This is a genomic window from Viridibacillus sp. FSL E2-0187 (assembly GCF_038006425.1).
Classification (GTDB): Bacteria; Bacillota; Bacilli; order Bacillales_A; family Planococcaceae; genus Viridibacillus; species Viridibacillus arvi.
This window is the reverse complement of the sequence record NZ_JBBOVG010000001.1, coordinates 2,133,846-2,364,531: the sequence shown is the minus strand read 5'-3', so window position 1 is coordinate 2,364,531 and position 230,686 is coordinate 2,133,846. Positions and strand designations below refer to the sequence as shown.

At 33.9% G+C, this 230,686-nt stretch carries 247 protein-coding genes and 6 pseudogenes (1 of these 253 running past the window's edge); 199 read left to right on the top strand and 54 right to left on the bottom strand.

Annotated features, from left to right (window positions below):
* The 3 genes from MHH85_RS11595 to MHH85_RS11585 all read left to right on the top strand — a co-directional run.
* Window positions 1-173, top strand: the 3' portion of a protein-coding gene (locus MHH85_RS11595) for a DUF1033 family protein (RefSeq protein WP_340707188.1). It extends 115 nt beyond the left edge of the window; only the last 173 of its 288 coding nucleotides appear in the window; its start codon lies off the left edge, out of view; its stop codon occupies window positions 171-173.
* Between the two features lie 218 nt (window positions 174-391).
* Window positions 392-592 carry a cold-shock protein gene (locus tag MHH85_RS11590; RefSeq protein WP_038189357.1) on the top strand — a complete coding sequence of 67 codons (201 nt, stop codon included), beginning with the start codon at window positions 392-394 and terminating at the stop codon, window positions 590-592.
* Window positions 593-853: 261 nt separating this feature from the next.
* Window positions 854-1,225 carry a VOC family protein gene (locus tag MHH85_RS11585; protein WP_193739296.1) on the top strand — a complete coding sequence of 124 codons (372 nt, stop codon included), beginning with the start codon at window positions 854-856 and terminating at the stop codon, window positions 1,223-1,225.
* Window positions 1,226-1,563: 338 nt separating this feature from the next.
* Here MHH85_RS11585 and kynB read toward each other — a convergent pair whose 3' ends face one another.
* The 3 genes from kynB to kynU all read right to left on the bottom strand — a co-directional run bounded on the left by kynB (window position 1,564) and on the right by kynU (window position 4,603).
* A complete protein-coding gene (gene kynB, locus MHH85_RS11580) occupies window positions 1,564-2,190 on the bottom strand; it encodes an arylformamidase (RefSeq protein WP_193739297.1) in 627 nt (208 codons plus the stop codon).
* A 75-nt stretch (window positions 2,191-2,265) separates the two neighbouring features.
* Window positions 2,266-3,120 carry a tryptophan 2,3-dioxygenase gene (gene kynA / locus MHH85_RS11575; RefSeq protein WP_340707187.1) on the bottom strand — a complete coding sequence of 285 codons (855 nt, stop codon included), beginning with the start codon at window positions 3,118-3,120 and terminating at the stop codon, window positions 2,266-2,268.
* A gap of 205 nt (window positions 3,121-3,325) precedes the next feature.
* On the bottom strand, window positions 3,326-4,603 hold the full coding sequence (gene kynU, locus MHH85_RS11570; protein WP_340707186.1) for a kynureninase: 1,278 nt from the start codon (window positions 4,601-4,603) through the stop codon (window positions 3,326-3,328).
* A gap of 178 nt (window positions 4,604-4,781) precedes the next feature.
* Between kynU and MHH85_RS11565 the strand changes: the two genes are divergently transcribed.
* Window positions 4,782-5,396 (top strand): TetR/AcrR family transcriptional regulator, encoded by a 615-nt coding sequence (locus MHH85_RS11565; protein ID WP_340707185.1) that lies wholly within the window; start codon window positions 4,782-4,784, stop codon window positions 5,394-5,396.
* A 117-nt stretch (window positions 5,397-5,513) separates the two neighbouring features.
* Window positions 5,514-5,756, top strand: coding sequence for a hypothetical protein (locus MHH85_RS11560; protein ID WP_340707184.1), 243 nt, complete (start codon window positions 5,514-5,516; stop codon window positions 5,754-5,756).
* A 134-nt stretch (window positions 5,757-5,890) separates the two neighbouring features.
* Here MHH85_RS11560 and MHH85_RS11555 read toward each other — a convergent pair whose 3' ends face one another.
* The gene (locus tag MHH85_RS11555) at window positions 5,891-6,223 is read right to left on the bottom strand and encodes a DUF3139 domain-containing protein (RefSeq protein ID WP_340707183.1); all 333 of its coding nucleotides are present in this window, start codon (window positions 6,221-6,223) and stop codon (window positions 5,891-5,893) included.
* Between the two features lie 268 nt (window positions 6,224-6,491).
* On the opposite strand from MHH85_RS11555, the gene MHH85_RS11550 reads away from it, so the two are divergent.
* The 3 genes from MHH85_RS11550 (at window position 6,492) to MHH85_RS11540 (ending at window position 9,304) form a co-directional block, all read left to right on the top strand.
* Complete coding sequence (locus tag MHH85_RS11550) at window positions 6,492-6,953, top strand: GNAT family N-acetyltransferase (protein WP_340708162.1); 462 nt, start codon at window positions 6,492-6,494, stop codon at window positions 6,951-6,953.
* A gap of 35 nt (window positions 6,954-6,988) precedes the next feature.
* On the top strand, window positions 6,989-7,390 hold the full coding sequence (locus MHH85_RS11545) for a DUF5391 family protein (RefSeq protein WP_340707182.1): 402 nt from the start codon (window positions 6,989-6,991) through the stop codon (window positions 7,388-7,390).
* Between the two features lie 204 nt (window positions 7,391-7,594).
* Complete coding sequence (locus MHH85_RS11540) at window positions 7,595-9,304, top strand: M3 family oligoendopeptidase (RefSeq protein ID WP_340707181.1); 1,710 nt, start codon at window positions 7,595-7,597, stop codon at window positions 9,302-9,304.
* Window positions 9,305-9,428: 124 nt separating this feature from the next.
* Here the strand turns inward: MHH85_RS11540 and MHH85_RS11535 are convergent, their stop codons facing one another.
* Window positions 9,429-9,797: a VOC family protein gene (locus MHH85_RS11535; RefSeq protein WP_340707180.1), complete on the bottom strand. Its 369-nt coding sequence runs from the start codon at window positions 9,795-9,797 to the stop codon at window positions 9,429-9,431.
* Window positions 9,798-10,040: 243 nt separating this feature from the next.
* Between MHH85_RS11535 and MHH85_RS11530 the strand changes: the two genes are divergently transcribed.
* The 3 genes from MHH85_RS11530 (at window position 10,041) to MHH85_RS11520 (ending at window position 11,744) form a co-directional block, all read left to right on the top strand.
* Window positions 10,041-10,802 (top strand): glycosyltransferase, encoded by a 762-nt coding sequence (locus tag MHH85_RS11530; RefSeq protein WP_340707179.1) that lies wholly within the window; start codon window positions 10,041-10,043, stop codon window positions 10,800-10,802.
* 176 nt (window positions 10,803-10,978) lie between these two features.
* Complete coding sequence (locus MHH85_RS11525) at window positions 10,979-11,158, top strand: hypothetical protein (RefSeq protein WP_038189333.1); 180 nt, start codon at window positions 10,979-10,981, stop codon at window positions 11,156-11,158.
* A 172-nt stretch (window positions 11,159-11,330) separates the two neighbouring features.
* On the top strand, window positions 11,331-11,744 hold the full coding sequence (locus MHH85_RS11520) for a MarR family winged helix-turn-helix transcriptional regulator (protein ID WP_340707178.1): 414 nt from the start codon (window positions 11,331-11,333) through the stop codon (window positions 11,742-11,744).
* 389 nt (window positions 11,745-12,133) lie between these two features.
* Here the strand turns inward: MHH85_RS11520 and MHH85_RS11515 are convergent, their stop codons facing one another.
* The gene (locus tag MHH85_RS11515; RefSeq protein ID WP_340707177.1) at window positions 12,134-12,658 is read right to left on the bottom strand and encodes a cupin domain-containing protein; all 525 of its coding nucleotides are present in this window, start codon (window positions 12,656-12,658) and stop codon (window positions 12,134-12,136) included.
* Window positions 12,659-12,852: 194 nt separating this feature from the next.
* Here MHH85_RS11515 and MHH85_RS11510 point away from each other — a divergent pair, with 194 nt between their 5' ends.
* A complete protein-coding gene (locus MHH85_RS11510; RefSeq protein ID WP_340707176.1) occupies window positions 12,853-13,677 on the top strand; it encodes a DUF4097 family beta strand repeat-containing protein in 825 nt (274 codons plus the stop codon).
* Between the two features lie 251 nt (window positions 13,678-13,928).
* Entirely contained in the window at window positions 13,929-14,609 is a 681-nt protein-coding gene (locus MHH85_RS11505; protein WP_193739309.1) for a YjjG family noncanonical pyrimidine nucleotidase, read from the top strand.
* Between the two features lie 190 nt (window positions 14,610-14,799).
* Here the strand turns inward: MHH85_RS11505 and MHH85_RS11500 are convergent, their stop codons facing one another.
* A complete protein-coding gene (locus MHH85_RS11500) occupies window positions 14,800-15,213 on the bottom strand; it encodes a hypothetical protein (RefSeq protein ID WP_340707175.1) in 414 nt (137 codons plus the stop codon).
* A 217-nt stretch (window positions 15,214-15,430) separates the two neighbouring features.
* Between MHH85_RS11500 and MHH85_RS11495 the strand changes: the two are divergent.
* Window positions 15,431-15,644 (top strand): annotated as a pseudogene (locus MHH85_RS11495) (IS3 family transposase); the annotation flags it as partial.
* 19 nt (window positions 15,645-15,663) lie between these two features.
* On the opposite strand, the gene MHH85_RS11490 reads toward MHH85_RS11495, so the two are convergent.
* Window positions 15,664-17,268 (bottom strand): ABC-F family ATP-binding cassette domain-containing protein, encoded by a 1,605-nt coding sequence (locus MHH85_RS11490; protein ID WP_193739311.1) that lies wholly within the window; start codon window positions 17,266-17,268, stop codon window positions 15,664-15,666.
* Window positions 17,269-17,556: 288 nt separating this feature from the next.
* On the opposite strand from MHH85_RS11490, the gene MHH85_RS11485 reads away from it, so the two are divergent.
* From MHH85_RS11485 to MHH85_RS11445, 9 genes are all read left to right on the top strand, one after another.
* A complete protein-coding gene (locus MHH85_RS11485; protein WP_340707174.1) occupies window positions 17,557-18,651 on the top strand; it encodes a zinc-binding dehydrogenase in 1,095 nt (364 codons plus the stop codon).
* 2 nt (window positions 18,652-18,653) lie between these two features.
* Window positions 18,654-19,439 (top strand): enoyl-CoA hydratase/isomerase family protein, encoded by a 786-nt coding sequence (locus MHH85_RS11480; RefSeq protein ID WP_340707173.1) that lies wholly within the window; start codon window positions 18,654-18,656, stop codon window positions 19,437-19,439.
* 12 nt (window positions 19,440-19,451) lie between these two features.
* Window positions 19,452-20,621 carry an acyl-CoA dehydrogenase family protein gene (locus MHH85_RS11475; protein WP_340707172.1) on the top strand — a complete coding sequence of 390 codons (1,170 nt, stop codon included), beginning with the start codon at window positions 19,452-19,454 and terminating at the stop codon, window positions 20,619-20,621.
* Window positions 20,622-20,668: 47 nt separating this feature from the next.
* A complete protein-coding gene (locus MHH85_RS11470) occupies window positions 20,669-21,595 on the top strand; it encodes a CaiB/BaiF CoA transferase family protein (protein WP_340707171.1) in 927 nt (308 codons plus the stop codon).
* A 16-nt stretch (window positions 21,596-21,611) separates the two neighbouring features.
* A complete protein-coding gene (locus MHH85_RS11465) occupies window positions 21,612-21,851 on the top strand; it encodes a CoA transferase (protein ID WP_445684112.1) in 240 nt (79 codons plus the stop codon).
* Window positions 21,852-21,909: 58 nt separating this feature from the next.
* Window positions 21,910-22,743: an AhlS family quorum-quenching N-acyl homoserine lactonase gene (gene ahlS, locus MHH85_RS11460; RefSeq protein ID WP_053415111.1), complete on the top strand. Its 834-nt coding sequence runs from the start codon at window positions 21,910-21,912 to the stop codon at window positions 22,741-22,743.
* A gap of 68 nt (window positions 22,744-22,811) precedes the next feature.
* The gene (locus MHH85_RS11455; RefSeq protein ID WP_340707169.1) at window positions 22,812-24,248 is read left to right on the top strand and encodes an aldehyde dehydrogenase family protein; all 1,437 of its coding nucleotides are present in this window, start codon (window positions 22,812-22,814) and stop codon (window positions 24,246-24,248) included.
* A 14-nt stretch (window positions 24,249-24,262) separates the two neighbouring features.
* Window positions 24,263-25,390 (top strand): zinc-dependent alcohol dehydrogenase family protein, encoded by a 1,128-nt coding sequence (locus tag MHH85_RS11450; RefSeq protein ID WP_340707168.1) that lies wholly within the window; start codon window positions 24,263-24,265, stop codon window positions 25,388-25,390.
* A gap of 11 nt (window positions 25,391-25,401) precedes the next feature.
* On the top strand, window positions 25,402-26,763 hold the full coding sequence (locus tag MHH85_RS11445) for an MmgE/PrpD family protein (protein ID WP_340707167.1): 1,362 nt from the start codon (window positions 25,402-25,404) through the stop codon (window positions 26,761-26,763).
* Between the two features lie 48 nt (window positions 26,764-26,811).
* Here the strand turns inward: MHH85_RS11445 and MHH85_RS11440 are convergent, their stop codons facing one another.
* Window positions 26,812-28,539: a glycine betaine ABC transporter substrate-binding protein gene (locus MHH85_RS11440; RefSeq protein ID WP_340707166.1), complete on the bottom strand. Its 1,728-nt coding sequence runs from the start codon at window positions 28,537-28,539 to the stop codon at window positions 26,812-26,814.
* 3 nt (window positions 28,540-28,542) lie between these two features.
* Window positions 28,543-29,748, bottom strand: a complete 1,206-nt coding sequence (locus MHH85_RS11435) for a quaternary amine ABC transporter ATP-binding protein (protein WP_053415116.1) — start codon at window positions 29,746-29,748, stop codon at window positions 28,543-28,545.
* A 955-nt stretch (window positions 29,749-30,703) separates the two neighbouring features.
* On the opposite strand from MHH85_RS11435, the gene MHH85_RS11430 reads away from it, so the two are divergent.
* The 5 genes from MHH85_RS11430 (at window position 30,704) to MHH85_RS11410 (ending at window position 33,345) form a co-directional block, all read left to right on the top strand.
* Window positions 30,704-31,450 (top strand): SDR family NAD(P)-dependent oxidoreductase, encoded by a 747-nt coding sequence (locus MHH85_RS11430; protein WP_193739321.1) that lies wholly within the window; start codon window positions 30,704-30,706, stop codon window positions 31,448-31,450.
* A gap of 145 nt (window positions 31,451-31,595) precedes the next feature.
* The gene (locus MHH85_RS11425; RefSeq protein WP_340707165.1) at window positions 31,596-32,186 is read left to right on the top strand and encodes a TetR-like C-terminal domain-containing protein; all 591 of its coding nucleotides are present in this window, start codon (window positions 31,596-31,598) and stop codon (window positions 32,184-32,186) included.
* A gap of 39 nt (window positions 32,187-32,225) precedes the next feature.
* Window positions 32,226-32,432, top strand: a complete 207-nt coding sequence (locus MHH85_RS11420; RefSeq protein WP_340707164.1) for a hypothetical protein — start codon at window positions 32,226-32,228, stop codon at window positions 32,430-32,432.
* 198 nt (window positions 32,433-32,630) lie between these two features.
* Window positions 32,631-33,113, top strand: a complete 483-nt coding sequence (locus MHH85_RS11415) for a DUF2975 domain-containing protein (protein ID WP_340707163.1) — start codon at window positions 32,631-32,633, stop codon at window positions 33,111-33,113.
* A 10-nt stretch (window positions 33,114-33,123) separates the two neighbouring features.
* Window positions 33,124-33,345, top strand: coding sequence for a helix-turn-helix domain-containing protein (locus MHH85_RS11410; protein WP_038181085.1), 222 nt, complete (start codon window positions 33,124-33,126; stop codon window positions 33,343-33,345).
* 565 nt (window positions 33,346-33,910) lie between these two features.
* Here MHH85_RS11410 and MHH85_RS11405 read toward each other — a convergent pair.
* Complete coding sequence (locus tag MHH85_RS11405; protein WP_340707162.1) at window positions 33,911-34,564, bottom strand: hypothetical protein; 654 nt, start codon at window positions 34,562-34,564, stop codon at window positions 33,911-33,913.
* Between the two features lie 394 nt (window positions 34,565-34,958).
* Here MHH85_RS11405 and MHH85_RS11400 point away from each other — a divergent pair, with 394 nt between their 5' ends.
* Window positions 34,959-36,584, top strand: a complete 1,626-nt coding sequence (locus MHH85_RS11400; RefSeq protein WP_340707161.1) for a carboxylesterase/lipase family protein — start codon at window positions 34,959-34,961, stop codon at window positions 36,582-36,584.
* Window positions 36,585-37,055: 471 nt separating this feature from the next.
* Here the strand turns inward: MHH85_RS11400 and MHH85_RS11395 are convergent, their stop codons facing one another.
* A complete protein-coding gene (locus tag MHH85_RS11395) occupies window positions 37,056-37,409 on the bottom strand; it encodes a YxeA family protein (RefSeq protein ID WP_340707160.1) in 354 nt (117 codons plus the stop codon).
* Between the two features lie 214 nt (window positions 37,410-37,623).
* On the opposite strand from MHH85_RS11395, the gene MHH85_RS11390 reads away from it, so the two are divergent.
* From MHH85_RS11390 to MHH85_RS11290, 21 genes are all read left to right on the top strand, one after another.
* Window positions 37,624-37,869, top strand: coding sequence for a hypothetical protein (locus MHH85_RS11390; RefSeq protein WP_340707159.1), 246 nt, complete (start codon window positions 37,624-37,626; stop codon window positions 37,867-37,869).
* A 39-nt stretch (window positions 37,870-37,908) separates the two neighbouring features.
* The gene (locus tag MHH85_RS11385) at window positions 37,909-38,325 is read left to right on the top strand and encodes a 4'-phosphopantetheinyl transferase family protein (RefSeq protein ID WP_340707158.1); all 417 of its coding nucleotides are present in this window, start codon (window positions 37,909-37,911) and stop codon (window positions 38,323-38,325) included.
* A 33-nt stretch (window positions 38,326-38,358) separates the two neighbouring features.
* Window positions 38,359-38,595: an ATP-binding protein gene (locus MHH85_RS11380; protein ID WP_340707157.1), complete on the top strand. Its 237-nt coding sequence runs from the start codon at window positions 38,359-38,361 to the stop codon at window positions 38,593-38,595.
* A 151-nt stretch (window positions 38,596-38,746) separates the two neighbouring features.
* A complete protein-coding gene (locus tag MHH85_RS11375; protein WP_227752145.1) occupies window positions 38,747-39,460 on the top strand; it encodes a polysaccharide deacetylase family protein in 714 nt (237 codons plus the stop codon).
* A 643-nt stretch (window positions 39,461-40,103) separates the two neighbouring features.
* On the top strand, window positions 40,104-40,454 hold the full coding sequence (locus tag MHH85_RS11370) for a hypothetical protein (protein WP_340707156.1): 351 nt from the start codon (window positions 40,104-40,106) through the stop codon (window positions 40,452-40,454).
* 1,064 nt (window positions 40,455-41,518) lie between these two features.
* Entirely contained in the window at window positions 41,519-42,799 is a 1,281-nt protein-coding gene (locus MHH85_RS11365) for an ammonium transporter (protein WP_193739337.1), read from the top strand.
* 59 nt (window positions 42,800-42,858) lie between these two features.
* A complete protein-coding gene (locus tag MHH85_RS11360) occupies window positions 42,859-43,845 on the top strand; it encodes a DUF294 nucleotidyltransferase-like domain-containing protein (RefSeq protein WP_340707155.1) in 987 nt (328 codons plus the stop codon).
* Window positions 43,835-44,557, top strand: a complete 723-nt coding sequence (locus tag MHH85_RS11355; RefSeq protein WP_340707154.1) for an exonuclease domain-containing protein — start codon at window positions 43,835-43,837, stop codon at window positions 44,555-44,557. The genes MHH85_RS11360 and MHH85_RS11355 overlap by 11 nt, the downstream gene beginning before the upstream one ends.
* 573 nt (window positions 44,558-45,130) lie before the next feature.
* Complete coding sequence (gene deoD, locus MHH85_RS11350; RefSeq protein ID WP_340707153.1) at window positions 45,131-45,847, top strand: purine-nucleoside phosphorylase; 717 nt, start codon at window positions 45,131-45,133, stop codon at window positions 45,845-45,847.
* A 152-nt stretch (window positions 45,848-45,999) separates the two neighbouring features.
* Entirely contained in the window at window positions 46,000-47,337 is a 1,338-nt protein-coding gene (locus MHH85_RS11345; protein WP_340707152.1) for an MFS transporter, read from the top strand.
* A gap of 146 nt (window positions 47,338-47,483) precedes the next feature.
* Window positions 47,484-48,224, top strand: coding sequence for a GntR family transcriptional regulator (locus MHH85_RS11340; protein ID WP_340707151.1), 741 nt, complete (start codon window positions 47,484-47,486; stop codon window positions 48,222-48,224).
* A 379-nt stretch (window positions 48,225-48,603) separates the two neighbouring features.
* Window positions 48,604-49,113, top strand: coding sequence for a hypothetical protein (locus MHH85_RS11335; RefSeq protein ID WP_340707150.1), 510 nt, complete (start codon window positions 48,604-48,606; stop codon window positions 49,111-49,113).
* Window positions 49,114-49,447: 334 nt separating this feature from the next.
* A complete protein-coding gene (locus MHH85_RS11330) occupies window positions 49,448-49,927 on the top strand; it encodes a metal-dependent hydrolase (RefSeq protein ID WP_340707149.1) in 480 nt (159 codons plus the stop codon).
* Window positions 49,928-50,208: 281 nt separating this feature from the next.
* A complete protein-coding gene (locus MHH85_RS11325) occupies window positions 50,209-50,733 on the top strand; it encodes a sigma-70 family RNA polymerase sigma factor (protein WP_340707148.1) in 525 nt (174 codons plus the stop codon).
* A complete protein-coding gene (locus MHH85_RS11320; RefSeq protein WP_340707147.1) occupies window positions 50,723-52,180 on the top strand; it encodes a hypothetical protein in 1,458 nt (485 codons plus the stop codon). The genes MHH85_RS11325 and MHH85_RS11320 overlap by 11 nt, the downstream gene beginning before the upstream one ends.
* A 221-nt stretch (window positions 52,181-52,401) precedes the next feature.
* Window positions 52,402-53,865 (top strand): protein adenylyltransferase SelO, encoded by a 1,464-nt coding sequence (locus MHH85_RS11315; protein WP_340707146.1) that lies wholly within the window; start codon window positions 52,402-52,404, stop codon window positions 53,863-53,865.
* A gap of 228 nt (window positions 53,866-54,093) precedes the next feature.
* Window positions 54,094-54,603, top strand: coding sequence for an RNA polymerase sigma factor (locus MHH85_RS11310; RefSeq protein ID WP_340707145.1), 510 nt, complete (start codon window positions 54,094-54,096; stop codon window positions 54,601-54,603).
* Window positions 54,593-55,240 carry an anti-sigma factor family protein gene (locus MHH85_RS11305; protein WP_340707144.1) on the top strand — a complete coding sequence of 216 codons (648 nt, stop codon included), beginning with the start codon at window positions 54,593-54,595 and terminating at the stop codon, window positions 55,238-55,240. The genes MHH85_RS11310 and MHH85_RS11305 overlap by 11 nt, the downstream gene beginning before the upstream one ends.
* Before the next feature lie 155 nt (window positions 55,241-55,395).
* Window positions 55,396-56,070, top strand: coding sequence for a response regulator transcription factor (locus tag MHH85_RS11300; RefSeq protein ID WP_340707143.1), 675 nt, complete (start codon window positions 55,396-55,398; stop codon window positions 56,068-56,070).
* Complete coding sequence (locus tag MHH85_RS11295; RefSeq protein ID WP_340707142.1) at window positions 56,067-57,434, top strand: sensor histidine kinase; 1,368 nt, start codon at window positions 56,067-56,069, stop codon at window positions 57,432-57,434. The genes MHH85_RS11300 and MHH85_RS11295 overlap by 4 nt, the downstream gene beginning before the upstream one ends.
* A gap of 248 nt (window positions 57,435-57,682) precedes the next feature.
* A complete protein-coding gene (locus MHH85_RS11290) occupies window positions 57,683-58,639 on the top strand; it encodes an alpha/beta fold hydrolase (RefSeq protein WP_340708161.1) in 957 nt (318 codons plus the stop codon).
* 178 nt (window positions 58,640-58,817) lie between these two features.
* Here the strand turns inward: MHH85_RS11290 and MHH85_RS11285 are convergent.
* Together MHH85_RS11285 and MHH85_RS11280 are read right to left on the bottom strand one after the other, a co-directional pair.
* Window positions 58,818-59,174: pseudogene (locus MHH85_RS11285) on the bottom strand (transposase).
* A 163-nt stretch (window positions 59,175-59,337) separates the two neighbouring features.
* Window positions 59,338-60,195: a PhzF family phenazine biosynthesis protein gene (locus MHH85_RS11280; RefSeq protein WP_340707141.1), complete on the bottom strand. Its 858-nt coding sequence runs from the start codon at window positions 60,193-60,195 to the stop codon at window positions 59,338-59,340.
* Window positions 60,196-60,982: 787 nt separating this feature from the next.
* Here MHH85_RS11280 and MHH85_RS11275 point away from each other — a divergent pair.
* From MHH85_RS11275 to MHH85_RS11265, 3 genes are all read left to right on the top strand, one after another.
* Complete coding sequence (locus MHH85_RS11275) at window positions 60,983-63,589, top strand: cation-translocating P-type ATPase (protein WP_340707140.1); 2,607 nt, start codon at window positions 60,983-60,985, stop codon at window positions 63,587-63,589.
* Window positions 63,590-64,450: 861 nt separating this feature from the next.
* Window positions 64,451-65,752, top strand: coding sequence for an NCS2 family permease (locus MHH85_RS11270; RefSeq protein WP_193739352.1), 1,302 nt, complete (start codon window positions 64,451-64,453; stop codon window positions 65,750-65,752).
* Between the two features lie 255 nt (window positions 65,753-66,007).
* Entirely contained in the window at window positions 66,008-66,913 is a 906-nt protein-coding gene (locus MHH85_RS11265) for an HNH endonuclease (RefSeq protein WP_340707139.1), read from the top strand.
* 63 nt (window positions 66,914-66,976) lie between these two features.
* Here the strand turns inward: MHH85_RS11265 and MHH85_RS11260 are convergent, their stop codons facing one another.
* Window positions 66,977-69,856 (bottom strand): DUF3427 domain-containing protein, encoded by a 2,880-nt coding sequence (locus MHH85_RS11260; protein ID WP_340707138.1) that lies wholly within the window; start codon window positions 69,854-69,856, stop codon window positions 66,977-66,979.
* Between the two features lie 21 nt (window positions 69,857-69,877).
* Complete coding sequence (gene mutT, locus MHH85_RS11255) at window positions 69,878-70,273, bottom strand: 8-oxo-dGTP diphosphatase MutT (protein ID WP_340707137.1); 396 nt, start codon at window positions 70,271-70,273, stop codon at window positions 69,878-69,880.
* A 175-nt stretch (window positions 70,274-70,448) separates the two neighbouring features.
* On the opposite strand from mutT, the gene MHH85_RS11250 reads away from it, so the two are divergent.
* The 11 genes from MHH85_RS11250 (at window position 70,449) to MHH85_RS11200 (ending at window position 79,987) form a co-directional block, all read left to right on the top strand.
* Window positions 70,449-71,036 carry a Maf family protein gene (locus MHH85_RS11250; RefSeq protein WP_340707136.1) on the top strand — a complete coding sequence of 196 codons (588 nt, stop codon included), beginning with the start codon at window positions 70,449-70,451 and terminating at the stop codon, window positions 71,034-71,036.
* 183 nt (window positions 71,037-71,219) lie between these two features.
* A complete protein-coding gene (locus MHH85_RS11245) occupies window positions 71,220-71,432 on the top strand; it encodes a helix-turn-helix transcriptional regulator (protein ID WP_340707135.1) in 213 nt (70 codons plus the stop codon).
* A gap of 1 nt (window position 71,433) precedes the next feature.
* A complete protein-coding gene (locus MHH85_RS11240; RefSeq protein ID WP_340707134.1) occupies window positions 71,434-71,844 on the top strand; it encodes a hypothetical protein in 411 nt (136 codons plus the stop codon).
* Window positions 71,845-72,134: 290 nt separating this feature from the next.
* Window positions 72,135-72,584 carry an AraC family transcriptional regulator gene (locus MHH85_RS11235; protein WP_340707133.1) on the top strand — a complete coding sequence of 150 codons (450 nt, stop codon included), beginning with the start codon at window positions 72,135-72,137 and terminating at the stop codon, window positions 72,582-72,584.
* Window positions 72,585-72,884: 300 nt separating this feature from the next.
* On the top strand, window positions 72,885-74,069 hold the full coding sequence (locus tag MHH85_RS11230; RefSeq protein ID WP_340707132.1) for a sensor histidine kinase: 1,185 nt from the start codon (window positions 72,885-72,887) through the stop codon (window positions 74,067-74,069).
* Entirely contained in the window at window positions 74,066-74,740 is a 675-nt protein-coding gene (locus MHH85_RS11225) for a response regulator transcription factor (protein WP_340707131.1), read from the top strand. The genes MHH85_RS11230 and MHH85_RS11225 overlap by 4 nt, the downstream gene beginning before the upstream one ends.
* Before the next feature lie 471 nt (window positions 74,741-75,211).
* Window positions 75,212-76,243 carry an alpha/beta hydrolase gene (locus tag MHH85_RS11220; RefSeq protein ID WP_340707130.1) on the top strand — a complete coding sequence of 344 codons (1,032 nt, stop codon included), beginning with the start codon at window positions 75,212-75,214 and terminating at the stop codon, window positions 76,241-76,243.
* 177 nt (window positions 76,244-76,420) lie between these two features.
* Window positions 76,421-76,699, top strand: coding sequence for a colicin immunity domain-containing protein (locus MHH85_RS11215; protein ID WP_340708160.1), 279 nt, complete (start codon window positions 76,421-76,423; stop codon window positions 76,697-76,699).
* Window positions 76,700-76,801: 102 nt separating this feature from the next.
* On the top strand, window positions 76,802-77,932 hold the full coding sequence (gene dnaN, locus MHH85_RS11210) for a DNA polymerase III subunit beta (RefSeq protein WP_340707129.1): 1,131 nt from the start codon (window positions 76,802-76,804) through the stop codon (window positions 77,930-77,932).
* 708 nt (window positions 77,933-78,640) lie between these two features.
* A complete protein-coding gene (locus MHH85_RS11205; RefSeq protein ID WP_340707128.1) occupies window positions 78,641-78,958 on the top strand; it encodes a hypothetical protein in 318 nt (105 codons plus the stop codon).
* Between the two features lie 138 nt (window positions 78,959-79,096).
* On the top strand, window positions 79,097-79,987 hold the full coding sequence (locus MHH85_RS11200) for a patatin-like phospholipase family protein (RefSeq protein ID WP_340707127.1): 891 nt from the start codon (window positions 79,097-79,099) through the stop codon (window positions 79,985-79,987).
* A 123-nt stretch (window positions 79,988-80,110) separates the two neighbouring features.
* Here the strand turns inward: MHH85_RS11200 and MHH85_RS11195 are convergent, their stop codons facing one another.
* Window positions 80,111-81,904, bottom strand: coding sequence for a S9 family peptidase (locus MHH85_RS11195; RefSeq protein ID WP_340707126.1), 1,794 nt, complete (start codon window positions 81,902-81,904; stop codon window positions 80,111-80,113).
* Between the two features lie 355 nt (window positions 81,905-82,259).
* Between MHH85_RS11195 and MHH85_RS11190 the strand changes: the two genes are divergently transcribed.
* Window positions 82,260-82,850, top strand: a complete 591-nt coding sequence (locus MHH85_RS11190; RefSeq protein ID WP_409351184.1) for a M15 family metallopeptidase — start codon at window positions 82,260-82,262, stop codon at window positions 82,848-82,850.
* 204 nt (window positions 82,851-83,054) lie between these two features.
* Window positions 83,055-84,323: a MutS-related protein gene (locus MHH85_RS11185; protein ID WP_340707124.1), complete on the top strand. Its 1,269-nt coding sequence runs from the start codon at window positions 83,055-83,057 to the stop codon at window positions 84,321-84,323.
* A 97-nt stretch (window positions 84,324-84,420) separates the two neighbouring features.
* Here the strand turns inward: MHH85_RS11185 and MHH85_RS11180 are convergent, their stop codons facing one another.
* From MHH85_RS11180 to MHH85_RS11155, 6 genes are all read right to left on the bottom strand, one after another.
* The gene (locus MHH85_RS11180) at window positions 84,421-85,575 is read right to left on the bottom strand and encodes a tyrosine-type recombinase/integrase (RefSeq protein WP_340707123.1); all 1,155 of its coding nucleotides are present in this window, start codon (window positions 85,573-85,575) and stop codon (window positions 84,421-84,423) included.
* A 104-nt stretch (window positions 85,576-85,679) separates the two neighbouring features.
* Window positions 85,680-86,159: an ImmA/IrrE family metallo-endopeptidase gene (locus MHH85_RS11175; protein ID WP_340707122.1), complete on the bottom strand. Its 480-nt coding sequence runs from the start codon at window positions 86,157-86,159 to the stop codon at window positions 85,680-85,682.
* A gap of 114 nt (window positions 86,160-86,273) precedes the next feature.
* A complete protein-coding gene (locus MHH85_RS11170) occupies window positions 86,274-86,894 on the bottom strand; it encodes a hypothetical protein (RefSeq protein ID WP_340707121.1) in 621 nt (206 codons plus the stop codon).
* Between the two features lie 33 nt (window positions 86,895-86,927).
* On the bottom strand, window positions 86,928-87,956 hold the full coding sequence (locus MHH85_RS11165; protein ID WP_340707120.1) for a hypothetical protein: 1,029 nt from the start codon (window positions 87,954-87,956) through the stop codon (window positions 86,928-86,930).
* 327 nt (window positions 87,957-88,283) lie between these two features.
* Window positions 88,284-89,225, bottom strand: coding sequence for a DUF6681 family protein (locus MHH85_RS11160; protein WP_340707119.1), 942 nt, complete (start codon window positions 89,223-89,225; stop codon window positions 88,284-88,286).
* 157 nt (window positions 89,226-89,382) lie between these two features.
* Window positions 89,383-89,733 carry a helix-turn-helix domain-containing protein gene (locus MHH85_RS11155; protein WP_340707118.1) on the bottom strand — a complete coding sequence of 117 codons (351 nt, stop codon included), beginning with the start codon at window positions 89,731-89,733 and terminating at the stop codon, window positions 89,383-89,385.
* Between the two features lie 163 nt (window positions 89,734-89,896).
* Here MHH85_RS11155 and MHH85_RS11150 point away from each other — a divergent pair, with 163 nt between their 5' ends.
* Window positions 89,897-90,124: a helix-turn-helix transcriptional regulator gene (locus tag MHH85_RS11150; protein ID WP_340707117.1), complete on the top strand. Its 228-nt coding sequence runs from the start codon at window positions 89,897-89,899 to the stop codon at window positions 90,122-90,124.
* 348 nt (window positions 90,125-90,472) lie between these two features.
* On the opposite strand, the gene MHH85_RS11145 is transcribed toward MHH85_RS11150, so the two are convergent.
* Window positions 90,473-90,700: a hypothetical protein gene (locus MHH85_RS11145; RefSeq protein WP_340707116.1), complete on the bottom strand. Its 228-nt coding sequence runs from the start codon at window positions 90,698-90,700 to the stop codon at window positions 90,473-90,475.
* A gap of 69 nt (window positions 90,701-90,769) precedes the next feature.
* Between MHH85_RS11145 and MHH85_RS11140 the strand changes: the two genes are divergently transcribed.
* The 12 genes from MHH85_RS11140 to MHH85_RS11085 all read left to right on the top strand — a co-directional run bounded on the left by MHH85_RS11140 (window position 90,770) and on the right by MHH85_RS11085 (window position 97,556).
* Window positions 90,770-91,528 (top strand): Rha family transcriptional regulator, encoded by a 759-nt coding sequence (locus tag MHH85_RS11140; RefSeq protein WP_340707115.1) that lies wholly within the window; start codon window positions 90,770-90,772, stop codon window positions 91,526-91,528.
* A gap of 16 nt (window positions 91,529-91,544) precedes the next feature.
* Window positions 91,545-91,823, top strand: coding sequence for a hypothetical protein (locus tag MHH85_RS11135; protein ID WP_340707114.1), 279 nt, complete (start codon window positions 91,545-91,547; stop codon window positions 91,821-91,823).
* Between the two features lie 110 nt (window positions 91,824-91,933).
* On the top strand, window positions 91,934-92,461 hold the full coding sequence (locus tag MHH85_RS11130) for a hypothetical protein (RefSeq protein ID WP_340707113.1): 528 nt from the start codon (window positions 91,934-91,936) through the stop codon (window positions 92,459-92,461).
* Complete coding sequence (locus MHH85_RS11125) at window positions 92,458-92,721, top strand: hypothetical protein (protein WP_340707112.1); 264 nt, start codon at window positions 92,458-92,460, stop codon at window positions 92,719-92,721. Before MHH85_RS11130 ends, MHH85_RS11125 begins: the two co-directional genes overlap by 4 nt.
* Window positions 92,722-92,933: 212 nt before the next feature.
* The gene (locus MHH85_RS11120) at window positions 92,934-93,119 is read left to right on the top strand and encodes a hypothetical protein (RefSeq protein WP_340707111.1); all 186 of its coding nucleotides are present in this window, start codon (window positions 92,934-92,936) and stop codon (window positions 93,117-93,119) included.
* Window positions 93,120-93,193: 74 nt separating this feature from the next.
* Window positions 93,194-94,129: a YqaJ viral recombinase family nuclease gene (locus tag MHH85_RS11115; protein WP_340707110.1), complete on the top strand. Its 936-nt coding sequence runs from the start codon at window positions 93,194-93,196 to the stop codon at window positions 94,127-94,129.
* 16 nt (window positions 94,130-94,145) lie between these two features.
* Window positions 94,146-94,964: a recombination protein RecT gene (gene recT, locus MHH85_RS11110; protein WP_340707109.1), complete on the top strand. Its 819-nt coding sequence runs from the start codon at window positions 94,146-94,148 to the stop codon at window positions 94,962-94,964.
* Between the two features lie 75 nt (window positions 94,965-95,039).
* Window positions 95,040-95,897 carry a phage replisome organizer N-terminal domain-containing protein gene (locus MHH85_RS11105; protein WP_340707108.1) on the top strand — a complete coding sequence of 286 codons (858 nt, stop codon included), beginning with the start codon at window positions 95,040-95,042 and terminating at the stop codon, window positions 95,895-95,897.
* Window positions 95,839-96,666, top strand: a complete 828-nt coding sequence (locus tag MHH85_RS11100; RefSeq protein ID WP_340707107.1) for an ATP-binding protein — start codon at window positions 95,839-95,841, stop codon at window positions 96,664-96,666. The genes MHH85_RS11105 and MHH85_RS11100 overlap by 59 nt, the downstream gene beginning before the upstream one ends.
* Before the next feature lie 94 nt (window positions 96,667-96,760).
* The gene (locus MHH85_RS11095; RefSeq protein ID WP_340707106.1) at window positions 96,761-97,204 is read left to right on the top strand and encodes a hypothetical protein; all 444 of its coding nucleotides are present in this window, start codon (window positions 96,761-96,763) and stop codon (window positions 97,202-97,204) included.
* The gene (locus MHH85_RS11090) at window positions 97,204-97,413 is read left to right on the top strand and encodes a hypothetical protein (protein WP_340707105.1); all 210 of its coding nucleotides are present in this window, start codon (window positions 97,204-97,206) and stop codon (window positions 97,411-97,413) included. The genes MHH85_RS11095 and MHH85_RS11090 overlap by 1 nt, the downstream gene beginning before the upstream one ends.
* The gene (locus MHH85_RS11085; protein WP_340707104.1) at window positions 97,410-97,556 is read left to right on the top strand and encodes a hypothetical protein; all 147 of its coding nucleotides are present in this window, start codon (window positions 97,410-97,412) and stop codon (window positions 97,554-97,556) included. Before MHH85_RS11090 ends, MHH85_RS11085 begins: the two co-directional genes overlap by 4 nt.
* Before the next feature lie 64 nt (window positions 97,557-97,620).
* On the opposite strand, the gene MHH85_RS11080 is transcribed toward MHH85_RS11085, so the two are convergent.
* Window positions 97,621-98,130 (bottom strand): DUF3231 family protein, encoded by a 510-nt coding sequence (locus MHH85_RS11080; RefSeq protein ID WP_340707103.1) that lies wholly within the window; start codon window positions 98,128-98,130, stop codon window positions 97,621-97,623.
* 97 nt (window positions 98,131-98,227) lie between these two features.
* Here MHH85_RS11080 and MHH85_RS11075 point away from each other — a divergent pair, with 97 nt between their 5' ends.
* Window positions 98,228-98,494: a hypothetical protein gene (locus MHH85_RS11075; RefSeq protein ID WP_340707102.1), complete on the top strand. Its 267-nt coding sequence runs from the start codon at window positions 98,228-98,230 to the stop codon at window positions 98,492-98,494.
* Window positions 98,495-98,569: 75 nt separating this feature from the next.
* Here MHH85_RS11075 and MHH85_RS11070 read toward each other — a convergent pair whose 3' ends face one another.
* On the bottom strand, window positions 98,570-98,815 hold the full coding sequence (locus tag MHH85_RS11070) for a hydrolase (protein WP_340707101.1): 246 nt from the start codon (window positions 98,813-98,815) through the stop codon (window positions 98,570-98,572).
* 190 nt (window positions 98,816-99,005) lie between these two features.
* On the opposite strand from MHH85_RS11070, the gene MHH85_RS11065 reads away from it, so the two are divergent.
* Window positions 99,006-99,431, top strand: coding sequence for a RusA family crossover junction endodeoxyribonuclease (locus tag MHH85_RS11065; RefSeq protein WP_340707100.1), 426 nt, complete (start codon window positions 99,006-99,008; stop codon window positions 99,429-99,431).
* Window positions 99,432-99,548: 117 nt separating this feature from the next.
* On the top strand, window positions 99,549-99,737 hold the full coding sequence (locus MHH85_RS11060) for a DUF3954 domain-containing protein (RefSeq protein WP_340707099.1): 189 nt from the start codon (window positions 99,549-99,551) through the stop codon (window positions 99,735-99,737).
* A 63-nt stretch (window positions 99,738-99,800) separates the two neighbouring features.
* On the opposite strand, the gene MHH85_RS11055 is transcribed toward MHH85_RS11060, so the two are convergent.
* Together MHH85_RS11055 and MHH85_RS11050 are read right to left on the bottom strand one after the other, a co-directional pair.
* A complete protein-coding gene (locus MHH85_RS11055) occupies window positions 99,801-100,346 on the bottom strand; it encodes a collagen-like protein (protein WP_340707098.1) in 546 nt (181 codons plus the stop codon).
* Window positions 100,347-100,785: 439 nt separating this feature from the next.
* A complete protein-coding gene (locus tag MHH85_RS11050; RefSeq protein ID WP_340707097.1) occupies window positions 100,786-101,286 on the bottom strand; it encodes a hypothetical protein in 501 nt (166 codons plus the stop codon).
* Window positions 101,287-101,805: 519 nt separating this feature from the next.
* Between MHH85_RS11050 and MHH85_RS11045 the strand changes: the two genes are divergently transcribed.
* On the top strand, window positions 101,806-102,321 hold the full coding sequence (locus MHH85_RS11045; protein WP_340707095.1) for a DUF4871 domain-containing protein: 516 nt from the start codon (window positions 101,806-101,808) through the stop codon (window positions 102,319-102,321).
* Window positions 102,322-102,692: 371 nt separating this feature from the next.
* On the opposite strand, the gene MHH85_RS11040 is transcribed toward MHH85_RS11045, so the two are convergent.
* Complete coding sequence (locus tag MHH85_RS11040) at window positions 102,693-103,778, bottom strand: MMPL family transporter (protein ID WP_340707094.1); 1,086 nt, start codon at window positions 103,776-103,778, stop codon at window positions 102,693-102,695.
* 126 nt (window positions 103,779-103,904) lie between these two features.
* Between MHH85_RS11040 and MHH85_RS11035 the strand changes: the two genes are divergently transcribed.
* Window positions 103,905-104,273: a TetR-like C-terminal domain-containing protein gene (locus MHH85_RS11035; protein ID WP_340707093.1), complete on the top strand. Its 369-nt coding sequence runs from the start codon at window positions 103,905-103,907 to the stop codon at window positions 104,271-104,273.
* A gap of 299 nt (window positions 104,274-104,572) precedes the next feature.
* Here the strand turns inward: MHH85_RS11035 and MHH85_RS11030 are convergent, their stop codons facing one another.
* On the bottom strand, window positions 104,573-104,947 hold the full coding sequence (locus tag MHH85_RS11030) for an HsmA family protein (protein WP_340707092.1): 375 nt from the start codon (window positions 104,945-104,947) through the stop codon (window positions 104,573-104,575).
* A gap of 484 nt (window positions 104,948-105,431) precedes the next feature.
* Here MHH85_RS11030 and MHH85_RS11025 point away from each other — a divergent pair, with 484 nt between their 5' ends.
* From MHH85_RS11025 to MHH85_RS10870, 32 genes are all read left to right on the top strand, one after another.
* Window positions 105,432-105,914 carry a sigma factor-like helix-turn-helix DNA-binding protein gene (locus MHH85_RS11025; RefSeq protein WP_340707091.1) on the top strand — a complete coding sequence of 161 codons (483 nt, stop codon included), beginning with the start codon at window positions 105,432-105,434 and terminating at the stop codon, window positions 105,912-105,914.
* A 384-nt stretch (window positions 105,915-106,298) separates the two neighbouring features.
* Entirely contained in the window at window positions 106,299-106,472 is a 174-nt protein-coding gene (locus tag MHH85_RS11020) for a hypothetical protein (protein ID WP_340707090.1), read from the top strand.
* Window positions 106,473-106,659: 187 nt separating this feature from the next.
* Window positions 106,660-106,845 (top strand): hypothetical protein, encoded by a 186-nt coding sequence (locus MHH85_RS11015; RefSeq protein ID WP_340707089.1) that lies wholly within the window; start codon window positions 106,660-106,662, stop codon window positions 106,843-106,845.
* Between the two features lie 182 nt (window positions 106,846-107,027).
* On the top strand, window positions 107,028-107,531 hold the full coding sequence (locus tag MHH85_RS11010; RefSeq protein WP_340707088.1) for a hypothetical protein: 504 nt from the start codon (window positions 107,028-107,030) through the stop codon (window positions 107,529-107,531).
* 59 nt (window positions 107,532-107,590) lie between these two features.
* On the top strand, window positions 107,591-108,475 hold the full coding sequence (locus MHH85_RS11005; protein ID WP_340707087.1) for a terminase small subunit: 885 nt from the start codon (window positions 107,591-107,593) through the stop codon (window positions 108,473-108,475).
* The gene (locus MHH85_RS11000) at window positions 108,472-109,686 is read left to right on the top strand and encodes a PBSX family phage terminase large subunit (RefSeq protein WP_340707086.1); all 1,215 of its coding nucleotides are present in this window, start codon (window positions 108,472-108,474) and stop codon (window positions 109,684-109,686) included. The genes MHH85_RS11005 and MHH85_RS11000 overlap by 4 nt, the downstream gene beginning before the upstream one ends.
* A 4-nt stretch (window positions 109,687-109,690) precedes the next feature.
* On the top strand, window positions 109,691-111,064 hold the full coding sequence (locus MHH85_RS10995; RefSeq protein ID WP_340708159.1) for a phage portal protein: 1,374 nt from the start codon (window positions 109,691-109,693) through the stop codon (window positions 111,062-111,064).
* Entirely contained in the window at window positions 111,039-112,058 is a 1,020-nt protein-coding gene (locus MHH85_RS10990) for a phage head morphogenesis protein (RefSeq protein ID WP_340707085.1), read from the top strand. Before MHH85_RS10995 ends, MHH85_RS10990 begins: the two co-directional genes overlap by 26 nt.
* Window positions 112,059-112,166: 108 nt before the next feature.
* Window positions 112,167-112,778 (top strand): DUF4355 domain-containing protein, encoded by a 612-nt coding sequence (locus MHH85_RS10985; protein WP_340707084.1) that lies wholly within the window; start codon window positions 112,167-112,169, stop codon window positions 112,776-112,778.
* Window positions 112,779-112,798: 20 nt separating this feature from the next.
* Window positions 112,799-113,113, top strand: coding sequence for a hypothetical protein (locus tag MHH85_RS10980; protein WP_340707083.1), 315 nt, complete (start codon window positions 112,799-112,801; stop codon window positions 113,111-113,113).
* Window positions 113,114-113,146: 33 nt separating this feature from the next.
* Window positions 113,147-114,190 (top strand): major capsid protein, encoded by a 1,044-nt coding sequence (locus tag MHH85_RS10975; protein WP_340707082.1) that lies wholly within the window; start codon window positions 113,147-113,149, stop codon window positions 114,188-114,190.
* 13 nt (window positions 114,191-114,203) lie between these two features.
* Window positions 114,204-114,407: a hypothetical protein gene (locus tag MHH85_RS10970; protein ID WP_340707081.1), complete on the top strand. Its 204-nt coding sequence runs from the start codon at window positions 114,204-114,206 to the stop codon at window positions 114,405-114,407.
* An 18-nt stretch (window positions 114,408-114,425) separates the two neighbouring features.
* Window positions 114,426-114,752 (top strand): hypothetical protein, encoded by a 327-nt coding sequence (locus MHH85_RS10965; protein ID WP_340707080.1) that lies wholly within the window; start codon window positions 114,426-114,428, stop codon window positions 114,750-114,752.
* Window positions 114,739-115,080, top strand: a complete 342-nt coding sequence (locus MHH85_RS10960) for a phage head closure protein (protein WP_340707079.1) — start codon at window positions 114,739-114,741, stop codon at window positions 115,078-115,080. The genes MHH85_RS10965 and MHH85_RS10960 overlap by 14 nt, the downstream gene beginning before the upstream one ends.
* On the top strand, window positions 115,061-115,477 hold the full coding sequence (locus MHH85_RS10955; RefSeq protein WP_340708158.1) for an HK97-gp10 family putative phage morphogenesis protein: 417 nt from the start codon (window positions 115,061-115,063) through the stop codon (window positions 115,475-115,477). Before MHH85_RS10960 ends, MHH85_RS10955 begins: the two co-directional genes overlap by 20 nt.
* Window positions 115,478-115,485: 8 nt before the next feature.
* Window positions 115,486-115,893: a DUF3168 domain-containing protein gene (locus MHH85_RS10950; RefSeq protein ID WP_340707078.1), complete on the top strand. Its 408-nt coding sequence runs from the start codon at window positions 115,486-115,488 to the stop codon at window positions 115,891-115,893.
* 12 nt (window positions 115,894-115,905) lie between these two features.
* Entirely contained in the window at window positions 115,906-116,433 is a 528-nt protein-coding gene (locus tag MHH85_RS10945; protein ID WP_340707077.1) for a phage major tail protein, TP901-1 family, read from the top strand.
* A gap of 71 nt (window positions 116,434-116,504) precedes the next feature.
* Complete coding sequence (locus MHH85_RS10940; RefSeq protein ID WP_340707076.1) at window positions 116,505-116,960, top strand: tail assembly chaperone; 456 nt, start codon at window positions 116,505-116,507, stop codon at window positions 116,958-116,960.
* A gap of 11 nt (window positions 116,961-116,971) precedes the next feature.
* Entirely contained in the window at window positions 116,972-117,310 is a 339-nt protein-coding gene (locus MHH85_RS10935; protein WP_340707075.1) for a hypothetical protein, read from the top strand.
* A gap of 4 nt (window positions 117,311-117,314) precedes the next feature.
* Window positions 117,315-121,841 carry a phage tail protein gene (locus MHH85_RS10930; protein WP_340707074.1) on the top strand — a complete coding sequence of 1,509 codons (4,527 nt, stop codon included), beginning with the start codon at window positions 117,315-117,317 and terminating at the stop codon, window positions 121,839-121,841.
* Window positions 121,842-121,852: 11 nt separating this feature from the next.
* A complete protein-coding gene (locus MHH85_RS10925; protein ID WP_340707073.1) occupies window positions 121,853-122,713 on the top strand; it encodes a phage tail family protein in 861 nt (286 codons plus the stop codon).
* 11 nt (window positions 122,714-122,724) lie between these two features.
* Window positions 122,725-123,738 (top strand): hypothetical protein, encoded by a 1,014-nt coding sequence (locus tag MHH85_RS10920; protein ID WP_340707072.1) that lies wholly within the window; start codon window positions 122,725-122,727, stop codon window positions 123,736-123,738.
* A 3-nt stretch (window positions 123,739-123,741) separates the two neighbouring features.
* Window positions 123,742-124,824, top strand: a complete 1,083-nt coding sequence (locus tag MHH85_RS10915) for a hypothetical protein (RefSeq protein WP_340707071.1) — start codon at window positions 123,742-123,744, stop codon at window positions 124,822-124,824.
* Entirely contained in the window at window positions 124,821-125,135 is a 315-nt protein-coding gene (locus MHH85_RS10910; RefSeq protein WP_340707070.1) for a hypothetical protein, read from the top strand. Before MHH85_RS10915 ends, MHH85_RS10910 begins: the two co-directional genes overlap by 4 nt.
* A gap of 56 nt (window positions 125,136-125,191) precedes the next feature.
* Entirely contained in the window at window positions 125,192-125,329 is a 138-nt protein-coding gene (locus MHH85_RS10905; RefSeq protein ID WP_340707069.1) for a hypothetical protein, read from the top strand.
* A 142-nt stretch (window positions 125,330-125,471) separates the two neighbouring features.
* Window positions 125,472-126,107, top strand: a complete 636-nt coding sequence (locus MHH85_RS10900) for a hypothetical protein (protein ID WP_340707068.1) — start codon at window positions 125,472-125,474, stop codon at window positions 126,105-126,107.
* A 72-nt stretch (window positions 126,108-126,179) separates the two neighbouring features.
* Complete coding sequence (locus MHH85_RS10895) at window positions 126,180-127,346, top strand: siphovirus ReqiPepy6 Gp37-like family protein (RefSeq protein WP_340707067.1); 1,167 nt, start codon at window positions 126,180-126,182, stop codon at window positions 127,344-127,346.
* Window positions 127,347-127,471: 125 nt separating this feature from the next.
* Window positions 127,472-127,648 (top strand): hypothetical protein, encoded by a 177-nt coding sequence (locus MHH85_RS10890; protein WP_340707066.1) that lies wholly within the window; start codon window positions 127,472-127,474, stop codon window positions 127,646-127,648.
* A gap of 96 nt (window positions 127,649-127,744) precedes the next feature.
* A complete protein-coding gene (locus MHH85_RS10885) occupies window positions 127,745-127,903 on the top strand; it encodes a hypothetical protein (RefSeq protein ID WP_168170718.1) in 159 nt (52 codons plus the stop codon).
* A 93-nt stretch (window positions 127,904-127,996) separates the two neighbouring features.
* On the top strand, window positions 127,997-128,251 hold the full coding sequence (locus MHH85_RS10880) for a hemolysin XhlA family protein (RefSeq protein WP_340707065.1): 255 nt from the start codon (window positions 127,997-127,999) through the stop codon (window positions 128,249-128,251).
* Between the two features lie 11 nt (window positions 128,252-128,262).
* Window positions 128,263-128,514, top strand: coding sequence for a phage holin (locus MHH85_RS10875; RefSeq protein WP_340707064.1), 252 nt, complete (start codon window positions 128,263-128,265; stop codon window positions 128,512-128,514).
* Window position 128,515: 1 nt separating this feature from the next.
* Entirely contained in the window at window positions 128,516-129,328 is an 813-nt protein-coding gene (locus MHH85_RS10870) for an N-acetylmuramoyl-L-alanine amidase (protein ID WP_340707063.1), read from the top strand.
* Between the two features lie 131 nt (window positions 129,329-129,459).
* Here MHH85_RS10870 and MHH85_RS10865 read toward each other — a convergent pair whose 3' ends face one another.
* Both MHH85_RS10865 and ku read right to left on the bottom strand, forming a co-directional pair.
* Window positions 129,460-129,717 (bottom strand): GlsB/YeaQ/YmgE family stress response membrane protein, encoded by a 258-nt coding sequence (locus MHH85_RS10865; RefSeq protein ID WP_053416200.1) that lies wholly within the window; start codon window positions 129,715-129,717, stop codon window positions 129,460-129,462.
* An 89-nt stretch (window positions 129,718-129,806) separates the two neighbouring features.
* The gene (ku, locus tag MHH85_RS10860; protein WP_340707062.1) at window positions 129,807-130,631 is read right to left on the bottom strand and encodes a non-homologous end joining protein Ku; all 825 of its coding nucleotides are present in this window, start codon (window positions 130,629-130,631) and stop codon (window positions 129,807-129,809) included.
* Window positions 130,632-130,740: 109 nt separating this feature from the next.
* On the opposite strand from ku, the gene MHH85_RS10855 reads away from it, so the two are divergent.
* The gene (locus MHH85_RS10855; RefSeq protein ID WP_340707061.1) at window positions 130,741-132,585 is read left to right on the top strand and encodes a DNA ligase D; all 1,845 of its coding nucleotides are present in this window, start codon (window positions 130,741-130,743) and stop codon (window positions 132,583-132,585) included.
* A 68-nt stretch (window positions 132,586-132,653) separates the two neighbouring features.
* Window positions 132,654-132,962, top strand: coding sequence for an excalibur calcium-binding domain-containing protein (locus MHH85_RS10850; protein WP_340707060.1), 309 nt, complete (start codon window positions 132,654-132,656; stop codon window positions 132,960-132,962).
* Between the two features lie 82 nt (window positions 132,963-133,044).
* On the opposite strand, the gene MHH85_RS10845 is transcribed toward MHH85_RS10850, so the two are convergent.
* A complete protein-coding gene (locus tag MHH85_RS10845; RefSeq protein WP_340707059.1) occupies window positions 133,045-133,263 on the bottom strand; it encodes a DUF3006 domain-containing protein in 219 nt (72 codons plus the stop codon).
* Window positions 133,264-134,109 (bottom strand): ComEC/Rec2 family competence protein, encoded by an 846-nt coding sequence (locus MHH85_RS10840; protein ID WP_340707058.1) that lies wholly within the window; start codon window positions 134,107-134,109, stop codon window positions 133,264-133,266.
* A gap of 123 nt (window positions 134,110-134,232) precedes the next feature.
* On the opposite strand from MHH85_RS10840, the gene MHH85_RS10835 reads away from it, so the two are divergent.
* The 6 genes and pseudogenes from MHH85_RS10835 to MHH85_RS10810 form a co-directional block, all read left to right on the top strand.
* Window positions 134,233-134,424 (top strand): hypothetical protein, encoded by a 192-nt coding sequence (locus MHH85_RS10835; RefSeq protein WP_340707057.1) that lies wholly within the window; start codon window positions 134,233-134,235, stop codon window positions 134,422-134,424.
* A gap of 17 nt (window positions 134,425-134,441) precedes the next feature.
* A complete protein-coding gene (locus MHH85_RS10830; RefSeq protein WP_340707056.1) occupies window positions 134,442-134,645 on the top strand; it encodes a hypothetical protein in 204 nt (67 codons plus the stop codon).
* A 123-nt stretch (window positions 134,646-134,768) separates the two neighbouring features.
* Window positions 134,769-135,131 (top strand): hypothetical protein, encoded by a 363-nt coding sequence (locus MHH85_RS10825; protein ID WP_340707055.1) that lies wholly within the window; start codon window positions 134,769-134,771, stop codon window positions 135,129-135,131.
* A 233-nt stretch (window positions 135,132-135,364) separates the two neighbouring features.
* Window positions 135,365-135,766: a MutS-related protein gene (locus tag MHH85_RS10820; RefSeq protein ID WP_340708157.1), complete on the top strand. Its 402-nt coding sequence runs from the start codon at window positions 135,365-135,367 to the stop codon at window positions 135,764-135,766.
* 813 nt (window positions 135,767-136,579) lie between these two features.
* A pseudogene (locus MHH85_RS10815) lies at window positions 136,580-137,956 on the top strand (M60 family metallopeptidase); the annotation flags it as partial.
* Window positions 137,957-137,975: 19 nt separating this feature from the next.
* Window positions 137,976-138,113, top strand: a pseudogene (locus tag MHH85_RS10810) (carbohydrate-binding protein); the annotation flags it as partial.
* A 490-nt stretch (window positions 138,114-138,603) separates the two neighbouring features.
* Here MHH85_RS10810 and MHH85_RS10805 read toward each other — a convergent pair.
* Window positions 138,604-138,951 carry a hypothetical protein gene (locus MHH85_RS10805; RefSeq protein ID WP_340707054.1) on the bottom strand — a complete coding sequence of 116 codons (348 nt, stop codon included), beginning with the start codon at window positions 138,949-138,951 and terminating at the stop codon, window positions 138,604-138,606.
* A 385-nt stretch (window positions 138,952-139,336) separates the two neighbouring features.
* On the opposite strand from MHH85_RS10805, the gene MHH85_RS10800 reads away from it, so the two are divergent.
* A complete protein-coding gene (locus MHH85_RS10800; protein WP_340707053.1) occupies window positions 139,337-139,819 on the top strand; it encodes an SH3 domain-containing protein in 483 nt (160 codons plus the stop codon).
* A 557-nt stretch (window positions 139,820-140,376) separates the two neighbouring features.
* Here MHH85_RS10800 and MHH85_RS10795 read toward each other — a convergent pair.
* Window positions 140,377-141,729 (bottom strand): MATE family efflux transporter, encoded by a 1,353-nt coding sequence (locus MHH85_RS10795; RefSeq protein ID WP_340707052.1) that lies wholly within the window; start codon window positions 141,727-141,729, stop codon window positions 140,377-140,379.
* Window positions 141,730-141,860: 131 nt separating this feature from the next.
* Here MHH85_RS10795 and MHH85_RS10790 point away from each other — a divergent pair, with 131 nt between their 5' ends.
* From MHH85_RS10790 to MHH85_RS10775, 4 genes are all read left to right on the top strand, one after another.
* Window positions 141,861-142,541: a TetR/AcrR family transcriptional regulator gene (locus MHH85_RS10790; RefSeq protein WP_340707051.1), complete on the top strand. Its 681-nt coding sequence runs from the start codon at window positions 141,861-141,863 to the stop codon at window positions 142,539-142,541.
* Window positions 142,542-143,307: 766 nt separating this feature from the next.
* Window positions 143,308-143,901: a hypothetical protein gene (locus tag MHH85_RS10785; protein ID WP_340707050.1), complete on the top strand. Its 594-nt coding sequence runs from the start codon at window positions 143,308-143,310 to the stop codon at window positions 143,899-143,901.
* Window positions 143,902-144,068: 167 nt separating this feature from the next.
* Window positions 144,069-144,464, top strand: coding sequence for a group-specific protein (locus MHH85_RS10780; RefSeq protein ID WP_340707049.1), 396 nt, complete (start codon window positions 144,069-144,071; stop codon window positions 144,462-144,464).
* Window positions 144,465-144,629: 165 nt separating this feature from the next.
* The gene (locus MHH85_RS10775) at window positions 144,630-145,139 is read left to right on the top strand and encodes a DUF3916 domain-containing protein (RefSeq protein ID WP_340707048.1); all 510 of its coding nucleotides are present in this window, start codon (window positions 144,630-144,632) and stop codon (window positions 145,137-145,139) included.
* A 213-nt stretch (window positions 145,140-145,352) separates the two neighbouring features.
* Here MHH85_RS10775 and MHH85_RS10770 read toward each other — a convergent pair whose 3' ends face one another.
* Complete coding sequence (locus tag MHH85_RS10770) at window positions 145,353-146,813, bottom strand: serine hydrolase domain-containing protein (RefSeq protein WP_340707047.1); 1,461 nt, start codon at window positions 146,811-146,813, stop codon at window positions 145,353-145,355.
* Window positions 146,814-147,215: 402 nt separating this feature from the next.
* Here MHH85_RS10770 and MHH85_RS10765 point away from each other — a divergent pair, with 402 nt between their 5' ends.
* From MHH85_RS10765 to MHH85_RS10755, 3 genes are all read left to right on the top strand, one after another.
* Window positions 147,216-148,175: a phosphotransferase enzyme family protein gene (locus MHH85_RS10765; protein WP_340707046.1), complete on the top strand. Its 960-nt coding sequence runs from the start codon at window positions 147,216-147,218 to the stop codon at window positions 148,173-148,175.
* A gap of 124 nt (window positions 148,176-148,299) precedes the next feature.
* On the top strand, window positions 148,300-148,794 hold the full coding sequence (locus tag MHH85_RS10760; RefSeq protein ID WP_445684125.1) for a GNAT family N-acetyltransferase: 495 nt from the start codon (window positions 148,300-148,302) through the stop codon (window positions 148,792-148,794).
* Between the two features lie 761 nt (window positions 148,795-149,555).
* Complete coding sequence (locus MHH85_RS10755; RefSeq protein ID WP_340707044.1) at window positions 149,556-149,930, top strand: DUF3888 domain-containing protein; 375 nt, start codon at window positions 149,556-149,558, stop codon at window positions 149,928-149,930.
* Between the two features lie 235 nt (window positions 149,931-150,165).
* Here MHH85_RS10755 and MHH85_RS10750 read toward each other — a convergent pair whose 3' ends face one another.
* Both MHH85_RS10750 and MHH85_RS10745 read right to left on the bottom strand, forming a co-directional pair.
* Window positions 150,166-150,558, bottom strand: a complete 393-nt coding sequence (locus MHH85_RS10750; RefSeq protein WP_340707043.1) for a hypothetical protein — start codon at window positions 150,556-150,558, stop codon at window positions 150,166-150,168.
* 490 nt (window positions 150,559-151,048) lie between these two features.
* Window positions 151,049-151,678 carry a LysE family translocator gene (locus tag MHH85_RS10745; RefSeq protein ID WP_340707042.1) on the bottom strand — a complete coding sequence of 210 codons (630 nt, stop codon included), beginning with the start codon at window positions 151,676-151,678 and terminating at the stop codon, window positions 151,049-151,051.
* 370 nt (window positions 151,679-152,048) lie between these two features.
* On the opposite strand from MHH85_RS10745, the gene MHH85_RS10740 reads away from it, so the two are divergent.
* From MHH85_RS10740 to MHH85_RS10705, 9 genes are all read left to right on the top strand, one after another.
* Entirely contained in the window at window positions 152,049-152,414 is a 366-nt protein-coding gene (locus MHH85_RS10740) for a cupin domain-containing protein (RefSeq protein WP_340708156.1), read from the top strand.
* Window positions 152,415-152,628: 214 nt separating this feature from the next.
* Complete coding sequence (locus MHH85_RS10735; RefSeq protein WP_340707041.1) at window positions 152,629-152,892, top strand: NUDIX hydrolase; 264 nt, start codon at window positions 152,629-152,631, stop codon at window positions 152,890-152,892.
* 359 nt (window positions 152,893-153,251) lie between these two features.
* A complete protein-coding gene (locus tag MHH85_RS10730) occupies window positions 153,252-153,737 on the top strand; it encodes an NUDIX hydrolase (protein ID WP_340708155.1) in 486 nt (161 codons plus the stop codon).
* 185 nt (window positions 153,738-153,922) lie between these two features.
* A complete protein-coding gene (locus MHH85_RS22285; RefSeq protein ID WP_445684111.1) occupies window positions 153,923-154,222 on the top strand; it encodes a TIGR04104 family putative zinc finger protein in 300 nt (99 codons plus the stop codon).
* Window positions 154,223-154,321: 99 nt separating this feature from the next.
* Window positions 154,322-154,579 carry a hypothetical protein gene (locus tag MHH85_RS10725; protein ID WP_340707040.1) on the top strand — a complete coding sequence of 86 codons (258 nt, stop codon included), beginning with the start codon at window positions 154,322-154,324 and terminating at the stop codon, window positions 154,577-154,579.
* A 191-nt stretch (window positions 154,580-154,770) separates the two neighbouring features.
* Window positions 154,771-155,544, top strand: a complete 774-nt coding sequence (locus MHH85_RS10720; RefSeq protein WP_340707039.1) for an SDR family oxidoreductase — start codon at window positions 154,771-154,773, stop codon at window positions 155,542-155,544.
* 333 nt (window positions 155,545-155,877) lie between these two features.
* Window positions 155,878-156,345 (top strand): GNAT family N-acetyltransferase, encoded by a 468-nt coding sequence (locus tag MHH85_RS10715; RefSeq protein WP_340707038.1) that lies wholly within the window; start codon window positions 155,878-155,880, stop codon window positions 156,343-156,345.
* 197 nt (window positions 156,346-156,542) lie between these two features.
* The gene (locus tag MHH85_RS10710; RefSeq protein ID WP_340707037.1) at window positions 156,543-157,142 is read left to right on the top strand and encodes a TetR/AcrR family transcriptional regulator; all 600 of its coding nucleotides are present in this window, start codon (window positions 156,543-156,545) and stop codon (window positions 157,140-157,142) included.
* A gap of 42 nt (window positions 157,143-157,184) precedes the next feature.
* Window positions 157,185-158,063 (top strand): DMT family transporter, encoded by an 879-nt coding sequence (locus tag MHH85_RS10705; protein ID WP_340707036.1) that lies wholly within the window; start codon window positions 157,185-157,187, stop codon window positions 158,061-158,063.
* 264 nt (window positions 158,064-158,327) lie between these two features.
* Here the strand turns inward: MHH85_RS10705 and MHH85_RS10700 are convergent, their stop codons facing one another.
* The 4 genes from MHH85_RS10700 to MHH85_RS10685 form a co-directional block, all read right to left on the bottom strand.
* Entirely contained in the window at window positions 158,328-158,783 is a 456-nt protein-coding gene (locus tag MHH85_RS10700; RefSeq protein ID WP_340707035.1) for a YdeI/OmpD-associated family protein, read from the bottom strand.
* Window positions 158,784-158,877: 94 nt separating this feature from the next.
* Window positions 158,878-159,810, bottom strand: a complete 933-nt coding sequence (locus MHH85_RS10695) for an alpha/beta fold hydrolase (protein ID WP_340707034.1) — start codon at window positions 159,808-159,810, stop codon at window positions 158,878-158,880.
* A 92-nt stretch (window positions 159,811-159,902) separates the two neighbouring features.
* On the bottom strand, window positions 159,903-160,832 hold the full coding sequence (locus tag MHH85_RS10690) for a helix-turn-helix transcriptional regulator (RefSeq protein ID WP_340707033.1): 930 nt from the start codon (window positions 160,830-160,832) through the stop codon (window positions 159,903-159,905).
* A 225-nt stretch (window positions 160,833-161,057) separates the two neighbouring features.
* Entirely contained in the window at window positions 161,058-161,705 is a 648-nt protein-coding gene (locus tag MHH85_RS10685; RefSeq protein WP_340707032.1) for a hypothetical protein, read from the bottom strand.
* Between the two features lie 176 nt (window positions 161,706-161,881).
* On the opposite strand from MHH85_RS10685, the gene MHH85_RS10680 reads away from it, so the two are divergent.
* From MHH85_RS10680 to MHH85_RS10645, 8 genes and pseudogenes are all read left to right on the top strand, one after another.
* Window positions 161,882-162,049 carry a hypothetical protein gene (locus tag MHH85_RS10680; protein WP_340707031.1) on the top strand — a complete coding sequence of 56 codons (168 nt, stop codon included), beginning with the start codon at window positions 161,882-161,884 and terminating at the stop codon, window positions 162,047-162,049.
* Window positions 162,028-162,291 (top strand): annotated as a pseudogene (locus MHH85_RS10675) (cysteine hydrolase family protein); the annotation flags it as partial. The gene MHH85_RS10680 and the pseudogene MHH85_RS10675, both read left to right, overlap by 22 nt.
* Window positions 162,292-162,549: 258 nt before the next feature.
* Window positions 162,550-163,194, top strand: coding sequence for an alpha/beta hydrolase (locus MHH85_RS10670; protein ID WP_340707030.1), 645 nt, complete (start codon window positions 162,550-162,552; stop codon window positions 163,192-163,194).
* 182 nt (window positions 163,195-163,376) lie between these two features.
* A complete protein-coding gene (locus tag MHH85_RS10665; RefSeq protein WP_340707029.1) occupies window positions 163,377-163,580 on the top strand; it encodes a hypothetical protein in 204 nt (67 codons plus the stop codon).
* Window positions 163,581-163,676: 96 nt separating this feature from the next.
* The gene (locus MHH85_RS10660; protein ID WP_340707028.1) at window positions 163,677-164,066 is read left to right on the top strand and encodes a VOC family protein; all 390 of its coding nucleotides are present in this window, start codon (window positions 163,677-163,679) and stop codon (window positions 164,064-164,066) included.
* 172 nt (window positions 164,067-164,238) lie between these two features.
* On the top strand, window positions 164,239-164,721 hold the full coding sequence (locus MHH85_RS10655; protein WP_340707027.1) for a CcdC family protein: 483 nt from the start codon (window positions 164,239-164,241) through the stop codon (window positions 164,719-164,721).
* Window positions 164,722-164,945: 224 nt separating this feature from the next.
* Entirely contained in the window at window positions 164,946-165,731 is a 786-nt protein-coding gene (locus tag MHH85_RS10650; RefSeq protein ID WP_340707026.1) for a PhzF family phenazine biosynthesis protein, read from the top strand.
* Between the two features lie 157 nt (window positions 165,732-165,888).
* A complete protein-coding gene (locus tag MHH85_RS10645; RefSeq protein WP_340707025.1) occupies window positions 165,889-166,905 on the top strand; it encodes a S66 family peptidase in 1,017 nt (338 codons plus the stop codon).
* A gap of 521 nt (window positions 166,906-167,426) precedes the next feature.
* On the opposite strand, the gene MHH85_RS10640 is transcribed toward MHH85_RS10645, so the two are convergent.
* Window positions 167,427-168,644, bottom strand: coding sequence for an MFS transporter (locus MHH85_RS10640; RefSeq protein ID WP_340708154.1), 1,218 nt, complete (start codon window positions 168,642-168,644; stop codon window positions 167,427-167,429).
* Window positions 168,645-168,968: 324 nt separating this feature from the next.
* On the opposite strand from MHH85_RS10640, the gene MHH85_RS10635 reads away from it, so the two are divergent.
* The 4 genes from MHH85_RS10635 to MHH85_RS10620 all read left to right on the top strand — a co-directional run bounded on the left by MHH85_RS10635 (window position 168,969) and on the right by MHH85_RS10620 (window position 172,025).
* Complete coding sequence (locus MHH85_RS10635) at window positions 168,969-169,457, top strand: ester cyclase (protein ID WP_340707024.1); 489 nt, start codon at window positions 168,969-168,971, stop codon at window positions 169,455-169,457.
* Window positions 169,458-169,506: 49 nt separating this feature from the next.
* Window positions 169,507-170,088 carry a TetR/AcrR family transcriptional regulator gene (locus MHH85_RS10630; protein ID WP_340707023.1) on the top strand — a complete coding sequence of 194 codons (582 nt, stop codon included), beginning with the start codon at window positions 169,507-169,509 and terminating at the stop codon, window positions 170,086-170,088.
* Between the two features lie 525 nt (window positions 170,089-170,613).
* Complete coding sequence (locus MHH85_RS10625; protein ID WP_076035386.1) at window positions 170,614-170,814, top strand: hypothetical protein; 201 nt, start codon at window positions 170,614-170,616, stop codon at window positions 170,812-170,814.
* Window positions 170,815-171,065: 251 nt separating this feature from the next.
* Entirely contained in the window at window positions 171,066-172,025 is a 960-nt protein-coding gene (locus tag MHH85_RS10620; protein WP_340707022.1) for a DNA/RNA non-specific endonuclease, read from the top strand.
* A gap of 515 nt (window positions 172,026-172,540) precedes the next feature.
* Here MHH85_RS10620 and MHH85_RS10615 read toward each other — a convergent pair.
* The 3 genes from MHH85_RS10615 to MHH85_RS10605 form a co-directional block, all read right to left on the bottom strand.
* Window positions 172,541-173,170: a hypothetical protein gene (locus tag MHH85_RS10615; RefSeq protein WP_340707021.1), complete on the bottom strand. Its 630-nt coding sequence runs from the start codon at window positions 173,168-173,170 to the stop codon at window positions 172,541-172,543.
* A 529-nt stretch (window positions 173,171-173,699) separates the two neighbouring features.
* A complete protein-coding gene (locus tag MHH85_RS10610; RefSeq protein WP_340707020.1) occupies window positions 173,700-174,239 on the bottom strand; it encodes a PadR family transcriptional regulator in 540 nt (179 codons plus the stop codon).
* Between the two features lie 82 nt (window positions 174,240-174,321).
* On the bottom strand, window positions 174,322-175,503 hold the full coding sequence (locus MHH85_RS10605) for a YhgE/Pip domain-containing protein (protein WP_340707019.1): 1,182 nt from the start codon (window positions 175,501-175,503) through the stop codon (window positions 174,322-174,324).
* Window positions 175,504-176,007: 504 nt separating this feature from the next.
* Here MHH85_RS10605 and MHH85_RS10600 point away from each other — a divergent pair.
* The 4 genes from MHH85_RS10600 (at window position 176,008) to MHH85_RS10585 (ending at window position 178,424) form a co-directional block, all read left to right on the top strand.
* Window positions 176,008-176,880: a GNAT family N-acetyltransferase gene (locus MHH85_RS10600; RefSeq protein ID WP_340707018.1), complete on the top strand. Its 873-nt coding sequence runs from the start codon at window positions 176,008-176,010 to the stop codon at window positions 176,878-176,880.
* A 128-nt stretch (window positions 176,881-177,008) separates the two neighbouring features.
* Window positions 177,009-177,305: a hypothetical protein gene (locus MHH85_RS10595; protein ID WP_340707017.1), complete on the top strand. Its 297-nt coding sequence runs from the start codon at window positions 177,009-177,011 to the stop codon at window positions 177,303-177,305.
* Window positions 177,306-177,413: 108 nt separating this feature from the next.
* Window positions 177,414-177,881, top strand: coding sequence for a hypothetical protein (locus MHH85_RS10590; RefSeq protein WP_340707016.1), 468 nt, complete (start codon window positions 177,414-177,416; stop codon window positions 177,879-177,881).
* Between the two features lie 153 nt (window positions 177,882-178,034).
* Window positions 178,035-178,424: a VOC family protein gene (locus MHH85_RS10585; protein WP_340707015.1), complete on the top strand. Its 390-nt coding sequence runs from the start codon at window positions 178,035-178,037 to the stop codon at window positions 178,422-178,424.
* 407 nt (window positions 178,425-178,831) lie between these two features.
* Here the strand turns inward: MHH85_RS10585 and MHH85_RS10580 are convergent, their stop codons facing one another.
* Window positions 178,832-179,203, bottom strand: a complete 372-nt coding sequence (locus MHH85_RS10580) for a hypothetical protein (protein ID WP_340707014.1) — start codon at window positions 179,201-179,203, stop codon at window positions 178,832-178,834.
* Window positions 179,204-179,792: 589 nt separating this feature from the next.
* Between MHH85_RS10580 and MHH85_RS10575 the strand changes: the two genes are divergently transcribed.
* The 7 genes from MHH85_RS10575 (at window position 179,793) to MHH85_RS10545 (ending at window position 185,133) form a co-directional block, all read left to right on the top strand.
* Window positions 179,793-180,341, top strand: coding sequence for a sigma-70 family RNA polymerase sigma factor (locus tag MHH85_RS10575; RefSeq protein WP_038183429.1), 549 nt, complete (start codon window positions 179,793-179,795; stop codon window positions 180,339-180,341).
* Window positions 180,316-181,377, top strand: coding sequence for a DUF4179 domain-containing protein (locus MHH85_RS10570; RefSeq protein ID WP_340707013.1), 1,062 nt, complete (start codon window positions 180,316-180,318; stop codon window positions 181,375-181,377). The genes MHH85_RS10575 and MHH85_RS10570 overlap by 26 nt, the downstream gene beginning before the upstream one ends.
* 289 nt (window positions 181,378-181,666) lie before the next feature.
* Window positions 181,667-181,891, top strand: coding sequence for a hypothetical protein (locus MHH85_RS10565; protein ID WP_340707012.1), 225 nt, complete (start codon window positions 181,667-181,669; stop codon window positions 181,889-181,891).
* Window positions 181,892-181,909: 18 nt separating this feature from the next.
* Window positions 181,910-182,035: a DUF3953 domain-containing protein gene (locus tag MHH85_RS10560; RefSeq protein ID WP_340707011.1), complete on the top strand. Its 126-nt coding sequence runs from the start codon at window positions 181,910-181,912 to the stop codon at window positions 182,033-182,035.
* A 273-nt stretch (window positions 182,036-182,308) separates the two neighbouring features.
* On the top strand, window positions 182,309-183,166 hold the full coding sequence (locus tag MHH85_RS10555; RefSeq protein WP_340707010.1) for an alpha/beta fold hydrolase: 858 nt from the start codon (window positions 182,309-182,311) through the stop codon (window positions 183,164-183,166).
* A 237-nt stretch (window positions 183,167-183,403) separates the two neighbouring features.
* On the top strand, window positions 183,404-184,255 hold the full coding sequence (locus MHH85_RS10550) for an MBL fold metallo-hydrolase (RefSeq protein WP_340707009.1): 852 nt from the start codon (window positions 183,404-183,406) through the stop codon (window positions 184,253-184,255).
* Window positions 184,256-184,902: 647 nt separating this feature from the next.
* The gene (locus MHH85_RS10545; RefSeq protein ID WP_340707008.1) at window positions 184,903-185,133 is read left to right on the top strand and encodes a hypothetical protein; all 231 of its coding nucleotides are present in this window, start codon (window positions 184,903-184,905) and stop codon (window positions 185,131-185,133) included.
* 377 nt (window positions 185,134-185,510) lie between these two features.
* Here the strand turns inward: MHH85_RS10545 and MHH85_RS10540 are convergent, their stop codons facing one another.
* Window positions 185,511-186,380, bottom strand: coding sequence for a polysaccharide deacetylase family protein (locus MHH85_RS10540; RefSeq protein WP_340707007.1), 870 nt, complete (start codon window positions 186,378-186,380; stop codon window positions 185,511-185,513).
* A 311-nt stretch (window positions 186,381-186,691) separates the two neighbouring features.
* On the opposite strand from MHH85_RS10540, the gene MHH85_RS10535 reads away from it, so the two are divergent.
* The 5 genes from MHH85_RS10535 (at window position 186,692) to MHH85_RS10515 (ending at window position 192,436) form a co-directional block, all read left to right on the top strand.
* Window positions 186,692-187,606, top strand: coding sequence for a serine hydrolase domain-containing protein (locus MHH85_RS10535; protein WP_340707006.1), 915 nt, complete (start codon window positions 186,692-186,694; stop codon window positions 187,604-187,606).
* Window positions 187,607-188,113: 507 nt separating this feature from the next.
* Window positions 188,114-188,620, top strand: coding sequence for an RNA polymerase sigma factor (locus MHH85_RS10530; protein ID WP_340707005.1), 507 nt, complete (start codon window positions 188,114-188,116; stop codon window positions 188,618-188,620).
* Window positions 188,604-189,578 carry an anti sigma factor C-terminal domain-containing protein gene (locus MHH85_RS10525; protein ID WP_340707004.1) on the top strand — a complete coding sequence of 325 codons (975 nt, stop codon included), beginning with the start codon at window positions 188,604-188,606 and terminating at the stop codon, window positions 189,576-189,578. Before MHH85_RS10530 ends, MHH85_RS10525 begins: the two co-directional genes overlap by 17 nt.
* A 563-nt stretch (window positions 189,579-190,141) precedes the next feature.
* Window positions 190,142-191,023 carry a serine/threonine protein kinase gene (locus MHH85_RS10520; protein ID WP_340707003.1) on the top strand — a complete coding sequence of 294 codons (882 nt, stop codon included), beginning with the start codon at window positions 190,142-190,144 and terminating at the stop codon, window positions 191,021-191,023.
* Window positions 191,024-191,509: 486 nt separating this feature from the next.
* Complete coding sequence (locus MHH85_RS10515; RefSeq protein ID WP_340707002.1) at window positions 191,510-192,436, top strand: alpha/beta hydrolase; 927 nt, start codon at window positions 191,510-191,512, stop codon at window positions 192,434-192,436.
* 365 nt (window positions 192,437-192,801) lie between these two features.
* On the opposite strand, the gene MHH85_RS10510 is transcribed toward MHH85_RS10515, so the two are convergent.
* Window positions 192,802-194,229, bottom strand: coding sequence for an aldehyde dehydrogenase family protein (locus tag MHH85_RS10510; RefSeq protein WP_340707001.1), 1,428 nt, complete (start codon window positions 194,227-194,229; stop codon window positions 192,802-192,804).
* 265 nt (window positions 194,230-194,494) lie between these two features.
* Between MHH85_RS10510 and MHH85_RS10505 the strand changes: the two genes are divergently transcribed.
* From MHH85_RS10505 to MHH85_RS10495, 3 genes and pseudogenes are all read left to right on the top strand, one after another.
* The gene (locus MHH85_RS10505) at window positions 194,495-194,620 is read left to right on the top strand and encodes a hypothetical protein (protein WP_340707000.1); all 126 of its coding nucleotides are present in this window, start codon (window positions 194,495-194,497) and stop codon (window positions 194,618-194,620) included.
* Window positions 194,621-194,994: 374 nt separating this feature from the next.
* Window positions 194,995-195,393, top strand: coding sequence for a DUF3139 domain-containing protein (locus MHH85_RS10500; protein WP_193739406.1), 399 nt, complete (start codon window positions 194,995-194,997; stop codon window positions 195,391-195,393).
* A 100-nt stretch (window positions 195,394-195,493) separates the two neighbouring features.
* Window positions 195,494-196,162, top strand: a pseudogene (locus tag MHH85_RS10495) (SOS response-associated peptidase).
* 169 nt (window positions 196,163-196,331) lie between these two features.
* Here MHH85_RS10495 and MHH85_RS10490 read toward each other — a convergent pair.
* Window positions 196,332-196,484 carry a hypothetical protein gene (locus tag MHH85_RS10490; protein WP_340706999.1) on the bottom strand — a complete coding sequence of 51 codons (153 nt, stop codon included), beginning with the start codon at window positions 196,482-196,484 and terminating at the stop codon, window positions 196,332-196,334.
* A gap of 368 nt (window positions 196,485-196,852) precedes the next feature.
* Here MHH85_RS10490 and MHH85_RS10485 point away from each other — a divergent pair, with 368 nt between their 5' ends.
* The 13 genes from MHH85_RS10485 (at window position 196,853) to MHH85_RS10425 (ending at window position 211,280) form a co-directional block, all read left to right on the top strand.
* The gene (locus tag MHH85_RS10485) at window positions 196,853-197,134 is read left to right on the top strand and encodes a DUF4190 domain-containing protein (protein ID WP_340706998.1); all 282 of its coding nucleotides are present in this window, start codon (window positions 196,853-196,855) and stop codon (window positions 197,132-197,134) included.
* 220 nt (window positions 197,135-197,354) lie between these two features.
* Window positions 197,355-197,615, top strand: coding sequence for a hypothetical protein (locus tag MHH85_RS10480; protein WP_340706997.1), 261 nt, complete (start codon window positions 197,355-197,357; stop codon window positions 197,613-197,615).
* 361 nt (window positions 197,616-197,976) lie between these two features.
* Window positions 197,977-198,405 carry a hypothetical protein gene (locus MHH85_RS10475; protein WP_340706996.1) on the top strand — a complete coding sequence of 143 codons (429 nt, stop codon included), beginning with the start codon at window positions 197,977-197,979 and terminating at the stop codon, window positions 198,403-198,405.
* Between the two features lie 199 nt (window positions 198,406-198,604).
* Window positions 198,605-199,162 carry a GNAT family N-acetyltransferase gene (locus MHH85_RS10470; protein WP_340706995.1) on the top strand — a complete coding sequence of 186 codons (558 nt, stop codon included), beginning with the start codon at window positions 198,605-198,607 and terminating at the stop codon, window positions 199,160-199,162.
* Window positions 199,163-200,434: 1,272 nt separating this feature from the next.
* A complete protein-coding gene (locus MHH85_RS10465) occupies window positions 200,435-201,691 on the top strand; it encodes a glycosyltransferase family 4 protein (RefSeq protein ID WP_340706994.1) in 1,257 nt (418 codons plus the stop codon).
* A complete protein-coding gene (locus MHH85_RS10460) occupies window positions 201,688-203,013 on the top strand; it encodes a glycosyltransferase (protein ID WP_445684110.1) in 1,326 nt (441 codons plus the stop codon). Before MHH85_RS10465 ends, MHH85_RS10460 begins: the two co-directional genes overlap by 4 nt.
* A 20-nt stretch (window positions 203,014-203,033) precedes the next feature.
* The gene (locus MHH85_RS10455) at window positions 203,034-203,291 is read left to right on the top strand and encodes a hypothetical protein (RefSeq protein ID WP_340706993.1); all 258 of its coding nucleotides are present in this window, start codon (window positions 203,034-203,036) and stop codon (window positions 203,289-203,291) included.
* Entirely contained in the window at window positions 203,278-205,995 is a 2,718-nt protein-coding gene (locus MHH85_RS10450) for a glycosyltransferase (protein ID WP_340706992.1), read from the top strand. Before MHH85_RS10455 ends, MHH85_RS10450 begins: the two co-directional genes overlap by 14 nt.
* A 155-nt stretch (window positions 205,996-206,150) precedes the next feature.
* Entirely contained in the window at window positions 206,151-207,428 is a 1,278-nt protein-coding gene (locus MHH85_RS10445) for a nucleotide sugar dehydrogenase (RefSeq protein WP_340706991.1), read from the top strand.
* The gene (locus MHH85_RS10440) at window positions 207,425-208,228 is read left to right on the top strand and encodes an ABC transporter permease (protein ID WP_340706990.1); all 804 of its coding nucleotides are present in this window, start codon (window positions 207,425-207,427) and stop codon (window positions 208,226-208,228) included. Before MHH85_RS10445 ends, MHH85_RS10440 begins: the two co-directional genes overlap by 4 nt.
* 14 nt (window positions 208,229-208,242) lie before the next feature.
* Window positions 208,243-209,151: an ABC transporter ATP-binding protein gene (locus MHH85_RS10435; RefSeq protein ID WP_340706989.1), complete on the top strand. Its 909-nt coding sequence runs from the start codon at window positions 208,243-208,245 to the stop codon at window positions 209,149-209,151.
* Window positions 209,152-209,480: 329 nt separating this feature from the next.
* A complete protein-coding gene (locus MHH85_RS10430; protein ID WP_340706988.1) occupies window positions 209,481-210,281 on the top strand; it encodes an alpha/beta fold hydrolase in 801 nt (266 codons plus the stop codon).
* A gap of 18 nt (window positions 210,282-210,299) precedes the next feature.
* A complete protein-coding gene (locus MHH85_RS10425; RefSeq protein ID WP_340706987.1) occupies window positions 210,300-211,280 on the top strand; it encodes a sensor domain-containing diguanylate cyclase in 981 nt (326 codons plus the stop codon).
* A 151-nt stretch (window positions 211,281-211,431) separates the two neighbouring features.
* Here MHH85_RS10425 and MHH85_RS10420 read toward each other — a convergent pair whose 3' ends face one another.
* Window positions 211,432-211,863, bottom strand: a complete 432-nt coding sequence (locus MHH85_RS10420; protein ID WP_340706986.1) for a MarR family winged helix-turn-helix transcriptional regulator — start codon at window positions 211,861-211,863, stop codon at window positions 211,432-211,434.
* Window positions 211,864-211,981: 118 nt separating this feature from the next.
* On the opposite strand from MHH85_RS10420, the gene MHH85_RS10415 reads away from it, so the two are divergent.
* Entirely contained in the window at window positions 211,982-212,569 is a 588-nt protein-coding gene (locus MHH85_RS10415) for an NAD(P)H-dependent oxidoreductase (RefSeq protein ID WP_340706985.1), read from the top strand.
* An 85-nt stretch (window positions 212,570-212,654) separates the two neighbouring features.
* Here the strand turns inward: MHH85_RS10415 and pgeF are convergent, their stop codons facing one another.
* Window positions 212,655-213,419: a peptidoglycan editing factor PgeF gene (gene pgeF, locus MHH85_RS10410; protein ID WP_340706984.1), complete on the bottom strand. Its 765-nt coding sequence runs from the start codon at window positions 213,417-213,419 to the stop codon at window positions 212,655-212,657.
* A 329-nt stretch (window positions 213,420-213,748) separates the two neighbouring features.
* On the opposite strand from pgeF, the gene MHH85_RS10405 reads away from it, so the two are divergent.
* The 4 genes from MHH85_RS10405 to MHH85_RS10390 all read left to right on the top strand — a co-directional run bounded on the left by MHH85_RS10405 (window position 213,749) and on the right by MHH85_RS10390 (window position 220,778).
* Window positions 213,749-214,327: a TetR/AcrR family transcriptional regulator gene (locus MHH85_RS10405; RefSeq protein ID WP_193739425.1), complete on the top strand. Its 579-nt coding sequence runs from the start codon at window positions 213,749-213,751 to the stop codon at window positions 214,325-214,327.
* Between the two features lie 58 nt (window positions 214,328-214,385).
* Entirely contained in the window at window positions 214,386-215,816 is a 1,431-nt protein-coding gene (locus MHH85_RS10400) for an MDR family MFS transporter (RefSeq protein WP_409351165.1), read from the top strand.
* Window positions 215,817-216,227: 411 nt separating this feature from the next.
* Window positions 216,228-217,337, top strand: coding sequence for a HAMP domain-containing sensor histidine kinase (locus tag MHH85_RS10395; protein ID WP_340706983.1), 1,110 nt, complete (start codon window positions 216,228-216,230; stop codon window positions 217,335-217,337).
* Between the two features lie 276 nt (window positions 217,338-217,613).
* The gene (locus tag MHH85_RS10390) at window positions 217,614-220,778 is read left to right on the top strand and encodes a DEAD/DEAH box helicase (RefSeq protein ID WP_340706982.1); all 3,165 of its coding nucleotides are present in this window, start codon (window positions 217,614-217,616) and stop codon (window positions 220,776-220,778) included.
* A gap of 141 nt (window positions 220,779-220,919) precedes the next feature.
* On the opposite strand, the gene MHH85_RS10385 is transcribed toward MHH85_RS10390, so the two are convergent.
* On the bottom strand, window positions 220,920-221,546 hold the full coding sequence (locus MHH85_RS10385) for a class I SAM-dependent methyltransferase (protein ID WP_340706981.1): 627 nt from the start codon (window positions 221,544-221,546) through the stop codon (window positions 220,920-220,922).
* A gap of 687 nt (window positions 221,547-222,233) precedes the next feature.
* Between MHH85_RS10385 and MHH85_RS10380 the strand changes: the two genes are divergently transcribed.
* The 9 genes from MHH85_RS10380 to ptsP all read left to right on the top strand — a co-directional run bounded on the left by MHH85_RS10380 (window position 222,234) and on the right by ptsP (window position 230,429).
* Window positions 222,234-223,613: a hypothetical protein gene (locus tag MHH85_RS10380; protein ID WP_340706980.1), complete on the top strand. Its 1,380-nt coding sequence runs from the start codon at window positions 222,234-222,236 to the stop codon at window positions 223,611-223,613.
* 219 nt (window positions 223,614-223,832) lie between these two features.
* The gene (locus tag MHH85_RS10375) at window positions 223,833-224,549 is read left to right on the top strand and encodes a GntR family transcriptional regulator (protein WP_340706979.1); all 717 of its coding nucleotides are present in this window, start codon (window positions 223,833-223,835) and stop codon (window positions 224,547-224,549) included.
* A gap of 222 nt (window positions 224,550-224,771) precedes the next feature.
* Window positions 224,772-225,215, top strand: a complete 444-nt coding sequence (locus MHH85_RS10370; protein WP_340706978.1) for a PTS sugar transporter subunit IIA — start codon at window positions 224,772-224,774, stop codon at window positions 225,213-225,215.
* Window positions 225,216-225,238: 23 nt separating this feature from the next.
* Window positions 225,239-225,973 (top strand): SIS domain-containing protein, encoded by a 735-nt coding sequence (locus tag MHH85_RS10365; RefSeq protein WP_340706977.1) that lies wholly within the window; start codon window positions 225,239-225,241, stop codon window positions 225,971-225,973.
* Window positions 225,974-226,000: 27 nt separating this feature from the next.
* Complete coding sequence (locus tag MHH85_RS10360) at window positions 226,001-226,270, top strand: PTS sugar transporter subunit IIB (protein WP_340706976.1); 270 nt, start codon at window positions 226,001-226,003, stop codon at window positions 226,268-226,270.
* Between the two features lie 66 nt (window positions 226,271-226,336).
* Window positions 226,337-227,704 carry a PTS ascorbate transporter subunit IIC gene (locus tag MHH85_RS10355; protein WP_340706975.1) on the top strand — a complete coding sequence of 456 codons (1,368 nt, stop codon included), beginning with the start codon at window positions 226,337-226,339 and terminating at the stop codon, window positions 227,702-227,704.
* 275 nt (window positions 227,705-227,979) lie between these two features.
* Complete coding sequence (locus MHH85_RS10350; protein WP_340706974.1) at window positions 227,980-228,324, top strand: hypothetical protein; 345 nt, start codon at window positions 227,980-227,982, stop codon at window positions 228,322-228,324.
* Window positions 228,325-228,456: 132 nt separating this feature from the next.
* The gene (locus MHH85_RS10345) at window positions 228,457-228,726 is read left to right on the top strand and encodes a phosphocarrier protein HPr (RefSeq protein WP_340706973.1); all 270 of its coding nucleotides are present in this window, start codon (window positions 228,457-228,459) and stop codon (window positions 228,724-228,726) included.
* Window positions 228,723-230,429, top strand: a complete 1,707-nt coding sequence (gene ptsP, locus MHH85_RS10340) for a phosphoenolpyruvate--protein phosphotransferase (RefSeq protein ID WP_340706972.1) — start codon at window positions 228,723-228,725, stop codon at window positions 230,427-230,429. The genes MHH85_RS10345 and ptsP overlap by 4 nt, the downstream gene beginning before the upstream one ends.
* Window positions 230,430-230,686 lie beyond the last annotated feature (257 nt).

Genomic DNA, 230,686 nt, shown 5'->3' with positions numbered 1-230,686 from the left:
TTTTGATTAGGACTTTACAAATTTTCAAAGAAAAGTATGATCACGACGCTAGTAAAAAAGAACGATTCTGGGCATTTTGGTCTGATGATGAAGTTGGGTTTTGTGAAGCTTGTGATGAAGATATTCAAACTTATCACGGTATTATTTGGTTAGATGAGAAAAATCAACCTTAAATATAAGAATATTTACCAAAAATCATGAACATTCATTGACAAAACTTCCAGCTGTACGTATAATTATCTTAACAATTGAAATTGATTAACCGCAACTCGCATTCACATATTCCATGAAGTGATCGGCAGTAGTTCGGTACTTTATGGAATATGTGAATTTTTGATTTCGGTCATTAATTGCATATTGTCTACATTTATTTTTTTGGAGGTTTTCTCACATGAAACAAGGTACAGTAAAATGGTTTAACTCAGAAAAAGGCTTCGGTTTTATCGAAGTTGAAGGCGAAAACGACGTATTCGTACACTTCAGCGCTATCCAAGGTGATGGCTTTAAAACTCTTGACGAAGGTCAAAAAGTTGAGTTTGAAGTAGTTGAAGGTAACCGCGGACCACAAGCAGCTAACGTTACTAAACTTTAATATTAGCTAATAAAAAGGAATATCTTTCGGGATATTCCTTTTTTCAGTTCTTCGTTATGTAGATAATATGTATTCTTTGAAAAATATGTAATGGAAAAGCTTCTGTTGCTAGTATAAGTTTAAATGAGTGAAATAATACATTATTACAAATTATTTTTGGGATAAGATTTCTTAGGATGTTTATAGTACCGTACAAGCGATAGTCTATAATAAATCGTACTTAACATGTTATACTAATTTAATCAAATAGGAGGTGGCGTTATGATTAATAAAATTGGACAAGTAATGCTATATGTAAATGATGTTGAGGCAGTTGCAACTTTTTGGGAGGATAAATTAAACTTTGTTGTTCGACAAAAAAGCAACGAACCATTATCGGTAGAACTTGCACCTACTGAAGACAGTGAGACTAGCTTTGTTTTACATGATAAAGAATTTATAGCTAAGATGAGTCCAGAATTGCATTTAGGTACACCTTCTATTTTGCTTTATTCAAATGATCTTGAAAAGGACTATCAAATTTTACAAGAAAAAGGCGTAAAAGTAGGAGCAATCGTTGAATTACCTCATGGAAAAGTCTTTAACTTTGCAGATGTTGAAGAGAATTACTTTGCTGTAATTGAACCGAAATAATTCCTAACTAAACACCATTTATACAATAGAGATGTGTATACTAAAATTAGTGGGATCATATCACTAGTAGTCAGGATTCACGATTTTATCACATTATTGTCATGGAACCGATAAATCTTGACTTCTAATAACCTATAAAGACGAAAAACACATATTAGCTAATATGTGTTTTTTCTTTTTATTGATGGACTAGTTAATAAGAGCTTAAACGAAGTAATCAGTATTTAATGGAACAAGATAAATAAGACAAGCAAAACGATTTCGTGGCCCGGCTCGTTTATATGGAAAATTTTATTCAATACATACACTTTAACAATTGTTTCAAGGCCTATTTTTTGTTAGGGTAATTTTTTCAATACAGCACGTACAGGACTTCCATCTGCTTCAACCAATGGGAGTGGGAGGGCTGCCAACTCATAATTACCTGGCCCAATATCATCTAATATAAGCCCCTCTAAAATGTGAATGTTATGACCGGCAAGTTCATGATGGGCAGACAATTCTTTACTTTCAAGTGGATCTACTGAAGGTAAATCAAGGCCAATAAGACGAACACCAAGTTCTGAAAGATATGCCGCTAATTCTGGTTGGATATGAGGAATGGTTTGTGGAAAAACGCTTCGATTCTTCCAAGCATCTGTGCGAATTAACAGTCGTGTCACGCCTTGTAGATCAAAATTGGATAATTCATTGACGCCAATGCTAGTTTTGTTTGATAAATGGATAACGCGTGCATTCCCTATATATAAATCGAGATCCAGATCAATTACTTTTTTTCCGTCGTTATCAAAATGAAAAGGTGCATCAATATGAGTACCAGTGTGTAAACTCATATTAATTTGACCTACATTGACAGATCCACTGTCATTTTTACTCCAGTTGACTTTGTATGAAAATGGAGTATCCCCAGGCCATACTGCAACGTTTTCATCAAGTCGTTGTGAAATATCTATCCACATACTCATGCATCTTACCTCCATCTCTTTTGGCTATTATTCTCTTTGAAGTTCATTTAATAGAAAAAACTACTTTATTTCTTCTTATAGTTTTGTTCTTAGACTCCATAGTTCTGGGAAAAATTGTTGGTCTAGTACTCTTTTTAAATATGTAACACCCGATGATCCACCAGTACCTTGTTTATGACCAATAATTCTTTCTACTGTACTTACATGATTAAAACGCCATAATTGCTGTTGATTGCCAATGTCTACTAACTTCTCGGCCAATTCATATAAGTCCCAATACTGCTCGACATCGCGATAAACTGTCAGCCATGCCTCTTCGACACTAGTATTTGGTTCATATTTTTGTGAAAAATCCCTGCTAATAGCTTCTTGATCAATAGGTAATCCACGTGCTACAAGGGCATTAATCGCAGCGTCATAAATACTTGGCTCATGAAGGGCCTGCAGCATTTGCTCAGATAGTTCTTTCTGATGTTGATAGACTGATAGCATATGGACATTTTTGTTTCCTAATGCAAATTCAATTAAACGGTTTTGATAAGATTGGAATCCAGAAGATTGACCTAGTTTATCACGAAATTCCATGTATTCAGAAGGTGTCAAGGTTGAAAGAACACTCCATGATTGAATCAATTGCTGTTGAATTCTCGAAACACGCGATAACATTTTAAATGAGGGTTCCAGCTTATTTTGGCGTATACACTCAGTAGCAGCTGCCAACTCATGTAAAATAAGTTTCATCCATAACTCACTTGTTTGATGGATAATGATGAAAAGCATTTCATCGTGATGGTCGGAAAGTCTATGCTGACTAGATAGAATCTTATCAAGGTGGAGATAATCTCCGTAAGACATCGATTTTTGAAAATCGGTTTGAATTTCTTTCTCTAGCCCAGATTTTGTTTGTTCATTGTTTTCTTGATTCGTCATTCTGCGATCCCCTCACTCTTCATATATAAATTGCTTCCCATTATTCTAATCTATTTTTTCTTCACATCTAGAGATTCTTCCACTACAATGATTAGCATTTCTTCTATTCGAAACAAAAAAGGAGACAAGTAAAAATAGTAACGGAGGAATCTCGAATTGAAGCATGATTTAGAAATTTGTAAACTGTCCTTTGGTGGATATCAAGTTATGCAATAACTTCTCGTTCATTCTTGAATTTTTCATATTTTTTTTCTGACATGATATTTTTAAGTATTTGTACCACTTTCCAAACTTCTGCATAGGAAGTATATAGGGCAACTGGAGCAAGACGAATGATGTTAGGTGCTCGGAAATCCGGGATAACACCGTTTTCTTTCAATGCCTTACAAATGCGTGCAGCTTCTTTATGCTCTAGGCTCACATGACCTCCGCGACGTATGTCTTCTCTAGGAGTTCCAATGAAAAATCCCATGTTTTCCAACTCGAATTCCACTAAATCTATTAAATATTGATTGATTTTTAGAGATTTTTCCCGAATATTCTCGATTCCTGCTTCTATGAAAATATCTAAAGACCCGATCAAAGGTGCACAACTTAAAACATGAGGTGTTCCGATTTGATAAGCGCCCGCAGATTCAGCAAGTGTTAATGTATGTTCCATATCGAATTGTTTATCTTTTCTAGACCCGAACCATCCAGCCAATCCAGGCAACGTTCCAAAATGTTTTCGATTTACATATAAGCCCCCAACAGCACCAGGACCGCCATTTAAGTGTTTATAATTGCACCAATACGCAAAATCTACACCCCATTCACTGAATAAATGCGGAATTGCACCAATAGAATGACATCCGTCAAATCCAATCATGATTCCTCGTTTATGAGCTTCCTCAGTTAAACGTTTCATATCCAATATTTGACCACTGCGATACAGGACTGTAGGCAAGATGATTAGAGCGATGTCATCGGTCATTGCTTCGATAATGTCATCCTCATCAAGAAATCGGCCATCGCTACTTTTCACACGAATGAGATTGGTTTTCGGGTCGTATCCATGTATAGATAGTTGACTTTGAAGAGCATAAATATCAGTCGGAAAAGTTAGTTCATCTGCTAAAATTTTTGTGCGAATTCCTTCCGGCTTATAAAAAGTAGCTACAAGTTGATGCAGATTTACAGTTGTAGAGCCAGTTACAATAACTTCCTCATGAGATGCGCCAACTAATTGTGCCATCTTTCCGGCCAATTTCTCTGCCATGTAAAACCAGGGATGATTTCCTTGAGTCCATCCGTCAATCCCGTATTTTTTCCAATCCTCTAATGATTCCAAAAGAGTGCGCTCAGCTCTTTTCGAAAGTAGTCCCAATGAGTTTCCATCCATATAGATGGCATCTGGCTTTAAATAAAACTCTTCTCGAAAACTTTTAAGGATATCTTTCTCATCCAGTTGTTTTGCGTAATCCAAAGTGTATTTTGAAACCATATTGATCCTCCTAAATTGGTTTTCCTGAATATTCCAGAGAATCGTACCAAAGAATATGACACAATGTCAATAAGTTAATTCAGAAAATTAATAATATTAAATCATTCGAATGTTTTTTTAAACAAATATTTTTGTTTTGAAAGATTTCCTTTATGCTAGAGGCTAAGGGGGAATAGGAATGGATAATCGTAAAGTAGGGGATAAACGACATTTGCGCTCAATTATGACACGTCAAAAGTTATTAGAAGTTGAAAAGGAAATTTTTCTTGAAGAAGGTTTTCAAGCTGCGGTTATTTCTCAGATGATCAAAAAGGCAAACATCGGTTATGGAACTGCTTATGTTCATTTTAAAGGAAAAGAGGATCTTTTAATTGTATTAATGGAGAATATCATGGAGCAATTTTATGAAATTGCCGAAACTTCTTTCTTTCCAAAATCAAAAGACGAAGCAAAACATATGATAAACAAACAAGCAAATGCATTTTTGAAAATGGCAGAAGCTGAGCGTAATATGATGCAAGTTTTTGAACAAGCTATTGGAATATCAACGGTTATATCAGATAAATGGAAAGCAATTCGGATGAAGTTCATTCAGCGAATATCAAAGGATGTCGCCTATGCACAGCAAAATGGACTGGCAAGAGCTGAACTAAACCATGAGCTTGTAGCAAAAGGGTGGTTTTTCACAAATGAAATGTATCTTTGGGAAATTGTCCGTAACGAACATCAAAGTTCTATCGAAGAAATTGCTCAGACCATCACGTCAGTTTACTTTGAAGGTTTGTATTTGTAACTATATTAATGATTCTATATTTGTTAGTTCGAAAAAATCCAGTTTTATTGAAAAGGGGAGGGCTAATAATTGTTCCTTTTCGCCTCAGTTATCATTTTATTAGGGGTTTATTTTTCAGTGACTTTCACTAAAAATCAATCTTTAAAAAAGAAATATATTATTTGGGGATTAGTTACAATGTTCATTTTCACACCATTTGTAGGATGGTTAATTAGTATAGCGGTGGCAATAGCTGTTGGTGATGGATTCGCTGGTGTAGGTATGATGATGCTCCTTTTACCAACATTTTTTATAATAGGGTTAATTCTTACATTGATTGGTGTTTTCAAAAAGAGCGTTGTTACTCAACAAATAGATTAATGATATTTTATTTATTGGCTCTGTTTAAATTGATTGTTGTATTTAATCAAATTAATGAGCGTATTCGAGATTTCATTCTCAAATACGCTTAAATTTCGAATAGCGAATAATCAATAATCTTGACTGGTTTACGTTTATTCGTAAGATTTAAAGTGCTTTAATTGATCTGTCGAAAGAATCGTCCCATCAATTGTAGAATGCTCATATGGCCCAAAATGGTCTTTATTATGAGGGAAAAAAATATAGACGACATTTGGTTCATCTGAAAAAATAACCTTTACCCAATAGCTTGGAAGACCTGCAAAGTGCCATTTACATTCAATGGATTGTATAACTTCCTTCTGATAAGACATATCTTCTATCAAATAGTTTTCGATTCTTTTTTCATATAGTTGCTTTTTGATTAGGACTGTACAAAATGGAGCAAGCAACACAATGACTAATGCAACAATCAAAAACTTTTTCATTTGATACCTCCCTAAACAATTTTGCCCAATTATTCAATTAGAACAACTTCTTCTCTTTATAGATTTCGACAAACATTCCCAAAAAACCTTGTTCAGCTTTCATTTTCCTAAAGGTTAAAATGCAATAATGAAAGTACGTTATTAACAACAGATAATTTATTGATTTTATTAATAATTTCAACTAAATTAACTTAATTTGTGTATTATGGATATAAGAGGTATTAAAATGTAATTGACTATTAATTTAATTGACAAAGAGGTGCTTAATATAAAAGTACAATTAAAACCCGTAACGAGAGAAAATTGGGAAGAAGCATTGAAGTTAAGTGTTAAAAATGGACAGTCAAATTTTGTGCCATCAGTTGCTGTCTCACTTGCAAAAGTATATATCAAACCAGATGGAGATTCCGTTGAATATATACCATTCGCCATTTATGATAATGAGCAAATGGTCGGCTTCATAATGCATGCTTATGAAGAAAATACGACGGATATGTATTGGATAAACGGTTTTATAGTGGATAACAAGTATCAACGTCGAGGGTATGGTAAAGCAGCTTTAAATGAAATGGTTCAGTGGATTGCAAATCGTTTTGATATTTGTAAGGAGATACGTTTAACAGTCCATAAAGAAAATACAAATGCACGACATTTATATGAACAATTCGGTTTTTTGCTTACAGGAGAAGTGTATGATGATGAGGATGTTATGTATCTACCTATTAAATAGATATAATCTATAAAATAATAAGGTGGTTAGAACTAATGGTGAATAAAAAAGGCGTTATTGTAATGACGCTCATTTCTGCAATCCTTTTTTGTTCTTTACTAGTCATAAGTTCACTTACACCTATCTCTGACCTGGGCCCGAATGCTAATAAATTTGGCTCCGTAGGTATGTGGCTAGGAATGGTGATGATATTATTCTGCTATCTATTACCTGTAATTCTATTCGTAGCAGGGATAAATGCGATGAAGTTTATTATGGCAATACTTTGTGGCTTTGGCATTTTAATATTTACGGCTACAATGGGAACAGTTTTAGTTTTAGGATTTGTTCAAAATATCGTTCCTGAAATTTTTGTCGTTGTAGCGATCTGTTTTGCTGCAATTATAGTTAATATTAGCTGGTTTTTTGTAGCCTTCGACCAAAAAAGGTTGAACTAACTATTTTTAATAATTAAAAAGTTTATAGAATACATTAAAAGGGCCGCTTACTCTTAAGCTGGCCCTTTTAATGTATTCTAACAATACCAATTTACTTATATTGTAATTATAACATAAAACTTTTTGAATAATAAGACTTTAATTATTGGGGTTTATAATATACCATAAAATGGAATATGAATAAACTGATAATGGAGGAGAATGATGATTTTTGATGAGCTTATTTACAAAAGACCAGACATGGTTGAATTTGAGGATAGGGTATCGAATCTATTAGAAAGGTTTGCTAGAGCAGAGTCATATAACGAGCAATTTAAGATAATTGATAAGATCAATGCAATTAGAAATCATGTGTTAACAATGCTAACAATAGCAGAAGTAAGAGGTCTATTAAATTCTTCAGATATAAAATATCAGGAAGAACAACAGTTCATCAACAAAAAGTGGCCAGTCTATGAAAAGGTTACAGCGAGTTATTATGAACATTTAATTAATTCATTATTCAAAGGACAAATTATTCAAAAGTATGGAAAACAATTGCTATCACTTGCTGAACTTAATATAAATACCATCAGTTCGGAGGTTATTGCTGATTTAGCATTAGAAAATAATTTGATTAGTGAATATACGAAGTTATTAGCAACTGCAAAAATAGAATTTAAAGGGGAGGAGAGAAATCTTTCTCAATTAGATAAATTTGTAGCTTCCCAAGATAGAACTATTAGAAAGGAAGCAACTGAGAAGAAATATGAGCTAATGGAGCAACATGAAGAGAGAATTGATGAGATTTTCGACTCTTTAGTTCAGGTGAGAACGGACATTGCTAAAAAACTAGGCTATCATTCTTTTGTTGAACTTGGGTATGCAAGACTTTCAAGAATTGATTACAATCAACATGATGTAGCTAACTTCAGAGAAAAGATTTTAAAATATATCGTTCCTATTTCGGAAGAGTTAAGGGAAAAGCAACGAATTAGACTAGGATTAGATACTCTAAAGTACTTTGATGAAGAAGTTCGATTTAAATCTGTTGACACTATTTTAAGTGGAGAGATTAACTGGATAATAGAAAAATTTAAGACAATATTCCAACAGCTTTCAAAGCAGTGTGGAGAAGTTTTCACAACTATGATTAAGAATAAAATGATGGATTTGTCGGTTAAAGAAAATAAAGCACGAGGAGCTTACTCTACTTATTTGTGTGATGAAAAGACTCCATATATCTTTGCTAACTTAAATGGTTCGCGTAAGGATGTAAAAGTTCTTGCACATGAATTTGGGCATGCATTTCAAATGGCTGTTTCTAATCAAAATAATAATATACAAGAATATATAATACCTACTAAAGAAGCTTGTGAAATAAGTTCTATAGCAATGGAATTTTTGATTTGGCCATATGTGGAAGATATATTTGGAGATGAAGCTCAGAATTATAGATATTCACATCTAGAAGATGCTATATATGCAATGCCTTACCGAGCATGTATTGATGAGTTTCAACATGTTATTTACGAAAATCCAAGTATATCTTCTAAAGAAAGGAAAGAGAAATGGATTGAAATTGCCCATAAGTATATGCCTTATAAAACATCATATAATCATCCTTATTTAGCAAAAGGAAGCATATGGCAGCAACAAATTCATTTATTCAAATTTCCATTTTACTATATAGATTACGCAATAGCTCAAATTTGTGCATTACAAATTTGGACAAAAGCTCAAACAAATAAGGAGACCGCATGGAGTATGTACATGGATTTATGTAAACAAGGAGGACAACTATCTTTCCTTGATTTACTTGAACATTCTAATATTGCTTCACCTTTTGAAAATGCTGCATTTGAAAACATGGTAGATGAAATTAAAACGTGGTTTGTTAAACACGAACAATTAGATGGAGTAAATCAAAAATAATCATATAAATGAATAAAGAGCCCATTTTAAATAAGGTCAATACAGGCTCTTTATTTTTTTTGACTCCTATCATACATAGTCTTGATTACCTCTTGTATATTAAAGCTAGAATTATGCTACTTTTTCAAACCCACTCTAAAATTTCAATTCTATTTCCAAAAGGATCGTTTATATAAATTCTAATTGCTCCTGGTAAATCTTCATCAGTAATGAATTTAATAGCATTTTTGGATAAATGGGATTTTAAAGCTTCAATATTTTCTATCTCAAAAGCTGGATGTGCCTTTTTTGCGGGACTAAATGGTTCTTCAATTCCAATATGAATTTGATAGTTAGCAAATTCAAACCAAACCCCACCTCTTTTTCTTAAAAGCTCTGGTTTTTCAATTTCTCGAAAGCCTAGAATATCACCAAAAAATCTTTTTGCTTCGTCTTCTGAACCTTTAGGGGCAGCTAGTTGAATATGAGCAATTGATTTAAATAAAAATGACATAGTAAAACCTCCTTATAATGTTATATTCCCATTTTATCTCAAATTAATTGATAAGGAAATGTGATTAAAATTATGAATATCCATAATATTAACTTATGTTGTTTTTTGGAATATTTATCTGGGAGTCAATAGAAATTAGGAATGTATTATATTAATTATATTTGAAAGCGATACTTACATCATTAAAAGCATATATATTATTGGAGAGAGTAGAAAATAGTGAACACATAAAGGAGATGACAAATGATAAGTGCAAATCAAAAATCCGAAGAGGAATATAACGAGAAAATAAAGTTTTCCGTTATAATCCCTGCACATAATGAAGAAAAGTACATTGGAAAATGTTTAGATTCAATAAAAAAAGCATCACAAGCATATGCAGATCAAATCGAAATCATTGTCGTATTAAATCGATGTACAGACAAAACGGAGGAAGTAGCAAAGTCTTATAATTGTATTACATTAAAAAATAATGATAAAAACTTATCTAAAATTCGTAATGCAGGTGCTGCAATAGCACAAGGTGAAATAATCATCACCATTGACGCCGATACACAGATGACAGAGGGTTTGCTATCGAATGTAGACAAATATTTAGCATCAGGAAAATACATAGGTGGTGGCGTGAACGGGCAGTTTGAAAGGGTATCTTTAGGAATCATCGTTTCAGCAATGTTATTAATTGTTCCCTTACTCTTTAAGTATGGGTTAATATCTGTGGGGATTTTCTGGTGCTATAGAAAAGACTTTAACGCAATCAATGGATTTAATGAAAATATGTTAATGGCAGAAGACGCAGATTTTGCTAAACGGTTGAAAGAATTGGGAAAGAAAAATAATAAAAAGTATGGAACGATAAAAAATGGAATGATCACTTCTTGCAGAAGATTTGATGCTTACGGGGATTGGGGACTATTGAAAAATCCAAGGGTAATCTTAGCTTATTTAAATGGTACTGATCAAAAATATGCAGATAAAACATATTATGAGGACCAAGAAAGATAATTAAAATGGACTGGAAATAAATGTATATCACCTTCATCGTCAAAATATATATTGATAGGGGAGTCATGTAGTTTTGCATGGATATTTAATACTTTAAATAATACTTACCAAATGGTGCATGAACCTCTCTAATACTAGCATATGATATTAATAATATGTTACGAGGAGGAAGAGATATGAAGAAATCACTGGTCATTATGGGAAATGGGAATACATATGTTGTTGATGAATCTCCCGACGAGTTTTATGAAAATTATTTAAGTGAAACAGTAGAAAGCTATGCATACCTTGATTTAGATGACTTTACAACGGTTGCGATTGCACATATCTCTGAAATTGTCGGTATAGAAGAGTAATAATTTTAGCCACATCAACTAGGTGTGGCTTTTTATTTTGAGTTACTTTAGAAAATGGTCTTCTATAACAATTAGTAAATTCTTACTTTAGCTTGTATAATACATATATAGTTCTTGAATTATTTAATAAATTTAAATTTTAATAACTAAAATTATCTAAGGGATGATTGTGATGGAAAAATCTTTTGAAGATGCTATAAAGAATTTAATGGAGGAAATGTTTGATATTCAAAATAAATCAAATGAATTTATGAAGGTACTTATGCATGATGAAAACCTTTCAGAGAATTTAATCCTCTTATTATTAAGACTAAAATTATTCAAACATATGAAAATTACTGAAATCTCAGAAGCATTCATGCTAACCCCTGGTGCAGCAACGAATATGTGTGATAAACTTGAAAACTTAGATTATGTAGAAAGAATAAGGATAAAAGATGATAGAAGAGTTGTAAGGGTTTCTCTTACTAAAAAAGGGGAAGAAAGAGTTGCAGCAATTTTTTCTAAATTCTCAAAAGAAAAGATAGAGGAAATCTCAAGAACTTTTGTAGAGATAAATAAGCTATTTAAAAAAATCGAATATTAATAAAACCTAAAAAACAGATTATTTCTAATCTGTTTTTTATTTTTCGGAAATTGGATTTTTCTTTCACTAAAACCACGTTTAATGGAATCGTCAATGTGTAGTCCTTTTTAAAAATAGTGTTGCTTCTCTAGTTATTTTCAAAGTACTCCTCCTAGTATGTGCTAATTCAATTCTTTTGGCTATTCAAGTAGCAAATATAGCTATGCTTATTCAACTAACCTGCTCTTATAGTGCAAATAAAATAATATAATCCTGCATAATAATTAATGTTTAAAATAAAAATTAACAATCTTTATACGTGTATAGGAAACAGGGGTAAAAAGACACGTTCCTTTTGCCATGGTGTAAATAATCTTGGAGAACAATTTATAGGTCGTGTAAACACTAAGTTATTTTGGAATTTCTTTGTAAGCTAACTTCAAAATGATATCTCTGTGTTGAGGATATTTAAGTAGAAGTTCGTCCTGTGTAAACAATTCGAAGTCTTGGAATTCAAAACCTGGAGAAACCATGCACCCAACTAAAGAGCATACATCTTCCCCCATAACAGAAGATCCAAAGATTGAATGTTTAGGTACTAAAGCTTGAGGAACTTCTCCTTTTTCAAGATTTAATCCTAATTTAATCTCTTCATATTCTCCATTCTCATGAATGATATGTATTGTTAAAGGACTACCACCGTGATAATACCATAATTCATCAGATTTCAAACGATGGAAATGGGAAATATCATTTGATGTTAATAGAAAATAAATACTCGTATAAAGCTTTCGTTGACCTTCAAAAGATACTTGTAACTCTTTATCAGAAGTGCGTTCCTCAGATTGAAAAGTTTCTTTGTAGTATCCACCTTCTGGATGCGGAATAAGTCCAAGTTTTGATACCCAAGATTGTAATTCACTTAGTTTGATCATTTTATATAGCCATCCTTTCAATTCAATATCTAAATATTACATCATTTCTTAAACTCATAGTTAAACTTTTTATTTAAAAAATTTGACAATTAGTATCGTTATTACATATTATATTTAATATATATTTTAGTAATTAAAATATTTTATTTTTGAAATTAAATTGATTATTATTAATTCTAAATAAGGAGAAGAGTATGAAAAAAACAAAATGGATAATCGGGGTGTTGATTTTGATACTAGCTGGCTCTTTTGTTTCATCTAATATGAGTAAAAAAGATGTTGTGAACAAGTGTGATTTGGAAAATGTGAAGAGGATTTATGTTGATGCTGATATTTCAAACATTGTTATTGTCACTGGTGAGCCAATGATGAATATTAAATATACAGGTCAAAAATCTTTAGTTGGAAGTCCTAGCATGGATGTTGTTTATGAGAATGATCAAGCCATTATAAAGATAAAGGCAATTCAAAAAAAGTGGATGACCATAGTGCCTGGTTCAACAAAAAGAGGGGAATTGATATTGAATATTCCTTCTAAGTTATTAGAACATGTGCAAATAAATACGCGAAATGGCAATATAACTGCAAAAAATGTAAGTGAAATTAATCAATTAAGCCTTAGTTCAAGTGTAGGGAATATTAAGGTAGACTCTTTTAAAGGGGAAGACTTAGATATTGAAGCAAAAAACGGTTCTATTAAAATAGGATCTGTCGATGGAACAGTTAATATAAAGAACCAAACTGGCTCACTGAAAGGCTTGATTTTTACTCATATTAAGGGCAAGAACAAGATAAAACTATCAAACGGCAATGCCCACATTACGCTACCAAGAGAGCTAGAGATGAATGAAATTAGCTTTAATATTGCAACTAAGAATGGAAAAATAACAACAGAAAATGATAAATTATTAAACAAAAATATTATAAAGCAAGGGGCAGGAAATCGAATAGTAAATAACATTAAGTCAGATAACGAATTAGATATTTCTGTTTCAGTAGGTCAAATAAAAATTAACTAAATGACTAAAGTTAATTGAATGAAAGAGCTGTCAGATAAACAATACTTTCTAAATATACCGTATAATATGGATGTACTCTTGTATTAAACTATTAAAAGAAGTCATATCACTATTTAGCTTTTTACACAAAATAGAGGAATAGATAAAGATATAACAAATGAAGTAATAGAGAGTACATCAATAATTTTTTTTGAATTAAATTTGAGTGAAGCGTCCTAGTTAGGTCGGTATTGATTAATGGAGGTAGCTATATGAAATACGAAATTATTTTGTTCGATGTTGATGATACACTATTCGACTTTAGTAAGTCGGAAAAGAATGCCTTACATAAAACTTTTGTGGAGTTCGGATTACCTACTGGATTGGCGGATTATGAAGCCACATACAAAGAGATTAGCATGATGTTATGGAGAGATTTGGAACAAGGTCTTATCACTTTACCAAAACTGGGAGTTGAAAGATTTAAGCGATTGTTCCTTACACATGAGCTTGAAATTAATGCTGATAAGTTCGGTAGTGTTTACCTTGGGTATTTGGGCAAAGAAATACATCCTATTAAGGGCGCTGTTGAAGTATGTGACAAGCTTTCAGGTTGTAGGCTGTCTATTATTACAAATGGCTTTAAAGATGTGCAGATATCAAGAATAGGGGGCTCTCCTCTCAGCAACACTTTTGAGCATATCTTTATTTCTGAAGAAATTGGATTCCAGAAACCTGAACAAGGTATTTTCGATTATGCGTTTTCTAAGCTACAGATTACAGATAAAGAAAAGGTGTTGATTGTGGGTGATTCTTTAACCTCTGATATTCAAGGCGGAATAAATTACGGGATTGATACGTGCTGGTTTAATCCGCATTTTAAAGAAAATAAAATAGGACTTAAGCCGACGTATGAAATACATGAGCTGGCGGATCTTTTAAATATTGTATAGAAATCGTGATATTTAAGCGAATTATTCAAATGTTTATTTGGATGTATGTGCCAGCACTATAAATACAGATAATATTATAAGAGTGGACATGAAAAACTACACCCCCAATTGTTAGACGCCAACTAACAATTGGAGATGTAGTTTTTTTACCTCGTTCTAAATTCAGGACGAGTAAAAGCTTGGAAGCTTTTTATTTTTTATCTAAGATTTCATTGAAAATTTGTCCTTCTCCATCTAATTTAATTATTTTAAGTCGACTGGTGTTTTTGATAAAAATTGTTTTATATTGTTCTACACCATTTTTATCAATTAGAAGAAGAACACGCTTACCTTCGTTATCTGTTACAGTTTGAAAGTTATATTCTTTATTATCAATTTGCTCAATAATATAGTTATATTCAGGTAATGAAGTCCATTCCTCATGATTTGTATTTTCTTTTGATTGTTCATTTTCTTGTAGAACTTCTTGTCCGCCCTCGGTTTGCGCCGATTGCTCATTTTTTTCTGTAACCTCATTATTGGTTTTATTTACGCCATTACTGTTACAAGCTGTTGCTGTTAACATTGTTGCAATAGCAATTAAGGTAATAATCGTTTTGTTCATTTTTTTCATCATCTCCTAATTATCTAATTCACTTTAATGTTAATAACGAAACCTAGTTATCTCTAAGAAAATGTCATAAAACTGGATCAAGGTCTATATATTCACTTATTGAGAAGGAATTTGAACAATTAACAGAAGGAAAAAACTTCTGATAAATTCTAATTAAGCTTGGCATTAACAAATGAAGCATTACCCTCATGCCTTGTAAGAATGAAATATTACACAGAGTATGTCCCATAAAGGTAACTATTACGACAATGCAGTAATTGAAAACTTCTTCGGTATTAGATTGATTTTGAAAGTGTAGAGCATTTCAAGAAAAAATACTCGTAGCATATTTAGATTACTACAATCAAAAACCAATCAAGGCAAAATTAAAAGGCCTGAGCCCGGTACAATACCGGGTTCAGACCTTACAAGTAACAAAATAACCTGTCTAACTTTAAAGGATTATTTTAAGCCTTCTTTTTCTTTCCACTCTAAATATTCATCATAAGTTAATTGCTTATCTAAAATTGAACCGTCTTCACGGATTTCAATTACGCGGTTAGCAATTGTTTGGATGAACTGATGGTCATGAGAAGTGAAGATCATAGCGCCTTTGAAGCGAATTAAACCTTCATTTAGTGCTTGAATTGACTCAAGGTCAAGGTGGTTAGTAGGCTCATCAAGTAAAATAACGTTTGCAGAAGCAAGCATCATTTTAGAAAGCATACAACGAACCTTTTCGCCCCCAGATAATACAGAAGGAGATTTTTTAACTTCTTCACCAGAGAATAGCATACGACCTAAGAATCCACGTAAGAAGCTTTCAGTTTCGTCTTCTGGTGAATATTGACGTAACCATTCTACCAATGATCTCTCATTGCCTCCGAAGTATTTATCATGATCATTTTCGAAGTAGCTTTGAGATGTAGTGACACCCCATTTATATGTTCCAGCATCTGCTTCTTTTTGTTCCATTAAGATATCAAGAAGAGCAGTTTTTGCTTGTGGGCTACCTAATAAAATGATTTTATCTTCTTTGTTCATTGAGAAGCGAATATCTTTAAATAGTGTTTCGCCATCGTGACTAGCTGTTAGACCATCAACAGTTAACACGTCATTACCGATTTCACGACCAGTTTGGAAGTTGATGAATGGATATTTACGGCTAGATGGTTTAATGTCATCAAGCTCGATTTTATCCAACATTTTTTTACGAGAAGTTGCTTGGCTTGATTTAGAAGCGTTCGCAGAGAAACGAGCAACGAATGCTTGTAGCTCTTTAATCTTCTCTTCTTTTTTCTTGTTTTGGTCTGACATCATTTTTTGTGCTAATTGGCTAGACTCATACCAGAAGTCATAGTTACCAACATATAATTGGATTTTAGAGAAATCCAGGTCAGCAATATGTGTACATACTTTGTTTAAGAAGTGACGGTCATGGGATACAACAATAACCGTATTTTCAAAGTTGATTAAAAATTCTTCTAACCATTGAATAGCTTTTAAGTCAAGGTGGTTGGTAGGCTCATCCAGTAATAGAACATCAGGCTTACCAAATAGAGCTTGTGCTAATAACACTTTAACTTTGTCTGAACCTTCTAGGTCAGCCATAAGCATATAGTGAAGTTCGTCACCAATCCCTAAACCGTTTAATAATGTTGCAGCTTCAGATTCAGCTTCCCAACCATTAAGGTCTGCAAACTCACCTTCTAATTCAGCAGCACGCATGCCATCTTCATCAGAAAATTCTTCTTTTGCGTAGATTGCGTCTTTTTCAGCTTTTACTTCCCAAAGACGTTTGTTCCCCATAACAACTGTATCTAAAACGTTAAATTCATCGTATTCGAAGTGATTTTGCTTTAATACAGAAAGGCGTTCATCTTTACCCATTGATACGTGGCCATCTTGTGCCTCAATATCACCAGATAGAATTTTTAAGAATGTTGATTTACCAGCACCGTTTGCTCCGATTAGTCCGTAACAGTTACCCGGTGTGAATTTAATATTTACGTCGTCAAATAATTTACGGTCGCCATAGCGAAGACCTACATTACTTACTTGAATCATGTAAGTTCCTCCTTTTTTCACAATGCTTCTAGTATATCATGGAACGCTATACAAGGCAGTAAATAAAACTCTAAAAGTGTATAAATTTACGTATATTATATGCTTTTTAGTCAAAACCACTGAATTCTGTATCTTATTGGTAATGAAAATAGTATGAATGGTCATTCTTAGTGCATCTTTTGTAAAAATTTTGATATAGAAAAAATTAATCTTTAGAATATACTCATTTTTTGAATCTCATAGAAATAGAATTAATAAGATGTAAATCAAAGAAAAGGTGGGATTCCTATGAAAGGGAAAGTCGCGGTGATGACAGAGCCTGAGCAACTTATCTTTGAAGAATATGATTTACCAAAAGCTGGACAAGGTAGCGTTTTAGTGAAAGTGATTCGAACAAATGTATGTGGTTCTGAACTACACATTTGGAGAGGACAACATCCAACAAAAAAATCTGGTGTGATGGGTCATGAGATGGTGGGAGAGATTGTGGAGCTTGGTGAAAATGTCACCACTGATTTTGCTGGGAATCCAGTGAAAGTTGGAGACAGGATTGCAGCGGCTTACTTCTTAACTTGCCGCAAGTGTAACCATTGTCAGCAAGGATTGTTTAACTTATGCGAAAATGCATACGAATTTTGGAGTAAGGATGCTCATGAATATCCTCATTTCCATGGTTCGTTTGCAACACATTATTATATTCATCCAAATCAATATTTTTATAAAGTACCAGAAAATGTCTCAGATGCATCTGCGGCCAGTGCCAATTGTGCGCTATCTCAAGTTTATTTTGGGGTTGAGAAAGCTGGCATTAAGTATGGCGATACAGTCGTCATACAAGGAGCTGGAGGACTCGGCTTGAATGCATCCGCTGTTGCAAAATCATTAGGGGCGACAGTAATTGTGATTGATGCCGTTGATAGTCGTCTTGCACTAGCGAAGAGGTTTGGGGCAGATTATACAATTTCTTTTGCAGAATATCCTTCAGTAGCAGATCGCGTAGCTCGACTATTAGCTTTAACGAATAATAGAGGAGCGGATATTGCGATGGAGTTAACGGGTGTTCCTGCTGCATTTAATGAGGGGATCCATTTATTAAAAGCAGGGGGTAAGTACATTAGTATTGGTAATATCTCACCAGGAAAGTTGACTGAGTTTGACCCAGGGCTAATGACGCGAAAAAATATTCAGATTTTAGAAGTTATTCGATACAATCCATGGTATTTGCAAAAAGCACTCGCGTTTTTAAGTGACAAAAGCGATGTATACCCATTCGATGACATGCTAGCTTGTGATTATACGTTAGCAGATATTGCAAAAGCACTTGATACTTCTGCAACTCGTGAAATAACACGGGCTTCAATTTTAGTCAATGAAGGAGTGTAATTATGAATCCCATTCTAACTGAAATTTTAGGAGATAACGGACAGATTTTAAACATAACTTTAAATCGACCGAAAATGCTCAATGCTTTTAATACAAAAATGGCTGAGTATTTGTTGTCACTTTTAAAAGTTGTATCAACTGATTCGTCCATTAGGGTTGTACTTTTAACTTCTTCAAATAACGATGCATTTTGCACTGGAGCAGATTTGAAGGAACGTCAAGGACTTTCTGATGAGGCTTGGAAAGTACAGCATGAATTATTTGAACAAATGTTTTATGCGCTTGAAGATCTACCACAGCCAACTATTGCCGTAGTAAATGGCTATGCTTTGGCAGGTGGTTTTGAATTAGCGCTCAATTGCGATTTACTTGTTGCAGCAAAAACTTCGAAATTTGGTTTACCGGAAGTGACGCGTGGCATAATGCCTGGATGTGGTGGTTCTCGCCTTTTACCGAAACGAGTGCCATTACATAAAGCGAAACAATGGTTGTTTACCGGTGAAATCTTTGGAGTAGAAGAAGCAAGTGATGCTGGTCTACTTAATGCGGTCGTCCCACCGGAGGAGTTGTTCCAAACAGCACTAAGACTTGCAAATAAAATTGCAAAAAATGCTCCATTGGGTGTGCAAGGTTGTAAGAAGAGCGCAAATACATTAGGAGCGTTATCAAATAGTGAAGCGCGAAAACGAGAAATAGAGATTTATAATCTAGCGGTTAATTCAAATGATCGACTTGAAGGTGTGCTTGCATTTAATGAGAAAAGGGCGCCAATTTTCACAGGGAAGTGAGGGAGAATTACGTTGTTATTAGCAGATGAAAAAGTGGCGTTTTTAGAAGAACTCCGTCAAAGTGTACGTGCTGTTTGTAAAGCATTTTCCGATACGTATTGGCGAGAAATTGATGAACATCAAGCATATCCAACGGAATTTGTGAAAGCGCTAACTGATGCAGGCTTTTTAGCAGCTCTCATTCCCGAAGAATATGGGGGTTCGGGCCTTGGTATTACAGAAGCCTCCGTTATTTTAGAAGAAATCAATCGCTCTGGAGGAAACTCCGGAGCGTGCCATGCCCAAATGTATACAATGGGAACCATTTTACGTCATGGTTCGGATAATCAAAAACGTATGTATTTGCCGAAAATTGCTGATGGAAGTTTACGTCTACAAGCATTTGGGGTGACAGAACCAAATACAGGTACGGATACTACAAATTTAAAAACTACTGCCGTGCGACAAGGCGATCACTATATTGTGAATGGTCAGAAGGTGTTTATATCTCGTACGGAACATTCAGATTTAATGATTTTACTCGTGCGTACAACCCCTGTTGAACAAGTAACTAAAAAGAGTGAGGGTTTGTCCGTGCTGTTAGTTGATTTACGGGAGGCAGTTGGAAATGGCCTTGAAATTCGGCCGATTAAGACGATGATGAATCATTCAACGACTGAGTTGTTTATCGAAAATTTAAAAGTACCTGTAGAAAACTTAATTGGAGAAGAAGGAAAGGGCTTTCGGTACATTCTAGATGGTATGAATGCAGAACGTATTTTAATAGCCTCAGAATGTATAGGTGACGGTCGCTGGTTTATTGAACGTGCTACAAACTATGCGAATGATCGTGTCATTTTTAATCGCCCTATCAGTCAAAATCAAGGTATTCAGTTTCCGATTGCTAGAGCATATATCAATATTGAGGCGGCCAATCTCATGCGTGTTAAAGCTGCTCAACTTTTTGATGAGGGAAAACCATGTGGGGCAGAGGCGAATATGTCAAAGCTACTTGCAGCGGATGCGTCTTGGGAAGCGGCCAATGTCACATTACAAACACATGGTGGTTATGGTTTCGCGACGGAGTACGATGTTGAACGTAAATTTAAAGAGACGCGATTATATCAGGTAGCACCTATTTCGACAAACCTTATTTTATCGTTTGTAGGGGAGCATGTTTTGAAAATGCCGAAATCTTACTAAGTGATATTTTGAAATAGGAAGGTGTAACTGGAAGGGTGGTGAATTGTATGTTGCCATTACAAGGAATGCGAGTCATTGATGTCACGACGAACATTTCAGGTCCTAGCTTGACGATGATTCTAGCTGATCTTGGTGCGGAAGTTATTAAGATTGAACGTCCAGGTATTGGTGATGAAGCACGCAAAATGGCCCCACTTGTAAAAGAGGATGGAACATTTTTCTTGAATATTAATCGCAATAAAAAGTCAGTTGTATTAAATCTGCAATTACAAGAAGCAAAAGAAGTAATGTATGAACTAATACGTGATGCCGATATTTTTGTTGAAAATTATCGATTAGGAAAAGCCGATAAGTTGGGGCTTGGCTATGATACTTTGAAATCTTTAAATGAGGGTTTAATTTATTGTTCATTGACAGCATATGGTCAAAAGGGGTCCTCCAAACATAAACCAGGTTACGATGCTATTTTACAAGCCGAAACAGGTTTAATGAGTATGACAGGGAGCGATCAATTAGCACGTGTACCTGTATCGATTTTAGATCAAGGGAGTGCCGTGTGGGGTGCACTTGGAATTTTAGCAGCTCTTTTGCAGCGTAAAGAAAATGGACAAGGACAAAAAGTTGAAACTTCACTTTTTGAAACAGGGGTCTACTGGGTAGGTTATCATTTACTCTCAACAATGTTAACTGGGCAAAATCCAGAAAAATTAGGCTCTAATCACGCTTCCTTCGCACCATATGGGGCTTTTCAGACAGCAGATGTGCCGATCATGATTGGCATTTCTAATGATCGATTATTTATAAAGCTCTGCGAAGTGTTAGAGAAGCAACAATGGCTTAAAGATGAGCGTTTTGTTTCAAATGTAATGCGTGTTCAAAATCGTGCACTGCTCAATGAAAAAACTAGCGGATTTACTGCGAACAAAAAAAGCAGAAGACTGGCTCGCCGCTCTAGAGGAGCAAGGTGTACCTAGTGCTGAGATTCAGCAAATGACTGATGTAGCAATGCACCCACAAACATTGAGTAACCAAATGCTTATAGATGCCAAGCACCCAAACAATGGAAACATCCATTTAACACGCTTACCGATTACACTATCATCAGTGGATTTGAAAATCAGAAATACCCCCCCAGCTCTAGGGGAGCATACAGTTGAAGTGCTGAAAGCTTTAGGGAAAAGCGAGGTAGAAATCGAACGGTTAATGAACATGCAAGCTTTGGAAAATTAACGCCAGATTTCTTTTTTTCGAACGTAGCTCTAAATAATTGATCATTGGAGGAATGACTATGTGTAAATCGAAAGTGTATGTTTTAGACACAGGTTCGATGAAGATGGATAAAAACTATATGATTGCTATGCATAACCCAGCAAGTGTTGATAATCCTTCTCCCCCAGCAGAGTTTGTAGAATTCCCAGTTTATGCAGTATTAATTGATCATCCTGAAGGGAAAATTCTATTTGATACAGGATGTAATCCTGATGGGATGGGAGAAGAAGGACGCTGGCCACAAGGTGTACAAAAGCTGTTCCCAGTTTTCCAAAGTGAGGAATGCTACTTAATCAATCGTTTAGAACAACTAAAGGTACGTCCAGAGGATATTAAATATGTTGTCGCATCTCATCTGCATTTAGACCATGCCGGTTGTTTAGAGCTTTTTACGAATGCCGAAATCATTGTCCATGATTCAGAGTTATCTAATGTTATGAAAACATTTGCTATGACACGTGATATGGGTGCTTATATATGGGGTGATGTAGAAGCATGGATAAAAAATCAGCTTCGCTGGCGCACAATTCAGCCACATGAAAAAGAAGTAGAGCTTGTAAAAGGTATCAAAATCTTAAACTTTGGTCCAGGACATGCGTATGGCATGCTTGGTTTGCATATTGAGTTGCCAGGTACAGGTAATCTTTTGCTTGCTTCAGATGCTTTATATACTGCAGAGAGCTTAGGGCCACCCGTCAAGCCACCAGGTATTATTTATGATTCTGTGGGCTATAGTAGCTCAGCAGAGCGTATTCGAAAGCTAGCAGAACAAAATAATTCAACGATATGGTTTGGTCATGATGCAAATCAGTTTAACTCATTTATTAAATCAACCGAAGGCTATTACGAGTAAATCTATAACAACCCTAAGGCCACTATTGTCTTAGGGTATTTTTATAAAATACAGAGGAGGATTAAAAAATGATTGAATCTTGTTCTTATATTAGAGGTGTTGAAATTAAAGGTGATTTACGTGAAGAAATTGAAGTTCGCAATCCTTATAATAATGAGCTAATTGGAATAGTCAGTTGTGCTACGACTAGCGATGTGAAACTTGCAGTTGAAGTAGCTCATGAAATATACCAACAAAAAATGAAATCAATGCCAGCACATGAACGTAGTGCTATTTTACGAAGAGCGGCGGATCTACTCGAAATACAAGCAACAGATTTTGCGCAGACGTTAGCACAAGAAGCAGGCAAGCCGATTGTAGAAGCAAGAGGTGAAGTAGCTAGAGCTGTTCAAGTATTACGCTTTGCTTCTGAAGGGGCAAAAAATTTAAACGGGGAACAAATTGTTTTAGATAATGCACTTGGTGGTGAAGGGCAAATAGGTATAGCAAAACGGGTACCAATTGGAGTAGTTGCAGCAATTACACCGTTCAATTTCCCGTTAAATATGTCTCTTCATAAAGTTGCACCTGCCATCGCAGCAGGTAATACCATTGTGTTAAAACCAGCAGAAAAAACACCATTATCAGCTATAAAGTTATATAAATTATTTGAACAAGCTGGTTTACCAAAGGGGGCATTTAATTTATTAAATGGTCCTGGAGAACAATTAGTAGAAACATTAGTAACACATCCGCTTGTTAAAAAGGTGACATTCACAGGTAGTAGTACCGTTGGATGGAAAATACAAGAGATGGCGAAAGGGAAAAAAATTACGTTAGAGCTTGGCTCCAATGCACCTAATATCGTATTTGAAGATGCAGATATCGATCATGCAGTCAATGCGATTACAATGGGGGGATTCACATTTGCAGGTCAGGCGTGTGTTTCAGCACAACGTATTTTCGTTCATCAGACAGTGTATAAGGAATTTATAAAAAAGATTGTTGAAAAAGTATCTGATTTGAAAATGGGAGATCCACTTGATGAATCAACAGAACTTGGACCGATGATTACAGAAGAGGCAGCAAAACGTGCAGAAGACTGGGTAGATGAAGCGGTTGCGCAAGGGGCAGTTGTACTGACTGGTGGGAAGCGCCATGGGACAATGATGCAAGCAACCATTCTAGATCATGTTCGATTTGATATGAAAGTGGTTTGTGCAGAAGTTTTTGCACCTATAATTTCTATCATACCATTTACTAGAGAAGAAGATGTTATTAAATGGGCGAATGATTCAGAGTTCGGCTTACAGGCCGGTGTATTTACAAATAATATTAATCGTGCACTTCGTGTAGCAGAACAATTGGAAACTGGTGGTGTATGGATAAATGAAGTTTCTGTCAAGCGCTATGATCATATTCCATATGGCGGTGTAAAAAAGAGTGGAGTTGGCAAGGAAGGTATTCAATATTCGATTGAAGGTATGACAGAGTTGAAGTTTATCGGTATCAATATCTTAACGTAAAGGGGACGTTACCAATGAAAGTAAAATCAGCTATTTTACGGGCATCTGGTGTTCAAAAACCATATGCAAAAAGTCGACCAATTCATATTGAAACAGTAGAGCTAGATTCACCAGAAGTAGGAGAAGTGCTTGTTCAAATTAAAGCAGCAAGTCTTTGTCACTCGGACTTATCTGTTATTGATGGTAGTCGCCCACGCCCTCTTCCAATGGCGCTTGGACATGAAGCAGCAGGTATTGTTGTTGAAGTAGGCGCAGGTGTGATGGCATTCTCACCTGGCGATAAAGTGGTTTGTGTTTTTGTGCCAAGCTGTGGACACTGCATTCCTTGTTCTGAAGGTCGCCCGGCACTTTGTGAACCAGGCGCTGTTTCAAATGGAGCAGGGACACTAATTAGTGGAGGCGTTCGAATTCATTCCGAAATAGAGGATATCAATCACCATGTAGGTGTCTCTGCTTTTTCTGAATACGTAGTAGTATCAGAGAATTCTTTGGTGAAAATTGATGAAGATTTGCCATTTGAAAAACTCGCTTTGTTTGGTTGTGCGGTTATTACTGGTGTAGGTGCGGTCGTAAATACGGCAAATGTGAAGCTCGGTAGTACGGTAGCTGTTATCGGCCTTGGAGGCATTGGTTTAAGCGCATTGCTTGGTGCAATTGCGGCAGGTGCTAGTGAAGTGATTGCGATTGATATTAATGATAAAAAACTAGTGCAAGCAAAAGAATTGGGAGCTACGGCTGTCTTTAATTCAAGAGACGAAGATGTCGTTGAACAAGTCAAAAAGTATACGAACGGCGGTGTCGATTATGCATTTGAAACAGCTGGGGCAGTAGCAGCTTTGGATGTTGCATATGCTGTAACAAAGCGTGGCGGTATAACGACAACAACGGGTTTACCACATCCAGAACATCAATTTTCTTTTCCTTACGTGACATTAACAGCAGAAGAAAAGACATTAAAAGGATCGTATGTAGGTAGTTGTGTGCCAAAGCGTGATATTTCACGTTATATAGAGCTTATGAAGCAAGGGCGCTTGCCTGTAGATAAGCTAATGTCGAACATTATTACCCTCGAAGATATTAACGAAGGTTTTGATTTACTAGCAACTGGAGATTCATCACGCATTATTATTAAAATGGATTAGGGGGTAGTTGTGTGGGGGTTAGCAATCAAATAGCAAACTACATTGTTGGTTTAACTTATGAGCAGTTACCGAAAGAAGTCGTTACATTTACAAAACGGTGTATTCTAGATTATTACGCATCTGCTCTTAAAGGACGAGACGGGCTACCGATACAAATGATTGATAAACTCATTCGTGAAATGGGTGGTGCACCGCAAGCAACAACAGTTACTAATGTTAAAAATTCGGTATTGAATGTAGCATTATTAAACGGTGCGGCAAGTCATATTATTGAACTTGATGATATTCATAAGGCATCTATAGTGCACGCTGCAACAGTTGTAATGCCAGCTGCAATTGCAGTTGCTGAGTGGAAAAGGCTTTCTGGGAAAGATCTCATAACAGCGATTGTCGCAGGGTATGAAGTGGCATATCGAATTGGGGAAACAGTGTCACCATCACATTATTATTACTTCCATAATACTGCTACATGTGGAACTTTTGGTGCTACAGCGGCAGTTGCGAAGCTACTGAAGTTAAATGAAAATCAAATTGTCGACGCGTTAGGTAGTGCTGGTACACAAGCAGCTGGTCTTTGGGAATTTATTGAAGATGGCGCAATGTCCAAGCAACTTCATCCAGGGAAAGCGGCAATGCACGGTGTTTTAAGTTGTTTACTTGCACAAAAAGGATTTACGGGCGCGAAGAAAATTTTAGAAGGAAGCCGAGGCTTTTTTGAAGCTATGAGTGAGCAGCATGATGTGTCCAAGATGACAGAAGGTTTTGGCGATAGCTTTAAAATTATTGAAAACTCATTTAAAATTCATGCTTCTTGCCGTCATACACATCATGTAATGGATTTACTAGTTCAATACCATAAAGGACATAATGTGAATTTAAAAGAGATAAAGAAAATCGTAATCTCAACTTATAAAGTAGCATTGGATATAACGGATAATCCATCACCTGATACGATTTATGCTGCAAAATTTAGTATTCAGTTTTGTGCGGCACTTGCACTAATAACGGGAAGCGGAGGTTATCATTCATTTACAGAACAAATATTGCATGATCCAACAATTCGCGCAATAGTAGAAAAAATTGAAGTTCAAGTTGATGAAAAAGTAGATGCTGCATATCCGAAAGAATGGGGTACAAATGTGTCGATACATTTTAATGATGGTTCGATTTATAAAGCAAAAACGAGATATCCAGTTGGAGATCCAGAAAATCCAGTGTCTACAGATGCGTTAGTTGAGAAATTTATGACAATTGTAAACGACTTACCTTTTGAACAAAGAGTACAAATCGTAAAAACAATTCTCAATCTAGAACAGTATACCGTGAAAGAACTAGTAGCTACGGTGCATCGGAAGATTGAAGCCGTAACTTAAATAAACAAAAACCCAAAACAGTGGATACTATTTTGGGTTCGTTTTCTTCTATTTTAAATCTTCAATGGAATCAATATCTACATATTTAGGAACAACAATACCATTTTTTGTTCCTTTTAAGTTTGGTCCTAAATCAACCAAATCTTTTTTGTATGATTCATAATAATCTTTGTGAGTACTTGGTAACCATGCTGCGACCATTGCATCGACACTTCCGTTTGCAACACCTGCAAACATCGGACCAACCTCAACTTGACTCATTTTTACTTTATAGCCGTTTTGCTCAAGTACTTTCGCAATGACGTTTGTACTAGCAATTTCAGTGTCCCAAGCAACATAAACGAGTTTGATTTCTTCACCATTACCCGCTTGTGCTCCTTTCGTCCATTTAGCTACTTTATCATTATTTTCTTTAATCCATTTGTCAGCTGCTTCTTTTGGATCCATACCACCTGATACATCTACCATTACTTTCTCCATATCACTTGTGTCCCAAGAGAATTGATCGAGTATTGTATAGGCACCAGGAGCATCTTCTTTTAATCCTTTTCGTACGATTGTATTAATTTCTTCTGCGCCACCAAATGTCCCATTAGGATCATCGAGATATTTCAAATCAAAGGAAGCGAACATCCAGTGTGGAGACCAACCTGTAATAATAATTGGTTCTTTTTTTGAATATGCTTTCTTCAATTCAGCAACCATTGCTGCAGAAGAACCTTCAACAAGCGTCCAATTATCTAATTTATAATCTTTCATCGCCGTTTTTGCTTGTGCCATTAGTCCAGCACCAGGTTCAATACCGATAATTTTATAATTTGTCGATTCACCAATTGCAGATCCAGTGCCTTTAATAGTGTCCTCTTTTGTAAATGTGTTAAATAATGCAGCAACTACAATGAGGATACCGACGATACTAAGGACAATTTTACGACTTACAAGTTTTTCATATGCAGGTTTACGAATGTTTTGCGTAATGCGATCTAAAATGATGGCAATAAACACAATAGAAAGACCGGCTTCAAAACCTTGTCCAACATTTATCTGACTCACCGCACGGTATACATCTGCACCAAGTCCAGGAGCACCTACTAATGAAGCGGTAACAACCATTGAAAGGGCAAGCATAATACTTTGGTTAATACCTGCTAATATGGTTGGTGTTGCTAGAGGTAATTGAACTTTAAATAATTTTTGACTAGATGTTGAGCCGAATGCATCTGATGCTTCAATCAAATCTTTTGGTACTTCTTGAATACCGAGATTCGTCATACGTATAGCAGGCGCAATCGCGAAAATAAACGATGCAACAATACCTGGTACTACACCAATTCCGAAAAATAGTATCGAAGGAATCAGATAAACAAATGCAGGCATTGTCTGCATAAAGTCTAAAATAGGTGTAACGATATTTTGCACAGTTTTATTTTGGGCACACCATATACCGATAGGAATACCAAGTAAAATGATAAAGAATCCTGATACTAACACAATTGCTAAAGTTTGAATCGTTGAATCCCAATAACCTAAATTATCAACTAATAACAAACTCACTACAGTAAAAATACCTAATGGCCATTTACTGGTGTAGCCGACTAGTAAGGCTAACACAATAATTAATACAATTGGGGGACCTACACTCAATACGTCAACAATTATATTTAACAATCCATCGATTAAATTTGTAAAGAATGAAAACAGTGCAGCAAACGTGACTGTGATCCAATCTACTAAAGAATCTACCCATTCACCTAATGGAATTTTTGTCATATTCATCGTTTACTCACTCTCCAAATCGTTCAAGGAATCTTTATTACCAGCTAATGCACCTATGACAGCTCCGCGAATAACAATTCCTTTGATTCTGTGTTTATCGTCTACGACTGATATAGGAAGTGCGGAGGTCGCCATAACATCCATTAAATCAACAAGTAGTGCATCCTCAGGTACTGTTGGTACTTCGGTTGTCATGACTTCTGATATTGATAAGTTTTGATCAATCGCTTGGCGTGCTTGTTCGGCAGAGATAGCGCCAAGTAATTTTTGCTTACGATCCACCACGAATATACTTGAATAACCTTCTTTACGCATGATCTCTAGCGCAACACGTGGACCTCTATCGACACCGATTTTCTCTGGTCGTTTCATAATATGTGAAGCTGTTAAGACTTTAGATAAATCGACATCTTCAACGAATTTTTCAACAAATTCATTTGCAGGGTTCATCATGATTTGTTCCGGTGTACCAAGTTGGATGATGCTACCGTCTTTCATTAAAGCAATACGGTCACCAATTCTTAGTGCTTCGTCTAAATCATGTGTAATAAAGATAATCGTTTTTTTGAAATTCTCCTGAATCTCAAGTAGTTCATCTTGCATATCTTTACGGATTAATGGATCTAGTGCACTAAATGCCTCATCCATCAGCAGGATATCGGTGTCACTAGCAAGTGCGCGAGCAAGACCTACCCTTTGTTGCATACCACCGCTTAGTTGTGAAGGTAATTGATGCTCATACCCTTTAAGTCCAACGATTTCTAAAGCTTGCATAGCCTTCTCACGTCGATCTTTAATAGGTTTCTTTTGGATCTCAAGTCCAAATTCAGTGTTTTCTAAAATTGTTTTGTGGGGGAAAAGAGCAAAGTTTTGAAATACCATACTAATTTTCTGTTGTCTTACTTCTCTCAGACGGGAAGCGCTCATTTTTACAATATCTTCATTATCAATTAGGATCTCACCAATGGTTGGGGCAATCAGACGATTAAACATTCGGATTAACGTAGATTTACCACTACCAGACAAGCCCATAATTACGAAGATCTCTCCAGGGTAAATACTAAAGTTCACTTTATTTACACCTAATGTTTGTCCAGTCTCTTTCAAAATTTCTTTTTTAGAACGACCTAATTCTAAAAGCTCCAGTGCTGCTTTGGGAGACTTACCAAAAATCTTTGATACGTTTCTTACTTCTACAAAAGGATCCATTTAAACACCTCGTTCTTAATATTCTTTTTGAAAACAGAAGCAGTCATGAAATAACGATTATTAAATTTAATTATCTCGAAAAATAAATAAGAAGTTATTGATTTATCATGTGCGAAGATGACCAAATCAATCCTTCTTACTTGAATTTCCAATTGTTTAATAAAGTAAATGGAAATTAGTCATTATATTTATGCTTGCTTTACTCATATTTTTACCAATTATTGATATGTGTTGATGATGAGGGTAAAGAAAAAAGGGGAAAAACAACATCAAATATGGGATTTTTTTATGGGCAAAATAGAGTGTTTACTTTATTACTATATCGTTTACTAAACTTCATTTCAAATGATAGCCGTACTTAGAACTATTGATTTCAATAACTTTTTCGCAGTACTGAAATATTTGAAATATAATATAAACGTTGGTGTGTATATATTCTTGGCTTTATTATCAGCAAATATCATAGATAGAATAATAGATGAAATATATTTGTAAAATGTGAGTTTAGACCTATTTAAATTTCCAGGGTAAAATACTAGTTTGCAATGGTGTATAAATTGATGTTTTATTTTTGAAAGATGGATAAATAGCTAAAAATTAGCAAGTAATAAATTGAATATTTTTACTTATATGTAATTTGATTTTTTGCCGAAATGGAAAATGAAAAACGGTGATTTGATTGCTTATTAATAAAATTGAATGAAGAGTTTCTATTAATAGTGCAACAGTTTCATCGATTTGGACTGGACTCTTTCTATTAACACCGAATAATCTAAAATACTTATGTATAATTCAACCATTTATATAGGTCCTTAATTTTAAGTGTTAGTTATTATGGTATTCAAAAATACCCTTATTTGCTATTTCAGAAAATTCGTGTTATAAAGATAGCGGAAACTATTTTCCAGTGTGTAAAATAGTTTGTTCAAATACATATTAATCGGAGGTCTTTTATATGGGACGTTTAAGCGGTAAAGTGGCAATTATTACAGGTGCAGCATCAGGTATGGGTGCTAAAGAATGTGAGTTATTCGCTAAAGAAGGAGCATGTGTAGTTGCTACTGATATTCAAGAAGAACTTTTAAATGAAGTAGTTGAAGCAATTAATGCAGCTGGCGGTCAGGCTATTGCATTTAAGCATGATGTAACTTCAGAAGAACAATGGAAAGAAGTTGTAGCTTTAACTGTTGAGAAATTCGGTAAAGTAGATATTCTTGTTAATAATGCTGGTGTGTCTTGCACGAGTGTAATTGCTAATATCGAGATGTCTGAATGGAATAGAGTAATGGATATTAACTTAAATAGCTGTGTACTTGGTATGAAATATGCTGTTCCTGAGATGCAGAAAAACGGCAGTGGTTCAGTTGTTAATATTTCTTCTATTGGTGGACTTGTGGGGATGGCTGGCACAAGCCCTTACACTGCTTCTAAAGGAGCATTGCGTGTATTATCAAAAGCTGCTGCAATAGAGTACGGTAAAGATAAAGTTCGCGTAAACTCAGTACACCCAGGAATTATTGTTACTCCAATGACAGAGCCACATATGGGACCTGCTATGCCTTATTATGAAGCACATACTCAACTTCCTTATATGGGTAACCCAGAAGATGTTGCGTACGGTGTATTATTCTTAGCAAGTGATGAGGCACGTTTTGTTACTGGTTCAGAACTTGTTATCGATGGTGGATGGACTGCACTTTAATCTTTAATTTGATAGAAAAGGGCTGATTATTCAAAGTCAGCTCTTTTTTTATGAGTAATTTTGTTTGAATTAAGTTATTTCGCTTTTTCACATTATTTTTTGTATAATATTGGAATACGTACATTGATCGGGGGTATTGCGACTAATGAAAGAAGGATTGGATCCAAGAGAAATAAGAAGCTTAGAAAGTATTAAAAATGCATACTTTAATATGCTCACTTCTTCAGAAACTATTTCTATTAAAACACTCTGTGAAAGTGCTAATATTACACGTCCGACATTTTACAAGCATTATTCGTCTATTAATGAACTAATGGATAAATTTTCTGAAGAGATGTTAAGTGATTTAACATCTCATATTGCAGTTCAGCAAAAAATGGCCATTCGAGATTTAAGTTCAACCAACTTACCTGAAAACATGGTGTCCTTATTTAAACACATTAAGGATAATCATTCTTTCTATGAAATGTTCTTATTACAAAATCGTAAGACAAAATTTGCGAAAGAATTTAAGCGTATTATTCGTTCTTTTGTAGAAGAAGGTATAGGAGCGGCACAGGAATCAGGTATGGCAGTAATAGTACCTAAAGATATACTAATTCAATATGCTACGGGTGCATTTTTAGAAGTAATCATCTCGTGGTTAGCAGACCTAGATAGATATACGGCAGAAGAGCTTACAGAAATCCTTTTGAAAATTTCAATTTCTGGGCCTTATAAAGAAGCTATTATCTAGTTTATTATAGAAAGAATTCATTTTTAAGGAGTGTCTCGTATGTGGCCATTCAATAAAAAACGTAAAGAAAATAAAAGTATTAGCCTAAAGAAAGAAGCTGATTATTCACGAGCTGGTAGCAATAATGAAGTAACAAATACAGGTTTTTTTGCCTCTGTATTTGGTGATTCATCTATTTCATGTGGAAATTCTTCATCTAGTTCAGATACTTCAGATTCAGGATCTTCTTGTGGCGGTGGAGAGTAAAATATTATTGTGCAGTTATAAAAATCACCTCTTTAGTTTTACTTTGAGGTGATTTTTTAATGTGTATTTATATTGAAATTGATGGGAAAATCACGCTACATAACAATAAATGAATGATAAAAATCGATATATTTTTATTGTAAAACGATAAACGCGGTGATAAGATAATATTTATAATAAATAAGTGAGGTGCTTTTTATGAAACAAGTGTCTACGCTCTTTTTGAAGGTAGCTGTTGTTCTTATTGGAATTCCAATTCTTGCTTTGTGCATCTTTGTAGTGCCTGAGATAGCGAAGTTTGCATCAGAGTTATTTTCAAATATTCCTTATATTAAATATCTTGTTTTAATCTATTTTTACGTAACGGCGATACCTTTTTACTTCGCTCTATATCAAGCTTTTAAACTTTTAAGCTATATTGACAAGAGCAAAGCTTTCTCGGAATTATCTGTAAGAGCTTTAAAAAATATAAAATTTTGTGCAGTTATAATCACAACTCTGTATGTGGTAGGCATGCCACTCTTTTATTTCATGGCGGAATTGGACGACGCCCCAGGTATCATATTAATCGGAATGGTTGTTATTTTTGCTTCGCTTGTAATTGCAGTATTTGCTGCTGTTCTTGAAAAGCTTTTAAAAGATGCGATTGTTATAAAATCTGAAAATGATTTAACGGTCTGAGGTGAATAAAATGGCAATAATAATCAATATTGATGTCATGTTAGCGAAAAGGAAAATGAGTGTCACTGAACTTTCCGAGAGGGTTGGAATAACGATGGCTAATCTTTCTATATTGAAAAATGGAAAAGCAAAAGCGATTCGATTATCAACTTTAGATGCGATTTGTAAGGCTTTAGAATGTCAGCCTGGAGATATATTAGAGTATAAAAGTGATGTAGAAACTCAAGAATAATTGATAACAAATTTCTCTAACTAATGGGGTACTTTAGTTTAATTTGAGATGAAATGTGATTAAACTTTTTATGAGAATATATATGACAGCAAAGTAGATTTAGTTATAATCGGAAATCGTGGCTTAAATGGTCTACAAGAAATGGTTCTAAAATTGATTAAACTCATCTCACCTCTATGGATATCTTAGAGGTGAGATGAGTTTTTTATTGGATATTTTATGTTAAAGGCACTATAAAGATTGTAAAGAAATGTACTTGAAACAAAGAGGCGGTTTAGTTGAAGAATAATGATACAATATCTTTAATCGCTTCAAGGAGGTATTACTATTGGAAATTAAAATGAAGACTTACTTATTCTTGAAGAATGATAAGGAATAGATAAAAATCTTCGAGCCACCTTCACCAAAGGAACTAGAAATCCTACTATCAAAATGAGCTACCCTTAAGATTATTCCATGTCATTAATTGTCACTTCACTTACATCAGGGTAGGCTTGGCGAATCTCTCTTTTTGTAAAAAGTCTGATAAGAAGAGATGCCAATGCTGTTTAAACTTATAAGCTGACTAATTTATTACTTTCCCTTTGTTATTTAAAATTTTTATTTCATAAGAGTCAATATTAGATACTGATTTCAGTTTTTTAGAATGTAAGATTTCATGTACTTGCTCTTCTATTCCCAAAACTAAGTTATATGTATCCTTATCTAAAATCTTTAAGGATGTATGAATGGTAATGGATTTTTGATAAACCGTATTGATATTTTCGATTATGTCGTAATCTTTAAGACCTTCCATTATAGTCGATGTTAATTGGCTAAGTTCTTTCGGTCTATTTTTAACTTCTTCTGTAATAATAGATAGATCCAGCCTCTTTACAACAACTGTATAGTCTTTTAATGTCGAGGATTTAATTATACTTTTTGCAATGGACCTCATATCCTTTTTAACGGAATTAAAATATTCTTTATTCGCTTCAACTTGTATCACCAATTCTTTCTTTGAAGTCATTTTTACAATAAACCCCTCGTATTTTTCATGAAGTTTTTCACTTACTCTTTTCAATGTAGTTATATTTAGTACTTCTTCTTTAGTAGCTAAAGGTTCTTGTTTCTCTTTAGTCGATACAGAAGTGTCAACTTCTAAAGGCTTATTTAACAAGCTTAATGAGGCTACTCCTACTATAAGTATTCCAGCAATAATCAATATCCTTTTTAACAAATAATCCCTCCCGTTAAGAAGGTATGCCCTATATCACTTCAAAATGTCACGAAAACACAATGTCGTTCTGGTTGTTTGTATACTGAATTGATGAATCACTATGGCTGATTGCTTTTTTTTCCAATTCTTTATTTTTGCTACGCGATCTCTTTTCAGTAATGAGTGAGGAGATAAAAAGGGCTTTTGGTACTTTGATAAGCATTATTATAAAAAAACTAACTTTTTTAAATAGTATATAGGTGGATTTACAGTTTAAAGTTGTCATGACTTGGGTAATGGGACAATGATAAAGAAAAAAACAATGTATGTGTTTGTTTTGGTCTATCCAGATTCAATTAAAACTTTGCATCACTTTTTAATAAATGATAATAGTAGAAAAATTGGAGGAATATGAATGAACGGTGAAGTTATTCAAACATGCTATGGAAAAGTAATCGGAATACCATCAGATACGCAAGGTGTAACTGTATTTAAAGGGATACCGATTGGTGCAGACACGGGGAAAGAAAATAGATTTCGTGCTCCTCAGCCTCCAGAATCTTGGGAGGGGGTAAGAGGCTGTGATCATTATGGAGATCGTTTTTTGCAAAATCCAGATCCAAATTGCCAAGGAGCATTTTGGTATAGTGAATTTAACTATGCTTCAGAATATAGACCACCAGTAAGTGAAAATGGTCTTGTAGTAAATATTTATCAACCAGAAGTTCAAGAAGGAAGAAAGTTACCAGTATATGTTTGGATTCATGGTGGTGCAGGTAATTATGGGAGTGCATCTGATATTAAATTTGATGCAACCAAACTAGCTGCTAAAGGTGTAATCGTAGTATTAGTTCAATATCGATTAGGTTTCCTTGGGTGGTTGACGTTACCTGAACTGTGTGAAGAAAATGAGCATGGTGCGTGTGGTAACTACGCTGTACTTGATAATATATTTGCATTGCAATGGGTTCAAGAAAATATCGAAGCTTTTGGTGGGGATAAAAATAAAGTTACTATTGGTGGGCAATCTGCAGGTGCTATGCAGGTTACGAATCTCCTACGTTCACCACTTGCAAAAGGTCTTTACCAACGCGCTATCATCCAAAGTGGATTAACTGGATTCCTAAATGATCCAGGCGCTATGGGAAAAGCACTTGGAATGAGAGAACCATTTCCTACAGTAGAAGAAGCTGCCTCTCTTTCAAAAGAAGCTATCCGTGAATCGTTTGGTCGTGATGTTACGTTGAAGGAGCTCCGAGAAATGGAAATGGAGGAATTCTTGAAACCGCCAGTTGCTAAAAATGTTGAAAAGGGAGTAATGCGGTACGCAACTATTTTGGAAGACTTAGCTGCCAGAATACAAGGAACGGTACTAGATGGTTATGTGTTCACTGAAGAGTCTATTGACCTTATGAATCCGAGAAATATTGAAGGTATTGATATTATTATGGGTGGAACTACAGATGAAATGACCTCCTTGATGGCAGTTAATTCTACAAAAAGCCCAACTTCAAATGAGATATTAATTACAAAACTTAAAGGGATGTATGGAGAGGACATCCTGTCTCTTTACCCAACTTCAACAAAAGAAGAAAGCTATGCTTCTTTTTTACGTGCCTTCAGTGATGATGGGTTACAGAGATTGTTATTATCAGCCGGGCTGAACCAAGTGGCTAAAAAACCTTATGTTTATTCCTTTGCTCATGTAGCTCCAGGTAAAAATGAAGATTTTTATGGAGCCTATCACTCTGGAGATTTATGGTTTACAATGGGTTCTCTAAAGCCCGGGAGAGCTCATAGAGAATGGAGAGAACAGGACTGGGGGATGATGGATGTTATTACAGATTATTGGTCTAGATTCATTAAAACTGGAAATCCAAATAAGGAAAGTTTATCTGAATGGATACCTTGTGATGAAAAAGATGGATATCCATTCATGCAGTTTAAGAGTGGGCAAGCAAATCTAATAACTACAAGTGGAGAAGAAAAAAGAGAAAAGTACTTAAGAAATCTTATATTAGAAAGTTTGATTTTAAAATAAATTTAAAATTAATAAGTTTAATTTTCGAGAGCCGAATAGTTAAACATAAGCCCTAAACTAAATTTTTGATTAGTTTAATCTCATTACTTAATGGAATATCGTTATTACCTTTTGATTAAAATTGCGAAATAGAAGTCCAGACTACCAAATTGTTTAGAAACATTAAATGATATAGATGATTGAAAACATATATTTAAACAGAAAAAATAACGAAAGAATGGCTATTTAATCGGAGTTTAAGCAAGAAGACTCCATATGTATTTGATTCCATCCCATATAGCTAAGGCTAAGATAAGTGTTAGGATACCTTTAAATATATCTTTCATGTGGACACCTCCATAGAAGTCTTATTTAAATATTTACGAAAGAAAGTTCTAAAAGTTTCATTTTGATAATTTCATTGAAACACAGTAAGTTTCTTCGCATTTCGCACATTATAGGTCCCTCTAGAAAAAAACGGTTCCATAAGTCTTATTTGAGCTTGTCTCGGATAATGGAGGGAATATCATTCAACTGCACTTCTTCCCAGGCTTTCACATAAGTTCTCTTTGTATCAACTTTTAAATATGCTCCCTCACGTAATTGTTTACCGGCAGTGAAAGTAATCTTTATTTTCTTGCCATCTTCATTAATTCCGTCTAAGGTATACTCGTATGTTTTTTGATCAATCGTTTTTCCATTTTGATCAATCTTTACAAAAACATCCTTTTGATGAATAAAAGGGTTTAACATATCCGCAAGCTCGTTTTTAACCAAAAGAGATATAAACAATATTATAATAACTGCTACAAACAGCGTTCCAATTGCTAACTTTAATGCTTTCATAGTAGAATTCCTCCTTATTTTCTTCTTTCTTACATTTTATAGGAAATAAGAAGTAGTAGCCTTCGATTAGAGTTACAAATTAAACGAAGAAGTTACGATATTGTCACTTTCTACGTAAGTACGAGGTTGCTGTGATTTTAAACAGTGACCTCTTTGTTTTCAAACATTTTGACATTCAATTTATCGGACAGTTAAGCGGTAGGAGATAGGAGAATTGGTTGATGTATATATTTGTAAATTACCTGCAAAGAGGGATAGAGAGACTCTAAACAGTTTGCTTTCTTATTTATCAGCGGAAAGGCAAAATCGAGTGAAAAAATTCATGAAGATTGATGATTCGTACAGCTCATTAATAGGAAATCTGATGGTACGTATTCTTCTTAAAGAACGATACGGTTCAAGTATTGAGGAAATAGAAGTGTGTATAAATACATATGGTAAACCTTTTTTATGTGGGTAGCCTTCTTTTTACTACAATATTTCCCATTCCGGTGAGTACGTGGTTTGTGCTGTTCATGATGAAGAAGTTGGTGTCGATATAGAAAAAGTAAGACCATTCGACTTGCAGCTTGCAATGGGATTATTTACAGAAGAAGAATATAGGGATTTGTTGAACGCCAAAGAGGATAGAATTCATGCTTTTTATGATATATGGACCTTGAAAGAAAGTTATATCAAAGCCATTGGTAAAGGACTGTCGTGTCCCTTAAATTTTTTTAATGTAAAGAAACATAACCTTGACTCTATTCTATTAACGGATGTACTTATAGGTAAACCAATTACTGATTATATTTGCAAACAATATATGATCGATAGTGAATATAGCCTTTCAGTTTGTGCACATCAGGCGAATATCAATCAATTTAACCAATATCTTAATTTAGTTTCCTTTAAAGAAATATGCAGTGCTTTATGAGTTATCTAAAACTTTAATTACTTATGAATACTTTTGGGTATTAAAGCTGTTTTTACAATATCTTATCAAACAGAGAACTTACAAGTACAAGACGTTTCTAAATTATTTGAGCGTTTTTATCGAGGGGATAAGGCAAGAAAGGAAGATGGAGGGTCTGGTATTGGACTTGCTATCACTAAAAGAATTATAGAGCTTCATGGTGGAACAATTGAGGCTGATAATAAAGAAGACTGGTTAACCTTTACAATTGAATTTATCGTTAAAGTATAATGGCTTATAGGAAAACGATTTCCTGTAAGTCATTTTTTATATTTTGGTTAGTGCTGCTGTTATGATTTATTGAATGTATTTTTTGGGGGGATTCACAAATAATATATAGAGATTTTATTTGTGGGGAGTGAAAAAATTGAAACGAACTATGATGATTTTGTCAGTATGTGCTATTTTTATCTCTATATTCTATTTCACATTGATTACTTCCGCGGATAAAGGAAGAAAGTACTATGAACAAGCAGGGCAGATTGTTTGGGAAATAAATACTGAAGAAAAAATTATTGCCTTGACGTTTGATGATGGCCCTCATAAAAAATACACGCCTGAGATTTTAGAATTACTTGCCAAATACGATGCAAAAGCAACCTTTTTCATTGTAGGTGAAAATGCAGAAAAGAATCCCGGAGTCATTTTACGAATGTATGAAGATGGGCATGAATTAGCAATTCACACATATACACATCCGTTAAAAACTAATATTTCAAACTTAATGAAAGAAATAAAACAAACACATGAAACGATTTATGGTATTAGTGGCTATTCTCCCGTATTATTCAGACCTGTTGAAGGACAATACACTGATGGGATGATAGATGCAATTGTAAAGGCAGGGTATAAAGTGGTTATGTGGTCTTGGCATCAAGATACAATGGATTGGAAAAATCCTGGTGTTAATAAAATTGTAGATACTGTGTTAAAAGGTGCAAAGGAAGGAAATATAGTTCTTTTTCATGATGGAGGTGGAAATCGAGAACAAACTATTAAAGCATTGGAAAAAATCCTACCAAAACTCAAAAAAGAGGGATATAAATTTGTAACGATTTCAGAGTTACTTGAGGTGCAAAAAGCAAATGGAAAATAAAAAGACGATGCTTTTATGAGCGATGTAAACATCATAATCGAATAATTCACTGAAGTAGGTAAAATCTTAGTTCGAAATAGCATTAGGTAAAGGGAAAGGTAGGGATTAACTGTTTAGATAAACAGTTCAGAGGAAGTGGAAGCAATTCTGAATTCATCACAAACAGAGAACTCCTTACTCGACCTTGATGTTAAACCACCAAATTTAATAGTGCCATTGATGCCTATCACTTAGGTGAACTGTAATAAAAAAGAGGATGTAGAGCATTGATTAGCTGGTTTAACTGTTTTAGTTTTTCGTAAGTTAGAGCTTTTTACTCGATGCTTGTTATACAGGATATCACCATGTCCCAACCAGTATAATCATGTGTTAACAAGTAGAGAGTGAACATGTTAGTTGTTGGGAGATTAAATCCCACGGGTGCTTCTGTTCTACCCAGGATACTATCAATCTATAAATTGAATACAAATAGTGCACCAGATTACTCTGGCTGACCTTATAAAACGAAAGAGTACTTTAGTAGAAGATCTTTGAGCTGTTTAGACAGTTTTTTTCTTATTGAACAAAAGGGACAATTTAGTTGAATAATAAAAGTCTTATAAAGATAACTCGGGTATAATTCGAAAATAAGAGAGGTGATTTGATGGCTGATGTAATTGGTTATGTAGTAATTGTTTTATTTATTTTAGTTTTCACATACGGTTTAGTAATACAAGTTCAACATACTTTGACTATCCAAAAAGCTAATACATCAGATGTATCTAATTACAGAAGATTGTTATTCGGCAATTATGTAACGTCTCTTTCATTTTTTGGTTTTCTTATTTCTTATATACTAAACGTTTTAGTGGCGTTGCAAATTATCCAGTTAAATTTCATTACAAGTGATAATACAGGTTTTAGTTGTTTTGTATTTTTAGTGGTTCTTTTAATTGCTAAATTCGGTGTTATTCCTATTCCTAAAAAACGTAAACGAATCGAATTATTAAAATGATAACAGGTTAAACTATGTTTTATTAATTTTTCAAGGGTTTAGAGTGATTTAATATCAAACTTTATTCTAAATCAACATCGATGGGAAATTAAATCTGAATTAGCTAATCAGTATGCTATAGATGGTGAAATTAATCTTGGTGAAGCACTATGGTCATCGACATATATTGTTGTAACAGGTAAAAGGTATGTGTAAGAAAGACTATATAAAGCATATAAGATACATGGGGAAAAAATGCAAGGAGATTTTAAATGAAGGGTTATTATATATTATTAGTTTGTTTTATTATTGGATCTATATTTTCAATTATCCTAAGTTTCAGATGGCTAAAAAAGAAGCTGCAAGAGGGACAGGACCATCATGGACAATTAGTGGTGGAAACCCTTTGATTAATTTTTTATTAGGTATAGTAAAATGTATGTCATTCAAATTCCAAAAAATTATTGTTATTATTTTATCATTTCTAAGTTTAATATTCTTTTCTTTGTTACTCTTTTTTACATAACAAAATTGAAATGAAAATAAGCGTGTTCATTTATAATGAAGATTGATAATTTGTAATATAGCTTGATTAAGAGCATCCCACCTCTATATATTTCTTAGAGGAGAGCTGCTTTTTTATTTTGATATGTAAGTTAATTCACTATAAAGATGATGAAAAAATGTACTTAAACTAACGGGGCAGAATAGTTGAAGAACATCTAAATGAATATGTACTACAAAATCAAAGTCCTCCGGTTGATAACCTAAATTGGCTAATTGTTCTTCAATTGCTTGTCCTTAAGGTAAAAAGCTGGAGCTAATTTACTTTGGGAAGAATTCATTTTGAACATGCATTTTCAAAGTGAATTCTTTTTCTTTTCCAATGATTATGGATACAGTTGATCTCTTAGTGATATTGAAACCCTTTTCATGTTAGTTTTTCTAACATAATTTCTATTTATTCTGAAAATTCTGTTGACAAGGGGTGAAAACAAGGTAAAATAAAGAATATAAATAACATGTTAAGTTTTCTTACATATAAATAACAAGAAAACTAACATAAAGAAAAGGGGAGTATGAGGATGGATGTTATGTATTTGATGAACAGCCTGTGGACGATGCTAGGTGCAATTTTAGTAATCTTTATGATTGGTGGATTTATCTTGCTTGAGGCTGGTTCAACAAGAATGAAAAACGCAGGTCACGTTGCAGGAAAAACAGTCTTTACTTTTGGTTTAGCATCATTAGTTTTTTGGGCAGTAGGTTATGGGTTTATCTTTGGCAGTGATGCAAATTTCTTTGTCGGTATGTCAGATTTCTTTTATTCAGGAGAATTAGTGAAAGATTCAGGGCTTGCTACAACTGTATTTTTCGTCTTCCAACTAGCATTTGCAGGTATATCAGTTACAATCGCACTTGGTGGATTTGCAGAACGTGCGAAGTTCTCCGCATACGTCATCTTCACGATTCTATTCGGAGTATTAGTTTATCCCGTCATTGCACATTGGATTTGGGGGGGCGGCTGGTTAGCTGAACATGGAAAACAAGATTTTGCGGGATCAACAGTTGTCCATTTAACAGGTGCAATGGCAGCTCTGGCAGCGACTATCTTACTGAAACCAAGAATTGGAAAATACAATAAAGATGGTTCGGCGAATAATCTTGCTGGTCATAATCAAGTGTATACTGCTTTAGCTGTATTAATCTTGTGGGTTGGTTGGTTTGGATTTAACGCTGGTAGTACTGTATCAGTTGATGGTGCCTTCTTCGGATTTGTTGCTTTAAATACAAATCTTGCTGCAGCAGCAGGTGCGGTCGCAGCGACTTTAATTTCGTGGGTAGTGTTAGGTAAACCTGATATTACAACTATTTTAAATGGTGCGCTAGCAGGGTTAGTAGCAATTACAGCATCTTGCGCGTTTGTAGATGTTTGGGCATCTGTAGTCATTGGGTTCGTAGCTGGTATCATAGTATTTTATAGTACTAGATTTTTTGAAAAGAAAAAAATTGATGATCCAATCTTCGCATTATCCGTACACGGAACAGCAGGTATATGGGGTACCTTATCGACTGGACTATTTGCTACACCTGAACTTGCAACAGTAGGAAAACCAGGTTTACTTTATGGCGGTGGTTTTGAACAGTTAGGTGTACAGTTAATGGGAGTTGCAACATCTGGTGCCTATGCATTTGCTGTATCGTTTGTCATCTTATATATCATGAAAAAAGTGATGGGTGGTATTCGGGTTAGCGAGGAAGAGGAAATCATGGGACTTGATATGAGTGAACATGGTAACTATGGGTATCCTGAGCAAATGGTTTTAGAAGAGTCAAATCTACGTCCAGTAGTAGAAACTAAGTAACGTTAATATGGTAAAAGCCCCTTATAAGGGGCTTTTAGTGTAAAAAGGGAAGTGTTGCTGTGGAAACAGAAGTTAAAACGTATGAATCTATAAAGGAATGGAAGGATAAAAATATTCCCTCTTTTCTAGATGATACGGCTTCTTTGAATAAATTTCATGATCTAGTGATGTGCAAAGTATTTGATTTAGCTATCAGTCGCGTGAACAAGGGTGCCCCTCCGTGTAAGTTCTCATGGTTTATAACAGGGAGTGGCGGTAGATGTGAGCAAGGAGTCATCAGTGATCAAGATCACGGTTTGATATATGAAACATCGAATGTTGAAAATGATATCTATTTTAAGAAACTCGGTGAAGAAGTATCTTATGGTCTATTCATCGTTGGTTACCCATATTGTCAAGGCAATGTCATGAGCTCAAATTCACTTTGGTGTAAGTCATTGCATGATTGGAAGGAGCAGCTTCTAAAATGGATGGAAGGCGAAAGCTGGGATGCCATTCGTTACTTGCAAATATTTTATGATGCAAGGGTTTTAACAGGGAGCAATTCATATGTAGAAGCGTTGAAAATGGTTATTTATCAATATCAATTAAAACATCAGACAGTGTTAAAGCGTTTTATGGAGAATGTCACGCATATAAAGAATGTCATTGGTCCACTTGGTCAAATTTTAGTAGAGCAACATGGCTTGTACCAAGGTAGTGTAAATCTAAAATATGCAGCGTTTTTACCTTATGTGAATGCCGTTCGAGTATTGTCCATAAAAGAAGGCATTTATGAAACTTCTACCCTAGAAAGAATGAAATGCTTGAAGGAAACAAAGGAATATTCAAAGGCATTAAAGGGGTGCGAAGACAATTTCTTAACGTTATTAAGATATCGTCTGACATTATTTCAAGTGGAATCCTATACTGATACACATTTCTTGAATATAGAAAGACTTCAAAAAGAACAACGTAAAGATATAAAAAGAATTCTAAAAGATGGTAAGAAGCTTCATGATTATGTGATAGCTCTTATTGAAACGGGTGTTAACAATGGTCTTTGAACCGTTTATCCAACTATTAAGAGGAATTCAAGGTAAAAGAAATACTGGTAGAATAGGTGATATTCAAAACTCACAGCAAATGGCTTATTTAAGGCATTTGCAAAAAGAAGTGAATCAAGAAAAAGCGTTAAATACGCCATTGCAGGAACTAAATGTAGTAGTTTTCGATATTGAAACAACAGGCTTTTTTCCTGAAAAAGGGGACGGAATACTCTCGATTGGTGCAATTAAAATGAGTGGAAAAACGATTATAAAAGAAGAGGAATTTTACTCGCTTGTTCATTTTGATCAGAACATTCCCCAGGAAATTATTCAGCTAACTGGTATAACAAATGAGCAATTAAGAGAAGCGCCAAGTTTATCTGAAGTCCTTATCCAGTTTTTGCAATTTAAAGGGGATAGTACGCTTGTAGCACATCATGCCAATCATGAAAGACATTTTATGCAACATGCCAGTTCAAAGCTATTCCGTACCCCTTTTAAGCACCGAATTGTAGATACTTTCTTCCTATATAAAATAGTTGATCTAAAATCAAATAATGTGAAACTAGAGGATTTATGTAAGCAAAATGGTATTTCCGTAGTTAATCGTCATCATGCATTAGGAGATGCAAAATTAACTGCTGAACTGTGGAGCTTATATGTAGCGAAAGCTCAGCAATTGGGTTGTGGAACATTAAATGATGTTTATGAGCGTTTTGCGAGAATATAAAAAAATGATAATAATGAAGCAATGAAAATTACTATAAATTATCTCGATATAATAATATTATTTTATGGATTTTAATGGAAAATAGAAAGATTTGATTGGGATATCAATTATTAAGTTTTAAATATATGATACATCTTGTAAATGGAAGTATTTCTATAACGCTAAAGTTCTTAATGGGGTGTCAATGAGTCTTAATAGGACTTATTAGACACCCCTTTTTAAGTAGTAGAACCTAAACGAAAAATCTAAGAAAATAGTGTTTGATGTTATGTGTAGATTTTTTTTGCTAAATTATTTAAATTTCCATAAATAAGGTAATTTCAATCAAATCTAGTACAAAAAATGAAAATATTTTAATGTTAAATTGTTAAATGTGAAAATTATATTGAAAAAAGAAATGAATATGTGGTATTTTTATATAATATCAATTAGACAACTTGTTATACAAGATGTTCGATAGATATATAAGTTGTCTATATTTACTTGAAAAGTAAGCGCATTCAGATTTCTAAAGAAATAGAGTACTTTATGTATAAACGACTTTATAAAACATTTTCAAAGGAGACTTATTTGATGAGTACAAATCACAAAGAAACACCACACATTAAGCCTAATGGAGTAGAAATTGCAGAGACAATTCTATTACCAGGAGATCCATTACGAGCTAAATTTATTGCAGATAATTTTTTAGAAGATGTTGTGCAGTTCAATGAAGTGCGTGGCATGCTTGGATATACAGGTACTTTTAAAGGACAAAAAATTTCTGTAATGGGTACAGGTATGGGAGCAGCTAGCATGGGGATCTATTCATGGGAATTAATTAACGTATTCGGCGTTAAAAACTTAATCCGTATTGGATCAGCTGGCTCAATTCAAGATGACCTGAATTTGTATGATATCGTGTTTGCAATGGGATCTGCGACAGATTCTAATTACGCACACCAATTTAATCTACCAGGTCATTACTCAATTACTGCATCATATGAATTACTTGAGAAAGCTAAAAAAGTAGCTGATGAAAAAGGATATCCTGTTCGCGTAGGGAATGTTCTTTCAAGTGATGTCTTCTACAATGCTGATCCAACAGCAATGGAAAGATGGAGTAAAATGGGCATTTTATGCGCGGAAATGGAGTCTGCTGCACTTTACATGAATGCTGCGCAAGCAGGTGTAAATGCTCTTTGTATCATAACAATTAGTGACCATATCTTTAAACATGAGCAAACAACTCAATTAGAAAGACAAACAGCATTTACTAAAATGATGGAAATTGCATTAGAGCTAGCTTAATTACTATTTAAGTGGAATAAAGCGAATGTAAATTAGAGGAAGCAGTTAAATGATAACATTTAACTGCTTCTCAATGTAGCCTTCGATTTCATGTCAAATGACATGTTATATATTGAATTAAATTAAATTTTCTTAAGACAGGGAGCCATAGAATGGTCGCAATAAGTGAAAAATCATCAGCATCACAAAACCATAATGTAAAAAAGGCAGTACCTATAATTTTACTTTTCTTTGTTTTCGCATTGACTATTGATAATTCGTTTAAATTAGTTTCAGTAGCAATAGCAGATGACCTTGGAATTTCAGTAACAACGGTTAGCTGGCAAGCTACACTTGCAGGTCTTGTAATTGGTATTGGAGCAGTTGTATATGCCTCATTAGCTGATTCGATTAATATCAGAACGCTTTTAATCGCTGGTGTTATTATGATTTGTGCTGGTTCTGTGATGGGTTACGTTTTTAAAGATTCGTATGCGATGATTCTATTTTCGAGAATTATTCAAACAGCTGGTTTAGCATCTGCTGAAACATTATATGTGATTTACGTTACAAAGCACTTGCCAAAAGCTGAACAGAAAAAGTTTTTAGGGTTTAGTACAAGTAGTTATTCTTTGTCACTTGTAATTGGTTCTGTAACAGGAGGGTTTGTTTCAACATATTTACATTGGACGACTCTATTTATAATTCCTTTAGTAACAATAGCTCTTGTTCCATTTATCATGAAATATCTACCGAAAGAAAAGTCTACAAAAAGCTATGTTGATGTAATTGGTTTATTTTTAATTGCAGCAATTGCTACTTCGGTTATTCTCTTTATTTCAGACTTTAATTGGCTATATCTAATTGGTTTTATTATTGCTATGACGTTATTCTTAGTGTATATAAGTAAAAGTCCTAAAGCTCTAATTGATATAACTTTCTTCAAAAACAAGAATTTTATTAGAACTTTATCAGTTGCATTTGTAATTTATACAGTTCAATTAGGCTATATTTTTACTTTCCCATTTATCCTTGAAGGGGTATACGGTTTAAAACTAGATGTTATCTCATTATTATTAATCCCTGGGTACATTGCAGCAATTATTGTTGGTATGCTTTCTGGGAAAATTGCAAAATATTTAAGCAGTAAACAAGCAATCACTATAGCACTTATTGGTATTGCAGCTAGCTTATTAATTCCAGGCTTATTTGTTGGAAGTCCTGTTGTCATTTTTGTTATTTCTATGATGTTATTCTCAGCTTCATTTGCATTCATGTATGCACCTATGCTTGAAACATGTATTAGAACTATACCAAAAGATAAATCAGGAACAGCAATCGGTTTCTACAATTTAACATTGAATGTGGCTGCTTCTATTGGTATCACATATACTGCAGCAATGCTTGATAAAGTAGAAGTTTCAACTATCCTAATTGTTCTTTCAATTATTGCAGCTGTTAGTTTAGGATTGTTTGTGGCTTTATTGGGTAAATCAGCAAAAACGAATTAACTGAAGTTAGTTTAAGTAAATGTGTCACAGATAATAAACTGTGACACATTTTTTATATTTAGGAAATGAAAAGAATTGAAAATACATATTAAAGAAACAAATAGATGAGGATCCATTATCTAAAAATAACATAGGTGTGTGTGAAGGTGGAATTCAAAATCGCGAACATACAAAAAAGAAAAAAACCATTGTATATTACTGTATATGATCAATTATATAAACTCATCATGAATGGTACGTTCATGTTAGATAGTAAATTACCGGCGGAACCCGAACTAGCAAAAATGTTCGGGGTTAGTAGAATGACATTAAGACAGTCCCTATCTCTACTACAAGACGATGGTCTGGTTAAAAGAGTACATGGTAAAGGGAATTTCATTACGAAGATTCCAACTAATAATCAAAAAATAGGTTTAGATAAAATAGGGAACCCTCTATATAAATCTCATACGAAACTAATAGACGATGTTGAGATGAGTTTTAGAATCGATTTGGATAGTGAATATTCGCAGCAAGTATTATGTAGGAAGTCTGCAGCAGTTGTTGCATGTGAGCGCTGGTATAAAAGTGAAGGGGAAGTTGTGGCGTATTCTTTTACGAATATGGCGATTGAAGCAGTAGCTGAATTGAATTTAGATTTACAAGATAGTGATCAATTATTAGAAATGCTTGAAACCGGAATTTATGAGCTTGCAAATAGATCAACAATTGATATAAAGCGTTCAACTTCTGTTAATTCTTCATCACAGAAACATAAAGTAGTTGGTGGAGAAGACTGTGATTTATTGTTAGAGAGTGTTTTTATTTATGAGGAATACCCATTAGTTTACAATAAATACTATATACCTAGAGTGTATAGTTGCTTAAAAGTAAATGCGGTGAAGTAGAAGTTTTGAAATAACTAGAAGGTTTCAATAAGACGTTTTAACATAGTTTTAACTTTTGAGATAGTTTTTCTCACAGAAAAGTACAAGCATGAGAAAAGACTCCTCAGTGTACATATTTATCCTACAACACTTAAGTAATACTTAGTTAAATATTTTTAATAAACAGCTTATATATACATATTAAGATGAACCTCTCTATAAAAAAAGAAAGAATATTTAAAAGCGTGAGTCCACAATAGTCGTTTCTCAACGAACTGTTGGATCGCGCTTTTTATTATGAATACATTAAGGGGATAATTTTTTTATGAAGTATTTATTAGTAATTTAATCTATTTTTTAGTTATTATTAGTGATAATATACCTATTAGGAGTTGATGGAATGAAAAAAGTTATTGTCTACCTTACAAGCATTTTACTTGTAGTTTCTATTTTTACATTTAGTACTACAAGTAACAACAGGGCTTTAGCAAAATCGTATTCTGCAGTGGATCGCGATTTAAAAACATTGAAACTACAAACAAGTAATGGATTTGATGGCTACCGCTTTACAGTAAAGTACCCCGGGAAAAGTACAAAAAATGTGAGTACTTTATTTAAAGATACTGAAATTGATAAAGCTGTGGTAAAGGTGATGAATCGGGCAAATCAACCGACATTAATCTTTTGCATATATGAACATCATGGATGGCCATATGTAGAAAAAATATATGCGATTAAAAACGGAAAGTTCACTAAAGTAAAAATCAGTGGAGAAGTTGGGGCTCAAACTGTGCGTTACGTGTCCAATAACAAACTTATTACTACATACTATAATCGCTTCCTTGATATAGAATACACCTATATTTCAAAGTACAATCGTAAAACAAATACGTTGAAAACTGTGTATTAGAAAAAAGATTGTAAGATTGTCTAACTATAACAGAATAAAACTCAGATGTATTTTGTGGTAAAGAACTATATCTATAAAAGTACTCACAAATGTTATTTTTATATAACAATCGTGGGTGCCTTTTTTTGTATCACTTACTATAGTGGCCAAGTTAAGATTAGTCCAGCATGGCTTTAAAGGACATGATTCTTATTAGGATATGATGAACTTAGGTAAATTAACACGAAACATTTGTTTGTTTATCAAAAAAACACTATTATATATATAATAATGACTATGATTAGTGTAATGTAAAAGGGCACACATTTAAATAGAATTAAGGAGAATAACAAGCATGACAGGAAATACTCACATCTTAGGCGGCATTACAGCAGGTCTTGCTTTTGCACAAATCTCAAATTACGATCCATTAATACTTATTGGTTCAAGTGTTGTTGGGGCGTTGATTCCAGATATTTGTCACAGTGGCAGTAAAATAGGAAGGACGTTCCGTATCACATCAAAAATCGTCAATAAGATATTTGGGCATCGATCGTTCACACATAGTTTACTATTTTTATTATTAATGTCCTTTGTAATGAATACATATATTTCGAATGAATCCATCACAGCAGGTGTATTACTAGGAATGGTCAGCCATTATATCCTTGATATGGCTACAAAAAATGGCATTAAGTTATTCTTCCCACTAAAAATTACAGTGCGATTCCCGCTTACAACTCGGACAGGAAGTAAGGTGGAGAATATAGTTGCTACTGTATTAACAATTATTAGCGTGTATTTCGCATTTGAAACTATTGTTCATTTACTCTGAAACAGAGATTTCCTCTTAAGTCGTTAATGACTTAAGAGGATTTTTTAATATGAGTTTAATTATTAATCTCGATTACATTAATGTCATGACCCATCGGTTACCTAGCTTTTATCATTCTCATATATTCTTGAATGTTCATCCTTTAATGCAATACCTACTGTATAGTTATAGCAATACAGCAATGACTAGATTAATATATTTAATTATTTTTTCATTTTTTAACCAAAAGTGAAACTTAAAATTTATGAGCATTGTCTAACACATATCAAGGGGGAGAGCTGATGGAGAAAGAAGAGCGCAATAGGCAGCTGCAGCTAGCCATGGATTTGTACGGGAAGTATCTCGTAAGGCTTGCTTATACGTATGTGAAAGACGAATCAAAAGCTGAAGATCTCGTGCAAGAAGCATTTATACAATATTACATACATCTTGAAGATTTTGAAGCAAAATCTAGTGTAAAAACATACTTATATCGAATTACAGTGAATATTTGTCACAATTATTTAAAAAGTTGGTCGTATCGCAAGCTTGAATGGACGGAAACAATTTCAAAATTGCTACCCACAAGTGATGGTCCTGAACAGAGAGCTATTATGAAAGAAATGAGTAGTGAAGTAAGTGCATTACTTTCAAAGTTAACCCCAAAATATAGAGAAGTGCTTTGGCTGTATTATTTAGAGGGATTTTCGATACAAGAAGTTGGTAGAATTTTAGAATGCTCTGAGAATACAGTAAAGACCAGGTTAGCGAGGGGAAGACGTTTAGCTAAAACAACATTTGAGGAGGTAGTGCTAGATGAAAATTGAATGGAAAAGCATATTAGATCAAATAGTCCCTAAACATGTCACTTTAAGTAAAGAAAAACAGCAAACAATCCTTGAAAAAGCAGAAGCACGTCTTGAACAACAAAAGAAACCTAAACGTAAATGGCAACCCGTTCTAGTTGGAGTTGCACTCGCCGTTATTGGGTGTTTGTTCGCGGTAATTTACTTAAACGAACAGGTAATTAGACAAGAAAAAAATGCAGATGTGATGTATGAAAAAGCAATTTTACCTTATGAATATCCAAATTTAATAGATGCTCAATATGATTATTCAACTCATTCACTAATTACACTTAGTTCAAATCGAAAAAAGGTTTTAAAGTATGATTTAAACATGCATTTTGAGGAAGATTTAATAAAATCTACAGCAGTTCCTATACAAGATATTGCATTCAATGAACAATGGTTGGTGTATGCTACTGTTTCGTCAATTTATGTACAAAATCGATATTCAAATGAAACGTATAAATTAAATCAGCAATTTGTTGGTGACTTACAAATTTCCGGTAATAAAATTTCATTCTTAGATGCTTCATCAGATAAAGTGAATTTCCGAATGATAAATCTCGAAACGAAAAAGATTACGAAAATACCTATTAATTTAGAAAGCTCAAATAGTCGTTCAGTGTTAAATGATCAATATTTTATTGCTGCAAATAAAATCAAAGATCAGCAAGCTATTTACATTTACGATATTGGAAATCAAGAAGTGAAAGTGTTTAATGTAGAGGCAGATCTTGTACAAAGGCTATCTTATGCTAACGATTCAGTATTTTTTATCGGAGATGATGTGCTACAACAGATGAATCTTAATACTGGTAAAATTTCGCCTATTCAAACAAACGACTTTAGTGACTTCGGCATTTATCAAAATCATATTGCATTGACAGAAGGAGATACGGTAAAGCTCTACACTTTAGCTGATTCCAGTCTTACGGATACCCATGCATTCGATAATATCCCTGATAGACTTGTAGTTCCAAGGTTTTCGCCAGAAGGTGTACTTGTTGTTAATTCAGAAGATGAGGATCATTCCATTTACACACTTGATGTCAATGCGAAAAAAATTCATTATGTTGGTGAGAGTAAAAACTGGAAAGCAACATTTGAATATACTTCCTCGGAGCATTGGGGAGAGGGTACGGGTAAAATAGATTACAAAAATGATGATAAAAGCAAATTAACCGTGCATTATAAAGGAAACTTAAAAGAATTAGCTCTAAGCAAGAAGATACACATTTCATATGCTGTAGCTGGGGAAAAAAGTTCTCTCAATCAAGAATTAAATGAATCTATTGTTCAACGTGAATATACCTTAACTAGTGCTTCTATAGGCGGTTTGCTTATCCGTGAAGAAAAGGTAATTCCGGTCACTGTAAAATGGGGAAATCATGAAGAGATAATAGAGTTGAAGTTGAAGAGAAAATAGATGTTAAGTGCAAATCGTGGTGTTCACTTTAATTAAGCAATTCTGAAAATAAAAAGGACTTGAAACTGTGCAAACGGTATAATAAATAAGCAAAAGTAAACATTAAAAAGAAATGCATTATGTTTTTATAGAATGTAAATAACAAAAAATTATAAAAATGTTTTTGGTTATTATTTCATATATGAGAATGTGAATTATTAAAAGATAAAAAAGGAGAAACCATGACAAAAAATAATGAAACAGGTTGGAACTTTGACAACAGTTATAGCCGTCTGCCGAACACTTTCTTTTCAAGCATTAATCCAACACCTGCAATTTCGCCGGAGTTGATCATTTTCAATAGCGAGTTGGCAACATCTTTAGGCTTAAATGTTCAAGAATTACAAAAAGAAGAGGGTATTGAAACACTTGCAGGAAGTCAGATTCCTGAAGGCGCTTCACCACTTGCTCAAGCTTATGCGGGCCATCAATTCGGTCATTTTAATATGTTAGGAGACGGCCGAGCAGTACTGTTAGGTGAGCACATTTCACCAAATGGGCAGAGGCTTGATGTTCAGCTTAAAGGATCAGGTAGAACTCCTTACTCCCGCGGGGGTGATGGCCGTGCAACTCTAGGACCAATGCTACGCGAATATATTATTAGCGAAGCTATGCATGCCCTTGATATCCCTACTACCCGTAGTCTTGCAGTAGTAACAATAGGTGAGTCAGTTATCCGTGAAACCGAACTACCGGGCGCAGTTTTGACTCGTGTGGCAGCTAGTCATATACGTGTTGGAACCTTTCAATATGCTGCAAATTTTTGCACTGTAGATGAACTCCAGGCACTTGCTGACTATACACTTGAGCGTCATTTCCCTAACATTGAAGCTAATGAGGACAAATATCTTTCGTTACTTCAAGAAGTGATTGAGCGTCAAGCGAAGCTTATTGCCAAATGGCAACTAGTTGGTTTTATACATGGAGTGATGAACACAGATAACATGACCATTAGCGGTGAAACTATTGATTATGGTCCTTGTGCTTTTATGGATGTCTATGACCCAGAAACCGTGTTCAGTTCCATTGACACTCAAGGACGCTACTCTTATGGTAATCAGCCATTATTAGCAGGTTGGAATTTAGCGCGCTTTGCTGAATCTCTATTGCCTCTTCTGCATGATGATTTGGAGCAGGCTATCAAAATGGCCCAAAATCAGCTATCTGGGTTTAATGAGTTGTATCAATCCAATTGGCTTGCAGGGATGAGAGCAAAGCTTGGGATATTAAATGAAGAGGACGAAGATGAAGCTCTTATTAATGGACTCTTAAGTATAATGAAGAAGTATCGTGTAGATTATACTAATACTTTTCGCGCTTTAACATTAGATGCGATGGATGAAACCGCCCTTTATGGAACTCAAGAATTCGCACAGTGGTACGAGCTTTGGCAAGCGAGGCTAAGCCGACAACAAGAATCGCAAACATCATCGAATCAGTTGATGCGAGCTAGTAATCCAGCGGTAATTCCACGTAACCATCGGGTAGAAGCTGCACTAGAAGCAGCAGTGAATCAAGGTGACTATAGTGTGATGAAGCGACTTTTAAATGTACTTTCAAATCCTTATGAGTATTCAGCAGAACAAACTGAATATGCCACGATATCTACATCAACAGTGCCATACCGTACTTATTGTGGTACTTGATAATGCAGCTTTGAAAAAAAATTGATTATTATAATGAAAATTAATTAAAATCATCTCACTTCTATGGATTTCATAGAGGTGAAATGGTTTTTTTGTTGGAAGTTTATGTTGATTTTTCTACAAAAATTATCTATACATGAAAAAAATTAATAATTTCTGTAACGAATAGCATTTTAAATCTATATATAAGTGTCACAGGTGAAAAATTGGAGAGAAGGGGGGAGGAACGTGGAGGATTTAAGTGATATATACAAATCATATGCAGATGAAGTAAAACGTTTTCTTATTTGTTTAACTTCAAATGTAGATCTAGCTGAAGAACTTACACAAGAGACCTTTTATCAGGCGGTAAAGTCTATTCATCGATACAACGGTAAATGTAAAATGTCTGTTTGGTTATGTCAGATTGCAAAACATACATATTATAACTACTTAAAAAAGGAGAAGCATTCTAATAATGATAGTGTAGAAAATATGATACAAATGGGGATGGATATGCCGTCTAATGATGAGCAGCCAGACGTCGAGATTATCAAACGGAATACACTCATTTCGATACATAAAGAAATACATCTGTTAAATGAACCTTATCGTGAAATATTTTTATTAAGAACATCCATTTCTCTCAGCTTTAAAGAGATTGGCGAGATATTTGATAAAAGTGAGAACTGGGCAAGGGTGACCTATTACCGTGCCAAATTAAAACTAGCGGAAAGGATTGATCCTTATGAATTGTAATATTATAAAAGATTTATTGCCATCCTATATTGATGAGATTTGTAGTGAAGATACTGCAAAATTAGTTGAAGGCCATGTACAGCATTGCGAAGAGTGTAGGCAGACGTTAAAAAGGCTACAGCAGCAAATGGATTATGTTCAAATGGTACCGGAAGAAGTAAAAAAAGCAATTACACCTTTTAAAAAAATAAATACAAAACGGCGTATCCAAGTTATTAAGGCTATTGTTATGACTTTTTTATTGACCTTTTTTATCACGATTGTAGGTTATTTCGTTTATCAAGATGTAGGTGTTGTTCATGATTTCTTTTCTCCAAAGGTGACCGCAGTCGTGGATTTAGAAGATGATACGCAAGAGTGGCAAAACCTAAACTTTAATGACAAAAATTATCTAATATATGATCGTGTTTTCTGGAGGAAGTCTATCGTAAATGCCGGAAGTAATGACATTGATAATGGAAATGATACTGAAAGTGATATCCTTCTTAGGGTAAAAGATGTAAATGGTAAAGTAATAGTTGATGAAATTCAAGTAAAGTCTGGAAAAAGCGTGAAATTGGATGGCTTAAAGAAAAACGAAAAGTATTTCTTTGAAATAAAAGCTCCACAAGGAAGATTTTTTATTAATGCGTTTTGACAGAGACCTAGATGCTTCCTAGGTCTTTTTTTATAACTGATAATCATAAGTAAGGGACTTCTATTTACTATCGAACAGAAAGGGGGAATAGGAGTAAATCAATATTAAATATAGTATAATAGTTACTTCAATATGAGATGGAAAAGAGGAATCGCATGCCTACTATACTGGTTGCTGACGACGATGCGATCATTCGCGAACTTGTTTGTTTATTTCTACGCAACGATGGATTCAAAACACTTGAAGCCGTGGACGGTAAGGAAGCACTGACTGTCTACGCCTCGAAGCATGTGGATCTTGTAGTACTTGATATTATGATGCCGATTATGGATGGTTGGACGTTATGCAAGGAGCTTCGAAGAGCCAATCCTGATCTTCCTTTACTTATGTTGACTGCAAGAGGTGAAACATGGGAGAAAGTGAAGGGCTTCGAACTTGGAACAGATGATTATTTGACGAAACCATTCGATCCATTGGAGTTGACGGCTCGTGTTAAGGCATTATTGAAACGATACCGCATTGGTTCTACGCAGACGATCCAGTTCGGTAACATCATCCTTGATCGGAAGACTTATAAGGTGATGAGTGGGTCAGATTCGCTTACCTTGCCACTCAAGGAGTTCGAATTGCTGTATAAGCTCGCCGGAACACCGGGACAGGTTTATACTCGTGAGCAGTTGATAGATCAGATTTGGGGGATCGATTACGCTGGAGATGATCGAACGATAGACGTACATATTAAACGCCTCCGTGAACGGTTCTCTACTACAACAGATTTTCGTATTGAAACTGTGCGTGGACTGGGATATCGGCTTGAGGTGTACGAATGACCAGATCCTTATATACGCGTGTTGTCTTGACATTTCTGCTCTCCGTAATCGGGGGAACTATCATTGCTTTTTTCATGTCAACTTGGGTATTTAAAGATAAATTGAACGAAAATTTAAAAATCCCCTTACTTCACTTTGGTCAGGACATTGTCCGGATTTATGAAACACTTCCTTTAAGTGAAGCGGAATTATTCGTAAGTGGAATGAAGCAGCTCGATTCATATCATATTCGAATTTATGATGAAACGGGTCAATTCCAGTCATATGGATCACTAAACGGACACAATCCGGTGACTGTGACCAATGAACAACTAAAGGAAGTACTTGATGGAAATATTGTTCAAGTCAATCCAAATGGTGTTGCTAGTTTTTTCTTAGGGTTACCGTTGAAAACGGAAATGGGAACGAGAGCAATGTTTGTAGAGCCGCTCGCGCCCCCTTCTTCTGCTTTTACCAGAAATTGGGCGATAACTTTTTTGACCTATTCGTTGATTGCAGGAAGCTTATTAATTCTAGTTGCAGCTATATTTCTTATAAGGCCAATTAAAAAGATGACGCAAGCAACTAGGCGTATAGCAGCTGGAGATTTCAATGTTAAGCTGAATATTAAACAAAATGGTGAGCTGGGTACTTTGGCTCGCAGCTTCGAAGAAATGACGCATGACCTACATCAACTAGAGCAGATGCGTAGGGATTTCGTCTCGAACGTGTCGCATGAAGTTCAATCGCCGCTCACCTCTATATCCGGTTATGCTTTAGCACTCAAGCAAGTAGAACTCACAGATAACGAGAGAAGCCGTTATCTCGACATTATCATCGCTGAAGCAGATCGGATGTCTAAGATGAGTGATAGCCTGCTAAAGCTGAGCTTACTTGAATCGCAGTCTCAGCAATTGCAGCTGGTGACGTTTAACCTTGATGAACAGATTAGAAGAGTCATCGTAGCGATCCAGCCACAATGGTCCGCGCGTAACATTCGCTTCGAGCTCAATTTAAAGCCGGTTCGCTTAATGGCTGATTATGATCAATTAAATCAAGTATGGACGAACATACTAGGCAATAGCATCAAATTTTCCAAGGATGGCGGCGTTATTAATGTCAGCATCAAACAAGATAACAAAAACGTGATGGTACGAATATCCGACACGGGCATTGGTATTTCACTCGCAGACCAGAAGCGTATATTCGATCGGTTTTTTAAAGCCGATCGTTCTCACAGTCGTAAATATGGTGGTAGTGGTATGGGACTTGCCATAGTTAAACAAATTGTATCGCTTCATCAAGGGGATATCCGAGTGGAAAGTGAGTTGGGCCGAGGAACAACTACCATTGTCACCTTGCCAATCACAACGTCAACAAATTAGTTAAATTGATAAGTTATCAAATCGTATGTTTAAAAGCGGTTTCTGTATTCCCTATACTACGACGTTATATTCAAGTTTTCTTGCATATAACGTCGTAGTATTTTTTTGCTTGTTCATACTCAGTTCATATTGTCGTCATAAAGAGTACATCTTCGTCATATAAGCTTTCCTTAACGGCTTGTTATGGTAGCCCAATAAACAGATGAAGACAGGAGAAGATAAAAGTGAAACTAATAGAGACAATAAAAATGAGAATGGGTATGAGAACAAATAAAATACTAACCATTCTACTCAAAATAATAGGAGCAATAATTATAGCATTCGGAATTTTTTTAGCAACGGTTTATATTGTTCATATTGTTTGTAATAAATCGGAGCAAGGAAAAATAGAACCTTATGGTCAGTCTGTAAAAGTCGATGGGAAAGATATGAATGTTTTGATTCAAGGAAAGGGGGACGAGACTGTCGTGCTACTACCTGGATATGGAACAGCTGCACCAGCACTTGATTTTAAGCCACTAGTGGATGAGCTATCTCCATATTATAGAGTCGTTGTGGTTGAGCCTTTTGGATATGGATTAAGTGACAATACCGAAAAAGAACGAAGTACAGAGAATATTGTAAGTGAAATACATGAAGCATTGCAGAACTTGAATATTGACCGATATATTTTAATGGGTCATTCTATTGCAGGCATATATGGACTGGATTATGTGAACAAATATGAAAATGAAGTGAGCGCATTTGTCGGAATCGATAGTAGTGTTCCTACACAAGGTGGTATGGATACTAAATTCCCAATAAAAACGTTTAAATTTCTCAAAAAATCAGGTTTAGCCAGATTGGTAGTAAAACTACCTGGTGATCCATATACTGGACTACCATATGATGACAAAACAAAAGAACAAATGAGAATTCTTTCTCTAAGAAATATGTATAATTCCAGTACATCAAACGAAATGGAAAATTTCAACACTAACTTTAAAGCTGCTGAAAATTTAACGTTTCCCAAAAATCTTCCCCTGATTTTCTTTATACAAGCGAATAATACAGGTGTAAAAAGATGGATACCATTGCATGAAGAGCAAGTAAAAGATTCGGTACATGGAAAAGTGATGACACTTGAAGGCGAACATTATTTACACCATACCAAATCAAAAGAAATCGTTGAAAACCTTAGAAGATTTATGGAAGAAACAAAATAAATGCTCTGAAAAAGTTCATCTTCAATCTAGTGGATGTGTATAAGTTGAAAACCCCGCTCTTTAGAGCGGGTTTCAGATTGAAGACAAACACATTGTTCAATTAAATAATGTGTTTGTTTTTTTATCTACTTCTCTATTTTTGAATTAAAACACAGAAATAGGCAAAAAAAATAGAGTCCTATTGGTCTCTTAATTCCAGGATTTTTGCTAATTTTTTTATATTTAGACAAGCAAAAGTAAGCCCAATTTTCATGTGCATTTTTTCTTTACCAATCATATTCGTATAGCGAAGACCATGAAATTCTTTAGCTGTTCCAAATAATCGTTCTATTGTTTGCCTCATACTCTTAATACCATATAAATATTGAATTAATGGTAACTTGATTAATAAAACTGGATCTAAGCTAGGTCTACCATTATTTTCATCATATTTATCTTCTACTAATTCATAAATAAAATTGAAATCAACTTACTTATCAATATCTCTTAACAAATGTTCCTGTGGAACTAGATCATCTAAAGAATAAAAAACAATTTGATCTCATTTACTCATATCTTGTTTTTTCAACATCTAAATCAGCACCGTTTCTCCATTTTCCAAGAAAAAAAGACAAAGTATCGAATAATCAGATACTTTGTCTACAGTCTGAGGTTGAGAAATTATTTTCTCAACCTTTTTATTCGGTATTTTTTTATTTTCACTCAATATTTTCTATATTTAAACACTTAGTTTCACAGTAATAGCCTTTGCCGCCTACATAAACTTTTTCTATTTCATTCTTGCTATTGGTTGCTAATTTAACTAATATTTCGGAAGGCGAGTGTAAAGAATAACCTTGTTCAAATACATAGACTTCTTTTTGCAAGTAGTGCTGTTCATAAAGGTAGCAAGCTAATGCACCGTTTGAAGTTCCAGTCGCTGCTTCTTCATTGATGTCGTATAGTGGAGCAAAATTTCTGCATATAATTCGATTGTCATTAAAAGTATATAGATGCATCCCGACAACATTATAATACTTGCTGATTTCTTTAATTTTTTCAAAATTAGGTTTCAGTCCATGTAATTGTGTTTCGCTTTTTATAGGAATTAAAATATCTTTTAAGCCCGTGGAGACAATTTGAATTGGATATTTATTGTCTATAGCTTTAATGTCAAAACAGTCGATGCACTCATTTGGAGATACAACATCATAGAATTTCGGTTTGTTTTGTTCCATGAATATGATGTCATCTTTGATGGTAATAGTAAGAACACCACTGTTCGTTTCAATCGTATAGCGATTCCTGAAAAGTTTATTTAAATGCATCAGTATCGCGAAAGAGCCAATTGTGGCATGACCACATAAATCAACTTCTTCTTTTGGTGTAAAATACTCAAATTTATAATCAGCAATTTCAGATTCTGATATAAATGCGGTTTCCGCATAGCCCAGTTGTTTGGCTATTGCCATTTTTTGAGTAGTGGTCAATGTATTCTCAATAAATACCACTCCTGCTTTATTTCCGCCTTTATGATCCTTGCTAAATGCACTTGCAACATAAACGGATATTTTCATAAGACACCTTCCTTCCTCACTTATAGTAAATTGTAGCATAGAAAGCACTACGTATAAATGTTGTTGGATAAATTTGACATAAAGCAAGAGGCAAACTATTTTTTAGCATCTGAACTCTCCAAAAATAGTTTGTCTACAGTCTGAAACCCGCTCTTTAGAGCGGGTTTTTCGCTTTTTCTTTATAAAGCGAACCCGTCAGAGATTTATATTGTATGCCGTAGTATTTTTCACGTGTACATACTCATTTTTAATTAAAGTTTAAATGATAATGAGTACGATAATATCAATCCTATCGATTAATAAATTAAATAACTTTATATTTAACAAAATATTTTAATTTCTATATCGATTATTATCATACTGGAAAGTAAATTTGAATAGAATTGTTAAAGTGAAAATATTATTGTGATGGAGTAGATAGAGAGGGAATTTGTGATGTTTATCATCGAATGCTATTTTCCTGAAATCTATTTAAAAGAATTCGTAACCTTTATATGGAAGGACAACCCAAATAGGGTCTGTAGGGTGAGAATTTAAAGTTTTTTTATCGAATATAGTTAGGTCTAAGGGAACTGATACAAAATTTTTAAGGAACTTTACCATTCAAATTGATTTAGAAGGTTATCGATTCTTTAGCTACTGGCACATGATATTTAAGCTAACTTCCAATGACATTTCGAATTGAGTTATTTAAGTTTTAGGAGACTCTCTAGGTAAGTAGGGAACAACAGAGAGTTTCAATAATTAGCATGATAATCTAATAATTTCATACTGGAAGGAGAATCAGATGTCAGAATATCATCAACAATCATCAACTGAAGTCATGGATATATTGGATGTAACAAAAGAAGGGTTAAGTGATTATGACGTCCAAAAGAGACAAGAAGAATACGGCTATAATGAATTGGTAGCAGGAAAAAGAACAAGCACAATGGCCGTTTTATTTGGACAGTTTAAAGATTTATTAGTCATTATTTTAATGATTGCCGCTGTCATTTCATATCTATTAGGCGAAGTAGGAAGTACTATTGTGATTCTGATCGTTGTTATTTTAAACGCAATCCTTGGTACTGTACAGCATGTAAAAGCCGAAAAGTCTTTAGAAAATCTGAAAGAATTGACCTCTCCAGTTGCAAAAGTGATGCGAGATAATCAGATTATTGAAATTGATTCAGAAGATATTGTGGTTGGGGATCTTCTCTATTTAGAGACCGGTGATTATGTAAGTGCTGACGGAAGATTATTAGAAAGCTATAATCTTCATATAAATGAAAGCTCGCTGACAGGTGAATCGTTGGCTGTAGCGAAGAGTACGGTACCTATTGAAGATGATCAAGTTACTATTGGTGATAAAAAAAATATGGTTTTCACTGGAAGCTTTGTCACTAATGGACGTGGAATTGTAATTGTTACAGCTATTGGAATGGAAACTGAAATCGGGAAAATTGCCAATTTACTAGATACTGCAAAGGAAAAGAAAACACCTCTACAAGTAAGCCTAGATCATTTTGGTGAAAAATTAGCATTAGGTATCACGATGATCTGTGTAGCCATTTTCACTATTGATCTTATTAGAGGTCGTGAAATAGTGGAATCGTTTATGTTTGCTGTTTCGCTTGCAGTTGCTGCAATACCAGAAGCATTAAGTTCAATTGTTACCATTGTGTTGGCTTTTGGGACACAAAAAATGGCAAAGGAAAATGCCATTATTCGCAAGCTCTATGCAGTTGAAAGTCTTGGTAGTGTTTCTGTTATTTGTTCAGATAAAACGGGAACCCTCACTCAAAATAAAATGATAGTTCAACAAGTATATGTTGATCAAAAAGTCATTTCACATAATCAACTCCAGACAGAGAATGAAATCGAAAGGGATCTTATCTTAAAGGCGATCTTATGTAACAACTCCTTGGAGAGAGATCAAAAAGAAATTGGAGACCCTACTGAAATTGCACTTGTAAAATTAGGGAAACAGTACAATCTCGACGAACTAATCGTAAGAGATCAATTTCCAAGAATTGCGGAAATCCCTTTCGATTCAGACAGAAAGCTAATGAGTACAGTAAATAAAATTAATCAACAAAATGTCATGATTACCAAGGGCGCATTAGATGTTCTTCTATCTAAAATTATGAAGATCAAAACATCTCATGGCATCATTGATATTACGGCAGAACATCGTAAAAAAATAGAAGATGTGAATCGTGCTTTTTCCATGAATGGTTTACGGGTACTAGCGATTGCTTTTAAAGAAACAAGAAAAAATCAAAAAATTGATGTATCAGTCGAAAGTGATTTAACCTTTTTAGGATTAGTAGCGATGATGGATCCTCCTAGAGAAGAGTCAAAAGAGGCGGTCGAAAGCTGTATAAAGGCTGGTATTAAACCAGTTATGATTACAGGGGATCATAAAATAACTGCAACTGCTATTGCCAAACAAATTGGTATTTTAGAAGATCCTTCAGAAGCGATTGAAGGATATGAAATTGAAGAGTTAACTGATCAACAACTACAAGATATAGTTCCAGATATTTCTGTCTACGCACGAGTAACACCTGAGCATAAAATTCGTATTGTTAAAGCTTGGCAGGAGAAAGGGAATGTCGTTGCGATGACGGGGGATGGGGTCAATGATGGCCCTGCCTTAAAACAAGCAGACATCGGTGTAGCGATGGGGATAACCGGTACCGAGGTAGCGAAAGATGCATCCTCTATGATTTTAACGGATGATAATTTTTCAACGATTGTCAAGGCTATTTCGAATGGTAGAAGTATGTATACCAATATAAAAAACGCCATTCTTTTCTTATTGTCAGGTAATGCAGGAGCTATTTTTGTTGTTTTATATGCAACAGTATTAGGGTTACCAGTTCCATTTGCTCCAGTTCATCTATTATTTATCAACTTACTTACAGATAGTTTACCAGCTATTGCAATAGGTTTAGAGCCACATAATAAGAAAACAATGAAGTACAAGCCTAGAAATATTAATACTCCATTATTAAATAAAAAATTTACTACTCAAGTGGTGCTCGAAGGTTTATTAATTGGTATTTCAACCATCATTGCTTTTGAAATGGGATTGTCCACCGGAGATACTCTAACCGCAAGCACAATGGCATTTACAACATTATGTTTGTCTAGGTTAGTACATGGTTTCAACTCGAGATCAAAAGAATCGATCTTTACAATTGGTATATTCTCGAATAAATATACTTGGCTAGCATTTTTAATCGGATTTTTAAGCTTACATTTAGTATTATTCATGCCATCACTTTCAGGTGTATTTGAAGTTGCAAAATTAAATGGAGTACAATTAGGTATTATTTATAGCTTGTCCATTATGCCGTTTTTAGTGAATCAGTGGTATAAACTTCTGTTTGTTAGAAATAAATAAAATCACAAAGATTTAACAGACACTCTTAGCAGTATTCTGTTCAGACCGTAGACAAACTCGAAGAAATTAGAGTTTGTCTACGGTCTTTTTCTTTTACAATAAATATAGATGAATAACCGTTGATTTCCGCGGGCGGGGCCGAGCCGCTTCCTTCGCTACGCTCAGTCCAGGGTCTCGACTATCCCGCTTTTCCCGCTGGAGTCGCCGCCCTCCGCTCCAATCAACTACGTATGTAATATAAATAAATCTTTTGAGATGATAGAAAATAATGACATAAAAACCCTGAAAGAGATCAAATAGAAATTGATTGTTTTGGATCCATGATTACTATAAGAAAATCTTAGGGAAAAATTGGGGAAGTGGTGACCAAACTTAAAAGGTCTTAAAAAAGTGACCCTGCAGGACCGCAGTGATTTAAAAATTCGTAAATTGAACTTGGCAAAGTTCAAAAATGGAATACATGGTAACACTCAATGAGTCTTTTATTTATAAAAATGGATTTTAAATAACCAAAATATATAAAAATAATAAAAGACATTCAAGATGTGAGAATTTTGATTTCCTTTTGTCGAAATATTTTAACAGACACTCATAGTAGTGGCTGTTTTTTTGTGCACAAATATTTGAATATTGGTAGTTCTACATTTTTGGCTTGATAAGCAGAATAATTCCTATCAATTAAAGAATTTCTTCTATAGATATATTACATAATAAATAATCATTGAAAATGTGTATTATTCAAATATAATCAAATAATTTAGAGAATAATGACTTTGAGAAAAAGGGTTGCATTTAGTCTTATAAGCGAATATTATATTTAATGTTGCAAAAAATGTTCGTGTTTAAGAAGGAGGTAAATAAATGTTTCGTTTAAAGGAACATGGTACAAATGTTAAGACTGAACTTATTGCAGGAATGACTACATTCCTCACTATGATATATATCGTTGTTGTAAACCCGATAATATTATCGGATGCAGGTGTGCCACTTGATCAAGTATTTATGGCAACTATTATTTCTGCTGTAATAGGTACATTATGGATGGCACTTTGTGCGAATTATCCGATCGCAATTGCTCCTGGTATGGGATTGAATGCATATTTCACTTATGCAGTCGTATTATCCTCTGATGGTAAAATTGATTATTTAACTGCTTTTGCAGCTGTTTTCGTGGCAGGGATAATTTTCATTCTTTTATCTCTGACTCCATTACGTGAAAAACTAATAACGACGATTCCCCAAAATTTAAAACATGCAATTACTGCGGGGATTGGTTTATTTATCGCATTCCTTGGCTTACGTATGGCCAAAGTGGTTGTCGCAAGTGATAGTAACTTAGTGATGCTAGGTGATTTAACTTCTCCTGGTGTACTTTTAACGTTGTTTGGTTTATTCATCACTGTTATTTTAATGGTACGTAATGTCAAAGGTGCATTATTTATCGGTATGATAGTTACTGGTATTGTAGCAGTGCTAACTAATCAATTACATATTGAAAAAGTGTTAGCTCTTCCTCATTTACCAGAAGGTATTTTAATTTGGAATCCAATTGAAGCATTTAGCCAAGTCTTTTCATTTGGATTATATGGCGTTGTATTCTCATTTATTTTAGTTACACTCTTTGATACAACAGGTACAATGGTTGGTGTCGCTAAGCAAGCAGGTTTGATGAAGGGCGATAAATTACCTCGTGCACGTCATGCATTATTAGCTGACTCAGTTGCCACAACTGTTGGTTCTATGTTTGGTACAAGCCCAACAACAGCATTTGTCGAGTCGTCATCTGGTGTTGCTGCTGGTGGCCGTACAGGTTTAACTAGCTTAACTGTTGCTATTCTATTTATCGTTGCTTCATTCTTTGGTCCATTAGTTGGTGCTGTTTCTGGAGTTGCTGCTATTACTTCTCCAACTCTAATTATTGTTGGTACATTAATGATTGGATCTGTAAAAGATATTGAATGGGGTAAATTTGAAGAAGCGTTCCCAGCATTCTTAATCATTTTGATTATGCCACTAACTTCAAGCATTTCAACAGGTATTGCTTTTGGATTTATCACTTATCCAATTTTAAAAATTGCTAAAGGTGAAGCAAAAGAAGTACATCCTTTGCTTTACGTATTCGCTATTCTATTTGCATTCCAATTGATATTCTTACCTCACTAATACAGAAAATGCTCACTGCATGTTTAGACGCCGTGAGCATTTTTTCTCGTTTTAAAATTATTGGTATTTTGTCTGATATTACAGAGAGGTATTATGATGTAGTAAAACTTTCTTTCAATGGCTTACGTCGTTTACTTCGGAAACTTAATGGAGGAGAGAATATCATAGTAGAAATGTAGAATAAAGCATCATTCTACAGTATTCGACCTTAATAGTGGTATTATTGTATTAGAATAATGTAAGAGGTGCATTGGCGTGAATTTTTATATAGTTATGCAAGGACAAACGTATGAAGAAGAGAAAAAACATAATATTATTTGGTCACACCAGCTAGACAAGAGTGGTCAAACACCGCATTCCTGGGGACGAATGAAAGAAGTTGAATCAGGGGACTGTATTTTTCATTATGTTAAAGGTGATATAGTAGCAGTAAGTATTACTAAAACAGATTTTAGAGAATCGTTAAATCCATATAAAAGTGAGAATAGTGTCGATGGTTATACTGTTGAGACTGTTTATGAAGAATTAGAGAAGCCACTAAATATTAAAAGGCATTTTGAAGAGATTCAGCCGCTTCTTCCATTAAAGTATTCTGCTTTTCAGGAAAATGGTGATGGAAATCAGGGGTATCTATTTCCTTGTAACGAGTTATTAGCTATTAAAATTCTAGAACTCATAAGTGATTTAAATATTTATGAGGAGGATCAGGAACAACTAGAGTTTGCAATCGGGCCTATTGTAAGTAAAGAGCGTAATAGTTTAATACCGATTATTGCAGAAACAGAAGCTGAAGCGAAAGTGAAAATCCGTAAAGGTAAGCAAAAGCATAAAGAAGCTTTAGCTCCATTCTGGAATCATCAATGTGCATTATGTGGGATTGATTTACCAGAGATGCTACGTGCGAGCTATTCAAAACCTTGGAAAGACAGCACGAATGAAGAGCGGTTAGATCCATACAATGGTTTGTTACTATGCTGTAATCATGATGCTTTATACGATAAAGGCTATATTGCATTTGATGGTACAGGGAAAATGCATATATCAGACAGACTGAATGAAAGCGATTATGAGAAATACGGCGTTAATCCTAAAATGCGTGTAAATCGAAGCGAACCAAATAAAAAGTATTTTAAGTGGCATAAGAAGAATGTTTTTAAGTAAATAGGATGGTTTACTGATTTTAAATTGGTGTAAAAAAACTCGAAGCAATTTCGCTTCGAGTTTTTATTCTTCTACTAAATAATGATACATATTGTATTCTACTGGATGCTCTAAAATCATGTTCATTGTTACAACATTGTAAGCTTTACCTTTATCAATTAAATGATCGTTTATAGCACTAGATTCATCTACTTTTACGTTTCCTAAGTAATAAAAGTCTTTGCCTTCACCATTATGCTTTTTAACGAATAAATGTACTGTAGTATTTTCTGAATCAGATTTAACAATTGGGGCAATATCTTTTGCAGTAATTTTTCGATTTTTAGTTGAACACCATTTAAACACTTCATTTGAAAGAAATTCATCCATATAATGTACGGTTGCATCATCTTCTACTTTATGATAATTCACAAATATTGGGCAAGTATTTGATTTTACATGTCCACCATTCAGGGTGCCTTCCTCATTACTTTCCCAATTCAAAAGGCGGCAAACATCTTTTCTTGAATATTTTTTATATATAGTAAATGGTTGAGTAGAATCATATTGTTTGTTTTTTTCTAAGGCGCATCCAATTATATCTTCGATGAATTTCTTGTAATTTTCATTTTTTAAACTTTGAGCTATTTCGTCACTAAACTTATAGTAATCGTTATCCAGTACTATTAGTGGTTTATTTCCATATTTTTCACGAGCAACAGTGACAAAGAAGTTTAAAGATAATATGTTTTCAACTGATTGTATTGTTTCTTCTTCAAGATATGTACCAAATTTTTTTACTAGCTTAATAAATTCACACTTAGTAATTGAACCGTTTTTTAGCAAGATGTCAATTAACAATATTTCATGAATTCTTTTTCCGTTTAAAAGTTCAAGTGAAAACATGGACAAATTTTTTAATTCGTAAGCCGTTAATGAAGGAAGTTCTTCCTTCATTTTTATTAAAAATGAATAATAGTTATCAGAGTAGTTTACTATTACTTCTGGATCAAGTGATTCTTGATGCATGAAATCTAGCAGTGAAGGAATTTTTCCTAAACGATTTTTAAGTTCGCTGTATGTCTCTTTTAATATTTTTAAAGTAGACAAATTTGTATTATTAATAGCTTCAAAAATACGTTTCTTAGCAATTTCTTCAAAGCTTATTGTTGAAACACCTTGTATATAATCAGTATTTACAGTTCTTCGGCGCACGTTATCTTTATTCATTGAACGATCACCTGAAAGAGCAATTGGGATTAGATAGTTGTTTTTATAGTTACCGATAAAATCGATAATCGTAACATAATCTTTTGAATCATGTTTACGCAAGCCTCGTCCTAATTGCTGGATAAAAATAATGCTAGATTGTGTTTGGCGTAGCATCACGATTTGATTTAGGTAGGGGATATCTATACCTTCGTTGAATATATCGACAGTTAGTATATATTCAAGCTCACCCGAGTTCAGTTTTTTTATGGCTTCTTCACGTTCGTTTTGTGAATGATCACCTGTTAAAGCACATGTTTTCAATCCTTGCTCATTTAATGTATCTGATAATTGGCGAGCTTCTTCCTTAGAACTACAAAACATTAATCCACGAACTTTATCTCCAGAAAAACCATAATAGTTAATTTTTTTAATAATATGTTGTACGCGCTCATGTGATACAAGCTTCTGTAGTTCAGTAACTTCATCAATAATAACACCGTCCTTTTCATACTCTGTAACACCAAAGTAATGGAAGGGGCAAAGCATATCTTCTTCAAGTGCTGCATGTAAGCGAATTTCATACGCAATATTATAATCAAAAAGTTCATATATATTAAAGTTATCTGTTCTCTCAGGTGTAGCGGTCATCCCTAGTAAAAATTCAGGTTCAAAATAATTAAAGATTGTTTGATAAGATTTTGCGCCAGCACGATGTACTTCATCTATTAATATATAATCAAACTCGTTGCTTTCAAATTGTTGAAGATAGCGTTCAGACGAGATGGTTTGAATCGTTGCAAATAGAAAACGAGCTTTCACTTCTTTGAAGTTACCCGATAAAATACCATAATCTTCTTCGTTTCCACCTAATATTTTACGATAATCTGACATTGCTTTTTTTAAGATTTGCTCGCGATGTACAATGAAAAGCATTTTTTTAGGCTGGAAATTGCGAACATCGAATGCGGATAGATATGTTTTACCTGTCCCTGTAGCAGAAATGATAAGTCCTTTTTTTGCACCGGTTGCACGTAATGCTTTAATTTGCTGAAGTGCTTCATTTTGCATTTTGTTAGGTTTAATAGAAAGACTCTCTGCTAATGTGTTTGTAAGATATTCTGTTCTCATTTCTATAATATTAGAAGAATTAGTTTTAATGAAAGGGGCAGCTATATAATTTTGTGCATAAGCTGCAATCCACTCATCAGTTAATGGAGTTCCTTCATGCCAGGCATCTTCAAACTGATTTTTAAAATGGTGAATAACTTCACCTTCCTCTAGTGAAGTTAAAAACACATTCCATTCGAAATTTGTTTTTAAAGCGCTATCTGTTAAGTTTGAGCTACCAACTATAAGTGAATAATAATCTTCATGCTCGAAAATATATCCTTTTGAGTGGAATCCTTTGACGCTAGTTAAACGTACTTCAACATTTTTAAGTTTCAAAAGCTCTTTAAACATTTTAGGTTGATTAAAGCTTAGGAATGTGGAAGTTAAAATTCGGCCCTTAATCCCTTTTTTTTCTAAATCGTATAGCATCGTTTTTAAAGTTGCTAAACCACCTTCAGTGATAAAAGCAATTGAAAAAGTAAAAGTCTTACATGTTTTTAGTTCCTGTAATAAAGTAGATAGCACATTTTCATGCGCTTTATTTGTGAGTAGTTTTGGTTTGAATTGTGCTGATACATGCTTGTTTTGATCGATAAAGCCCTTATGTAATGAACTTTCAATTTTACTTATTAAATGTTCCATTAAATTCACGCCCATAGTCTATTATTTTTGATTAGCTAGTTTTTCTACCGCAGGAATATCTGCAGGAGCGAAATCGAGTTGTGATAGATTTTGACGTTGCACCCATTGTGCATCAGCATGCTCACTAATTGTAGGAACACCATGGATGATTTTCGCCATATATGTCTCTAAACGGACTATGACTTTTTCATATTCGTATGTTGTATCTTCTACTTTTTGACCAACTTCAATTTTACAGCTAAACTCCTCATTAATTTCACGTTCTAAAGCCTGTTGAGGTGTTTCACCTGCTTCAATTTTACCACCAGGAAATTCCCAGTAATTCGCAAGCGACATTTCTGGACTTCTCAACGCACAAAATATTTCTTTTTCTTCATTTTCAATTATTGCACCAACAACGTGTACTGTTTTTTTCATATCTATTAGACCTACTCCTTGTATAAAAACTTATATCCTATTTTACAGTATATAGTGTGGAACGTCATTAGATGGGGAATTTAATCGACAAATTGCTTTTTGACAATGGCCTTTTTGTCGCATCACTTTGCAAATACCGTCATCTTTTGTATGATACAAATGAGGAGTGAAGATTATGCAATTTCAAACGACAAGATCATTTATTTTAGCATCTGCATCACCACGACGTAAGGAGCTTTTCGGCCGTTTAAATATACCATTCGAAATCGTAACTGCTGATGTAGAAGAAACGAGTGTACAAGCGTCAGAAGTATCACAATATGTTACTGAGGTTGCACTATTAAAAGCGCGCGCGGTGGCGAAATTATCACCAGGGCGAGTAGTCATTGGCGCAGATACAATCGTAGCAAAAGACAATCAATTACTACATAAACCTAAGAGTCATGACGAAGCAATGGCACATCTTCGCACTCTTCGTAATACAGAACATGAAGTTTTAACTGCTGTAGCAATTATTGAAGAGGATGGAACAGAATCAACATTAGTTGAAAAAACGACAGTCATCTTTAAAAATGTTTCTGATGCATTGTTAGAAGCATATGTCTCAACAGGAGATCCTTTTGATAAAGCTGGTGGTTATGGCATACAAACTGAAGGTGTCTTTTTGGTCGATCGTATAGAAGGGGATTACTTAAACGTCGTTGGCTTACCATTAGCATCGTTATGTGAGCATCTAATTGCTAGAAAGCTAATCACATTATAAAGAGTAATTATTTTAGTTCTGGATGGAAATTTATTGGGATAAATTGTACAAAAAGGTTTGAAATGTAATTATTATCTGATTTAGCGAAAAAGCATAATTGCGTAAAGATATCTTTACACATTTATGCTTTTTGTTATAATATGGTTGTAAAGATGTCTTTACATGTTAAATGGAGGTTTATTGTTGAAGGTCATTAATAACATAAGAGAAATTCGCTTGAAAAGAGGAATAACACAAGTCCAAATGGCTCAGGATTTACAAATTACTAGGCAAACAATAAACGCAATTGAAAAAAATAAGTATAATCCTAGTTTGGAATTGGCTTTAAAACTCATTAAATATTTTGATTTACCTACTGAGGATCTATTTTATTTAGATGAAACGGGGGAGGAATAAATTGAGTGTTAAAAAAATACAGATAGTCATTTGGATCGTGATTATAGGGTGTATGATAATTGGCGGGTTTTTAGGAATTCATTTAATTGGTAAAAAAACAGGAGAATATCCTTATGAGTTAGTATTTCCAATTGTCATAGGATCTGGTGGTGGATTCTTGATTTTCTTAGCCATATCAAAGTTAAACAAAAAAAGAAATGTGAATGTGCCTGATTTTGATGAACGTAGTATAAAATTAATTCAAAAATATCTTATGTTTGCACTTTATATGTTATTGTTCGGTTTGGGTATAGCACTTCTTATTGCATATGGGATGGGGATTCAATATGTTGAAACAGGTTTTCTAATAATATGTTTGTTTGCTATCTATATGATTTTAGGTTTAGGTACTTTAGTGGTAAAAAGATTGTAAAAGTAAAAGGGCGCTAATCTAACAAAGATTTTACGCTTGATGTTTTTTTCTCACTTTTCAAATATCATAATTGAAGTTTAGGGCTTTACTTGAAGATCATTGAGTTGCATATGCAGCTCTTTTTTTCTTTCTTGAACTAAAGGTGCAGTTTGGTTGAAAAGTGAGTGCTATAACACTTAATTTCAAAGATATGATGATTTGGAAAAAGTAAATTAATTTAAGTTATTTTAAAAAGTTACTTGAAAAAAAATTTAATTGATATTACCTTATTCAGGGAAGGGGTGTTAATTATGGGAATGACTATTGAAGAATTACCTGAATCAAGGATTGCTTATTTTCGAAATGTTGGGGAGTATGGCGGAAAACAAAATCAGGAACTAATGGAGTCCTTTAAAAAGTGGGCACAGTTGAATGGTATATTTAATAATTCTACAATTCTAGGCATACCTCAGGATAACCCTGAGATTATTCCTAAAGAGGAGTGTTGTTATGATATTTGTATTATAGTAAATAATCATTTTAAGGTGAAAGAACCTGCTCTGTTGGGTAAATTTACAGGTGGAAAATATGCCGTTTTCTTGCTTGACCACACAAAAGAAGCAATCAATAAGTTTTGGGATAGCATTTTTTCTGAAATAGAAAAAAGTGATTTATCATTAAGAGAAGAACCAATTATAGAACGATATACCCCACAGATGATCGACAAACATTTGTGTGAAATATTAGTTCCTATAGTGTAGCATTTCTGTAATAAATAAAAAGATTAAATATGTAAAACAAACTTAGTTTGTGAAATAATACACTTAAACTAACGTGGGCTTAAATAGAAATATTAATATTATTGCTAAATCTCTCAAAAAATATTGAAGTGATTACATATTGGATGGAAAAATATCATTATCATCCCTGGAAGCTTTAAAGAAAAACTATACTAGTTTCTCCCTTGAAGATAAACTAAACATAATCAATTATAAGAACGAGAATGGCGAAGTAGTTTTAGGAACGATGAAATAGACGCCGTAGTTGGGGGATATAAAAGTATGAGAGCAGTAATGGATCAAAAGAAATGGCAATGGTTGGACTATGTTCTATTTCTCATTCGTACAATATGGATTACGAATATTGGCTACATGATATTCATAGAAACTACAGGTTTGAACAAGTGGATTCTACTTTTGTGGGCTATTAGTTTATACATAATACCTCACCTATTTTATAGGCCCGGGCTTATAAAATTCCCAAAGTATGTATTTACCGAGGTATTGCTAACGGGTTCAGCATTTATTTACCTATCGATCCAATATGAAATATCAGAGACTTACGGTTTTCTATTCTTGCCTATGCTTACTGTAGCTTATGCTTGTCAAGGGAAGCCGTTAATTTGGTTAGGACCTTTCTTATATATTTCTATTTTTTTTGCTGGCACACTAGCCGGCGATCTCTTCGCTGATGAGGGTTTCTTTGCTCGCTTCATTGATACAACTATTTTTTATGGTATCGGGTTTTGTTTAGGAAGGATGACCATTGTCAATAACGCCAATAAAACGTTAATTGCTTCTATTGAGGAAAAGAACGAGGACTTGGAATATTACTCAAAAAAGATTGAGGAACTGACGATTAAGGAAGAACGAAATAGAGTTTCACAAGATTTGCATGATACGGTAGGCCATATTTTCACATCAGTCATAACGAGTTTAGATGCTCTTCCTTTTCTATATCGGGCAGATAAAATAGAAGCAGAAAAAAGTATAAAAGAGATTTCGGATTTAGCACGAGATGGATTGCATGATGTGAGAAAGACAATTCACCAGATGTCGCCCATGACTCATCAAACACTTATTGAATCTTTGCAAGAATTGATTGTTGATTTTATGAAACATACATCAACGGATATAAAACTGATTGTCGAAGGAGAAGCGACCAAAGTCGGCGATAGGATAAAGTTTGCCATTATTCGTTGTATACAAGAAGGGCTTACAAATGCGAAAAAACATGGGCAGGCTACCATTATTAATGTAACTATTTCGTTTAATCAAGAAGAATTAATTGTTTTCATTGAAGATAATGGAATGGGCTTTAGTGAATTGCATTTAGGGTTTGGCTTACGTTCAATGAAAGATCGAATATCGGCATTGGCAGGTACAGTGGAATTTTATTCGAAATTGAATGCTGGTATGAGGATAACGTGTCGCATACCTATGGCAAAGGAAGTGTTATTATCATGATAAAAGCGGCAATCGTCGAAGATCAAGAGATTTTAAGGAAGAGCTTAAAAATTGTTATTGAAAGCATATCTGACATTGAGATTATTGGAACTGCTGAAAATGGGGAGAAAGCAATTGCTTTATGTGAAAGGGGAAATATTGATATTCTTCTAATGGATATTCAAATGCCGGTGATGGATGGTGTAAAGGCGACAGAAGAAATTAAAAAACGATGGCCCAATATAAAAATTATTATACTTACTACTTTTCAAGATGTTACACACGTTTTGAATGCCTTAAATGCTGGTGCAGAGGGTTACATATTAAAGGCTGTTGATCCTGAATTTTTGGTTCAGGGAATTAAAATGGTGTATCACGGAGGTTCCCTCATTCCTCAACAATTAGCAAAAGAGGTGTTTGGTCAGATACAATCAACTAAAAACGAACACTCGAAACAACTTGACCATAACTCTATGAAAAATCCATATGAATTAAATAATCAAGAATTAAAAGTATTAAAATGTTTAACTCAAAGATTATCCAATAAAGACATTTCAGAAAAGATGTTTCTTTCAGTAGGAACTGTGAAAAATTATGTCTCTAACATTTATTCGAAATTAAATGTTAAAAACAGATCCTCAGCTATTATGAAAGCAATGGAAGAGAGTCTTATAGAAGATAAGAAATATTGAAGTAAGAGAGTGTGGACAAACTCAAATTAACTTTGTCTTCACTCTATTTTTTTTTCAACGAACTGGAATGTTATTTTGAATTTGTTTACTTCAAGGGCAATTCATAAGGTCCACCATTCAAAAAATCTGACGTGGATCGCCTATTAGATTATAGCCAATCGCCATAATAAGTCATTTCTTTAAAATAGTTATGACTTATTAATGACTTATTGACACTACAGTATATGACCTTTCATCTGTAGAGTAGAAATATGAAATGAAACAGGCATGTTAGTTAAGGAAATCAACTTCCTACTTTAATAGTAATGGTAAAAATCAGTTAATCAACACGTCTGGAAATGAAATTAATAATAGAGGTCAAAAAGCAAGCTCAAATCAATACAGTATGTATTTTTGATGAAGTTGGAGAAGACGTAAATAAAGATTCGACAATTCAACTTACAAAAAAAATGAGAAGAAAGGGAAGAACAGATGAAAACCATAAAGAAGTTAATAAAATATATTGGAGCCATTATTATAATAGGACTAATAATAGCACTTTTTTGCCCTACTTGGACTTCGCATATAAAAGGTGATAACAGTATAAGTGCATTAGAACAAGTAGAGATAAATGGAAGTAATCATGAAATAATGATACGTGGCACTGATAAGGATAATCCTGTTATTATTTTTGTACATGGAGGACCTGGATGCTCGGAAATACCATATGCAGAAAAATACCAAGACTTACTGGAAACTAAATTTACGGTTGTTAATTACGATCAGCGAGCAAGTGGAAAATCCTATCATTTTTTTGAGGACTATTCTAATCTTTCGTCAGACTTACTGGTGGAGGACTTATTGGCTTTGACGGATTATATATCAGAACGGCTCGGCAAAGAAAAAGTAATACTTATTGGTCATTCTTTTGGTACATATATTGGCACGCAGGCTGCCCATAAAGCTCCTGAGAAGTATGAAGCATATATTGGTATTGGACAAATGAGTAATCAAGTAGAAAGCGAGATTGAAAGTTTAAACTACGTTATTAAGCAGGCTCAAAAAGCTGGCAATATGGATGATGTTTTATATTTACAAGGGTTAACTGAAAAAATTAAAAATGGCGATATGTTTACCCCACGGAATTATGTTATGAAATATGGCGGAAGTGTCAGACTCATTGATAACCCCGATGGAGATAATTTAGGTATATTACTCAGTAGTGAGTATAACTTATTAGATTTAATCCGCTATAATCGTGGGTTGGCCTATTCTCAGAAGTTTTTGTTAAAGGACATATTAAAAAATTCATTACCTACTAACGAAACGAAACTCGAATTACCGGTTTATTTTGTTATGGGTAAATATGATTATATGACTACATCAAATGAAGCAAAAAAATATTTTGATAAGATTGAAGCCAATAAAAAAGAATTTATTACTTTTGAGCAATCAGCGCATTATCCACAATTTGAAGAGAAGGAAAAATTTTATGAATGGATGTGCTATACATTTTTAAAATAAATAGGGTAGTTTTTTTCTTACCTTGAAAGAGAGTGTGTGAATAATTGTACTTAAAGTAAAGGGGCTATACTTCAATAAGGAGTAGAGCCTTTTTCTTATTGAACTAACGGAGCAGGTTAGTTGAAGAAGGAATATCGTTAGATTGGATTGAATAAAAAACCATAAAAGAGGTGAAGCATTGTTTTTTATAAATATAAAAGGTTAATAGAGGATTTTGTTAATGAAGTAATTCCTGTTGAGCATTTTGAACGTGACTATCTAAATACATTTAAAAATGAGACAGAAAGAATGGATACGTTTTTCGAAATCTTAAACGGAGTTTTTGAAGCAGTTGATAGTTATTGGAATGAATGTCTTCCTGGACAAGAAAATGCCTCTGAAATATCGGAACAACAACTGAGAAAAGAAGTAAGTGAAGCTTTGGTTAAAATAAATAGTTTATCGAATATTCTTTAAATTCCATTCAACTAAGAGTACAGGTTAGTTGAATAAGAAAAAGGGGATTTTAGGTATTTTGTCGAAATAGTTCACTAACGATTAAAATGAGGTGGATTTTTTATGGAATTTAAAATAGATAATAAGTGCTTTAACAAAGCAATTTTAGAAGTTAATAAAGCAGTATCATTAAAAACACCTTTCCCTATTTTGTCAGGTATTAAGATAATTGCTAATAATAATTGTTTAGTCCTTGTCGGAAGCAATTCTGATATTGTTATTGAAAAAGTTATTCCTTTAACGATTGATGGTGTAAAAGTATTGGAAGTTTATAACGCTGGTAGTGTTGTTATTCCTGCCAAATATTTAAGTGAAATTGTTAAGAAATTTCCAGGTGAAATACATTTAAAAGTAAACGAAAAACAATTAGTTACCATCAAATCCGATGAAATTGTAACCAACGTATACGGATTTAATGCTGAAGAGTACCCAAATCTTCCTCAAATTGACGAAGCTAAATACATTAAAATCCCCAGTGTTGAATTAATAGAAATTATTAAACAAACTGTGTTTGCAGTCTCAAAGAGTGAATCTAAACCTGTCTTGACAGGAGTAAATATGTCGTTTAAGGATAACCACCTTTCATGTGTTGCAACAAATTCCCATCGTTTAGCGTTAAGAGAGCTTGCAATAGAATCAAATTTAAGTGGTTCATTCATTGTTCCAAGTACAAGCCTAAATGAGCTTATCAAGTTAATTGATAAGGAAACGGGTTTCATACATATATATGTAACAGATAGCTATATCGTATTTAAATCAAATACTATCTCACTTTTTTCAAGGTTAATTGAAGGTAATTATCCTAACATTTCAGGATTATTGCCAAATGATTCGAAGACAATAATTACTCTTAACACAAATCTGCTATTAAAAGGTATTGATAGAGCTTGTCTTTTTGCAAGCGAATGGAAAAATAACAATGTTCATTTAGAAATCAAAAATGATACAAAAATAAGAATATTCTCGAACTCATCAGAAATAGGTAAAATAGAAGAAACTCAAAATATTAAAACTATTAATGGTGAGACCGATTTAAGTATTTCACTTGATGGAAGCTTTTTAATGGACGCCTTAAAAGTAATAAAAGAAGAAGAGATAAGAATAAGTTTTGGTGGGGCAATGAGGCCAGTCTTAATTGAACCTATTGATAATTCATCTTATTTTCATCTTATTTCACCAGTACGTTCATATTAAATTGACAATTTTCTTACTGCACTAACGGGGGATATACTTCAATTAAAAGAAGCTGAGATCAGCTTCTTTTTTTAGGCAGCTAAAGGAGCAGGATATTTATTCTGTCCATTAGGGATAAAAAAAAACACTTGGCTAAGGGACCCACAAGGAATTCACGGGGTGGTTTTAATATTTCATTAAATTTAGAGGATATGGTGAAAATTGGATTATTTTTTTAAACGAAGGGCGATTTATTTCAAATTAGGTGATTTCATCGAACTGGCTCATTCAGGCAAAAAGACCATATTAACAATTTGAAACCAGAAAAGAAGGAACATCTGGATATGGTTATCAGCTATGGACTTATGAAAATACTAATACTAACACCCCGATTGATTATTACTCTGCTAACGGCCTGTTTGGACAATATATATTTATTGTTCCGAAGTTAAATATTATGGCTGTGGCAAAAAGCCATCTACAAAATGACAAGCAATCTGCACCGAGAATCTTTTTTGCAGAGCTATTAGGTAGTTAGCTGGATTAGTGTGACATTTGAACAAAAGTCAAACTAGGTTTTGCTCCTCTTCAGGAATCCTAAAAATTCCTTATTGAACTAAAGGCGGCAGTTTAGTTGAGAAAGAAATTCCATTTTTATGAAAAAACAAAGAGTTCACAATGTTTGTTCTTAGGTGCGTATACGTTGAATTGAATGTGAGGCGATTTGTCATGATAAAAACTGATTATTATCAGAATCTATTAAAAAGGATTTGTAAGCGTAATAATATTTCCCCTAGAAGAGTTAGATTTGAGAATATCGAAGATCTAGTAGTGATTCATGTTAAAAATCATTTGAAAGAAGGAGTTGATTTAGAAAGCTTTAAAATTATAAATTTTATTCTTCAAACTGTCGTACCTTTGGGTATAAAATTCAATCAACAATTATATTTATATCCAGGAGGAAATAGATTAGATAGAGTTGCAATAACCTTTGAAAAAGATGATTATGTGCTATTAAATAAAAAACTAGACGAAGGAGATGTATAAATAACTGAGGTTTTTTCTAAATCTAATCAAAATAAATTAATTTAGATAAGAAACATTTTCACGACATTTTCGACATAAGTTCTTAATAACGCTCTCATTTCTTACGGAGTTATCAGTACGGATGAAGGGGGAAAAGTATTGAATGTCGATGGGGTATTTTCTGGTGGGGGAATTAAAGGTTTTGCGTATGTAGGTGCTTATCAAGTGCTTGAGGAAAGGGACATTCACTTTAATCGAGTAGCTGGAACAAGTGCGGGTGCTATTTTCGCAAGTTTTATCGCAGCTGGATTTACCTCGGATGAAATAGAAAAGATGTTAGATGAATTGGATGTTTCTGCACTGCTTGATCCGCCTAGAACATTGTTTGGGTTGTCATTTCTGAAATGGCTAAATCTTTATTTTAAAATGGGTTTATATCAAGGTAAAGCCTTAGAAAAATGGTTTTATAAAAAACTTGCACTGAAAGGCATCTATACATTTGGTGATTTACCAAGTGGTTCTATAAAGCTTATCGCTTCGGATTTAACTAATGGTAAAATGCTAGTACTCCCAGATGATTTAAAAAACTACGGGATTGATGGTGAGTCCTTCTCGGTTGCCCGTGCTTTACGTATGAGCTGTGGGATACCCTTTTTCTTTGAGCCGGTCAAATTGAAGATTGCAAATGGAGAATCGATAGTAGTTGATGGGGGAGTACTTAGTAATTTCCCGATATGGATATTTGATGATGATAGTGGTCTGAAGGAACGTCCAGTTATTGGATTGAAGCTAAGTCACCCTAGAGAAGATATGGATCCACAAAAAATTAACAATGGACTCCAATTATTTGAAGCACTCTTTACAACTATGAAAGATGCACATGATGAGCGATATATTTCTCGTAGACTTGAAAAGGATATTATTTTCATACCCGTTGAAAATTACAGCGCGACACAATTTGATCTAGATCAAAAAACAAAAGAAAGTTTAATCAGTATTGGAAGAGAAAGCACATTGCAATTTTTAAAAACGTGGCAAAACGTGTTTTAGTATTAGTAATAGGATAATGTTGTTAGGATTGAAGGGAAATCTATCAAGGTAATAAGTAGTTTACATTTAAATTTAAAACTGTAATAACCTCCTACCAATTATTTTGATAGGAGGTTATTACAGTTAGTTCTTAATTTCTGTATTAAAGAATTCCAGTATCTTCTTATACACGAAAATTTCGTTCGCCTTTTTCGTGAATCCATGCCCCTCATCTTCTAGCACAGTATATTCCACTTCTAGGCCTTTTTCTTTCAACGCAGCTACGATTTGATCAGATTCCTTTTGAACAACACGAGGATCGTTCGCCCCTTGAATAACAAGCATAGGTTTCGTCATACCGTCTAAATACGTAATTGGTGAATCAGCTATTAATCTATCCTTATCTTTCTCAGGATCACCTATCCATTGCTTCATAAATGGTCCCCAAAACTCCGGAACAGACTCAATAAATGAAAATAAATTACTTGGACCAAAAATATCGACAACCGCTTTAAAGTAATCTGCATGACGGCCATGAAGAAGAAGTGCCATATAGCCGCCATAACTACCACCTAAAAGTAGCATTTTATCACGATCTGCATAGCCTTTTTCAATAAGCCAATCAACCCCCGTAATATTATCAAGACGAGGGCCATGACCCCAATCACCCTCAACCATTTTCATGAATTTTAAACCGTAGTTCGATGAGCCTCTAAAGTTAGGAGCAAAAATAGAGTATCCTTGGTTAACAAGGAATTGGAACATCGGTCGAAATGATTTACGTTCTATTGATTGTGGACCACCATGTGGCCATAAAATAACATAACCATTAGAAGTTTCTTCCTTCGCCTTGAACAAGAGTGCTTCAATTTCTAAACCATCAAACGATGGATAGCTTAGCACTTCGGGTTCCACTAAATCCGCGTCTCGAACACCTGGTACTCTATAGTGTGTTAACTCTAACCAGGAACAACCCGTTTCCTTTGACACAAAAATATTATTTGGCTTCGTAGCCCTTTTACCAAGCAAATATAAATGTCCACTAGGCATAATAACCATTTTCTCAATAATATCAACAGGTATTTCGATTTTTTCATTTGTTCCATCTGCAATTGCATAACGATAAAGCCGATCCTCTACACCATATGAACCAACAATATAAAGTGAATGCTCTTTTTTCGAATAATATATATTAGTAAAGTCTTCTTTTTCTATTTGAAGCATCTTTGTAAATTGTCTAGATTGAATATCAAATTTTGCTAAATAGCTAAGATCGTCATCATAGTTTGTTAAAAAATAAATTTCGTCTTCAGAAGTATATACAAAACCGGATACTGTATGCTGCTCATCCGTTGGTGGGGTTAGCAATACATTTTCAACATCGGTCTGTACATATGCTAATGAATACGTATTACCAAACGATTTAATATAAACAAATGATTTTTCTTCAGGGCTAACTGTATCGATAAAAGTAGGTGCAACACTACCTTCTATAAGTATCTTTTCCTTTCCACTCTCAATGTCATAAACTAGACTATTTAAATACTTCGCATTTCCATCTGTAGTTGAGTAATAAAGATGTTTACCATCCTCAGTCAAATGCGCGTAGAAATGACGTTCTCCCTCTTTATACCGGATGGGTACTTGGTTTCCTCCCTCAGGTGCAATCGCATAAATTTGGCTATTTTCATCACCATCTTTATCAAATCCAGCTAAAAGGAATTCACCTGTTTTCGAATATGATATAAAATTTGAGATTTGATTATTAAAAGTCAGTGGATATGGAAATTTTTTCTCTACATCCATTCCCCAAAGATTAAAATGACCATTAAAATTCGTACATAATACAAGCTGCTTTTCATCAGGACTAACCGCAAAATCACTAACGGTTAAATTTTGTAAAAAATTCGTAATATCCGGCTTTCCAAACTGAATCATAGCTATTCCTCTTTTCTTAAAGTTAATAAATACGAGTAATATCTCTTAATAGGTGCCATTTTAAAACTCTTATTTAAACGGAAGAGATATCTAAATATTCTTACTCTATATTATACAAGATAAAATGAATTAAATGGAGTTAAATTCCAATTAAGGGTATCTTTTTTAGGTTTCTACTAGTTTTAAAAAGAATATCTTGTCAATAAACAGCTTAATCAACGAGCTGTAAAGGTTTAAGTTCGGTATTGTACCGAGCTCAAGCCTTTTAATTTTGCCTTTTTACGTTATAATGAATGGGGAAAATTGAATGCTTCATACTAAAGAGGAATCATTTTTTAGAGGTGAACAGTTCTACATGAAAAGTAACACTAACTACAGCTTAATTGCAGGAATCGTTATCATTATTATTTTTATTATTACCTTTAGTTTATTGTATTTATCTAGTCAATTTAGCCAAATAGAAGATGACAAATATGTCCTTCTTGGGGATGAGGCACCAATCCTGACGGAACTACACCCTATAGTGGAAGAGAATAAAAATATCTTATTAAAAAAAGCAGCTGAAATAGATATTGACGTCATAATAACAGAAGGACTTAGACCATTTGAGAAGCAGGATGAGTTGTACAATCAAGGTAGATCTACTAAAGGCAACATTGTCACATATTCAAAAGGAGGAGAATCTTTTCATAATTATGGATTAGCCTTTGACTATGCCATTAAGAATGCTAATGGCGGAATAGAATGGGATATTGAATATGATGGTAATCACAATGGGGAATCCGACTGGTTCGAAGTCGCAAAATTAGCAAAAGAGCTAGGATTTGAATGGGGTGGAGATTGGAGAAAATTCAAAGATTATCCACATTTACAAATGACCTTTGGATTGAGTATTCCTATGCTTCAAGAAGGGTATCGCTTAGCTGAAGATAATAAAACAAAATGACCAGCTCAAAAGATTTTTGGAACGAAAGGCATGACTTAAATGTTATGCCTTTTTATTTACTTAGCATAAGATATATTTTACAATTATTACATATTAAGGTGAAAAGTAATATTATTTCGCTTCTAATATGGATAATTATACCGATAAATATAGAGCAAATAAAATTATAAATGAAAAAAGGTATTAGAAATAGAAGGGAAAGAAATGATGAATTTAATAATAATTCTTGTAATAGTTGCGACTGCTATTTTTACCTATAATATATTAATGATAAATAAGAAAAGACTAAAAAAGTTTAGGAAAGAATGGGCAACAGGAAAGTTTGATGCAAGAAGTGAAGATGATGAATCAGTGTCAATGTACTGGGAAAATAAAAAAAATAGTGAACCAAGATATGACGGTATAGATCAGTTGACGTGGGATGATCTTGCTATGAATACTGTTTTTAAAAAAATAAATTACACACAGACTTCAGTTGGAGCGGAATATTTATTTAACCAGCTTCGAGATATTGATCCATCTCTAAAAAATATACAAGATAAAGAAAGACTTTATATACTACTGGAGAGTAATTCAGCATTAAGAGAAGAAATTTTACGCATATTATCAGGGCTTGGAAAACAAGATTATACAAACTCGTCTTCTTTTTTTTATGAGAATCAAAATAATATAAAATATGTAGCTATATATGTGTTACTTGCTTTAATACCATTTGCTTCAATTATTCTGATGTTTTTCAGCTTAAAGTACGGAATTTTTAGTTTAGTAGGATCTTTTCTAATTAACTTATTCGTTTACTATAAAAATAAACCAGAGCTAGAGAATAATTTATACTCAACCTCATACATAGCAGCTATCATCAATACGGGAAAACGCTTTGCATCCGTCAAAAATCCGGATTTTACAACATTTGCGGACAAGTTCAAAGTCAAAGTGCAGTCAATAAAAAAAGTTTTAGTTTTAAGTAATATTGCTTCAATAGGAAGAGGTAACGGAGATTTAGATATCATTTTTGAATACATTCGAATACTATTTTTGTTGGATTTTATTACTTATAACAATATTATTAAAACGATTTCAAAACATAAAGAAGAATACCGTGATTTATGGCAGCTTATTGGGCAACTGGATGCAGGGGTAGCAGTTGCGTTTTACAGAAAATCATTAGATACATATTGTATCCCTACATTTGTGGAGAAAGAGGAACTTTCATTCAAAAATATGTTTCATCCACTTATCAATGAACCAGTAAAAAACACCTCAAATCTAGACAAGAGCACACTCATTACAGGCTCTAATGCATCAGGGAAATCTACGTATATTAAAGCAATTGCTATTAATACAATATTGGCACAAACAATTAATACAGTGTTAGCAGAAATTTGGACAATGAAACCTAGCTATATTGTAACTTCAATGGCAATTCAAGATAATGTTCTAGATGGGGATAGTTACTTTATTGCTGAAAGATAGTGACTACTTTATAAAAACCTTTATTTATCAGTATTTAGAGGTCATTTTTGGGGAAGGTCCCCCAAAAAGTCCCCCAAAAAGAACGAAAAATAAAAAATCAGTTGTTTTCTAGCACCTTTTTGAACGTTTCAATTGTTTGGTTTTTATTTTCGTCTACAGCATGGGCATAAACTTTAAATACCATTTCAGTTGTATCACCTAAACGGCTAGCAACAGTCACAACGTCAACTCCACTACTAATTAACAAACTAGCATACGTATGTCTTAATGTATGAGCTTTTACTTTAAATCCAAGTCTATCGCTTGCAACTCTAAATGCTTTGCTGATAGCAGTTGTATTGATAGGCCGACCGAAATTAGAAGAAATAAAAATATAAGATTCTTCATTGAATTTATGTCCAAACCTTAAATGTATTTTTTTCGCTGTTAATTTATACTTTTTCAGCATTGCTAACACATCGTCATCCACTTTTAATACTCTGTAACTATTGCTTGTCTTTGGTGATCGTACTCCAAGATAATCTCTTGTTTTATTGATATTAACTTCACCAGTTATAAAATTAACATCCTTCCAGGTTAGCCCGCACGCTTCGCCACACCGAATTCCAGTAAATGCTAATAAATAGATGATTGTGTATTGTAACTCATTTCTTGTTTTTGCATAACTAAGTAATTGATTGAGTTGACTTGCGCTAATTACATTTTCAACCTCTTTTTCGTCATCTTTAAAAGAAATATTAGTAAATCGATTCCGTTGTAATATTTCTGCATCTACTGCAGCGTTCACCATTGCTACAAAAGTGCGGTGGTACGACAATACAGAGAGTGGCTTATATTTTTTGAATAAAGGCTCAATGAAAATACGCTTATAAGTAATCTTATTAAGTTGATTTAGTTTCTGATTTCCAAGCATAGGTTTAATATGATTTTTCACAGCGCCTTTGTTAAGTATTAAAGTAGATGGTTTCCAATCACTTTTTTTAAACTCAAGCCAAATATCGCACCAGGCTGCAATTGTCATATCTTCATTTTCAACTTGTTGCAAATTTCCATCTAATACCTGAGCTTTCAACTTAGTTAGTGCTTGCAAGGCTTTCTTCTCAGTATCAAAACCTTGTTTACTCTTTTCTTTACGTTCACCCAATGTATTGTAATAACGATAACGGTAAGCGTATTTTTTGTTTCCATCGTTATCTTTGTACCAGTATAGATCTTTATCTTTAGCAGTTTTTATTAATTTTGGTTTAGCCATTTTGTCTATTCCTTTCAAACGTTGGCAGGCGTTCGGACAGGGTTGGCTATAAACAACACCCCCTCTAATTAATAACAACATAAGTTACTGTATATTGGTATCTATTAACTAATACATTTCAATTTCTCTGCGTACTGAATTAACCTTTTTTTTGCAAAATTTTCTTCGACATTAAACATCTCTTGTATCATCCATACGCTTAAACGATACTTATGTATTCGGTATAGTTCGTCTAACATGAAAGTTGGTATTGCTGCATGCATGGCAAAATTCTTAGCCTTATGCTCCTGGTATTCAACGAAAAGGGGATGGAGGTGCATTTGATCACCACTATGTAATAGGACGTGACAGAGCTCATGTGTGAAGTCCTGCCATTGTTGTTGAGGTGAAAGTTCGTTATTTAAGAATATGTAGCCAGTTTGTTCAAAAAATAGTGCCTGGCTGCCATTGGGCCAGAAAAAAACTTTGATACGTAACTCTTTAGCGATTTGAAACATGTTTAAATCTGTTGGCTGATAAATATGTAACCTTGAATAAAATGATTTAACAAAGTCTTCTAGGTGACTATAGCAATAGGTGTGCATGACTTTCATCCTTTCTGGAATGGAACAAATGTTCTATTTTAGTATAAAGCAAAACCCTACTATTTTGAAGTAGGGTTTAAGAATTAAATTAAATATTTGAAAAATAGCAGATTTTTAATGTTTATCCATATAATTTTGAACTTCTGAAATAAAATTATCTAATTGATTTTGTTTTTGTTGAGTTTCTGTTTTTAACTTATGTAGATTTTTTAAATCTACACTATATGCAGCATAAAGTAGTAAAGCTACTCTAAGGGCTGACATAATTATATAAATAACAAATAGACAATTTAGTAGATTAATTATTTGTATAGAGAAGGTCACTTTTTCTGGCTCATCTAACCCATTTCCGATAATCACTAATAGAAATATAACATAAGCAAACGTAACGATAAATGCATTACGAATAAAGGTAATTAGTGTTTTAAAGTTCATTTGAGATAACTTAGCAATAGAAGAATTGAAATTTAATGTAATTATAAGTGTAAATACAGTAAAGTATATGCCTATAAATATAGCAGAGAGAGAAATTAAATTGCTACCATTTTCTTTTAGAAATGATGGTAAAAAATCTCGAAAAACAGGGCCTAAATATTTTTCTATACTTGATGATAAATTAGTAAGGATAAAAAGAAAAATAAATATTACATTTATAATCCAGATTAAATGTTTACCATAATATACAACAAAATTAACGAAATTATTCTGAAGTTTTTTTTCTTTAAAGCTCCCCAAGAATCCCTCCTCCTTTTGAAGTTAAACATTTAATTAACTAATGGTAACTAATGGGCGTATAAATGGGTAATCATTTACTCGGATATGATGCTGAATGTGATGATTACGCGCATTTCCTGCACCAGTTCTATTACTTAATTCGTAGAAGTAGCGTTCTATATCGGATGTTATTATTTCCCATGAATCCCCGTTTACAACAATAGGTTTACTTAGAACTTTTGAATGTTTTAAATCTATATTATTATATTTTATACCATCTTCAGAAGTATATGAAACTTTTATATTCATAAATAATTCGCTGTCTACATCAATATAACATAGTAACGCTTTAACAGCCTCAAGATTGAATGGATTATTTCTCCAATTTTTACCTTTGGAGAAAAGGATATCTCTCACACCACCACCAAATAAGTTTCGTGTTCTAAGCATTTCAGTAAAGGTAGTATCAATATAATCATATACTTGCTCCTCTAAAATATCTTCTTCATTTAAATTATCAACAAAATTTTGTCTATCTCTTAAATTACTTCTAAAAAAGTCTACTTGAGTAGAAGTTAAATCTAACTTAATTTCTAAATTGCCTATATCTCTAGCACGTGTAATATCTTGAATTGTGTGTTCTGGTGTTAATTCTATAAATTTTATATTCCATTTGTCATCTCCCTCATTTTCAACTTTAGGAAGAAATTTTTCTAAGTAATTTTTAATATCTTTAATTTTAGCTCCATAATAATTATATTCACATATAAACAGTCTTTCTGTATGTTGATAGAAACAGTTTGTTTGTTCAAATACATCAAAATTTATTTCCAAATATTCTTCAGTTTTTTTCTCACCTTGTTTTGGTTTTCTAACACGGTAATTTGCAATGGTAAATGCTCTGTCAGAACCATAGCTCATTTCGTCAGGGTGTTTCATTAATTTTAAAATTATATCTTCTTGTTGTCTTTCATTAGATGGTATACTTCTAACGTGATCTAGATAATCACCAAAATCAATATTTGTTAGTTGATCGTTTTTTGAAATAAAAACGTTGTAGTATTTTATTGTAATATTTGTCACGAGTATACTTCCTCCTTGGGTGGTTTATTGAATCTAAAGCATTTAAGCCTTCGTATATCTTCAAAAAGTCCTTCTGCATGAACTAATACATTTTTCTATCCTTTTTTACGATGTTCAACAGCTTTTTTAACTTTTTTGCAGTAGTAAAAAATATCTTGCATACATCATCTGAATCTAGTTATATATATATTCATTAAAATGATATTTTTTAATATATGTAGTAAATCTTCTTCATTCGAATTTGCCAGCTCTTTATGCAGTGATGGATCATTAGCAAATGCTAGGAATTCTTCTTCCTCAACTTGTGATGTGTTAGGAGAATTGAATCTAGAAAGTAGATTTTTGTCCTCTAAAATCAAATATTTTATTGGCTGCAAGTAGTGAGGTACCTTCTTCTTCGAAAAATGTAATTGTCAATCTTGCTCCATATTCCTTGTTATTAATAATACGTACTTTTTCTTCACCATTGTCATCAGTTGCTACAATTTTGTATTTACCCCCAATAATCGTTGACCCCATAATAAACTGATATTTATTAGCAAGGTCATGAATTGTTGTATTATCAGTTTTGGGAATATATCCAATGTGCTGTAGGGAGTCATAATCCATTCCAATAAGAACTTTTATTGCGTTAGGATCAAACTCATTAGTCGGTTCATAATCGATTGCTTGAGCTGGATAAGATTCTGAATAATATTCATATACTGGCTCATCGTAATCTTCTTCAATAATTTCTTTGTTTTTGAGACCACCATATTTATCAAACACAAATAGTTCGTCTTCTTTCATTTTGTTTATTATTGAAAGGAGTGTCTTGTCTCTATTTTCATATTTTGTCCCTACAGCATTTATTAGAATTCGTTTTACTACAAAGTCTTCAAATTTTTTTGTATCTTGTTTTATCAAATTTTCATTTTGCTGTGTTTTAAAAAATTTCGGTTCTACAACAGCTTTCTCTATTTCAAAAGGCTGTTGCATTTTCATACTCTCAAAGAATGTCTTTGAAGAAAGTCTATTTACTTTTTCAATCATGATAAGTTGATTGTTATATAAAAATGTAATTGTTGCAGAAATTACGTGAGTTTCCATTTGTAATTGAGTTATTTGATCGATAGGGATTTCAACAAATTGAGTTTTAAAAATACCTTTTTTTAAAAAGATAATTCGATAATTAGTAGTAGTAATAAGGTGATTCTTGTTATTATGCTTTGCAATCGTTGCGTATCTAATGTCTTCATCATCTTCTAATATCTTTGCTAGTTCCTTCATTTCACCAGTTCCACCGATTAAGCCAGTTATATTTTGTTTTTTAAATGAAGTGACTATTTCATCATATGTGTACGTAAAAAACACCTCCATTAAACTATTTAATTTATAAATTTTTACAGTGAATAGCATTTTTTAAGGACACGTCTCCGTGTCCTTTTTATTTATTCCTCTTTATAGTCTCCCACATAGCCCTCAGCAGTTCCAAATCCTCTTCTTTAGACTTTGGTAAGTCTTTATACCATTTCTGTAACGATGGATTATTAGCAAATGCTTGAAACTCTTCTTCATCCTTATTGATTGGTGATGGATTGTAGTCCAATCTACCTAGTAGGTAGTCTGTCGTTACTTTGTAGTAAGAAGCAATTTTATTAATTGTATCTATATCAGGTTCTCTTTTTCCTTGTTCATACATGGCATACGTAGTTCTTGCAACACCAATACGATCAGCGACATCGGCTTGTGTCAATTTTTGAGAACCTCGCAATTTTTTTAGGTTAGCAGAAAGCACAATAAGCACATCCTCTCTTTAATATTATAAACTACACAAGATGTGTAGAGATGATTAAAATAATAAAATACACAAAAAGTGTATTTTTTTAGTTGACAATACACGTAATGTGTAATATATTTAATTTATCAAATACACGAATCGTGTAATGTGAGGTGAGAACGTGAGAAAATGGTTAAAGCAAAAACGTATAGAAAATCGGTTAACCCAAGAAGAAGTAGCTTCCAGTGTTGATATTGCAAGAACCACTTATGCATCCTACGAGCAAGGAGAAAGAAATCCCAGTGTTAACATTGCTAAAAAACTAGCTCAATTACTTGAGTTTGATTGGACGCTTTTTTTTGAAACAGAAGTACACGAAATGTGTATTTTAGAAAAGCAACTAGCGTAAAAAATACACGCACACAGCAATAAACATTCGAAGAGCGGAGTACGCCATGACGGACCGATTAAATCCCAAGCGACAGCAATAGTCAACGCCATGACCTAGAATCTTTATTGATGGGTATGAGAGAAAAAAAAGGAGGAGCACATAATGCTGAAATCCGAACCGGCAAATCTACCTGGTTTTATTAAGGTTATGAACCTTGACGATTTTAAGGAATTGCCCCAAAAGGATACCAACCAATTGGAACAATTGAGTAAGGGGAATTCTGAAATACTTAAATCAGTTCAATGTAATCGATGCAATAAAGAATGTAAGGGCTCTTGGGAATATTGTTCTAATTGTGGTTATGCCCTAAAACGGTAAATCTGTCTGCACTTGAGAATAACCTTTTATAAAATAAGTTGTTTTTTTACCACATTTAAAACAATAGCAATCATTTTTATCGAGGTTTATTTTATTATTTTCGCATTCTTCATTAGAACAATGGTTTTCTTCAAAACGTTGACCACAGTTGGAACAAAAATTAGCATCTTTTTCTTTTGCAGAAGCACTGCACTTAGAACATCGCTTATAAAGCATGATATAAATCACCTCCTCTTGTCACTATTCGACAAAGGGTGAGGAAATACCTACTAAGGAGGAAAATTAATGAATCAATTAGTAATCATGAACAACCAACAAGCGGTAACAACTTCTTTATCGGTGGCGGAAAACTTTAACAAACAACACGGGCATGTGTTACGTGATATAGAAGCCTTCAAAAAAGATGTATCCAATTTTGGAGAGATGTTCGAAGAAGGCGATACACCTGATTCTTACGGCAGACCTCGTAAAACATATTTCATGAACCGAGACGGATTCACTTTACTAGCAATGGGCTTTACCGGTAAGGAAGCTCTTCAATTCAAAATAAAATATATCGAAGCATTCAATGCTATGGAAGCTGAACTTACTAAACCAAAATCTCAAGCTGAACTAATTGCCATGATGGCTCAAGTAAATGTTGAGCAAGAACGTCGTATTAACGAAGCCGAAAAGCGTGTTGGGTTAATAGAAGAAAAGCAAAAAAATATTTCTAACATTCTTCTACTCAATCCAGCTGAATGGCGTTCAAAAGTAACAACAATTCTAAATCGTATAGGACAGACACGAGGTGGCTTTGAAGAATTCCGAAATGTCCGCAACGAGAGTTATGAAGTATTAGAACAACGAGGTCGTTGTAAATTAGAAGTCCGTGTAAATAACCGTAAAAAAGAAATGGCTTTAAACGGTGTTCCTAAATCAAAAATTAGTAAAGTTTCAAAGATTGATGTGATTGCTGAAGATACACGTTTAACAGAAATCTATCTAGCAATTGTTAAAGAAATGGCTATCAAATATCAAGTTAATGCAATAGAAATCGCATAAAGGCAGGTGATATCAATTGAACTTAGCACAAATTGAAATTGCAGTTGATAAAGAAATGGTACAACGGTCATTGGATAATATTGTTCGAGATTATACTAGACCGCGCCTACTTCTATGTGACATAGCAGAATTAAAGCGCATCACATGTATGTCCCCCTCATCATTAGAACGACACATTTTACATGATCCACGTGTTAAACAACACGAAAGACGTGTAGGGGAACGTGGTAAACGTTACTGGATTTACGAACCAATAGAAAGAGCGATATTAGAAATTATTGACGAGCTTGAATAAATAAAAAACGTTGGCAGGCGTTTGGACAGGCTCGTCATTTCTTAATAACATCTTACCAAGTTAACTAGTATTTATGTAATTTATACCAATACAAATAAGGGGCGGTAAAAATGTTTGAAAAATCAGCAGATGCGAGTAAGGCATTACAAAATTTAATCGAAAACGAAAACTTAACAAATGAACAGTTGGCAATAGATTTTAATCTAAGTCCCCAGATGGTCAGTCATCTTAAAAACGGTCGCAGACCTATGCAAAGAGATATAGCTCAGGCATCAATTCAAGCTTATGAAAACACAGAGTATATGGCAGATCTAATGCGCGCTTTTACTAGTGGACTAACTACACCAGTTCTAAGGGGGAAAAATATCGAACGTCACAGAATGTCCTTGGCTGCAAATGCGGTCAAGGAAATGCTTGAAGCAATTGAAGCTGTTAAAAAAATGGTGCTAGTCAAGCCACCAGGTACGTTAGATAAGGATGAATTACTAGAGGTTGAAACAATTTATGATGAGATGTTGGAAGCCACGATTTTCTCTGAAAACTTTTTAATGCAATTAGAAAATGACTATGGGATTTCAAGGAAAAAGCGTGTTCGAATTAACGAACCTAGATGGAAAGCGAGAGGATGGTTGCAATGAGAAAAGAGAACTTTAGACCGCAGGATTATTTAGCAGCACAAAGAGAACACGATTATATCGAGGATTTGTTAGTAGAAATAAAAGTGCATACAACGCTAGGTAGTTATGATGCTGCAGCACGAACAGCTAAGGATGTAACTGCATCACTTCAGGAATTGCAAAGGTTGGAAAGCTACAAACGAAATCATGACAAGTTGAAGGAAGTAGTAAATACGATGAGTGGAAGAGGGGTTAGATTGGATTTGGTTCCAGCTAGATGAAGAAACTCAACAACTACTTTTTGGGAGATGAAGCGCACTGGTCGGACAAGGTTTGGTTTTACGGAGCAACAGCATTGATGGCCATTATCGGAGCAATTGGATTATGGGCATAAAAAAAGCCAGCTAACCATTTGGGGAGGGTTAACTGACACACATTTACACCAATAATATTATACCACAAAAGTAATTAATTGAAAAGGCAGGTGAAAAGAATGACATTACTATCTACCAATGAATCTTATCAGTTTAATTCATATGCAAGACCAATTTGCAATTGTGAACATTGTCGTGAATCAGTTTTTAGTGGCGAAGGTGTCACATTTGAAGGTGATATATATTGCGGGACGAGTTGCTTAGGTGAACATCTATTAGTTGAAGGAGTGGCAGAGGGCATATAAAAAGACCACTCTGCGAAAGTGGCCCTACAACAAAGATATTTTAAGTGATTATATCACAGAAGGAGAGAACGTGCATGTTTGAATCATTTGCAAATACAGCAGAAATGTCACGCGGTGAGTGGCTAGATGTTCGAAGATCAGGAATCGGAGGTAGTGATGCGGCAGTTATTCTCGGCTTTAACAAATGGAAATCTCCATTCCAACTTTACCTTGAAAAAACAGGTGACTACAAAGAAGAATCGGACAACGAATTTATCTATTGGGGCAACGTCTTAGAGGATGTTGTGGCCAAAGAATTTCAAGAACGTACAGGTAAAAAGGTTCGCAAAAAGAACCAAATGCTACGTCATAAAGAACATCAATTCATGACAGCTAACCTAGATCGTGTGGTTGTTGGTGAAAAGGCATTCCTGGAATGCAAAACAACTTCAGCATATAAAAATGACGACTGGGACGGTGACGAAATTCCTGCAGCTTACTTATGCCAGGTACAACACTATATGGCAGTTACAGGGTTCGAAAAAGCCTACATTGCAGTATTAATAGGTGGAAATAAGTTTGTTTGGAAGGAAATTGAGCGAGATGAAGAGCTTATACAAATCATGATTGAGCGTGAAAAATACTTTTGGGAGAATCATGTGCTTGCAAAGGTGCCTCCTGAGATTGATGGATCCGATGCAGCTGTCGAATTCATATCAAAACGTTACACAGAAAATCCTGATGAAGTTGTCATGTTAGATACAGATAAAGAAAAAATCATCAATGCTTTAGAGAACGTTAAGGCTGAAATTAAGGGTCTTGAAGAGTTGGAAAAGAAATATACCAATCAGCTTAAAATGTCACTGGAAACAGCATCAGAGGGCGTCACTGAGAACTATAGATTGACATACAAGACAATCAATCAAAATCGAATCGATTCCAGGCTATTACGTGAGGAATTGCCAAACATTTTTAAGAAATATACGAAGCAATCAAGCTACCGCAAATTTGGATATAAAAAAGTGAACTAATAGGAGGAATTTTATTATGGCAACTAACAACGAATTAAAAGAGCAAATGAAACAGAAGGCACCTGCAACAGCTCAACAAAAACCGAAAACAATCGAGGACTATTTGAAACAAATGGCCCCAGCAATGGCAGAAGCATTACCTAAACATATGAGCGTGGACCGTTTAACTCGATTAACAATGACAACAATTCGCACCACTCCAACATTACGTGAAGCTGATGTATCAAGTTTGTTAGGTGCAGTTATGCAAGCTGCACAACTCGGCTTAGAACCTGGATTACTAGGTCAGTGTTACTTACTACCATTCAAAAACAACAAAAAAGGTATCACAGAAGTACAATTCATTATTGGATACAAAGGAATGATAGACCTAGCGCGTCGTAGTGGTCATATTCAATCTATTTACGCACATGCGGTATATGAAAACGACACATTCGATTATGAATTAGGCCTTGAACCAAAATTGAAGCATATCCCTACTATGTCACAGGACAAAGGAGCATTCATTGGTGCTTATGCAGCGGCCCACTTCAAAGATGGCGGTCATCAATTTGAGTTCATGTCAAAAGCAGATATTGAGAAGCGTAAAGGACGTTCTAAATCAGCTAATTCAAGTTACTCTCCATGGTCTTCTGACTATGAAGAAATGGCTAAGAAAACAGTAGTTCGCCACATGTGGAAATACTTGCCGATTAGTGTCGAGACACAAGAGCAAATTGCTCATGACGAGGGTGTAGGTCGCAACATTAAAGATGTAACTCCTGATGATGATTTGTTTGTACAAGCACCTGATGAAATTATCGAAGCTAATTTAGAGTCGGTACAAGAAGTTTAATAAGAGACGGGGAGTAATCCCCTTCTTTTCTAAGGCTACCGGAAAGATGATTTTTATACCGTAAGGAGGACCATGATGGCAGACATAACATGGATCAAACTCAAAACAGATATGTTTGAAAACGACAAGATTAAGTTAATTGAAGCCCTTCCCGATGCAGATACAATCATCGTCATCTGGGTGAAGCTATTAGCAGCCGCAGGGAAGGCAAACATAAATGGCTATATCATGCTAACTGAAAATATTGCTATGAACGAGGAAGAAATGGCGACTATCTTTAACAGACCATTAAACACCGTCAGACTGGCTCTACAGACCTTTAAACGATACGGAATGATTGAGGTTGATAATGATGCGTTCCGCATTAAGAACTGGGAGAATCATCAAAATATTGACGGTATGGAGCGAGTTAGAAAGCTTAATGCAGAGCGCAATAAGAAGTATCGAGAACGCAAAAAACTGATGGAATTACCTGGGCCAAAAACGAATGACGATACACCTAACGTTAGCGTGACGTCACATGACGGTACAGATAAAGAACTAGAACTAGATATAGATTTAGAACTAGAAGTAGATAAAGAACTACAACAACAGAAAGTGGTCGGGGGTGGGTTAGTAGATCCTAAATTCGCTGAAATTGTAAAACTCTATCAAGACGACCTTGGACCACTAACTATTTATAAATCACAAGAGCTCGGTTATGTATATGACGAACATGGTTATGAACTAACTCTTGAGGCTACAAAAGAAATGTTAAGTGCTATGGATGTTAATAAGCCAATTAAATACATTGAAAGTATTCTTAATCGTTGGAAACGACAAGGGGTTACGGATATACAAAAATTAAACAACTATCGTAAGCGAGGTGAAAAACATGCAAGCAATCAGTCAAACACTTCAACAAAAATTGGAGATGTTGAATTGGGATTTTAATAATCGTTGTGAAAAACATGAATCCTATTTTCTATTCGATTATAACGACAATATTAACTCACACTGTCCTGTTTGTTACTGCGAAGGTATGACTAAAAGTGTTGAGCAACAGGAAGCTGAAAAAGCTTTAGATGCCGAACGATTGAAAAAGTACAACACATTGAAAAAGCTATCCATCATACAAGATGAGACTTTACGAGCTATCCGATTTAGTGATTACAAACCTACCAATAGCGAAGAAAACAACAACAAGAATAAAGCATTAGATTTTTTCAATCAGTACCGTAACGGCGAGGTATTCAATCTTTGGATTCAAGGATTAAATACAGGTGTAGGTAAATCACATTTAGGAATGTCTATCCTAGAGGAACTAAATGAATCAGATGCAAAGAATCGTTCATGTTTGTTCATAGACATCGCTCGAATGCTCGAATTAATTCACGATAGTTTTGATAACAAAGAGAGCCATTACACACAAGCGTATTTCACGGATTTATTAGGCAAAGTAGATTTCCTAGTACTTGATGATCTAGGTGCTGAAACAGGTGACATCGATTCAAAGAAAAAAGCATCGGAATACACCAGTAAAGTATTAAGGTCAGTGATGAATAGCCGACAGGACAAAGCAACCATCATTACAACGAATTTACCTTCTGCAAAGCTAAAACAAATGTATGACGGAAAGCTAATATCTCGTATGATGCGCGGTGTTGAAGTGATTGTATTTAAAGAGTCAATTGATAAACGACCATCGGAAGTGGGTTTCTAAATGCTTGAACAACTACAAACAGACTACTCACAGCTGGCAAGTGATTTTGAAAAATTACGGCAGGACATTTTAAACACTTTGGAGGGATTGGAGAATGAGCGAGAAAGTGATGGTTAGTAAAGAGGTTGCAGAGGCGATAAACTTCGCGAATGTAAAAGAAACAGAAGGGCTTGCAAAAAAAATATCTCGATGGCATGGAATGACTAAAGAAGAACAGGAAGACTTGGTGTTTGATTCATTAATGCGTGTATACAATGACGAGAAAAATGGCGGCTTCTATGATTACTACGGAAACGAAAAAATGAAACTTATCTACAAGGCCTTTCCTACAATCCGCTTATTTGTAAGAACTTTAGATAAAGGATATGAAATCGAGCAAACGCCAGAGGACATTATTAAAGTTAGATTTAACGCTATGGAACGAATCGTACAAGGCTCTGATAGAGATTCAGACTATGATTACGCTAAAGGATGTACAAATGGAATCTTAACAACTCTTGAAACGCTAGGTATGGAAATCAAAGGAGTGAACTGCTGATGCTTGAAATCGAACAAGCAGTAAATCACATAGCGATCGTTGTAGGTACGATTAAACACTTTGGTTATACGGCAGCACTCGAACAACAATTTGAATCACATTTAAACACAATCATGAGCCATACAGGGCTTTGTAGAGATAAGGCGACGGATTATGCAATTGAAGTTGCTGGGCGGTTAAATATGCAGGGTAAGGGGTGTGTGGCGTGACCACAAAACAAATTAAACGCCAGCATGTCATTAATGAATTGCGAAAATTGGGAATTATCGAAATCAAAGGTGACCCAATTGAATTGCTAGATTACGAGGTTATACGGAGTGCTTTGGTGGTTAAGCGTGCGGTGGAGAGTTAGGAGAATGAAGATGAAGAGAATATATAAAAAAGGGCAATCAAAATAGATCGCCCCAAAATTAAGATTAGCTTTCTGGATAGTCTACATGTAATGGAGGAAGAACAAGCCAACCTTTTTCTTTATTAAGTCGTAATAGTTTTGCACCAATTTGAGATTTGGCCAAATGGAATTGTCCATACATCAAAGCTACGTCTTCTCTAGTACATGTTCCCATAGCTTGACTACATGCAACCAATCCTTGAGCAGTATCCATTGAAAGTGCTGCACTAATCTCCGGGTCGTTAAATCTTGCTCCAGCAGGGATGGCTTCAATTCTTGCATTTGGACGTTCAGGAGGCGCAGGTGGAAGAGCGATGCCATTCACTTTTAATAGCTTTTCTAATTGCTTATTTGCCTCTTTCATCATTTGAATACATTCTTCAATGATCTTGGATAAATCTTTGTCGCCAGTGTGATTAAAAAATGTTTGATACCCAGCAATTAATCCATTATTTGCAGCAAGACTCGTCCATATAGTGAACACTTCACCATAATGTAAAGGTTCTTTTTGGGGGTTTCCAGTTAGTATTCCCATAATTGCACTCCCTGTCTAGTTTTAGGATTTTTTCCAACAGAATTAAGAGTGTGTTGCAAAACAGAAATTTATTCAAATATTTTAAGGAGGCTAACCAATGAACATGAAAAGAAACGGTGTTTTAGTCGACAATCCAGCAGCTCGGGTGAAAAGAACAAAGGTGAATCATCGTAAACAACAGCCAGTGAAGCACCATAGCGCATACGCAACACTTTTCAAATTTGAGGACGGTCAACGTGTTTATACAATGGTGCCAAAGGTTAACAAAGAAATTCAGGCGCTACAAGCAGACGGTTGGCAACTCGTTGAAGTATGGCAGCCGAAAAAGCCGATTTATGAAAAGCAGCAAAATAGTTTAGTTTGATTTGCCGTTTTAAAGTTCATTTGAACGAAAGAAAATGTGAAGGCCACTCCCATTAAGAAAGTGGCCCCTGATAAATTAGTCTGCTTCTATTCGAATTGCATCAATTCTTTGGCAGTCTACGATAAGTGTTGAACCAGGTTCAGTTTCTGGATCATCAAAGAATGCACAACAATTATCTCGATCAAATCTTAAAAATACGACATCTTCTAACACTTGACCGCCAGATAAGAATACATCAACTTCAGTACCTCTATCTAAGCGTCTTAATCTATTGCAAATGCAACCTTTACAACGACTACAATGACTATTACTACTACTCATTTTCAAGACCTCCTTTCCGATTTGAATGACGTACATTGATAACATATGGTTTAAGGTGAAAAGAGGTTGTGCAATTTGTCCAATAATAAAAAAATAGATTTTTTTGGAAGTAACATTAGTGGTGTTTAGGAAAACTTTTGTAAAGAGCGTTTGACGAAGGAATATTACAGAACGAAGGGGGCGAAGTAGTTTGAACCAAATTACATTTGAAATTGACGGAGACGTTCAAGCGCAACAAAGACCGAAGTTTTCACGAATGGGTAAAGGTGTAAGTGTACGTGTACGTGATCCAAAGGAATCTAAAGACTATAAAAGTTTTGTCAGATTAGTAGCTTCAGAGCATTCACTAGACGAACTGATTACAGAACCAATACGACTGCATATTGATGTCTACCGTAAAATACCTAAGTCATTCAGCAAAAAGAAGCATTTACAAGCTGTAGAAGGTGAGTTAAGACCAACCACTAAGCCTGACATAGATAATCTAGTTAAGGGTATTAAAGACGGTCTGAGTAAGGTTATATGGCATGATGACAGCCAAGTGATTGAGCTAGTAGCAAGGAAGTTTTATTCGGACAAACCAAAGGCGGTAGTTACTATTGAGTGGGAGAAATAAAAAAAGCCGTAAGAGTTGGCAGACTCAAACGACACATTTCAAAAATTAACTTAACTTAGTATACGGGACAAGTTCCTAAAAGATTCAAGAATTATAAAAAAATTAGAGGTGTAGCGATTGGGCGAAAAACAATTACGAGATGATATGATCGCTGAAGTTAATCTATATGAAAATGCGGTATACGTTGTAAGTGATGGACAATTAAAACCAGTTGATCCACCTCCAACAGGATTCGGTAAACAGGAAATTAGTTGGCAGAATGGGAAACCTACGCATAGTGAGATAAAGTACACTCAAAGGTTTTAATTTATGGAGAATCTATTCTTTTGAAGTTTTAAAATGAAGAAAATCATACCGAGTATTTTATCTCTAGACAATTGGACTTAATAATTTAAGTATAATAGAAGCATTTACGTTTATTTGTGTGCCTCCAGCCAAAGTCTGCAGAGTAACTGCTGCAGCAGAAGAATGATTTCTAAGTGTAAGACTACTGCTGGATGCTAAAGAAATTATTGCCTGACCAGTGTTTTGTTGAGTGCCAGCCCCTGAACCATAGGTTGTTCCCGTAACCGGTGCGCCATTTAAAAATAGTGTGAATTGGTTAGGCTCTACACCTGAGACGACGAAATTAATCTCGTAGATTCCCGGTGTGGTAACAACAATTTGAGAGGTTCCTGGAACATGGGTAATTCCAGGTGTAACTATGCCTGTAGAATCAAAAATAATATCAGCATCTATAGCTACAACCTCAGCACCTAGATTATAAATATATCCGTATTCACATAAACCACTACATGTTGTTGTTATTGGTATAGGAGATACACCAGTAATTCCACAGAGTTCAACAGCTCTGAAAGGGCCAATTTGACTTCCACATAAGCAGGATTGTTTATTACAGTTACTACAGTTATCCATTTTTCCACCTCCATCTGTAATATATTATTCATTCGAAAAATGGAGTAATGGGCAATTGGCTAACAATTTTGCTATTGTGTGAATATAAATATAAATATAAATGAATAACCGCTTACAAGAACAACTCGGAGCACTGAATTTACGCATTAACTGCGTTTATTCAGTGCTCCTTTTTATTTTCTATAAAGGGGCTCCCAGATGCGCTTCCAACAAGATTCGGTAAACAGGAAATTAGTTGGCAGAATGGGAAGCCAACGCATAGTGAGATAAAGTACACTCAAAGGTTTTAATTTTGATTTATACAAAATAATATTGATCACCTCTTTGTTTTTCTTAGAGGTGATTTTTTAATGGATACATATTTTAAAATAGCTATAAAGATTGTGAAGCTAAGCACTGAAACTAATGATATTAGGAAAGTGAATTTTGAACTTAACTTTTAATTTCCTGTAAATGTTTTTTGTTCAAAAGGAAGCCTAAAGGATTTTAATGATTTTGAAGATAAATAATGAATTAAGGCAATGATTCCTCCTGTAAAGTTTGAAATTAAATCTAAATCTGTATCTAATAAACTGGGTTGATTCTTGATAACTGGTTTATACAGTTCATCCTGCAAAAACTCAAATATTTCATAAAAACTACCTAATGATGTTGAAAGAAGAATAAAAAGAATAATTAATAATTTTCTTTGAATAAATTTCATTTTGACGAATTGTTGTAATATGAAAAATGCCCAAAGCGTGAGTGAATATGTACCAAAGATATGTTGAATTCGATCAAATAAATCTGATGTAACATACAAATTAAAAAATTGTCCAAATACATCATTAGAAATCAGTGAAAGGATAACAGCAATACGGATATAAAGTGGTATAGCCCACTTTAGTTTAAATTCTAAAATAATATATACTAACCAAAAAATAAGATTTCCAATAGTCATTCTCATATAATCATAATTATCTGTGATAATAAATCCGATGATACAATCTGTTTGAATCAATATTAATATAAAATCAAGTATTACATTTTTCTTAAAGTGTTGTTTCAGTTGAAACACTCCTTAGAATAATTAATTATTTATTTATTTATTTATTAGATATTAATCGGTAGTATTTGAAATTTAATTTTATTAGATTGATCTGTATTAGAGAGAAAAAATGAGGAATCTAAAGTATAAAATGTCCTGTAATTAGATATTTATGCATTACTGCACAAATCGAACATAATGTGTAAAAAGTGAGAAGGTCCTTATTCAACTAACGGGAGGCTTTACTTGAAGATCATTGAGTTGCATATGCAGCTCTTTTTTTTCTTTATTGAACTAACCGGGCAGGTTAGTTCAATAAAGAAGGGATATTTATAAAAATGTTGAAGTAGTGTATAGGATATCGTTCATCTAAGAAGAGTTTAACTAATTTATTTAATTACAGGAAATGTCTATTTGATAAGGGGGAGCAATATGAGGAACAAATTGATTATGTTGATTTCTTTGCTATTCTTAATGACACTTGTTGGTTGTAACAATGTTGATAAGAACGAAACTCGGGAGGTAAGTTCAACTTTTTCAATACCCGTTACTTTTGGTGATGGTGCAAAAGGTGAATATTTGTTGATTGGCGAAGAAGGGAAAGTTGGTTTATTGGTCGGATCGGGTAAAACAGGTGAGGTAATAGAAGAAAAGATTATTGCTAATAAATCAAATAAGTATATGTGGTATTTTTGGGGAGAGAAAGATAGTATCAGTGGTGATTTTAAAGTAGTTGGAACTGACGAAGAAGGGAAAGAGCATCCTGTGTTGTTATCTGGCAAAGATAAAGTATGGCAATATTCTAATGCTTCTATTAGCCCTAATGACGGTGCAGATTCCCATATCCCATCGTATATGGTGTTCCCTACTAGTGGATTATGGAAATTAGAAGTATATTTTAATGAGAAATTATTTGGGGAACTAGTTATAAACGTTGAAGAGAGTTAAATCATCTTCAACTAACTAACGGGGAGCATTAGCAAAAGATTATTGAGCTGTTCATTCAGCTCTTTTTTTATTCAACTAACGGGGCAGTTTAGTTCAATAAGAAAATAGCTATACAAAATTTAAAGCGTAATTTAATATCCATATTTAGCGATGTAGTTTTTATGGAATTTGAAGATGTTGTTTTAGATTAAAGTTTGATCAAATTGATATTAATAACCTTGATAAATGAACAAACAGAAAGAGGATGCTTTAAAAAAAGATTGATCAAAACACCCTCTTATTTAATACGACCGATGAACTTTTTTATAAAAAATAAGCAGCACCATTAATTAAAAACATTATGCATTATTCGAACTTACGTCTTTCTCCTTTTAATTCTTTTTTCTTTCTAATTCTTTCTTTTCTTTCATAAATGATTCTCCCTCAATATCTAAATTTGGTAGTAATTTATCTAACCACTTTGGCAAGTACCAAGAAGCTTTTCCCATTAAGATCATTACTGCTGGTACAATAGCCATTCTTACTACAAAAGCATCAAATATAACGCCAAATGTGAGTGAAAAGCCCATTGCTTTAATTATAGGATCAGGTGCTAACATGAATCCAGTAAATACTGAAATCATAATCAACCCTGCAGCTGTTACTACTCCACCACTATCTTTCATTCCGGCTAAAACAGCTTTACGTGCATCACCGGTATGTGTAAATACTTCACGCATTCTGCTAACTAGAAAAACCTCATAGTCCATTGCTAACCCAAATAAAATCCCTATCACAATGACTGGTAAGAAGCTTAATATAGGATAGGCAATGGGGAATCCAAATAAATCAATTAAATTTCCATCTTGTATAACAAATACAGTGAATCCTAATGTTGCACCTAAAGACAGTGCAAATCCTAGTACTGCTTTTAATGGAACTAGAATAGACCTGAATACTATTACTAATAAGATGAATGAAAATCCAATAATTAACAGAGCAAATAATGGTAATGCATCACTCAGTTTTTGTGATACATCAATGTTTACCGCCGTAGTACCTGTAACCATTAATTTTATATTATTGGATTTTTCCAAGGTCTTTGCCTTTTCTCTAATATCATTTACAAGATCTTTTGTTTCTGAATCGGCAGCTCCTGTATCTGGAGTTATAGAAATAAGATACAATTCTCCTGAAGGTCCCGGAATTGCTGGACTAACATTTTTTACATTTGATAACCCACTTAACTCTTCTATAGTATCACTTAATGCTACTTGTGGATTGGTTGTTTCGCTTGAAGTTGTAGCAGCTACAATTAATGTTGAAAGATGGCCAGGGCCATAAGCTTTGGTAAGTAAGTCATATGCTTTTCTTTCTGTTGTCTCTTCACTTTTCGAACCGTTATCTGGTAATGCGAGTTCCATATGGGAAATAGGCCAAGCAATTATAGATAGAAGTGCAATTCCAATAATCGCCACTTTCCACGGGCGTTTTGCTACGAAATTTCCCCATCTATAGGAAGTAGTTTTGTTACGAATATTTGTAAAGTAGCAGATATTAATCGCGGAACTTTTTATTCTTATTATAATGATCCCTTTGATTTAATGAGAAGTATTGAAGAAGAATTGATAGAGAAAATGATGAGTACTATTAATATTTCGGGAGAAGAAAATATACTAAATGAACTTTTAAAATTGATACTTATAAATAAAGACCTCTGTAAAATCATTTTTAATGAAAAAAATAGCTCTCATGTACTAAATACAGTTTTGAATTCTGCTCATGATATAACAATTGCAGAAATTAGAAGAAAGTTACCAAATGCTAATGAGACTCATTTAGAATATTTTTTCACTTATTCGACAGGTGGAATCATTAAAGTAATTAGAAAATGGATAAATGATGATATGAATATACCAACTGAAGAAGTTGTACAAATCTTAGAAAGTATGAACGTCATGTCATCTCAATAATAAACGATTTGTTATTTTGAATAATTATCATTAATATGTTCTGAGATTTGCTATAAAAAAGTTATAATTTGCGTAAAATTATTCTATATCGAGTTAGCTTAAGAGATGGTAAACTTTTCAAGGTGAAGAGTTTCACTTAAACTAACGGGTGCTTTACTTCAATAAAATAAATGACCACATATTATATATAGCTCTAATATCTGTGGCCATTTTATTTTCAATAACTTAACTATTGTTTTTGATTTTGTTGTATTTTTATTGGAAAATAAAAAAGATCACATTAAATGTGATCAATTACATTAAAAATTATTCGTCATCCCATAAATCATTCCTGATATATAAGGAATTAACCATATTATCCAAACAACAATACTTAATTTGTGGAATTTTTCCATCATAATTTTATCCTTTTTAATCAAAACAATTGTAGCCCAGATAGCATGAAATAACATTAATAAAATTGCTAATAAACCAGTTATGCCATGGAAACTAAATAGAGATCCTTCTGATGCCATTTTTTCCATTGTAGTTGTTCCAATAGTGTCGAAAACTAATCCTAACCAAAAAATGATTACATGCCATGGTTTTAATGTCTTTTGAAATTTCTCTGACCATACTCCTACAGAATAAAATAATAATGCTGCAGTAATGAATATAATTGCTAATATAAGCATTGAAATCCCTCACTTTTTTAATTTATCTAATCACTGTTACCTGTAAGTAAATAAATTATTGATAATTATTACTTGAGCTGAGTATATAAAATGAATATGAACGGAGTATGAACAATTTATTTTGAAGATTATAATTGATAATTTAAAGAGAGAGAAATCGTCATCAGGGGATATCAAATGGTATAAATCAATTATTTTATTTAGAGTTGTAAATATCTCTAATTGAACAAACGGAGAAGCATTCCTGTGATGAAGGCATGAAATTGTGTATATCAAATCGAATTAATTTGTGAAAAGATGTACTTAAACTAACGGGTGCTTTAGTTGATTAAGAGCTACTAAATTTACAAAATAAAACTTAAGTGTGTTAAAATAAATATAAATGAATAACCGCTTACGAGAACAACTCGGAGCACTGAATTTACGCATTAACTGCGTTTATTCGGTGCTCCTTTTTTTATTTATCTAACAAGGGGCGATATATATGGATAATTGGGCAGATAGATTACTTGGAGAATATAAAGAAGGTAGAAATGCTTTGCATCAAATGAAAGCAAATCTACATGAAGATAACTTTGAGGATGAAACGCAGATCAACTGCATGATTGAGAGCATGACGTTTGCTATGGACTGGATGGAGACAGGGAGACAACCAGATACATACAACGGGATTGATAAGAAATCCATTTACCAAAGACAATTCTTTGAAAGTATCGATGTGATTCCTGATATAACAGATGAGCTTTATGCTATCGATTCTAAGCAACTTTACATGACTACTGAAGAGAAAAAAGATCTTGCTAAGATATTTGCTACTTGGAGTCATAAAGAGAGAGTTTGCTACATTGCACATGAAGTTCAGAAAAAAAGTTTTCAACAGATTGCTGATGAGCTGAAAGTCAGTAAGGGCGCGGTTCAATCGTATATTAAGAGAGCGAGAAGTAAGGTGAAAGAGCTAGTTTCATGAAATTTCTTTGCCTTACGTTGCCTTACGAAGTCTACATATATGAGGGGGATAATAGGGGGTGCATCTTTTAACCACGCCTACCATTCTTCCTCTCATTTAACCTTAACCTAAAAGAATGAAAAAACAGACCGACCGACCCAAGAAGATAAATTCCACAGTTATACTTCGCTAAGATGGAATATATCACAGGTTAGGAAATTCACTTTGGACTCTGTCCATTTTTAAATTATGTTGATTCAAGCGAATGATACGGACCATATACGATTGTGTTGGGGTTATCAGTATTGTTCGTTTGAATGAGTGTAATGTGATAGTTTTATCAGATTTACATTACAGACTTGCAGTCTTCTACAATTTATAATTATTGTAGGGGGGTGGTATAACATGGTGTTAGAGGTGAAATATCACATTATAGGTGGTAAGTTAAACGAATATAATTACATATCTGTCGAGGTAGATGAGGATGTAAATCCAGATGAAATAGAAGGTATAAGAGAAATTCAGTCCGCCATTTCAAGACAAATTAACATTCCATGGAACAAAATTAAAATAGTTTGAAATTAGCGCCTCTTATGGTGCTTTTATTTTGCTCTGATTCTAGTAAATGATTAGTATAAACGTGTTGCGTAGGACTAAATATATTGTTCGTTTGAATGAGTGTAACTTTAAAGAATATAAAAAATAAAAAAGGGTTTTATATAAAAATGCAGAATATAACAAATGTGGAAATATATTAACAAGGAGGTTGGTATTGATGAAAAAGAAAAAGTCGATATTTTCTATTGCTGGAGCTTTATTAGTCTTGAGTCTATCGTTGGCTACAAGTGCAAATGCAGGTTCTGTTACTCCGCCTAGTCAAGGTGGCGATGGTGGTGGCGGAGGTATTAAACCGCCGACGTGCAATAATCAAGGTCAATGTCCAATTGGCTAATATGAAAAATAGAGCATCCTTCAGGGTGCTTTTTATTTTGCCCTGACACAAACGAATGCCTAGCTGACCAAAACCCCTTATTGGATGGCGTTCGTTTGTGTGAGAGTGAAATATATCGATTATCAAATATGTAATATACTTGCTTCTTATGATTGCTTATAGTGATTGTGGGAGGTGATAGTTTGGATTATTTAAGGTGGTTATTGCAAATAGACTGGGAATCTTTATTAGGTAGTGCATTTGGAGCTTTTATTTCTGTTATTGGAGCAATATATATATTTAAAAAGGAAAGCAAAACAACTCTTGATAATGAAATTATTGTTGCTAATTCAGCAGTTGATAATTTATTAGCTGAAGAGATTCGGTTAAATTATAATAAATTCTTTAAAAATAATGAAGCGCTCTTAAGGAATCTCAAAAAAGTAGCTGATGGTAAAAGTGGTGTGAATTATTCTTTTAATACATACAAAGATGCAAAATACATTTCAAATGATTTTGAAGACTTAAAGGTATTAGTAATAAAAGCTGAGCCGGAGTTAGCTAGCAACGTTTTCGCATTTTATGGAATGTTGAAAAGGTTTAGTGATGAGAAAATAGAAAATGAAAACAACTTTAATTCATTAAATAGTTATCAAGCAGAAACGTATTACTATGCAATAAAGTTCTTTGAAGAAAGATATTTCTGATTACAAGCATCCTTCGGGGTGCTTTTTATTTTGATTATTCGGAGGTGGTGTTATGAGAGATGGCTAGACCTAGAAACCCCAAACGTGATGAATCATTTCAGTTGTGGATCAATAGCAAAGGTGAAATGAAACTAAAAGACATTGCTGAACAATTAGAGTTGTCTGATTCACAAATACGAAAGTGGAAGAATCAAGATAATTGGGATGAACAATTGAATGGTAACGTTACTAAATCGAAAGGTAACGTTACTAAACAGAAACAACTTAATAAGGTAATTAAAAAAGAGCCTGTTGAATCGGAGTTAGTTGTCAGTGATGATAATGAACTAACCGATAAACAAAGGCTCTTTGTTGCGTTTTATGTGAAGAGTTGGAATGCTACTAAAGCTTATAAGAAAGCTTATGAGTGCGGTTATAACACGGCTATGGTTGAAGGTTCGCGTCACCTTAGAAATCCTAAGATAAGCGCTGAAATCATTCGTGTACGTGATGAAATCACAGGTGATGCGCTATTAAGTAAGAGAGTACTTATACAAAAGTGGATTGATATCGCCTTTGCAGATATGACGGACTTTGTATCATTCGGCACTACACAACGGCATGAACGTGATGAGGAAGGGAATATCCTAATCGGTGAAGATGGAGAACCTTCTACTTATCCGATATCATACGTTAACTTAGAGGATTCATTGGAAGTCGACGGTTCACTAATAACTGAAGTAAAGCAGGGTCGTGATGGTATATCCATCAAGCTTGCTGACAAGATGAAGGCGCTCGACTTTTTAACAAAGCATATGGATTTATTAGATGATCTTGAGCTGAAGCAATTGAAAGTGGAGAAAGCTCGCATTGAAGTAGACAAACTCCAAAATGGTGACGGTTCTACAACGCAAGAAAGCGAAGTTGCTAAAATGCTTAGGAGTTTGGCAGGTGATAGTGATTGAATCTAACGCCAAAACAAAGAGAAGTCATGGACTCATTCATAAAAGAGAATCCGAAAATATTATTAGCCAGTGGCGCCAAAAGGGCAGGGAAAACCTTCGTATTTATTCTGCTTTTTCTTATGCACATTGCGAAGTATGAAGGGCAAGGGTTATCGTTCATCATTGGTGGCGCTACACAGGCCAGTATTAGGCGTAACATTCTAAACGATATGGAATCTGTCTTAGGTAAGGAATTGAAGCTTAACAAGGCTAATGCAGTCACTGTATTCGGCAATAAAATATATTGCTTTGATGGAGCTAATGCAAATGCATGGAAAAAGGCCCGTGGTTTTACAGCTGCAGGTGCATTGTTGAATGAAGGTACAGCACTTCATGATTCATTCGTGAAGGAAGTTATCTCACGTTGTTCATATAAAGGTGCAAGGGTCTTGATTGATACTAACCCAGAGAATCCAGCGCATTCAGTTAAAACGGATTACATCGATAAAGATGGTCAAATGTTAGATAATGGCCGTTTGAACATAAGAGCATTTCATTTCACATTGTTTGATAACATTTATCTAGATCCTGAGTATGTAGAGAGTATTATTGCTTCAACTCCAACTGGAATGTTCACTGACAGAGATATTCTTGGTCAATGGGTATCTGCAGAAGGTGTTATTTATAAGGATTTCCGTAAAGACTCTCATTACATTACTGCAGAACAATTCGAGAAAGTTAACATCGTTAAATACTTTGCTGGCGTTGACTGGGGTTACGATCACTATGGCTCGATTGTAGTGATGGGTATTGATGATAAAGGAAACATTTATCTCATTGAGGAACACGCCAAACAGCATGAAGAAATTGACTACTGGGTGAAGGTTGCTAAAGGCATTAAAGAAAGCTATGGCAACATTAACTTCTATTGTGATACAGCAAGACCAGAGCATATAGAACGTTTCAGAAGAGAAAGATTAAGAGCACTTAATGCTGACAAGGCAGTTGTCTCCGGTATTGAAGAAGTTGCTCGGCTCTTAAAACTCAATAAATTATTCATTGTTAGTGAAAATGTAAAACGATTTGATAAGGAAATATATTTATATGTTTGGAATGAAACAACAGGAGAACCTGTTAAACAATGGGATGACGTCCTTGATGCAGTTCGATATGCAATCTATACAGAATTAAAACCAAAAAGAAGACGAGATAGAGGTGATAAAAATGCGTGATAATATGCTGAAATACAAGAAAAGAATAGACGAACAAGGCATCACAGCTGAATTGGTACTTGAAATTATATCGGCACATAAACCTGAATATCAGCGAACAACGAAACTATATAGTCGATATTGTGTTGATGAGGTTGATGGTCCCGAGATTTTTAATCGTGCGATTGTAGATTACCAATTAGATTCGAGAAGCGTTGTTCGATTGGACGACAAGGTAAATAACCAATTAAACAACCCCTTTGATGTAGATATCATTGATACAAAAATTGGTTACATGTTTGGACATCCGATTAGTTACGGAGTCGACGAAGATGCAGATGACATAAAAAAAGAAATGGAATTGTTCTTGTTACGCAATAATGCAGATGATAATGATGCAGAACTTGGCTTGATGGCTTCAATTTGCGGTTATGCTGCACGACTATGTTATATCGATTTAGAGGGTAATGAACGTATTAAAAACATAGAGCCTTGGGAATCGGTATTTATAGGTGAAGATATTCATGAACCAGCTTATTCATTACGATACTACACGTTTGACGGTAATCAGTATGCAGAGTTTTATGACCGATATCACGTCTATTATTTCTCTCATGGTGATGCTGGATTTGCGCTACAAAATGCTGAACTACATTTATTCGATTTTAATCCCTTGTTTGGTACAGCCAACAATAAAGAGTTTAAAGGTGATGCTGAGAAGGTGCTAGCATTAATTGATGCTTATGATCGCACTTTATCGGATGCTTCAAATGAATTAGAGCAATTCAGATTGGCTTATCTAATATTAAGAGGTGTAGGGGCTGACCCAGAGGATTTAGAAAGATTTAATAAGTCAGGAATATTTGAGCTCATGGGTGATAAGGATGAAATCAAGTATCTAACTAAAGATATTAACGACGCAATGATAGAGAACCATTTAAACCGTTTAGAAAGTAACATTCTACGTTTTGCTAAATCAGTCAACTTTGCAGATGAGCAGTTTAGCGGAAATGCTAGCGGTATTGCAATGAGGTTGAAAATAATGGCGCTAGAGAACAAATCTATCATTATGGAGCGTAAGTTCACCTCGACCTTACGTTATCAATTCAAAGTGCTATTCAGTGCATGGGCTAAGCGAAAAGGTTTTAAGCAAGAGGATTATTTAAAGATGTTCTTTTCATTTAAGCGAAATTTACCTGCAAACATATTAGATGAAGCACAAACAACCCAACTGTTGAAAGGGCAGGTATCTGAAGCTACTCGTTTATCACTATTAACGTTTGTTGATGATGTGCAGTATGAGTTAGACCAGATGAAACAAGATGCATTTCTTTATGAGTCCGATTTAGAACCACTTATTGAGGACGGTGAAGATGATGGACCAGTTAGAGATCAATGAGCAACTAGACAAACTAATGGCTCAAACTGAATCAGACATTGAAAAGCTGTTCGCTAAGCGCCTCAAATCAATACTTTCACAAATGTCTAATATGTATTTAAAGCTATCTCATAAAGGTCAACAACCGAGCTGGACAGATGTTAATAAATACAATCGTTTTCAGCAAGAAATGAAACGCATAGCCCAACAGTTAGACGGTGATTACAAAAAAATAATAAAAGAAATTACTAAGTCACATCAAACCCTCTACGTTGAGAAATATTTGATGATGGCTTATTTATTTTCTATGAGTAACGCAGAAGAATTAGGGTTTCAAATTCCTTCTGAATCAATGATACAAACAGCGCTTATTAATCCAGTTGAGTATTTAACTTTACCTAAAATATTTGAGTTTCATCGTAGAGAACTAATTCGAAAGTTGAACATTGAGATAGCACAATCACTGCAACAAGGTGTAGGTTATTCAGATTTAGCTTATCGAATTCAACAAGTGTTGGGATTTAGCCGTAAGAAAGCTATCTTAGTAGCGAGAACTGAAGGTGGCCGAGTTCGTTCAGCAGCTGATCTACAAGTCGAGGAAGATATTAAAGACAAAGTAAACCTAGACAAGGTCTGGATGAGTTCATTGGATTTACGTGTTAGAAGTTCACATCGTAAGTTAGATGGGCAGAAAGCTGATAATAAGGGTTACTTCCATCACTTAGGATTGAAAGGTAAAGGACCTCATATGTGGGGTGTGGCAAACATGGATATTCAATGCAGATGTACTGTTATTTATTTGATTGACGGTAAATATCCAGAGTATCGTAGAGGGCGTGATTACATGGATTCTGGATACCAAAAGCAGCTTGCAAATCGAATCGAGAAGTATATGGGTGATGAAGGTATAACGTATAAGCAGGCTCTTAAAAAGGCTCAGAAGGAACTAAAACCACCGAGTACTGTTATTCCATTCGTAGATTTTAAAGACTGGAAAAGGCAGTTTGTAGCATGATGAAATGAAATATCGATTTTTATCCGTCTTTAAGCAACAGACATTAAACAGGCTTATTAATTTTGTGTTTCGTGGGTGAGAACGTGCGAAGGACTAGGAGGAATCACGATGAATATCGACCTTGAACAAGTAAAACAACTTGCTGAAAGTGGTGACAAAACAGCGTTTGAATCATATATCCATAAAGCATTAGAAAAGAACGATGTGACGTTAGTGCTATCAACAAATGCCGAGGTTAAGAGTGTATTTGATTCAGAAAAAGACAAGCATCACAGTACAGCTTTAGAAACGTGGAAAACGAACAATTTGCAAAAGTTAATTGATGATAAAGTGTCGGAATTGAACCCTCAACTAACGGAGGAACAAAAGCGTATTGCTGCACTTGAAAAAGATCTCGCAGATACAAAAGCTGCAGCTGAACGAGAAAAATTGATGACAGAATTTACGAAAGAGGCAGCAACTAAAGGATTGCCTGTTGACGTTTTGCCATTCTTGCTAGGTTCTGATGAGAATAGCACTCGAGAACGTTTTACAACTTTCGAAACAGTTTACTCAACAGCACTTCAAAAAGCAGTAGATGAAAAATTTAAGGCTGGCGGTCGTGAGATACCAGGTGCAAATGGTGGAGGTGATGAAGAAGGAGCATTTGGTAAACAGTTAGCTACGCAAAATAAATCAAATGAGCATTTAACAACAGCTCGTGAAAGCTATTTTCAATAATTAATTAGGAGGAACAAACAATGAGTAAATTTGAAACTACTACTTATGGTAATACGAAACAAATTGTTAAATTCCCTGATCATTACGTTAACCAGTCGATTGAGGTAACTGATACAGGTATAACAGCAGTTGATGGTAGAAAGATTTTACCAGCAGGTACGATTTATCCGGCTAATGATGCAACAGCTCAAGGAGTATTGTTCAATGATGTAGATGTTACTCATGGCCCAGCAGGTGGCGCATTGTTGATTCATGGATTTGTGGATTTAGATAAAATTCCAACGGCCCCATCAGATGAAGCTAAAGCAGCATTACCTTTAATTAAGTTTCTATAATTAACAAAATCAAAATTGAGAGGATTGAATTAAATGCCAACTATTTACGACTTAGTGACAGCTGCAAACGTAGCTAGTTATGTAACTGAATCAGCTTCAAATCAAGTCCCATTCTTAGGGGCAACATTATTCCCATCAAAAAAGAAAGCAGGTTTAGAGCTTTCGTGGATTAAAGGTGCTAATGGTTTACCTGTAGCTCTTACACCGTCTGTTTTTGATGCGAAAGCGCCAGTACGTGACCGCATGGGAGTATCGGAAGTGAAAACAGAAATGCCATTTTTCCGTGAAGCGATGCGAATCGGTGAGCAAGACCGTCAAAACTTGATGAACTTACTTGCAACAAACAACTCAGCTTTATATGAAACTCATGTAAATCGTATATATGATGATGTAGGACAATTGGTTAAAGGTGCAGATGTTCAGCCAGAGCGTATGATCATGCAGCTGTTATCTACGGGTAAGATTGCTATCAATGCAAACGGAGTCCCGTTGGATTACAACTATGGTTTAAAAGATGAACGAAAAGAAGTGTTAACTGGAACTGCTAAATGGTCTGATGCATCATCTACACCCTTGGCAGACATCCAACGTTGGCAAGATATAGTTGAAGATGCAACAGGCACTCGACCGACAAATGGTATTGTGACACGTAAAACGTTTGGATATTTACTTAAACACGAAGGTATCCGTAAAGCAATCACACCAATGGGTGGAGAGTTTACTGTACTTACAGATGCAAAATTAAAAGATTTCTTACAAAATACTTTAGGCTTATCAGTCGCGGTATATAACAAGAAATTCATGGACGAAGCAAAAGTAGTAAAAGGTTTCTTCCCGGATAATGTGTTTACTCTTTTACCTTCAGGAACACTAGGCAATACGTATTATGGTACCACTCCAGAAGAGGCGGATTTACTGACTGGCTCAAGTGCAGCAGATGTGAAAATAGTTAATACTGGTGTAGCTGTTACTACAGTAAAAGAACCTCATCCAGTAAATGTACAAACGATTGTGAGTGAAATAGTTATGCCATCGTTTGAATCAATCGACAATATCTTTATTGCTACAGTAGGGTAAGGGAGGAGAACAAATGACAGAAAAAGTTGACGTTACAGATGTGCCAGCAGTTGTAGATTTAGATGGTGAGGAAGAGGCAAAGTCCCCGACTCCTAAAAAGACGAAGGTGACTATACTTAAAAACGTAAAACTGCATAATAGAGTATTGCAAATTGGTGATGCAGCAATGGTCACAAAAGAAGATAAGGCACTTCTCGAAGAAGTAGATGCCATCTAAATGAAAAGAGGTGGTCAAATGTGGCAACCATCGCTAGAAGAAATTAATGAACTAAAACAAATCAATCAGCAAAAGGGCGCTAAACATGATGATCATTATCGTGTGATGGCGCCTTTGTTATTGGAATTTACTGAAGGGCATTGTAACAGAAAGTTCGATTCATCTAATTTACCTGCTGGCATTCGTATCTTCATTGCAAAGGCTATTAAACACAATCAGATTCCAACAGGTTTAACAAGTCGATCAATGGGGTCAGTGTCTTATAGTTATGACTTAGAGTTTCCAGATTCTATGTATTCGTTAATTCGACAATATAAGAGGGTGAAATTTCATGCTTTACGATGAATTTCCGCATGAAGTAACGATTAAATCATTCGTAGCTGATTATGACGACTCAGGCGCCTACGCAGAAGACTGGAAAGACTTCGATACATTAGAAGTTTTCATTGACACACCAACAAGCACTGAATCATTTCAATCTCAACAGCTACAAACAAAATTAGACAGATTCATGTACTACGAATATCGAGACGATTTAACAGCTGATATGCGTATCTTATTTGGTTCTGAAGTATATGAGTTTGCAGGTGATCCAATGGACCAAGGTGGAATGAATGAAATAATGAGAGTGCCGTTAAAGAAGGTGAAATCAAATAGCCAGAATAACGTTTAGTGGACATAACCTAGAGCGAGCTTTCACTAGTTGGTCGAGGGATGTTGAGAATGAAATTGAAAAGATTGTACTAGAAACGGTACGAATGATTCAAGCTCAAGCGAAAGCTTTAGCTCCATTTGATGATGGAAGTCTAAAAGCATCAATTGAAGTAAGGCAAATAGATAAATTCAGCGCTACGGTTACTGTTGGTAGTGAGTACGCCGTGTATATCGAATATGGCACAGGAATTTATGCAGTTGAAGGAAACGGAAGGCAAACACCTTGGACGTATTGGTCTAATAAGCTAGGTCGTTATGTGACAACTAAAGGACAGAAGCCACAACAATTTTGGGCGCCAGCTGTTGAATCTGGTGAACGTCATTTCACTAGTCGTATAAATCGGTTATTTAGGTAGGTGATCACATGGCATATACATTGCCATTTTTAGATTTACAGATAGCAATTATTAAGAAGTTAAAATCAGATACAGCATTGATGGCTAAAGCTAAAGGTATATTCGATGCTGTACAGAAGAACCAGGCTTTTCCCTACATAACAGTGGGAGAGCCTTTTTCTATGCCGTTTGATACTAAGCATTCTACAGGTGAGGAATTAAACCTCACTATTCATGTATGGTCGCAATTCAACGGTAAGCGTGAAGTGTATGAGCTCTTAGATATGTGCCAACGCCAACTTATGCAACGTGGTTATGAAGTGTCAGGATTTAAGATTGAAAGCATTGTACGCAAAGGGACACAGGTGTTTGACGATGTAGATGCATCAACAAAACATGGCGTACTAAACATGAAATACACAATCACAAACAATTAGGAGGCAACAAATATGCAAAATGGTAAAGATACCGTATTACTAGTGCAATCAGCAAAGGCAGCGTTAGGAACTGACGGCTTTATGATTGGTAACTTAACCGATAATACTCACTCAATGGAGAATGAGTTGTCGGATGAAAAAACAAAATTCGGTCGTATTCTTGCTTACGGCGATAACTCAGAATCATTCGAGATTACTTGCTTCGGTGACAAAAACGATCCAGGGCAAAAAGCTATTTCAGATGCTATTCGAAAAAAAGAACAGCTTAAAATTTGGGAAGTTGATTTAGTTCCAAATCCAGAGGGTACACATGATGCTTTATTCGCATACGTGTTAGTTGAATCCGTAGAGAAATCAAATCCGCAAGAAGGATTTCAAGAGCTTTCGGCAACAGTGCAAGTAATTGGACAATCTCAAGAAGGCACACTTCCTGCCTTGCCTGCTGAAATAATCGACTTCGCTAAATACGGTTTCGAAAAGCCTGGTGAGAAGTCAGGAGAGTTCGGTTCAGAGCAAACCACAGCACCAGGAGGAGACTAATTGAGGGCGCATAGGCGCTCTTTTTTAATACTTAAAACAAACTACTAAAAACACATTGGAGGAAATTAATCATGGCATTTTTAGAAATCAAAGGTGAAGAACTAGAAGGTAAATGCACGTTTAAATTTGATCGTGTTTCAGATGAAAAATATAACTCACAAGATGCAAATGGAAATGATGTTGGTGGATTCTCAACAGTCTATATGGGTTTATTGCAATACGATATTAAGGCTTTATCACAGTTCTGGGATTGCGCATTATCGTATCTTGCCTCAAAGAAAAAACCGTCTATTGCGGAAATTGAAGATGCATTACAAGAACGAATTGAGGAAGACGGTGATGCCTTATCTGCATTCAAAGAGGCGTTCAAAGCGATTGATAATAGTGGTTTTTTCAAACTAACAGTCAAGAACTTTTGGAAGAACTTGAATATGGTCGAAGGAATGGGCGGAACAGACGAAGAGAAGGAACAAAACGAAAGATACTTAACAACGATGAAAGAAGCCCGAGAAGAACTGACGGCTTAGGATACACAGAGGTGCTTACGAGCGCCTTTTACCATTTAGGTACTTCTGATGTAGATTTAATACTTTCATGGACACCTAATGAATTCCAAGCATTTATCAAAGGTGCAAAATTACGTGATGTTGATGAGATAGATAATTTAGCACTATTAGCTATGTTTAACCGTGTTGCGAACAACAAGAAAAAGTTGAATGTTAAGAAGGATTTATTCGATGCTGAAACAGCTCGTAAACGCATTTTGAGTGATGAATCAGATGAGTGGAAGGAAAGTAAAGAATACGATTTAACTTACTACAACAAAGCTAAAGAGGCAATGAATAATTGGGCATTAAATCTAAACAAAAAGGAGTGAGAATATGAGAGCAAACTTCCAAGCGACGGTTGGTGCACGTATCACTGAGTTCATGGCACATATGCGACAAGTACAAAATACAATCCGTACAAGTGCAAATGATGTGCGAATTGATATCGGCGCAGATGTTAGCCAGTTTCGTCGTAGAATGGCCGAAATTCAAGCTCGAATGCGAACTTTAGCCCGAGAGAAGGTAATCATAAAAATTGAGGCTCGCATCGAAGAGTTTCAAAGACGTATTGGACGTATCGCTACTAACATTCGTGCTTTTGGAGAGTTAGCAGCGAATACCCTCCAAGGCGCTATGATTAGTGTTTTACCTGCCATAGCACCAATTATTGCAAATATCGGTGGTTTAATCGGTAGTTTAGGGCCAATGATTGGTACGGTCTCAGGTTCTACTCTTGCGCTAGGTGGGGCATTTACCTCAGCAGGTGTAGGCGCTGGAGCATTTGGTGCAGTTGCAATTCCTACAATCAAAGCATTATTTAAAGAAAATGCAAAATTAGATGCACAGCAAACAAAAGCCAAGGCTTCATTCGATAACTTTAAGTCTTCATATGATGGATTGGTAAAGGCTACTGAAAAGCCTGTGTTGAGCGCATTCACGAAGTTTATGAATATCTCTAATGGATTGCTAGGGCAATTGAAACCAATGTTCTTGTCGAGTGCAAAAGCTGTTGACGGATTGATGACATCGTTGAGTAAATCAATTGGTACACCGCCTATTCAAAAATTTATAGAATATCTTAATACTTCAGCAGCACCGATGCTTACTACATTTGGTCAAGCGTTTGGAAATGTGTTCAAAGGAATCGCATCAACTTTGACGGCAATAGCACCACTAAGTGAATCAACAGCACAAGGTTTTTTGAACATGACAAAGAACTTTGCAGGATGGGCTGCTGGTCTAGATAAATCAACTAAATTCCAAGCATTTATGGAATATGTAAACACTAACATGCCGAAGATACGTGCCATCTTTAGAGATGCAACTGCAGGAGTTGTTTATTTCTTTTCAGCATTCGGTGGGATGTCTAGTGGCATGATGACTAACCTAGCTGATCTAATGGCAAGGTTTAAAGAGTGGTCAAAAACATTATCAACAAATCAAGGCTTCCAACAATTCGTAGGTTATGTACAGCAATCAGCACCAACAATCATGTCGTTGATAGGTAATATAACAAAATTCCTGGTGAACATGGGAATTGGTATGGCTCCTCTAGGCGCAGCTATAGTAGTGATTGCTAATAAATTTTTAACGTTTAGTAATGGTCTGATGGAAGGAAATAGAGTGATAGGTGTTATCATGGCTGGATTAATTTCATTCGGAGGTATCTTACTAGCGACTGTTCCTAATATAATAGCATTTTCGGCTTTATTTAGCGGAATGGGTAGATCAATTATGAGCGGTTTAGGTAAGTCGTTAACGTTCATAGGTGGTTTATTTACTAACTTTAGAGCAACGATACAGCCGATAGCCATGAAAGTATTACCGAAACTTGGGACAGCATTCGGAATATTAACGGGTCCAATTGGTATTGCAATTACAATAATCTCCACGTTGATGGGGGTATTCGTAAAACTATATAAAACAAATGAAACCTTCAGAAATCAGGTTAACACTGCATGGGCAGCTATAAAAAACGTTATAACACAAGCTGCAACAGCAATCTGGACTTCTATCCAATCAATCTGGTCGCAGATAACGTCATTCTGGAACGAGAACCAGGCAAGTATAAAAGCAACTGCAAGCACAGTGTGGAATGCAATTAGCAATGTAATAACAACCGTCATGTCGGCAGTTATGGCAATCATGACCTTTATTTGGCCAATGGTTAAAGCACTTATTGTTTCAACTTGGAACGCAATTATGAACGTTATTAAAGGTGCAATAAACATTATTCTTGGCATTATAAAGACATTCTCTTCATTGTTCCAAGGTGATTGGAAGGGCGTTTGGGAAGGCGTAAAGCAAGTTCTTTCAGGTGCATTACAACTCATTTGGGGCGCAGTAAACCTTTACTTTGTAGGTAAACTGTTAGGACCATTAAAAGCCTTTGGAACATCGGCACGTTCTATCATTTCAAGTGCATGGGCATTTATTAAAAGCATTTTCACCAATACATTAAATGCAATCAAATCGTTTGTAGTTACAGCGTTTAACGCAATTAAAACGAAGATATCATCTGCAATGTCAGGAATAAGAACGGTTATTTCAACAGTTTGGAATGCGATCAAGACATTATTTAGTAGTACAATTTCGGCAATTCGTTCCGTCGTTACAAATGGATTTAACGCTATCCGTTCTGCAATCCAATCCGTAATGTCAGCTATTCGTAGTGTCATCACATCGATATGGAATGCCATAAAAGGAACAGTGACTTCAGTTGTGAATGGAATTAAATCAACGGTAGTGTCAATATTCAACAGTCTGTCTTCGGCAGTATCAAAGGCAATGAATGCTGTTAAATCAGCAGTTGAAACAGGCTGGAATAAGGCAAAGTCGTTTTTAGAAGGCGTCAATTTGATGACAATCGGAAAGAACATTATACAAGGGCTTATTAACGGTATAGGAAGTATGATGGACTCTGTTACTTCAAAAGTAGCTGAAATCGCAAATAGCATTCCTGCAGGAATTAGAAAGTTGTTAGGGATACATTCACCATCTCGTGTAGCAATCAAACTTGGTGTATTTGTTGGTCAAGGTCTAGCAAATGGTATTTCTGCAACAGTTGGTATAGTTGCAACAGCCACTAAGAAAATAGTTAGGGCAGCTGTACCAGACTTTTCGAAAAACGCTAACTTAACAAAATCTCAAATACAGGGTTATAACAAAGTCATTGCGAGTACGATCAGTAATAATCATAAAGAGATTGCTGCCATAGAAAAAGATGCTTCGAACAAACGTGCAACTGCAACAAGGAATGCTGAAGAACGAATAAAAACAATTCGATTAAATGCATCCAAACAGAGGAACGGATTAACTGCAGCTCAAGAACGTCAAATCACAGAGATCCACCGTAAAGCTAATGAACAACGAGCAACAATTACTTCAAGTGCTAACAAGAAAATTGCATCTATAGAGAAATCTAGTACTGCCAATCGTATGAAAGCTTTGAAAACATTTGCTGATAATCAAGTGAAACTTGGCAAAATGACAACAGCTCAAGAAGTAGCGTATTGGAATAAGGCAGCTACAGCATTTAAAAAGGGTTCACAGGAACGTACTCAAGCTCAAATCAATGCTAAGAAGGCACATAGTAATCAATTAGACGAACAGTTTGCTAAAGAAAAATCGTATATCGAAGGTCGTTTAAGACTTAATAAACTTTCGTTAACTCAAGAATTAACAGCTTACCAATCATATATGAAACAGTATAAAAAAGGTTCAGAGCAACGTAAATACTATGAAGAGCAAGTTGCAGAAACAAAACAAAAAATCCATGACAAACTTATTTCTCTCAATGAAGAATATACAACTAAAATTCTAGAAGCTAATCAGAAGTTAATTGACGGTGAGAAGGAGTTAAATGATGCCTATGACAATGCATTAGCTGAACGTACAAAATCAATTAATGGGTTCGTAGCATTATTTGATGAGGTACCAGAAGCTGCACAAGTAAGTGGTCAACAGTTAAAATCCAATTTACAATCACAATTAGATACTATGCGAACATGGTCTGAAAACATGGCTAGTTTAGCATCTAAAGGTATTGAGAAGGGGCTACTTGAAGAATTACAAGCGATGGGGCCAGGTGCTGCAGGGCAAATTGCCGCATTGAACACTTTATCAAGCACAGAGTTACAAGAGTACGTTAACTTATGGAAAGAGAAATCAAAGTTAGCTAAAGATGTTGCTACTACTGAGCTTGTAGGAATGAATGCAGAAAGAAATAAAAAAATTGAAGAATTGCGTAAGCAAACAGCTACACAATTAACAACTTATAACCAGGAATGGCAAGCGAAAATTAAAGAACTATCTACAGGTACAAAAAATCAGTTTAATGCATTAACTGCATCTATGCCAGCTATCGGTAAAAACGTCATTAAAGGCATGCAAAACGGATTAACATCAATGACGCCATCTTTACTAAAGCAAGCTGATAGTATTGCCGAAAGCATTAAAAAAACTATTCAAAAGGCACTAGACATCCACTCTCCATCACGATGGGGCAGAAATATGATCGGTAAAAATATGGTCAAGGGTATTTCTTTAGGTATGCAGGACATGAAAGGTCTAGCGATAAAAACAGCAGCACAAGTTGCGGAGTGGGTTAAACCTGAGTTAGACCTTGGCAAAGTTTCATTTGCTGGTGCAGGAGATCTTGGATTAAACATGAAACAACTCAAAAAGGACATTGAGCAAGAGTTGTCAGTTGATTTGTGGGTACATCAAGAAGGTGGCGCAGCTACACTTGGCGGTATCAACCAAGAATTACACTTACACTCACCTGTTGCTTTAAGTCCAGCAGAAAATGCTCGTCAATCGAAACGTCAGCTACAAAAACTAGCAACGGAATTCATGTAAGGAGGACGTTAATGGAAACCGTCACTTATACAAATCCAAGAGGAGAGACCGTTACATTTGGCGGTCCTCCTTTTTATTTACAGTCTGTTACAGGGTTAGGAGATGTAACAGTTCAAATACAAACTCAAAAGAGTCCGTTTCAAGATGGTTCAACCTATTTAGATGCAATTCTAGATGAGCGTGAGGTTGATATAATTTTTCTAATCGTTGCTGATCTAGAACAAAACTATGGAGACGTATCAAAAGCACGTGCTAGAATCGCTCAAATATGTAATCCGAAATTAGGCCCAGGCATTTTGAAATATGAAAATGATTATGTGGTACGAATTATCGATGCAGTAGCAAGTCATGTACCAATCTACGGTGACGATAGCGACCGTACAAAAACGTTACAAAAGTCTACACTTACATTCGTTGCTCCGGATCCGTATTGGAAGTCGTTAAAAGTAGAAGAAGAACCAGCATTTAAACCGTTATTCCAGTTTCCATTTTTAGGGCCGTTCCAGATGGGACTACAGCAAGATAGACGGATTATAAACAATGATGGTGATGCACCAACACCAATATTTGTAGAGTTTTATGGACCGGCATTAAATCCGAAAATCATTAATAACACAACTGGAGAGTTTATCAAAGTAGATCAAGAATTACTCGAAGGTGAGCGAATGGTCATTGATACCAGTGAAGAAAATAAATCCGTTTTTTTCGTAGGTGAAAACGGAGAAATGCGAAGTGTATTTCATTGGATAGACCTTGATAGTGACTTTTTTAAATTATGCATCGGTGAAAATGACATCGAATATACCGCTGATAATGATGTACAAGGTGCAATATTAAATATCAGCTACAACAAGCGATATAACGCAGTATAGGAGGTTTAAAGATGGCTGAAATATATAAGTTTTTTAATAGCGCGCCTGGAGATGAACGATGGCACTACGCCAGTGATTTTGCAAAATACTTCAGCTCAGTTTTATCAGCTGGGCTATTGTTAGATGACAACGAAGAGTACGGCTTACAAGTCACTTTAGACAACGGCTTACAAACATCTGTTGCACTAGGTGAAGCGTTAATTAAAGGTTATTCATATCAAAATACAACGCCGTTAGTATTAACACACTCATTACCAGAAACAACAAATGACCGTATTGATCGCATTGTCCTGCGTCTAGATTTACGAAATCAAAACCGATTCATAAAGGTGTTCATCAAAGAAGGGGTAACAAGTGCAACACCAATAGCTCCAACCTTACAACGAGATGAATATATTTACGAATTATCTCTCGCACAAGTCAGACTGAGAGCTAATACAGCCAGTATTGTCGCAAATGATATCAAAGATGAAAGGGCATTAGAAGATGTATGTGGCATCGTTCAGTCGCTAATTACAGTTCCTATATCTATTTTCCAACAACAATTTGACGCATGGTTTAATAATCAAAAGTTGTTGTATGAAACTGATATTACAGAGTGGCAGATAAATGAAAAGGCAGAGTTCGAGACGTGGGTTGAGTCACTACATGACATATTAGATGGTAATGTGGCAGCTAATTTGGCAAGTAGAATTACCACGGTGGAGCAAGAGCTTACGACGCATAAGACCGAAGATGCGGCGGTTAAAGCATCAACAGATAAAATATTAAATGATTTTGAAAGTACGAAGAACCTTTCTATTACAAGGTCAAATAAAGACAAAGAAGGTATTTTTACAACACTCACATATAAGCGGAAAGGGGACAATACTTTGTATGCAACCAGCGTACTTAGTGGAGGTGCAACACCAAAATATACAACACGTACTATTAAATTTTATGATGTTGACGGCGTTACGTTACTGAAAACAACTACAAAAACATTGTTGTATGACGTTGACGGTGATTGGTTAGGGGAGGTGTAATAAATGTTTGATTTAAGAAATCACGGAGGGAATTTTGGAAGTAGAAGTGGAAGTACTACCCAGTATGGATCTTATATTTCGTATACAACTAAAACGCTAAAGTCCGTAGCTACAACTACGTCTGACTATTTAATAGGAATTGCTTTTGATGAAAATACTGATAGATTTTACGCGTTAACAACTGCTAACATTCTAAAGGTATATGACAGTAACTTAAATTTAATAAGCTCTAATAGCCTACGAAAAAACACTACAGATATTTTATATGGTGTTGAATTTGAATCATATGGTGTTTTTATTGCAAAAGGAGGGAGGATATATTTAGCAGGGAAATCTTCAAATTATCCTGTTATAGCTGAAATAGCCGTTAATAATGCAGGGATTCCGACACTAATTAAGGTCTTAACCTATACGGGGCTTAATGCTCAAACCTACGTTACTCAGTGGGAACTATCAGAATCAAAAGATGTTTTTTCTTCTATTAGTTATACGGGAACAGTAGTACATTACGATTTAGAATTAAACGTAATTTCTTATTACCAACTTAACAATAGCACAAGCAATACTACGTATAAAGGAGATATTAATTATGATAAAGGACTAACAGGGTTTGTTCAGGCATTTAACAACGCTATTATAGTTAAAGATAACACAAATAAAAGGGTTATATCAGTTACAGGAAACTATTATTCTTGCTGTAGAATACAAAATAATTACACTTTTATTCTCACTCCTGATACAGGAGTCATTTCAATCTACGAGAATAAAACATTTGCAAAAATAGCTTCAATAAACTTAAGTAGTGAAATGAGTGATTCTTTTGCTTTATTTATTACCTATGATAGAAACGATGACTTTGTATATGCAATATTACCTTCTGTTAATAAGGTTTATATAGTAGATGCGATTTCTGCAAGTGTTCAATGCGTCGCAACTATGCCTTTTACAAGCTACTCTGGAATTTATCACATGGGACAAAGGCCATTTTTGACAAGAAATAAATTTATTTGTTCTGCGCTGAATGCGTTATCTTTTCAAGAAATTGAAATAAAAACACTATCAAGAAGGGTAGGAAAAGCTCTATGATTTTCGTGAAAATAAATCCGGATAATACAATCGTTAATGTTCATTACCAACCTTTTAATGAAAAGCATGGTTTAGGAATGACAGAAGAGGAATTAAGAATAGAAGGTATTTTAGTGGATTCTATTCCCGAACCCGAAGAACAAGAAGGGAAAAGACCCATACTTAAATACAACGGTACAGAGTTATACTACGATTACGAGGACGTAAACGAAGATGAAATGACAGCATTAAAACAACAGGTAGCTGACCAAGAACAAGCACTCGCAGAACTGACAATGTATATCGCAACATTAACAACACCAAGCGTCTGATAATAGCGGACGCTTTTTGTATACAAAAAATTAAAAATAGAAAAGGATGAATAATTATGTTTAATAAAAATTCGGGTTTAGTTAAAGTTTGGGTATCGCTTGTAATGCAAGGAACGTATACAGCAGAAGAAGTACCTGCACTGTCTAACCTAAAGACAGTGGTAACAGAAGTTGTAAATGGCACAGCAGTTTAATGAAGAATAGGTATGTAAAAAGTAAAATTCAAGCTATAGTAAAATATTAAATTAGGAAATAAATCAAAAATTTATTATTTCAAAATAATGAAATTAGATCTAAAATTAACAATATCTTAAGGGAAGGAGGATACTATTAATTATGGATTTTATCCTATTAACTACTGCTGGGGTGAGTACTGAAATTGTTGATTATTTAAAAGAAAATGTTAAAAATCTTTTTCTACCAGCAACTATAGTCGGTATTATTTTTACCTTATTGAAAACCGCAATAAAAAATTATAATCAAACTACTCTAGAATCAAAAATTTCTTCAAATACTGAAAGATTTATAGATTATAGTTCTTTAGCTTTTGTAACTGGCTTTGGATATTTTTGTATTTTAATTTTTTCAAGTAATATGAACTTATTGGAAAGTGGAGTCATAACGATTGCAGGAGTATTATTTGCCATGTTTTTTTTATTTTTAGCGAAATTGCTTATAATACCAAAATCTACTGTTGAAGGAAGATTAAAATCTGATGGTTCGAATGTTTTTAATTTTAAAATTGTGAAAAAAATAGGTAAAGATAAATACTTGTGTAGTAAAACAGAAACGGGCGAAACGAATTTAAGAGAAATATATTTTTTTATAAGTAATCTTGAAGATTATGAATTTAAAATAAAGGTGTATAAATTTAGTAAAAAAAGAAAAATTATTAATTGGATTAGTTTTGTATGTATCAATTTATTTCTTATCACAGGATTTTTATTTCTAACTTTGAATTCAATACTGTAATACTACTAAGCACACAAGCGAGCGCATCCATATACAGGGTGCGCTTTTATTATGCAGGAAATGAGGCGAATCATGCTACCACTTAGAATAATCGATTTAAATTTTATCCTTATTGACGAGGTCACAAAATACGAGTCACTACAACTAACTAGATCATGGTCAGGAATCGGCTCTATTGAATTGAAAGTAAATCGTTACGCAAAAGGTGCAAACCAATTATTATGCCAGCGCATCTTATTTCCGCACAACCAATTACACAAAGCTTACATCATACAACATCGAGAAATCGAATTAGATGAAAATGGGAAGGAAACAGAAAATTGGTTAATAAGAGCATTGCCTTTGAAATCGTGGTTTGCACAGAGGATTATACAGCCACCATCACATACATCTAACGATAACAAACAAGGTCCTGCAGAAACAGTGATGAAACATTACGTTAACAATAATGCTGTTAATTCAGTAGATCCAAAACGTAAATTTCCTAACTTAATTATTGCATCTGACCAACAACGTGGTGATACTATCAGCCGTAGTACTAGATTTGACGTACTATCAGAGGAACTAACTACCATATCGCAACTGAGCGGTATAGGTTGGAATATAGCTATAGATATCAAAAATAAGAAATTTGTATTCGAAGTATCTGAAGGTGTTAATAGGGTAGCAACACAGCGAGTTAATCCACCAGTTATTTTTAGTCCTGAGTACAATTCACTGAAATCATTAGGATATACAGAATCGTATCTCAACTATAAAAACATGGCATATGTTGCTGGGCAAGGTGAAGGCGTTGATCGTCGTGTTATTGCACTTGGCGATAGTGCCGAAGGATTCAATCGCTATGAACTCTTTGTTGATGCCAGGGACGTTGAAGAGACAATAACATCGGATGATGAAAACTCTACCGAAACACCACGTCCAGTTGAGGATATAGTTAAAGACCTCACTGATAGAGGGGAAGAAAAGCTAGCCGAACATGCTCAAGAGGTTTATATGGAAGGTCAGATACTAACCAAATCACCTTTCGTGTATGAAAAAGATTGGGACTTAGGTGATATCACAACCGAACAATATAAAGAGTGGAACATTACAATGGATGCTCGTATAACGGAAGTAAAAGAAATATACGAAGTCTCAGGTAAGCGCATTGAGGTGGCATTTGATAATGATAAGCCAACATTTATTAGCTTGCTGAAGCGTGAATTGAAGCAACTGAAGAAGGATTTAAAGCGTTAAATTTATTGCGCTTCTTTATATCAAAGTCTCGACGCAGTCAATCGATTAGAGTTATTTTTATAAATTTTATTAAGTGTATAAAATAGCTATTTCCCTCCAATAATTATTTTGGGAGGTGTAGAGAAATGAGTGACTTAAATGGGTTAGAAAAAGCATTGGAAGAAATGAGAGATAAAGATACTCTAGTGTTTTTTATGAATTCTATGATGAAATTACTAGATGAAAATAACTTGATTACAAATGAAGAGTTTGAAATATTAAACCAAGAGGGTAAAAAGGTGTTGAAAGTCAAAGATGAGTAGCTGAAATTAACGATGAGTCTAATATTGTTTTTGTTAAAAATAGCAGATAATTATCATTTAACCTACTCCTATTGGCTTGTATAATTGCATAGGGAGTTGATTGTACTGGAACAAATAAATTCATCATTTGAGACTGTAGAAGAGGAATTAGTAATTTGTCGAGATTTAATTAACCAATTAAAAAATGAATTGGAAGATTTAGAAGACAATACAACGCAACTTACTAAACGCCTCGAAGTATTGTACGCAGTCTAAGTGTATATAGAGTAAAATCGAATATTTATATTAAATACAGAAGCACATCCTATCGGGTGTGTTTTTTATTTTGGAGAAAAGTAGGTGGGGTTATTGGAAGACTCAACGAATAAAATTTTAACCAACATTCTTGAACGAACTGTTAGAGTTGAGACAAAAATTGATTTATTTAATGATGTCAAAGATGTCGCTGAAGAAGCGAGAGACACCGCAGACGAAGCTTTAGCAAGTACTAAGAGCGCTCATAAACGGTTAGATAAAATAGATAAAATTGTTTGGTGGGTAGGTACCACAATCATTGGAGCAGTGATTTTAGCCTTGTTAGCATTAGTTCTTAAAACAAAATAGGGGGTCATTTAATGACAACGGAAAAACTAAAACAATATATCGCACTATTCGGAGGACTGCTATCAGCGGTCCTTTTATTTTTGCAGTCGCTTGGCTTTACTTTCACTTGGTTTACGGACTCGACAATTGATGCATTTATCAATACTTTATTTGCTGCAGTACCTTTCATATTGATTGTTTACGGAGTCTACAAAAACAGCTATATCGTAACGAAACAGGCGAAAGAACAAGAAGAATTATTGAAACAGAAAGGGTTGAAATAATATGGCAAAAAAATATGTAATCTCAAGTGGTCACTCAGACATAGTACGAGGTGCTGCAGATATCTTGGATGAAGTTAACGAAGCTCGCAAAGTAGTTAATCGAGTTCATACTATTTTAACAACTGAGTACAATGGTGAAGGTTCTAAGTTCCACGACAACATGTCTAAAACTCAAAATCAGAACTTGAACACCATTGTTGATTATCACAACAGCAAAGCACGTGATTTAGATATTAGTGTCCATTTTAACGCAGCCACAAAAACAAATGATCCACGCGGTGTAGAATGCCTGTATTATGATGCAAAAGCGTTATCTGCAAAAGTAAGTGTAGCTATTAGTAAAGCCTCTGGATTAAAAGACCGTGGAGCAAAAGAAAGAAAAGAGTTGTATTTCCTTAATGCCACTAATAAGCCAGCAATATTAATCGAGGTTTGCTTTGTGGATTCAAAAGCTGATGCGAAAATCTATAGTGATAACGATAAGTTTGAAGCTATTAGCAAGGCAATCGCAGAAGTAATAGCTGGTGAACTAGGATACAAAAAGAAAGAAATCACAACCGTTTCAAAACCGTCTAAATCATCAAACTCGTCAACTGCAAAGTCATATTACAAGTCAGGAACAGGGCTATATCGAATTAAAAAAGGTTGTTACTTATACAAAACAATTAAGTTTGATAAAAATCAACGTGAAGAGAAAATTGAACCTGGTGAGGCAGTTACTGCAAAAGAAATTGTTAAGTATGGCAGTGCGTATCGTTTAAAAACAAAGTATGGATATGTAACTGCAGATAAAGAATTTGTTGAAAAAGTGTAGTCTATCAGACGATTCGAGTATGCAACGTTTCTTCTACTTAATAAAATCAAATATATATCAAAAAAGCCCTGTCCTAATTGGATGGGGCTTTTTGTTTGCCTGTAAAACCTGAGCATTTGCTCAGGCCATCATCAAGCTGCTTTACGCATTAATGACATTATGAAGCTTACTATTAAAATTAAAATAATTGAACCAAGTAAAGCTGGAAAGATATAGAAATCACTTAAGGCTGGTCCCCATTGACCAAATAAACTTCCACCTATCCAAGCACCAATAATACCTGCAATAATATTACCAATAATTCCGCCTGGGATGTCCCTACCTATAATTAAGCTAGCTAACCATCCTAGAATACCACCTATAATAAGAAACCAAATAAAACTAAACATATATATACCTCCTTTAATCTTAATGTAATAATTCCCGATAAACTAATAATAAAACCTTTAACAATTAGCAAGTTCATTAGAGAGAGTTATTAGGATGTCTTTTTTGTAGCTTTCTTTCTCGTAGTTGTCTTTTTCTTTGTGGTTTTAGTTTTATCTAACGAAGCTTGAAGGGCTGTCATCAAATCAGTAACGTTATTAGGTACTGGTTGTTTATCGCTTGCTGTTACAGTGTTACTAGCTTTTTTCTCTTCGATTAATTCCATTAATGCATTGCGATAATCATCTGTATATTTTGTAGGTTCGAAAACTGTTGTAAGTTGATCAACTAGCAATAGAGCCGTATCAAGTTCCTTTTGAACCACTATTTGTTCGCTTGGAATATTTGGGATGTCAGCAACATTACGTACTTCATCGGGAAAATGAATGGTTTCCATAACTAACGAATCCTTATAAACACGCACTATTGCCAATTGTTCTTTTGATCTTATTATGATTTTCGCAACGCCAATTTTACCTGACTCTTCTAAGGTTTTTCTTAAAAGAGAATAGGCTTTACTCCCAGTAGTATCTGGAGATAAAAAATATGAACGATCAAAATAGATAGGATCAATTTCCTCTATCTTTACAAAATCAATTATCTCTACAGCTTTATCTTCATTTTCTTTTCTTAGATTCTCTAGTTCCTCTGCATCTAATACAACAAACTTATTCTTCGCATATTCATAAGCTTTTACAATATCCTCGTCTTTAACTTCTTTATTACAACCCTCACATACCTTTTTATAGCTAATAGGTGTATTACATTCCTTGTGTAATTGTCTTAGCTTAATATCTTTATTTTCAGTTGCCGTATGGAGTTTAACAGGAATGTTAACTAATCCAAAACTAATGCTACCTTTCCAAACTGTATGCAATACTTTCACCTCGTTTTCTTCTTACTATGCAATCAATCGTCTTTTTTTATGTATCAATAGGAGAAATAATCAAAAACTAAATTTATACCATTTGAAAGTAGGAGAGAAATTGAAACCAATGCTCTTAACGGCAGCAACTGAAATTCCAGTAGGAGAAGATTGGTTGTATGAAGCAAAGTATGATGGATTCAGATGTATGCTTATTTGGAATAGAGGGGATGAAGAACCTACTCTTATAAGTAGAAATGGGAATATACTTAATCAAAAGTTTCCTGAGATCATTGACTTTTGCCTTGAAATTAAAGAACGAATAAAATCATTTCTACCATTAACTTTGGATGGAGAATTAGTTTTTCTTGCAAATAACTTTCAAAGTAATTTTTCTGTAGTACAAACAAGGGGGAGGATGCGTAGTCATAATACTATAAAGAAACATGTGGAAAAATTCCCCTGCCATTTTGTTGTGTTTGATTGCTTGGAAAATGAAGGGAAGAGTCAGACAAACTCATATTTTATAAAGCGTAAAGATGTTTTACAAAAGTTATTTGAAACTCTCAGCCTGCCAACTTCAATAAATTATGAAGACATAAATCGATTACAAGCAATAGATGTTTTTAGTGATAGTAATAAATTGTGGAAAAATATTTTAGTCAGTAACGGAGAGGGGATTATTGCAAAACGAAAGACCAGTAAATGGGTGAGTAATAAGCGAACAACTAGTTGGTTAAAAATAAAAAATTGGAGATACGTTACTACAATACTTACGAAATACAATAAAAGTAATGGTTTCTTTCATGGTGCAATTTATAAAGAAGACCAGCTTGTGGAAGTAGTAACATTTAAACATGGTCTTAAAGAAGAAGAATCAAATACTTTAATAGCACTGTTTCAATCTAATGGAGTAAAACGCTCAGAAATCATTTGGGAACTGGAACCGTCTATCTGCGTAGAAATAGCGTGTATTGATTTTATGGGAGAAACATTAAGAGAACCAAGATTCAATTCCTTTAAACTGGAGATGAGTCCTGATGAATGTAATTGGCAGAGAATGCAGCGTCAGCTTTATCCAATGCCTGAATCAGTGCAGGTTACACATCCAGATAAGCCTATATGGCCAGCAAGTAATATCTTAAAAGACGATTACTTATTGTATCTACAATTCGTTTCTCCTTATATGCTACCGTTTTTACGTGAACGGAATTTAACGCTTATCCGCTATCCACACGGGGTACCAGGAGAAAGCTTTTATCAGAAAAGTAGTCCAGATAATGTACCTGATTTTGTTAAAACAAAACAAATAGGAGATACAAATTTTGTTATTTGTAATAACATCGAAACCTTATTGTGGTTAGGAAACCAACTTGCTTTAGAGTTTCACATACCTTTCCAACCAATCCAAACGGATAAACCAACTGAAATTGTATTTGATTTAGACCCACCATCTGTAAAAGAATTTCATTTAGCAGTAAAAGCTGCATTGCATATGAAAGCTATCTTTGATCAATTCGAATTAATTTCTTTTGTGAAGACGTCCGGGGGTAAAGGTATGCAAATATATATTCCGTTACCTAAGGATGTTTTTACATATGTTGAAACTGGAGTTTTTACAAAGTTTGTTTGTGATTTTTTAATAGAACAGGATCCACAATGGTTTACAACTGAGCGCTTAAAGAAAAATAGAAATAATAAATTGTACCTGGACTATGTTCAACATCGTGAGGGGAAGACCATAATTGCCCCATATTCTCCGAGGGGAAATGAAATAGGATGTATAGCAACGCCATTATTTTGGAATGAGGTGAACGAGAATTTGAATCCTGGTATGTTTAATATTTCAGCTGTTTTAGATCGTATTAAAACAGCGGGGAATCCCTTTCACAAGTTTCAGCAAAATAACAATGAACAAAAGTTTGCATCTGTACTTTATCAATTAAAAGGACTCTTAGAAAAATAACATCATAAAACTATCATTCACCTTTTATTACAAATAATGTATTATCCAATATAAAGGGGGAGATCTTATTGAAGAAAATAATAAGTATTGTGGTAGCCACAACAATCATAATTAGCGGGACTGCAACATTAGCGCCGACTGAAGCAGATGCAGCAAGCGGAATCTATAAAAATTGTACGTCATTTAATAAGCAGTATCCAAAAGGCGTAGCAAAATTTTCAAGTACAAAAAATAAAGTTGTTAGTCGAAAAAACAATACAACTTCTTACAAATCAATGTCTAGTGGGACTAAAATTTCATCCAAAATTTATAGCAAAGCGATTAAAAATAATTATGATTTAGATCGTGATAATGATGGCATTGCATGTGAAAGATAAACAATTACAAGAATAACAAAAGGTCCCCTTCAAGATAGAGTTGGGGACCTTTTGATTTAATAAAATATAGTGAAATTAATCATTAATCTTCAAACAATTCATTAGCCAAATCTTCAATTTCTTTAGCTAACTTCTTTTTACCTTCATGATCTATTGTGATGGAGTTTCCTTCAAACTCAAGCATATCTCCTGGTTTTACTCCATCCGGCAACTTAGATTTAGGAATATCTTTCATACCATCTTCAAATTCAATAACAGCTAAATCACCTTCGAAGCGATCAATTATTCCTGTTTTTTTCATCTATTTTTTAGCCGCCTTCACTGTAATTTTAGATCCTGTTGAAGTAAATACAATAGATCCATTTTTATCAGTACGATATATTTTCGCTTTTTTTGCTTTTAATCGTTTTAAAGTAGCAGATGTTGGATGTCCATAGCCATTCGTAGAGCTTACGCTAATAGCAGCATAAGTGGGTTTTACTTTGTTTAAAAAGCTTGTAGTAGTAGCTTCTTTGGCCCCGTGATGGCTAACCTTTAATACGTCTACTTTTGAGAGTACACCAGCTTTTAGCATATCATTTTCAGCCTTTGTTTCAGCATCCCCAGTGAATAGGAATTTCTTTTTACTATGTGTAAGTTGTAATACTGCACTCCAATTATTTAAATCAGATTTACTGTATGTAGTAACAGGACCTAAGAATTTTAGTGTAATGTTTTTTGCTTTAGTTGGAACTTCTACACCTTTTTTAGCTACTTTAATTTTTAATCCTTTTTTCTTAACTGAAGTTAAGAAGTTTTTATATGCAATTGTAGAATGTGTAACTTTGGGTGCGTAAACACTTTTAACTTTTAAAGTATCGATAACTTCAGCCAAACCACCAACGTGATCCGCATCTGGATGTGTTGAAATAACAGCATTTAATGTTTTAACCTTTTGTTTCTTTAAATAGGCAACAACTTCATCACCCTTACCTTTATTACCGCCATCGATTAAAATATTTTCATTTCCTGTTTGGATAAGGATTGAATCACCTTGTCCAACATCAATTACATGAACTTTTACATTACTTGCTGCATCCGATGGCATAACACCAATAAACAGCGACATTAATAAGGTGAAAATTAAAACTAAATTTATTTTTTTCATATAACAAAACCTCCTATTATCTACAATATAATAGTTTCGTATAAATGCATATATTATTTTGGGTGAAAAAGAAGGAGTTTGTCGAATGATATGGAAATTAATTGGTAAAGGAGGTGTGCGGATATGAAAAAGTATACAGTTGAATTAATTTTTAAAACGGGTTTAAGAAGCACATTCGAAACAGATACCGATGTGCGTCAATTTAAACCGATTCCAGAATTAGGCCTGTTAATAGTAGATGTACCTGAAGGGTATGGGTATCATATTACGAAACCAGAAGATTGTGAAGTACTAGTGCATGAGAATATAAAATAAATAGAGGGGTATGGAGTATGCAGGCAAAAGATAAAAAATTTTATGTAAATGTGATATTTAATGGTGGTAAAAATTTTGATTTTTACACAAATACAGATATAAGAAAAAGTCCAAGAATCGAAATTAACGGGGCTCAAATGGCGATAACAGAGGAAGAGTATTGTATTAACATGAGGCAAGTTCAATTTATGTTTGTTGAGGATTTAATGAAAGGTAGATAAAGATGTGTTATACATAATTTGGCCAGATAGAAACTATTATCTATTTGGTCTTTTTTTATTTGTAACAAGAACAAATGTTCTGTATAATAAGTGAAAAGGAATATATAAGGAGATTGAAGTCATATGATAAAACATGACCAACAAATCTATGTCCACAATGCGATAATACTTGAGCTTACAATTCGCACCTTAGAACGAGATAAAAAACACATGGAGAATTTAAAATCGAATTTTGCTTTTAAAGCTTGGATTGAGAAAGAGTTAAAAAATTTAACCAGAGATCTTAGAGATGTGAGTCGAACATTAGGTATGCATGGAATGAAGGTATTGGAAGGTACAAAAGATATTGACGAATATTTTGTTGCTTATACTATTAAAACTCGAGGAAACGATAAAGAATTACGTTACTCTAAAGTTGCTTTAAGGAATAAAGTAAATGAAGAAGTGAAAATGCGTTTGGGGTTAGAATATGATAAAGAGCGATAGCCTAGAGGCAGTCGCTCTTTTTAAATATATTTTTAGAGTTGTATATGCGCCTGCCAGCTTTATTTTACCAACCCTTATAATTTTATGTGTCCCCCAAAAAGTCCCCCAAGTTCCCCACTAATAAAGATGGGGGATGAAAGAGGTGGTTATTCAGAAAGTATCATCCATGTTGATATATAGCTATTTATGATTTAACATGAGGGGCGTTGAAGTAGGGCAACTATAATGCTGAAATTAAGTCACTCAAACGTATTATCCAACTGTGTGAGCAAAATAAACCATGTATCTCATTTATTGATGAAATACTTAAGGGAACTAATACGATAGAACGAATAGCAGCATCGGCTGCAATGATGGAATGGCTTTCTTTGAATAAAGGGATGAATATCATTGCCTCACATGATATCGAATTAACCGGAATCACAAAAAGTACGTATACCAATTATCACTTCAGTGAGTCAATTGAAAATGGTCAAGTTCATTTTGATTATAAAATTCATTCTGGACCATCAAAAACGAAAAATGCAATTAAGCTTCTTGAAATATTAGATTATCCACAAAGTATCACAAACAAGGCAAATGGGTTAGCCGAGCATTTCTTAGAGAGGCATGAATGGAAGGTAATGAAAAATTAAAAGATTGTAGATTGAAGAAACGCATCCCATTTAGAGCTAGCTAAATTAAAGATTAACCATTATGTAGCATGTACGATAATCTGTAGGATAAACCCATTATTTGTATCGACGCGACTAGCCTTTATGCCAGTTGGATAGCCATGCTCGAAAACTTTGACGTCGTACCTATAGCTGTAGTTGGTAATTTAAAACAAGAAGGAAGTTTAATATTCGCAATGTCTTTATGGAAAGCAATTAAATAAAAATAGAGTCCTAAAAAATCTTGCTTATTGTAAGGTTTCAGACTGTCGGCAAAAGGCATCAAGAAGTTCACTCTCGATGCCTTTTGTCATTTTTTTATGTTCAGCAAATGGTATTCTCCTTCTAAAGAGAACATACTTTTCTAGCAATATTCTCTTTATTAAAAAGCTTGTCATGTCCAAGTAGCAAGCTTTTTTAAATTCATGGCAGTAAAAGTAAGTATCCGAAAAAACACGTTCAATTGTTTCTTTACGCCTCGCATAGATTTACTTGATATCATCAGAATGTCGTAAATGGTCGGCGATTTCGACTAACGTTTCACATATACGACGTGTCTTGCATAATTATTACAATAAAGTTATTATTTTCTATTAATTTGTATTAATAATACTATTCAAAATGTTTATTGATATGTTTATCTGTTCTGAATAAGGAGTTAAGAATGATTTATAACACGTTGGTATTGGTATATTTATAGAAAAAATGTAAAAAAATGTGTCAAAAGTTACTATAGGAATATATGTAATAGTATATACTTGATTTGAATACCAAAAAAATAGTAGGAGGGATATGATGAAAAGAAGACAGAAACAAAAAACAAGAAATTTAGTGATGGCAACTGCTCTATTTTCTATGTTTGTTACCGGAATAACGCCTTCATTAGAAGTCTTTGCGGAAGAACAAACACAGCAACAGAAAGTATCTAACGTGTTAAAAAACGAAAAATCAGTGGAAGTGAAAAATCGGAAGTTTGCTGTTCCTGGAAAGGGAGATATAGAGAAATTCCAAAATAGCGAAAGAAGAGATTGGCAATTTAGTCCTTATGAACCGACTGGGATATACGCTAGGCCAAATGAACAAATAATCATTCGGGTAGCAGGAAATCAAAAAATCGAAGCATACATTGGAACTTTTTCATATGATGCTTCTTGGAGTGAAGATTCAAAAATAAAATCCTTTACATTAAAACCTGGTCGAAACACTATACAGTCTCCAAACGGTGGGATGATTTATTTTTACAATAAACGACAAGGAGGCACCATTAAAACAATAACAACAGGCGGAACGGCTACCCCTCTCTATGAACTTGGAAAGCATACGAAACAAGATTTAATAGATATGCTTAATCAATATCCAAATGCACATACGGTGGAATTAAAAGGGGAGCGTGTATTGATAACTGCTAGCCCGGCACGTGTTAAAAAATATTTGATTGGCTCTAACACAGATCCTACTCAACTATTGAAAAAGTTGGATGAAGCTACTAGAATTCAAGATAAAGTAGCTGGATTATCTGAAGGACAAGTAGATAAACATTATCTACATTATGTTGAGGATAACCATTCTCTAGATTATTATATGTATGCATACACTTATAGAACTGCATATGTAGGAGACGCAATCCAACATGTGTTAGATATTAATAAATTTATAAATGATGGATGGGGCCCGTGGCATGAGGCGGGGCATATGAGACAACAAAGTCCTTGGGCATTTCATAATATGACAGAGGTTCAGAACAATATTTATAGTCTTGCTGTAGAAAAAGCATTTGGTCAAACGACCAGATTAGAAAGAGAAGGTGTTTATCCTAAGGTTTTTGACTACCTAGAACAGCAGAATAAGAATTATGACGAGATTAGTGATCTTTTTGTTAAACTTGCTATGCTATGGCAATTAAATCTAGCGTATGGAGAAGAATTTTATCCAAAATTGCATCAATCGTATAGAGATATGTCTGATAGTATGTTACCTGAAAATAATGAAGATAAGAAACAATTATTTATGATTGAAGCCTCCAAAGCAGCTCAACAAAATTTAATTCCATTTTTCGAAAAATGGGGATTGCGCCCAAATAATGATACGATCCAAAAGGTGGAGTCCCTAGGGTATCCAAACTTAACAGCTGAAATTTGGAAAAGTACCGATTCTAATCCAATTAAACCGAATACCAGCTCCTGATAACATTTGGAATCCATATAAGGCGTACACAAAAGGTGATAGAGTAGAGCACAAAGGTAAAATATACTAAGCTGTTCAAAGCTATCAAGGAAGTGGGAATCCAAATTGGATATTCGCATTGTCTTTTTGGCAAGAAATCAAATAAAAATAGAGTCCTATAAAACCTTATTCATTGCAAGGTTTCAGACTGTCGACAAAAGGCATCAAGAAGCTTACTCTTGATGCCTTTTGTCATTTTACTAGCGAATATTTCTCCGATAGACAAATCCGAAATGCTGGTATAGACTTTCATCTAAATTACGCAAACCAGGCTTTAAAAACAGCAGTAGAGGACTAATTGTTCAAACGATTGCAGCAGGTAACGCAAAAGCACAAAAAATTGAGTTTTAGGCATCCTTTTGTGTTTTTATTAATTTTTTTATTAATACAACAATTTACTTATCTCGTTTCTATTTATCTTCTCTTTAGTATGTTTTACGAATACAGGCTTTGCTTTAGGTTTAATCAAAAACAAATCATAAGTTGGTTCATATTCTTCAAATTGTATATAGTTTGGAAGTTTAAGTTTAAATGAAGAATAGTAGTTCTTTTCTGTTATGCCTACCAATTTACCCTTCTTATTAAATTCCTTAAAGTTATTGGGTCATCCTGTCTGAGGTTGGTTCAATGGCTATAAATAACTGCTGATTTTTATTGTACATGACTTGGAAGTTTGCAAAACCCCAGAGATAGCATGTACCTTTGTTATCTAACCATGTAGTATTCTTACCCTTTTTAATTGATAGTCGGCCACATAGCTTCGGTTGTTCAATTGATACTCCATTCGGCAATTTAAATGTATGATCTTTACCTCTAATATACATATACATTGGTGAAACATAAGGTGTTTTCTTTAAAATATAAGTTTTTGCTGATATATCTTGTGGTAATAGGGATACACCCTCTTTCAAGAAAACCATAAATGTTAATAGGTCTTTATTCATAATAATGATCCTTTCTTCAGTCAATTAGCATTAAATATTATATAACTAAAAATACTTAGTGTTATACATTAATTCACTTGTTAAGTGACCAAATGAATTCTTATTTCTTGAAGAACGGTATTTATAAAATAATAAAAAGGATTCCATCAGTACTTAACTTAGATGGAGTCCTTTTATAATGATTGGTCAATACCTCTTGGATATGCCTAGATCATTATAACCGGAGGATTTAGATAAACCAATAAAAAATTCAAGGAGAGCATTTTTACTAATACCGCAAACCTTTACTTCAATCTCTATTAAAATTAGTATTATCTGGTTTTCTATATAGATGATATACTAATAATTATAATATATTCCAATAATAGTGTAAGGGGTTCTTAGAATGAAAAAATTATTCATATTATGTATTACAGCAGTTGCTTTAATAGCATTTACGTTCAGTTTTCCAACTGCAAATGTTAGTGCAGCATCTTCAAGTGAAAAAGCTTATGTTAAGAAGGCTTCACTAAATGTTAAAGCTAAAAGAAGTAACTCTTCTAATACGATTGGTAAATTAAAATCGGGTCAGACAGTAAAGGTATATTCTACAAGCTATGAAGGTTGGTCTAAAATTAAATATAAGAATACATACGGCTATGTACATATGCAAAACTTATTATTTGCAGAACCCGATAAATGGTCAAAAGGTGTAAAATCGGGTGTAATAAAAAGAGCGATAAAGAATGGTCATTTAGAACCTGGGGAGAAATATAAAATCAAAAAGTCACCTGGTGCTCCTGGTTATTATCAATTGTTTGTTGAATTTGATGGGCAATGGTACCGTGCTTTTACTATTAACTGTAAGTCTGGTTGGTACCATGGTTAAAATAGTCCTTTCGCTTTGAAAAGCGGTTACCAAACTAGCCTATGATGCTCTCCAAAGATTTTTTTGGAGGGTGTTTTTTATTTTTACTAAATTCATTGGGAGAGTGGGTTACATTATAATAAACTGCTAAACACATAGTTTTCACTGTTCGCAAAATGCCAATTAACTAAACTAAAACTATAGTCTTTAAAATATGCTTAATCCCCTGATACAAAAGGGATTAGGCACTTTTTTTGTTGTAACATATTGTAACGGAAAGTGTTATTAACAAAACTACAATCACACTTACAGGTGTTGCTCTTGGCAAAATTAGATATGTAAGTAATTCACGATAGAGATTGTGAAAAAATGTACTTAAACTAACGGAGCAGGTTAGGGGAAGCGTGTTGTTTCTTGTGTTCAACAATCGGGCTATTTTGTTGGACAAAAAAATTAAGAGCGGTTGTTGTTTAATGAATTGCACTCTTTCTCGAAAAAAACTGTCCAATTGACAATAGAGCAGATTAAGGCAGGATAGGGGAGTGCCTTAATCCTGCCTTTTGGGTGTTTTATGTTTTCTACTGTACTAGATTATTCAAATCGGGCTGCAATTTGTTCCGTAGAACATACAGCATTATAGCACCCACAAGGAATGAGACGGCATCTGCAATGACAAGCGACCAGATTACTCCGTGGAATCCGTACGTAAGTTTGGCGATAAACAACACAGGAATTAGTGTAATTCCTTGAATAATTGACATAATAAACGCAGCAGTTCCTTGTGCTGTTGCTTGAAATATACCCGTAAACAATGTGGTAATACCGGTAATAAACAAGGATAAGAACGTTACATGTAGAATGTAACTTCCCATTTCAATTAAATGTGGGTCATTAGTAAATAAACCAATTAAGTTATCAGATATCAGATAAACGATAACGCCGAATACGAAGGCTAACGCCACAATCGTTTTAAATGTAAATCCGATTGTATGCTTCATGCGCAATTTATTCGCTGTAAAAGAAAAGGCGATAAGCGGCACTATTCCCTCACATAAGCCCATCAGGATAAACTCAGGAAATTGCAATAAACGTGATGATATCCCGAAAGCAGCTACTGCCTGATCCCCATATTCTATAAGAAAGTGGTTTAAGATGAGCGACATTGCACCCAAAAAGATACTCATAATAAAGACGGGAACTCCGATTTTAAATACATTACTCAGAATCTCTTTAGTAACCTTGAACCATTTTGCTGAAACGGTTAAGAATTGGCTTTTATATCTTATATGAAAAGCGTAAAATGCACTGGCAACAACGTTAGAAATTACCGTAGCGGACGCAACCCCAGTTACTCCCCAATGGAAGACGAAAATAACTAGTGCATCTAGAATAATATTCACGATAACGCTTAGAATCATACCAATCATAGAAGTAATTGCTGCACCTTCTGAGCGCACGATATTCTCCAGTGTGAAGAACAATATGACAAATGGTGAGCCTATGATCATAATTGTGACATAGTCCTTTGTAAATTCGAAGGAGTCAGAAGTTGCCCCAAGGCCATAAACGATTTGATCAATCAATGGTAGGCCGACAGCTATCGCGATAAGACCGAGAACTAAGCTGCTGTAAAAGGCGAATGAAGACACATGCTTTACATCATCATATTTTTTCTCTCCTAGCAAACGTGAGATGAATGTACCACTCCCCATACCAATCAAATTTCCTAGTGCCATAATGATTGCAAATAACGGCAAGGTTAATGCGAGTGCAGTTAACATGGCAGTACTGTGGAGAGTACCAAGGAAATAGGCATTCAAAATTGAATATATGACACTCATTGAGGAGCCTAGCATCATTGGTACGGCGAAATGGGCTACAGCTTTACTGACCGATGCTCTTTCAAAGTAATAGAGGTTTTCTGCATCCATGTAGATCACTTCTTTCTTTTTATATAATTATCTAACAGTGTTAGGTTGAACCTTACAGTGTTAGATGTTATCATGAACCTATAAATCTGTAAAGCAAAAACTTACACTGTTAGATGAAAGGGAGGATACCAATGAAAAAACAGCAGCCTCAGATTTCGGAGGATAAGATTTTAAAAACCTCGTGGGAGCTTCTTGGAGAGGAGGGCATCGAGAAATTCAGCATGAGACGATTGGCCGATAGGCTAGGGATTCAGGCTCCATCTTTGTATTGGTACTTCAAGAGCAAACAAAATCTCTACCAGCGTCTGGCCAACCAGGTATCGAAAATAATTCTAGAGGAATTCCACTCCGATGGGGACTGGAAGGAACAACTGACGGCACTAGCGGTAACGGTAAGGAGCGTGCTCAGCCGCTATCCCTGCTCAACGCAGATCATGATGATGATACTGCCCCACGAACCGGATATCATAAGGTTCACCAACCGTATGCTGCTCTGTGTGGAATCGACACCGCTTGAGCAAGAACAAAAAATACAAGTGGTTACTACGCTTGTGAACTATGTCTACTACTTCGTTCTAGACGATTATCAGCATGAGCGTAATGTCTCCGCTATCCTTAAGGCCAAAGAAACGCCTCCGGGAGAAGAGATGATGCGCCTTCTGGACTCCATGAACGAGACAGATGCAGGACTGTTCCGGAGGATGTTCACTAACGGGCTGTTTGAGCTGATGGGGACCGACAGGTCGTTTGAGTTTGGTTTGAAGCTGATTCTGCTCGGGATTGAGCAGGTGCTAGAGGAGCAGGAGAAGTAGAAAGTAAAAACGCTCATCCAGTATCTAAAATTTCAATACTGTTGCAGCATACCTGACATAACTGAAAATTTCGAGAGATTGTTTATTTAAACTATCAGGAGCAATTGTTGAATGAGATATTAGTAACCTTTCAAATTATTAGCCATCGTTGGTTGTAATCCTTGTGTGACAGTTGCGACAATGGTTGCAATAATTAAGGCAGTGAATCTTCCTAAAGAAAGTCCCTTTCTCTTTGAGTTTGGGATTTTATTTTATACACACTATTCAACTAACGGGGCAGTTTAGTTGAAGAAGAGAAACTTATACATAATATTAATATAGGATTATTTCAATTCGAAAGATTAAGTTATATATTAGAAAATATGCTAAAATTTAATTATGTTAGCATATTTTTTTCTTATTGAATTATAAGTAATAAGTTGAATGGAGTTGCAATTTATGATTTTCAGGCTGTTAGATGACATTGGTTTATACATAGCACCAATTTTGAGTATTGTTTTCTGTTTAAACTTAGTTAGTATATTGAAAAAGATAAAAACGGATGAAAAAACTTCAATAAATACGTTTTTAATGACAACATCATTTCTTTTAATTGTGTGGATTATTATAATCAGCGCTACATTTCAGTTTTAGCAAAGTAATTCTTCAATTAACGGTGCAGGTTAGTTGAAGAGTATTGTATAACTTGTGTTCAACAATCGGGCAATATTGTTATATAAACATCTGAATAAACAAGCCGATTAATCTGAAGATAAAGGGGATTTATATGAATACAAAACGGAAAAGGAAGGTCTGGGGGATAGGCTCAGGATTATTTATTGTACTTGCTATAGCTTTCATATCTTGGTATTATCCATTATCGCTTTTTAGCATCCATCAAAGCTTTACATATCATCCTGGTTCGGGTACCCATAATGGCAAAACCTACGAAGAAGAGATTGCCGAGTTTAAAGCTGCCTATGAGAAGGATCTAAAAAAGGATTTAGAAGGTGTTAATTACAATCCTACGGTAAATCGAACTCAATTTATTCTTCCGATTTTTGAACAAGAATGGCTAATCGGCACGGACTCCAAAACAATTGATAAAGATAAACTGGATAGAATGCTTTTCGATGTACAACAGGCAAGAAATACCCTGTTAGACCTTGTTTCTGAAGGAGATTATTCCAGAGAAGAAAGAGTATACATGGTTGACAGCATAAATAATTTCCTTAACTTGGAGGAAAGTATTAGATTTATAAGAAACGGAAAATATTTTTCGAGAAGTGATTTGCAAAGGATGTTAGGTAATTTACAAGGAGATTTCTGGGCAGGTTTTGATTACTATACCACCGTTTTTTATGAAATATCTCATAAATAAAAGTTTGAAGCAATCGGGCTCGATTGTTTAATAAGCGTCGCTGTTCTAATTCAACTAATGGGGGCTTTACTTCAAGAATGAGTGAAGCTTTTTTCTTATTGAACTAACAAGGCAGGTTAGTTGAATAAGGGTTAGTAATATATATGATAATAAAAAGGAGAGAAATTATGAAATTTTATATTGCATCAAGCTTAAAAAATATAGATCAGGTTAGATATGTTAGTAAAAGGTTAAAAAATAAAGGATTTATCCATACATATGACTGGACTGTAAATGAGAACGTAACAACATTGGAAGAACTAAAGGTAATAGGTCAAAAGGAGAAAAATGCTGTAATAGAAGCGGATTTTGTTGTTGTTTTATTACCAGCAGGAAAAGGAAGCCATATTGAATTAGGTATTGCTATGGGGAATGACAAAAAAATTTATCTTTACTCACCGAACAAAGAAGTAGATAAAATTGAAACAACCAGTACATTTTATCATTTACCTGAAATCGAAAAGTGCTTTGGAACAATAGATGAGTTAGTAGATATTATAGATTTAAAATCAAAAAGTTTTTAAGCTAAAGGGTGCTTTACTTGAAGAACATTGAGTTGCATATGCAGCTCTTTTTTTCTTTATTGAACTAACGGGGCAGGTTAGTTTAACAAGGAAACGGGGACAATAAGCAACTATATACTAAACAAAAAAAGGTTAATTGAATGGAAAATAGATAGGAGATAAAAAATGCGTAATAAGAAGTTAAGGGGTTTAAAGCGAAAAACAAGAAATATGATAATGCGAATTTTGGAGGAAACTTCTGATTTCCCTTTGGATTTTTATAATGGGTATTGGCATCTTCATTTGCCAGTTGCACAAGGTTTTATTGATTCCGATAGGACTCCTTTTGGAATTAAGAGACTTTGTATTCAAACTTTATTAGAACGGGCTAAACATTTGATTGAAATCAAACCAAATACACCTGACAAGTGTCGAGTGGTTGTTTATCTTAGTTTCCAAGCATTGTTTGATTCTCAAATTATAGTGTTTGCTGGTGAATCTCACTTCGAGGGGTTCTTTAATAGAAATGACGAATTTCAAAAATGGATTCCCCTGTCCAAAGAAAGAAGTTTTGAGAGTGATTGGGGAATAAATATCTCCAAAGATATGGATGTCTTAGGATTTAAAGAAGAAATAACCGATGAAGATGGGAAAATTTATAAAAGAGATATTTGGTTTATAGGTGAATTAGAGTAGGCTTAATATTACATTCTTATTCAACTAACGGGTGCTTTAGCAAAAGATTATTGAGCTGTTCATACAGCTCATTTTTTCTTGTTCGACTAAATGGGCAGGTTAATGGAAGAAATAGCAAGTGGGTTTAACTAGGAGAAGTGTCGATGACATTAAAAAAGACACCGAGGTGTCTTCTGTTTTTTAAATTAAGAATATTGATAAATTGAAATTTAATTACTTAACATTATACTTATTTTCGGAGCGAGGCATCTTATCGGTGAGTATATACCAAGTAATGCTTGCTGTTAATAATGTTGACGAAATCAAAGCTGTAAGAACACTATATGTTTGCCAAATAAGTATCGTTGACCAATCGAAGGCAAAAAACATTATACACTGGGCAATCGTAGCGATTAGGAAAATAATTGTTACGATTGTTCTCTTTTTTGTCATTGGCTGCTGCTCATTCGTTTTCCTTTTTCTTAATCCTAAGAGAAGTAACAGAACGGCCAATAGGCAAAGAATAATTGTGGTAGACGACAAAATGATGTCCAAAAGCTGTGTGCTGCTTATCTCATATGACTGAGTTAGATTGCCGTTTAATATATTTTTAACTTTTAGTACCAGGTTTATATTGGTATTTGCGCCGTTGCTCAGTAAGCAGATGGCTGTTCGTTCATTTGGCAGTATGGCTACTTCGGTTCTAAAATTCGGATTACCCCCAGTGTGTTCCATAAACGTTTGTTCGGCGTTTACCGACCAACCTGCCGCATAATACATATCGTTGACAGCCGAAACAGACATATCACCCCTATGTGATTTTTCGATAACCCTGTGAAATATTTCGGGTATGTCCTGCACGATACCCATCTGTATGCCCATCCAACGCGCCATATCTTTTGTATTAGAAATGATATAGCCGGCAGGTTTATTCCCAGCATAATCAGGAGCGTTAAATGGAGTTGTTATGAAAAAGGAAGAACGGTAGCCCTGCGCTAACTGTCCAGTGGCTTGAGCATCTTCTTTATAAACATACGTCTGGTGAAGACCTAAGGGTAGAAATACCTGTTCCCTCATAAAGTCTTCATAGCTTTGTCGTGATACAATCTCAATAACCAAACCCAATACGTCATAATTAACGGTTCCATAGTTATATTGTTCACCGGGAGAGAACGCCAATTCAGCATCTACCAGCGTTTCCACAGTCTTTTGCAACATATCAGGCGTATTGCCTTGTGGAATATTTTGAGTATGTCTAATATTTGTTAGGCCGCTGGTATGGTGAAGGAAGTTATTTAGTGTAAGGCTTTGCATATCAACAGGTTTACCTTGATACTTTAACGTAAACCAAGGTAAATATTTTTGGATAGGGTCAGTCATTGATAGCAGCCCTTGCTCTTCCAATAGCAGAATCCCCATACCAGTAAAAGCTTTACTCACCGAGGCCAACTCATAGAGTGTATTTTCACTTGCAGACAACCCCTTTTCAAGATCTGCATACCCAGAAGAAAAGTAGAACACTTCATCATTAGCAAGTATTGAGATTGACATTCCAGGCACACCTGATGTACGAGAGGCATCATCTAGCAACGCTTGTATTGCCACAGATTTCGAATCTGACAACGCATAACTTTGTGTTGCGAATCCTGAGAATAATATAAGTATCGTTAATACAAAAACAATAGTCTTTTTCATAAACTCTCCTTTTTGAAGAATTATAAGAGTATAAAAAACTTATTTTTATAACTATAAACTAAATTCTAATTTATATTTATATTTCTACTTACCTATATAATATCAAGTAATTGTGAAGAGTTACACTTAAACTAACGGGTGCTTTACTTGAAGATTATTGAGTTGCATATGCAGCTCTTTTTTCTTTTTTGAACTATCGGAGCAGGTTAGTTCAATAGCGTTGATTAACTTGTGTTCAACAATCGGGCCATTTAATGGAATATTGCATTTAAACATAAATTGGATAATTTGTTATATAGTTTACATATTATCTGTAACTAGTTAAACTTAAACCATTAGCGAAGTAAAAACGAAAAAACTTGGTTAAAAATAATATACTTATTTAGACGGGAGATAGCTGTTATGGAACAAAACATACTACAATTGCTCAACGGAATATATCCAGTGGATTTTATTAAAATTGAAGCAGTAACAAATGAAATGTTTCGGTGCACCGCAAAACAAGGTGAATACTTTGCAAGAATTACAAACTACAAAGGTTATGATGAACAATTAGAAGAGGTTACATATACAAACTACCTACATAAAGAAGGACTAGGTGTATCGCCTGCAATAGTTTCAATAAATGGTAAAGAGGTAGAAAAGATAACCTTTAATAACAAGGAAGTATTAACTGTTCTTTATGAATCTGCTGCTGGTAAACACTTATCAAGAAATCAATGGAATGCATATGTTTTAAAAGAGTTAGGCAGGCAAATTGGTAAATTACATCGCCTCTCTAGAAAATTTGAAGAGATAAATCCGACTAGATATATCAATGATTGGTATCAAAATGAGGAATATGCTTTCTTGAAATATATTCCTGAGGAAGAGACTACGATTAGAGCTGTTGCACAAGGAATTTTAACAAAGATTAAAAACATCCCAAAAGACAATTCCAATTATGGATTGTTACACGGTGACTTATGGTTAGAGAATATATTGGTAGATCATGATTTAAAACTGTCAATGGTTGATTTTCAAGATTGTGAGAAGAATTTTTATATCTTTGATTTAGCTGTTCCAATTTATAGTGCGATAGAGTATTCATTTGTGGGTGGTGGGAACATCATTGAATATGGAAGAGGTATTACAAAAGCAATCATCGAGGGATACCAAGAGGAAAACGATCTCCCAAAGGAAATGTTGGAAAAACTCCCCTTATTTATAAAACTAAAAGAAGTCTTTGAGTATAGCTTAATGCATATGTACTGGAATAAAGAAAGGTTAACTGAAGAACAGATAAGAATAATGAACCATTTTAGAATGAGAATTGAAAAAGATCATTCTTTCCTTGACACAAACGGTTTGTTATTAAACTAAACTAAACTTAATCTTCCGCAAACGAGTGCAATTCTTGAAGATGAATTGTGCCTTTTTCAGCAATAGGCCATTTTGCGGCAAAAAAAATTAAAAGCAAAGGGTGGGCATTTTGAAGAAAATCGAGATGGAACGATTATACCTTAGAGAGTTAAAAATGGACGATCATAACGAATTATCGAAAGTGCTTTCCGACCCAGAGTCTATGCAATATTACCCTCATCCATTTAAACAAGAAGAGCTTAAGAATTGGATCAAATGGAATGAGAAAAATTATAAGCAATTTAATCACGGACTATGGGCAGTTGTTTTAAAAGAAGGGAATACATTTATCGGTGATTGTGGAATAACAATGCAGAAAATCGATGGTGTTAGGTTACCCGAAATCGGGTTTCACATTATTAAAGAGTATTGGAATAAGGGATATGCCACAGAAGCAGCGTCTGCTTGTAAGGAATATGCATTTAATGTTCTGGGCTATTCCGAAATATTTTCATATACGACCTTAAAAAATATTCCATCACAAAAAGTTGCGGAAAAAATCGGGATGGAAACTTATAAGTTTTTTGAGAAGAATGGTGAACAACAAATCGTTCAAGTTGCATACAAAAATAAAGCGTGATGAATATTAGTAACTCATTAGCTATTATTCCAGAAAAGGGTGCGATTGTTGAATAAGCTTCACTTTTCTTCTTCAACTAACGGGTCCATTTTTACGTCCATAACATTAAGTAAATTTCGGCTGTCTATTGTGAAATGTTACACTTAATCTAACGGGGCAGGTTTGTTGAAGAAGAGGGTTTCTTTAAACAGATTTACCAAAGTGGAATTTTAAATTTCATCTCTATATTGATTGATTTTCTGAAAGATTTTGTGCAGTAAAAAAGATTGGATTTCCCATCTGCATATATAGGTTATTTAGTTTATTTAATATACCGATAAAAATATATGTGTGTACAAAAGACTTAATTCTATTAATTTTTTTCAAGTTCCTCAATACATTTTTCTAATTTCTTAATCTTCAGGTCATTAGTAACAGCATTGGCCGAAGCAGCCATAGCAAGGGTAAGAGCTGCAAATAAACTCATTGTTGCACCTCCTAATATTTGTTAATTAAATTATACGATAGGTTACTAAATAAAACAATTTGCATTATTAATTTTCAATATTGTTTACTGAACAATATTGAAAATTAATAAATAAGGTAATCCACTACTTATTACGAATTTCCAAGAATTCGTAAAGAATCATACTTCAACTAACGAGGAGCTTTACTTCAATACGGAGTAGAGCCTTTTTCTTATTGAACTAACGGGGCAGTTTAATTGAATAAAACAAGCTCTTTGGGAATACTTATAAAGAGGTGATTAGTTTGAAAAAAAAGTGTTTCCGTTAATTTTATTACTATTTTTGTTTAGCAGTAATGAGGTATTATACGCAAAAACTATAAATGAGGCTGATACGGAATTATGCGAAACGGTTAAAATGGCACTTATAAGTAGCAATAGAGGACCAGTAGATAAAGCAATTTCTCAAATTTATAAGAATGACAAAAATGCACCAGAAGGTCTTACCTGGGCTTCTTCGCAAACTAATATCCTAAAGATAAAGCAGGTATATGGAATTGGTGGATTATATGAGATAACGTTGAAAGTGTATCCTTACTATGGTGCTCATAATGGATATGGGGAAGATAAAGTTGTGATAAATACACATGGTGAATTAATAAGTTTTAAACATTTGAAAACATATCCTTGAATTAGCTTGTTAAACTAACGGGTGCTTTACTTGAAGATCATTGAGTTACATATGCAGCGCAACTTTCTTTATTGAACTAACGGGCAGTTTATTTTAAGTGTAATTATTCACCATCTGTATTTTTAAAAGTCCTTATCCTCCACACAAAAAGACTCACCCCACATGAAAAAGGAGAATGAATTCATTATGAAATCATCCCCTTAAAGTTTGAAAATGCTTATACTGATATTACTCATCAATGACGCGCTAAACGTTTTTCAAAATCCGCCTTAAACAACAGAATAGTATCAATTTTTACAGCAAAATCGTGGTCACTGATATTAAAATTAGTAATAAACTCGTCAGATCGCTCACGAACCATAATTGTCGGACGGATATTGTCTCCAATAGCGTCCTGAGTTACAGCACTTCCATAGAAATACCAGTTAGTTTCAGTAGGGGCATTTGCTGCATTCTTAGATAAGTCATTTTTTATTATTTCGCATAAATTATCCATAAAATCTTCATTAAGCTTAATGTTTTTTCCATACTCACCAACATCAGATATATCAGCATATCCATACCAAATATTCCTGCTTGTTCGCTTTCCGTCATTTGAACTGTATGTTTCATCAAACAAAATCTTCATTTTTATTACCCTCCGATAATATAAAATTTCTTCATACTATTATACACCTTTTGTCATAAAGAAAGAAAACTCTTATGACATGGGCTGTCTATACAAACAGGAAACTTGCCTAACTCTTACGAGTTAGTGAGACTAACAGCAAGCTTGTTACCACGGAGGGTTAAGTAAGGGAAATATTCATGACCAGATTCAAGAAGTAATTTCATATTAAAATTCTAGAACTTTCTTCAGCAATCGAGCACTTTACTTGAAGATTATTGAGCTGTTTAGACATTACACAGCTCTTTTTTTCTTCAACTAAAGGGGCAGTTTAGTTGAAGAAAAAGGTTACTTTAAATAGATATACCAATGCCGAATTCTAAATTTTATCACTACATTGAATGAATATCTGAAAGATATTGTGCAGTAAAAGAACTAATATTAATTAAGAAAAAGTCCCTTCAAATTTGAAAGGACTTTTTATTTGGGGGCATTGTTTTATTTTACAAGTTTAATGGGGAGCTTTAGTTTGAAGTAGCTTTAACCCCATACAAATAAATATTATTCCTGTTATCTTATTCAGGACTATTCCCACCTTTTGGTTTCCTCTTAGTTTTTTAGTAATGTAAGAAGAGAAATAAGCAACAAATAAACACCACAGTAGTCCAGTTGTAGTAAAAGTAATCCCTAATATTAAGAAAGGAATAGGACCTGATGCTTTAACATCTATAAACTGCGGAAGAAAAGCAATAAAAAATAACGAAACTTTGGGATTCGTTAGACTTGTTAAAAGTCCTTGTATATAAATTCTTCTTAAGTTTAATTTAGTTGATGACGCTTCAAAACCTATGTTTGATTTATCAAGTATCATTTTAATTCCTAAATAAACGAGATAGATAACACCAATAATCTTAATGGTATTAAATAATACAATAGATTTTGTAAGTATGAGTGATAAACCAAAAGAAACTAATAACGTATGAACTAAGGAGCCAGTAATAATACCAAACACAGAATAAATACCAGCTCTTCTACCTTGTGAAATACTTCTACCAACAATATACATAGTGTCCGCACCAGGGATTAGATTCAATAAAATCCCAGTTAATAAAAACATTTCATAATTAATAATACCGTACATTTAGCACCTCTAACTCTTTTTTTTGGGGTGCCCTTATCGATGTTAAAGTAAATGAAAGAAAAATAAAAGCTTTTTTTAGATGGAACAGCAAAAAAAAAGTTTAAAATGATGAGTGATCTACTGAACATTTTGAGGATTAATAAATATGGTGTAAGTCGCTTTTAATTGTGAATATCTAAGAATTTGTGAAGAATCGCACTTAAACTAACGGGTGCTTTACTTCAATAAGGAGTAGAGCCTTTTCTTATTGAACTAACGGGGCAGTTTAGTTAAAGAAGGATTAGTAGAAAATTTTGTGATATTTATCAAAATAGTAATTAATCTATCTAAGTTGTATAATATGGGTAATTATAGTTCTGGGGGAATTTGTATAAATTATAATGCTATTAATCTAACTGAGAAATTTTCCAAATTTAGTGAACACTGGTCGCCCAAAGTTATTGGTGAAATGAATGACTATCAGTTTAAGTTAGTTAAGATTATTGGGGATTTTGTATGGCATGATCATAAAGACACCGATGAGGCATTCATAGTGATAGACGGGGAGATGTCCATCTCATTCCGCGATGGAACGGTTAAACTTTCCAAAGGAGAAATGTACGTGATACCAAAAGGTGTAGAGCATAAACCTTACGCTGAAAAGGAATGTCATATAATGCTTGTAGAGCCTAAAGGTGTAGTCAACACTGGTGAAACTAATTATAAATTAACTGCTGAAAATGATATATGGATTTGAACCAATAATTCAGTTACTTTCTTTGGAACAACGACTAATAGAAAGTTTCTTATTTTCCGCAATCAGGAGCAGCGATTCTTTAATAAGAATCGCTTTTCCTATTGAACTAACGGGGCAGGTTAGTTCAATAACAGAATGCTGTTGTAGTTAAAAGGAAAAAGGATGTCCCTAGGCGAGATAACAAAAGGACTTTGTAGGAAATGGGGAACCGACTATGTTAAATACGATAATTGATTTACCTGAAGATAAAAGAATTGCAGGTGTACATTGTATTCCTATAACGGAAAACGGAACAATTGTTTTGGCATGGGATAAAGAAGAAAAGCTCTTAACGACTATTGGTGGAAGAATTGAAGAGAACGAAAGCATTGATGAAGCACTTGAACGTGAAGCTATGGAAGAGGTAGGTATTCTAAGAGGATTCCATTTGCATCGTGGTATTGGCAAACATCCGATACATATACAGTGTGGTTTTTAGTAAAGGCTGTAAAATTTCTACCTTATACATTCGATTTTGAAAAATCAGGGTATGTAATCTCTAATTTTGAAACTGCTAAACAAATAATTTCTAAAGTAGAATTAGGAAATGAGTCTAGGATACAGATTCTAGATATCGCTAAAGAGCGAGCGATACAATTGGATTGGTTAAGATAAAAATTGTATTCCTTGCTCAACTATTATGAAATAACTGCTTAGGTGGCTTTTTTTCTTCCTGAACTAAAGGGGCAGTTTAGTTCAAGAAGGATTAACGCATTTTTTTGTTGAAGTTATTAAACTAAAAGAAGAGTTAAATTTAACAAAGAAAAAAGTTATTAGGAGGTAAGATCATTATATCTAATATCTAATATCAAATATCACAGAGCTTTAGGAGTTTACGGCATTTATGTTGACGGTGATAAACTCTTAGTAATAAATAAAAATGGAGGTCCATATATAAAGCGTTTTGACTTGCCTGGAGGAAGTTTAGAAGAAGGTGAAACTTTATCAGAAGCAATGAAAAGAGAGTTCCTTGAAGAAACGGGTATCGAAATTGAAATCGTGGAAAACATTGGAGTTATGGATTTTAAACTACCTTGGTTGTGGAAAGAGTTTACGAATGTTCATCATATTGCGGTCTATTATTCAGTTAGAAAAATTGGTGGAAAAATAAAATTACCAGAACAATTTGAAGGACAAGACTCATTGGGAGCCGTATGGGTATCCGAAAAAGATGTTTCTTTAGATAATGCTTCACCATTAGTTTTAAAAGCGTTTGATTGGTTAAAGACAAAGGATTTAGGGATAGATGCTGATATATATAAAGATTGGAAAGTATTAATATAAATGTTTTCTTATTCAACTAATGGGTGTTTTACTTGAAGATTATTGAGTTGCAAATGCAGTTCTTTTTTTCTTTATAGAACTAACGGGGCAGATTAGTTGAAATGTGAATTGTATATTAAACCCAACTTAAACGGTAAAACTGGTAAGATTGTTGTAATGATTCTTACATAGGAGGCGATGAATATATGAGTTTACAGAAATGTGATAAATGTAATATTCAATTTAAATGGAGTATAATCTTAAAATCTCTTTTTTTAGCACACAGACCTATTCAATGCAATCAATGTGGCACGGAGCATAGGATAATATTCTTTTCAAGGGTTATATTGTCTTTCTTGTCAGTTATACCATTGTGGATATTTGGCTTTATAATATCAACTCAATTATCGTTATCCATTTCTTATACTTTTTCAATAATAATTATATATGGTGTTTTTTTGTTTTTGTTACTTCCTTTTTTTGCGGAGTACAATTCGGAATACTAAATATATTTATGTCAATCGCTTCTTGTTCTAACTGGGCAGGTTAGTTAAGTAATTTCGTTGTGAAAAATAGTATGATTTAGGCGAAGGGTGTGAGGGGTTTTGGAAAATAAAAATTTAAAACCGTTTGGAATTCCTGTTGGCTTTTTCTTATTAGGGTTTTTGTTTTTAATATTTGGGGCTAACGGGGAAAATAATGCAATATTTTTTTCAAGACCTGGTAATGCTTCATCGTGGTCAACTTCAGAAAATTTAATAAATGCTTTTATGTATGTTCCAATGATTATAGGTATTAGCTTCTTAATTTTGTCTATCAGTACCTTTTCTATATCATTTTATTATTGGCAAAAAAAACGTTAGATTACTTCAACTAACGGGGAGCTTTAGTTAAACAAGACCATCATTTCGATGGTCTATTTTTACGTCTAAAACATCAAGTAGGCTTCGGTGTTCCATTGTGAAATGTTACGTTTAAACTAACGGAGCAGTTTAGTTCAATAAGTAATTTGGTTAATAATGGTGAAGTAATATTAGGTATGGGAGAGATGATAATGGACCATTTAAAAGGGAAAGTTGCGATTGTTACGGGTGTAAGCCGTCTGAAAGGGATTGGAGCTGCTATTTGTAAGGAGTTAGCTGATTCGGGTTATCATATATTTTTCACTTTTTGGACGGAATATGATAAAAAAATGCCTTGGAGCATTGAAATAGATGAACCCGTAAAATTAAAAGAAGAATTAATAAAAAAAGGTATTAAGGTATCATTTATGGAGTTGGATTTAACTCAACATGATGCACATGAACAACTTCTAAATAAAGTTTCTGAACAACTTGGTAGTCCTGATATCTTGATTAATAACGCAGCATATTCAACTAACAACGATTTTTCTAATTTAACTGCCGAAGAATTAGATAAACATTACATGGTAAATGTGCGTGCAACGACACTATTAAGTAGTAGATTTGCTCAAAGATTTGATAAGAAATCAGGTGGAAGAATAGTCAATATTACTTCAGGTCAGTTTCAAGGACCAATGCCTGGCGAATTAGCATATGCAACAACAAAAGGAGCAGTTGATGCTTTAACTATTACGTTGTCGGCTGAACTAGCCCCTTTAGGAATAACGGTTAATGCATTAAATCCAGGTCCAACTGATACAGGTTGGATGACAGAAGAAATAAAAAATGAATTAAAACCGATGTTTCCTTTCGGTAGAATAGGAAAACCGAGAGATGTTGCAAAAACTATTAAATTTCTAGTGAGCGATGAAGCAGATTGGATTACAGGTCAGATTATTCATTCAGAAGGTGGATTTAAAAGGTAAATCTAATTAAAAAGGCTTTGGTTTTAGAACCTTTTTGTTGTATTAAATTCCAAGGAAGTTATCAATTTGTGAAACATTGTACTTAAACTAACGGGAGCTTTACTTGAAGATCATTGAGTTGCAAATGCAGCTCTTTTTTTCTTATTGAACTAACGAGGCAGTTTAGTTGAAGAGTGTTGTTCAGCAATCGGGCCAGATTGTGGAGTAATACTCCACAAATGAATTAATATTAATGGTAAAATATAGTCAGAATTATGAGGATATTCAATTGAATATACTAAAGGTCAGTTTGATCAATATTTTTATACAAGTCATTTAATATAGGAGAGTAAAATGAACATTTTATTAAAGAAAATGTCAGAAAAAGAATTTACAATTTATTTCGAAGATAAGGTTGAGAGATATAGCTATTTTTTATCGGAAAATGTACATGAAGTAAACAGCGAAGACCCCCTTTCTAAAGCGCGTAAACAGTTAAATAACCTACTGCCTAAAGGAATAGAAACCTCTAATCATCATTTATTTAATATCTATGAAGATGATCTATTAATTGGATTTATTTGGATAAAGTTAGAAAAAGAAAAGAAAAGTGCATTTCTTTATGAGATTTTTATTTTTGAAGAAAATAGAGGTAAAGGTTTCGGAACTAGAGTGATGAAAAATGTTGAGGAGTGGTTAAAACAGGAAGGGATTTATTACTTTAAACTCCATGTTTTCGGAAGAAATGAAGGGGCTAGGAAACTATATGAGGAACTAGGATTTGAAATAGCGGGGATAAATATGCTCAAAACTATTAATTAAAATTTAGTATTTGTCAAATTGAACTAACGGGTGCTTTACTTCAATAAGGAGTAGAGCCTTTTCTTATTGAACTAACGAGGCAGTTTAGTTGAAGAGTATTCTAAAATCAAAAAATAGTTGACTCAAATTAATTAGGATTATAATATAGGTATACCCAAAACGGACAAATTGTCCGATAATTGTTAGGAGAGAGAAAATTGAGTGGAAAACCAGAAAAAAAACCTAGAAAAGAGATTACAAAAAGAAAAGTTTTAAACGCTGCTAAGGAGCTATTTATTCAAAAAGGTGTCGAAAGCGTAAATATGCATCAAATTGCTCTAACTGCAAAAGTGGGCCAAGCTAGTTTATATAGACAATATAATAAACTCAGTGATATTTGTGCAGATATAGTACGTGAAGAATGTCAGGTATTGATTGATGATACACAATATTATCTTAGTAATACTAATGAGAATCTTTCTTCGTTAGATAAACTATATCAAGTCATTATAAAGTTTGTATCTTATCTAGAGTTTAGAGTTGATTGGATATGTGAAGTTACAAGGGCATCTACAAACTATCGTCCCATTCAATCCCCTCTTTATCAATGGATGCGGAAACTATGTAGTGAATTATTGTTAGAAGCTGTTGAAAATGGTGAAATTTTTGATGTTGATGTTCCGTTTACAGTTGAAGCAATCCTAGGAACATTAAATAACGTGGATGAACAACTACTTCATCAAGGATATACCATAAATAGAATCTTAGAAGGTATAGAGCATATCTATTTTAATGGGTTGCGAAAAAGCATGAATTAAAAATGATAACAGAGATATATATTAACTAGTTGGAGGGGAAATATGAAAAAATCTGTTGGAATTCTTCTTTTAATTTCAGTCATTGCAATCTCTTTTGCGGCAATCTTTGTTAAATGGTCGGACGCACCGGCTACAATATTAAGTATGTATCGAATGTATTTAGCCTGTGTCTTATTATTACCTATGGTATATATATATAGAAACCAATTTTTAAAGCTATCCAAAAAGGATTGGTTACTTTTATTTATTGCTGGTGTTTTTTTAGCATTACATTTTGCTTTATGGTTTGGCTCCTTGAAACTGACGACTGTAGCTAGTTCAACAATTATTCTTTGTTTACAGCCAATTATCGCTTTATTAGGAGGGTTTTTAGTCTACAAAGAAAGAACCAATATTTCAACTATCCTAGCTATCGGAATTTCTATCATCGGTGTAGTTATGGTAGGGTGGGGTGATTTCGGACATAGTAATAAATCAGTCATTATAGGAGACATATTATCTTTCTTAAGCGTTATAGCAATTGTGGGTTATTTATTAATTGGACAAAATAACGTAAAGCGTATTTCTCATTGGGTATATAGTTTCTGCGTTTTCTTATTTGCAGCGATCTCATTAAATATCTATAATCTCTTCTTGGGTTTTCCTATTACTAGTTACGATTCAAGAGAGTGGGGTATCTTTATATTATTAGCAATATTTCCCACTATCGCGCACGTTATTTATAATTTTTTATTGAACTATGTAAACACAACAACCATATCTATGAGTATCTTAGGTGAGCCAATTGGAGCAACTATTTTAGCAGTAATTCTTTTAGGTGAACATATTGTCACCTTACAAATTGTTGGTGGATTCTTTGTCCTGATAGGGGTTTTTTTATTTTTAATACAGCAAAATAAAGTTAATTCCAAAAAATCATGAGAGTTTGTGAAAGGATGTACTTAAACTAACGGGTACTTTAATTGAAGATTTGCAACCAGAAATAATCAATCTTTATTATAAAAATCAAACTAGATAAATAAAGAACCAACTGTTTTGATCAAACTTTGTTTCAAAACAGTTGGTTTCTTTCTGTATAAAATCAGCGTTTGCAACTTACTTTTAATCGAACTTTATTCAAAAGCTACATATTCTTCTCTCTAAACAATCCAGGTATATATAAATTAATGCTGTTAATTGATAAAACTACGGTCTTAACATGTCTCCCTCTTTCCATGAATCAATTAATCGATTCAATCTTCTTGGCCTAGTTTCTTCTTTTTTGGCACTCATTACCCACCAAATAGAATCTCTTTTGCAAGAAGGTGGAAGCTGATTAAAGAATTTCCAAGAATTTTGATTTTTTTTAATTTCATCCCCATATTCTTTTATTAAAGTAACGTTCCTATTAGCGGAAGAATAACCTGTTTGATCATTTCTTTGATTAAAAATAGTCAATCCTTCAGGCTTCATTTGATTAAGTTCTATTAATTTATGCACCTTTTGCACGTTAACTTTACTCCAGAGGCTATTAGACTTACTTGGAGTAAAGCGGATTTTATAGCTATCTTCATCAACTGTTTTTCGTATCCCATCAATCCAACCAAACGACAGTGCACAATCTACTGATTCTGACCAAGTAAGACTAGCTTTATTGGTCATTTTGGAAAAACTACCCAAATCTCACTAGCTGTTTGGTGATGAATATCTAACCAATCAATAAATTCTGTTTGATTAATAAAAAATAAAGCTTCACTCATTTTATCAGCCATTTTAAAATCATTTGATTAAGCTCTTCAGGTCTTTCTTCTTGAATCCAATGACCAGTGTCCAAACTCTTAACGTCTATATTAGGTACAAAATCTTTTATATTTTGAAGTGGCGGAATAATATCTTTCTCGCCATATACCATCAATGTTGGCTGATGAATAACAGGAGAGACGTCACCTAATAAATGCCAATTACGATTTAGATTTCTGTACCAATTGATACTTGGAGTGAAACCTGTCTTATTGAACCCTGAGATATAAACAGAAAGATCTTCATCACTCATAACAGGTTCACCTAATGGCTTTGTTGCTTTAGCTAGTTTAATCATTTCCATTCCTTTACCAGGAACTTGTGATGGAGCATTCTTTCGATATAAGTTATTAAGAAATTGTGATGAATTTTCATCTAGTATAGCATCTGCAACACCTGGTTGTTTGTTAAAGTGAACAAAATAGTAATCGACTCCAAAAACTTCTTCCATATAATCAATCCAAGGTTTCTCTCCACGAACTTGATAGGGCAAGCATAAGTTAATCATTTTACGAACACGTTCTGGGTGCAGCAAAGCCATGCTCCAAACAACACTTGCACCCCAATCATGCCCCATAAAAATGGCATCTTTGTACTGATAGTGATCCAATAGAGCAACAAGATCACCGGTTAAATGTTTAATATCATATTTTGTAACTTCTTTGGGACAAGAAGATTCTCCATATCCCCGTTGATTGGGAATAATAACGTGATAACCTGCTTCTACAAGAGGAGTCACTTGATGTCTCCAAGAATAGGCATGTTCTGGCCATCCGTGGCACAGAACGATAGGTCGCCCCCAATTTTTTTGTCCAGCTTCAAAAACTTCTAGTTTCACACCGTTAACTGAGATAAGTGTTGGTGTTGGAAATTCATAATTGTTTGTCATTTAACGTTCCCCCTAATTAAAATAAATGTGTCTTACAACAACAATATTATCACGGTGATTTGACAACAGTCTGTCAACTTTGAGAAACGCAATTAACGATATTTTTCAGCCATCAATCTGAGTTTTGAAGCAATTGCTTCACGCATTTCTTTTGGAGCTAAGACCTCTACATGCTCTCCAAAACTAAATATGAGAGAGAACAACCATTCTTTTTCGGGGAGTGTAGCTTTAACAAGAAGATCACCTGTTTCTAACACCGAAATATCTTCTTTATTAAAAATATCCTCCACACGAGACTGCATTATAGAGGAAATTTTTAAGACAATTGTTGTCATTATTGTTTGCTCATTTAATAATGACCTAATCTCATGATACGATTTTTCTCGACGTTCAAATGATTGAGTTTCGATATAACAATCACTTATACGGGAAACTTTAAATATTCTGAAATCCTCTTTTGAAAGACAATAAGCAAATAAGTACCAAGTATAATTTTTAAATATGAGTGACATAGGTTCAACTCGTCTTTTACTGACAATATTATTATAATTTCTGTAGTCAATCATCAGTGTATCAGTCTGTGTAATAGATTTTCTTAGCGTTTTAACTAATGACTTTTGTTCTAGAGATTCTCCAAAAGGATGTAAATCAATGATGATTTGTTCCATATGCAGCTTTAGTTCATCTGCCTTGTTTTTAGGAATGATATTTTCTAACTTTTCTATGGATGATTCTAGCTCAATGTCGTCAACCGTGGAATTAATATCTTTGAGAACAGAAAGAAGGGAGGACAGATTATTAAGAGTCAGTACTTGATGATTTAATTTATAATTTTCATAAATGCTGAATCCACCATTGTTTCCAGAGTGGGAAATGATAGGAATTCCGGCTAGATTGATTGTTTCAATATCTCGGTAAATAGTCCGAACCGACACTTCAAATTTTTGAGCCAATTCATTGGCTGTTACACGATTTCTATTAAGTAACATCACAATTATGGTTAACATACGTTCTATTTTCATTTTGTTCTCCTTAGATAAGGTTTCTTTTCATTCTACACTACACAATATGATGATACATTAAAAAAACTTTTCAAAAGAACTAATCTTTCATATACAAAAATATTATTCAAGTCTTGTATGCTTAGAGGTTCTTTTTTTACGTAACAAGTATGATAAAAGAATACTCAATACTTTTGATTGAGAAATTAAATCATGATATACTTTAAGTGCGAAACGTTATGAAATTTAGCAAGACAACACGAAAGCCAGTCCTACAGCGAATAGGACTGGCTTTTTTTTCGTTTGTTGCGAAGCCAAACGCGTGTTCAATACATGCGTCATACCATATAGTTCACCTTTTCCATTATGATTAATTGCAAAGTCTAAATCATTGTTAATTTGCTTCATGTATTCGAATGCAATACGCGTATTTTTATCAGTAGATGCCCATTGATTAACTAAATCTGTTGATTCCATTGCTTCACCATTAGGATCTAAATGTACCGTACGGGCATCTTGCTTATTAGATTTATAACTTGTTAAAAGGAACAAATTTATATAATCTTTTTCTAATTCTTTATTTCCTTTAATTAAATGGATTGGTGCTTCATCATTGACTACTAGTGACTTCAAGTAATACTGGAAACCTTCATCGTTACTCGCTTTTTTCAATTTTGGGTCGTTCATCGGTTCGGAAAGTAATACGTTCATCTTTGAAACCCATTCTCCGATTTCAGCATAATAAATTTTGGATTCAGATGCTTCTACAATGTTGCTATTTGTTGAGTCATCTTTGTCGCTTGAATATTTAAGAGCCCCATATTCACGAACTCCAAGTGTGGCAATAAGTATAACGACAATAGCAGCAGGACCGAATAAGATTTTTCTTTTCATTCTCAACACTACTTTCCCTAATAAAATTAGTATAACCAATAAGAGGGGCTCTTACAAAAAACGGGAAAGGGATGGAGAAGTAATTGTAATTGAATGATTTAATTGTATTTTCTAAATAAAGATAAATTTGATTAGTAATGATATTACAACTCTTATTCAACTAACGGGTGCTTTACTTGAAGATCATTGAGTTGCATATGCAGCTCTTTTTTCTTATTGAACTAACGGGGCAGTTTAGTGCAATAAGCAGGAAATTAGGTATTGATGTTGAATTAGTCAAAATAGAAGGATCAAATGAAAGTGGTGGAGATATGAAAGCATTACAGAACTTAGTGATAAGTTAAAGAAACTGAGTGTGGAACATCTTTTTATAACAGGATTTAACACGGAGTTTTGTTGCCAGTTTACAGCAATAGCAGCCTATGACAGGGGCTATCAAGTCACATTTATTGAAGATGCTACAGGAACCGTTAATGACGAAGCTGCATATGAAATGAAAGGGTTGGATGTAAGAGATTTCGTAGGGACAGCTTTGCATTGGTCTAAAGTTATTGAAGTACTGGATATAGAAGAATATGTTGAATAGTATAAATCAAGCAAAGTTTAAATTTTTTATACTTGAAGATTAAATTAAACTAATATAAATAAAATTTCACTAAATCAGCTACTAGCGGAAATTTCTTTATTGAACTAACGGGGCAGGTTAGTTGAACAGTGTTGTTTAACTTGTGATAAACAATCGGGCCAGATTGTTGAAAAAAAAGGAAATTAGATGGCCTACGTTGAAAGTTTAAGTTATGCAAATAACGACCAAATACATATTTGGGAAACAGGGGGGATTTTAATGTTTAATGTTAAAACGCGGACAGTTAAAGGGTATAAGGAGTTAGATATTCCTTTTACAATACTGAGCAGAAATGAAGATTCTAAGCACTTAGCAATAATACTACCAGGTGAGGGATATACCACGCAGGGACCTCTTCTTCATTACTCAACAGGGGTATTTTTACATAAATCGTATGATGTTTTGCAAGTTAATTATCAATACAAAAACAAAGTCTATGATGATTTTACTATTGAAGAAATAAGTGAAGCAATTAAATTGGATGTAAAAACTGTTTTTGATGATGTTTTAACCAACAAAACATATGAAAATTTCTATCTAATTGGAAAATCACTTGGGACAATTGCTATGAGTTATGAATTGAACAGAGAATGCTTTAAGTATGCAAAAGCAATTTGGTTGACTCCTTTAATACAAAGGGAAGATGTTTTGGGTGCAATGGTAAGAAGTAAGAATAAAGGTTTGTGCATAATTGGAGATAAAGATAGTTTTTACACTGAGGAAAGATATTCTAAAGTCATAGAAAATCCAAATATCACCTCAAAGTTAATTCTAAATGTTAATCATAGTTTGGAATATGACGGAAACGCCGTGGAATCAATTGATGTATTGAAAAGTGTAATAGCTGATATTGAACAATTCTAGGAAGTGTGGTTTTTTACGTTTTTCTGTAATCGGCGATATCCTTGAACAAGGATAAGCGTCTCTTTTTTCTTCTATAACTATCGGGTGCTTTACTTGAAGATCATTGAGTTGCATAGGCAGCTCTTTTTTCTTATTGAACTAACGGAGCAGGATAGTTCAATAATATTTATAGGGGGAATTTTATGATTAAGTCTTTAAAAGGGCAATTTATCTTATCTATATTTGTTGCTCTTGGCTTTGTTTATGTTAATTTTTCTAGTATTGAGTTTATTGCTGATAAGAGGGACCCAGTCGTTCGGGTAATATTTTTCTTCACCATGATTTTATCGGTGTTTAATGCGGGATTATTGACGGAAAAATACATTCAAACAAGAAAGAAGAAATAACTCTTATTCAACTAACTGGTGCTTTACTTCAATAAGAAGGTTTGCTTCTTACTTTATAGAATACATATAATATGTACTATTTTAGGAGGTAAATAGATGATCTTTGAAATAACCAATCAAGTTCGTGTAATTGATTTTAAAGAAGGATATAAGTGGTATGAAGCATTACTAAGCAAAAAAGCTGATTTCATACCACACGAAGGATTTGCTGAATGGGAAATAATTCCTGGTTGCTGGTTGCAAGTTGCTGAAGGAACACCATCAGAAGAAAGTGGACCTTTACGTTTAGGGGTAACTGATATAATAGCTGAAAGAGATAGACTAGTGAAAGAGTTGAAAATAGCCGAATTTGAGATTTACTCCCGTGAAGAAGTTTCTGCAAAATGGGGAACTTTCACTGACCCTTGGGGAAATCGAATTGGACTATTTGAATATTTGGATAAGAATGAAGAAAATGAGCGTATAAAGACAATTTTGGGAGTTTAAATATTTTGCTTGTTGAACTAAGGGTGCTTTACTTGAAGGTCATTGAACTGTTTAAACAGCTCTTTTTTCTTATTGAGCTAACAGGGCATTTTATTTGTACAAGGAAAAATATAGTTTTAGTTGAAATTTATGTAATGATAGATATAATAAAACATAATTCAAGGAGGTTTTTATGCAAACTGGAATACCAGCTACTTCTATGTTTCTAATTATTGGATTGTTCATTTTAGTTCGTAGAATCCGTTCAATGTACAAACCAACCAAAGGGAGAGGAGGGCGATTAATTCTTCCTCTTCTATTTTTAACACCAGGATTTTCATTTCTTCTAAACGCTTCTGGGCACGTCACATACCTTCAATTATCAATAGCAATTTTATTAGGAGTGGGTTTTTCTATTCCTCTTATTTTATGGTCAGATTATGAAATACGAAAAGATGGTTTAATTTATGCTAAGAAAAGTCCTGCTTTTATAATTACTTTCGCCATTATGATTGCTTTACGTTATTATTTTCGACAACATATTTCTACTATCGAACCAGGTACACTCAATATGCTAATTTTCTTACTTGTTATTTGTTATTTAATTCCTTGGAGAGTAGCTTGCTATATAAAGTATAAAAAGGTTCTTAAACTAAAAAGTACAGTCAGTTTGTAGAACTTCGTATATCTTTAACCCCCTCCCAAATGAAACAATAAGTATAAGTTTGTGAATAAATGCACTTAAACTAACGGGTGCTTTACTAGAAGGTCATTGAGTTGCATATGCAACTCTTTTTTTCTATATTCAACTAACGGGGCAGTTTAGTTGAAGAAGGAATAAAGTCACTGGTGAGAGAACTTTAAGTATTATAGGTTAAATAATAGAAAGTAGGAATAAGGATGGAATTGTCAATTATAAATACTTTTACAGAACAAGCCTTTAGAGGAAATCCAGCTGCTGTTTGTTTTTTAAGTGACGAAAAAGAAAGTAGCTGGATGCAGTTAGTTGCGAAAGAGATTAATTTACCAACCACAGCTTTTATCGATTTCTTAAATGGTGAATATCATCTACGCTGGTTCACCCCTTCCACCGAAATATCAATATGTGGACACGGAACACTGGCAAGTTCATTCTTTTTATGGGAAAAAGGATTTGTTGATAAAGACAAATCTATTACCTTTCATACAAAAAGTGGCGTTCTTAAAGCGTGTTTAATAGATGGTTGGGTTCAATTACAGTTTCCTGCAATTATTGAGGAGAACGTGGTTGCACCTGAATTATTAATCAAAGCTTTAGGTGTTGAACCTGTATATGTAGGCAAGAGCAGACTCGACTACTTAGTTGAAGTGGAATCAGAAGAAATTGTAAGGAATTTGAACCCTAATATAGATTTAATTGCACAATTACCAGTCCGAGGAGTTATTGTTACCAGTCATTCTAACGCAAATGAATTCGACTTTGTTTCTCGTTTCTTTTCTCCTGCTCAAGGAATAATTGAGGATTATGTAAATGGTTCATCACATTGTTGTTTAGGCCCATATTGGAAAAATAAATTGCATAAAACCGATTTTACAGCTTATCAGGCTTCAGAAAGAGGGGGAATAATAAAAGTCAAAGTATTGGATGATACTATTTTTCTTTCTGGTAAGTCTATAACATTTTTTGAAGGTAAGCTAACAGTATAATAATCTTAATCAATATTGAACTAAAAGGTGCTTTGCTTCAAAAAGGAGTGGAGCATTTTTTTATTGAACTAACGGAGCAGTTTAGTTTAAGTAGAAAATAGTTATTGTTCGACTAAATTTCATTTGGTAAAATAATGTAAAAGTTAAGGGGATGCATATGATTAAATACCCGTTTTTAGAAAGAGATGCAATCATAGGAGTCACAGCACCTTCATCTGGGGTACAAGTTGAGTTACATTATATGTTTAAACAATCATGTGAGCGTCTGAAATCGAAAGGATTTAAAATCATTTGTGGTGAAACGGTTTGGACTCAAGAAAAAGCCAAATCAGCACCTGCCGAAAAACGCGCAGATGAGTTTAATGAAATGATGCGTGATGATAATATAAATATCATTATTCCTCCATGGGGTGGAGAACTGTTAATTGAAATACTTGAAAAAATTGATTTTGAAAAGATAAAAAATAAATGGGTATTAGGTTATTCAGATACAAGTGTATTATTATTAGCAATCACATTAAAAACAGGTATAGCTACTGCTCATGGTACAAATCTTGTAGATTTAAGAGGGGAATATTCAGATGACACCACTGCAATGTGGCAGTCTGTATTATCGACAAATATTGGAGAATCTGTCCTTCAACATTCATCACCTAAATATCAAAAAGAATGGCAACACAATTCTCCGTCTCCTTGTGTTTTTAATTTAACAGAACAAACCTTTTGGAAAACTGTGCCAAATCAGAAAGTTAAGATACAAGGTCGTTTACTTGGTGGATGCATAGACATGATAAGACATTTGATTGGTACAGCATATGGTGATGTACAAAACTTTAGAAAACAATATATCAGTGGAGAGCCTGTATTATGGTATTTAGAAAATTGTGAAATGAACACAACAGATTTAAGAAGGTCATTAGTACAAATGAAGTTAGCTGGTTGGTTTGAACAATGTTCAGGTATTATGTTTGGTCGAAGTGATGCGAATACGCCTGTAAATAACTACACAGTTGAAGATGTTTATAAAGAACTTTCTGATGAGCTTGGGATACCAATTATTTATGACATGGATTGCGGGCATGTTCCACCACAAATCACTTTCATAAATGGTGCTTATGCTGAAGTAGAAGTTGAAGAAGGTAAAGGTATTATTTTGCAATACTTTAATCAATAGACAGATAAATTTTACTTGTTGAACTAACGGGTGCTTTACTTGAAGATCATTGAGTTGCATATTTACCAGGTTACCAAAAACTAATTCATATTTTAGAAACAAGAAAAAACCATTTTGATAAGTTATTTATCAAGATGGTTTTTTAATTTTCATTATATAATTAAAAGTCAACGTTTTTATGACGTTGATCCATATTAATTAATATTTTTTGACTGTCTGTATTGGCCATATTTGTATAAAGAGAAGTCGTTTTAATATCATTATGACCAAGTTGGTCACGAAGAAGGATATTAACTTGATATTTTCAATTGAAGATAATGCGCCTAAACCTATGTATATCAAGGGTTTAGACGCTTTTTATTTTTTTGTAATGACACTGAACGTGTTATTAACAAAACTACAATCACACGTACAGCTGTTGCCCTTGGCAAAATTAGATATGTCAGTAAATCACGATAAAGATTGTGAAAAAATGTACTTAAACTAACGGTCCAGTTTAGTTGAAGAAGCTGGAGACGAAATTACTTCTGTGTAATCTCCTTAGCTAGACGGTAGGTCGCTATCCAAAATACAAGAGCCAAAGTACTGACAGAGACAGCAAATAAACATACCCCTTTCCAGCCATAATTTGCGTATATGTTGGTTGAAATTATGGACCCCGTGGCACTGCCAACGGAATAAAAAACCATGTATGCAGCAGTAAGTCGGCTTCTTGCTTCAGGACGGACTGTAAAAATCAAACTCTGATTGGTGACATGAACTGCTTGTATAGCAAGGTCAAGAAGGATAATGCCAATAACTAATAGGAGAATGGAATAGTTAATAAAGTAAATAAAGAACCATGATGTTATTAGTAACACTAATGCTACAACCGTTGTAAGTTGCCCTAATCCTCGGTCAGATAATCGCCCAGCCCGTGCTGCAGCTAATGCTCCAGAAACTCCAGCCAGACCAAATGCTCCAATAGCAGTATGTGAAAATGAGTAAGGTGGAGAACTTAACGGGAACACCAATGAAGTCCAAAAAGTACTAAAAACAGTAAAAATCAAAAGTGCCAATATCCCACGAATAAGCAGAATCCTTTCTTGTACAAATAACATTAGAACAGAATGTAACAACTTCGGGTAGGATAGAGATGAACGTTTGTAAACCGTTCTCGGAAGTTCTTTGTGTAATAAGCCAATCAAAATCAGAATTAAAACGGCTGAAGAAAGGTAGACAGAACGCCAGCCTCCAAGATCAGCCATTATGCCAGCAAACGTCCTTGCCAGTAAGATACCAATGACAACTCCACTTATAACGAAACCAACTACTCGTCCACGCTCAGCAGGAACAGCCAACGTTGATGCATATGCGACGAGAGTTTGTGTAACAGTGGCAAGCAAACCAACCACTGCAATACCAATGAAAAACACTATACTGGTAGGAGCTATACCAACAACAACTAAAGCAACAACTAACATTAACATTTGACCAATAATTACATGTCGTTGATTCAATAAATCACCCAGAGGGACCAATAACAGCAGTCCTAATCCATAACAAATCTGAGTAATTGTAATTACGATTCCAATAGTCGAGGGGGTAATAATGAATTCAGTAGCTATTGAATCGAGTAATGGATGGGCGAAATAGATATTAGCAACAGCCATACCACAAGCTATTGCTAATAATAGTTCTGTATATCGAGACATTGTTGAACTGGATACTAATTGTAACTCATCCGTTTTTGTTACAATCTCTTCAGTAAATCTTATATTTTTATCGTTACTATCCAATTTAGTACATCTCCTTTTCATTAATCTTACCAATAAGTATAATATACCGAACGGTATAAAATGATGCTTTTTAAGCATAATCATAACTTATTTTGGTGTCAAGATATTTTTGAACATTATTTACTGTTCATCAAAGAATTTGGTCAATGACACATGAGGTTATGAGCATATACTAAATTATTTCAATTGGAGATTTTAAATGAAAAAACAACCCAATATTGACAAAAAGGATATAAATAAATAAAATCAAAATATACCGTTCGGTATAATTAAAGGAGGTTTAATATGATTGGAAAAGGAAAATTTGATAGGGGCCTAGATGAAACTACTTTAAAAAGATCGTATTCAACAATAAAGACTAACGAACAGATTATAAAAAGTTTTTTTGAAGTTGTAAGATCGGGTAACAAACCTGAACTAGCTGAGACCTTCATGACGAAAGAGGTAAAAGCTCATCAAATGAATTCAGATAGTATGGTGACAATAATAAGATCACCCAAGAATTATGCAGATCATATAAAAGAAATGTTGGAAGTATGGGGAAATTTTAAAATTGAAATTCAAGAACTTCTTTCTCACAATCAGAAGGTTTATGTTAGATGGAAACAGATTGGAATGCATATTGCAGAATATGAGGGCTACCCACCTACAAATAAAGAAGTTATTGAAATAGGTAGTGCCATATACCGACTAGAAAATCAAAAAATAGTGGAATATTGGATTCAAGTGGATAGACTAGGGGTCATTGAACAAATAAAACGAAACCAAAAATAAGATTGATATCAGTAGAGAAATACAGTTTTTTTGTGAAGGAGAATTTATCATGGTTCGACAACGTGGATTTGATAAGGAAAAAGCATTGGATGTTGCTATGGAACTTTTTTGGGAGAAGGGATACGCTGCCACATCGATTAGTGATTTAACAGCCATTATGGGAATACAGCGGCCCAGTTTATACGCAACGTTTGGAGATAAAGAGAAGTTGTTTGAAGCTGCTTTGCGTAAATATACAAATTTGCATGCCTCCCTCATTAGAACAAAACTACAAAACACTATATCTGTGAAGGAAGCATTTCGTAATCTATTTGAAGAATTGATTGAAAAGGAGTACAAGAACAAAGTAAGTAAGGGCTGTTTTTGTATTAATACAATTGTAGAGCTAGCCCCACACGATGAAAAATTTGAAATCCTTACAAGGGAGCATGAAATGTATCTTTCAGTCATATTTCAAGAAACCCTTTTAAAAGGTATTAAATCAGGTGAGTTAGAAAGCAATCTAGATGTTAAAGCCTTAGCTCAGACATTAGTTGTTGCATTGATTGGAATCACTGTTTTATTGAAATCTCATCCGGAGAGATCATTCGTAGATAAATCTGTAACTTTAATATTATCCTTAATAAAATAAATGGAGGAAAGTTCTAATTAATGGAGCTATATCTTAAATAAGCATTTTTCCAAAAAAGATTAAAACAAAGAAAATTGGAACCAAAAAACCTAAATAATAAATTCCACAATCGGGCCAGTTTGTGGAGCAACACAGGTAAAATATGATCAAACTTTTTTATGAAGACCAAACTTAAATCTGCTGAAAAGAACCCATTTTGATCGATCTCTTTTTTAAGTGAATTCTTTTTATTTATTGAAAATGCTGGCTTCTAAATCTCTTATTAAGCTAACGGGTGCTTTACCTGAAGATCATTGAGCTCCTGTGACGAGAGATTTTTAGGCATTTTGAAAGTAACGACAAATATTATGGGTGGTGTTTTTTTGAAAAAAGAAGTAAAAAGGATTTAATTAAAGTTATATCTGTAACTGTTGTAGGAGTAATTCTTATATTATGGATTCCTACTTTATTTTAGGCTGTCTTCTCAAAAATAGTTGCTATACAACTAACGAAGTAGTTAATAAGGATTTTAGTGGAGGTGTAGCAATGAAACGCTGGTGGTATTGGTTGTTTAGTACGATACTTTTCGGATTCATCCTAATAACCCAAGGCTTATTTTCCTCTTATAAATTGGAGGGTGAACATCCAGGTTCATTAAATGAATCATTATTAAGCATTTGGTGGGGCTGTATTGCAATTTTGGTAGTGTTATTATTCATTAAACGGATTAGCGAAAAAGGACTATAAAGGATTGTTATGATTATTGATTGTGAAGGATGGTACTTAAAGTAACGGAGTGCTTTACTTGAAGATCATTGAGTTGCATATGCAGCTCTTTTTTCTTTATTGGAATTTAATACTACATACTTAGAACTAATTATCTACTCTAATAAAATTAATATTGTAATATACTATTATAAATAGGTTAACAATGTTAATTTATGTTTTTTTAAAGAGCTCTAGATTGAACTGTAAAAAATACTATAAGGAGTCCTAAAATGAAAAAGAAAATAAACTATTTAATCTTACTTTTAACTGCCATCTTTATAGTTGGTTGTACTAACGTAGAAGATGCATCCGTTGCAGATAAAGAAACAGATTCACAAGATGTAACCACAGTTGAAACAAATTCAAATAATAGCGAAAAAGAAGAGACTATCACTACGGTTGTAGATGAACCAGTAGTGGAAGAAACGCCAACCGAAAAAAATAATGACCTGTTCTCGAGATACAAACTTATTGAAGTTGACGGTGGCGATTTGTCTGGACATCGTGAACACAACATTGTTATTGACATTGGTTATGGGGACCGGAAGTATTGGGCTTTTACGAATGAACATGGGCAACTGGTCCGTGTCATTGCTGACGAAATCGTTCTACAAGATGACGATAACGAACCTGTAACATCGTCTGGCAGATACTACAATGATGAAGCAAAAGTTCCTGGTGTAGAAAGATCAGATTTAGATGAAGGACATATCATTGCAGATTCTCTCGGAGGGGTATCCAATGCTTACAATATTACTCCACAAGAAAGTACGCTTAACCGACATGGTGATCAAGCATATATGGAAGATGCCATTCGTAAAGCTGGTGGAGCTACTAATTTTGAAGCAATTATCACATATCCTAATACGGAAACGCAGATTCCCTCTCATTATAAGTACACTTACACTTTAAAAGGGAATAAGATTGTAGATGAGTTTGATAACGGCAACCCTGATGAGATAAATAAATCTCTAGGCTTAACTGAAAGTAAATCAACTAACTTAAATAAGTCAACTAGTTCTAATAAGTCGAATGGCACTGAAGATATTTCGAGTGTTGATACAAACGGTAATGGACAGGTGACGATTAAAGAAGCAAAAGCAGCAGGTTTTAGTATGCCAATAACGAGTGATCATTGGTTATACCCATATATGCAAGATAATGATAAGGACGGTATGGTAGGTGAGTAAGCCCCTAGAACTTTGAGGCAAAATAAATGAACGAAAGAACAGTTTCCTCGTGGGGGTCTGTACTCACTAACGGGTGCTTTACTTGAAGATCATTGAGTTGCATATACAGCTCTTTTTTCTTTATTGAACTAACGGGGCAGGTTAGTCCAATTTCACACATAAGGGATGTGGTTTAATGAAAGTAATTATAAGGATCATATTTAGTGTCATATCATTGTTGGTAGGCATAGGTATCGTCAATTATTTTATTGAAGGCGGTTTTTTGAAGTATCTTTTGATTGGGATAATTGTGGCATCAATTTATCTTTATAATGACAAGAAAAATAAAGAATTAAAGAATGTTCAAGCTTAGGCTGTTCTTAATTCTAATTGAACTAAAGGGCCGGTTAGTCCAAGAAGGAATTCCATTTTTATAACGAATTTAATATTAGATTCGGTGAACCGTACCATAAGTAAAGAGGATTTTGAATAGACCACCTAAAACGTTGAAATCATACGTTTTAGGTGGTTTTCGTTTAGCTGAATTCAATGATTTCAGTTTTAATAAATGGGGGTATCCACTTTTGAATTCCGTCTAAATTTGCAAACCGTTCTTCATTTGAAAAAATATCGGTGCCAATAAAGTCATGGCCAAACCAAAATATGGTTGTAGGCTCGTTGAAGTTTAAACAAATTGTCTCTTCTATCGAAGCATATTTCCCGTTTGCACGATTCATATTCCACGTTTTATTCTCAATCGTAAAAGCATTTTTTCGATTTGACCAAAGTGAACTCATATTATAATTATGCTGCCAGATCATAATGGGAATTAGTCGAAGTAATTCTTGATGATTTGAAACAGTAATCATAAAATAAGTGCTAATTTTTGATTGATGAAATATTTTAAACGATAGTTGTTCATCATACAAATCTTGTTTTAATTCCTCAATAAAATCTTTATTATTTTGCTCAAATAAAAAATACAGTGGAAACGGAGCTAAACTTTCTGTAAATAAAGCTAGTTGTTGTTCTGTACATTTTGGGTAATACATTTCACCAATATTAATGGCGTATTGAATGCCTTCATTTATAAAAAAGTTATAGCCACCAGTCGAAGGTTCATTTTCATAATACTTTTTTGGTAAAAAGCCAATTCCTAAATTCATGATAGTCACATCCTTTAATCCAGTATAAAGCTGATTAAGAAAAACCGCACTTATACATGTTACGGAGAATCGTTTCATAAGTAAGTGCTGTATAGCTACAAAATTTAGTTTTTAGTCTCTTTTAGAAAGAGATATAGGTTGAAATAACTATTTGTGAATGAATACACTTAAACTAACGGGTGCTTTACTAGAAGATCATTGAGTTGCATATGCAGCTCTTTTTTTCTTTATTGAACTAACGGTGCAGGTTAGTTGAAGAGTGTTTTAACTTGTTGTTCAACAATCGGACCATATTGTTGAATAAGACCCACTATTTTATAGCAACAATCGTTGAGAAAACAGCCTATTTAAATAATCAATTTGTTGCAGTAAATGAAGTAATTTGTAGTACAAAAAAGGATAGATGGAGCAATTCCTATTATGCTCCTCTATCTCTTATTTTTATACTATATAATGTCTGACATCAGAGTTGGTATTTTGCTTTGATCTTCGCTTATTAGATTGATAAAGATAATTATTAAAAATGCCGTTATTCTTTAATGTCCTTCAATTTCCTAATAAGCTTTTCTAACCATTGAATTTCATTCGCAATGTTTTCTGAATAATATGATTGGATAAAATACGCGTTTTCTTTCAATGAATCATCTAATTGGATTTGGTTGTAAATTGCCTGTAATTGTTCTTGCTTCCCTTGTAAAGATTCTAGCTTTTTCTCTAAAATCGGGATAACTAGAGCATTTTCTACATGTCGTAAAAACATGATGCCTACAACCATTTCCCGAATATTATTCGCCTTTTCAAATAGCTCATAAATCTTGTTCGGCAGCTGTTCACGGCCCTTGTCAGTGATCGCAAAAACTTGCTTGTCTGGACGATTTTCTTCCTTAATAATCTCACCTGGTTCGACTAGACCTTGTTTTGTCAGTGACTCAAAATGGTAATAGAGCTTACTTTCAGTTAAGTTGCCCATTTTATCGAATGGAATAGGATTTGATAATTCCTTTTTCAACTTATAAGGATAATTTTCCCCTTCTAATAACTTACTTAAAATATATATTTGGATTGACATGAGGCACCTCCTCCTTTACTGTACCGAACAAATAAGAAAGCTTCAACCTCTTGCGACGATTGAAGCCTTCAATTCTAGTCTTTTAAGATTGGTGTTGTATTTTTACAGGTACATTTACAGGTACATCTTCAGATGCTTCTACAGGTACTTTTTTGTGTACAAGTGTAACGATTAACGCATTAATCAGTACTGCAACTACACCTACTAATACTAAGCCCCATAGGAATGGTGCTTGTTCAGTTGAACCAAACATCACAGCCAAGTAAGATTGTACCGAATGATACATTGGTGTGATATAGCTTACTACATCGAAGTAGCTGTACATCATATCACGTGGCATTGTTGCACCGTTGGCAATAGTTTGTGACAGTAATACTGGAATATTTAAAATCATTCCCGCTTCACCGATTAAGAATGTGAAGATTGCACAGAAGTTAAACGCTACCATGTATAACAATACTTGTTGACCGTAAACTTTGAAAATAGCATCTGTATCTAAGTCTGCAATTAAGACCGCAATACCTACTGCGAAAATAGATGAAACAATTGCAATGATAAGGGCTGATAATTGTACATAACCGAAAAGTTTCGCTCTTGATGTTTTTCCTTTGCTTTGATTGAAGGCTTGTACTAACTGCATCGCTGCAATCATTGCCCCTACGTAACAAGCCATCGTTAAGAACATTGGTAACATGTTGTTTTGCATTCCGTCTGGCACATCGTTCATGATAACGTAGTTGCCTACATAAGCTTGTTCAATTTGTGTTGCAATCGCATCTGCTTGCTCCTCAGGTACGTTCATATTTAAAAGAACGCCTTTCGCTGTTTGTGTTGAGAAGCTTGCACTTAATTGATTATTAATTTCTGTTACGACTGATTTCATTGAAGAAGATACCATTGTGGCGCTTGCTTCATTCACTGTGAAATCAATTTGAGCTGACTTACCTGATTGTGCATTCTCAGAAAAGTTTTCTGGAATATGAATCACTAACGAATATTTGTTGTCCTCTAATTTATCTAACGCTTTTTTATTTGAAATATTCGTTGTGATTTCAAATGGTAAGCTTTCTGCTAGTTGATCTGCAATTTGAGTTCCTGCTTCGCCCTTGTCATCATTCACAAGCGCAATTTTAAGCTCGTCCATATTTCCTGGTAATGCTGTGTAACCTAGTAAGAAGATTAATAGCATTGCGACCGCATAAAAAACACCCATAAAGATAGACGCACCAAAGCCTTGTAACTTTGTAAACTGTTTAAATTTCATACTTTACTTCCCTTCTAGAAATATACTCCATTCAAAGTACTCTAATTAGAGTACTTAACTTTTACTATGTTATAGTATTATTTAAGGAAAGTAAAGAGGGCGTTTTTTACCTTGGAGACGATTTTATTGCATCGCAAAAACTAGATATCTTTCTCTAATGACAAAGCAATAATTAAAATGGTGTACTTGGATTCGTGCGTTATGTGATGAAAATAACACACAACCATACTATAAAAACAATTTTTTGAGCTTTAATTATGAAAGTTTGAGTTTTCCTCCTATACTACAATTACAGGGGCTTTCGTTGAAAAACTATCTTCCACAATCGGGCGCGATTGTGGAAGAAGCATCGCTTTTCTTATTCAACTAACGGGTGCTTTACTTGAAGATCATTGAGTTGCATATGCAGCTCTTTTTTCTTTATTGTACTAACGGGGCAGGTTTGTTGAATAAGGCGAGATGGTAAATTATGATAAGAATAGAAATAAAATAGGGGGATTTCTAATGCATATAGACAATAAAACAGTATTAGAATTAGTGGAATTTGATAAATATGATGTCTATGGTTTAGTAGAACTTTCTACATCAGTTGGCTGGGATTATGATGAACATGAAATCAGAACTGTTATGTCATCTGGTAAAATATACGGACATAAAAATGCTGTGGGGAAAATTGTTTCGAGTGCTGCAATAATACCTTATGATACTGATTTAGCTTCAATAGGTATGGTTATTGTTAATGAAGAATATAGAGGTTTAGGCTTAGGGAAAAAGGCTACTCAGAAGTGTATAGACAGTGTTTCTCAAAATACCTCAATAATGTTAATTTCAACTGAGAGTGGTAAACCTTTATATGAAAACTTGGGTTTTATTACTGTCGACTCTGTACATAAGTATTTAAGTGATAATTATATTCCAACTAAATTGTTTAATAATCATCCAAATATTACCTTGGAGAAATACCGTGAGAATGATATTAATGAAATTATTGAATTAGATTCGGCTGCATTTGGTGGTACAAGAAGAAAATTACTTCTTAACAGGATAAATCAATCAAAACAATGTTTAGTTGTTAGAAATCTAAAGGGGAAGATTATTGGATTTGGATTATCCATATCAGGTCCAGTAAATCTATTAATAGGACCTATTGTAGCACCAGATTCACAAATAGCTGCTTTAATAATCGATGGATTAGTTCTTAATCATCAAGGAAAGTTAAGGATTGATGTGTCATCTAGTAATGACGAGTTAATGTTGTTCTTGGAGAAAAGTGGATTTATAAAAGTTAGTAATCCTCCGATAATGATAAAGAACTCTATTAGTATGCCATATAGGAATAAAGAGTTGTTTGCTATTACTGCACAAATCTTTGGTTAGGGATTGCAATGTCCTTCTTCAACTAACGGGTGCTTTAGTAGTAGAGCATAGAGCTGTTCAGGCAGCTCTTTTTTCTTATTCAACTAAAGGGGCAATGTGATGTTATTATAGTTAAAAGGAGAGACGAGATGACTAGGAATAAAAATAGCATATGGTTTTTAAGTAGTTATGGTATAGCACTTATTTTACTTTTATATTTTGGGTTGAACGGTTTAATTGTGAATGCATTAAGCGATGTATTTCCTAATTCAAGGTTTATAATTATTTTGGCTTTAATCATTATTGTTGCTTGGTCGATTGGTTTAGGAGTTCGTCAATACTTAAATGGTTTTACTAAAGATATAAGAAATAAAATTAAAAATTCTTTTTTAGGTATTACCGTATTGAGTTGGATAATTGTTTTAATACTTTTATCAGTTACTTGATTATCTGAGTGAAATCTAAAAAACTTACTTATTCCACTAACGAGGGCTTTAGTTCAATAAGGGTTATAATATAGTTGTAGGAAAAGAACCTATAAGGTGGTTGATAAAGTGCAAACAAATGCATTATTTTATAGAATACATAAGAGAACTGTTTCGACTGAGGACTATGTAAATTGGTCCCATAACTTAATAGAAAACGATGTGTCTTCACCATCCGTAGATATAATTTCTTCATTTTCATTTGATGAAAATATTTTCGAAGTGGAAGTTTATTTTAATAGAGCTTTAAATGAGTTGGAAATACATAAACCAACTTTTGAGATGTGTGCTAGAGCCTATATAGGTGATTTAGCTAATAAAATAATACAAGCAAATAACTATTCAGTGACATTTGATTTAGCTTATATGATTTTTCGGATTGTTTCGGATTTACATTATCCAGATGATTTGATTTGGTGGTATGAAATAAGTGAAATGATTGATGAATTACGATATGGTGATATACCTACAGAGTTTAATTTAGACGGAGTAATATCAAGGATTAAAAATGAGGCAAATAACTTTTCAGATAAATGATATGTAATTCCTTTTCAACTAACGGGTGCTTTACTTCAAAAATTAGTGAAGCTTTTTTCTTATTGAACTAACGGGGCAGGCTAGTTCAATAAGAAGGATTGCTTCTTACTTTATAGAATACATATAATATGTACTATTTTAGGAGGTAAATAGATGATCTTTGAAATAACCAATCAAGTTCGTGTAACTGCTTTTAAAGAAGGACATAAGTGGTATGAAGCATTACTAAGCAAAAAAGCTGATTTCATACCACACGACGGATTTGCTGAATGGGAAATAATTCCCGGTTACTGGTTGCAAGTTGCTGAAGGAACACCATCAGAAGAAAGTGGACCTTTACGTTTAGGGGTAACTGATATAATAGCTGAAAGAGATAGACTAGTGAAAGAGTTGGAAATTGACGAATTTGAGATTTACTCCCGTGAAGAAGTTTCTGCAAAATGGGGAACTTTTACTGACCCTTGGGGAAATCGAATTGGACTATTTGAATATTTGGATAAGAAAGAAGAAAATGACCGTATAAAAACAATTTTAGGAGTTTAAATATTTTACTTGTTGCACTAACGAGGGGGCTTTACTTGAAGAACGTTGAGTTGCATATGCAGCTCTTTTTTTCTTTCTTGAACTAACGGGGCAGTTTAGTTCAATAAGGATAACTTTAAGGATGTCGCTAATTTAAAAATCTATATCTAACAAAATGGGTTTATTTTGGTGACAAAGAGCAATTGAAATGTGATAAACTTATCTGTATAAATGACCGCAAACCACTGCTATGGCTGACTTTTAAAAAAGGTGTATAAAACACCGTATAATTAATGTACATACAAAAAGCCACAAAACGTTGATTTAACAACATTCGTGGCTTTTTCGTGTATTTCCAAACTTTGATTTGGGAACATTTTATCAGCTGCATATGTATAATTTTTCTTCTTATTTTTTAAAAGAATAAGCTACTCACCTGTGTGTGAATCCATAAGCTTTCCTGTCTTTAAATCGTAAATTTTATAATCCATTTCCCACATATGGTCTTTGGTCACCGTAATCTCACAGAAATAAGGAATTGATTTGCCATAAGCATCAAGTTCAGGAATCTCATTGAAGAAACTAAATTGTTCGTCTGTATTAAGCATATTGAAAGTCGAATCAGAAGAACGACCAGATGAAGATATTTCTATAGTGCATTTTCCATCAACAACATCAAAGTCTTTCGTTATTACAGATTTTAGACTTGGAATGGTCATCCATAAAAGTAGGAGTCCAATTAGAAAACCGCCCAGCATTTTAATAGTCGGCCAAAACTCAATTTCTCTCTCTATACACATTAGAATAAAACTAATTAGTGTACCTATAACTAAAAGCCCACCTAAACCAAATAACAAATAATAAATTAAAATAATAATCCCTTCCTTACAATAAATAATTACTATATTTACGTTAATTCAATTATAAATGTTTCAGAAGTTATCATTATAACCTTTCCAAAGCGAGATTTGGGGGCTTTTTATGCTTAACATTGTAAATCCTGACTCCATCCCTAATAGAAAAGCTGTTTTCTCAAAGGTTGTTGCTATTCAACTAACGGGTGCTTTACTTGAAGATCATTGAGTTGCATATGCAGCTCTTTTTTCTTTATTGAACTAACGGGGCAGGTTAGTTCAATAGCGTTGTTTAACTTGTGTTCAACAATCGGGACAGATTGTTGAATAGATACCTTTGAGAAAATTCAGTCTTTACCTTAATTTAAAGGTATTGTATGATAATGTACTTATTTTATATATAATTAGTTTTTAATCGGATTACGGCTTCCAGAATAGATGGAGGCCGATTTTTTTGTATATATTTCAGATAAATTTGAATCGTTTTGGTGCTCCAATTTCTCTAATAAGTATAAGAGGAAAGGAGGTTTGTTAATTGGAGATAAAATCAAAGTTAGTAAAGCGTGCTAAAAAAGGCGATTCCGAGGCATTTCAAATGCTAATACATGAAGAAAAAGAAAAAATGTACAGAATGGCTTATATGTATATGCGAAATGAAGATGATGCGCTTGAAGTGTTTCAAGAAAGCCTATATAAAGCTTTAAATTCAATTAATACATTGAAAAATAACGATTATTTTTCAACGTGGTTAATGAGAATTTTAATTAACACAGCTATTGCAACTTTAAAGAAGAAACAAAAGCTTGTTTCAATTAATAATGAAATCTTTGATCAGATTGAGAATACAGAGCATCTTCGAACTGAGGAACATCTTGACCTTCTTCAAGCAATGGAAGAAATTGAGGAAAAGTATAAAACGGTCTTGCTACTGCGTTTTTATCAAGATTATACAGTTAAGCAAATTGCAGCGTTTCTTGATTGCCCCGAAGGTACTGTGAAGACAAATATTCGTCGTGGATTAGATCTATTAAGAACAAAATTAAAGGGGGTTTATTGCGATGACAGACAAAATTCCATCGTTTAAAGAAGAAATTGATAACATTCACGTTCCATTTGATAAATTGGACGCAATTATTTCAAAAACGATTCATGAGAACCATCAAAGGGGAAAAAAGTCTTTGAGAATGAAGATGGTATATAGCTTAAGTTCAGTTGCAGTAGCATCTATTCTGTTTGTTAGTTCCGCAACTGTCTCTCCTGCCATGGCTAATATCGTTTCGAAAATACCAATAATAGGTGCTGTGTTTAGTGAGTCTGGAGATCCTGGTCTAGAGAAAGTTCATGAGCAAGGATTAACAAATTTAATAGGGGATACGAAAAATACTGGAGGAACATCAATTACACTTGATGAAGTTTTCTATGATGGGACACGTTTTACAATTGGATTTTCAATCATATCAGAGAACATTATTGAAAAATCCTATTTATCATCCGGGCCTGAAATTAAAATAAATGGACAAGCTTTTTCAAATGCCAGTACTTATAGTGAAACCAAAATATCACCTACACACAAAACAGGAATAATTAACATAGATTCTCTAGATGATTTGCCTGAAGCGTTTACTCTAGGTGTAAACTTTACAAGTGTTGACGGTAAGCAGTGGGATTTTTCTACTCCTGTTAGCATGAAAACAGAAGTAGAATATCTAACTATTAATCATAGTCAAACTGTAGAAGACATTAATTTAACAGTTTCTGATTTAGAAATAAGCGCAGCCGGCTTACGTTTTAACTTTAATGCAGACACAGAAAAAATAAATTATTTAACTAATGGGTACCTAGATTTCAAAGTGATTGATGATAAAGGAAACGAACTTATATCACATTCGGGAGGTAGTCAAATTCAAAATGTCGATGGAAAGGAAGAATTAACAGGTAGTCTACTAATAGACCCAATCACAGATAATGCAAAAACATTGACAGTTATACCATATATTAATTTCCACCTAGGAGGAACTAGTGTGGAAGTTGACCTTAAAGGCAATGAAACAAAAACAAATATTCAACCTTTTAATGAAACGGACATTGAATTTAAAAGCTTTACAGTAACTCTACCTTAGAAGGTAAATATTTTTCGATTATTACTAACGAGATGCGTTGATCCTAGCAAGGGTCAGCGCTTATTTCCATTTTAGTTATAGAAGAAGCCCTTGAAGTTTAAGGGTTTACTGAAGTGAATAGCTATATGTTTGGTGAGCTAATAGATATCTTCAACAATTGGGCGCGATTGTTGAATAAGCTTCACTTTTCTTCTTCAACTAACGGGTGCTTTACTTCAATAAGAAGTAGAGCCTTTTTCTTATGGAACTAACGTGGAAGGTTAGTGTTATTAATCAAGGGGGAATTGAATTGTATATTATTAAAATGATTCTTGCTGTATTTGTAATGGCAATTTCAGGATACTGCTTTATCACAAAAGATTATTTGTATGCTCCAATATCATCTTTATTGCTTGGAATTTTAATTGCAATTATAGGAATAGATGAATTTAAAAATAATGGTAAAAATGGTAGGTGGCTTTTTTTTATACCAGTATCTATATTAGTTATTGTCGTGGCTTTATTTAGTTTCTAATTATATTTAGGTGCGTTTATGTTGGTAATAGGATTAGACGAACTTCAAAAAGATAGAAAAAGATTTGAAGGATACATGTGGATTATTGTCTCCTTGTTTATATTCTTCGTTTCTATACGAATTAACGAATGCTTTAGTAGATGATCTTGGAGCCGTTAAGATAGCTCTTTTTCGTATTCAACTAAAGGGGGGTTAGTTGAATAAGGAATTAATGTAAAATAAGTGGTAGGTAAAATGTATTTATTATTAATAATGGTACAATTTTAGCTTATATTTATCATTTGGAATATTTAAATAATAGTTGAGCATGCCGCCCATCTTAAGAACGAAATATATGAAAATAACTTCGACAAATTGTAAATATAACAATTGGAGTTAGTAGAGCTTTTATATAAGATAAAAGGAGTGATTTTAGAATTGAAGGAATTCAAAATAACAATAGATAATTATACTTTTCACGGTTATGAATTTGGTAAAAACAGCCTTCCTTCACTTGTTTGTCTACATGGGATGACAGGTGATTTAAAAAGTTTTTCTGGACTTATCGAATACCTAATAAATGATTTTCATCTAATTCTTTTAGATAATCCAGGTCATGGAGAAACAGGCCCACTAGAACTGGAGGATGATTACAGATTTTCTTCTTTAGTAAACCGAATTTATCAAGTAATACAAAAGATTACGAATAAACCATTTTACATATTAGGGCATTCTTGGGGGGCGGACCTTGCTCTAAATTTAGCTAAAATTCACCCAAATAAGACATTAGGATTAATTTTAATAGATGGAGGATATGTGTTTCCTGAGCACGTTGACGGGATGACAAAAGAAAAAGCCTTGCTAGGTTGGGAGCAATATATTGAATCGAGTAAATATAGCTCATGGGATGAAGTGGTCAAAGAATACCAAAATTACACAACAAAACAATGGGATACAAGCCTTGATTCAATAATAATCTCTAACTTTAAAAAGGAAAAAGGTAACTTTATCTTAAAGGCAGACCTTTTTAGTGTTCTAGCAACAATTAAGGCATTTTATAAAGAACCTTGCTCTACAACTTATGATAATATTCTGTGTCCTGTCTTGTTATTGCATGCAACAATTCCAATTATTGATGCATCTAGAGACAGAGGATTACACCAAATTAAAAAAAACATTAATACAATAAAGGTAAAAGGCATAGAGAACACCAAACACAATGTCCATTGGGATATTCCTAGTTCTGTTGCAAATGAAATTCTATTGTGGAAAAAGGAAAATTATAAAGTTTATTAACGACATTTTCTTCTAAATTAAAAGAAATCATTGTTGAAGAATAATGTATGGATAGTCAGCTTTTTTCAGATTGTGCTTAAGCAATACTTTTTATTCTTCAACTAACGGAGCAGTTTAGTTGAACAAGTATGAATAACAGGTGGGCGCTATGTGACGCTTACTATAATTTTGCTATACTTAAGCAAGCTGATTGATGTTTTGGTCAGATAATCAAACTATCCTAAGGAGAACAGAAATATGCAAACTTTACAGCATCTATCGAAAAATATTGTCTACCTGACTCCAGTGGGAGAAACTGATCGGCCCATTCTCGCCGCCGTTTCTGGATCTAAGAAAACTATCATCATTGATGCCGGTAACTCTGTCCAGCATGCACAGCTTTTTCAGGACGAATTACTACAGGCTAATATAAGCGGGGATTTTCTTGTTCTTACCCATTCCCACTGGGACCATGTATTTGGACTGGAGAATGTGAGAATACCGGTAATTTGTCAGGAGAAAACTTACAACAATATTAAGGATATGCAGCAGCTTTCATGGGAAGATCACGATCTTGATCAACGGGTAGAAGCAGGGATTGAGATTCCATTTTGTGCCGATGCAATCAAATTGGAATTCGGAACAAAGAGAAATATTGACCTGCCGTTGCCCGATATTATCTTTGAAACAGCCATTACCATTGATCTTGGCGATATAACCTGTGTAATTGAACACGTTGGCGGTGATCATGCAGCAGACTCTTGTATCATTTATGTTCCGGAGGAAAAAACATTATTTCTAGGAGATTGTCTTTATGCCAATCTTTATGCAGAAAGATGGAATTATACTGCTGAACAAGCTTTGATACTCATTAAGAAGATTGAAGCCTATGATGTCGAAACATATATACTTTCCCATCACGAAAAGCCTAGCACGAAGCAGGAAATGGAGACCGAGCTAAAGCTAATGAAAGATTGTGCAATGCTTGTCGTCAACTATCAGGGAAATCGTGATTTAATGGAGCAGGAATTGGCCAAGCAGCTAAACCGAAAATTAACTGAAAGTGAACTCGAAACAGTTGGTTTTTTTGTAAACGGATATGCTGAATAATTACGAGGACTAAAAGCGGCTATATATGGTGCTGAGTATGCCAAGGGTACGAATGATGATAACTAAATAGGCTTTAAAGAATCAGAAATACCTTTAGATAAGTTATTGCATTTTAATCAAGAGTAGAGACCTTAAGCTCTTTTTCAACTAACGGGGAGCTTTACTTGAAGATCATTGAGTTGCAAATGCAGCTCTTTTTTTCTTTCTTGAACTAACGAGGCAGTTTAGTTGAATAAGGTATAATCAATTTATCAAACATATGAGGAATACGAAGTGAAAATCAATGTATCAATTCCAACACGAGGTACAAAGAAAAGAAAAGATATATAAGGTATATGTCATTTTATTTATTATATCTATATTGATAAATGTAGCTTTATTCTTTGTAGATGGTAGTATACTTCGTGGAATAGTCAGTCTTTTATTTTTATCTATTGTTCTTCACTATGGTTTACTAAAGAAAGTTTGGGCCAGATTAATCGTAAAGTTTATGGTTTGGCTACAAATAGTTTTGTTGTTAATTATGTTTCTCGCTTTGTTAATTAAAGTAATTCAGTAAGTACCTTATTGAACTAAAGGGGCAGGATAGTAGTTGAATAAAGAAGATTGAAAGGAAAGTAATTTACAAAAAAAAGGAGGTATAAAAGGTGGACTTATTACTCTGGATAACTATTGGTTTCATAATAATCGGATTTGTTGTTCTCACTTCTATGAAAAAAAGTATGGAAAGTAAGCTCGCTTTTATAACAGTAAATATGGAAGACAAGGAAAGTTCAATAAAAGCTAAATCCATAATTTGGTGGATAGCGAGTACCACAGCTTGGGGAATTGTGAGTATGATTCTTATTGTTTGGTGGTTTAATAATCACTTTGGATAACTGTTGGTTTCAAATGTACTTAAACAAACGGTGTGCTTTACTTGAAGATCATTGAGTTGCATATGCAGCTCTTTTTTTCTTTATTTAACTAAAGGGGCAGGTTAGTAGAACAAGAAAAATAATAATAGCGACTATATAGAGTGTCAGTAATCAGTGATTGGGGTAGTGATATGGGGAAGAAAATATGGTTATTAATTAATGAGAGTTTGAGTGTCTTAAAAAAGAAGACATATTCCCTTTAGCGCGGGGAATATGTCTTCTTGGTCTTTTTTAATGCAATAGGGGCGCTTTTTGTAAACATGTTGGTGGTACCCCATATAGTAATACCAAAAAAGCCTTCAAGAAAAAATATAACAGGTAAATGTAAGAGATACATTCTATTTCTTATATGGAATATTCAACAACTCTGGAACTGTGACAAATTCATAGCCTTGCTCTTGTAGTTTTGGGATAATTTGGTGAAGTGATTCGATCGTATTCGTTCGATCTCCACTCGATTCTGCCCCATCGTGCATGAGAATAATCGCGCCTGGATGAATGTTGTCTACTACTTTCGAAGCAATAACTTCCGGCGGGTCTTCCTGCCAATCCAACGAATCAACCGACCAGGCAATCACGTAATAGTTCATTTCCCTAAGCTTCTCGACTAATTCATTGTATAAGAAGCCATATGGTGGTCTAAATAATTTTGTCCGGTAACCAATAATGTCGTTAAGAGCATCTTCCGTTCTAGTTACTTCCCTATCTAGGGTTCCGTGGTCTGATTCTTTGACAAGGTTAGGATGGGAGTAGGTATGGTTTCCGATTACATGACCCTCGTTTTGCATTCGCTTGACAATTTCAGGGTTAGCAACGGCTTTTGAACCTAACACGAAGAATGTTGCTGGTACATTGTACTGTTTTAATACATCTAGTACATCATTTGAAAAACGTGGATCAGGACCATCATCAAAAGTTAAAGCAACTCGTTTTTGATCAGTAGGACCTTGTAAGAAAAATATTTCTGGATACCGTTGTTGTAAAATTCTTAGGTCAACAGGCTGCAGAGGATCCCGCCCGGAATTTTCAGATCCTCCTTTAAGGTCAGGTAAATCTTCTTCCGGCTCATCTCGTAAGTCCGCTTTCAACCATTGCCTCGATACATCTGACAAGGGTCCCTCATTCGCATAAACAGTCATGATATCTGTTATATGCAAACAAAATAAAAACCCCATAACCAACAACCACTTGAATATTCGTTCTTTCATCCATTCATCTCCTTTTTATATTGATTCCCGTTTTAGCGATGGCTATTCTAACCTGAGTGTGTTTTTATTTCTCATAGTTGTTTAGCATAATAAAAATTTCATTTTTTGTTCAACTAATGGTTTTGTTGAACTTATTTAACTAAAGGGGCAGGTTAGTTAAACAGTGTTGTTTAACTTGTGTTCAACAATCGGGCTATTTAATTGAATAAAACATTTGGTTAAATTAATGAATTTATGTTAAAATTTAGGTTAATTTATAAACTGATGTACATAAACTAATCATGCAATTTAGTGGAGGAGGGATTATATGTATGAGTGAAATATCTTTTAATGAGTTAGAGAAGAAAGTGAAGAAGATTAAAATTGAAGGTTTTGTCATTTATAAAGGAAATACACGGATCTTTGAATATTTAAAGAATAAAAAAGTCGTAGAAAATCCGACAAAGGTTTATTCCATTACAAAGAGTATTGTGTCTATATTAATTGGAATTATGTTCGATAAAGGGCTAATAAAAAAAATTCATGAACCTATTTATAACTACTTTCCGGAAATTTTAGAGTTCAATGACCCAATGAAGGAGGAAATCACATTATTTCATTTGCTGACTATGACTTCGGGGTTACAAGTAGGAAAATTCCAAAGTTCAAAAAACTGGGTTAAATTCATACTAGAACAACCAGTTATAAATAGACCAGGTTCAACCTTTGAATATAATAGTGGAAACTCTCATTTACTAAGCGCGATCATCCAAAAAATTTCTGGAGGTTCTACCTCCTCATTTGCTGAAGAATTTCTATTCCATCCATTAGGGATAAAAAAATACATATGGGTAAAGGACCCGCAAGGAATTCACGAGGGTGGCTTTAGTATTTCATTAAATTTAGAGGACATGGTGAAGTTTGGATTTTTATTACTAAACGAAGGGCAATTTAAATCAAATCAAGTGGTTTCATCTAACTGGATCCACGAGGCAAAAAAACCATATAAACAATTTGAAGCAGAAGAAGACAGAACATATGGATATGGTTATCAGCTATGGACTTGTGAAATTACTAATAGTAACACCAAAATTGAATATTACTATGCGAATGGCTTATACGGACAATATATATTTATTGTTCCGAAGTTAAATATTATGGCTGTGGCAAAAAGCTATCTACAAGATGACCAGTCCTCTGCGCCGAAACTCTTTTTCGAAGAACTTTTACGTAGTTGGAAGGATTAATGAGACATTTAAACAAATGAAAAGGGGTTTTTCTCCTCATTAGAATAAGGACAATGTTTGATTATTTGTTTCCTAACAGTAAATCCTTATTCAACTAACGGATGCTTTACTTCAATAAGGAGTAGAGTCTTTTTTAATTGAACTAACGAGGCAGGATAGTTGAAGAGTGTTGTTTAAAAATAGTTCCATAATCTGGGCATATTGTTGAGAAAATATTTACTTGTATAGCATTATACAAGCTGAAAAGTATCTCAAATAGTGGTAAAACAAAGAGTATATCTAACTATAAATAGCCATTAGCTGTCGAATATTAATTAAATGTAATCAATATATTTTCTAATTTATATCTTCTAATGAATTTGGCGAGAAGCGAAAACTTTCTTGCCAAGTTCTTTTTTTATTTCACAACTAAAGCAATATGCATTAATGAGAAATAAGTAATCTAAATTTGTAATTTTTTTGTTAACCTTTTTATTATTGAAACGTTTTAAAGGTAGGAGGTTTGAAATGAACGATTCCATGATGGGAAAAAAACTAAATGAGGTACTAAAATTTGTCTACTCTTACCTAATAAAAATGGGTGCATCAAAGGAAGATGCAGAAGATATTATTCAAGATACTGCTTATAAATTTTTACAATATATAGACTCAGTCCATAATACCCAAAGTTGGCTTTTTAGAGTAGCAATAAATCAATATTATGATATGTCTCGTAAGAAATCTAGGCGAAGAGATATATTATTGAAATTCAACTTACAAGAAATATTTGAGGAAGAAACACCTGAAAAAGTCCTCATGCAAAGTGAATTAGAAAGGGATATTCATGAAATCTTAACTAAACTAAAACCAAAATACAGGCAGTTGCTTCTTCTGAAATATAGTACAGGATTAAAAATAAATGAGATAGCAGAGCTGTATAGCATGAAAGAAGGATCTGTTAAGACTATTCTCCATAGGGCAAGAAAAGAGTTTATAGAACAATATAGGAGGTATGAAAATGAACAAGGAAAATGAGTTTTTTCCAAAAGATTTTGAGTTTGAGAAATTGGTAAAAAAAGCAAAGAAACGTTCAATGATAAAAGTGGTGCTCATTTCATTAGTTATTAGTCTGATTGTTTTAACTAGTCTATATTTTATTGGAGATAAAGTGATGCAAATAAAAATGGAAAAGGAGACTAGCTTAGATTCGACTTGGAATGGAATTATGGGCGCCAACATTGAAGAACAAGGTACAACATATAATTATTCTCTAACTTCAGCAACAGCAAAAACGAAATTAGTAAAAAAAGTCGCTGGAGTTCCAATTCCGTGGGGTGAACGGGAAAAGGTCTTTACTAGTTTGGGGACATCTAGATTGATTACTATTGATGGTCCTTCTGGATCAGGCAGCATAGAGGATGAGCGAATTCCTTTATATTATCAAGGAGAAAGAGTAGTTGAATTTTTTCATCCACAAGTTAACTATAAGCAAATATTTGATGATAGGACTTTACTGAATATTATTGACGATAACACTGTTGTAGAAATGGCTTTTTCATTAAATGATGGATACTCAATTGAGGAAGTAAACCAAGTATTTAAAGAACAATTAGCATGGTATTGGGTAGATACTTTTAGTAAAGATGACATAAAAGGTTATAATAAGTTTAACGACGATGAGAATTTTCCTAGAGACTCTACAGTAAATGGCTTTCAATCATATGGCTTTCAATATAACAAACATCCGAAGGCTAATCCTGCATCTAACTTTATATCGATTTTAGAGATGGTAAAGGAGGATGGTGGTAATTATCAAAGCGATGCAGAGAAAATTATTAATAGCATAACTAATCAGGGCAAAATAAAACTAGAACCTCAGAACCTTAAAATTATTGGTGTAGTGGTTACAGGAAAACCGAGTGATTTAATAAAGTTTAGTGATGAATCTATGATTCGCGGTGCTACATTAGGAGCAACAACAGACTTATATTAAACTGTAGTGGATACCAATGAAACTGACTTATGAGGAGGGGCTACGTTAAGGTGGAATCGTTTTTAAAGGATAAAGAACTAAACACGGTGAATTCAGTTTATCTTTTCTTACAAGACGATCTTCCTCCTTTTAGTACATTACCTTAGGTGAAGACGCTACTATCAAAGGTTATTGAAAATATTGCTCATCTAGCAGCAAAAGACTCCTATCAACAGTATATATTTTGCCCAACGCCTAAATTTGTAATAGAATTCGTTGAACCAGACTTAATAACCATTGCTTGTTAATTGGGCGTTTCCTGACGGATACATATTATCACTAAAGTGGGCTTTACTTCAATAAGGAGTAGAGCCTTTTTCTTATTCAACTAACGGGGCAGGTTAGTTAAAGAAGGATTTTTATTAAAATTGGAGAATTTAATAATATGAAAGAGTAGATTTTTCCAAGTATATGGAAGGTGTGATGTCATATGAAAAAATCAAAACACTACGAAGAGGTATATTACTTTTGAGTGCCGTATCATCCCTCTATAAACTACGTACACTCAATAGAAGGGGTATTATTTGATAAAAGTATTAGTTGGTAAAAATAAAAGAACATTAGAACTAAGAGAAAACCATAATTTCGATTGGCTAAATAAAGTAGAAATATTTGCGATTTTCAATCAACAAGATTCAGGAAATATCAGTTTTGGTGTTATATCGAATGGAGAACAATTTTTCATTAAGTATGCTGGTGCAAGAAACCTCGAATATACAGGAGAGATACAAGCTGCGATTGAACGCTTGAAAAAAGCAGAAGAAGTCTATAAACATATTGTTCATCAAAACCTAACCCCTTTCTTATCGGCATTTCAGATAGAACAAGGATTTGGTTTGAAATTTAAATGGGTTAATGGAGAATGTATGCATAATCACTGGGATTTTACTCCTTTTGAAAAGTATAATTCACCTTATTCTCCATTTGTTAAACTGAGAAATTTACCTTTAAAAGAACGTATCTCTATATTGACTAAAATATATGAATTTGCCACTTTTGTTGAAGCAAAAGGATTTGTAATGGTTGATTTTTATGATGGCAGTATACTATATGATTTTAAAAATGGCGAATTCTACATTTGTGATATAGATTTTTTTAGTAAATCACCAGTTGTTAATGATATTGGAGAGGATTTTTGGGGTTCAACGCGTTATAAAGCACCTGAAGAATATCAATTGAATGCTGCAATTACAAGTGCTACCAATGTATATACCTTGGCAGGGCTGGCTTTTGCTTTTATTGGGGGAAGAAGTGATAAGAGTTTCGAAAAGTGGGAAGCATCAAAAAACCTTTATAATATATGTTTAAAAGCATTGGAAAATAATCCTTCAAATCGATTTAGTACAATTAGTTCGTTTTATCATGAATGGAATGAATCTATTTTGGGTTCTCCATTGCACCTCTGATAAATATTACTTTTTCTTAAACTACCGTGGGCTTTACTACAATAAGGAGTAGAGCCTTTTTCTTATTCAACTAACGGGGCAGTTTAGTTGAAGAATGAGGAATAAAAAATTGAAATTTTTTATCTTGGCCTTGAAGTATAGTTCAATTTTTATCGTAACGCGATGCAGTATACACCGAAATGATGTTCTATCGGTATCGATTACATACAGAAGATTACCTTGAAAAAATAAATTTATAAAAAGATGCCTAATCATTAAGTTACTCGTTAAAGGAAATTAGAGAAATCATGAAAATGCTAAGTAATACTTTAAATGGTATTGTAAATATAATAATAAAATTGAAAGGAAAACTTAAAGCCTCCGTTCAATTCAAGACCTTCTATCTAACTTGTTACAGACTTCTGATAAAGAGACACACGGCTATTATAAATCATTCCGTGTTATGAAACAGGAAGAACATTAAAAATGTTTAAAGGAGAGAAAAAAATGAGTGTTGAAATTTTTAACGGAGAACGTTCTGAAGAAAGTGTTCAATTTGAAAAATGGTTAATTTCCCAAAGTAATAAAAAAAGTTTTTCTAGTATTGAAAATACCAAACGGTTCGTTAAGCAAAGGGGAACTGAAAATATTCAGCGCTATGTTATTGGGGATGATATTAAATTTTCAAGTGATGTAAAGGAGGAGGCATTCGAAGGAATACAGGTTTTCTCTTTAAATGACCAAAAGTCTTTGAAACAAAAAGTTATTTTCTATATACATGGTGGTGCTTGGACGAATCAACCTTTAAATTTACACTGGTTGTTCATGGATAAAATAGCACAATCTTTAAATGCGAAAATTATTGCTCCCATTTATCCTAAAGTACCTCATTTTAACTATAAAGATACCTACCCAAAAATCCTCAACCTATATAAAGAAATTCTTGGAACCATTGAAAGTTCTAATCAATTGACCATCATGGGAGATTCAGCAGGGGGAAATATAACACTTGGTCTGGCCCACCTTTTGAAGATGAACGATTTGCCTCAACCGAAAGATATTATTTTATTATCTGCATGTGTTGATATGTGTTTTGAAAATCCGCTTATACCTGAATATGAAGAAAAGGACCCGATGTTAGCTAGTGAAGGAATGGAGGTAATTACAAAGATATGGGCAGCTGATAAAAATTTAAATGACCCATTGATTAGTCCAATTTACGGTGACTTTAAAGGACTTGGGAAAATTACTCATTTTATTGGAACACACGAAAGTTTATATCCAGATGCAATAAAATTTGATGAGAAACTAATAGAACAAGGAATTGAAATCAATACCTTTGTTTATCCTAAAATGAACCATGTGTTTGTTGTTATGCCAATCCCTGAAGCCAAAGATGCTCAACAGAAAATTATTAATATAATTAGTAACTAAGTGCTGTTTTATATTTTAATAGGGAAGGTTAGCAGGATTGTGAAGAATTGTACTTAAACTAAAGGTTGCTTTACTTGAAGATCATTGAGTTGCATATGCAGCCAAGCATGAGAAGAGAGGGAACATTTCAAGAAGAACTGTTCTGGAATAACCAATGGCATGATCAACATTTTAATTCAATACTGGATAGAGAGTATTGAATTAATTCATTCATCAATGATACTGTATTCATTTCAAAGTAGGTATCAACTTTTACAATGTATTCACCTATCGGAGAACAAGCGCTTCGGACGCTTACCTGATTAACCGCAAATTCCTGGCACACTAAAAAAGCTGTCCAAAAAAATCCTTGGACAGCTTTACTATTAAGATGGCATTCCCATAATCGCTTTTGGTTCAAGAAATTCTTCGATTCCATAATCTCCCCATTCACGGCCAATACCGGAGTGTTTAAATCCACCAAATGGTGCCGACATATCTGCTTCACTATTATTAATCGTTATTTGTCCTGCTCGAATATTTAAAGCGACTTTCTTCAGTTCTTCTGTATCATTTCCGAATACATAACCAGCAAGGCCATAAATGGTGTCGTTGGCAATTTCAATTGCTTCGTCAATATCTTTATACGTGATAACTGACATTACAGGTCCAAAGATTTCCTCTTGTGCAATGGTCATATGGTTCTGCACATTCGTGAAAACTGTTATTTTGGAAAAGAATCCTTTATCAGTTCCATCTGGTCTGCCAGGACCGCCGATAGCAAGTGTTGCTCCTTCTTCCTCACCTTTCTTGATGTAGGATTGAACGGTTTCCCATTGGTCTTCGGAAACTTGTGGACCCATAAATGTATTTTTGTCTTGTGGATCACCGACGGGGAACTCCGTTACTAATTCCTTCATAGCTTCAATGAAATCATCATGCATTTCTTCCGGTACAATCATTCGTGTTGCCGCTGAACATACCTGACCTGTATTCGTAGCTATTTGAGTTAAAGCAGTTTTCGCTGCTTTTTTTACATCAGCATCTTTTAAAATGATTAAAGGAGATTTGCCGCCAAGTTCCAATGAGACATTTTTAATATCGTCTGCAGCATTCTTCATTAAACTGCTTCCAACTGCACCCGAACCAGTAAAGGATACAAAATCGACATTCGGATGAGAGCTGATTGCCTCCCCAACTGTTGAACCCGAACCATTTACAAGGTTAAAGACACCTTTAGGAACACCAACTTTGTCAAAAATCTCCGCCAGAATAATAGATGCAAATGGAGTTTTAGAAGCAGGCTTCACCACCAAAGTGCTACCGGCTGCCAATGCACTGGCCAGCTTTGTGGAAATCTGATTGGTAGGGAAATTCCATGGTGTAATCAGTCCTGAGACACCAATTGGTTCCTTCTGTATATAAGAGTTCCCTCTTTCCTCCGTAAACTTGAAAGTTTTCAATTCCTCTGCTGCCTGTTTAAAGTGTGTAAGCCCCATTTGATAATGGATTTCCTCGGATTTTGTTATTGGAGCTCCTAGCTCTTCGGTCATTATTTTTATTAAATCCTCTTTGCGATTTGCATATTCTTCTGCAATATCCTCCAGAAGCTTTACTCGGTCGTTCACTGACATTTTAGAAAAGGTAGGAAACGCCTCTTTTGCTGCCTGAACAGCCCGATTCACGTCTTCCTCAGTTCCACTGCTGATCTTACCAATCACTTCTTCTGTTGCTGGGTTTACTACTTCAATTGTGTGTGATCCAGTAGATTCAACCCATTCACCATTGATGTATTGTTTTGTATGATTAAGCATAATAAAACTCCTTTATAAATTGACTTATATAAAATGTTCCCGTTTTGATCATTGGTAAACATATGGAGAATAAGGATTTTAGGACGGGTATGTTTTCCCTGGCAAAATGGCAGATCAGGAACACATGCCGCTTACCAAGCACCGTTAACTCTGCAGGCATGATGCTTTTCTCCATTTAAAGAATGGGAAATGATGATTAAACTTAATATTCAGGGTGATCTATATGTTATTGCTGCGGTATTACAACAAATGAAGTAACAAGGAAGTGGCCATTGACGAGGGTTCGATTGCCGGTCATGCAGTAGGGGAAGGTCATGGTGTATACAGCTCGACTAAATATGCTATCAAAGCTATAACAGAGAGCTTACTAAAAGAGGTTTCTATTAAATAACATCATGGCATCCATGGTCTCACCGGGAGTAATTGCTACGAACTAGCAAGAAACAGTGACTGGTGTAAGAGTCATACTAGATCAGTTAAACAAAGTGAGCATTGACGTGGAATCTGTGGCGAAAAAAATGTTTTTTTAGTTGACCAACCTGTATTGAAAAATCATTTTGTCACTGATAAAGACAAAGAGCTTATAATCAATGCAAATCAATAATATACAGGATAACCATTTTCAACTAAAGGGTGCTTTAGTAGAAGATCCTAGAGCTTTTCAGAGAGCTCTTTTTTTCTTCAACTAAAAGGGTGATGTGGTTAAAGAAGGAAAAAATGAATGGAATGCAGAATGATACAAGACAAGATATGTGAGGTGTTTTTATGTTTAAAGACGGTGAGATTTTGAGTAAGAAAGTAAAATTTATTTTATTCATATTTCTTATGCTTATATTTACAGTTTTCCTTGCAGCTTATTTAAAGATAGAAATCACTAAAACTGAATATGAAAAAAGAGTGACTAGTTATTTAGTGGATGAAAAGGGATACGAAAAGAAAGACATAAAATCAGTTGATGGAATATATGGAGTAAAAATGCCACCATTTTATGTGGTAGTAGTTTTTGAAGATGAACCTTATGTTAAATATATCTATTTTGCACATAATGGTGTCAAACAAATTAAGTATATTCTTACAGAAGAGGCGATAAAGAGTAATATTAATAAACCCGACTTGAAAAATTATAATCCTTCAAATGAAATTGAAAAATATATAATAGAATAATTCCATATACGGTTAGGTGATGAATAATGGTAAAAGTGAAATTTAACCCAGAGAAAATAGTTATCTTATTGTATTACGTAAATCAGTAATAGAAGGGGCCATGAAAATGTGTGGACGATTCAGTTTATTTTCTAGCTTCGAAGATATAATTCAGGCATTTGATGTTGAGAAGATGATCAATGATGAAGAATATACAAAAACTTATAATATCGCACCTACTCACAATATCATTTCTATTATTAACGATGGCCATGTTAATCGTATGGGGCATTTAAGCTGGGGGCTTACTAGATGGTCAAAGGATCCAAAAATAAGAACTAAAATGATAAATGCTCGTTCAGAAACGGTAGATGAAAAACCAAGTTTCCGCGAATCATTTAATCGTAGAAGATGCTTAATTCCTATGGACTCATTTTTCGAATGGCAAAAAACAAGCTCTTCAAAACAACCATATAGGATTAAGGTGAAGAATGACCAGTTATTTGCAGTCGCAGGATTATGGGATACCTGGTACTCGCAAACAGGTAAGAAAGTTAATTCTTGTACAAAGCTAACTACATCACCCACATAACTAATGAGTACTTTACATCACCGTATGCCAGTGATTTTACCACAAAAGAGTATGAAGCATGGCTCAATCCTCGAGAGCAGGACACCCAATTACTTCGATGTTCCCTATCCTGCTTCTGATATGGAAGCATATGCAGTATCAACCGCTGTCAATTCGGTAAGAAACAATGACCAATCATTAATTCAGCAGATTTCCTAATAAATTGATGTCAGTAAAATGAGACATAAATAGTAGTAAGAGCATGTTATGAACGTAATGTTCACAACATGCACTTTTATTTCTAAGGGGTTTCTACAAGTAAAGTATCTCAACCTCAAAAGAAAATTGAAGCACGCATTAAAGAGCATGGCGGTATATAATCAATCTTTTATCTATCTCCGATAAATGCACTTATTGAGATGAGTATACCAACTAGAATAATAATTAAAAGTGTTTCAATGAAGTTCTTTTCATTTTCTCGTTTTTCCTTTATTTGTTTTCGGTAAAGGTTTTGGATTTTATTTTTACCTACTGACTTCATAGTATCACCTCTATATATTATAGATTTAATTATAATTCAGCGTACTATTTATTAAAAAATTTATCTATTTTTTCAATTTAATTCATATCTTTAACAATTAATTAACCTCATTCAGTAATAGTGACTTATTTACCTTATAATACGAATGGGATGCTTTACTTGAAGATCATTGAGTTGCATATGCAGCTCTTTTTTTCTTATTGAACTATCGGTGTAGTTTAGTTGAATATGCAGGGATTTTGGGATCCACGACGACGTAGCTAGAAATAAGTAGAGTTATGTAACGGAACAGTTCCTGTGTTTGGAATAGGTTTATGATTTTTGTAATAAATTAAATAATAGAACACTTTTATTTATAGGAGGATAAAATGGGAGAAACAAATAGTAAATCTATTGTATCGCTCGTGTTGGGTATATTATCCATATTTTTACCTTTACCTTTTATTGGATTAATCCTAGGTATTATCGGGATTATTTTGTCATCTAAAAGTATGAAGGAGATTGACCTTACAAGCGAAAAAGGAAAAGGTTTGGCTATTTCAGGTAAGGTTTGTAGTATCATAGGAATCTGTGTTCAAATTCTTTTAATTTTACTTACAGTTTTATCAATTGCATCAGTTTCACTATTAATGAATTCAGGGAATAATTAAGAAACTAAAATGTTTTCTCTTCAAGTTAATGAGGCTTGACTTCAATATGGAGTTGAGCCTTTTTCTTATAGAACTAACAGAGCAGTTTAGTTGAATAAGAAATTATATTTTTGGGATAATTATGATAATATCAAAAATAACAGTAATGGTTTAAAATGGAATAATATCCTTAGGTCACGAAGTTTCGTATGAATTCGCTTATAAAATGGGAGGTGATTTCTTGATACCAATAATTCTGTCAATAATAACAATAGGCATTCTTTGTTTTTCATGTTTCATTGTTGTTCAAAAAAGAAAACAAGCTGGTATAACGGGGATAAAAAGTGCATTATCATCTATTTGCTTATTTCTAATTGCTATAACCAGCCTTTTGGCTTATTGGTTAAATTTTATGGGAATATTAAGTTGGGCTATTATTATGATTTTGTTGATTTTAGGTGCTTATTTTACAAAGTATAGTGTTATACCTGTAAAAATTTAGGTCATCATGTATTGTGCTAGCTCTTCTTTTACACTCGAAGTCCATATTGTGTAGTAAGTTAATTGTTCTTATTGAATTAACAGATGCATTACTTTAAGAGAATCAGGCTGCTGTATGTAGTTCTTTTCATATTCAACTAACGGGGAGTTTTACTTGAAAATCATTGAGTTGCATAGGTAGCTCTTTTTTTCTTTATTGAACTACGAGGCAGGTTAGTTGAACAAGGAATTTGTTACATCACATATTGAAAAATCATCTCACGTATCAACTCCTTAAATTCATTCCGCTAACGCTACTGTTGACGCATTATGTGGAATTATTTTTAAACGAAGTTCGACATATTAAATAAAGGAGAGTTCATATGAAATTTACAAAGACCTTATTTATTTCATTGACAATGATTTTATTTATTTTAACAGGGTGTTCTAATGGGAAAGAAGTAAAAGGAGATTTATTAAAAGTTCAAGAGCGTATTGGTGATGAAAATAAATATGAAGACTTCAAAGAAATTACTGATAATAAACAAGTTCAAAAGGTGAAAGATATTATATTAAATAGAGATGATTGGGAAAATGCAAAAGTAGATTTGGAACGTCCTGCTGATTATAAGTTTGCATTTAAATCTAAAGATCCTAAAATATCGGATAAAGCAGTATTATATGAAATTTGGATAAGTTCAAATAAAGATACGGTGGAAGTTGTGGCAGGAAGTGAATATGTTCAACTAAACGAGGAAGATTCTACTGATTTATTAGAAATATTAACAGGAGAAAAGCTTTCCAACTTATGATTGGATAGCACGGATATTTAAAAAGAGTTTGAAATGAATTTTGAACTTTAAACTTTAATCCTTATTCAACTAACGGGGCAGGATAGTTGAATAAGAAGGTATATTTTAAAGACTGTCGAAATATTAAAGTCGTAAAGATTTAACGTTGTTCATCTAAGAATAAACGTTCCTAATTTAGTTATCATAAGGAGTGCTTAAATTGACTGTACATAGTAAATTTCCTAATTTAGAAACTGATAGATTGATTTTGCGGAATGTGGGAAATGAGGATATTGACTTTATTTATCGACACTTTAGCAACGAAAAAGTATGTGAATATTTATATGATGAAGAATTGTTTACGACTAGAAATGAAGCTACAGATTTTGTTGAATGGAATTCAAATCCTGAAGAAAAAGGATTTAATCGATGGATATTAGTCAAAAAAGATAATCAGCAGCAAATTGGAACGTGTGGATATGATTCTTGGGATAGAACGAACAATATAGCGGAGATAGGCTATGATTTATGGCACGAATATTGGGGACAGGGATATATGAAAGAGGGATTGAAAATTGCTATCGAAAGTGGCTTTAATAATATGGCTTTGAACAGAATTAACGCATTTGTAGCTTTGGAAAATAGCAATTCTACAAAATTATTAGAAAAGCTAGGATTTAAGAATGAAGGGGTTTACAGAGATAAGCATTTATTTAGAGGTAAGTATTATGACCACTACTCCTTTTCATTGTTAAAAAGAGACTGGAATCAATTCTAAGGTTAATTCAACAATTAGACTAACGATCCTTTTAGTATGTGAATGATTGCACTTAAGCTAACGGGTGCTTTAGTTGAAGATCTTGGAGCTATTCTTCAACTAAAGGGGATGTCTTAGGGGTTTCATTAAGAAGCTTTTAATTAGTTGCTGAACATAGTTAGGGATAAAAGTGAATCTTGTTGTAGAAACTACACATAGTTCAGATGTGCGCAGAACTGGAGGAAGAATACGAATGGAAAACTGTAAGGATAATGCTGTCCATTTTTTGCATTTTTGGAACTGTTTAAATAAATAATGAGTGAATGTCATTGTTCGCAAAATACCGATTTTGTGAACAATGAAATCAAGTGAACAGTTTAGCTCTTACAACTGAACAACAACAACTTTAATAGAAAGACACCAGGAACCAATAGCGGATTATGTAAAAGAATATAACTTATCAAAGAAATGAGCGGGTCTCAGCATTTAATTAACCTCATTTATAAAACGAATTCAAATCGATTTAAGTTATGTATAGATGAGGATTTTTATTTACTACAACATGAGGTGAAAATAAGTCTTTTTATTAATGGTAAATGGCAGTAGCGACGATGTAGCAAAATTCGTACACGTTCATTTACGAAGTAAACAAGATTAACAAAGGCTAGCAGATGTATACGCTGAAGTAGATACCTATTTAAAGGTTAAATCATGTTTTTAAACTAACCTGCAAAAGTTCTACATACAGGCGTTTGATCCTTCTTCTGTCAGCAACAATCTTTAAGTAGAGAGCCTTCATTGAACTTTATATACTTAACTTAATAATCTAAAACGCCCTCCAGCTTAATTTGTTGGAGGGCGTTTTTCTGTGATCTTCAACATTATTCATTTATTGAGGAGAGTGAAAAAATTATATTACAAACATCAGTTATGACAAACAGTACATCTGATTTATATGGCGTACTGCAATTCATACATAAACAATTCATTAACAAAGTTAATAAATTGACAATATTATTTAACTTTTAGATTAATGTTAATTGATGGATTAAGTATTACAAAATCCAAAGATAGATTGAAGCATATGGACAGTATGATACAAATGTTAAAAAGTATTGAATTTATTAATAAACCTTGATAATTTACGTTCATTAATAAAAATTTACAAATTGTTAATGATAAGGAATCATTATATTAACAAATAATGTAAAAATAAATGTTACAATAAACAGGCTATCAGATGTAATGAAAAACTGTGTCGGTAAAAACATCTAATTTAGGAGGATATTCTAATTGTCAAAAACTAAAGTATTGATTATCACTCAAAATTTTCATCCTGAAATTGGTAGCCACGCAAATAGAATGAATAATATTTTTCAATTACTACAGATAGATGGTTACGAGGTCTCTGTCTTGACTACAGAACCGTCTTATCCAAACAAACATCTTTATGAAGATGAGAAGTTTTGGAATAACAAATCGTTAAATGATCATGAGAATATTCATAGAGTACATGTTAAAAACAGAAAATATGCATTTAGTATGTTAAATAGATTAATCCACTATATTGAAATCTCATTAAAAATGCTCTTTTTTGTTTTATTTGATAAACAAAAATATGACGCAGTATTTGTTACATCACCAGCTATTTTTATGGCATTTGTTGGTGTCATAGCGAAAATTAAGTATAAATCAAAATTTATTTTAGACATTAGAGATCTTTGGCCTGAATCATTAAAAGGGGTTGGAGTCTTTAATAACAAGTGGATCATTAAGTTTTTTTCGATATTAGAAGTTTATTTATATAGAAAGGCAAACTACATCGTCATTAATAGTATTGGTTTTATGGATTATATAGTAAAAAAGTCAAAAGTAGATCGCAACAAAATCGTATTCATTCCGAACGCTGCTAGAGATTTTGAGGTAAATGTAGTAAACAAAAAAGATGACCAATTTAAAGTCATCTATACAGGAAATATTGGACTCGCTCAGGATGTAGAGTTCCTCAAAAAATTAGTTCAACACTTGAATCAACATCATATTTCGATCACTATCGTTGGCTATGGACAAAAGAAAAATGAGCTATTCAAATTTATTAGCGATAACAAATTGGCTAATGTAACAATCGAAAATCCGACTACTCGCCATGAGTGTTTAAAGTTAAATGCAAAACATGATGTGGGTGTACTTGCTTTAAATAATAAGGAAGTTTTTGATACAGTTTTACCAGGTAAATTAATCGATTATATGTCATCTGGATTGCCAGTTGTAGCAGCTGTTTCAGGATATTCAAAAAAGCTTATAGAACAGAATCGAACAGGCTTTGTTTCTGAAAATCGAGATGCTGCAGAAATAGTAGAATATATTTTGATGTTAAAAAATAATCCTGAAGTAAGACAAAAAATAGCGAATAATAGTATGAATTTGATTAAAAAACAGTTTTTATGGGAAAAAAATATAAAAAAATTAACATGTTTATTTGAAAGTGATTATAAATTCAGAGAAATAGATCCATTAAACAATAAAATAGATAGGGATTTAACATTATGAGTAAAAATGTATGTATGTTTGTTTGGAACAATTTTACTAATGATGCCAGAGTGCTGAGGGAATGTACCGCGTTATCAGAAGAGGGCTATAAAGTAGACCTTATTTGCATTCATGATCCAACTGATAAAAAGATGGAATTTGAAGACAAGAGAAATGAAAACTTTAATGTCTTTAGAGTACGGAGATACCCCATCCTCTTTACAATACTTCAAGCATGTCTCAGATTTTGTTTGAAGTATAAATTAGTAGGTGGAGTTGCAGCATTCATTTGGGTATTTATAGTTTATTATTTTCCTTTTGCGACTCTCTTAGTAACTTTTCTGGGATTGGTTCTTTTAAAGACAAAAGTTAAAACAGTGTTTATTAGAGGGAGTATAATTTGTCGAATGATTATTAGGGGGAGGAAGAAAAAGTATGATCTGTATCATTCCAACGACTTAAATACTTTGCCACAAGGTTTTATATGTTCCAAATGGCGACTGAAAAAGAAAGCACTTATTTACGATTCACATGAAGTTCAAACAAGTAGAACGGGCTACGATAGTCCAATTTATGGCATGATGGAACAGTTTTTTATTAAAAGAATTGATTCTATGATAGTAGAAAATCATACAAGAGCTAAATACAACGAAGACTTATATGGATTTTATCCGAATGTAGTGCATAATTATCCTTTTTTGCAGACAGTAGTTTTAAATGAAACAGTAAATCTTCATAAAATGCTTCAATTACCTGAAGATGAAAAGATTCTACTTTACCAAGGTGGAATTCAAGCGGGTAGGGGCTTGAAACAATTAATACAGGCCGTTCCAAAATTTAAGGAAGGAACACTTGTATTAATTGGAGACGGAAGAATAAAACCTGATTTGGTGAAAATGGTGAAGGAAATGAATCTTCAGGAGAAAGTAAGGTTTATACCAAAAGTACCACTTGCTGAATTACCGAAATATACAAAGAATGCTTATATCGGTTTTCAAGTTTTGAATAACACAAACTTTAATCATTACTCAGCTTCTTCAAATAAATTATTTGAATATATGATGGCAGGGGTACCAGTGGTCGCATGCGACTTTCCTGAAATCAAAAGGGTAATTGAGGGAGAAAATACAGGGATATGTATCGATTCTCATAATCCAAGTGCTATTGCTGATGCAGTGAATAGACTGATTGAGAATAGGGAATTACATAACCAATTGAGTGAAAATAGTTTAAGGGCTAGTAAAATTTATAATTGGGAAAGTGAAAAAGGATTGTTTCTAAATGTTTATACAAAAAGAATGTCGGCTTATTTTAAAGCGATGGAAACGACCATATCTCAATAAAAATAATAGGAGTGTTAATTTTGGACTTAAAAACAAATGACACATCTGAAGAGCTAGATCAACTAACGAAACGACTAATATATGAAAAACAGTCTAAAATAAGCATTTTTGAAGAGCTTTTAAGAATATACGAAAGTGAAGAAAAGTTGCTAACGTCGTATAAACAATTATCTGCCCAACATTATGCAATCAGTAATTCAAAACTAGCAAAAGTAACTTATGCATACTGGAGATTTTTGAAAAGAATTAAGCGAGGCAAAAAATATGAAAATAGCTAATTTGGATGAGCAAATCAATCAAATCAAATCGAGAAAAGAACTTATCGAGTATGCTATTAAAAAAGAAAAATATGAGATCAATCACTTATTAGAAAATAGCAAGTTACCAGATAATATATCCATGGAACCATTTTCTTTATTCAATGACGGAGAAGATACATCAATCAAAATGGATAAAGAAGAGTATTTATCTTATAGGGAAGAAGTTGCTGATTTCGAGTATTTTGAAAGTATAAAACCATTGCTTGAAATGATACCAGATAGCAACGGAAGTCGATATTACCAAAAGTATAAAGTAAATGTCGGAATCATTGCAGATGAGTTTTTATATCATTCCTACAAAGATGTAGCAAACTTTTATCCGATTACATTTTCTAATTACAAAGAGTATAAAAGTAAACTAGATTTCTTATTAATTGTTAGTACTTGGAAGGGCTTGGATAAGGCTTGGGAGGGTTTAGGGAATCCTTCATCACGAAAAAGAGATGAAGCACATAAAATAATACATTTTTTTAAAAAGAATAAAATTCAAACGGTGTTTTACTCTAAAGAAGATCCTGTTAATTATGAAGCATTCATTGGACTAGCAAGAAAGTGCGAGTATGTATTTACGACAGCAGTAGAGAAGATTGAAAGTTATCAAAAAGACTGTCGTCATAACAATATTTTTGTATTAGAGTTTGGTGTTAATCCACTCTATCATAATCCAATTGGAATAAAAAATATTCAAAAAAGTAGTGATGTTTTCTTTGCTGGATCGTGGCTTAACAAATATCCGGAAAGGCAAAAGGAAACAATTGAAATATTTGATGGAATAATCAAGGCTAATAGAAGATTAAAAATAGTCGATAGAAATTTTCAGCTAAATAAGCCTAACTACTTCTTTCCATCAAAATATTTACCATATTGTTCACCTGCTATAGATCATGAATATCTTCAAAAAATTCATAAATTATATGATTGGTCTATCAACTTAAATTCAATTAAATTTAGTGAAACAATGTTTGCAAATAGAATTTACGAACTACAAGCAATAGGAAATATTATTATCTCTAATTACAGTGTAGGGGTGAATGATAAGTTTCCGAACGTATTTCTCGTGAATGATCAGAACGAGTTAAAGGATATTCTGAATGGATTTACTAATGAAGAATTGTATAATCATCAGGTAGTGGGCATTAGAAATGTTATGTCTTCTCATACTACGTTTGAAAGATTTGATTATCTATTAGACTGTATTGGTTTTAACAGGCAGTTACATTCAAAGAAAGTACTGGTTGTCGCAAATTTGTTGAGTAATGATGTAATACGAGATTTTGAAAATCAAACGTATGAAGAAAAGTATTTAATAACTGAAGCTGAATTTAATGAAGAAATAAAACAAGACTATGATTTTATCGCTTTTTTTAATTCAAAATACAATTATCAAGAGTATTACCTAGAAGATATGATAAATGGATTTAAATATACGAATTCTGATTATATTGCAAAAAATAGTTATTATCATGGCAGCGAGCTTGTCGAAGGTGTTGAACATACTTATATCAATGAGATGAAAGATAAATATAAAACAGTGTTTTGGTCAGAAGTTTTCCAAACAAATGAATTGTTGAATATGAACCAAAAACAGATAAGAGAAAATGGCTATTGTATTGATCATTTTGAATTAAATACAGCATTTAAAAAAGATCAATTAGAAAGTGATGATAGAACGTATGAATTATCTGTCATTGTACCTGTTTTTAATAATGGAAAATACTTGTTAAACAAGTGTTTTAATAGTCTTAAAAGAAGTAGCATTTTCGAAAAGATGGAGATCATCATTATAGATGATGGTTCTTCAAAAAAAGAGACGATCGCTACAATTAATAGAATTGCTAGGGAACATCCTAACATCGGCACCTATTTCTATCATGAAGGGGGAAGTGGGAGTGCTTCAAGAGCTAGAAATAAGGGAGCGGAACTTGCTACTACCCAATATGTAACGTATTTAGATCCAGACAATGAAGCCGTTAATGATGGTTATGCCAAATTGTTAAATGTATTAAAAAAAGATAATGAATTAGATATAGCCATTGGAAATATGATTAAGCTAAATAATTCGAAAATCGGTAATTTTAAATATTTTGAAACTGTAATTAATGCTTGTCAGAGCAACATTATCAATTATCCTAAAAAACTATTAATGGATACCGATTTAAGGACACAAAGTATTCAGGCATTAGTAGTGAAAAGGGAAATTATCATTAACAACAATTTGAAAATGATTGAAAATGCAGGTGGACAAGATACATTGTTTTTCCAAGAACTACTATTGCATTCAAATAAAGGGGCTGTGATTGATAAGGATATACATATTTACTACGCAGCTGTGTCCGGATCTGTAACGAATACGGTAACGAAAGCGTTTTTTGAAAAGTATTATACATTGGAGAAAGAAAGACTACCATTTTTGATAAAAAACGACCTGTTGGATTTATATATGGAACGAAGGTTTAACTTCTACTTTAGAAATTGGTATCTTATTAGAATTAAAAAAATTAAGAATGAGGAACAACAAGAGGCTATTGATACGCTCTACAAAATTTATTCATTGTATAAAGATTTTATAATCCAAAAATCCATCGATATAGAAAAATTTGCTACTCTATATGAGAGAAGAAAATATAAAAAGATTTTCAAATATTTTTCTAATATGAATTGAAATGTTGAAATTATTTTGAAAGGAAGTGAGATGTAAAAGACAATTTTTACTCCGCAAAAGCGAATATAAATAGAAGGATTTTAATATCACTTTATTGCAATTGGTACATCATTAATCGATTGAACATACTACCATGAATATTGGAGGGAATATTGATGAAATTATGCACAATTGGCCTAGGGTATATCGGCTTGCCGACATCTATCATGTTTGCAAAGCACAATGTAGAAGTAGTAGGAGTAGATGTGAAGAAGGACGTAATAGATGCATTGAATAATGGTGAAATTCATATTGAAGAGCCTGGACTACAAACAGCACTTGATGAAGTCATTGCAATGGGTACTTTTAGAGCGTCAATTACTCCTGAATCGGCTGATGTGTTTATTATTGCTGTTCCTACACCTAATAATCAGGACTTATATAAATCTTGTGATTTGACCTATGTTATTAATGCAATAAAATCTATATTACCCTATTTAAAAAGAGGTAATATAATAATCGTTGAATCGACAATTGCTCCTCGTAGTATGGATGATGTTATCAAACCGTTAGTAGATCAAACAGGTTTTGTAATTGGAAAAGATATTTACCTAGTACACTGTCCTGAAAGAGTACTACCAGGTCAGATTTTTCATGAGTTAGTGTTTAATAATAGGATAGTTGGCGGAATTACTCCTGCATGCGAAGAAGCAGGGGCTATCGTTTATAGTACTTTCGTAAAAGGTGAAATTATTAAAACGGATGCGAGAACAGCGGAGATGTCTAAGTTAATGGAAAATACATTTAGAGATGTGAATATAGCGCTTGCAAATGAGTTGGCAAATGTATGTCATCGATTAGAGATAAATGTATTAGATGTTATTGAAATGGCCAATAAACATCCACGTGTCAATATACATACACCAGGTCCAGGTGTTGGGGGTCACTGCTTAGCTGTCGATCCATACTTTATCGTTGCAAAGGCACCAGAGATTGCTCAGTTAATAAAGTTATCTCGTACAATAAACACCTCTATGCCGCAATTTGTTGTAGAAAATGTCAATAAACTAATGAATAATGTCGAAGGAAAAGTGGTTACTATTTTAGGTCTCACATATAAAGGTAATGTAGATGACATTCGTGAAAGTCCAGCAATTGAAGTGTTCAAACAATTACAAGCAGAGCATAATTATGAAGTGCGAGCTTATGATCCACACGTTAAATTAGATTGGGTTATACAAGATTTAGAGCAAGCGGTAAAAGACTCTGATCTCATCGTTGTTTTATCAGATCATGATGAATTTAAGGAGTTTAGAGATCCTGATTTTTCCACTATGTCAAATATAAGGATTTTTGATACAAAAAATGTAGTCAAACGCGTTCCAAATTATGTTGAATATATTAATTATGGAAACCTTTATAACTATACTAAAAAGAAAGCTACTGCTGTATGAATTTTGTTCCACAGATATTAAAAGAACAAATTTCCCACTTTAATCTGATATTTCGATTAAGTTTATATGAAGAAAAAGGTAAGTATGCAATGCACTATTTAGGTGCTTTATGGCAACTATTAAATCCATTCATTCAAATTGGTGTATATTGGCTCATTTTTGGTCTAGGAATAAGAAAGGGTTCTCCTGTTGAGGGAACCCCATTTTTTCTATGGCTGATCATTGGATTAGTACCGTGGTTGTATATTAGTAGGACAATAACTCAAGCGTCAAATAGTGTTTATGCAAAAGTAAATTTAGTATCTAAAATGAACTTTCCTGTAAGCGTTCTGCCTACCATTAATATCGTTGGGAATTCAATCTCTTTCATACCTATGATTATCCTAACTCTTGGCATTGCTTTAGGATATGGTATTTTCTCTGGTATATATTTAATACAAATACTCTATTATTTAGTTTCCCTGTATGTCTTTCTGTTTGCATTGACACTGTTATTATCAACACTTACAACTATTATTCGAGATATTCAGATTATAATACAATCGATTGTTCGGTTAATGATGTATTTCTTACCAATCGTCTGGAATGTTCACAACTTCCCTGAATGGTTAGTCAGTATTTTGAAATTGAATCCTTTATTTTATATTATCGAAGGATTTAGGCATTCTCTCTTAGGAGGGGAATGGTTTTATGAGGATATTCCGTATACCATTTATTTTTGGAGTATAACTATCCTAATACTTACAATTGGATCTTATATACACTTGAAGTTTCGTGATAGATTTGTTGACTACTTATAGTCGGAGGAAAAGATATGAATCCGAAAATTCGATTTAAGAATGTGTCAAAAAGTTTCAGTTTATATAGTAAGCAATCTGAAAAACTATTTGATATTATTTCTCTAAAAAAAAATAGAGATCATTTTTTTGCACTTAGAAATATTAGTTTTGAGGTGAATGAAGGAGAAGCCATTGGTCTTATTGGATTAAATGGTTCTGGCAAATCTACTCTTTCAAATCTATTAGCGCAAGTAATACCTCCAAGTTTAGGTAAGGTCGACATAAATGGAGAAACATCACTAATTGCTATTTCTGTAGGATTAAATAATTCATTAACAGGCTTAGAAAACATTAAGCTAAAATGTTTGATGCACGGTTTAAGTAGCGCTGAAATTAATAAAATAAAATCAGCTATCATAGACTTTGCAGATATAGGGAAGTTTATTAACCAACCTGTTAAAAACTATTCTAGTGGTATGAAATCCCGTTTAGGTTTTGCAATATCAATTCATACAAATCCTGATATTCTAATTATAGATGAAGCATTATCAGTGGGAGATCAAACATTCTACAAGAAATGTTTGGATAAGATAAATGAATTTAAAAGCCAAGGGAAAACGATTATTTTTGTAAGTCACTCATTGTCCCAAATAGAGGCGTTTTGCGAAAGAGTGATGTGGATTCATTTTGGACAAATAAAAATGTTCGATGAAGCAAAAAAAGTAATTAGTGAATATAAAAAATTTATAAATTGGTTTAATTCCTTAAGTGAAAATCAAAAGAAGAAGAGTAGAAATGAAATGTTAGAAGAACAATACAAAGAAGTTTCTAACAGCCAAGCACAACTTGTGAAGAGTAAACGTGGAAAATCAAATTTGGCGATTGTTCTACAAATTTTAATATTGCTATTGATAGTGATTTCAAGCGCTACTTATATGTTTTAATCATGAAGTAAGGTCAAAAAAACCCGTCTAACCTAATAAGAGGATATATGTTCAGACATTGAACATATATCCTCTTATTTTTAAAAATTATAGTCCTTATTTAGGCGTTACATTTTTGTCAGGTAGAATATGAAACGCCCTTTTAATTATTTGGCTTTTTTAAGTTAATTCTTTTGTAGAGCTGTTTTATTTATAGAAACAAAAAGGAAAACGATATATATAAATCATCTGTTATTTGGTATTTAGGTAGTAAAATTATACTAGATTTTTAAAGTGTAATCATTCAAAATGAATATAGTAAAGATAAATAGGAAAAGGAGGCATGTTACATGAATGATTGGATGACTCGAAATAATGTGAAGGTAATGGGGCAGGGAGGGCAAACAATTATTTTTGCGCATGGGTTTGGTTGCGATCAAAGCATGTGGCAATATATTGCGCCTAAATTTGCAGAGAAATATCGTGTAGTTTTATTTGACTATATAGGGTCAGGAAATTCAGATATTACAGCGTACCAATCCGAAAAATACAGTACGCTTCAAGGTTATAAGCAGGATGTATTAGATATAATTGAAGAGATGGATCTTCAAAATATACTATTCATTGGCCATTCTGTTAGTTCGATGATTGGAATGCTGGCTGCGATTGAGCGACCGGATTATTTCGATAAGTTAATAATGATAGGACCATCCCCTTGTTATTTAAATGATACAGATGGTTATATTGGTGGCTTTGAACAAAAGGATATTAAAGAATTACTTACTATGATGGAGATGAATTTTGCAGGGTGGGCTAGCTATATGGCACCATTTGCTATGGACCAAACTAAAGATCCTAAGTTAACCTATGATTTGGAGAATAGCTTTGTCTCAACGAACCCGCGTGTTGCAAGAGAGTTCGCGGAAGTAACATTCTATTCAGATTACCGAGAAAGCTTACCATTATTGAAAGTACCAACCCTTATTATTCAATGCTCGAATGATAGCATTGTTCCAATTGAAGTAGGGCAGTATTTAAATAGGTGTATAGAAAATAGTACACTTCAAATTATTGAAGCTAAAGGGCACTATCCACATATAAGTCAGCCAGTAGAAACAACTAATATAATAGTAGATTATCTAATGAAATAATTTGTGTAGGGGAGTTCAATGATGGAGGTACGATTAAAAGAGGCACCTTGTGGGTTCATATCATTTGACCATAATGGATATATAAATGAGGTCAATAATACCTTCCTTGAATGGATGGGCTATAAGCAAGAAAATTTATTAGGGAAGCATATTGAATCGTTTTTGACGATGGCCAATAAACTGATTTTTCATTCTTATTTTTACCCTAATATTAATTTACACGGGTATGTAGAAGAGCTGTTCATTAACTTTGCAAACCATACTGGTGAGTCCATTCCTTATTTAATGAATGCTAGACGATTTCGGCAGGATGGTAATGATGTGATAGACTGCAGTTTAGTTCAAATGAAGAAGCGAATTGACTACGAATTAGAGTTGCGCACGACTAAAAAACAAATGGAAGAGGCTTATTTAGAAAAAAATCGTGCTTTAGCAAAACTAGAACAAATCTATCTTGAAATTGAAAAGAAACAGATTGAACTAATGGAAATCAATTCGGATTTAGTCAAAATATCAAATACAGATAAGCTTACTGGTATTTCCAACCGAAGATTCTTTCAGAAAAAACTAGAAGAGCAGATTGTGATGTACCGTACAGAAGAAAAGACGTTTTCTTTACTTATTATTGATATTGATCATTTCAAAAAAGTAAATGATACATATGGTCATCAAATTGGAGATATTGTACTTGCGAAATTAGCTAACATCCTAAAAATACAAGTACGAACAGATGATATTGTAGCTCGATTTGGTGGCGAAGAATTTACAATAATTCTTCCAGATACTAATGTTGAAGAAGCAATATTAATTGCTCAGAAGTTAAATAGAACTATTGAAGTATCAGAATGGACAGAGACCGGAAATTTAACAGTAAGTATCGGGTTAGCAACTTTTTCCGAGAATGATACAGAAGATTCTATCGTTAAAAAAGCAGATCAAGCGCTGTATGTTTCTAAGGTGAAAGGTCGAAATCGAGCTACTCATTTTAGAAACTTATAATTATATATTTAATCATATTAGTATAAAGTTCACTATACTGAATTGTAATTTAGTGTTTATGTCTATGGGTTCTTATTAAAATAGCTCCTCAATAAAAAGTTGATCAGCAGTAAACGACCAACTTTTTATTGAGGAGCTAAATTTTTTTCAGTTAGTAAAACAGTTTTGATTGAAGAACGTCTAATGCACGATTAATATCCTCTAAATTTTCTTCTGAAGCATGTTTTATACGATTTAGGAAGCGAGATTCAACTAACTTAAATGTCTCATTCATCATAGCTTCTCCTTCTTTTGAAAGAAGAATATATTGCTTCCGTCGATCTTTCGTATCACTTACTTTTTCGATTAGATTTTTTTCAATTAACTTTTTAAGTTCGCGACTTGTATTCGGCATTGATAAATGTAGGCAATCACTAATTTCACTTGGGGTAACAGGCTCCGTACTTACTGTAATAGATTCTAAAATGTTATATTGCACTGGCGTGATGGAATCTGATTTAGCATCTTTTGTTAATTCATGTGTCACACTATGAACGGAAGCTGTAAATGAAACCCATTTATTAAATAGAGCATTTTTGTCCATAAATTTCACCTCTTACTGTGAAGATAACAAAAATATTATCATATTACAATTATCATTTGACAACTAAAATGAGGTGGTGTATATTTTAGTTATCAAATGATAAGTGAAGAGGTGTATTATGAAAACATTAGTAATTTATACATATCCTAATCATAAAAGCTTGAACTATGCATTTTTACAAAAAGTTATTAAAGGAAGTAAAGAGAATCCTAACATCACAGAGTTACAGATTTTAGATTTATATGAAGAAGGTTTTGATCCTCTTCTAGTATTTAATGAGAATAAAAGAAGACGTGATATGTATCGTGATCCAACTTTAGAAAAATACCGTAATCAAATTACTTGGGCAGACAAAATTGTTTTTGTATATCCAATCTGGTGGGGGAGGCCTCCTGCGATGCTTATGGGATATATTGATCAATTATTTGCAGCAAATTTTGCTTATAGAGATAAAAAGGGATTGTTACCAGATGGTTTACTGAAAGGTAAGTCTGTTGTCTGTATTTCTACAATGAAGGGACCTGCAAAGTATCCACTTTTATGGTTGAATAATGCACATAAAGTATTGATGAAAAAAGCGTTATTTAATTTTGTAGGTATCAAAAAAGTAAAGTTTTTCGAATTTGGGAATATGGAAAGTCCAAAGGGAAGTCAAACAAAAAAGTTAGAAAAAGTTTATCGATATTTCAGAAAAGTAGAACAATAAGATTTTTCTGTTAGAGACAAATATTATCGGAAAAAGAAAGAAGCCGACTCAAAACAACAAATTTGAGCCGGCTTTAATTCTCTATTTAATTGCTTTTTTTCATTATAAAACTTAAATGTCTACCTGCTTGTTTATCCTGACGATACGAGAATCCTTCAGGGTTCATATAAGTACATGTCTGATCAATTGTAATTCGATCTGCGGGGATTCCAGCAAGTTCACATTGTTTTTTCACTGTTTGCTGATTATCAATGTGATACTTGTGTGTTTCATCATTAAAATAGATAAAATCATCTGCATAGTCTAGATTTTTGAATTTTACATATACATCAGCATCAACTTCAAATTTCTCTTGGCTTAGTGCAGTACCAATATGAATATGCAAATCATTTGGACTACAGTTTTCGACTTGTATTAAGTGATTAAAAACGTTTAAGGATATTTCTTTTACTGTACCTTGCCATCCTGAATGAATGACCCCGATAAGACCAGTGACTTCATTATAAAAAATCACAGGGACACAATCAGCAGTAAAGGAACATAATAATAGGTTCGGCTCATAAGTATACAGAGCATCTGTATCCGTAATAGCGGTATCAGTACAATCTGCACCACGGCCTTTATCAGAAATTGTCACCTTATGCAAATTCGAACTATGTGTTTGGTTGGCGCAGACGAATGCTTCTACCTCACAATTCAACGAAGTGGCTAATTTTCTACGATTCTCCATCACATTCTCTTGATTAACACATGCATGAAGAGCCATGTTGTTGCTTTCAAGTTCGGTTGCATCTTTTAGGGTTATTCCTGTAATTAATTTTTCGTTGTTTAAATATATGTTTGTTTTCATACTATCACCTCATTTTAATTTATATGAATCGTTTGATGATGTATATTATCCTTTGAAATTACCAATACATCAATGCTTCAGTTAGCTTTTTAAAATTTTGAACGTTAATTATTTCTGTAGTTAGAAAATTAAAGCCAAATTTTCCTTTTTCGTGTAATAACTATTTTGAGAGAATTCTATAAAATTTACTCCAATATTACTAAACTAACGATCTAATTAAAAAATCATAATTACTACGATATTTACAAAACAACATTGACTTTCGCTCTTCCTTCGATTAACTTTATTAAGTAGACCAATCGTTATAATTTTTATTTAGAGGTGATTCTTTGACTAATAAAAATCAATCACGTGAACGAATCTTAAAAGCAGCTACTCGACTATTCCATTTAAATGGCTATCATGCAACAGGTTTAAATCAGATCATTAAAGAATCAGGAGCTCCTAAAGGTTCTTTATATCACCACTTTCCAAATGGTAAAGAACAATTAGCTATTGAAGCAATTCAAATATCTGCTTCTCTTATTGCAGCTGAAATTAAAGAGCATCTTAATACAATAGCAGATCCTATTGAAGCCTTCCAACATCATATAGACGTTATTGCAAAACGTTTTGACAATATAGAAGATGCGGATAGCTTAACAACGGTGCCATTCGGTCTTATTGCATCTGAAACAGCTTTAGTAAATGAAAGTATGCGCATAGTTTGTGAAGATACATATCTATGCTGGGAAAAGTTATATAAAGAGAAGTTGTTGGCAAATGGATACAGTGATGAACAAGCAACAAATATTAGTACGACATTAAATGCCCTTATTGAGGGTGGGGTAACACTATCATTAACACAAAAATACGGTGGACCACTTTATCGTGTCGGACAAATGCTTCCATTATTACTGAAAAAGTAAGGAAGCTTTTCTTTATCAAAATTATATAGACTGGTCTATTTATTATAAAATTGAAAGGATGTTTATTTTGACAACATCTACACAAATGGAACAAGTAAGAAATCCGAAAGCAATGGCATTTGTATTAATGTTTGGTGCTTTTATCGGTTTATTTAGTGAGACTGCTTTAAATATGGCACTCACGAATATTATGGAGGATTTCTCTATATTAACAGCAACAGCACAATGGCTAACAACAGGTTATTTATTAACATTAGGAATTTTAGTACCTGTTTCTGTACTTCTAATTCAATGGTTTACAACTAAGCAATTAGTTGTTAGCTCTCTAATCTTTTCTATTATTGGTACAATTCTAGCAGCATTAGCTCCAAACTTTACTTTGTTATTGATTGGTCGTTTAATTCAAGCAATTGGTACCGGTATTTTATTACCGTTAATGATGAATGTCATACTATTAATTTTCCCTATTCATAAACGTGGCGCTGTAATGGGTTTAATGGGACTTGTTATTACTACAGCTCCTGCAATTGGTCCTACAGTTGCGGGGGTAATTGTTGATACATTGGATTGGACATTTATTTTTTGGGTTAGTCTAGTTCTTTATGCAGGGCTTATTGTTTTTGGATTGAAGAAAATTGACAATGTATCTCGTATTACGAAACCATCAATTGATGTACTTTCAATTTGTTTTTCGACGATTGGTTTTGGTGGATTAATTTATAGTCTCAGTTCGATTGCTGAAAAATCATTTTGGTCGACACAAGTATATATTCCATTCTTTATAGGGTTTATTGCACTTGTTCTATTTATCCTTCGTCAATTAAAGATGGAACAGCCTATGATTAATTTGCGAGTTTTTAAATATCCTATGTTTACACTAGGCACATTGTTATTATTTAGTGGAATGTTAATTATTTTATCTACTGCTATTTTATTACCAATTTATTTAAAAGGTACACTGCTATTAAGTGCAGCGTTAGCAGGACTTGTCTTATTACCTGGTAGTTTATTAAATGCATTACTGTCACCAATTGTCGGGAAATTATTTGACCAATTTGGAGCGAAGAAGTTTTTACCATTGGGTTATTTATTGACACTAACAGGCAGTATATTGTTTGCTATGACAATCTCTGCTGACACACCAATTTGGCAAATTATTTTGGCGAACATGATTTTATTTATGGGAATCTCTATGATTATTATGCCTGCACAAACAAATGGCTTAAATCAATTGCCCCGTAACCTTTATGCAGACGGATCAGCTGTTATGAACACATTACAACAAATTGCGGGTGCAACAGGAACAGCACTTGCGATAACATTGATGACTAGTGGTCAAAAAGGTTATATAGAGAACTTTCCAGATTCTTCACCAACGGAATTCCTATCTGCTGGTATCAAATATACTTTCTATTTTATAACAGCAATTTCTTTCATAGGTTTCATCTTATCTCTTTTTGTAAATCGTGAACGTGCAAAAGAGAGATAATGTGCAGTACTTAATATAATGACGACTTAAACTTATAGAAGATAATCGTATCTTTGCTGGTAAGTTTGTTCAATTAATTATTCATTTTGATGCATGATAAATATGAAAAAACTCCCTAATATCTTCATTTTTTACTAGAGGTTGGACAATAACTGGTGTAAACTTAATCAAGTGGAAGATCTTTTTCTGTGATTTGTTTGTGGTGAATGCATTTTACACAGAAAAAATCTTCCTTTTACTATGTGTTCATTTACATTAGATATTTTACGTCCTATTAGAAAAGTTAAAATATTAATAAAAGGAGTTTGTATGTTTAAGACTTATATACGTAATGATCAGAAATTATATTTTTTTACAATACTATTAGTAATAACGATTATGACCATGGGGGTTTTAATTAAGAATCACCTTATGGCAGATTTAGGTATTGGTTTTCTTTTTCATCTTTCAATTGTTGTGATTATTTCTGTTAGTTTACTTTTGTATCCGAAATATGGAACTCATAGTTTTAGAACAATTATTATTATTGAAGCATTTATCTATTTTTATACCATCTTCATTTTATATCCAGAGACTTGGTCTAACTTTATTTTCCTATGCTTTATACCCGCAGTAGCCATTATGTTTTTTGATTCTAAACTCTTTCATTTTTCTTTATTTATTAACTCTATATTAATTGCAATTACATTCGGCTTTATTGCGTTATTTGATCACGGTAATCTATATACCTATATAAAACAAGATTTAGTAGGTAATGTTTTTAACTATGTAGGTAGTCAAGCTCTCATATACTTTATATTCTATCTAACTAATCTACGTGTGAAAAAACAAGAATTATATTATGAACAAATAAAACAAGCAGAGCGTTTGAAAACAGCGGGACAATTAGCAGCTGCTGTTGCGCATGAAATTAGAAATCCAGTAACTGTTGTTAAAGGATTTTTACAGTTATATGAACAAGATTCTCAATTTAATGATGCAATAAAGAGCCAATTTACTTTAATGATTGATGAATTAAATACAGCTGAAAGTGTGGTTTCTCAATTTTTGTCTATCGCAAAGCCAGATGAAAATCTAAATATTGAATCAGTGAATTTAAAAGTTGTTCTTCAAAGTGTAACTGATCTTCTAAATTCATATGGGCTACTAAATAATAATAATATCAAATTAGAAATAAAAGAAGATTGTTACATAGCAGCTAACAAGATAGAGTTGAAACAATTACTGATAAATATAATAAAAAATGCAATAGAGGCTTCTGAGATTGGGGATTCTGTTATTGTAACTGGTGGAAAGAAAGAAGATATAGTAGAGATTCAAGTAATAGATCATGGGCATGGCATGTCTGACACGGAAATAGAGTGTCTTGGTACTCCTTTTTACTCTCTAAAAAGTAAAGGGACAGGTTTAGGCATGATGATTTGCTACAATATTGCAGCAAAGTATAAAGGGACAATTGAAATCCAAAGTGCAATAGATGAAGGAACTACTGTAACTATTTGTTTCCCATCGAGAAATTAAACAACTTTCTAGATTTTAAAGCACAACTAACCGTCATTTTGTTGGCGGTTTTTCTTTTGTTAAATAGCTTAACAATCTTTGATATTGCTGTTATTTAAGCTAATAGAAGAGAAGAAGTGTTAATCAAATTTCATTAAGGTTGTACAAATAGTTATTTTCGTAAATGAATGACAAGTAAACATGTTTTGCTACAGATGATTTGTATGAGAAAATGAATAATAAGTTATTAAACATGAATGTGAGTAGCGCATTAAGAAGCCTAGAAAGGAACGAAAGATGGATTTTTCAATGAATGAAAAAAAGATAAAGATTTTATGTGGAGAAGTCGCTTTTAAAAAGGGGAAATCTTATTATCAAGCTGGAAAAGTAAATCTTCATCCTTTTCAACAAGATGATTCGATAATTGAAGCTGGTGTAAAAGCGGGAGCTGATTTTGACGTCACAGTGAGATTAGATGCCGATGGAGAAATTGTAGCTCAGTGTAGTTGTCCAACAATAGGCTTTGTGAAAACTTACTGTCAGCATATTGCAGCTGTCCTACTTGCTATTGAAGAGAAGCAGCATGTTGAAAATGCCTTGACTACCAGAATGCTGGGCTTATTTGAAAATAAATTGAAGCAACCAAGTGGCCAGGGATTACATTTTGATAATAGACAGTCACTTAATGTTGAATTTACGTGCTTGCCAGTTTTACTTCCTAATATGGAGTATGTGTTTGGAATTGAGATAAGGGTAGGTTCTAATCTATTACATACCGTCTCGAAAGCAACGCAGTTTCTTCGTGAATTAGAGCTAAGAGATCCGTTTGAATATGCACAAGGATTGGTTTATAAACCTGTACTCCACAGCTTTCCAAGAAAATCCGATGATGTCCTTCAATTTTTGATAAGGAGTCAACGTGTAAAAAGTAATTTTGATATACAAGATGATTTGGTTTTAATTTCTGCAACTGATTGGGAGCAGTTGCTTCCTTTATTAACTGCTGCACCTGCAGTACGATTCATGCAAGGGGATAATATTTATAATGGGGTACAAATTGGACAAGATCTTCCTTTAAGTTTTGAATTTGACGAAGCTAATACAGTAGACTACCATCTTAATGTTAAAGGTCTTGAAAAGATAAAAGTTTTAAAAGCTTATGGCTATGCTTTTTCAGAAGGCTTATTATACAAACTACCTCAAGAAGATTGTCAGCGATTAGCAGAATTAAAAGACATGTTGGATCAGTCTGGAAAGCACCAACTCATTATTTCAGAAAATCAAATCGATCACTTTATGAGAAACGTCATACCTGGCTTGATGAAACTTGGACAGGTTATTATTGCAGAATCTGTATCAAAAAGAATAGGGGAAACCCCACTTCGAGCCAAGTTATTTCTTGACCGCGTAAGACATAGATTGCTTGCAGGTTTGGAGTTCCATTATGATCAAGTCGTTATTAACCCTTGTGAAGAAACGGAACAACCCTTTCCACATTTTCCAGGGATTAAGCGTCAGCGAACAAAAGAAGAACAAATTATCAAGCTACTACTTGAAAGCTCCTTTACTCAAACGTCTGGTGGATTTTACTTATATGATGAAGAAGCAGAGTATCAATTTTTGCATCATAACATTGCGGAATTAGAAAAATTAGTTCAAATTTATGCTACTACTTCAGTGAAAATGCGGATTCATAAAGGGTATACGGGTCCAAGGATAAAAGTTGAGGTAGGAGAAAGAACTGATTGGGTTGCATTCCAATTCGATATCAAGGGCATTTCGGAAGCAGAAATTCAAGAGATACTCACATCATTGGAGGAAAAACGAAAGTATTACCGAATTCCAAATGGCACGTTAGTATCATTGGAAACACCGGAATTTTTAGCACTATACCAAGTTGTAAGTGATTTGGAACTATCCGCAAGAGATATCATTGGGGAAGAAATTAGAATCCCGTTGATTAAAGGAATGCAATTAATCGATTCATTGGACCAAGGTGATTTAATCGATCCGGGTGAAAATTTCACTAACCTATTGAAAAACTTAAAGAATCCAGAAAAGGTAGAAAATGCAGCGCCTAGTACTTTGACGAAAGTACTTCGCGATTATCAAAAAGTTGGTTTCAGTTGGTTCAAAATGCTCGCCAAATATAAATTCGGTGGTATTCTTGCGGACGATATGGGGCTAGGAAAGACACTACAAAGCATTGCTTACATTGAATCAGTGCTACCTGATGTTCGTGCACGAAAACTGCCGATTTTAATCATTGCACCTTCGTCTCTCATCTATAATTGGAAGAATGAGTTGGAAAAGTTTACGCCTCATATAAAAGTACAAATTATCGATGGCAACAAAGCGACAAGAGTATCCTTGTGGAATAAGTCTATTGGTGCCGATGTAATCATCACTTCGTATCCTTCATTACGAATGGATGTATCACTTTACCGCAAAGAGAAATTTCATACACTATTCTTGGATGAGGCGCAAACCTTTAAAAATCCAGTTACAAAGACTGCTAAATCGGTGAAAATGATTCAGGCAGATTATCGGTTTGCACTAACGGGAACGCCAATAGAGAACTCTTTGGATGAACTGTGGTCAATATTCCATGTCGTATTCCCAGAGTTATTGCCAAATCGAAGAGCCTTTAGCGAATTAAGTCGAGAAAATGTAGCAAAAAGAGTACGTCCATTTATCTTAAGACGTTTGAAAAAAGAGGTTTTGAAAGAGTTGCCAAATAAAATTGAAACTATGCAATTCTCAGAGTTACAAGAGGAGCAAAAAATATTATATGCCGCTTATTTGGCCGAATTGAAAAATGAAGCTTTGAAGCATTTAAGGAATGGCAGTTTTCAAAAAAATCGCATAAAATTTTTATCAGGTCTGACCAGACTGCGTCAAATATGTTGTCATCCTGCATTATTCGTTGATGATTATACAGGAGGATCGGCAAAATTCGAACAATTGAAGGGGATTATTGAAGAATGCCGTAATTCAGGCAGACGTGTGCTGATCTTTTCACAGTTTACTCAAATGCACAGCATTATCAGGCACCATTTAGCCTACAAGAGTATACCTTATTTTTACTTAGATGGACAAACGCCTCCGGAAGACCGCGTAGAATTATGTGAGCGATTTAATAAGGGCGAAGGTAATATATTTCTTATTTCCTTAAAAGCTGGAGGCACTGGTTTAAATTTGACTGGTGCTGATACAGTAATACTTTATGATCTTTGGTGGAATCCTGCAGTCGAACAACAGGCTGCAGACCGAGCACATCGTATGGGTCAAACAAATGAAGTACATGTAATCCGTCTGGTAGCAAAAGGAACAATAGAAGAGAAAATATACGAGCTTCAACAAAAAAAGAAGCATCTAATTGACGAAGTAATTCAGTCGGGCGAAGATTCCTTGACCTCTATGACAGAACAAGATATACGAGAGATTTTGACGATTGAATAGATGTATCTGAAGGAATTATAGAAAACAAATCCTCCAAATTCTGAGCGAATTGGAGGATTTGTTTGTGTTAATTGGATTGCGTAAATATACGGTGTAGCCACAATCATAAAGATGACTATACTGCCACAAGAATATAATCATTTACTTTGAAATTACAAATAAACCACCGCAGTGAGAAATGCTTTGGAATTCACATTTAGCTACATCAAGTAATGAAGTTTTTATTTCGTCATAAACAAAATAAAACTCATCATCATCCCAATAGCTAATACTATCTTTTCGGCAATTTTCAAGATTTGCTCGTGTTTGAAAAGCAATATCGCCTATTAATATTTTTCCATTCTCAGACAGCAAAGATAGTAAGCTCTTAATGAAAACTACTTTTTCATCATCTGTTAGGTGGTGTAATGTATACGTACTTACAATAAAGTCATATTCATTACCTTGTAATTGTTCAGGTAAACCATTTGAAATATCCCACTCCATCAAATTAGCTAGTGGCATCTTAGATTGGGCTATTTCGATCATCTTCGCAGAAAAGTCTAATCCATCTATGTGATGATCATTTTCGTACAGTTTATTTGTTAAAACACCTGTCCCGAACCCTATATCTAACACTTTTGCTTCTTTTATCTGCATTATTTCATTAAAGATAGCACTTAATATATTTTTATATCCTGCAAATGGATACAAATTATTATCTTCACTTACTTGTACTGTTTGATCATAATCATTTGCCCACAAATCGAATCCTTGTTTATTTAGCATGATGCTCCTCCTATAATGTGAACGAGCTTTCAAGCATGCTTATATTATTTAATGCTTGATCAGTCGCCCATCAGTTCTCCTAAGTTCTTATGATATTGAATAGTTGTAATGTTTTTCATCATAACCCCCACCTTTCTTAGTTGAGATAATATTACCATAATTCAGAATCTTTTAATACCATATTTTAGTATAAAGATAATAAAGGAATAAAAACAAAATACTGTACGATTTTTCTAGATAAAAAATTCCCCTCACGCTATCTCTTACCACATGCTTTTACAGTAGGCTGAGAAAAGTCGTTTTTAAGTTTAGCAACCTTTTGAAATACCAGAAAAACACTAGATCAAGAAGGTCTTTCACCAAATTATAGAATTGGTGAAAGGCCTTTTTCTTTAAATAATTCGATAACTCCGTTGACAAATATTACTTATTTATTTAGTATTTTCATAAATTGGTTATAACCAGTTTAGAGGGAAATGAAATTAGTTCCAAGGAATAGGGGCGATAAATGATAAAACTATAATATCGTTAAAGAAATTTTGTCGTTATGAACATGTATTAACTTGAACCGGGTTTAAGGATTGAAATAATACTTTGTGAAAAAAAGAGGGAGGATGATCCGTTTAATCTAGATTGATCAAAAAGTAGTCGCATTCTATCACTTATTTTAAAGGAGGAATTGTGAGGATGAAGAAGAAATTTATTGTGAAATGTCTTTTATCTATGATTTTGATTTCACCGTTAGTAGTTGATCAAGTTCAAGCAGAGGTTTTGGATAAAGAGCCGAATGTCAAAAGACAATGGAAGCTAAAATACCAAGAGAAACTTAATAAAGAGTTACCAACTGATGGAGCAGATTGGGTTCTTGATAGTTATGGTAATGATAGTCCTTGGCATGTAGACCATCTTGACGATGATGGTGACTTTTTTAAAATCAAAGGAGGAGATGATTTTTTTAAGCAGCTTAACAGTTTTAATTTATTACGAAAACAAATGCAGTTTGGAAAAGATGGCTGGCTAACTGCAGAGTTTGCGGTTAGGGACTACGATAAAGATGGGATACCAGACACCGAGGCAACATTAAGAAATGTTGAATTAAAAAAAGGCGACCATGCTGCTGAATTAAAGACTAGCTTTGATTCAGGTCTTATTATTCGCTCTACTGAAGTTCTACCATCTGAATACAGAGTGGAATATGTGTTAAGGAATATAGACTTTGGTGGAAAAAGAAATGACAGTTTTTATTACGATGATAAGTTTAATGGATATACAATGGATCAGCGTAAATCAAATCATCCATGGAAAAGAAGTGGAGAATTTACTGGGGATTCCAATCATACCAATAAGAACTTTGGAGATATAACAAATGAAAACGGTTACTATTTCTTGTCAATTATGGACTATGAAAAACCGGCACCCCACAATAATGTTTTTATTCACAACCATAGAAAAGTAGGCATGGATGCGTACAATACAAATGCAACATGGGCTAGTGCATATGCAACGTGTAATCCTGCTACTGGAGAATTATATAAACAACTTGGTGATAAAAGTTCAAATAATGCAATAAACGGCCTTTTCTTTGCAGGAGATACGTTTAGAGATCCATCGATGGGTTATAATTCATTTTTGTTTGAAACCGAGTGTGGTTCCCTATCTGACACTGATACAGAGTACTCTATTATTTCCAATGCTGAAATCCAACCTGAGCTAATGCCTGAGGAAAGTTATAAATTCGCTATCGAGCGAAATAAAACAGGTTATGTTATGGAAATGACAGGAAACTTTAAATATATTGGAAAAAAAACATTAAGATATGAACGTGAATTTATTCAAGATGGTAGACCAATCTGGCATTATAATAACACCCCAGAAGAATATGACGGACAATTTAATTCGACACTCACTTTTACGGGACCACATGGCAGCTACTCTGTAGAACAATGGCCCGAAGGTTCTGCATACCCAGATAACTTTGTTATTGGAATTCCGCATATCAATTATTATGAAGGATCTGCTGTAATCGATGAAATAAAACTCTTTGTCCCAAAAGCCAACCCTAAGTAACATTCTTTAATTGAATTAGCAGGATCTATAATTTGGGTTTTAATCTGCAATTTATATCGTGATGTTTCTCATACATTCTTTATAGAGTTTCAATTTAAACCTCTTTACATTGTCAGAATACTTTGATAATATGAAAATATCAAGTGGTTATAACCAGGTCGATGTATAAAACGATCTGGTTATTTTCAAGAGTCGTATAGCAAGGAGCTGTCAAGAAATATGGATAAGAACAGTAAAGTGCCACTTTATTTGCAACTCATGGAGGTGCTAATCAAGAAGATTGAAGGAAAAGAATATGTTGAGAATGAGCAACTGCCTTCAGAGCGCGAGCTTTGTGAAATTTATAAATTAAGCCGGATAACGGTAAGGCAAGCACTTCAAGATTTAGAACGAGAAGGATATATCTACAAATTACATGGGGTAGGAACCTTTGTAGCATCGAAATCATATAATCAAAATTTAGTTAAATTATATAGTTTTACCAATGAAATGGAGAAGTTAGGGAAGAAGCCTACGACAGAAGTGTTATCTTTTAATGTATTTGCGATTGATGATCGATTAGCTAAAAAAATGAATTTATATCCGTTAGAAGAAGTATATAAAATCGTACGATTGCGATTTGCGGATGGTGAACCACTGATGCACGAAACATCTTATTTGCCTAAAAAAATATTTCCGAATTTAACTGAAAATGATTTAAATGAAAGATCGATGTATGAGATATTTCATCAGGATTATCAAATTGGGGTCACAAAAGCAACAGAAAGACTATCGGCAACACTTATTCAAGAACAAGAAGCTAAACACTTAAAGGTTAAAGGTAATCAACCTGGAATGCTGATTAAGCGATATGCATACCACCATGAAGAATTGATTGGGTATAACATAAGTGTGGCACTTGGGGATAAATTCTCGTACACCGTAGAATTAACGTAAAGAAAAGTCTATTAAAAACTAAAAATTCAAGTTAGTCCAATATAGATTTTTCATTTCAAAACAGTGGTTATGACAACATAACCACTCTACAGTTTAAACTATGTATTTAAAATAAGTAGGATGAATATTTTAATTTTGATCAAAAAAATTTCAAGGAAAATGAAAGCGCTTCAATTAGGTGGTGATGTCTACCAACAATCTTAACTAAAAGGGAATGATATTATGCTGAAAAATATGCTGACGAAAGAAACAGTCGTAGTAGAGGATACATGTGATACATGGCAAAATGCGGTACTAAAAGCCGGAGAGTTATTGAAAAATACAGGGGCCATTGAGGAAAGTTATATTGCTGCGATGGCAGAGTCCGTTGAGAAGAACGGTCCGTATATGGTTATCGCACCTGGAATTGCCTTGCTTCATGCAAGACCCGAAGATGGTGTGAATGAGGCATGCATGAGTTTACAGGTACTAAAAAATGGAGTTTCTTTCGGTCATAAAGAAAGAGATCCGGTAACTTTAGCTTTTGCATTTGGTGCGGTAGATGCACAATTGCATCTACAAGCATTACAGCAGTTAATGGAATTATTTAATGATGAGGATCGATTAACGAAACTTAAAAATTGTGAAAATGTTGAAGAGGCATTAGTACTTCTAAATGAATTATAAACTAGTGAAAAGGGTGAGGTAAAATGATGGCATTAAACTATATTGAGCAAATTGAAGAGATTATTAAACGAGTGAAGGCTACTCAAATGGATGCAATTAATGAGGCATCCCTATTAATCAAGGAGGCAATCAAAAACGATAGATTGATACACATTTTTGGCTGCGGACATTCCCAAATGTATGCGGAAGAAGTTTTTTATAGAGCCGGTGGTCTAGTAGCTGTTAACGCAATACTTGAGCCCGCTTTATCTTTAAGACCTGAAGCGACAAAAAGTACTTGGTTCGAAAGATTGGACGGCTATGCCAAAAAGATTCTTGATAGTGAAGAGACGGAAAAAGGCGATGTCATTATCATAGCATCTACGTCAGGCAGAAATTCTGTTCCAATTGAGATGGCGCTAGAAGCAAAGGAAAAGGGATTAAAGGTCATTGCGTTAACTTCAAATGAATTTACCAATGACGTTACCTCTAGACATGCTTCAGGGAAAAAATTAATCGATATCGCGGATGTCATACTAGATAATTGTGGCGTTAGTGGAGATGCAGTTATCGAAGTAGAGGGATTTGCAACAAAGTTTGGTCCAACATCTTCTGTCATTGGGTTTATGATCTTGCAAAGTATTATCGCACAAACTATTAGCAGTCTAGTGGAAGAAGGAGAAGAGCCAAGTGTATGGGTAAGCTCAAATTTAGACAAGGGAGATGACATTAATAAAGAACATATTAAAAAATACAAAAGCCGAGTGAAATGTCTATAAAACTTGAAAAATAGGAGGAGAATAGTTATGAAAATATATACAGTTTGTGGGATGGGTTTTGGAACAAGTCTAATGGTGAAAATGACAATTGATGATATTTTAAAAGAAATTGGTAAAAAAGCAGAAGTTGAGGCAATCGATATGGGTTCAGCTAAAGGCTTGAGTGCAGATTTATTTGTTACGTCGAATGATATGAAAGGGTCGTTCCCAAGTATGGATGCCCCAGTAATTTATTTAAACAATATGGTGGATAAAGCAGAAATTAAGGAAAAGATTAAATGCTTTTTTGAAGCGTAAAAATAGTTAATGAGCTGACATGCAAGAAGACTGAGTAACGATCAAAAAGGAAGTGGGGGGATGTATATGCTAGAATTCATAATTCAATTATTGACAACTCCAGCGATTATGCTTGGACTAGTAGCCCTAATCGGTCTATTAATTCAACGCAAGGCATTTGGCGATGTTATTAAAGGAACTTTTAAAACGATTTTAGGTATCCTTATTTTAAGCGCTGGGGCGGGTATTATTGTTGATTATATTACACCGTTTAGTGAAATGTTTACTAAAGCTTTTAATTTGACGGGAGTTGTACCTTTTGATGAAGCAGTAATAGGTGCTCTATCAGAAAATGTTAATGAAATAGCACGTAATACATCTTTAATTTTGGCATTTGGATTCGTTGTAAATATTATTCTAGCAAGGTTTTCACCATTTAAATATATCTATTTGACAGGACACATGCTTTGGATTATGTCGGGAGCATTAGCGTGGGCGTTTTATGATCTAGGGTACTCTACTACAGAAGCTGTATTATGGGGTTCTTTAATTCAAGGATTAGTTTTAGTCTTATTCCCAGCTCTAGCACAGCCAATTATGAGAAAAGTTACCGGTAATAATGAAATTGCATATGGGCACTTAACGACAAGTGGTGTTGTTTTATCTGCTTATGTAGGAAAAGTATTTGGAAATGCTTCGAAAGATTCTGAGGAAGTTAAAATGCCGAAAGGTCTTGAAATGTTTAAAGACACAGCGATTTCAATTTCAGCCGTGATGTTAATTTTATATCTAATCACAACTCTTGTGGCTGGCCCTGAATTTGTCAGTACATTAAGTGGGGAGCAGAATTGGTTAGTGTTCTCTATAATTCAGGCTTTTGGCTTTACTGCTGGAGTTCTAGTATTACTTCAGGGAGTCAGAATGTTCTTGGGAGAAATCGTACCGGCATTCCGAGGAGTTGCAGTTAAATTGGTTCCGGGCGCTAAGCCGGCTCTTGATGTGCCTGTAATTTTTGGATTTGCTCCAACAGCTTTAATGCTCGGTTTTGTCTTTTCCGTAATCGGTATGATTATAGGAATGTTTGTATCGAAAGCATTTGGTACAGTTATTCCTTTACCATCTATTATAGGTGGATTCTTCACAGGAGGAGCAGCAGGTATATTCGGAAATGCACTAGGAGGAAGACGTGGGGCTATGGTCTCTGGTGTAGTTTACGGTTTAGTATTAACTATTCCTGTAGCATTGTTCTATCCGTTATTTGGACTAGAGGAATATGGAATCACCGGTATTGCCCTTCTAGTGCCAGATGGAATTATAGTACTCACATTGCTTAAGATATTCTCAGATCTGAATATCATTCCTGTCGTTGTAATCGTATCCATCCTAGGCGTGCTAGCAACAGGATTAATAAAAAAGAAAAAGAAGCAAGAAAGTGAAGTAGAAAAATTTGCTTAACTAAGAGTGCAAATTGTAGGTCATGTCGGGCTGGCAGTTCAAATTGGTAATTTGGAAATTAAACTAGTTAATTTTAAAAATAGATAGCAGAAAAAATGACGTATTATATTACTGCCGATCGATTTCTACTTGAAAATGTAGAACGAACAATGGGGTTTTCGGGGATTTTAGAGATGAAGTCCCCGAAAACTCGGAAGTGAAGGATTGTCAGGATTGATGATAGTGCCAGGTTTATTCGACACCTATATTCATGGAATCAAAGGGCATGACGTCATTTGAAAGATTTCCAATACAATGCTTCAACTTGTCGTCACGCGTTTCTTACCTACTACATTTACTTCAAAACGGCAATCAATTGGATTGTCAATGTTGCTAACAGCGGATTGCCAGGAGCTCAGTCGGAAGGAATGTTTTTAGAAGGATCATGCTTCAATGAGAAGCATAAAGGTTCACAAAATGCGGGGTACTTTAAGGATCCTAATGAAGCTGAATTTATAAGATGGAAAGAGCTCGCGAACGGAAAAATTGCGAAAATCGCATTAGCCTCACAGCGAGAACACGCAGGGAGTTTATTTAAGAAGTCGAGGAAAAGACAGGATCTATCAATATTCAAAAAATAAACTGGAGTTTAAGTGAAATCCAACTAGAAAAGTTAGGTTGATCATTAATATAGTCTCTCTATTAAATAGCATGCGTATGATTTGATTTTATTGGAAAATATTCGGATTACTCAATAAAGGAGTTTGAAAAGCATGATTGAAAAAAACTTTAACGTAATAGATAAAGCAGGTATTCACGCACGTCCGGCATCTGTATTGGTTAGTGTAGCAAGTGATTATGAATCAGAAATAAAAATAATTTATAAAGAAAAAACGGTAAATTTAAAATCCATTTTGAGTGTGATGGCTCTTGGAATTCCATTTGGCGAGGAGTTTAAAATTAATGCTGAAGGATTAGACGAAGAAGAAGCATTAAATAAACTAGAAGAAACATTGGAAAAGGAAGGATTAGTAAACGCATGAACTTACAAGGAATCGCGGCATCAAGCGGCATTGCAATTGCAAAAGCATATCTTCTAGTTGAGCCAGATTTATCATTCAATAAAAAAAAGATTGAAGATAGTGGAAAAGAAATTGAACGTTTTCGGTCCTCAATATCTTTCACCAAAAGTGAATTAAAAGAAATTCGCACGGTTGCAAAAAATGAGTTTGGAGCAGCAGAGGCAGCGATATTTGATGCGCACATGTTAGTGTTAAATGATCCGGAGTTAATCACACCGATTGAAGAAAAAATTAACACAGAGAATGTAAATGCTGAATATGCGCTTAAAGAAACAACGGATATGTTCATTGCAATGTTTAAAGGAATTGATAATGAATATATGCAAGAACGGGCGGGGGATATTCGGGATGTAACCAAACGAATTATGTCGCATTTGCTTGGTGTAAAAGTTGTGAATCCAAGTACTATTTCTGAAGAAGTCATCATTATAGCAGAAGATTTAACACCTTCAGAAACAGCCCAATTAAATCGTAAGTATGTTAAAGGATTTGCGACAAAAATAGGTGGGAGAACTTCTCATTCCGCAATTATGGCTCGTTCACTGGAAATACCAGCAGTCGTTGGAACGAAAGAATTAACACAGCATATCCAAGATGGTGACATGGTCATCGTGGATGGATTAAATGGAATCGTGCAGATTAATCCTACTTCCGAACAAATTGCCACATATGAAATGAAACATCAAAAGCACAAGGAACAAAAAGCAGAATGGGCGAAGTTAGTAAATGAAAAAACGGCTACTGCCGATCATCACCATGTGGAAATAGCTGCAAATATCGGTAACCCGGAAGATTTAGCCGGAGTTTTTTCAAATGGCGGAGAAGGTATAGGTTTATATCGAACGGAATTTCTATATATGGATAAAGGTCAATTGCCTACTGAGGATGAACAGTTTGAGGCATATAAAAGTGTTCTTCAAGGAATGGGAAATAAGCCGGTTGTTGTGCGTACACTAGATATTGGCGGGGATAAAGAGCTTCCATATTTGAATCTACCTAAAGAAATGAATCCATTTTTAGGTTTCAGGGCGATACGTTTATGTTTGGAAGAGAAGCAAATATTTCGTACACAATTAAGAGCTCTTTTACGAGCGAGTTCATTTGGAAACTTGAAGATTATGTTTCCCATGATTGCAACGCTAGATGAATTTCGCCAAGCAAAAGATATTTTAGAAAAAGAGAAACAGACACTCTTGGAAAATGGAACAGCAGTTGCCGAGGGGATTGAAATCGGCATCATGGTAGAAATTCCTTCAACTGCCATACTAGCAGATCAGTTTGCGAAAGAAGTTGATTTTTTTAGTATTGGAACAAATGACTTAATTCAATATACGATGGCAGCAGATCGTATGAATGAACGTGTTTCCTACTTGTATCAGCCCTATAATCCAGCAATCTTACGCCTAGTCAAGATGGTGATTGATGCTTCACATCGTGAAGGGAAATGGACAGGAATGTGCGGAGAAATGGCTGGAGACGAAATTGCCATTCCGATATTGTTAGGTTTGGGATTGGATGAATTCTCAATGAGTGCTTCGTCGATTCTAAAAGCACGTACACAAATCAGTCAATTGAAAAAAAGTGATATGGTGGAACTTGCAAATGAAGCACTTCAGCTTAGAACAAATGAAGAAGTTGCCCGAGCTGTAAGAGCTCGTTGTTAGTAATATTGTTGCGGTTAAAATTCTTAGTCTAAGGTGCCTATTACATTGGTTTTATTAACAATAAATAGTGAAACATTCATATCCGGGCATAGGCACCCATCACATACATTAATACATAGCATTTTCAGTAAATACTGCCACGTGCAGTATTTTTTTTGCTCTATTTTAATAGATGGTTCTACGTTTTTAAAAGTACGTGCCAATGTATTGTGTACTTCCAACCTCGAGGACTGATTAGCGAGTATAACCTGTGACCA

Coding starts and splice junctions, on each gene's coding strand:
- MHH85_RS11590 (WP_038189357.1), top strand. CDS start 392: ATGAAACAAGGTACAGTAAAATGGTTTAACTCAGAAAAAGGCTTCGGT.
- MHH85_RS11585 (WP_193739296.1), top strand. CDS start 854: ATGATTAATAAAATTGGACAAGTAATGCTATATGTAAATGATGTTGAG.
- kynB (WP_193739297.1), bottom strand. CDS start 2,190: ATGAGTATGTGGATAGATATTTCACAACGACTTGATGAAAACGTTGCA.
- kynA (WP_340707187.1), bottom strand. CDS start 3,120: ATGACGAATCAAGAAAACAATGAACAAACAAAATCTGGGCTAGAGAAA.
- kynU (WP_340707186.1), bottom strand. CDS start 4,603: ATGGTTTCAAAATACACTTTGGATTACGCAAAACAACTGGATGAGAAA.
- MHH85_RS11565 (WP_340707185.1), top strand. CDS start 4,782: ATGGATAATCGTAAAGTAGGGGATAAACGACATTTGCGCTCAATTATG.
- MHH85_RS11555 (WP_340707183.1), bottom strand. CDS start 6,223: ATGAAAAAGTTTTTGATTGTTGCATTAGTCATTGTGTTGCTTGCTCCA.
- MHH85_RS11545 (WP_340707182.1), top strand. CDS start 6,989: ATGGTGAATAAAAAAGGCGTTATTGTAATGACGCTCATTTCTGCAATC.
- MHH85_RS11540 (WP_340707181.1), top strand. CDS start 7,595: ATGATTTTTGATGAGCTTATTTACAAAAGACCAGACATGGTTGAATTT.
- MHH85_RS11535 (WP_340707180.1), bottom strand. CDS start 9,797: ATGTCATTTTTATTTAAATCAATTGCTCATATTCAACTAGCTGCCCCT.
- MHH85_RS11530 (WP_340707179.1), top strand. CDS start 10,041: ATGATAAGTGCAAATCAAAAATCCGAAGAGGAATATAACGAGAAAATA.
- MHH85_RS11525 (WP_038189333.1), top strand. CDS start 10,979: ATGAAGAAATCACTGGTCATTATGGGAAATGGGAATACATATGTTGTT.
- MHH85_RS11520 (WP_340707178.1), top strand. CDS start 11,331: ATGGAAAAATCTTTTGAAGATGCTATAAAGAATTTAATGGAGGAAATG.
- MHH85_RS11515 (WP_340707177.1), bottom strand. CDS start 12,658: ATGATCAAACTAAGTGAATTACAATCTTGGGTATCAAAACTTGGACTT.
- MHH85_RS11510 (WP_340707176.1), top strand. CDS start 12,853: ATGAAAAAAACAAAATGGATAATCGGGGTGTTGATTTTGATACTAGCT.
- MHH85_RS11505 (WP_193739309.1), top strand. CDS start 13,929: ATGAAATACGAAATTATTTTGTTCGATGTTGATGATACACTATTCGAC.
- MHH85_RS11500 (WP_340707175.1), bottom strand. CDS start 15,213: ATGAACAAAACGATTATTACCTTAATTGCTATTGCAACAATGTTAACA.
- MHH85_RS11490 (WP_193739311.1), bottom strand. CDS start 17,268: ATGATTCAAGTAAGTAATGTAGGTCTTCGCTATGGCGACCGTAAATTA.
- MHH85_RS11485 (WP_340707174.1), top strand. CDS start 17,557: ATGAAAGGGAAAGTCGCGGTGATGACAGAGCCTGAGCAACTTATCTTT.
- MHH85_RS11480 (WP_340707173.1), top strand. CDS start 18,654: ATGAATCCCATTCTAACTGAAATTTTAGGAGATAACGGACAGATTTTA.
- MHH85_RS11470 (WP_340707171.1), top strand. CDS start 20,669: ATGTTGCCATTACAAGGAATGCGAGTCATTGATGTCACGACGAACATT.
- MHH85_RS11465 (WP_445684112.1), top strand. CDS start 21,612: ATGACTGATGTAGCAATGCACCCACAAACATTGAGTAACCAAATGCTT.
- ahlS (WP_053415111.1), top strand. CDS start 21,910: ATGTGTAAATCGAAAGTGTATGTTTTAGACACAGGTTCGATGAAGATG.
- MHH85_RS11455 (WP_340707169.1), top strand. CDS start 22,812: ATGATTGAATCTTGTTCTTATATTAGAGGTGTTGAAATTAAAGGTGAT.
- MHH85_RS11450 (WP_340707168.1), top strand. CDS start 24,263: ATGAAAGTAAAATCAGCTATTTTACGGGCATCTGGTGTTCAAAAACCA.
- MHH85_RS11440 (WP_340707166.1), bottom strand. CDS start 28,539: ATGAATATGACAAAAATTCCATTAGGTGAATGGGTAGATTCTTTAGTA.
- MHH85_RS11435 (WP_053415116.1), bottom strand. CDS start 29,748: ATGGATCCTTTTGTAGAAGTAAGAAACGTATCAAAGATTTTTGGTAAG.
- MHH85_RS11430 (WP_193739321.1), top strand. CDS start 30,704: ATGGGACGTTTAAGCGGTAAAGTGGCAATTATTACAGGTGCAGCATCA.
- MHH85_RS11425 (WP_340707165.1), top strand. CDS start 31,596: ATGAAAGAAGGATTGGATCCAAGAGAAATAAGAAGCTTAGAAAGTATT.
- MHH85_RS11420 (WP_340707164.1), top strand. CDS start 32,226: ATGTGGCCATTCAATAAAAAACGTAAAGAAAATAAAAGTATTAGCCTA.
- MHH85_RS11415 (WP_340707163.1), top strand. CDS start 32,631: ATGAAACAAGTGTCTACGCTCTTTTTGAAGGTAGCTGTTGTTCTTATT.
- MHH85_RS11410 (WP_038181085.1), top strand. CDS start 33,124: ATGGCAATAATAATCAATATTGATGTCATGTTAGCGAAAAGGAAAATG.
- MHH85_RS11400 (WP_340707161.1), top strand. CDS start 34,959: ATGAACGGTGAAGTTATTCAAACATGCTATGGAAAAGTAATCGGAATA.
- MHH85_RS11395 (WP_340707160.1), bottom strand. CDS start 37,409: ATGAAAGCATTAAAGTTAGCAATTGGAACGCTGTTTGTAGCAGTTATT.
- MHH85_RS11375 (WP_227752145.1), top strand. CDS start 38,747: ATGATTTTGTCAGTATGTGCTATTTTTATCTCTATATTCTATTTCACA.
- MHH85_RS11370 (WP_340707156.1), top strand. CDS start 40,104: ATGGCTGATGTAATTGGTTATGTAGTAATTGTTTTATTTATTTTAGTT.
- MHH85_RS11365 (WP_193739337.1), top strand. CDS start 41,519: ATGGATGTTATGTATTTGATGAACAGCCTGTGGACGATGCTAGGTGCA.
- MHH85_RS11355 (WP_340707154.1), top strand. CDS start 43,835: ATGGTCTTTGAACCGTTTATCCAACTATTAAGAGGAATTCAAGGTAAA.
- deoD (WP_340707153.1), top strand. CDS start 45,131: ATGAGTACAAATCACAAAGAAACACCACACATTAAGCCTAATGGAGTA.
- MHH85_RS11345 (WP_340707152.1), top strand. CDS start 46,000: ATGGTCGCAATAAGTGAAAAATCATCAGCATCACAAAACCATAATGTA.
- MHH85_RS11335 (WP_340707150.1), top strand. CDS start 48,604: ATGAAAAAAGTTATTGTCTACCTTACAAGCATTTTACTTGTAGTTTCT.
- MHH85_RS11330 (WP_340707149.1), top strand. CDS start 49,448: ATGACAGGAAATACTCACATCTTAGGCGGCATTACAGCAGGTCTTGCT.
- MHH85_RS11325 (WP_340707148.1), top strand. CDS start 50,209: ATGGAGAAAGAAGAGCGCAATAGGCAGCTGCAGCTAGCCATGGATTTG.
- MHH85_RS11320 (WP_340707147.1), top strand. CDS start 50,723: ATGAAAATTGAATGGAAAAGCATATTAGATCAAATAGTCCCTAAACAT.
- MHH85_RS11315 (WP_340707146.1), top strand. CDS start 52,402: ATGACAAAAAATAATGAAACAGGTTGGAACTTTGACAACAGTTATAGC.
- MHH85_RS11305 (WP_340707144.1), top strand. CDS start 54,593: ATGAATTGTAATATTATAAAAGATTTATTGCCATCCTATATTGATGAG.
- MHH85_RS11300 (WP_340707143.1), top strand. CDS start 55,396: ATGCCTACTATACTGGTTGCTGACGACGATGCGATCATTCGCGAACTT.
- MHH85_RS11295 (WP_340707142.1), top strand. CDS start 56,067: ATGACCAGATCCTTATATACGCGTGTTGTCTTGACATTTCTGCTCTCC.
- MHH85_RS11290 (WP_340708161.1), top strand. CDS start 57,683: ATGAGAATGGGTATGAGAACAAATAAAATACTAACCATTCTACTCAAA.
- MHH85_RS11280 (WP_340707141.1), bottom strand. CDS start 60,195: ATGAAAATATCCGTTTATGTTGCAAGTGCATTTAGCAAGGATCATAAA.
- MHH85_RS11275 (WP_340707140.1), top strand. CDS start 60,983: ATGTCAGAATATCATCAACAATCATCAACTGAAGTCATGGATATATTG.
- MHH85_RS11270 (WP_193739352.1), top strand. CDS start 64,451: ATGTTTCGTTTAAAGGAACATGGTACAAATGTTAAGACTGAACTTATT.
- MHH85_RS11260 (WP_340707138.1), bottom strand. CDS start 69,856: ATGGAACATTTAATAAGTAAAATTGAAAGTTCATTACATAAGGGCTTT.
- mutT (WP_340707137.1), bottom strand. CDS start 70,273: ATGAAAAAAACAGTACACGTTGTTGGTGCAATAATTGAAAATGAAGAA.
- MHH85_RS11250 (WP_340707136.1), top strand. CDS start 70,449: ATGCAATTTCAAACGACAAGATCATTTATTTTAGCATCTGCATCACCA.
- MHH85_RS11235 (WP_340707133.1), top strand. CDS start 72,135: ATGGGAATGACTATTGAAGAATTACCTGAATCAAGGATTGCTTATTTT.
- MHH85_RS11230 (WP_340707132.1), top strand. CDS start 72,885: ATGAGAGCAGTAATGGATCAAAAGAAATGGCAATGGTTGGACTATGTT.
- MHH85_RS11225 (WP_340707131.1), top strand. CDS start 74,066: ATGATAAAAGCGGCAATCGTCGAAGATCAAGAGATTTTAAGGAAGAGC.
- MHH85_RS11220 (WP_340707130.1), top strand. CDS start 75,212: ATGAAAACCATAAAGAAGTTAATAAAATATATTGGAGCCATTATTATA.
- dnaN (WP_340707129.1), top strand. CDS start 76,802: ATGGAATTTAAAATAGATAATAAGTGCTTTAACAAAGCAATTTTAGAA.
- MHH85_RS11205 (WP_340707128.1), top strand. CDS start 78,641: ATGATAAAAACTGATTATTATCAGAATCTATTAAAAAGGATTTGTAAG.
- MHH85_RS11195 (WP_340707126.1), bottom strand. CDS start 81,904: ATGATTCAGTTTGGAAAGCCGGATATTACGAATTTTTTACAAAATTTA.
- MHH85_RS11190 (WP_409351184.1), top strand. CDS start 82,260: ATGAAAAGTAACACTAACTACAGCTTAATTGCAGGAATCGTTATCATT.
- MHH85_RS11185 (WP_340707124.1), top strand. CDS start 83,055: ATGATGAATTTAATAATAATTCTTGTAATAGTTGCGACTGCTATTTTT.
- MHH85_RS11180 (WP_340707123.1), bottom strand. CDS start 85,575: ATGGCTAAACCAAAATTAATAAAAACTGCTAAAGATAAAGATCTATAC.
- MHH85_RS11175 (WP_340707122.1), bottom strand. CDS start 86,159: ATGCACACCTATTGCTATAGTCACCTAGAAGACTTTGTTAAATCATTT.
- MHH85_RS11160 (WP_340707119.1), bottom strand. CDS start 89,225: ATGAAGGAACTAGCAAAGATATTAGAAGATGATGAAGACATTAGATAC.
- MHH85_RS11145 (WP_340707116.1), bottom strand. CDS start 90,700: ATGCTTTATAAGCGATGTTCTAAGTGCAGTGCTTCTGCAAAAGAAAAA.
- MHH85_RS11140 (WP_340707115.1), top strand. CDS start 90,770: ATGAATCAATTAGTAATCATGAACAACCAACAAGCGGTAACAACTTCT.
- MHH85_RS11130 (WP_340707113.1), top strand. CDS start 91,934: ATGTTTGAAAAATCAGCAGATGCGAGTAAGGCATTACAAAATTTAATC.
- MHH85_RS11125 (WP_340707112.1), top strand. CDS start 92,458: ATGAGAAAAGAGAACTTTAGACCGCAGGATTATTTAGCAGCACAAAGA.
- MHH85_RS11120 (WP_340707111.1), top strand. CDS start 92,934: ATGACATTACTATCTACCAATGAATCTTATCAGTTTAATTCATATGCA.
- MHH85_RS11115 (WP_340707110.1), top strand. CDS start 93,194: ATGTTTGAATCATTTGCAAATACAGCAGAAATGTCACGCGGTGAGTGG.
- recT (WP_340707109.1), top strand. CDS start 94,146: ATGGCAACTAACAACGAATTAAAAGAGCAAATGAAACAGAAGGCACCT.
- MHH85_RS11105 (WP_340707108.1), top strand. CDS start 95,040: ATGGCAGACATAACATGGATCAAACTCAAAACAGATATGTTTGAAAAC.
- MHH85_RS11100 (WP_340707107.1), top strand. CDS start 95,839: ATGCAAGCAATCAGTCAAACACTTCAACAAAAATTGGAGATGTTGAAT.
- MHH85_RS11095 (WP_340707106.1), top strand. CDS start 96,761: ATGAGCGAGAAAGTGATGGTTAGTAAAGAGGTTGCAGAGGCGATAAAC.
- MHH85_RS11090 (WP_340707105.1), top strand. CDS start 97,204: ATGCTTGAAATCGAACAAGCAGTAAATCACATAGCGATCGTTGTAGGT.
- MHH85_RS11080 (WP_340707103.1), bottom strand. CDS start 98,130: ATGGGAATACTAACTGGAAACCCCCAAAAAGAACCTTTACATTATGGT.
- MHH85_RS11075 (WP_340707102.1), top strand. CDS start 98,228: ATGAACATGAAAAGAAACGGTGTTTTAGTCGACAATCCAGCAGCTCGG.
- MHH85_RS11070 (WP_340707101.1), bottom strand. CDS start 98,815: ATGAGTAGTAGTAATAGTCATTGTAGTCGTTGTAAAGGTTGCATTTGC.
- MHH85_RS11055 (WP_340707098.1), bottom strand. CDS start 100,346: ATGGATAACTGTAGTAACTGTAATAAACAATCCTGCTTATGTGGAAGT.
- MHH85_RS11050 (WP_340707097.1), bottom strand. CDS start 101,286: ATGACTATTGGAAATCTTATTTTTTGGTTAGTATATATTATTTTAGAA.
- MHH85_RS11045 (WP_340707095.1), top strand. CDS start 101,806: ATGAGGAACAAATTGATTATGTTGATTTCTTTGCTATTCTTAATGACA.
- MHH85_RS11035 (WP_340707093.1), top strand. CDS start 103,905: ATGAGAAGTATTGAAGAAGAATTGATAGAGAAAATGATGAGTACTATT.
- MHH85_RS11030 (WP_340707092.1), bottom strand. CDS start 104,947: ATGCTTATATTAGCAATTATATTCATTACTGCAGCATTATTATTTTAT.
- MHH85_RS11025 (WP_340707091.1), top strand. CDS start 105,432: ATGGATAATTGGGCAGATAGATTACTTGGAGAATATAAAGAAGGTAGA.
- MHH85_RS11020 (WP_340707090.1), top strand. CDS start 106,299: ATGGTGTTAGAGGTGAAATATCACATTATAGGTGGTAAGTTAAACGAA.
- MHH85_RS11005 (WP_340707087.1), top strand. CDS start 107,591: ATGGCTAGACCTAGAAACCCCAAACGTGATGAATCATTTCAGTTGTGG.
- MHH85_RS10995 (WP_340708159.1), top strand. CDS start 109,691: ATGCTGAAATACAAGAAAAGAATAGACGAACAAGGCATCACAGCTGAA.
- MHH85_RS10990 (WP_340707085.1), top strand. CDS start 111,039: ATGATGGACCAGTTAGAGATCAATGAGCAACTAGACAAACTAATGGCT.
- MHH85_RS10985 (WP_340707084.1), top strand. CDS start 112,167: ATGAATATCGACCTTGAACAAGTAAAACAACTTGCTGAAAGTGGTGAC.
- MHH85_RS10980 (WP_340707083.1), top strand. CDS start 112,799: ATGAGTAAATTTGAAACTACTACTTATGGTAATACGAAACAAATTGTT.
- MHH85_RS10975 (WP_340707082.1), top strand. CDS start 113,147: ATGCCAACTATTTACGACTTAGTGACAGCTGCAAACGTAGCTAGTTAT.
- MHH85_RS10970 (WP_340707081.1), top strand. CDS start 114,204: ATGACAGAAAAAGTTGACGTTACAGATGTGCCAGCAGTTGTAGATTTA.
- MHH85_RS10965 (WP_340707080.1), top strand. CDS start 114,426: ATGTGGCAACCATCGCTAGAAGAAATTAATGAACTAAAACAAATCAAT.
- MHH85_RS10960 (WP_340707079.1), top strand. CDS start 114,739: ATGCTTTACGATGAATTTCCGCATGAAGTAACGATTAAATCATTCGTA.
- MHH85_RS10950 (WP_340707078.1), top strand. CDS start 115,486: ATGGCATATACATTGCCATTTTTAGATTTACAGATAGCAATTATTAAG.
- MHH85_RS10945 (WP_340707077.1), top strand. CDS start 115,906: ATGCAAAATGGTAAAGATACCGTATTACTAGTGCAATCAGCAAAGGCA.
- MHH85_RS10940 (WP_340707076.1), top strand. CDS start 116,505: ATGGCATTTTTAGAAATCAAAGGTGAAGAACTAGAAGGTAAATGCACG.
- MHH85_RS10930 (WP_340707074.1), top strand. CDS start 117,315: ATGAGAGCAAACTTCCAAGCGACGGTTGGTGCACGTATCACTGAGTTC.
- MHH85_RS10925 (WP_340707073.1), top strand. CDS start 121,853: ATGGAAACCGTCACTTATACAAATCCAAGAGGAGAGACCGTTACATTT.
- MHH85_RS10920 (WP_340707072.1), top strand. CDS start 122,725: ATGGCTGAAATATATAAGTTTTTTAATAGCGCGCCTGGAGATGAACGA.
- MHH85_RS10915 (WP_340707071.1), top strand. CDS start 123,742: ATGTTTGATTTAAGAAATCACGGAGGGAATTTTGGAAGTAGAAGTGGA.
- MHH85_RS10910 (WP_340707070.1), top strand. CDS start 124,821: ATGATTTTCGTGAAAATAAATCCGGATAATACAATCGTTAATGTTCAT.
- MHH85_RS10905 (WP_340707069.1), top strand. CDS start 125,192: ATGTTTAATAAAAATTCGGGTTTAGTTAAAGTTTGGGTATCGCTTGTA.
- MHH85_RS10900 (WP_340707068.1), top strand. CDS start 125,472: ATGGATTTTATCCTATTAACTACTGCTGGGGTGAGTACTGAAATTGTT.
- MHH85_RS10895 (WP_340707067.1), top strand. CDS start 126,180: ATGCTACCACTTAGAATAATCGATTTAAATTTTATCCTTATTGACGAG.
- MHH85_RS10890 (WP_340707066.1), top strand. CDS start 127,472: ATGAGTGACTTAAATGGGTTAGAAAAAGCATTGGAAGAAATGAGAGAT.
- MHH85_RS10875 (WP_340707064.1), top strand. CDS start 128,263: ATGACAACGGAAAAACTAAAACAATATATCGCACTATTCGGAGGACTG.
- MHH85_RS10870 (WP_340707063.1), top strand. CDS start 128,516: ATGGCAAAAAAATATGTAATCTCAAGTGGTCACTCAGACATAGTACGA.
- MHH85_RS10865 (WP_053416200.1), bottom strand. CDS start 129,717: ATGTTTAGTTTTATTTGGTTTCTTATTATAGGTGGTATTCTAGGATGG.
- MHH85_RS10845 (WP_340707059.1), bottom strand. CDS start 133,263: ATGAAAAAAACAGGAATAATTGATCGCTTCGAAGGTGATTTAGCTGTT.
- MHH85_RS10840 (WP_340707058.1), bottom strand. CDS start 134,109: ATGAAAAAAATAAATTTAGTTTTAATTTTCACCTTATTAATGTCGCTG.
- MHH85_RS10835 (WP_340707057.1), top strand. CDS start 134,233: ATGAAAAAGTATACAGTTGAATTAATTTTTAAAACGGGTTTAAGAAGC.
- MHH85_RS10830 (WP_340707056.1), top strand. CDS start 134,442: ATGCAGGCAAAAGATAAAAAATTTTATGTAAATGTGATATTTAATGGT.
- MHH85_RS10825 (WP_340707055.1), top strand. CDS start 134,769: ATGATAAAACATGACCAACAAATCTATGTCCACAATGCGATAATACTT.
- MHH85_RS10805 (WP_340707054.1), bottom strand. CDS start 138,951: ATGAATAAAGACCTATTAACATTTATGGTTTTCTTGAAAGAGGGTGTA.
- MHH85_RS10800 (WP_340707053.1), top strand. CDS start 139,337: ATGAAAAAATTATTCATATTATGTATTACAGCAGTTGCTTTAATAGCA.
- MHH85_RS10795 (WP_340707052.1), bottom strand. CDS start 141,729: ATGGATGCAGAAAACCTCTATTACTTTGAAAGAGCATCGGTCAGTAAA.
- MHH85_RS10790 (WP_340707051.1), top strand. CDS start 141,861: ATGAAAAAACAGCAGCCTCAGATTTCGGAGGATAAGATTTTAAAAACC.
- MHH85_RS10785 (WP_340707050.1), top strand. CDS start 143,308: ATGAATACAAAACGGAAAAGGAAGGTCTGGGGGATAGGCTCAGGATTA.
- MHH85_RS10780 (WP_340707049.1), top strand. CDS start 144,069: ATGAAATTTTATATTGCATCAAGCTTAAAAAATATAGATCAGGTTAGA.
- MHH85_RS10775 (WP_340707048.1), top strand. CDS start 144,630: ATGCGTAATAAGAAGTTAAGGGGTTTAAAGCGAAAAACAAGAAATATG.
- MHH85_RS10770 (WP_340707047.1), bottom strand. CDS start 146,813: ATGAAAAAGACTATTGTTTTTGTATTAACGATACTTATATTATTCTCA.
- MHH85_RS10765 (WP_340707046.1), top strand. CDS start 147,216: ATGGAACAAAACATACTACAATTGCTCAACGGAATATATCCAGTGGAT.
- MHH85_RS10760 (WP_445684125.1), top strand. CDS start 148,300: ATGGAACGATTATACCTTAGAGAGTTAAAAATGGACGATCATAACGAA.
- MHH85_RS10750 (WP_340707043.1), bottom strand. CDS start 150,558: ATGAAGATTTTGTTTGATGAAACATACAGTTCAAATGACGGAAAGCGA.
- MHH85_RS10745 (WP_340707042.1), bottom strand. CDS start 151,678: ATGTACGGTATTATTAATTATGAAATGTTTTTATTAACTGGGATTTTA.
- MHH85_RS10735 (WP_340707041.1), top strand. CDS start 152,629: ATGTTAAATACGATAATTGATTTACCTGAAGATAAAAGAATTGCAGGT.
- MHH85_RS22285 (WP_445684111.1), top strand. CDS start 153,923: ATGAGTTTACAGAAATGTGATAAATGTAATATTCAATTTAAATGGAGT.
- MHH85_RS10720 (WP_340707039.1), top strand. CDS start 154,771: ATGGACCATTTAAAAGGGAAAGTTGCGATTGTTACGGGTGTAAGCCGT.
- MHH85_RS10715 (WP_340707038.1), top strand. CDS start 155,878: ATGAACATTTTATTAAAGAAAATGTCAGAAAAAGAATTTACAATTTAT.
- MHH85_RS10705 (WP_340707036.1), top strand. CDS start 157,185: ATGAAAAAATCTGTTGGAATTCTTCTTTTAATTTCAGTCATTGCAATC.
- MHH85_RS10700 (WP_340707035.1), bottom strand. CDS start 158,783: ATGACCAATAAAGCTAGTCTTACTTGGTCAGAATCAGTAGATTGTGCA.
- MHH85_RS10695 (WP_340707034.1), bottom strand. CDS start 159,810: ATGACAAACAATTATGAATTTCCAACACCAACACTTATCTCAGTTAAC.
- MHH85_RS10690 (WP_340707033.1), bottom strand. CDS start 160,832: ATGAAAATAGAACGTATGTTAACCATAATTGTGATGTTACTTAATAGA.
- MHH85_RS10685 (WP_340707032.1), bottom strand. CDS start 161,705: ATGAAAAGAAAAATCTTATTCGGTCCTGCTGCTATTGTCGTTATACTT.
- MHH85_RS10670 (WP_340707030.1), top strand. CDS start 162,550: ATGTTTAATGTTAAAACGCGGACAGTTAAAGGGTATAAGGAGTTAGAT.
- MHH85_RS10665 (WP_340707029.1), top strand. CDS start 163,377: ATGATTAAGTCTTTAAAAGGGCAATTTATCTTATCTATATTTGTTGCT.
- MHH85_RS10660 (WP_340707028.1), top strand. CDS start 163,677: ATGATCTTTGAAATAACCAATCAAGTTCGTGTAATTGATTTTAAAGAA.
- MHH85_RS10655 (WP_340707027.1), top strand. CDS start 164,239: ATGCAAACTGGAATACCAGCTACTTCTATGTTTCTAATTATTGGATTG.
- MHH85_RS10650 (WP_340707026.1), top strand. CDS start 164,946: ATGGAATTGTCAATTATAAATACTTTTACAGAACAAGCCTTTAGAGGA.
- MHH85_RS10645 (WP_340707025.1), top strand. CDS start 165,889: ATGATTAAATACCCGTTTTTAGAAAGAGATGCAATCATAGGAGTCACA.
- MHH85_RS10635 (WP_340707024.1), top strand. CDS start 168,969: ATGATTGGAAAAGGAAAATTTGATAGGGGCCTAGATGAAACTACTTTA.
- MHH85_RS10630 (WP_340707023.1), top strand. CDS start 169,507: ATGGTTCGACAACGTGGATTTGATAAGGAAAAAGCATTGGATGTTGCT.
- MHH85_RS10625 (WP_076035386.1), top strand. CDS start 170,614: ATGAAACGCTGGTGGTATTGGTTGTTTAGTACGATACTTTTCGGATTC.
- MHH85_RS10620 (WP_340707022.1), top strand. CDS start 171,066: ATGAAAAAGAAAATAAACTATTTAATCTTACTTTTAACTGCCATCTTT.
- MHH85_RS10615 (WP_340707021.1), bottom strand. CDS start 173,170: ATGAATTTAGGAATTGGCTTTTTACCAAAAAAGTATTATGAAAATGAA.
- MHH85_RS10610 (WP_340707020.1), bottom strand. CDS start 174,239: ATGTCAATCCAAATATATATTTTAAGTAAGTTATTAGAAGGGGAAAAT.
- MHH85_RS10605 (WP_340707019.1), bottom strand. CDS start 175,503: ATGAAATTTAAACAGTTTACAAAGTTACAAGGCTTTGGTGCGTCTATC.
- MHH85_RS10600 (WP_340707018.1), top strand. CDS start 176,008: ATGCATATAGACAATAAAACAGTATTAGAATTAGTGGAATTTGATAAA.
- MHH85_RS10595 (WP_340707017.1), top strand. CDS start 177,009: ATGACTAGGAATAAAAATAGCATATGGTTTTTAAGTAGTTATGGTATA.
- MHH85_RS10585 (WP_340707015.1), top strand. CDS start 178,035: ATGATCTTTGAAATAACCAATCAAGTTCGTGTAACTGCTTTTAAAGAA.
- MHH85_RS10580 (WP_340707014.1), bottom strand. CDS start 179,203: ATGTGTATAGAGAGAGAAATTGAGTTTTGGCCGACTATTAAAATGCTG.
- MHH85_RS10570 (WP_340707013.1), top strand. CDS start 180,316: ATGACAGACAAAATTCCATCGTTTAAAGAAGAAATTGATAACATTCAC.
- MHH85_RS10560 (WP_340707011.1), top strand. CDS start 181,910: ATGTTGGTAATAGGATTAGACGAACTTCAAAAAGATAGAAAAAGATTT.
- MHH85_RS10550 (WP_340707009.1), top strand. CDS start 183,404: ATGCAAACTTTACAGCATCTATCGAAAAATATTGTCTACCTGACTCCA.
- MHH85_RS10540 (WP_340707007.1), bottom strand. CDS start 186,380: ATGAAAGAACGAATATTCAAGTGGTTGTTGGTTATGGGGTTTTTATTT.
- MHH85_RS10535 (WP_340707006.1), top strand. CDS start 186,692: ATGAGTGAAATATCTTTTAATGAGTTAGAGAAGAAAGTGAAGAAGATT.
- MHH85_RS10530 (WP_340707005.1), top strand. CDS start 188,114: ATGAACGATTCCATGATGGGAAAAAAACTAAATGAGGTACTAAAATTT.
- MHH85_RS10525 (WP_340707004.1), top strand. CDS start 188,604: ATGAACAAGGAAAATGAGTTTTTTCCAAAAGATTTTGAGTTTGAGAAA.
- MHH85_RS10515 (WP_340707002.1), top strand. CDS start 191,510: ATGAGTGTTGAAATTTTTAACGGAGAACGTTCTGAAGAAAGTGTTCAA.
- MHH85_RS10510 (WP_340707001.1), bottom strand. CDS start 194,229: ATGCTTAATCATACAAAACAATACATCAATGGTGAATGGGTTGAATCT.
- MHH85_RS10500 (WP_193739406.1), top strand. CDS start 194,995: ATGTTTAAAGACGGTGAGATTTTGAGTAAGAAAGTAAAATTTATTTTA.
- MHH85_RS10490 (WP_340706999.1), bottom strand. CDS start 196,484: ATGAAGTCAGTAGGTAAAAATAAAATCCAAAACCTTTACCGAAAACAA.
- MHH85_RS10485 (WP_340706998.1), top strand. CDS start 196,853: ATGGGAGAAACAAATAGTAAATCTATTGTATCGCTCGTGTTGGGTATA.
- MHH85_RS10475 (WP_340706996.1), top strand. CDS start 197,977: ATGAAATTTACAAAGACCTTATTTATTTCATTGACAATGATTTTATTT.
- MHH85_RS10460 (WP_445684110.1), top strand. CDS start 201,688: ATGAGTAAAAATGTATGTATGTTTGTTTGGAACAATTTTACTAATGAT.
- MHH85_RS10450 (WP_340706992.1), top strand. CDS start 203,278: ATGAAAATAGCTAATTTGGATGAGCAAATCAATCAAATCAAATCGAGA.
- MHH85_RS10445 (WP_340706991.1), top strand. CDS start 206,151: ATGAAATTATGCACAATTGGCCTAGGGTATATCGGCTTGCCGACATCT.
- MHH85_RS10440 (WP_340706990.1), top strand. CDS start 207,425: ATGAATTTTGTTCCACAGATATTAAAAGAACAAATTTCCCACTTTAAT.
- MHH85_RS10435 (WP_340706989.1), top strand. CDS start 208,243: ATGAATCCGAAAATTCGATTTAAGAATGTGTCAAAAAGTTTCAGTTTA.
- MHH85_RS10430 (WP_340706988.1), top strand. CDS start 209,481: ATGAATGATTGGATGACTCGAAATAATGTGAAGGTAATGGGGCAGGGA.
- MHH85_RS10425 (WP_340706987.1), top strand. CDS start 210,300: ATGATGGAGGTACGATTAAAAGAGGCACCTTGTGGGTTCATATCATTT.
- MHH85_RS10420 (WP_340706986.1), bottom strand. CDS start 211,863: ATGGACAAAAATGCTCTATTTAATAAATGGGTTTCATTTACAGCTTCC.
- MHH85_RS10415 (WP_340706985.1), top strand. CDS start 211,982: ATGAAAACATTAGTAATTTATACATATCCTAATCATAAAAGCTTGAAC.
- pgeF (WP_340706984.1), bottom strand. CDS start 213,419: ATGAAAACAAACATATATTTAAACAACGAAAAATTAATTACAGGAATA.
- MHH85_RS10400 (WP_409351165.1), top strand. CDS start 214,386: ATGTTTATTTTGACAACATCTACACAAATGGAACAAGTAAGAAATCCG.
- MHH85_RS10395 (WP_340706983.1), top strand. CDS start 216,228: ATGGCAGATTTAGGTATTGGTTTTCTTTTTCATCTTTCAATTGTTGTG.
- MHH85_RS10390 (WP_340706982.1), top strand. CDS start 217,614: ATGGATTTTTCAATGAATGAAAAAAAGATAAAGATTTTATGTGGAGAA.
- MHH85_RS10385 (WP_340706981.1), bottom strand. CDS start 221,546: ATGCTAAATAAACAAGGATTCGATTTGTGGGCAAATGATTATGATCAA.
- MHH85_RS10380 (WP_340706980.1), top strand. CDS start 222,234: ATGAAGAAGAAATTTATTGTGAAATGTCTTTTATCTATGATTTTGATT.
- MHH85_RS10375 (WP_340706979.1), top strand. CDS start 223,833: ATGGATAAGAACAGTAAAGTGCCACTTTATTTGCAACTCATGGAGGTG.
- MHH85_RS10370 (WP_340706978.1), top strand. CDS start 224,772: ATGCTGAAAAATATGCTGACGAAAGAAACAGTCGTAGTAGAGGATACA.
- MHH85_RS10365 (WP_340706977.1), top strand. CDS start 225,239: ATGATGGCATTAAACTATATTGAGCAAATTGAAGAGATTATTAAACGA.
- MHH85_RS10360 (WP_340706976.1), top strand. CDS start 226,001: ATGAAAATATATACAGTTTGTGGGATGGGTTTTGGAACAAGTCTAATG.
- MHH85_RS10355 (WP_340706975.1), top strand. CDS start 226,337: ATGCTAGAATTCATAATTCAATTATTGACAACTCCAGCGATTATGCTT.
- MHH85_RS10345 (WP_340706973.1), top strand. CDS start 228,457: ATGATTGAAAAAAACTTTAACGTAATAGATAAAGCAGGTATTCACGCA.
- ptsP (WP_340706972.1), top strand. CDS start 228,723: ATGAACTTACAAGGAATCGCGGCATCAAGCGGCATTGCAATTGCAAAA.